General features: G+C 68.1%; 213 protein-coding genes and 3 tRNA genes (2 of these 216 running past the window's edge). 81 read left to right on the forward strand and 135 right to left on the reverse strand.

All coding sequences use genetic code 11. The features are described from left to right. A protein-coding gene (locus J2X20_RS19215) for a glutathione binding-like protein (protein WP_310267987.1) crosses the window boundary here: on the forward strand, positions 1-148 show its end. 545 nt of this gene lie to the left of the window's left edge; 148 of the gene's 693 nt are visible here — the last part of the coding sequence; its start codon lies beyond the left edge, outside the window; the stop codon is at positions 146-148. 6 nt (positions 149-154) lie between these two features. Here the strand turns inward: J2X20_RS19215 and J2X20_RS19220 are convergent, their stop codons facing one another. Genes J2X20_RS19220 through J2X20_RS19250 form a run of 7 tightly spaced genes read right to left on the reverse strand, consistent with a single transcriptional unit; the run spans position 155 to position 5,455 of the window. Further along, positions 155-952, reverse strand: a complete 798-nt coding sequence (locus J2X20_RS19220; RefSeq protein WP_310267990.1) for a hypothetical protein — start codon at positions 950-952, stop codon at positions 155-157. A gap of 44 nt (positions 953-996) precedes the next feature. Next, entirely contained in the window at positions 997-1,719 is a 723-nt protein-coding gene (soxA, locus tag J2X20_RS19225; protein WP_310267991.1) for a sulfur oxidation c-type cytochrome SoxA, read from the reverse strand. After that, a complete protein-coding gene (locus J2X20_RS19230) occupies positions 1,716-2,039 on the reverse strand; it encodes a thiosulfate oxidation carrier complex protein SoxZ (RefSeq protein WP_310267994.1) in 324 nt (107 codons plus the stop codon). Before J2X20_RS19230 ends, soxA begins: the two co-directional genes overlap by 4 nt. Beyond that, a complete protein-coding gene (locus tag J2X20_RS19235; RefSeq protein ID WP_310267997.1) occupies positions 2,039-2,449 on the reverse strand; it encodes a thiosulfate oxidation carrier protein SoxY in 411 nt (136 codons plus the stop codon). Before J2X20_RS19235 ends, J2X20_RS19230 begins: the two co-directional genes overlap by 1 nt. Then, positions 2,446-2,811, reverse strand: a complete 366-nt coding sequence (gene soxX / locus J2X20_RS19240; RefSeq protein WP_310267999.1) for a sulfur oxidation c-type cytochrome SoxX — start codon at positions 2,809-2,811, stop codon at positions 2,446-2,448. The genes J2X20_RS19235 and soxX overlap by 4 nt, the downstream gene beginning before the upstream one ends. Continuing rightward, a complete protein-coding gene (locus J2X20_RS19245) occupies positions 2,811-4,964 on the reverse strand; it encodes a xanthine dehydrogenase family protein molybdopterin-binding subunit (protein ID WP_310268001.1) in 2,154 nt (717 codons plus the stop codon). Before J2X20_RS19245 ends, soxX begins: the two co-directional genes overlap by 1 nt. Then, positions 4,961-5,455: a (2Fe-2S)-binding protein gene (locus tag J2X20_RS19250; RefSeq protein ID WP_310268005.1), complete on the reverse strand. Its 495-nt coding sequence runs from the start codon at positions 5,453-5,455 to the stop codon at positions 4,961-4,963. Before J2X20_RS19250 ends, J2X20_RS19245 begins: the two co-directional genes overlap by 4 nt. A 239-nt stretch (positions 5,456-5,694) precedes the next feature. Here J2X20_RS19250 and J2X20_RS19255 point away from each other — a divergent pair, with 239 nt between their 5' ends. The 3 genes from J2X20_RS19255 to J2X20_RS19265 are packed head-to-tail and all read left to right on the forward strand — an operon-like array spanning position 5,695 to position 9,289. Continuing rightward, positions 5,695-6,162: a (2Fe-2S)-binding protein gene (locus J2X20_RS19255; RefSeq protein ID WP_310268008.1), complete on the forward strand. Its 468-nt coding sequence runs from the start codon at positions 5,695-5,697 to the stop codon at positions 6,160-6,162. Then, positions 6,159-8,459: a xanthine dehydrogenase family protein molybdopterin-binding subunit gene (locus J2X20_RS19260; protein ID WP_310268011.1), complete on the forward strand. Its 2,301-nt coding sequence runs from the start codon at positions 6,159-6,161 to the stop codon at positions 8,457-8,459. The genes J2X20_RS19255 and J2X20_RS19260 overlap by 4 nt, the downstream gene beginning before the upstream one ends. A gap of 50 nt (positions 8,460-8,509) precedes the next feature. Then, positions 8,510-9,289: an SDR family NAD(P)-dependent oxidoreductase gene (locus tag J2X20_RS19265; protein ID WP_310268014.1), complete on the forward strand. Its 780-nt coding sequence runs from the start codon at positions 8,510-8,512 to the stop codon at positions 9,287-9,289. A 7-nt stretch (positions 9,290-9,296) separates the two neighbouring features. On the opposite strand, the gene J2X20_RS19270 is transcribed toward J2X20_RS19265, so the two are convergent. The 5 genes from J2X20_RS19270 to J2X20_RS19290 all read right to left on the reverse strand — a co-directional run bounded on the left by J2X20_RS19270 (position 9,297) and on the right by J2X20_RS19290 (position 13,914). After that, on the reverse strand, positions 9,297-9,983 hold the full coding sequence (locus J2X20_RS19270; RefSeq protein ID WP_310268017.1) for a response regulator: 687 nt from the start codon (positions 9,981-9,983) through the stop codon (positions 9,297-9,299). Beyond that, entirely contained in the window at positions 9,980-11,263 is a 1,284-nt protein-coding gene (locus tag J2X20_RS19275) for a sensor histidine kinase (protein ID WP_310268020.1), read from the reverse strand. Before J2X20_RS19275 ends, J2X20_RS19270 begins: the two co-directional genes overlap by 4 nt. A 12-nt stretch (positions 11,264-11,275) precedes the next feature. Beyond that, on the reverse strand, positions 11,276-13,336 hold the full coding sequence (locus tag J2X20_RS19280; RefSeq protein WP_310268023.1) for an SPFH domain-containing protein: 2,061 nt from the start codon (positions 13,334-13,336) through the stop codon (positions 11,276-11,278). A gap of 66 nt (positions 13,337-13,402) precedes the next feature. Beyond that, on the reverse strand, positions 13,403-13,705 hold the full coding sequence (locus J2X20_RS19285; RefSeq protein WP_310268026.1) for a hypothetical protein: 303 nt from the start codon (positions 13,703-13,705) through the stop codon (positions 13,403-13,405). Between the two features lie 8 nt (positions 13,706-13,713). Next, on the reverse strand, positions 13,714-13,914 hold the full coding sequence (locus tag J2X20_RS19290) for a hypothetical protein (RefSeq protein ID WP_310268029.1): 201 nt from the start codon (positions 13,912-13,914) through the stop codon (positions 13,714-13,716). Between the two features lie 439 nt (positions 13,915-14,353). Here J2X20_RS19290 and J2X20_RS19295 point away from each other — a divergent pair, with 439 nt between their 5' ends. Further along, on the forward strand, positions 14,354-15,046 hold the full coding sequence (locus J2X20_RS19295) for an N-acyl amino acid synthase FeeM domain-containing protein (protein ID WP_310268032.1): 693 nt from the start codon (positions 14,354-14,356) through the stop codon (positions 15,044-15,046). An 8-nt stretch (positions 15,047-15,054) separates the two neighbouring features. Here the strand turns inward: J2X20_RS19295 and J2X20_RS19300 are convergent, their stop codons facing one another. Genes J2X20_RS19300 through J2X20_RS19315 form a run of 4 tightly spaced genes read right to left on the reverse strand, consistent with a single transcriptional unit; the run spans position 15,055 to position 19,831 of the window. Next, the gene (locus J2X20_RS19300; protein WP_310268034.1) at positions 15,055-16,089 is read right to left on the reverse strand and encodes a bifunctional nicotinamide-nucleotide adenylyltransferase/Nudix hydroxylase; all 1,035 of its coding nucleotides are present in this window, start codon (positions 16,087-16,089) and stop codon (positions 15,055-15,057) included. Continuing rightward, positions 16,082-17,797, reverse strand: coding sequence for an NAD+ synthase (locus J2X20_RS19305; RefSeq protein WP_310268037.1), 1,716 nt, complete (start codon positions 17,795-17,797; stop codon positions 16,082-16,084). The genes J2X20_RS19300 and J2X20_RS19305 overlap by 8 nt, the downstream gene beginning before the upstream one ends. Then, positions 17,794-18,993 (reverse strand): nicotinate phosphoribosyltransferase, encoded by a 1,200-nt coding sequence (gene pncB, locus J2X20_RS19310; RefSeq protein WP_310268040.1) that lies wholly within the window; start codon positions 18,991-18,993, stop codon positions 17,794-17,796. Before pncB ends, J2X20_RS19305 begins: the two co-directional genes overlap by 4 nt. A 1-nt stretch (position 18,994) precedes the next feature. Beyond that, complete coding sequence (locus tag J2X20_RS19315) at positions 18,995-19,831, reverse strand: cysteine hydrolase family protein (RefSeq protein ID WP_310268042.1); 837 nt, start codon at positions 19,829-19,831, stop codon at positions 18,995-18,997. A 108-nt stretch (positions 19,832-19,939) separates the two neighbouring features. Here J2X20_RS19315 and J2X20_RS19320 point away from each other — a divergent pair, with 108 nt between their 5' ends. Continuing rightward, on the forward strand, positions 19,940-20,629 hold the full coding sequence (locus J2X20_RS19320) for an NUDIX hydrolase (protein WP_310268045.1): 690 nt from the start codon (positions 19,940-19,942) through the stop codon (positions 20,627-20,629). Between the two features lie 36 nt (positions 20,630-20,665). On the opposite strand, the gene J2X20_RS19325 is transcribed toward J2X20_RS19320, so the two are convergent. The 5 genes from J2X20_RS19325 to J2X20_RS19345 form a co-directional block, all read right to left on the reverse strand. Beyond that, positions 20,666-20,857, reverse strand: a complete 192-nt coding sequence (locus tag J2X20_RS19325) for a hypothetical protein (RefSeq protein WP_310268048.1) — start codon at positions 20,855-20,857, stop codon at positions 20,666-20,668. 77 nt (positions 20,858-20,934) lie between these two features. Continuing rightward, a complete protein-coding gene (locus J2X20_RS19330) occupies positions 20,935-21,174 on the reverse strand; it encodes a hypothetical protein (protein WP_310268051.1) in 240 nt (79 codons plus the stop codon). A gap of 10 nt (positions 21,175-21,184) precedes the next feature. Next, complete coding sequence (locus tag J2X20_RS19335; protein WP_310268055.1) at positions 21,185-21,394, reverse strand: hypothetical protein; 210 nt, start codon at positions 21,392-21,394, stop codon at positions 21,185-21,187. Next, positions 21,391-21,579, reverse strand: a complete 189-nt coding sequence (locus tag J2X20_RS19340) for a hypothetical protein (protein ID WP_310268059.1) — start codon at positions 21,577-21,579, stop codon at positions 21,391-21,393. Before J2X20_RS19340 ends, J2X20_RS19335 begins: the two co-directional genes overlap by 4 nt. A gap of 161 nt (positions 21,580-21,740) precedes the next feature. After that, positions 21,741-22,997, reverse strand: a complete 1,257-nt coding sequence (locus J2X20_RS19345; protein WP_310268062.1) for an MFS transporter — start codon at positions 22,995-22,997, stop codon at positions 21,741-21,743. A gap of 69 nt (positions 22,998-23,066) precedes the next feature. On the opposite strand from J2X20_RS19345, the gene J2X20_RS19350 reads away from it, so the two are divergent. From J2X20_RS19350 to J2X20_RS19375, 6 genes are all read left to right on the forward strand, one after another. After that, a complete protein-coding gene (locus J2X20_RS19350) occupies positions 23,067-23,876 on the forward strand; it encodes an AraC family transcriptional regulator (protein WP_310268065.1) in 810 nt (269 codons plus the stop codon). A gap of 19 nt (positions 23,877-23,895) precedes the next feature. Continuing rightward, on the forward strand, positions 23,896-24,945 hold the full coding sequence (locus tag J2X20_RS19355; protein WP_310268067.1) for an SRPBCC family protein: 1,050 nt from the start codon (positions 23,896-23,898) through the stop codon (positions 24,943-24,945). 100 nt (positions 24,946-25,045) lie between these two features. Continuing rightward, positions 25,046-25,243 (forward strand): YgaP family membrane protein, encoded by a 198-nt coding sequence (locus tag J2X20_RS19360; protein WP_310268070.1) that lies wholly within the window; start codon positions 25,046-25,048, stop codon positions 25,241-25,243. Between the two features lie 4 nt (positions 25,244-25,247). Then, positions 25,248-25,781 carry an RNA polymerase sigma factor gene (locus tag J2X20_RS19365; protein ID WP_310268073.1) on the forward strand — a complete coding sequence of 178 codons (534 nt, stop codon included), beginning with the start codon at positions 25,248-25,250 and terminating at the stop codon, positions 25,779-25,781. A gap of 83 nt (positions 25,782-25,864) precedes the next feature. Then, positions 25,865-26,542, forward strand: a complete 678-nt coding sequence (locus tag J2X20_RS19370) for a hypothetical protein (RefSeq protein WP_310268076.1) — start codon at positions 25,865-25,867, stop codon at positions 26,540-26,542. Positions 26,543-26,664: 122 nt separating this feature from the next. Next, a complete protein-coding gene (locus J2X20_RS19375; RefSeq protein ID WP_310268079.1) occupies positions 26,665-27,630 on the forward strand; it encodes a hypothetical protein in 966 nt (321 codons plus the stop codon). Here J2X20_RS19375 and nadB read toward each other — a convergent pair. Next, a complete protein-coding gene (nadB, locus tag J2X20_RS19380; RefSeq protein WP_310268080.1) occupies positions 27,627-29,237 on the reverse strand; it encodes an L-aspartate oxidase in 1,611 nt (536 codons plus the stop codon). The genes J2X20_RS19375 and nadB overlap by 4 nt on opposite strands. A gap of 135 nt (positions 29,238-29,372) precedes the next feature. On the opposite strand from nadB, the gene J2X20_RS19385 reads away from it, so the two are divergent. Then, entirely contained in the window at positions 29,373-31,391 is a 2,019-nt protein-coding gene (locus tag J2X20_RS19385; protein WP_310268083.1) for a S9 family peptidase, read from the forward strand. Here J2X20_RS19385 and J2X20_RS19390 read toward each other — a convergent pair. Then, positions 31,360-32,256, reverse strand: coding sequence for a sterol desaturase family protein (locus tag J2X20_RS19390; RefSeq protein ID WP_310268085.1), 897 nt, complete (start codon positions 32,254-32,256; stop codon positions 31,360-31,362). The genes J2X20_RS19385 and J2X20_RS19390 overlap by 32 nt on opposite strands. A gap of 127 nt (positions 32,257-32,383) precedes the next feature. Between J2X20_RS19390 and J2X20_RS19395 the strand changes: the two genes are divergently transcribed. The 3 genes from J2X20_RS19395 to J2X20_RS19405 are packed head-to-tail and all read left to right on the forward strand — an operon-like array spanning position 32,384 to position 35,736. Next, positions 32,384-33,379: an AraC family transcriptional regulator gene (locus J2X20_RS19395; RefSeq protein ID WP_310268086.1), complete on the forward strand. Its 996-nt coding sequence runs from the start codon at positions 32,384-32,386 to the stop codon at positions 33,377-33,379. Continuing rightward, positions 33,376-34,362: a DUF2804 domain-containing protein gene (locus J2X20_RS19400; RefSeq protein WP_310268088.1), complete on the forward strand. Its 987-nt coding sequence runs from the start codon at positions 33,376-33,378 to the stop codon at positions 34,360-34,362. The genes J2X20_RS19395 and J2X20_RS19400 overlap by 4 nt, the downstream gene beginning before the upstream one ends. A gap of 57 nt (positions 34,363-34,419) precedes the next feature. After that, on the forward strand, positions 34,420-35,736 hold the full coding sequence (locus tag J2X20_RS19405; protein WP_310268091.1) for a GGDEF domain-containing protein: 1,317 nt from the start codon (positions 34,420-34,422) through the stop codon (positions 35,734-35,736). 9 nt (positions 35,737-35,745) lie between these two features. On the opposite strand, the gene clpB is transcribed toward J2X20_RS19405, so the two are convergent. From clpB to J2X20_RS19420, 3 genes are all read right to left on the reverse strand, one after another. After that, positions 35,746-38,340, reverse strand: coding sequence for an ATP-dependent chaperone ClpB (clpB, locus tag J2X20_RS19410; protein WP_310268093.1), 2,595 nt, complete (start codon positions 38,338-38,340; stop codon positions 35,746-35,748). A 133-nt stretch (positions 38,341-38,473) separates the two neighbouring features. Continuing rightward, complete coding sequence (locus J2X20_RS19415) at positions 38,474-39,112, reverse strand: tetratricopeptide repeat protein (RefSeq protein ID WP_310268096.1); 639 nt, start codon at positions 39,110-39,112, stop codon at positions 38,474-38,476. A 51-nt stretch (positions 39,113-39,163) separates the two neighbouring features. Beyond that, a complete protein-coding gene (locus J2X20_RS19420) occupies positions 39,164-39,568 on the reverse strand; it encodes a DUF1761 domain-containing protein (RefSeq protein ID WP_310268099.1) in 405 nt (134 codons plus the stop codon). Between the two features lie 84 nt (positions 39,569-39,652). Here J2X20_RS19420 and J2X20_RS19425 point away from each other — a divergent pair, with 84 nt between their 5' ends. The 5 genes from J2X20_RS19425 to J2X20_RS19445 all read left to right on the forward strand — a co-directional run bounded on the left by J2X20_RS19425 (position 39,653) and on the right by J2X20_RS19445 (position 44,065). Then, on the forward strand, positions 39,653-40,729 hold the full coding sequence (locus tag J2X20_RS19425; RefSeq protein WP_310268102.1) for a sensor histidine kinase: 1,077 nt from the start codon (positions 39,653-39,655) through the stop codon (positions 40,727-40,729). Continuing rightward, a complete protein-coding gene (locus J2X20_RS19430; protein ID WP_310268104.1) occupies positions 40,726-41,499 on the forward strand; it encodes a LytR/AlgR family response regulator transcription factor in 774 nt (257 codons plus the stop codon). The genes J2X20_RS19425 and J2X20_RS19430 overlap by 4 nt, the downstream gene beginning before the upstream one ends. 24 nt (positions 41,500-41,523) lie before the next feature. Continuing rightward, complete coding sequence (nadA, locus tag J2X20_RS19435) at positions 41,524-42,639, forward strand: quinolinate synthase NadA (protein WP_310268107.1); 1,116 nt, start codon at positions 41,524-41,526, stop codon at positions 42,637-42,639. Positions 42,640-42,683: 44 nt separating this feature from the next. Continuing rightward, entirely contained in the window at positions 42,684-42,974 is a 291-nt protein-coding gene (locus J2X20_RS19440) for a late competence development ComFB family protein (RefSeq protein ID WP_310268110.1), read from the forward strand. Between the two features lie 296 nt (positions 42,975-43,270). Beyond that, entirely contained in the window at positions 43,271-44,065 is a 795-nt protein-coding gene (locus J2X20_RS19445; protein WP_310268113.1) for a hypothetical protein, read from the forward strand. 64 nt (positions 44,066-44,129) lie between these two features. Here J2X20_RS19445 and J2X20_RS19450 read toward each other — a convergent pair. Next, positions 44,130-44,206: transfer RNA gene (locus J2X20_RS19450), tRNA-Pro, on the reverse strand. Further along, a complete protein-coding gene (locus J2X20_RS19455) occupies positions 44,197-44,934 on the reverse strand; it encodes a hypothetical protein (RefSeq protein ID WP_310268114.1) in 738 nt (245 codons plus the stop codon). The genes J2X20_RS19450 and J2X20_RS19455 overlap by 10 nt, the downstream gene beginning before the upstream one ends. Before the next feature lie 133 nt (positions 44,935-45,067). Here J2X20_RS19455 and J2X20_RS19460 point away from each other — a divergent pair, with 133 nt between their 5' ends. Together J2X20_RS19460 and J2X20_RS19465 are read left to right on the forward strand one after the other, a co-directional pair. Next, entirely contained in the window at positions 45,068-45,637 is a 570-nt protein-coding gene (locus J2X20_RS19460) for a TetR/AcrR family transcriptional regulator (RefSeq protein ID WP_310268117.1), read from the forward strand. A gap of 20 nt (positions 45,638-45,657) precedes the next feature. Further along, positions 45,658-46,056, forward strand: a complete 399-nt coding sequence (locus tag J2X20_RS19465; protein ID WP_310268120.1) for a hypothetical protein — start codon at positions 45,658-45,660, stop codon at positions 46,054-46,056. On the opposite strand, the gene J2X20_RS19470 is transcribed toward J2X20_RS19465, so the two are convergent. After that, positions 46,053-49,241, reverse strand: coding sequence for a UvrD-helicase domain-containing protein (locus tag J2X20_RS19470; protein WP_310268123.1), 3,189 nt, complete (start codon positions 49,239-49,241; stop codon positions 46,053-46,055). The genes J2X20_RS19465 and J2X20_RS19470 overlap by 4 nt on opposite strands. Next, positions 49,238-51,784: a PD-(D/E)XK nuclease family protein gene (locus J2X20_RS19475; RefSeq protein WP_310268126.1), complete on the reverse strand. Its 2,547-nt coding sequence runs from the start codon at positions 51,782-51,784 to the stop codon at positions 49,238-49,240. Before J2X20_RS19475 ends, J2X20_RS19470 begins: the two co-directional genes overlap by 4 nt. A gap of 163 nt (positions 51,785-51,947) precedes the next feature. On the opposite strand from J2X20_RS19475, the gene trxA reads away from it, so the two are divergent. The 4 genes from trxA to J2X20_RS19495 all read left to right on the forward strand — a co-directional run bounded on the left by trxA (position 51,948) and on the right by J2X20_RS19495 (position 55,958). Beyond that, a complete protein-coding gene (trxA, locus tag J2X20_RS19480) occupies positions 51,948-52,277 on the forward strand; it encodes a thioredoxin TrxA (RefSeq protein ID WP_056876926.1) in 330 nt (109 codons plus the stop codon). A 241-nt stretch (positions 52,278-52,518) separates the two neighbouring features. After that, on the forward strand, positions 52,519-53,784 hold the full coding sequence (gene rho, locus J2X20_RS19485; RefSeq protein ID WP_310268137.1) for a transcription termination factor Rho: 1,266 nt from the start codon (positions 52,519-52,521) through the stop codon (positions 53,782-53,784). 138 nt (positions 53,785-53,922) lie between these two features. Further along, complete coding sequence (locus J2X20_RS19490) at positions 53,923-54,174, forward strand: type B 50S ribosomal protein L31 (protein WP_310268140.1); 252 nt, start codon at positions 53,923-53,925, stop codon at positions 54,172-54,174. A gap of 143 nt (positions 54,175-54,317) precedes the next feature. Continuing rightward, positions 54,318-55,958, forward strand: coding sequence for a hypothetical protein (locus J2X20_RS19495; protein WP_310268143.1), 1,641 nt, complete (start codon positions 54,318-54,320; stop codon positions 55,956-55,958). Here J2X20_RS19495 and phoR read toward each other — a convergent pair. The 7 genes from phoR to pstS all read right to left on the reverse strand — a co-directional run bounded on the left by phoR (position 55,952) and on the right by pstS (position 62,573). Continuing rightward, positions 55,952-57,319 carry a phosphate regulon sensor histidine kinase PhoR gene (phoR, locus tag J2X20_RS19500; RefSeq protein ID WP_310268146.1) on the reverse strand — a complete coding sequence of 456 codons (1,368 nt, stop codon included), beginning with the start codon at positions 57,317-57,319 and terminating at the stop codon, positions 55,952-55,954. The genes J2X20_RS19495 and phoR overlap by 7 nt on opposite strands. A 15-nt stretch (positions 57,320-57,334) precedes the next feature. Next, the gene (phoB, locus tag J2X20_RS19505; protein ID WP_310268150.1) at positions 57,335-58,036 is read right to left on the reverse strand and encodes a phosphate regulon transcriptional regulator PhoB; all 702 of its coding nucleotides are present in this window, start codon (positions 58,034-58,036) and stop codon (positions 57,335-57,337) included. Between the two features lie 2 nt (positions 58,037-58,038). Next, positions 58,039-58,746, reverse strand: a complete 708-nt coding sequence (phoU, locus tag J2X20_RS19510) for a phosphate signaling complex protein PhoU (protein WP_310268152.1) — start codon at positions 58,744-58,746, stop codon at positions 58,039-58,041. Between the two features lie 10 nt (positions 58,747-58,756). Then, positions 58,757-59,542: a phosphate ABC transporter ATP-binding protein PstB gene (gene pstB / locus J2X20_RS19515; protein ID WP_310268155.1), complete on the reverse strand. Its 786-nt coding sequence runs from the start codon at positions 59,540-59,542 to the stop codon at positions 58,757-58,759. A 10-nt stretch (positions 59,543-59,552) separates the two neighbouring features. Continuing rightward, a complete protein-coding gene (gene pstA / locus J2X20_RS19520; RefSeq protein WP_310268158.1) occupies positions 59,553-60,416 on the reverse strand; it encodes a phosphate ABC transporter permease PstA in 864 nt (287 codons plus the stop codon). After that, positions 60,413-61,372, reverse strand: coding sequence for a phosphate ABC transporter permease subunit PstC (gene pstC / locus J2X20_RS19525; RefSeq protein WP_310268160.1), 960 nt, complete (start codon positions 61,370-61,372; stop codon positions 60,413-60,415). The genes pstA and pstC overlap by 4 nt, the downstream gene beginning before the upstream one ends. Positions 61,373-61,532: 160 nt before the next feature. After that, a complete protein-coding gene (gene pstS / locus J2X20_RS19530) occupies positions 61,533-62,573 on the reverse strand; it encodes a phosphate ABC transporter substrate-binding protein PstS (RefSeq protein WP_310268163.1) in 1,041 nt (346 codons plus the stop codon). 225 nt (positions 62,574-62,798) lie between these two features. Here pstS and J2X20_RS19535 point away from each other — a divergent pair, with 225 nt between their 5' ends. After that, positions 62,799-63,278, forward strand: coding sequence for a fasciclin domain-containing protein (locus tag J2X20_RS19535; protein WP_310268165.1), 480 nt, complete (start codon positions 62,799-62,801; stop codon positions 63,276-63,278). A gap of 46 nt (positions 63,279-63,324) precedes the next feature. On the opposite strand, the gene glmM is transcribed toward J2X20_RS19535, so the two are convergent. From glmM to J2X20_RS19555, 4 genes are all read right to left on the reverse strand, one after another. Beyond that, the gene (glmM, locus tag J2X20_RS19540; RefSeq protein WP_310268168.1) at positions 63,325-64,656 is read right to left on the reverse strand and encodes a phosphoglucosamine mutase; all 1,332 of its coding nucleotides are present in this window, start codon (positions 64,654-64,656) and stop codon (positions 63,325-63,327) included. A 13-nt stretch (positions 64,657-64,669) separates the two neighbouring features. Continuing rightward, positions 64,670-65,512, reverse strand: coding sequence for a dihydropteroate synthase (folP, locus tag J2X20_RS19545; RefSeq protein ID WP_310268171.1), 843 nt, complete (start codon positions 65,510-65,512; stop codon positions 64,670-64,672). Between the two features lie 59 nt (positions 65,513-65,571). Then, a complete protein-coding gene (gene ftsH / locus J2X20_RS19550; RefSeq protein ID WP_310268174.1) occupies positions 65,572-67,473 on the reverse strand; it encodes an ATP-dependent zinc metalloprotease FtsH in 1,902 nt (633 codons plus the stop codon). An 85-nt stretch (positions 67,474-67,558) separates the two neighbouring features. Then, a complete protein-coding gene (locus J2X20_RS19555) occupies positions 67,559-68,233 on the reverse strand; it encodes an RlmE family RNA methyltransferase (RefSeq protein WP_310268176.1) in 675 nt (224 codons plus the stop codon). Between the two features lie 20 nt (positions 68,234-68,253). Here J2X20_RS19555 and J2X20_RS19560 point away from each other — a divergent pair, with 20 nt between their 5' ends. Then, positions 68,254-68,733: a YhbY family RNA-binding protein gene (locus tag J2X20_RS19560; RefSeq protein WP_310268180.1), complete on the forward strand. Its 480-nt coding sequence runs from the start codon at positions 68,254-68,256 to the stop codon at positions 68,731-68,733. On the opposite strand, the gene J2X20_RS19565 is transcribed toward J2X20_RS19560, so the two are convergent. From J2X20_RS19565 to J2X20_RS19590, 6 genes are all read right to left on the reverse strand, one after another. Continuing rightward, positions 68,711-69,154: a DUF4149 domain-containing protein gene (locus J2X20_RS19565; protein ID WP_310268181.1), complete on the reverse strand. Its 444-nt coding sequence runs from the start codon at positions 69,152-69,154 to the stop codon at positions 68,711-68,713. The two genes, J2X20_RS19560 and J2X20_RS19565, sit on opposite strands and share 23 nt — an antisense overlap. Positions 69,155-69,258: 104 nt before the next feature. Further along, positions 69,259-69,735 (reverse strand): transcription elongation factor GreA, encoded by a 477-nt coding sequence (greA, locus tag J2X20_RS19570; RefSeq protein WP_056876943.1) that lies wholly within the window; start codon positions 69,733-69,735, stop codon positions 69,259-69,261. 81 nt (positions 69,736-69,816) lie between these two features. Further along, positions 69,817-73,095 carry a carbamoyl-phosphate synthase large subunit gene (gene carB / locus J2X20_RS19575; protein WP_310268185.1) on the reverse strand — a complete coding sequence of 1,093 codons (3,279 nt, stop codon included), beginning with the start codon at positions 73,093-73,095 and terminating at the stop codon, positions 69,817-69,819. Positions 73,096-73,110: 15 nt separating this feature from the next. Continuing rightward, positions 73,111-73,752 (reverse strand): leucine efflux protein LeuE, encoded by a 642-nt coding sequence (gene leuE, locus J2X20_RS19580; protein ID WP_310268188.1) that lies wholly within the window; start codon positions 73,750-73,752, stop codon positions 73,111-73,113. Positions 73,753-73,762: 10 nt separating this feature from the next. Further along, the gene (carA, locus tag J2X20_RS19585) at positions 73,763-74,923 is read right to left on the reverse strand and encodes a glutamine-hydrolyzing carbamoyl-phosphate synthase small subunit (protein WP_310268189.1); all 1,161 of its coding nucleotides are present in this window, start codon (positions 74,921-74,923) and stop codon (positions 73,763-73,765) included. Positions 74,924-75,114: 191 nt separating this feature from the next. Next, complete coding sequence (locus J2X20_RS19590) at positions 75,115-75,516, reverse strand: GlcG/HbpS family heme-binding protein (RefSeq protein ID WP_310268192.1); 402 nt, start codon at positions 75,514-75,516, stop codon at positions 75,115-75,117. Positions 75,517-75,605: 89 nt separating this feature from the next. Between J2X20_RS19590 and J2X20_RS19595 the strand changes: the two genes are divergently transcribed. Next, positions 75,606-76,298: a Bax inhibitor-1/YccA family protein gene (locus tag J2X20_RS19595; protein WP_310268195.1), complete on the forward strand. Its 693-nt coding sequence runs from the start codon at positions 75,606-75,608 to the stop codon at positions 76,296-76,298. A gap of 62 nt (positions 76,299-76,360) precedes the next feature. Here J2X20_RS19595 and J2X20_RS19600 read toward each other — a convergent pair whose 3' ends face one another. The 6 genes from J2X20_RS19600 to surE all read right to left on the reverse strand — a co-directional run bounded on the left by J2X20_RS19600 (position 76,361) and on the right by surE (position 83,004). After that, entirely contained in the window at positions 76,361-77,872 is a 1,512-nt protein-coding gene (locus tag J2X20_RS19600; protein ID WP_310268198.1) for a glycoside hydrolase family 5 protein, read from the reverse strand. Between the two features lie 190 nt (positions 77,873-78,062). Next, positions 78,063-79,418, reverse strand: coding sequence for a 23S rRNA (uracil(1939)-C(5))-methyltransferase RlmD (gene rlmD, locus J2X20_RS19605; protein ID WP_310268202.1), 1,356 nt, complete (start codon positions 79,416-79,418; stop codon positions 78,063-78,065). Positions 79,419-79,448: 30 nt separating this feature from the next. Continuing rightward, positions 79,449-80,408, reverse strand: coding sequence for an RNA polymerase sigma factor RpoS (rpoS, locus tag J2X20_RS19610; RefSeq protein ID WP_409034189.1), 960 nt, complete (start codon positions 80,406-80,408; stop codon positions 79,449-79,451). Between the two features lie 103 nt (positions 80,409-80,511). Then, a complete protein-coding gene (locus J2X20_RS19615) occupies positions 80,512-81,387 on the reverse strand; it encodes a peptidoglycan DD-metalloendopeptidase family protein (protein ID WP_310268207.1) in 876 nt (291 codons plus the stop codon). A gap of 63 nt (positions 81,388-81,450) precedes the next feature. Further along, complete coding sequence (locus J2X20_RS19620) at positions 81,451-82,260, reverse strand: protein-L-isoaspartate(D-aspartate) O-methyltransferase (protein WP_310268209.1); 810 nt, start codon at positions 82,258-82,260, stop codon at positions 81,451-81,453. Next, positions 82,261-83,004: a 5'/3'-nucleotidase SurE gene (gene surE / locus J2X20_RS19625; protein WP_310268212.1), complete on the reverse strand. Its 744-nt coding sequence runs from the start codon at positions 83,002-83,004 to the stop codon at positions 82,261-82,263. A 92-nt stretch (positions 83,005-83,096) separates the two neighbouring features. Here surE and J2X20_RS19630 point away from each other — a divergent pair, with 92 nt between their 5' ends. Next, positions 83,097-84,074, forward strand: a complete 978-nt coding sequence (locus tag J2X20_RS19630) for an NADPH:quinone oxidoreductase family protein (RefSeq protein ID WP_310268215.1) — start codon at positions 83,097-83,099, stop codon at positions 84,072-84,074. A 100-nt stretch (positions 84,075-84,174) separates the two neighbouring features. Next, complete coding sequence (locus tag J2X20_RS19635) at positions 84,175-84,918, forward strand: LuxR C-terminal-related transcriptional regulator (RefSeq protein ID WP_310268217.1); 744 nt, start codon at positions 84,175-84,177, stop codon at positions 84,916-84,918. Here the strand turns inward: J2X20_RS19635 and J2X20_RS19640 are convergent. Together J2X20_RS19640 and J2X20_RS19645 are read right to left on the reverse strand one after the other, a co-directional pair. Then, on the reverse strand, positions 84,898-85,596 hold the full coding sequence (locus tag J2X20_RS19640) for a glutamine amidotransferase (protein ID WP_310268220.1): 699 nt from the start codon (positions 85,594-85,596) through the stop codon (positions 84,898-84,900). The genes J2X20_RS19635 and J2X20_RS19640 overlap by 21 nt on opposite strands. Positions 85,597-85,843: 247 nt before the next feature. Next, positions 85,844-86,395 carry a carboxymuconolactone decarboxylase family protein gene (locus tag J2X20_RS19645; protein WP_310268224.1) on the reverse strand — a complete coding sequence of 184 codons (552 nt, stop codon included), beginning with the start codon at positions 86,393-86,395 and terminating at the stop codon, positions 85,844-85,846. A gap of 97 nt (positions 86,396-86,492) precedes the next feature. Here J2X20_RS19645 and J2X20_RS19650 point away from each other — a divergent pair, with 97 nt between their 5' ends. The 9 genes from J2X20_RS19650 to J2X20_RS19690 all read left to right on the forward strand — a co-directional run bounded on the left by J2X20_RS19650 (position 86,493) and on the right by J2X20_RS19690 (position 92,677). Beyond that, a complete protein-coding gene (locus tag J2X20_RS19650; RefSeq protein ID WP_310268228.1) occupies positions 86,493-87,350 on the forward strand; it encodes an AraC family transcriptional regulator in 858 nt (285 codons plus the stop codon). Between the two features lie 9 nt (positions 87,351-87,359). Continuing rightward, positions 87,360-87,704, forward strand: a complete 345-nt coding sequence (locus tag J2X20_RS19655; RefSeq protein WP_310268230.1) for a hypothetical protein — start codon at positions 87,360-87,362, stop codon at positions 87,702-87,704. Between the two features lie 78 nt (positions 87,705-87,782). Further along, positions 87,783-88,040, forward strand: coding sequence for a hypothetical protein (locus J2X20_RS19660; RefSeq protein ID WP_310268232.1), 258 nt, complete (start codon positions 87,783-87,785; stop codon positions 88,038-88,040). Beyond that, the gene (locus tag J2X20_RS19665; protein ID WP_310268234.1) at positions 88,037-89,407 is read left to right on the forward strand and encodes a TolC family protein; all 1,371 of its coding nucleotides are present in this window, start codon (positions 88,037-88,039) and stop codon (positions 89,405-89,407) included. The genes J2X20_RS19660 and J2X20_RS19665 overlap by 4 nt, the downstream gene beginning before the upstream one ends. A 15-nt stretch (positions 89,408-89,422) precedes the next feature. Continuing rightward, the gene (locus tag J2X20_RS19670; RefSeq protein WP_310268237.1) at positions 89,423-90,796 is read left to right on the forward strand and encodes a multicopper oxidase family protein; all 1,374 of its coding nucleotides are present in this window, start codon (positions 89,423-89,425) and stop codon (positions 90,794-90,796) included. Between the two features lie 7 nt (positions 90,797-90,803). Beyond that, positions 90,804-91,286, forward strand: coding sequence for a cupredoxin domain-containing protein (locus tag J2X20_RS19675; protein ID WP_310268240.1), 483 nt, complete (start codon positions 90,804-90,806; stop codon positions 91,284-91,286). Between the two features lie 15 nt (positions 91,287-91,301). Then, complete coding sequence (locus J2X20_RS19680) at positions 91,302-91,616, forward strand: copper-binding protein (RefSeq protein WP_310268243.1); 315 nt, start codon at positions 91,302-91,304, stop codon at positions 91,614-91,616. After that, positions 91,613-91,987, forward strand: coding sequence for a hypothetical protein (locus J2X20_RS19685; RefSeq protein ID WP_310268246.1), 375 nt, complete (start codon positions 91,613-91,615; stop codon positions 91,985-91,987). Before J2X20_RS19680 ends, J2X20_RS19685 begins: the two co-directional genes overlap by 4 nt. Before the next feature lie 75 nt (positions 91,988-92,062). Continuing rightward, entirely contained in the window at positions 92,063-92,677 is a 615-nt protein-coding gene (locus J2X20_RS19690) for a TMEM175 family protein (RefSeq protein WP_310268249.1), read from the forward strand. Positions 92,678-92,725: 48 nt separating this feature from the next. Here the strand turns inward: J2X20_RS19690 and J2X20_RS19695 are convergent. From J2X20_RS19695 to J2X20_RS19710, 4 genes are all read right to left on the reverse strand, one after another. After that, positions 92,726-92,816: transfer RNA gene (locus J2X20_RS19695), tRNA-Ser, on the reverse strand. Positions 92,817-93,025: 209 nt separating this feature from the next. Beyond that, positions 93,026-94,327 carry a serine--tRNA ligase gene (serS, locus tag J2X20_RS19700; RefSeq protein ID WP_310268251.1) on the reverse strand — a complete coding sequence of 434 codons (1,302 nt, stop codon included), beginning with the start codon at positions 94,325-94,327 and terminating at the stop codon, positions 93,026-93,028. Positions 94,328-94,398: 71 nt separating this feature from the next. Then, positions 94,399-95,364, reverse strand: coding sequence for a 4-hydroxy-3-methylbut-2-enyl diphosphate reductase (ispH, locus tag J2X20_RS19705; RefSeq protein ID WP_310268252.1), 966 nt, complete (start codon positions 95,362-95,364; stop codon positions 94,399-94,401). An 11-nt stretch (positions 95,365-95,375) separates the two neighbouring features. Then, positions 95,376-95,819: an FKBP-type peptidyl-prolyl cis-trans isomerase gene (locus J2X20_RS19710; RefSeq protein WP_310268254.1), complete on the reverse strand. Its 444-nt coding sequence runs from the start codon at positions 95,817-95,819 to the stop codon at positions 95,376-95,378. 39 nt (positions 95,820-95,858) lie between these two features. Between J2X20_RS19710 and radC the strand changes: the two genes are divergently transcribed. The 3 genes from radC to J2X20_RS19725 all read left to right on the forward strand — a co-directional run bounded on the left by radC (position 95,859) and on the right by J2X20_RS19725 (position 97,982). After that, positions 95,859-96,533, forward strand: coding sequence for a RadC family protein (gene radC, locus J2X20_RS19715; protein ID WP_310268258.1), 675 nt, complete (start codon positions 95,859-95,861; stop codon positions 96,531-96,533). Next, positions 96,530-97,177, forward strand: coding sequence for a Smr/MutS family protein (locus J2X20_RS19720; protein ID WP_310268261.1), 648 nt, complete (start codon positions 96,530-96,532; stop codon positions 97,175-97,177). The genes radC and J2X20_RS19720 overlap by 4 nt, the downstream gene beginning before the upstream one ends. A gap of 154 nt (positions 97,178-97,331) precedes the next feature. Continuing rightward, the gene (locus tag J2X20_RS19725; protein WP_310268265.1) at positions 97,332-97,982 is read left to right on the forward strand and encodes a hypothetical protein; all 651 of its coding nucleotides are present in this window, start codon (positions 97,332-97,334) and stop codon (positions 97,980-97,982) included. Here the strand turns inward: J2X20_RS19725 and J2X20_RS19730 are convergent. The 3 genes from J2X20_RS19730 to J2X20_RS19740 are packed head-to-tail and all read right to left on the reverse strand — an operon-like array spanning position 97,979 to position 99,907. Then, a complete protein-coding gene (locus J2X20_RS19730) occupies positions 97,979-98,368 on the reverse strand; it encodes a group II truncated hemoglobin (RefSeq protein ID WP_310268268.1) in 390 nt (129 codons plus the stop codon). The genes J2X20_RS19725 and J2X20_RS19730 overlap by 4 nt on opposite strands. Continuing rightward, positions 98,361-99,173, reverse strand: coding sequence for a MinD/ParA family protein (locus J2X20_RS19735; RefSeq protein WP_310268271.1), 813 nt, complete (start codon positions 99,171-99,173; stop codon positions 98,361-98,363). Before J2X20_RS19735 ends, J2X20_RS19730 begins: the two co-directional genes overlap by 8 nt. Further along, complete coding sequence (locus tag J2X20_RS19740) at positions 99,170-99,907, reverse strand: GGDEF domain-containing protein (RefSeq protein WP_310268275.1); 738 nt, start codon at positions 99,905-99,907, stop codon at positions 99,170-99,172. Before J2X20_RS19740 ends, J2X20_RS19735 begins: the two co-directional genes overlap by 4 nt. 208 nt (positions 99,908-100,115) lie before the next feature. On the opposite strand from J2X20_RS19740, the gene J2X20_RS19745 reads away from it, so the two are divergent. From J2X20_RS19745 to J2X20_RS19755, 3 genes are read left to right on the forward strand one after another with little or no spacing between them, the layout of a single operon-like run. Then, a complete protein-coding gene (locus tag J2X20_RS19745; protein WP_310268278.1) occupies positions 100,116-100,967 on the forward strand; it encodes a CheR family methyltransferase in 852 nt (283 codons plus the stop codon). 4 nt (positions 100,968-100,971) lie between these two features. Continuing rightward, positions 100,972-101,631 carry a chemoreceptor glutamine deamidase CheD gene (gene cheD, locus J2X20_RS19750; RefSeq protein ID WP_310268281.1) on the forward strand — a complete coding sequence of 220 codons (660 nt, stop codon included), beginning with the start codon at positions 100,972-100,974 and terminating at the stop codon, positions 101,629-101,631. Positions 101,632-101,642: 11 nt separating this feature from the next. After that, entirely contained in the window at positions 101,643-102,731 is a 1,089-nt protein-coding gene (locus tag J2X20_RS19755; protein WP_310268283.1) for a protein-glutamate methylesterase/protein-glutamine glutaminase, read from the forward strand. 6 nt (positions 102,732-102,737) lie between these two features. On the opposite strand, the gene J2X20_RS19760 is transcribed toward J2X20_RS19755, so the two are convergent. Further along, positions 102,738-103,043 carry a hypothetical protein gene (locus J2X20_RS19760; RefSeq protein ID WP_310268286.1) on the reverse strand — a complete coding sequence of 102 codons (306 nt, stop codon included), beginning with the start codon at positions 103,041-103,043 and terminating at the stop codon, positions 102,738-102,740. Between the two features lie 94 nt (positions 103,044-103,137). Here J2X20_RS19760 and J2X20_RS19765 point away from each other — a divergent pair, with 94 nt between their 5' ends. Beyond that, complete coding sequence (locus J2X20_RS19765) at positions 103,138-104,064, forward strand: LysR substrate-binding domain-containing protein (protein WP_310268289.1); 927 nt, start codon at positions 103,138-103,140, stop codon at positions 104,062-104,064. Here the strand turns inward: J2X20_RS19765 and hemW are convergent. Genes hemW through J2X20_RS19790 form a run of 5 tightly spaced genes read right to left on the reverse strand, consistent with a single transcriptional unit; the run spans position 104,036 to position 108,435 of the window. Continuing rightward, on the reverse strand, positions 104,036-105,220 hold the full coding sequence (hemW, locus tag J2X20_RS19770; RefSeq protein ID WP_310268292.1) for a radical SAM family heme chaperone HemW: 1,185 nt from the start codon (positions 105,218-105,220) through the stop codon (positions 104,036-104,038). The two genes, J2X20_RS19765 and hemW, sit on opposite strands and share 29 nt — an antisense overlap. A 3-nt stretch (positions 105,221-105,223) precedes the next feature. Continuing rightward, positions 105,224-105,829 carry an RdgB/HAM1 family non-canonical purine NTP pyrophosphatase gene (rdgB, locus tag J2X20_RS19775; RefSeq protein WP_310268295.1) on the reverse strand — a complete coding sequence of 202 codons (606 nt, stop codon included), beginning with the start codon at positions 105,827-105,829 and terminating at the stop codon, positions 105,224-105,226. Next, positions 105,826-106,548: a ribonuclease PH gene (rph, locus tag J2X20_RS19780; protein ID WP_310268298.1), complete on the reverse strand. Its 723-nt coding sequence runs from the start codon at positions 106,546-106,548 to the stop codon at positions 105,826-105,828. The genes rdgB and rph overlap by 4 nt, the downstream gene beginning before the upstream one ends. A 13-nt stretch (positions 106,549-106,561) precedes the next feature. Further along, positions 106,562-107,470, reverse strand: coding sequence for a PP2C family protein-serine/threonine phosphatase (locus J2X20_RS19785; protein WP_310268301.1), 909 nt, complete (start codon positions 107,468-107,470; stop codon positions 106,562-106,564). Further along, positions 107,467-108,435 carry a serine/threonine protein kinase gene (locus tag J2X20_RS19790; RefSeq protein ID WP_056195338.1) on the reverse strand — a complete coding sequence of 323 codons (969 nt, stop codon included), beginning with the start codon at positions 108,433-108,435 and terminating at the stop codon, positions 107,467-107,469. Before J2X20_RS19790 ends, J2X20_RS19785 begins: the two co-directional genes overlap by 4 nt. 32 nt (positions 108,436-108,467) lie before the next feature. Here J2X20_RS19790 and J2X20_RS19795 point away from each other — a divergent pair, with 32 nt between their 5' ends. Together J2X20_RS19795 and J2X20_RS19800 are read left to right on the forward strand one after the other, a co-directional pair. Next, positions 108,468-109,382 carry a YicC/YloC family endoribonuclease gene (locus J2X20_RS19795; protein WP_310268310.1) on the forward strand — a complete coding sequence of 305 codons (915 nt, stop codon included), beginning with the start codon at positions 108,468-108,470 and terminating at the stop codon, positions 109,380-109,382. A 216-nt stretch (positions 109,383-109,598) separates the two neighbouring features. Beyond that, positions 109,599-110,027 (forward strand): tyrosine-type recombinase/integrase, encoded by a 429-nt coding sequence (locus J2X20_RS19800; RefSeq protein ID WP_409034177.1) that lies wholly within the window; start codon positions 109,599-109,601, stop codon positions 110,025-110,027. 68 nt (positions 110,028-110,095) lie between these two features. On the opposite strand, the gene J2X20_RS19805 is transcribed toward J2X20_RS19800, so the two are convergent. The 7 genes from J2X20_RS19805 to glpD form a co-directional block, all read right to left on the reverse strand. Continuing rightward, a complete protein-coding gene (locus tag J2X20_RS19805; RefSeq protein ID WP_310268315.1) occupies positions 110,096-111,829 on the reverse strand; it encodes an ABC transporter substrate-binding protein in 1,734 nt (577 codons plus the stop codon). Between the two features lie 90 nt (positions 111,830-111,919). Then, positions 111,920-112,228, reverse strand: a complete 309-nt coding sequence (locus J2X20_RS19810; protein ID WP_310268318.1) for a DUF2160 domain-containing protein — start codon at positions 112,226-112,228, stop codon at positions 111,920-111,922. Positions 112,229-112,258: 30 nt separating this feature from the next. Next, positions 112,259-113,071, reverse strand: a complete 813-nt coding sequence (locus J2X20_RS19815; protein WP_310268321.1) for a carbohydrate ABC transporter permease — start codon at positions 113,069-113,071, stop codon at positions 112,259-112,261. Beyond that, the gene (locus J2X20_RS19820; protein WP_310268324.1) at positions 113,064-113,945 is read right to left on the reverse strand and encodes a carbohydrate ABC transporter permease; all 882 of its coding nucleotides are present in this window, start codon (positions 113,943-113,945) and stop codon (positions 113,064-113,066) included. Before J2X20_RS19820 ends, J2X20_RS19815 begins: the two co-directional genes overlap by 8 nt. Next, positions 113,942-114,970, reverse strand: coding sequence for an ABC transporter ATP-binding protein (locus J2X20_RS19825; protein WP_310268329.1), 1,029 nt, complete (start codon positions 114,968-114,970; stop codon positions 113,942-113,944). Before J2X20_RS19825 ends, J2X20_RS19820 begins: the two co-directional genes overlap by 4 nt. Beyond that, on the reverse strand, positions 114,970-116,040 hold the full coding sequence (locus tag J2X20_RS19830) for an ABC transporter ATP-binding protein (protein ID WP_310268333.1): 1,071 nt from the start codon (positions 116,038-116,040) through the stop codon (positions 114,970-114,972). The genes J2X20_RS19825 and J2X20_RS19830 overlap by 1 nt, the downstream gene beginning before the upstream one ends. Next, positions 116,031-117,701: a glycerol-3-phosphate dehydrogenase gene (gene glpD, locus J2X20_RS19835; RefSeq protein ID WP_409034178.1), complete on the reverse strand. Its 1,671-nt coding sequence runs from the start codon at positions 117,699-117,701 to the stop codon at positions 116,031-116,033. Before glpD ends, J2X20_RS19830 begins: the two co-directional genes overlap by 10 nt. Positions 117,702-117,843: 142 nt before the next feature. Between glpD and J2X20_RS19840 the strand changes: the two genes are divergently transcribed. After that, positions 117,844-118,608 (forward strand): DeoR/GlpR family DNA-binding transcription regulator, encoded by a 765-nt coding sequence (locus J2X20_RS19840; RefSeq protein ID WP_310268336.1) that lies wholly within the window; start codon positions 117,844-117,846, stop codon positions 118,606-118,608. A gap of 134 nt (positions 118,609-118,742) precedes the next feature. On the opposite strand, the gene J2X20_RS19845 is transcribed toward J2X20_RS19840, so the two are convergent. The 12 genes from J2X20_RS19845 to J2X20_RS19900 all read right to left on the reverse strand — a co-directional run bounded on the left by J2X20_RS19845 (position 118,743) and on the right by J2X20_RS19900 (position 132,046). Further along, positions 118,743-119,042 carry a hypothetical protein gene (locus J2X20_RS19845; RefSeq protein ID WP_310268339.1) on the reverse strand — a complete coding sequence of 100 codons (300 nt, stop codon included), beginning with the start codon at positions 119,040-119,042 and terminating at the stop codon, positions 118,743-118,745. A gap of 8 nt (positions 119,043-119,050) precedes the next feature. Then, positions 119,051-122,887 (reverse strand): pilus assembly protein, encoded by a 3,837-nt coding sequence (locus J2X20_RS19850; protein WP_310268343.1) that lies wholly within the window; start codon positions 122,885-122,887, stop codon positions 119,051-119,053. A gap of 31 nt (positions 122,888-122,918) precedes the next feature. Further along, positions 122,919-123,566, reverse strand: coding sequence for a pilus assembly PilX family protein (locus tag J2X20_RS19855; RefSeq protein WP_310268346.1), 648 nt, complete (start codon positions 123,564-123,566; stop codon positions 122,919-122,921). Positions 123,567-123,571: 5 nt separating this feature from the next. Beyond that, positions 123,572-124,708 (reverse strand): PilW family protein, encoded by a 1,137-nt coding sequence (locus tag J2X20_RS19860; protein ID WP_310268348.1) that lies wholly within the window; start codon positions 124,706-124,708, stop codon positions 123,572-123,574. Continuing rightward, positions 124,705-125,106 carry a type IV pilus modification PilV family protein gene (locus J2X20_RS19865; RefSeq protein WP_310268351.1) on the reverse strand — a complete coding sequence of 134 codons (402 nt, stop codon included), beginning with the start codon at positions 125,104-125,106 and terminating at the stop codon, positions 124,705-124,707. The genes J2X20_RS19860 and J2X20_RS19865 overlap by 4 nt, the downstream gene beginning before the upstream one ends. Then, positions 125,106-125,699 carry a pilus assembly FimT family protein gene (locus J2X20_RS19870; RefSeq protein ID WP_310268354.1) on the reverse strand — a complete coding sequence of 198 codons (594 nt, stop codon included), beginning with the start codon at positions 125,697-125,699 and terminating at the stop codon, positions 125,106-125,108. The genes J2X20_RS19865 and J2X20_RS19870 overlap by 1 nt, the downstream gene beginning before the upstream one ends. Continuing rightward, positions 125,693-126,145 carry a type IV pilin protein gene (locus J2X20_RS19875; RefSeq protein ID WP_310268359.1) on the reverse strand — a complete coding sequence of 151 codons (453 nt, stop codon included), beginning with the start codon at positions 126,143-126,145 and terminating at the stop codon, positions 125,693-125,695. The genes J2X20_RS19870 and J2X20_RS19875 overlap by 7 nt, the downstream gene beginning before the upstream one ends. A 572-nt stretch (positions 126,146-126,717) precedes the next feature. Further along, on the reverse strand, positions 126,718-128,895 hold the full coding sequence (locus J2X20_RS19880; RefSeq protein ID WP_310268361.1) for a LamG-like jellyroll fold domain-containing protein: 2,178 nt from the start codon (positions 128,893-128,895) through the stop codon (positions 126,718-126,720). 179 nt (positions 128,896-129,074) lie between these two features. Then, positions 129,075-130,097, reverse strand: coding sequence for a hypothetical protein (locus tag J2X20_RS19885; RefSeq protein ID WP_310268364.1), 1,023 nt, complete (start codon positions 130,095-130,097; stop codon positions 129,075-129,077). A 20-nt stretch (positions 130,098-130,117) separates the two neighbouring features. Further along, a complete protein-coding gene (locus J2X20_RS19890; protein ID WP_310268367.1) occupies positions 130,118-130,798 on the reverse strand; it encodes an HD-GYP domain-containing protein in 681 nt (226 codons plus the stop codon). A 7-nt stretch (positions 130,799-130,805) separates the two neighbouring features. Continuing rightward, the gene (locus J2X20_RS19895) at positions 130,806-131,225 is read right to left on the reverse strand and encodes a winged helix-turn-helix domain-containing protein (RefSeq protein ID WP_310268370.1); all 420 of its coding nucleotides are present in this window, start codon (positions 131,223-131,225) and stop codon (positions 130,806-130,808) included. A 143-nt stretch (positions 131,226-131,368) separates the two neighbouring features. Further along, positions 131,369-132,046, reverse strand: coding sequence for a response regulator (locus J2X20_RS19900; protein ID WP_310268372.1), 678 nt, complete (start codon positions 132,044-132,046; stop codon positions 131,369-131,371). A 237-nt stretch (positions 132,047-132,283) separates the two neighbouring features. Here J2X20_RS19900 and J2X20_RS19905 point away from each other — a divergent pair, with 237 nt between their 5' ends. Then, positions 132,284-135,277: a sensor histidine kinase gene (locus tag J2X20_RS19905; protein WP_310268374.1), complete on the forward strand. Its 2,994-nt coding sequence runs from the start codon at positions 132,284-132,286 to the stop codon at positions 135,275-135,277. A 41-nt stretch (positions 135,278-135,318) separates the two neighbouring features. Continuing rightward, the gene (locus J2X20_RS19910; protein ID WP_310268375.1) at positions 135,319-138,459 is read left to right on the forward strand and encodes a sensor histidine kinase; all 3,141 of its coding nucleotides are present in this window, start codon (positions 135,319-135,321) and stop codon (positions 138,457-138,459) included. Positions 138,460-138,478: 19 nt separating this feature from the next. Here J2X20_RS19910 and J2X20_RS19915 read toward each other — a convergent pair whose 3' ends face one another. Continuing rightward, entirely contained in the window at positions 138,479-139,102 is a 624-nt protein-coding gene (locus tag J2X20_RS19915; protein WP_310268376.1) for a Sua5/YciO/YrdC/YwlC family protein, read from the reverse strand. A gap of 229 nt (positions 139,103-139,331) precedes the next feature. Between J2X20_RS19915 and gmk the strand changes: the two genes are divergently transcribed. From gmk to J2X20_RS19940, 5 genes are all read left to right on the forward strand, one after another. Beyond that, entirely contained in the window at positions 139,332-139,952 is a 621-nt protein-coding gene (gmk, locus tag J2X20_RS19920) for a guanylate kinase (RefSeq protein WP_310268379.1), read from the forward strand. Between the two features lie 24 nt (positions 139,953-139,976). Then, positions 139,977-140,180 carry a DNA-directed RNA polymerase subunit omega gene (gene rpoZ, locus J2X20_RS19925; RefSeq protein ID WP_025563690.1) on the forward strand — a complete coding sequence of 68 codons (204 nt, stop codon included), beginning with the start codon at positions 139,977-139,979 and terminating at the stop codon, positions 140,178-140,180. Positions 140,181-140,459: 279 nt separating this feature from the next. Then, positions 140,460-142,718: a RelA/SpoT family protein gene (locus J2X20_RS19930; protein WP_310268387.1), complete on the forward strand. Its 2,259-nt coding sequence runs from the start codon at positions 140,460-140,462 to the stop codon at positions 142,716-142,718. 250 nt (positions 142,719-142,968) lie between these two features. Next, positions 142,969-146,715 (forward strand): TonB-dependent receptor, encoded by a 3,747-nt coding sequence (locus J2X20_RS19935; protein ID WP_310268389.1) that lies wholly within the window; start codon positions 142,969-142,971, stop codon positions 146,713-146,715. Next, the gene (locus tag J2X20_RS19940) at positions 146,712-148,181 is read left to right on the forward strand and encodes a tetratricopeptide repeat protein (protein ID WP_310268392.1); all 1,470 of its coding nucleotides are present in this window, start codon (positions 146,712-146,714) and stop codon (positions 148,179-148,181) included. Before J2X20_RS19935 ends, J2X20_RS19940 begins: the two co-directional genes overlap by 4 nt. On the opposite strand, the gene greB is transcribed toward J2X20_RS19940, so the two are convergent. Continuing rightward, positions 148,156-148,722, reverse strand: a complete 567-nt coding sequence (greB, locus tag J2X20_RS19945; RefSeq protein ID WP_310268397.1) for a transcription elongation factor GreB — start codon at positions 148,720-148,722, stop codon at positions 148,156-148,158. The two genes, J2X20_RS19940 and greB, sit on opposite strands and share 26 nt — an antisense overlap. Positions 148,723-148,736: 14 nt before the next feature. Between greB and J2X20_RS19950 the strand changes: the two genes are divergently transcribed. Next, entirely contained in the window at positions 148,737-149,765 is a 1,029-nt protein-coding gene (locus J2X20_RS19950) for a CaiB/BaiF CoA transferase family protein (RefSeq protein ID WP_310268399.1), read from the forward strand. A gap of 67 nt (positions 149,766-149,832) precedes the next feature. Here J2X20_RS19950 and J2X20_RS19955 read toward each other — a convergent pair whose 3' ends face one another. From J2X20_RS19955 to J2X20_RS19990, 8 genes are all read right to left on the reverse strand, one after another. Continuing rightward, positions 149,833-152,943, reverse strand: coding sequence for a S8 family serine peptidase (locus tag J2X20_RS19955; protein WP_310268401.1), 3,111 nt, complete (start codon positions 152,941-152,943; stop codon positions 149,833-149,835). A gap of 146 nt (positions 152,944-153,089) precedes the next feature. After that, positions 153,090-153,587 carry a PEP-CTERM sorting domain-containing protein gene (locus J2X20_RS19960; protein WP_310268403.1) on the reverse strand — a complete coding sequence of 166 codons (498 nt, stop codon included), beginning with the start codon at positions 153,585-153,587 and terminating at the stop codon, positions 153,090-153,092. A gap of 492 nt (positions 153,588-154,079) precedes the next feature. Then, positions 154,080-154,156 (reverse strand) — tRNA-Arg (locus J2X20_RS19965). 79 nt (positions 154,157-154,235) lie between these two features. Next, on the reverse strand, positions 154,236-155,483 hold the full coding sequence (locus J2X20_RS19970; protein WP_310268406.1) for a heme biosynthesis HemY N-terminal domain-containing protein: 1,248 nt from the start codon (positions 155,481-155,483) through the stop codon (positions 154,236-154,238). A gap of 2 nt (positions 155,484-155,485) precedes the next feature. Beyond that, positions 155,486-156,544, reverse strand: coding sequence for a uroporphyrinogen-III C-methyltransferase (locus tag J2X20_RS19975; RefSeq protein ID WP_310268409.1), 1,059 nt, complete (start codon positions 156,542-156,544; stop codon positions 155,486-155,488). Between the two features lie 112 nt (positions 156,545-156,656). Next, positions 156,657-157,397, reverse strand: coding sequence for a uroporphyrinogen-III synthase (locus tag J2X20_RS19980; RefSeq protein ID WP_310268413.1), 741 nt, complete (start codon positions 157,395-157,397; stop codon positions 156,657-156,659). Then, positions 157,394-158,320: a hydroxymethylbilane synthase gene (gene hemC / locus J2X20_RS19985; protein ID WP_025563709.1), complete on the reverse strand. Its 927-nt coding sequence runs from the start codon at positions 158,318-158,320 to the stop codon at positions 157,394-157,396. Before hemC ends, J2X20_RS19980 begins: the two co-directional genes overlap by 4 nt. Positions 158,321-158,327: 7 nt before the next feature. Further along, on the reverse strand, positions 158,328-159,146 hold the full coding sequence (locus J2X20_RS19990) for a helix-turn-helix domain-containing protein (RefSeq protein WP_310268417.1): 819 nt from the start codon (positions 159,144-159,146) through the stop codon (positions 158,328-158,330). A gap of 65 nt (positions 159,147-159,211) precedes the next feature. Here J2X20_RS19990 and J2X20_RS19995 point away from each other — a divergent pair, with 65 nt between their 5' ends. Then, entirely contained in the window at positions 159,212-159,853 is a 642-nt protein-coding gene (locus J2X20_RS19995; RefSeq protein ID WP_310269974.1) for a glutathione S-transferase family protein, read from the forward strand. On the opposite strand, the gene J2X20_RS20000 is transcribed toward J2X20_RS19995, so the two are convergent. The 7 genes from J2X20_RS20000 to J2X20_RS20030 all read right to left on the reverse strand — a co-directional run bounded on the left by J2X20_RS20000 (position 159,831) and on the right by J2X20_RS20030 (position 171,279). Next, positions 159,831-162,071, reverse strand: a complete 2,241-nt coding sequence (locus J2X20_RS20000) for a DUF6445 family protein (protein ID WP_310268419.1) — start codon at positions 162,069-162,071, stop codon at positions 159,831-159,833. The two genes, J2X20_RS19995 and J2X20_RS20000, sit on opposite strands and share 23 nt — an antisense overlap. Positions 162,072-162,079: 8 nt before the next feature. Further along, on the reverse strand, positions 162,080-163,072 hold the full coding sequence (locus J2X20_RS20005; protein ID WP_310268421.1) for a cupin-like domain-containing protein: 993 nt from the start codon (positions 163,070-163,072) through the stop codon (positions 162,080-162,082). 5 nt (positions 163,073-163,077) lie between these two features. Continuing rightward, on the reverse strand, positions 163,078-163,773 hold the full coding sequence (locus J2X20_RS20010; RefSeq protein WP_310268424.1) for a SapC family protein: 696 nt from the start codon (positions 163,771-163,773) through the stop codon (positions 163,078-163,080). 8 nt (positions 163,774-163,781) lie between these two features. Next, on the reverse strand, positions 163,782-165,455 hold the full coding sequence (locus J2X20_RS20015) for a tryptophan halogenase family protein (protein ID WP_310268425.1): 1,674 nt from the start codon (positions 165,453-165,455) through the stop codon (positions 163,782-163,784). 58 nt (positions 165,456-165,513) lie between these two features. Further along, positions 165,514-168,582 (reverse strand): TonB-dependent receptor, encoded by a 3,069-nt coding sequence (locus J2X20_RS20020; protein WP_310268427.1) that lies wholly within the window; start codon positions 168,580-168,582, stop codon positions 165,514-165,516. A 511-nt stretch (positions 168,583-169,093) separates the two neighbouring features. Beyond that, entirely contained in the window at positions 169,094-169,783 is a 690-nt protein-coding gene (locus tag J2X20_RS20025) for a response regulator (protein ID WP_310268429.1), read from the reverse strand. Then, entirely contained in the window at positions 169,780-171,279 is a 1,500-nt protein-coding gene (locus tag J2X20_RS20030; RefSeq protein WP_310268431.1) for an ATP-binding protein, read from the reverse strand. The genes J2X20_RS20025 and J2X20_RS20030 overlap by 4 nt, the downstream gene beginning before the upstream one ends. Before the next feature lie 104 nt (positions 171,280-171,383). Between J2X20_RS20030 and J2X20_RS20035 the strand changes: the two genes are divergently transcribed. Together J2X20_RS20035 and ppc are read left to right on the forward strand one after the other, a co-directional pair. Then, entirely contained in the window at positions 171,384-172,631 is a 1,248-nt protein-coding gene (locus J2X20_RS20035; RefSeq protein WP_310268434.1) for a cytochrome-c peroxidase, read from the forward strand. 90 nt (positions 172,632-172,721) lie between these two features. Continuing rightward, a complete protein-coding gene (gene ppc / locus J2X20_RS20040; RefSeq protein WP_310268437.1) occupies positions 172,722-175,508 on the forward strand; it encodes a phosphoenolpyruvate carboxylase in 2,787 nt (928 codons plus the stop codon). Here ppc and J2X20_RS20045 read toward each other — a convergent pair. Then, a complete protein-coding gene (locus J2X20_RS20045) occupies positions 175,505-176,572 on the reverse strand; it encodes an outer membrane lipoprotein (protein ID WP_310268439.1) in 1,068 nt (355 codons plus the stop codon). The genes ppc and J2X20_RS20045 overlap by 4 nt on opposite strands. A gap of 276 nt (positions 176,573-176,848) precedes the next feature. Between J2X20_RS20045 and J2X20_RS20050 the strand changes: the two genes are divergently transcribed. Then, complete coding sequence (locus J2X20_RS20050) at positions 176,849-177,652, forward strand: alpha/beta fold hydrolase (RefSeq protein ID WP_310268442.1); 804 nt, start codon at positions 176,849-176,851, stop codon at positions 177,650-177,652. A gap of 11 nt (positions 177,653-177,663) precedes the next feature. Here J2X20_RS20050 and J2X20_RS20055 read toward each other — a convergent pair whose 3' ends face one another. The 4 genes from J2X20_RS20055 to J2X20_RS20070 form a co-directional block, all read right to left on the reverse strand. Continuing rightward, positions 177,664-178,899, reverse strand: coding sequence for a hypothetical protein (locus J2X20_RS20055; protein WP_310268445.1), 1,236 nt, complete (start codon positions 178,897-178,899; stop codon positions 177,664-177,666). Between the two features lie 10 nt (positions 178,900-178,909). Beyond that, complete coding sequence (locus J2X20_RS20060) at positions 178,910-180,055, reverse strand: hypothetical protein (protein ID WP_310268448.1); 1,146 nt, start codon at positions 180,053-180,055, stop codon at positions 178,910-178,912. 143 nt (positions 180,056-180,198) lie between these two features. Continuing rightward, positions 180,199-181,023 carry a LytR/AlgR family response regulator transcription factor gene (locus tag J2X20_RS20065; protein ID WP_310268451.1) on the reverse strand — a complete coding sequence of 275 codons (825 nt, stop codon included), beginning with the start codon at positions 181,021-181,023 and terminating at the stop codon, positions 180,199-180,201. Continuing rightward, on the reverse strand, positions 181,020-182,129 hold the full coding sequence (locus tag J2X20_RS20070) for a sensor histidine kinase (RefSeq protein ID WP_310268453.1): 1,110 nt from the start codon (positions 182,127-182,129) through the stop codon (positions 181,020-181,022). The genes J2X20_RS20065 and J2X20_RS20070 overlap by 4 nt, the downstream gene beginning before the upstream one ends. Positions 182,130-182,228: 99 nt before the next feature. Between J2X20_RS20070 and argH the strand changes: the two genes are divergently transcribed. Both argH and J2X20_RS20080 read left to right on the forward strand, forming a co-directional pair. Beyond that, a complete protein-coding gene (argH, locus tag J2X20_RS20075; RefSeq protein WP_310268456.1) occupies positions 182,229-183,626 on the forward strand; it encodes an argininosuccinate lyase in 1,398 nt (465 codons plus the stop codon). Between the two features lie 45 nt (positions 183,627-183,671). Then, positions 183,672-184,145: a hemerythrin domain-containing protein gene (locus J2X20_RS20080; RefSeq protein ID WP_310268458.1), complete on the forward strand. Its 474-nt coding sequence runs from the start codon at positions 183,672-183,674 to the stop codon at positions 184,143-184,145. Here the strand turns inward: J2X20_RS20080 and J2X20_RS20085 are convergent, their stop codons facing one another. Both J2X20_RS20085 and J2X20_RS20090 read right to left on the reverse strand, forming a co-directional pair. Continuing rightward, the gene (locus J2X20_RS20085; RefSeq protein ID WP_310268461.1) at positions 184,146-186,119 is read right to left on the reverse strand and encodes a M3 family metallopeptidase; all 1,974 of its coding nucleotides are present in this window, start codon (positions 186,117-186,119) and stop codon (positions 184,146-184,148) included. 65 nt (positions 186,120-186,184) lie between these two features. Further along, a complete protein-coding gene (locus tag J2X20_RS20090) occupies positions 186,185-188,077 on the reverse strand; it encodes a propionate--CoA ligase (protein WP_310268464.1) in 1,893 nt (630 codons plus the stop codon). Positions 188,078-188,314: 237 nt separating this feature from the next. On the opposite strand from J2X20_RS20090, the gene J2X20_RS29505 reads away from it, so the two are divergent. Continuing rightward, positions 188,315-189,043: a C40 family peptidase gene (locus J2X20_RS29505; protein WP_409034179.1), complete on the forward strand. Its 729-nt coding sequence runs from the start codon at positions 188,315-188,317 to the stop codon at positions 189,041-189,043. A gap of 1 nt (position 189,044) precedes the next feature. Here J2X20_RS29505 and J2X20_RS20100 read toward each other — a convergent pair whose 3' ends face one another. The 13 genes from J2X20_RS20100 to J2X20_RS20160 all read right to left on the reverse strand — a co-directional run bounded on the left by J2X20_RS20100 (position 189,045) and on the right by J2X20_RS20160 (position 200,331). Continuing rightward, entirely contained in the window at positions 189,045-189,374 is a 330-nt protein-coding gene (locus tag J2X20_RS20100) for an MmcQ/YjbR family DNA-binding protein (protein WP_310268467.1), read from the reverse strand. Further along, positions 189,371-191,428: a phenylacetic acid degradation bifunctional protein PaaZ gene (gene paaZ / locus J2X20_RS20105; RefSeq protein ID WP_310268469.1), complete on the reverse strand. Its 2,058-nt coding sequence runs from the start codon at positions 191,426-191,428 to the stop codon at positions 189,371-189,373. The genes J2X20_RS20100 and paaZ overlap by 4 nt, the downstream gene beginning before the upstream one ends. After that, positions 191,410-192,555 (reverse strand): ABC transporter substrate-binding protein, encoded by a 1,146-nt coding sequence (locus J2X20_RS20110; protein ID WP_310268473.1) that lies wholly within the window; start codon positions 192,553-192,555, stop codon positions 191,410-191,412. Before J2X20_RS20110 ends, paaZ begins: the two co-directional genes overlap by 19 nt. Before the next feature lie 17 nt (positions 192,556-192,572). Further along, positions 192,573-193,190: a TetR/AcrR family transcriptional regulator gene (locus J2X20_RS20115; RefSeq protein ID WP_310268475.1), complete on the reverse strand. Its 618-nt coding sequence runs from the start codon at positions 193,188-193,190 to the stop codon at positions 192,573-192,575. After that, positions 193,190-194,248, reverse strand: coding sequence for a 1,2-phenylacetyl-CoA epoxidase subunit PaaE (gene paaE / locus J2X20_RS20120; RefSeq protein ID WP_310268478.1), 1,059 nt, complete (start codon positions 194,246-194,248; stop codon positions 193,190-193,192). The genes J2X20_RS20115 and paaE overlap by 1 nt, the downstream gene beginning before the upstream one ends. A gap of 1 nt (position 194,249) precedes the next feature. Continuing rightward, positions 194,250-194,717 carry a 1,2-phenylacetyl-CoA epoxidase subunit PaaD gene (gene paaD, locus J2X20_RS20125; RefSeq protein ID WP_310268480.1) on the reverse strand — a complete coding sequence of 156 codons (468 nt, stop codon included), beginning with the start codon at positions 194,715-194,717 and terminating at the stop codon, positions 194,250-194,252. Further along, a complete protein-coding gene (paaC, locus tag J2X20_RS20130; protein ID WP_310268484.1) occupies positions 194,717-195,481 on the reverse strand; it encodes a 1,2-phenylacetyl-CoA epoxidase subunit PaaC in 765 nt (254 codons plus the stop codon). Before paaC ends, paaD begins: the two co-directional genes overlap by 1 nt. After that, positions 195,481-195,774: a 1,2-phenylacetyl-CoA epoxidase subunit PaaB gene (gene paaB, locus J2X20_RS20135; protein WP_310268486.1), complete on the reverse strand. Its 294-nt coding sequence runs from the start codon at positions 195,772-195,774 to the stop codon at positions 195,481-195,483. Before paaB ends, paaC begins: the two co-directional genes overlap by 1 nt. Further along, complete coding sequence (paaA, locus tag J2X20_RS20140; protein WP_310268489.1) at positions 195,774-196,778, reverse strand: 1,2-phenylacetyl-CoA epoxidase subunit PaaA; 1,005 nt, start codon at positions 196,776-196,778, stop codon at positions 195,774-195,776. Before paaA ends, paaB begins: the two co-directional genes overlap by 1 nt. 10 nt (positions 196,779-196,788) lie before the next feature. Then, positions 196,789-198,087 (reverse strand): phenylacetate--CoA ligase PaaK, encoded by a 1,299-nt coding sequence (gene paaK / locus J2X20_RS20145; protein WP_310268491.1) that lies wholly within the window; start codon positions 198,085-198,087, stop codon positions 196,789-196,791. Continuing rightward, positions 198,084-198,512: a hydroxyphenylacetyl-CoA thioesterase PaaI gene (gene paaI / locus J2X20_RS20150; protein WP_310268494.1), complete on the reverse strand. Its 429-nt coding sequence runs from the start codon at positions 198,510-198,512 to the stop codon at positions 198,084-198,086. Before paaI ends, paaK begins: the two co-directional genes overlap by 4 nt. Then, positions 198,512-199,315 carry an enoyl-CoA hydratase-related protein gene (locus J2X20_RS20155; RefSeq protein ID WP_310268497.1) on the reverse strand — a complete coding sequence of 268 codons (804 nt, stop codon included), beginning with the start codon at positions 199,313-199,315 and terminating at the stop codon, positions 198,512-198,514. Before J2X20_RS20155 ends, paaI begins: the two co-directional genes overlap by 1 nt. Before the next feature lie 74 nt (positions 199,316-199,389). Beyond that, entirely contained in the window at positions 199,390-200,331 is a 942-nt protein-coding gene (locus J2X20_RS20160; protein ID WP_310268500.1) for a carbohydrate kinase family protein, read from the reverse strand. Positions 200,332-200,402: 71 nt separating this feature from the next. On the opposite strand from J2X20_RS20160, the gene moaA reads away from it, so the two are divergent. From moaA to J2X20_RS20175, 3 genes are read left to right on the forward strand one after another with little or no spacing between them, the layout of a single operon-like run. After that, positions 200,403-201,527: a GTP 3',8-cyclase MoaA gene (gene moaA / locus J2X20_RS20165; protein ID WP_310268502.1), complete on the forward strand. Its 1,125-nt coding sequence runs from the start codon at positions 200,403-200,405 to the stop codon at positions 201,525-201,527. Further along, on the forward strand, positions 201,520-202,074 hold the full coding sequence (gene mobA, locus J2X20_RS20170; RefSeq protein WP_310268504.1) for a molybdenum cofactor guanylyltransferase MobA: 555 nt from the start codon (positions 201,520-201,522) through the stop codon (positions 202,072-202,074). Before moaA ends, mobA begins: the two co-directional genes overlap by 8 nt. A 20-nt stretch (positions 202,075-202,094) precedes the next feature. Continuing rightward, on the forward strand, positions 202,095-202,589 hold the full coding sequence (locus J2X20_RS20175) for a GNAT family N-acetyltransferase (protein WP_310268507.1): 495 nt from the start codon (positions 202,095-202,097) through the stop codon (positions 202,587-202,589). On the opposite strand, the gene J2X20_RS20180 is transcribed toward J2X20_RS20175, so the two are convergent. Further along, positions 202,575-203,189, reverse strand: a complete 615-nt coding sequence (locus J2X20_RS20180) for a YceI family protein (protein WP_310268510.1) — start codon at positions 203,187-203,189, stop codon at positions 202,575-202,577. The two genes, J2X20_RS20175 and J2X20_RS20180, sit on opposite strands and share 15 nt — an antisense overlap. Before the next feature lie 97 nt (positions 203,190-203,286). Between J2X20_RS20180 and J2X20_RS20185 the strand changes: the two genes are divergently transcribed. The 5 genes from J2X20_RS20185 (at position 203,287) to J2X20_RS20205 (ending at position 206,882) form a co-directional block, all read left to right on the forward strand. Further along, entirely contained in the window at positions 203,287-203,829 is a 543-nt protein-coding gene (locus J2X20_RS20185; protein ID WP_310268512.1) for an Mpo1 family 2-hydroxy fatty acid dioxygenase, read from the forward strand. A 12-nt stretch (positions 203,830-203,841) separates the two neighbouring features. Then, positions 203,842-204,855, forward strand: coding sequence for a 2-dehydropantoate 2-reductase (locus J2X20_RS20190; RefSeq protein ID WP_310268516.1), 1,014 nt, complete (start codon positions 203,842-203,844; stop codon positions 204,853-204,855). An 87-nt stretch (positions 204,856-204,942) separates the two neighbouring features. Beyond that, positions 204,943-205,521 (forward strand): cysteine hydrolase family protein, encoded by a 579-nt coding sequence (locus tag J2X20_RS20195; RefSeq protein ID WP_310268519.1) that lies wholly within the window; start codon positions 204,943-204,945, stop codon positions 205,519-205,521. After that, positions 205,514-206,491: a GlxA family transcriptional regulator gene (locus J2X20_RS20200; RefSeq protein ID WP_310268522.1), complete on the forward strand. Its 978-nt coding sequence runs from the start codon at positions 205,514-205,516 to the stop codon at positions 206,489-206,491. The genes J2X20_RS20195 and J2X20_RS20200 overlap by 8 nt, the downstream gene beginning before the upstream one ends. A 145-nt stretch (positions 206,492-206,636) precedes the next feature. Beyond that, a complete protein-coding gene (locus J2X20_RS20205; RefSeq protein ID WP_310268525.1) occupies positions 206,637-206,882 on the forward strand; it encodes a hypothetical protein in 246 nt (81 codons plus the stop codon). Between the two features lie 65 nt (positions 206,883-206,947). Here the strand turns inward: J2X20_RS20205 and J2X20_RS20210 are convergent, their stop codons facing one another. The 3 genes from J2X20_RS20210 to J2X20_RS20220 form a co-directional block, all read right to left on the reverse strand. Next, positions 206,948-208,087 carry a serine hydrolase domain-containing protein gene (locus J2X20_RS20210; protein ID WP_310268527.1) on the reverse strand — a complete coding sequence of 380 codons (1,140 nt, stop codon included), beginning with the start codon at positions 208,085-208,087 and terminating at the stop codon, positions 206,948-206,950. A 19-nt stretch (positions 208,088-208,106) separates the two neighbouring features. Then, positions 208,107-210,260 (reverse strand): TonB-dependent receptor, encoded by a 2,154-nt coding sequence (locus J2X20_RS20215; protein WP_310268530.1) that lies wholly within the window; start codon positions 210,258-210,260, stop codon positions 208,107-208,109. A gap of 107 nt (positions 210,261-210,367) precedes the next feature. Next, a complete protein-coding gene (locus J2X20_RS20220) occupies positions 210,368-211,390 on the reverse strand; it encodes a helix-turn-helix transcriptional regulator (protein ID WP_310268532.1) in 1,023 nt (340 codons plus the stop codon). A 273-nt stretch (positions 211,391-211,663) separates the two neighbouring features. On the opposite strand from J2X20_RS20220, the gene J2X20_RS20225 reads away from it, so the two are divergent. From J2X20_RS20225 to J2X20_RS20245, 5 genes are all read left to right on the forward strand, one after another. Then, on the forward strand, positions 211,664-212,104 hold the full coding sequence (locus tag J2X20_RS20225) for a hypothetical protein (protein ID WP_310268535.1): 441 nt from the start codon (positions 211,664-211,666) through the stop codon (positions 212,102-212,104). A gap of 140 nt (positions 212,105-212,244) precedes the next feature. Next, complete coding sequence (locus tag J2X20_RS20230; RefSeq protein ID WP_310268537.1) at positions 212,245-213,012, forward strand: TerC family protein; 768 nt, start codon at positions 212,245-212,247, stop codon at positions 213,010-213,012. A gap of 16 nt (positions 213,013-213,028) precedes the next feature. Continuing rightward, complete coding sequence (locus J2X20_RS20235) at positions 213,029-213,418, forward strand: DUF1801 domain-containing protein (RefSeq protein ID WP_310268540.1); 390 nt, start codon at positions 213,029-213,031, stop codon at positions 213,416-213,418. After that, entirely contained in the window at positions 213,418-213,807 is a 390-nt protein-coding gene (locus J2X20_RS20240) for a hypothetical protein (protein WP_310268543.1), read from the forward strand. Before J2X20_RS20235 ends, J2X20_RS20240 begins: the two co-directional genes overlap by 1 nt. Next, positions 213,792-214,571: a VOC family protein gene (locus J2X20_RS20245; protein ID WP_310268546.1), complete on the forward strand. Its 780-nt coding sequence runs from the start codon at positions 213,792-213,794 to the stop codon at positions 214,569-214,571. The genes J2X20_RS20240 and J2X20_RS20245 overlap by 16 nt, the downstream gene beginning before the upstream one ends. A gap of 1 nt (position 214,572) precedes the next feature. On the opposite strand, the gene J2X20_RS20250 is transcribed toward J2X20_RS20245, so the two are convergent. The 5 genes from J2X20_RS20250 to ureE all read right to left on the reverse strand — a co-directional run bounded on the left by J2X20_RS20250 (position 214,573) and on the right by ureE (position 218,226). Further along, positions 214,573-215,415 (reverse strand): urease accessory protein UreD, encoded by an 843-nt coding sequence (locus J2X20_RS20250; protein WP_310268549.1) that lies wholly within the window; start codon positions 215,413-215,415, stop codon positions 214,573-214,575. Further along, the gene (gene ureG / locus J2X20_RS20255) at positions 215,405-216,055 is read right to left on the reverse strand and encodes an urease accessory protein UreG (RefSeq protein WP_310268554.1); all 651 of its coding nucleotides are present in this window, start codon (positions 216,053-216,055) and stop codon (positions 215,405-215,407) included. Before ureG ends, J2X20_RS20250 begins: the two co-directional genes overlap by 11 nt. Further along, positions 216,052-216,738: an urease accessory protein UreF gene (locus tag J2X20_RS20260; protein ID WP_310268556.1), complete on the reverse strand. Its 687-nt coding sequence runs from the start codon at positions 216,736-216,738 to the stop codon at positions 216,052-216,054. The genes ureG and J2X20_RS20260 overlap by 4 nt, the downstream gene beginning before the upstream one ends. 42 nt (positions 216,739-216,780) lie before the next feature. Further along, on the reverse strand, positions 216,781-217,377 hold the full coding sequence (locus J2X20_RS20265; RefSeq protein ID WP_310268559.1) for an outer membrane beta-barrel protein: 597 nt from the start codon (positions 217,375-217,377) through the stop codon (positions 216,781-216,783). Between the two features lie 162 nt (positions 217,378-217,539). Next, positions 217,540-218,226: an urease accessory protein UreE gene (ureE, locus tag J2X20_RS20270; RefSeq protein ID WP_310268562.1), complete on the reverse strand. Its 687-nt coding sequence runs from the start codon at positions 218,224-218,226 to the stop codon at positions 217,540-217,542. A gap of 91 nt (positions 218,227-218,317) precedes the next feature. On the opposite strand from ureE, the gene J2X20_RS20275 reads away from it, so the two are divergent. After that, the gene (locus J2X20_RS20275; RefSeq protein WP_310268564.1) at positions 218,318-219,130 is read left to right on the forward strand and encodes a crotonase/enoyl-CoA hydratase family protein; all 813 of its coding nucleotides are present in this window, start codon (positions 218,318-218,320) and stop codon (positions 219,128-219,130) included. A 28-nt stretch (positions 219,131-219,158) separates the two neighbouring features. Here the strand turns inward: J2X20_RS20275 and J2X20_RS20280 are convergent, their stop codons facing one another. Both J2X20_RS20280 and J2X20_RS20285 read right to left on the reverse strand, forming a co-directional pair. Then, complete coding sequence (locus J2X20_RS20280; protein ID WP_310268568.1) at positions 219,159-219,626, reverse strand: hypothetical protein; 468 nt, start codon at positions 219,624-219,626, stop codon at positions 219,159-219,161. Between the two features lie 106 nt (positions 219,627-219,732). Further along, the gene (locus J2X20_RS20285; RefSeq protein WP_310268570.1) at positions 219,733-220,377 is read right to left on the reverse strand and encodes a glutathione S-transferase family protein; all 645 of its coding nucleotides are present in this window, start codon (positions 220,375-220,377) and stop codon (positions 219,733-219,735) included. A 93-nt stretch (positions 220,378-220,470) separates the two neighbouring features. Between J2X20_RS20285 and J2X20_RS20290 the strand changes: the two genes are divergently transcribed. Further along, a protein-coding gene (locus J2X20_RS20290; RefSeq protein WP_310268573.1) for an ExeA family protein crosses the window boundary here: on the forward strand, positions 220,471-221,904 show its 5' portion. The gene runs 228 nt beyond the window's last position; only the first 1,434 of its 1,662 coding nucleotides appear in the window; the start codon lies at positions 220,471-220,473; its stop codon lies beyond the right edge, outside the window.

Raw genomic sequence — 221,904 nt, forward strand, 5'->3', positions numbered from 1 at the left:
CCCGCATCTGAAGGGCTGGTTCGACGAGATCGCCAAGCGCCCGGCGGTGCAGCGCGGCGTCGAGGTGCTGGCCGGCGCGCGCAAGCCGCTGACCGACGACAAGGCCCGCGAGGTGCTGTTCGGCCGGCGCCAGATGGAACAGCGCTGAGGCGGGTCAGCGCGGCTCCAGGCGCAGCTCGCGATGCGCCGGCGGCAGGCCCTGGCTGGCGAGGATGAGGGGTTCGTGCGCTGCCAGGACGCCGGGCATATAAGCGGCCTGCTGCTGAACATCAGCCAGCGCGAGCACCACCGGCTGGTCGGCGAAGGCCAGCACATCGGGCGCACCCAGCCCCATGGAAGACGCCTCCAGGGCCGGATCGGCGAAGACCTGCAGCGCCGCGGCCCCGACGCTGCCCGGGCGAAGTGGTGGCACATGCAGCGCCAGCCGCCCCTCGGCGTCGCTCGCGCCTTCGTGAACGCGGCCTTCGCCATCGATCAGGCACACGCGGGCCCAGATTGCCGGCTCGCCATTCGCCTGCCAGGTGAGCAGACCATAGACGCTGCACACACCCGGCGGCGGCCTGCGTGTCGGCGCGCTGAGCAGGCCCACCCGCATCATGCGCATGCCGCCCACCACCCGGTCACTGAGGATCTGGCCCACCGGCCGGGCCGGCAGCGGCCACGGCAGGCTCAGCGGCTGGAAGCGTTGCAGTTCATCGCGCACCAGCACGTCGGCACACGCCACCTCCTGGGGCTGGCGCCAGCGCTCGGGCAGGTCCGGCCACACATGCAGGCCCGAAGGCGTGAAGACCGAACGGCCGAGCAGCCGGCCGCCGCCACGCTGCACCAGGCAGCAGCGCAGGCCGGTCGTGATGAGGTCGCCGCTGGCCAGGTCGACGAACACCAGCGCTTCGCCCACCGGCAGCCGCAGGCGCTCCAGTGTCGGTTCGCGCCTTGTTGTCGTGACTGCCATGACCCGATCCTAGGAAGGAGGGGGTGTAACAGTCACCCTGCTTGTTAGGGGCGCACGCCCGGCGGCTGCATCGCCATGCCGGCCGAGCGGCGCGCCAGATACACCTCCAGCGCCAGCAACTCGGCGCTGTCCCAGTCCCACACCGTCGCCCGTACGCCGTTCAGGCAGCCCCGCAGGCGGCGCTGCAGGCTGCCCAGGGACTGCCATTCGAGGCGGTAGACGGGATAGTCGTCGACATGGGCCTGGGGAATCAGGCTGCCGCCCAGGCGCAGGCCGGCACGTTCATCGTGGCATTGGGCGCAGGACAGGTTGAGGGCGCCGATGCGGGTCATGTAGAGCTGCTGGCCGCGCTTGGCGGCGGCATCCAGTTCGGGGCCACGCGGCGGTGTGAGAGACAGTCCGCGAGACTGCTGAGCGACCAGGGCCGTCAGCGCCAGCAGGGCTTCGGCTTGCGGCCCCCAGGCGGATTGCTGCTGGTGGCGGACGCGACAACGCTGGATACGCCCGGGCAGGTCGAGCAGGCCCTGGTCGAAGGCCGGATAGCGTGCCGCCGCGCCGCGCAGCTTCTCGGGCTCGCCATGGCAGCCGGCGCAGGACTTCGGGCCTTGCCGCCACAGCTCGCGGCCCAGAGCCAGGGCCAGTTGGGCGGGATGCTGGGCGTCATCGGCCTGCAGGGTGCGCAGGGCCGGGCTCATGGTGTCGCGGCCGGAGCGGCGCTCGTCGGCGTGAGCCGCCAAGGCGACGACGAGAAGCAGCGCTGCCCTCATGTGACGTTCAGCGTGCGGGTCTCGCGATGCTCGAAGCCGTTGTCGCCGCGCCAGACAAGACTCAGCTCACCGGGCTTGTCGGCCCTCATCCAGAAGGCGAGATAGGGATTGGCCGAGATCGCTGCGAACAGGTCGGCCGTGAAGATCGGTTCGCCATCCAGCCGGCATTCGAAACGGCGCACCAGATCGCGCGGCAGGCGGGCGCCCTCGTCGCTGCTGCGGTAGCCCGTTTCCATCGCGTGGGCCACCGTGACCCTCACTTCAAAGGCCTCGCCGGGCTTGATGGCGGCAGGCAAGGTGATGACGGCTCGTGTTGCCATCAGGGCTCCACGCAGGCGGCCAGCGTCACGATGACGTCGACGCCAGCCTGCCAGCAGCGTCCGTCGGCTGCCTTGGCCACCGCGACGATGCGCTGGCTGCGTGCCAGGCGCATGCGCGTGCTGAACTCGGGCCTGGCGACAGCCGCGCCCAAGGCGACATGGACGACCTCGGGCTCGGGGTTCAATGGCGTGAACAGGGCCAGCCCCACGACGGCCTCGTTCGCCACAATGCGCACCGGCACCGCATTGCCGTTCTCCACCAGTTCGGCCATCTCGATCTTCAGATTGCCGGGCTCGGGGTTGCGCCCGGCCCAGGCGCGGATGGCCACGCGCATGGCCTCGTCACTGGCCTGCGCCTCCGGCAGCAGCGTCCAGGCCGCAGCGGTCACGGCGAACTCGCGCCGCCTCATCTCGCCAGCGTCCCGAGATAGGCCACGATATCGTCGAGCTGCTGCTCGGTCAGTGCGGCCCTGCCCTGCCAAGTGGGCGCTACGTCGCGCAGACCTTCGGTCGAGCGAAAAGGCGGCATGACGGTGGCCGGGTTGAAGCGGCGCATGTCGGCAATGCGCTCGCGCAGGCCCTGGGCATTGAGCCGCGTCGCGATGCCGTCCAGCGGCGGCGCCAGATTGCCCTGGTTGGCATCGCCCGCTGCCGTCAACGCATGGCAGAGCAGGCACAGGCTCTGGCTGCGGTCGGCCACGAGGGCACGGCCACGCTCGACATCGCCAGCCTGCGCGCTGGTCACCAGCAGCAAGGCCAGCAAAGCGCGCATCAGACCAGCTTGTGCTTGGACAGCGGTAGCTCGCGGATGCGCTTGCCCGTCGCCGCGAAGACAGCGTTCAGCACCGCCGGTGCCGCGACGGCAATGGTCGGCTCGCCAACGCCGCCCCAGAAGCCACCCGACGGCATGCAGATCGTCTCGACCGCCGGCATGTGCTCCATCTTCAGCACCGGGTAGGTGTCGAAGTTCTGCTGCTCGACGCGGCCGTCCTTGACGGTGATCTCGCCAAACAGCGCCGCCGACAGGCCGTAGACGAAGCTGCCCTCGACCTGGGCCGCGATCTGCTGCGGATTGACCGCATGGCCGGGGTCGGTGGCGGCGACGATGCGGTGGATCTTGAGCTCACCCTTCTTGCTCACCGACACCTCGGCGCAGGCCGCCACATAGCTGCCGAAACCCATGATCTGGGCCAGGCCCAGATGCCTTCCCTTGGCGCGCGGCTTGCCCCAACCGGCCTTGGCTGCCACGGCGTTCAGCACCGCCAGATGCTTGGGCGAATTGGCCAGCAGCTCGCGGCGCAGCTCTAGCGGGTCGCGCTTGGCGGCATGGGCCACCTCGTCGATGAAGCATTCCAGATAGACGGCGTTCTGGTTCAGGTTGACGCCGCGCCAGAAGCCCGGCGGCACCGTCGGGTTGCGCATCGCATGGTCGACGAGCAGATTCGGCACCGCATAGCCCAGCGCGCCTTCCGCGCCACCGGCGTTCAGTCCTTGGAAGACGACCGGGTCCTTCCCGTCCTTGATGTTCTGCGGAAAGATGCCCGCGATGATGCTCTGGCCCGAGATGCGCATATGCAGGGCCGTCAGCTTGCCCGCCGCGTCCAGGCCGGCCGTCAGCTTGCACTGGGTGACCGGGTGGTAGCGGCCGTGGGTCATGTCCTCCTCGCGGCTCCAGATCAACTTGACCGGCGTGCCGGGCAGCTCCTTGGCGATGGCCACGGCCTGGCGCACCCAGTCGTGCACCGCGCCGCGCCGACCGAAGCCGCCGCCCAGGTGCAGCTTGTAGACCTCGCATTGCGCCGGCGGGAGGCCCGACGATTCGGCGGCCGCGGCCAGCGCCGCCTCGCCGTTCTGCGTCGGCGTCCAGACCTCGCAGCGCTGCGGCGTCCATCGGGCCGTCGCGTTCATCACCTCCATGGTCGCGTGGTTCTGGTGCGGGTAGCTGTAGACGGCCTCGACCTTCCTGGCCGCACCGGCCAGCGCCGCCTTCACATCGCCCTGACTGCTGCCGACGGCGGCCTCGGGAGCCTCCAGGCCAGCCTTCAGCGTGGCTGCCGTGTCGGCGCTGTTCTGCGCGATATTGGCGCCCTCGTCCCAGACGATGGGCAGGGCCTCCAGCGCCGTCTTGGCCCGCCACCAGGTGTCGGCCACGACGGCCACCGCCGAGTCGCCCACCTTGACGACCTTCTTGACGCCCGGCCTGCCCTCGATGGCCGCGGCGTCGAAGCTCTTGAGCTTGCCGCCGAAGACGGGGCAGTCCTTGATCGCCGCGTTCAGCATGCCGGGCAGCTGCAGGTCCATGCCGTAGACGAGGGAGCCGTCGAGCTTGGGTTTGGTGTCCAGCCGCTTCATCGGTTTGCCCGCCAGCGTCCAGTCCTTGGCGGGCTTGAGCTGGATGTCGGCCGGCGCGGCCAGCTCGGCGGCCTCGGCGGCCAGCTGGCCATAACTCAGCTTCTTGCCGGCGTGCAGCACCCAGCCCCTGGCCGTCGTGCATTCGACGACCGACACCTGCCACTGGTTGGCGGCGGCCTGGATCAGCAGGGCCCGGGCCAGGGCCCCGCCCTTGCGCACATACTCGTGCGACTCACGCACGCCGCGGCTGCCACCGGTGCTCATGCTGCCCCAGGCGCGGTTGCGCGCCAGGTTCTGGCCCGGCGTCGGGTACTCGGTCTTGACCTTGCTCCAGTCGCACTCGAGCTCCTCGGCGACGAGCTGGGCCAGGCCGGTCAGCGTGCCCTGCCCCATCTCGGACCGCGCGATGCGGATGACGGTGGTTTCATCGGGCAAGACCTGCACCCAGGCGTTCAGCTCGGGCGCGGCCTCGGCCTGCTGGGCCAGACCGGGCACATGGAAGCCCACCATCAGGCCACCGGCGGCCGCCGAAGTCGTGTGCAGGAAGGACCTGCGCGAGAGGACGGCGCTCATGCCTGACCTCCGTCAATGACGATGGGGATCTGCTTGCGCTGCACCTGGCCGGCGGCCAGATGGATGGCGGCGCGCACGCGGTTGTAGGTGCCGCAGCGACAGATATTGGTCATGGCAGCGTCGATGTCGGCATCGGTGGGCTTGGGCTTGGCTTTCAGCAGGGCGGCGGCGGCCATCAGCATGCCGCTCTGGCAGAAGCCGCACTGCGGCACATCCAGCGCATCCCAGGCCTTCTGCAATGGGTGCGAGGCATTGGGCGCCAGGCCCTCGATGGTGGTGATCTTCTGCGCCGACGTCAGCGCCGAGGCCGGCATCACGCAGCTGCGCACCGGCGCGCCGTCGACATGGACCGTGCAGGCCCCGCACTGCGCGACACCGCAGCCATATTTGGTGCCCGTGAGGCTGAGCTGCTCGCGCAGCACCCAGAGCAGGGGCGTGTCGGCTTCCGCCTCGAACTGCACCCGCTTGCCGTTGACCGTCAACTCCGCCATGCCGCTTGCTCCCATCCGCCAACGCTGGCGGGCGCGGGGCAGCCTAGCAGCATCGACCCCCTTCTGTCTTCAGGATGCTCGTCCGGTAACGCCCATCGCTTCGCATTGGCGCTGGCACAGAGGCTGGACGAGCGCCCGCGCTGAGCCGCCAGCAGGTTTGGCCGGAAACGTGTAGCGTTCGCGGCTGCTGTAGCCGAATGCGCCGGTTCTGCGCAGGTTTGCTATCTGTGGAGACTTCGATGACGACATTGCAGATCAATGGACAGTCGATGACGGTGGAGGCCGGCGAGGACACCCCGCTGCTGTGGGTGCTGCGTGACCACCTCGGCATGACCGGCACCAAGTTCGGCTGCGGCCTGGCGCTGTGCGGCGCCTGCACCGTGCATCTGGACGGCCAGCCCGTGCGAGCCTGCCAGACGCCGCTGTCCGCCGCGACCGGCAAGCGCGTCGTGACGATCGAGGGTGTGGGCGCCACCAAGGCCGGTCAGGCCGTGCAGCACGCCTGGGTCAAGCTCGGCGTACCGCAGTGCGGCTACTGCCAGGCAGGTCAGATCATGAGCGCGACGGCCCTGCTGGAGCAAAAGCCCAAGCCCACCGACGCCGACATCGACGCGGCCATGAGCGGCAATCTGTGCCGCTGCGGCACCTACACGCGCATCCGCAGCGCGATCAAGACGGCCGCCGGCCTGGAAGGCGGTGCCGCATGAACGCCTCTGTCCCCCATGGTCATCTCACGCGGCGCAGCCTGCTGGGCTTCACGGGCCTGGTGCTGGGCATCGGCCTGCCCGGCTTTGCACTGGGCGCCGACGAACCCAAGAAATACGGCGGCGACGGCATGCCCCACGGCATCCAGGACAGCCCACGCACCTTCGTCGCGATTGCGCCCGACGGCACGGTCAGCATCATCGTCAACCGCTCCGAGATGGGCCAGGGCGTGCGCACCAGCCTGCCCAAGGTGCTGGCCGACGAGCTGGGGGCTGACTTCGCCCGCGTCAAGGTCCTGCAGGCCCCTGGCGATGAAGAGAAATACGGCAACCAGGACACCGACGGCTCGCGCAGCATGCGGCACTGGTTCATGCCCATGCGCCGCTGCGGCGCGGCCGCCCGCGCCATGCTGGAACTGGCCGCAGCCCAGGCCTGGGGCGTGCCGGTCGCCGAGGTGCAGGCGGCCAACCATGCGGTCACGCACAAGGCCAGCGGCCGCTCGCTGGGCTATGGCGCGCTGGCCGAAGCGGCCGCGAAGCTGGACGTCCCCAAGGGCGAGGCGCTCAAGCTCAAGGATCCCAAGGACTTCCGCTACATCGGCAAGCAGGACAGCCATCTCGTTGACGCCGAGGTCATCGTCACCGGCAAGTCGCAATACGGCATCGACACGCGGCTGCCGGGCATGCTGTACGCCGTCGTCGCGCGACCGCCGGTGCTGGGCGGCAAGCTCAAGTCCGTGGACTCGTCCGAGGCGCTGAAGGTGCCAGGCGTCGTCAAGGTCATCGAGCTGGCGGGCACGCCGCCGCCGGCCGAGTTCCAGCCGCTGGGCGGCGTGGCCGTCGTTGCCAAGGACACCTGGGCCGCGATGAAGGGCCGCGAGGCGCTGAAGATCGTCTGGGACGACGGCGAGCATGCGAGCTATGACTCGGTCGCCTTTCGCAAGGAGCTGGAGGCCGCCGTGGCCAAGCCTGGCGGCAAAGTGGTGCGCGATGACGGCGATACCCAGGCCGCCCTGGGCAAGGCCGCCAAGCGCGTGACGGCGGACTACTACGTACCCCATCTCGCGCACGCGACGATGGAGCCGCCCGCAGCCACCGCGCGCCTCGTGGATGGGCGCTGCGAGGTCTGGACCTCGGTGCAGTCGCCCCAGGCCGCGCGCGAGCGCGTCGCCAAGCGCCTCGGCTTGGACATCGACAAGGTGACGGTCCATGTCACGCTGCTGGGCGGTGGTTTCGGCCGCAAGTCCAAGCCCGACTTCGCCGTCGAGGCGGCGCTCGTGTCGCAGGCCATGCAGGGCGTGCCGGTGAAGCTGACCTGGACCCGCGAGGACGACCTGCATCACGACTACTTCCACACCGTCACCGCCCAGCACCTGGAAGCGGGGCTGGACGCCAGGGGTCGGGTCACCGCCTGGCTGCAACGCGCGGCCGAGCCGACCATCCTGTCCATCTTCGCGCCCGACCCCAAGCAGCTGGCGGAGTTCGAACTGGGCCTCGGGCTGATCAACCTCCCCTATGCCATCCCGAATGTGCGCATCGAGAACCCGGCCGCGACGGCGCATGCGCGCATCGGCTGGCTGCGCTCCGTCAACAACATCCAGCATGCCTTCGCGGCCCAGTCCTTCGTCGCCGAACTGGCCCACGCGGCCAAGCGCGACCACCGTGACTACCTGCTGGAACTGCTCGGCCCGCCGGCGCAGATCCCGCCGCCGCAACTGGGCGACGGCTGGAACCATGGCGAGTCACCCAAGCTCTACCCGGTCGACACGGGCCGCCTGCGCGGCGTCATCGAACGCGTGTCCAAGGAGGCCGGCTGGGGCCGCAAGCTGCAGGGCGGAAAAGGTTGGGGCCAGGGCCTGGCGGCCAACTACAGCTTCGTGACCTATATGGCCGTCGTCGTCGAGGTACGCGTCAGTGCCAAGGGCGAGCTCAGCATCCCGCGCATCGACGTGGCGCTGGACTGTGGCCCGGCCATCAACCCGGACCGCATCCGCTCCCAGGTCGAGGGCGCCTGCATCATGGGCTTGAGCCAGGCGCTGTACAGCGAGATCACCTTCAAGAACGGCCGCGTCGAGCAAAGCAACTATCACGACTACGAGATCGCGAGGCTCAACATCGCGCCCAAGAAGATCGCCGTGCACATCATGCCGAGCAAGGGCTATGACGAGCCGCTGGGGGGCGTCGGCGAGCCGGCCATCGGGCCGATCGCGCCAGCACTGATGAACGCGATCTTCGCGGCCACGGGCAAGCGCATCCGGCAGCTGCCGTTGAAGGACCAGCTGACGGCGAAGAAGGCCTGAGGCGGCGGCGGGTCCTGGACTGACCGCCGCAATTCGACTGGAGAAGACACATGGCTAAGGCAGGCAAGGTCGCGCTGATCACCGGCGCCGGCACAGGTGTTGGCGCCGCCACCGCGCTGATGCTGGCCGGCAAGGGCTACGACCTGCTGATCAACTATTCGCGCAGTGCCAATGACGCCGAAGCCAGCGCCGCGGCCTGCCGTGCGGCCGGGGCCGACGTGCTCGTCAAGCAGGGCGATGTGGCGCAGGACGCCGACTGCCGCGCAATGGCGCAGGCCGCGCTGGAGCGCTGGGGCCGCATCGACGCGCTAGTGAACGACGCCGGCGTGTCGGTGTTCGGCGCCGCGGCCGACTGGGACGCGTTGGACGCAGACACCTTCCAGCGCATCCTGGCCGTCAATGCGCTGGGCAGCTTCCAGATGGTGCGCGCCTGCGTCGCCGCGCTGAAAGCCGCGCGGGGCTGCATCGTCAACGTGTCGTCGGTGGCCGGCGCGCTGGGCGTGGGCTCGTCCATGCCCTATATCGCGTCCAAGGGCGCCATCAACGCGATGACGCTGCACCTGGCCCGGTCCCTGGCACCCGCCGTGCGCGTGAACGCCGTGTGCCCTGGCCTCATCACGTCACGCTGGTTCGTGCAGGGCGTGGGGCAACAAGGCTACGAGGCGGGCCTGAAGGCCTATGAAGCCGGCGTGCCGCTGCAGCGCGCCTGCTCCCCCGAGGACGTGGCGGAAGCCATCGTCTGGCTGGTGGACGGGGCCCGCACGGTGACCGGTGAGCTGCTGATGCTAGACAGCGGCATGCACCTGGCTGGCGTGAAGCCACCGCGCTGAGTCACGCTCATTGCGGCTCCGCAATCCGATACCCCACCCCCGGCTCCGTCAGCAGTACGCAGGGCTCGGCCGGGTCGACCTCGAGCTTGGCGCGCAGCTGGCCCATGTAGAGGCGCAGGTAATGGGTCTGCTCGGTCGCGTCGGCGCCCCAGACGTCGGCCAGCAGGCGGCGGTGGGTGACGACCTGGCCGGCCTGGCGCACCAGGCGGGCCAGCAGCTTGAACTCGGTGGGCGTCAGGCGCATGTCGGCGCCGTCACGACGTACGCGGTGAGCGGCCAGGTCGACCTCCAGGCCGGCGCGGCGGTACATCGTGATGGCCGGCTGGGCCACGGTGCCGCGGTGGCGCAGGGCCACGCGCAGCCGCGCCAGCAGCTCGCCGATGCCGAAAGGCTTGACGAGATAGTCGTCCGCGCCGGCATCGAGCAGGCGGATTTTCTGGCCCTCGACCTGGCGCGCCGAGATGACGATCAGGGGCGTCGAGCGCTCGCGGCGCAGGGCCTGCAACAGCTCCTCGCCATCGCCGTCGGGCAGGCCGAGGTCGAGCAGCACGGCGTCGAGATGCCCGGCATGGGCCAGCTGGGCCATGGCATCGGCCAGGCTGGCGGCCGTCAGCACCTCATAGCCTTCGACGGCCAGGGCCTCCTTCAGCGTCACCCGCAGTTCGCGGTCGTCTTCGACCAGCAATAGCTTCATGCCTGTGCCTCCGGCAACTCGGGGGCGTCGCGCAGTGGCAAGCGCAATTCGAAACTGCAGCCACCGTGGCCGCGCGGGCGCAGGCTCAAGCTGCCCTCATGCGCCTGGGCAATTGCGCGGCACAGGGCCAGGCCCACGCCCGAGCCCGGTGGACGCTGGGCAAAGGCGGCCAGGTCGCCGCGCTGGAAGGCGTCGAAGACGCGATCGCGCCAGGCCGGGTCTATGCCCGGGCCGCGGTCGCGCACGGCGAACAGGGCCTCGCCGCCCAGGCGGCGCACGACCAGCTCGACCGGCGCCGTGGCCGGGCTGTACTTCAGGGCGTTGTCGACGAGGTTATCCAGCAACTGAGACATCAGGGCCGCATCACACCACAGCAGCGGCAACCCGGGCTCGATGCGCGCCTTGACGCGCTCGCCGTCGGGCCGGCGGCGCACGCGGCGCAGGGCCGCGCCGACGATCTCCTCGGCCGACTCCCAGTCGCAGCGCAGCGCCACGCCGGGCGCGCCCAGGCGGGCCAGTTGCAGCGTGTTGTCGGTCAGGCGCACCAGGCGGGCGGTCTCGTCGACGATGCGGCCGGCCAGCTCGCTGCGCTGGGTCGCCGTCAAGCGGTCGCCCTGGGTCTGCAGGGCCGAGGCCGAGCCCATGATGGTGGCCAGTGGCGTGCGGTAGTCGTGCGAGATGGCGGCCAGCATGGCGTTGCGGGTGGACTGGGTCTCGGCCAGCTCACCGGCCAGGCGGGCCTCGTCCTGCACGCGGCGGCGCTGCAGGGCCAGGCCCATCTGGTCGCACAGGGCCTGGGCATGGGCGAGGTGGTCCGGCGGCAGGGCTTGCGTGCCCAGGCCGCGCAGCGTGACGGCGCCCAGGGCCGCGTCACGGCCACGCAGCGGCAGGTAGAGATCGGGCTCCTCGGCGTGATGGTGGGTGCCGGGGCCCAGGGCGCGGCCGCTGTCGGCACAAAGCTGCAGGCCGGCCAGCGCATTGGCGTCGGGCTCGCCGACGACGATGTCCTGCGCACCCGGGGACGGCCGCAGCAGCGCCGCGGTGGCGAAGCCGGTGTTGCCGGCCAGGGCCTGCAGCAGCTCGTGGACATGGACCTCGGGCTGGTCGGCGTCGCGCATCAGGTCGCCGAACTCGCGCAGGGCGCGCTCCAGCTGGGCGGCCCGCTGCGCGGCGCGCAGGCCCTCCCAGGCCTGGCGCAGCTTCCAGCCCACCCAGGCAAGCGCCATCAGCGAGCCGGTGGCGATCCAGGGCAGGAACTGGACAAGGGGACGGGACATCATGGGCGACGCAGTTTAGGTGGCCTCCACGACAACCTGGGCCGCCTCGGGCTTGGCGAAGCGGTCCTTCACCAGGCCGGCCAGCAGCACATCCACCAGCGTGCCGCCCTGCCCGCCCGCCTGCGAGCCACCGCCCACCAGCACCTCGGGCACCAGCTGCACGCCGGCACCGGCCAGGGCCTGGGCGACCTGCACGATGGCGTAGTTGCCCGACTCCATGGAGCCGATCTTCTGGCGGATGACCTCGGCCTCGGCCTCACCGATGGCCAACGTCCTGCCGGCCTCGGCCTGGCCGGTGACGCGCGTGACCTCGGCGTCGGCCTCGGCCGTGATCTTCTTGGAACGCGCCGCGCCGTCGGCCGTCTTCACCGCGGCCTGCGCGTTGAACTCGGCCATCGCCACCTTGCGCTCGGCGTCCACCACCTGGGCCTGGGTGCGGGCCAAGGCAGTTGCCTGCTCGAGCTGCTGGCGTACGCCCTGGGCCTCCATCTGCGTCGTGAAGGTGACCTTTTCCTGCTCGGCCAGCTTGCGGTCGGTCAGGGTCTTCATCAACTCGGCCGGCGGCACGATGTCGCCGATCAGCGTCTCGACGGCGCCGACGTCGTAAGCCTTCAAGGCCAGCGCAATCGCGGCCTTGGCCTCGGCCTGGCGCTCGCTGCGCTTCTTCAGGAAGTCGATGACATCCGAGTTCTGCGCCGCGTTGCGGAAGTAGTTGCCGATGGTGGGCTCCAGCACCTGCGTGACCAGGGCCTCCATGCTGCCGAAGCGGGCGATGACCTTGGGCGCGTCGTTGCGCGGGATGTGGATGATCTGGCTCACGTCCAGGTTGAAGGTGAAGCCGTCGGCCGAGCGCACGGTGATGGTCGACAGGTTGGCGTCCAGCTTGTGCGCCTCGGTCTTGCCGGTGGCCCAGTTCAGCACGACGTTGGCCGTCGGCACCACGCGCACCTTGTGCGTGTAGGTGTTGATGGCGTATTTGCCGGGGTCGAGCACGTCCACCCACACGCCCTTCTCGCCGCGGCGGACCATGTTGGCATGGCGGAAGCCCTCGCCCGTCACGTCCACGCCGGGCTTGCCGACGAAGGCGACGACGACACCGACCGAGGCGATGGGCACCTCGGTCATGTCGATGATCTCGACGGTGGCAAACATCGGGTTGATGAAGTAGCGGCCGGCCAGCAGCACCTGCTCCTGCAGGCCCTTGGTGCCGCCGGCATTGACGAAGGATTGCGGGTCTTGATAGAGGTTGTGGCCCGGCACCTCGGGGCCGGCGATCTCGCCGGTCGTGAGAGATGCGCCTTCGCGGGTCGTCACGATGCCGACCTTGTTGTCGGGCACGTCGGTGACCTGCACCTGCATGACCTTGAACAGCCCCGGGTTGATGCGGTACTTGCCTTGCGGGATGACGCTCATCTGCGGGCCGCGCTCGCCGCCGCCGGCCATGAAGGCGCGGGCGTCCTGGAAGCTGTCGCAAGCCACGGCGCGGCCGATGACGCGGCCACCCGCGAGCGGCTTGCCATCGCGCGCTTCGACGATGCCGATCTTGCCGGGCTCGATGATGGTCATGCGCTCCAGGCGCACGGTGAACAGCAGGGTGTTGATGCGCCAGGCGCCCGGAGGCACGACGCTGGTCTGCAGGCCGCGCTCGCCGCTGGCGAGGAAGGCGCGGGCGTCCTGGAAGTTGTCGCAGTCGACATGGCGGGCCAGCACGCGGCCGTCAGGCAGCGGCAGGCCGTCGCAGGCCTCGACGACGCCGATGGCGTCATCGGGCACGACGGTGAACTTGACCAACTCGACCTCGTATTGCCACGGCCAAAGGCCCAGGTGCAGGCCCGGCGCCAGCGTGTCAGCCTGCAGGCCGGCTTCGCCGTAGAGGGCGACGATGCGGCCAGGCGGCAGTTCGCGATGGCGGCCGAACAGCACGAAGCCCTTGGTGACGGTGCCGATGGAGTCGTCCGGCACGATGACAAAGCCGAACAGGCGCAGGGTGCGCTTGTAGAAGACCAGGGCCAGCAGGGCTGCGACGGCCAGCGTCGTCAGCCCCGGATGCTCGACCGGAAAGAACAAGGCGTTCATGAGCAGAACGAGTGGTGAAGAGGCCTCCACTCTCGTGGCGCCCGCATCAGGGGCGCATAAGGGACGCTAGCCACGTGCGCGAACGCGACGGAACTGGCAGTACTGCCTTTCCCAGCTGCCGTTCTCCTTGGCCTGGGCGACGGTCTGCCACTGCAACTCGCTCGGATCGTCGGCGCACGAGGGCGCGGCATGGGCGACGACGTAGCCGGGGCATGCCCCCGTGAGCTTGCCGGTGGCCGGACAGGGGTTGACCTGCCTGAACTCGGCGACGGCCGGGCTTGAGTTGCGCGGACCGGCTTCCGAGGGCGTGGCCAGGATGAGGAAGGCAGCGGCGGCCAGGGCCACCACGGTGGCCGTCGCGGCGCTCATGCGGACCCTCACAGCACCACCCGGCGCACGTCGATCTCGGTGTCCGCCCAGACCACGGCATCGGGCTTGGGCAGCTCCACCAAACCGCCGAACAAGCCGCCCGGCAGGCCTTGCTGCGGCATGGCCTCGTGCAGGCGCTTGACGCGGCGCATGGCGTCGCGGATCTGCAGGACCGAATCCTGGGCCAGGGTCTGGAAGGGAATCTGCATGGCGATCTCCGTTGTCGATGGCCACAGTCTCGGCAGCGCGCGGCCCTGCGGGAATCACTCCAAGGGGTGCTCGAAGGGGGAGGCGGCCCGGCATCTCCCCCGCCTATCCCTCCAAAGGGGGATGGCCAAAAAAAAGCCCCGGCCATCGGCCGGGGCCTCAATCGCCTGGACGCCTGCGAGGCTGAACCAGCGGCCTGCTCAGGGAGGGAGAAGCAGACGAACGCAACGTTAGCGCTGGTGCGCCGCCCCTGCTGTAGGACAGCGCCGCGCCCGCTCGAAACATGCGCTAACAAAGGGCACGGCTTGCAACCGGTACCCCGTGAGAAATCTCATGCCCTGAATGCGACTGGTGTATCGGTCTGTGAGACTCCCCCCATTTGAGGGGTGTCCTTCCTAGACTGCGCCGCTCGCGCGTTGGGCGCGGAAAAGGATGCAGTCCATGGTCCCTGTCATGCAAGCGCGGCACAGCGCGTCGTCGAACAGCTTCGCGGGTGCTGCCGCACTGGCTCTGAACAGCGATTTCGGTGCACTGGACGGCGATGCCCTCGGCCTCGTCGAGCGCCGCTATGGCGACCGTGGACTCACCGTCACCCGCGAGCGCTACAGCAGCCGCAATCAGGATGGCGACATCGTCTGCACCGCCCGCGACCGCGACCAGAAGATCGTCGGCACCCTGTCCGTGCGCTTCGACGGCAGCGGTGGTCTGCATGCCGATCAGCTGTTCCATGCCGAGCTGGACGAATGGCGCGCCGCTGGCGTCACCCTCTGCGAGTTCGGCGGCCTGGCGGTGGACAAGCATTCCCACGACCCCAAGCGCGTGCTGGCCCAGATCTTCCACCTCGGCTATCTGCACGCCCACCGCCGCGCCCGCGTCGACCGCCTGGTCATCGAGGTCAACCCGCGTCATGTGGGCTTCTACCGGCGCTGCCTGGGGCTGGTGCCCTATACGGCGGCCCGCCACAACCCGCGCGTCGATGCGCCGGCCGTGCTGATGAGCATTGACTTCGCCACCATCCGCGAGCAGATCGCGCTGTGGGGCGGCCATCCCGATTCCCTGGCGTCGGCGCGCAGCCTCTACCCGCTGGCCTGGGACGAAGCCACCGAAGCGACAATGCTGGCCCGCCTGGCGTAGGCGACGGGTCATTCCACTGGCAACAGGGCCAGGAAGCGGTCCAGCATGTGGAAGTGGTCGTCGAAGAACTGCTCCTCCATGCCCGCCAGCTCGGCCACCGGCACCCAACGCGCCTGGGCGGCATCGTCCGCGCCCTGCACCTCCGGCAGCTCGCGGTCGCCCAGGTCGAAGTGGTGGGCATGCGTGATGGTGCGGCCGCGCTGGCTGCGATCCGGGTGGTCGAAGACGGCCACGCCCAGCAGTGCGCTCGCCAGCGTGTCCGGCAGCAGCCTCAGCCCGGTCTCCTCCTCCAGTTCGCGCACGGCCGACTGGTAGAGGGTGTCGCGCGGCTCGACAAAGCCGCCGGGCAAGGCCCACAAGCCCTGGCCCGGGTCCTGGGCACGCTGGATCAGCAGCACATGGCCGGCGCATTGCAGCACCAGGTCGACGGTGACGAAGACCGGCGCATAGGGTGCAGCCGCCCACGCCTGGCGATAGCGCTTGAGCATCGCCCATTCGCGGCGCAGCGCAGCCAGATAGGGCAGATGCGCCCAGGCCTGCACAAAGCTGCGCGTGCCCGGCGGCACCTGGTCGATCCAGCTGGCCAGCACGCCGTCCAGGTCTTGCGGTTCGGCCTCGTACAAGGCCGCGCGCAGGTCGGTGGCGTCCACGCGGTGCTGGCGCGGCAGGCTGAGCAGCTTCCACGGCGAGAAGCGGCGCAGATAGTCGCTGGTGGCATCCTTGAAGTGGCCGACCAGCGTCACGTCGGCACTGCCCACGCGCTCCCGCACAGCGGCGCGCACCGCCTGCACCCAGCGGGCTTCGTCGTAGAGGTCGCGCAAGGGCACGATCTCCACGCGCTGCCGTTCCTCCTCGGTCAGCGCCAGACGCAGCATCTCGGCGCGTTCGGTCCAGCTGAAAGGATGGCGCGGCGAGCGCGCCTGACGGGCGGAGCCCAGCATCACGATGACGCGCGGGGCCTCGGCCAGGGCGGCGCGCAGCAGGGCCAGGTGGCCGTTGTGGACGGGCTGGAAGCGGCCGATGACAACAGCGACATCACTCATGACAGCACGCTCGGAAAGATGCGGCGATGGGCATCTGCCGGCCCTGGCCGAAGGCGCGTGCCCGCAATCGGATCAGCGGCGGCGCCTGGCGGCGCTTGTATTCGCTGCGCTGGATCATGCGGGCGATCTTCTCCGTCAGCGCCCTGCCCTCCGCGGTCTCGCGCAGCGCGGCCATGCGGGCCTCGGCGGCGTCGCGCTCCCAACTGGCCAGGCGCCCACCCTCGATGAGGACCTTGAGCATCTCGTCCAGCACCGGGTAAGGCGGCAGGCTGTCGATGTCGCGCTGGCCCGGCGCCAGCTCGGCCGAGGGCTCCTTGTCGAGGATGGCCATGGGAATGAGCTCGCGCCCCGCTGCCTCGTTCAGGTGGCGCGACAGCGCGAACACCTCGGTCTTGTAGAGATCGCCGATCAAGCCGAGACCGCCATTGGTGTCGCCATACAGCGTGCAGTAGCCGACCGAGACCTCGCTCTTGTTGCCCGTGGTCAGCAGCAGATGTCCATTGGCATTCGAATAGGCCATCAGGATGGTGCCGCGCACGCGGGCTTGCAGGTTCTCCAGCGTCAGGCCCTGCATGGGCGTGTCGAAGCTGCCTGCGAACTGGGCCTTCAGCGCTTCCACGGCGCCGTGGATGGGGTGGTTGAGCAGCTGGATGCCGAGGTTGCGGCACAGGGCTTCGGAGTCCGTCACCGAGCCGCTGGACGAGAAGCTGGACGGCATGGTGATGCCGACGACGTTGTCCGCACCCAGGGCCTCTGCCGCAAGAGCCAGCGTCAGCGCGCTGTCGATGCCGCCCGAGCTGCCGACCACCGCCTTGGTGAAGCCGCAGCGGCGGGCGTAGTCGCGCAGGCCGAGCACGATCTGGGCACGGTAGAAGGCCATGGCGCTCAGGCCGGTTGCCTCCGGACGCTTGAGCCCACTGCCGTCAGGCTCGACAAAGCGGCCATCGACGAAGCCCAGTGTGCGGACCGACTCGACGAAGCGATCCGCCTCGAAGACCACACCCGCCTCGGGCTCGACCGCGAAGCTGGCGCCGTCGTAGACCAGCTGGTCATGCCCGCCGACATGGTTGACGTAAAGGATGGGCAGGCCGTTGCGGCGCGAGGCCGCTGTGAAAACCTGGTGGCGCTGCTCGCGTTTGCCGATGTTGCTGGGGCTGGCGTTGATGCTGATGACGAAGTCGGGTGCCGCGTCGCGCAGGCGCTCGAAGGGGTTGACGCCATAGTCAGCGCCGTCGTCGTTCCAGCCGTCCTCGCAGATCAGCAGGCCGACCTGGGCACTGCCGATGCGCAGCACCTTGGCGACATCGGGCCCAGGCTCGAAGTGGCGGCGCTCGTCGAAGATGTTGTAGGTGGGCAGCAGCTGCTTGGCGTAGCGCAGCAGCACCTCGCCACCCTTCAACACCAGCAGGCCGTTCTCCAGCTGCTTGCCGGGGCCTTCGCGCATCAGCGGCGCGCCGAACACCCAGGTCAGCTCGGGCAGCTCGCGCGAAGCTGCACGCAGCGACTGCAGGCCGGCCTCGACCTGGCGCAGGAAGGCGGGCTCCTCCAGCAGGTCGCCCGGGTAGTAGCCGCTGACGGCCAGCTCGGGGAAGACGACCAGCTGCGAACCGGCCCAGGCCGCCTGGCGCGCCGCGGCCACCATGCGAGCCACGTTGCCATTGACGTCGCCGACCGTCAGGTTGAGCTGGGCAAGGGTCAGCTTCATCATGACTTGATCCCGAAGACCTGGCGCAGATAGGCCAGGAAGGTCTCGTCGTCGCAGAGGGTCTTGCCGGGGCTGTCGCTGAGCTTGGCCACGGGCTGGCCGTTGGCGTGGGTCAGCTTCATGACGATGTTCAGCGGCGTCAGGCCCAGGTCATTGCTCAAGTGGGTGCCGATGCCAAAGCCCAGCTGCACGCGATCGGCGAAGTGGCGATAGAGCTCGATGGCCTTGGTGACGGTCAGGCCGTCGCTGAACACGAGACGCTTGGTGTGCGGGTCGATGCGCAGCTTGGCGTAGTGGGCCAGGGCCTTCTCGCCCCAGACGACCGGGTCACCGCTGTCGTGGCGCAGGCCGTCGAAGAGCTTGGCGAAGTAGAGGTCGAAGTCGGCCAGAAAGGCGTCCATGCCGACGACGTCCGTCAAAGCCGTGCCCAGGTCGCCACGGTATTCCTGCACCCAATCCTCCAGGGCCGCCTTCTGGTGGTCGCGCAGGCGCACCGTGCCCAGGGCCTGATAGGTCTGCAGGTATTCATGGGCCATGGTGCCGATGGGCACCAGGCCCAGTTCCTTGGCCAGCAGCACATTGGAGCTGCCCTTGAAATGCTGGGGCAAGGCGTCGCGCAGCTGAGTCACCACCTCGCGCTGCCAGGCGCCGGAGAAGCGGCGGCGCAGGCCGAAGTCGAACAGGTCAAAGGGGTGGCGCTGCGGCAGGACCTCGGCAGAAAAGGCCTGCAGCGCGGCGATCTTGGCGTCCAGCCGGCGCTGGCCTTCGGCGCGCACGGCCGGCGTGTCCAGGCGGCGGAAGTAGAGCTCGTTGACGATGGCCAGCACCGGGATCTCGAAGCCCATCACATGCACCTGCGGGCCGCGGGCGACGATGTTGAGCTGGGCGCCGTCGGTCGTCACTTCGACGAAGTCGCGCTGGAACCTGAAGATGCGCAGGAAGTCGACGAAGTCGCTCTTGATGAAGCGCAGGCCCTTCACATAGGCCAGCTCGTCGGCGCGAAAGCTCAAGCTGCACAAGGCCTCCAGCTCGCGCTCGACGTCGGCCTTCAGCTCGGCCAGCGGATAGCCCGGCTGGTTGCGGCAGACGAAGCGGTACTCGGCCTGGGTCTGCGGGTGGCGATGCAGCAGGGTCTGCCACATCGTGAACTTGTAGAGGTCGGTGTCCAGCAGGCTGGTGATGACGGGCGTCGTGCTCATGTCAAACCTCGGTGCTGAGGGCAAGTTGCAGGCCCGACGCCCGCATGGCGGCCAGGAACTCGGCCTGCTGAGCCTCGAAGCCTGCCACAGGGCTGATGCAGTCGGTCAGCAGTACCAGCTTGTTCAACTGCCGTGAAGGCAGATGGGCGGCCAGGTGCTCGACGGTGGCGCGCACGCAGTGGCTGCCGGCCTCGCCGGCGATCAGCACGCGATCGAAGCGGTCCAGCTCGGCCAGCAAGGCGCGGTTGAGCTCGGTGCCTTCATCGGCAGGGTCAGGCACCTCGGCCTGCAGAGCGCTGTAGTGCTCGGTCCAGGGGTTCTCGCCCTTGGTGACGACTTCCACTGAACGGCCCTCGGCATCCGACCAGGCGTCCAGCGCCGCCTGCAGGCCCGCATGCACGCCATGGCCCCAGCTGCCCATCTGGCAGTGCACCGGCCAGACCATCAGCGTGTAGCGGCCGGTGGCTTCCAGCGCGTCCAGATAGGCCAACACGCGGTCGAGCTGGGCGGCGTCGCGCGGCGCGTAGGCCCCGGCGCGGACCTGGGCAGCCGTGATGGGCGTGAACGGCCCAGGTGCACGGCCGTTGGCCGTTTCCACCCAGAAGCCGGGGTGGGCGATGTCGATGCGATGGTGGGAGTCCAGCGTCACCGTGATGGCGTCGAGCTGGCTACGCAGGCGCTTCACCAGCGCGGCGGCACGCTGCATGTCCTCATGCGCGCCAGCCACCGGCAGCGCGGGGCGGATCAGCTCGCCACTCACGGGCGAGCACGGCAGCCAGTCGGCGGGCAGGTCACAGAAGTCGTTTTGCGGGTCGATCAGCAGCAGATGCGTGTTCATGGCATGTCCTCTCTGGTGTGGCCGCATGATAACTCGACTTAAATTAATTGTGCAACTAAGTTGTCAAGCTGATCTTCATGGTGTGGCCAAGCGTTTATCCTTGCTTCGGTGAATGATTCAACGAACTCATCGGGCGACCACCGGCTGATCTGCACGGTCGACATCGTGCTGCTGACGCTGCGCGACGGCCAGTTGCAGGTCTTGCTGCTCAAGCGCGATCGCGAGCCCTTCGACGGCGCCCTGGCCCTGCCCGGCGGCTATGTGCATGTCGACGAGGACCAGGGCTGCGAGGATGCCGCCCAGCGCGTGCTGCTGCAAAAGGCCGGCCTGCAAAGCCCCTATCTGGAGCAGCTGGCCAGCTTCAGCGGCCCGGCCCGCGATCCGCGCGGCTGGAGCGTCTCGGTCGCGTATTTCGCGCTGGTGGCCGCGCCCGAAGCCAGCCAGCCCGGCCAGCACTGGCTGCCGGTGGACCGCCTGCCGCAGCTGCCCTTCGACCATGGCCGCATCATCGCCGCCGCCGCTGAGCGCGTGCGCAACAAGAGCCAGTACTCGTCACTGCCCGTGCACCTCTGCCCCGAGCCCTTCACGCTGCCGCAGCTGCATACCATCTACCAGGCCCTGCTGGGCGAGGCCATCAACCCGGTGAGTTTTCGCCGCAAGATGGAGGAACTGGCCATCCTGGAACCCGTGCCCGGCGCCAAGCGCGCGCAGGGGCCCCATCGACCGGCCCAGCTGTATCGGCTCAAGGACGAGTTCAGGCAGACGCTGCGCCTGGTGGGGCGAGGCTTGAACGTTTAGGCCTGACAGGATGCCCAGGCCACGGAGCGCCAAGCCCTACTGCTCCCGATCCTTGCCAGCGCGATAGCCCGCCAGAAAGACCGCACGAGGCTCGGGCGGCGGGTCCATTTCCCACGTCGAGTGGTAGTCGCTCCAAGCCGCTTCTTCGGCCTCTGTCATGGCGCCACGCTCGAGCGGCACCTTCAGCCCGCCGAACACTGCGGCGAGCATCTCCCTCATCAGCCTCATGGCTGCCCCCTGATCTTGTCCCTAGTTTTAGGGGCGGGAGGTTCGCATGCTTCTCGAAGGAACGCAAGCGAGTGGAGCTACTGGCGGGGCAGTGACGGCGGGTGCAGACCTCCCTCGCCACGGACAACCGCCGCCGACGTTCCCGACGAGTTGAACGCCGCCGCCAGGCGAGGCCCGAATAACGGCCCGACGGCCAGCGCCATGACCAGATTGCCGTAGGTGTCGCGGGCGCTGATCCGCCCGATGCTGCCGTCGAAAACCCACTGGCTGACGCCAAGGTCCGAACCACGCTGGCGGTTCATTTCAAGCAGTGCCATGAGCTTCTCCTCACTTGGGGTTGAAATGGGCGACGGTGTCCTGCCATTCGTCCTGGCCGCCGTCCTGGATCCTGGAGACGCTGAACACCTCCTCGAACCGCTTGGCCTGGGCCTCACGCCTGCGCCTGGCCCGCTCCTCGACCCGTTTGGCCTGGGTCACGAAACGCTTGGGCATCTTCGCCAGCAGCGCCGCGAAACCGACCGGCTTGCTGGGCTTCACAGCACCGTCCTGCGCACATCGATCTCGGTGCCTTCCCAGGCCTCTTCGTCGGTCTTGGCTGCGGCGACGCACTGCCGCGCGGCTTCGGCCTCCCAGGCCCGCATCTGGGCGACGGTGATGCGCAGGATGTCGGCGCTCGCCCAGCGAACGTCGTCAGGGGGCGGGTTGATGGCTGGGGTTTGCATGACGGCTCCTGTATTGATGGAGCCAGTCTCGACGTCAGCCGCGCTGGAGAACATCGCCCCGAGGTGGGGGTTGAAGGGGGTGCCCGCTGGCCTCCCCCTCTTCGCATCCCCCCAAAGGGGGATTGCCTGTCGCGGCAACGCCGCCGGCCGCGAGCTCCAGGTTAGGCCGGCACTGCCGCAGCCGACCGGCGCGCCAGTCCCAGGCCGACCAGGCCTGCCGACGCCACGCCCATCAGCAAGGCCGCCGCGGAACCCGCGAACACGCCGCGCGGCATGCCGTGGTCGAGGATGGCGCCGAAGACGGGCGCGGCCAGCGCGAAGCCAATGTCCAGGCCCGAATAGACGGTGCCATAGACGCGGCCCGTGGCCCCTGGCGGCGATGCGCGCTTGATGAGCATGTCGCGCGACGGACCGGCCAGGCCGGTACCGAAACCGGCCAGCGCCGCCACGACGGCGGCCACCATGCCGGGCAGCCAGCCGGTGGCGGTCAGCAGCAGCAGCGCGGCGGCGAGCGCCAGCGCCAGCGCAATGGTGCGCTCCAGCCGCTCGGCCTTGGCCACCAGGAAGCCACCGCAGACCATGCCCGCGGCGCCCGCCAGCATGTAGCCGGTGACGACATAGGCTGTCAGCGCCAGCGGCAGGCCGTAAATCTGGTGCAGGGCCGGGCTGGCAAAGCTCTGGATGGCCGACAGGGCCGCCGTGCTCCAGAAGAAGAAGGAGAAGCACAGCCAGACCGAGGGCAGCTTCAGGAAGGCCATGGGATGTTCGGCCTTGGCGCCGGCCACCGGCTTGGCGTGGCCCCAGGAACCCTGGCGGTCATCGATGGCAGCGCGCTGCCAGAACAGCAGGCCCATCACCGTCAGTGCCACCAGGGCCGTGCCGACATAGGCGAAGCGCCAGTTGCCGGTCGCCTCGGCAATGCCGATGGAGAACACCGGCGCAAAGGCCCAGCCCAGGTTGCCGCTGATGCCATGGACCGAGAAGGCATGGCCCAGGCGGGGCTGGGAGACGCGCTTGTTCAGGATGGTGAAGTCGGCCGGGTGGAAGGGCGCGTTGCCCACACCTGCCAGCGCCGCCGCCAGCATCAGGCCGCCAAAGCCCTGGGCCAGGCCGGCCGCCACCGAGGCCAGGAAGAAGCTCGCCATGGCCGCGAACAGCACCGGCCGGGCGCCGACGCGGTCGACGATGAAGCCCGACAAGGCTTGGCCGGCGCCGGAGATGACAAAGAAGGTCGTCACCAGCAGGCCCAGTTCCGAATAGCTCAAGCCAAAGGCCTGGATGAAGGCCGGAAACAGCGGCGGCAGCAGCATGTGGAAGAAATGCGAGGTGCCGTGGGCGACGCCGATGGTGGAGATCGTCGTGACGTCGCGCCGGCGCTGCTGCACAGCGTCGATGGAGGAGGCAATGGCGGTACTCATGCCCTCACTCTAGGCAGGCCACGGTCGGCCTGGTTACGATGGTTCGTCAAGTTCTGTCGAAATCCAGCCATGACCAGCCGCCGCAGTTTCCCCGCCTTCTCGCCCGAGCTCTTCGCCCCGACGGCCGGCCGTCCGCTGCGCGCCAAGTCGCGGCTGCTGGAGCATCTGGCCGACATCCAGCCGCATCGCCATGACTGGGCCCAGCTGGTCTTCTCGATGACGGGGGCGGTGCGGGTCAACACCGAGGCGTCCACCTATATCGTGCCGCCGTCGCGGGCCGTCTGGATCCCGCCCGGCATCGTCCATGCCGTGACAGCCATCGAGCAGGCCGAGTTGCACACCCTCTACCTGGGCCCCGAGCTGCTGACCGGCGAGGCCTGGAGCGTGGGGCGGGTGCTGGAGGTGTCGCCGCTGCTGCGCGAACTGGTCCTGGCCCTGCCCGCCGTGCCCGATCCGCTGCCGCCGGAAAGCCCGCAGGACACCGAACGCCGCCGCGGCATGGAGCAGCTCGTGCTGATCGAGCTGCAGCGCGCCCGCCCGCTGGCGCTGGGCGTGGCCCTGCCCCAGGACGTGCGGCTGCGCAGGCTCTGCGAGGCCATGCTGCGCGAGCCGGGCCGCCACGCCGGCCTGGAGGAATGGGCCGTCGAGGCCGGCGCCAGCCCGCGCACGCTGAGCCGGTTGTTCCGCGAGCAGCTGGGCACGAGCTTTGCGCAATGGCGCTCACAGCTGCTGCTGGCCCACGCGCTGACCCTGGCCGCGCGCGGCCGGCCCATGAGCCATATCGCCGCCGAACTGGGCTATGCCAGCGCCAGCGCCTTCACGGCCATGGTGACGCGCACGGTGGGCATGCCACCGAGCCGCTTCTTTGCCGCGGCTTGAAGGGCCGGACAATCCGCTCATGCCCGACTTCAGCGACACCCAGCCGCCCATGCTGCCGGCCGAGCCCGAACCTGAATCCGGCGGCGAAGCTTCGACACACTGGTTCGTGAAGCTGCTGGCCAGCCTGCCCATCGTGCTGGCGGGCTCCTTCTATGGCGTGGTGGCGCACAAGTTCTTCAGCAGCTTGCTCGGCAACGAGGCCACCGGGAACAGCGGGCTGATGCTGTGGTCCTTCCTGTTCGGCGTGCCGATCGCACTGGGCATGCTGGTCGGCTTCCTGGCGCTGCGCCGCAGGCGCGCCGGTCTGGCGGGTGCCGGCGCACTGTCGCTGTTGTCGACCGCCCTCTTCGTCTTCGCGGGTGGCGCCCTGCTGCGCGAGGGCAGCATCTGCATCATCATGGCCCTGCCCCTGCTGCTCATCCTCGCGGGGCTGGGCGCGCTGATCGGCGCCATCGCCTCCTCGTTCAGCAAGGACCAGGGCCCCAAGCTGCTGTCCGTCGCGCTGCTGCTGCCCTTGGCCCTGGGCTCGATCGAGGCGGGCATGGACGAGCCGACCAGCCGCCAGCACATCGTGCGCAGCGTGCTGATCCAGGCGCCGGCCGAGGTCATCTGGCAGCACATCAACTTCCCGCTCGACATCGATCCGGCCGAGCTGAAGGACGGTATCGCCTACCGCATGGGCGTGCCCTTCCCCGTCGAGGCGCGCACGCTGCAAGGCCGCATCGGCGGCCAGCGGGCCCTGGTCTGGCAGCGCGGCGTGCGTTTCAACGAGGTCATCACCGACTGGCAGCCGAGCCGCTACATCGCCTGGCGCTACGACTTCGCGCCCGACTCCTTCCCACCCGGTTCGCTGGACGACCATGTCGTCATCGGCGGCCGCTATTTCGGCCTCGATGACACCGCCTATGCGCTGACGCCCGAGGCCGGCGGCACGCGGCTGACCATCACCGTCAACACCCATGTCTCCACCCACTTCAACTGGTACGCCGGCTGGTGGGCGAACTGGCTGGTGGCCGACACGGCACAAGCCATCCTGAAGTTCTACCAGCAGCGCGCCGAGCGCGGCTAGTGCCGCGGCGCCAGAAATTTTTTCGCGACCGCGAATCCTTTTCGCCCGCTGGCGCCTCTTAGTGGCCGAGGGTCGTCCTCGAACCATTTGGAGTTGCACCATGTTCTATGTGAAGAATGTTCCGCCCGGCGAGCGCATCGTGCGCGTGGTGGCCGGCGTCGCGGGCGCCGGACTGGGCCTGGCCCTGCTCGGCGGCACGGCCGGCTGGCTGGTGGCGGCCAGCGCGGCAGGCCTGGTGGCGTCGGGCCTGTTCGGCTTCTGCCCGGCCTGCGCCCTGGTCGGACGCAGGCTCAAATAGCGACATGGCCCTGGCCACCCAACACCTGCCCCTGCTCGCCGCCGCCCACGGCGGCGATCCGCGCGCACTGGAGCAGCTGCTCAGGCTCACCCGGCCCGACATCCGCCGCTATGCCCAGCAGCACTGCCTGCTCAGCGACGTGGACGACGCCGTGCAGGAGGCCCTGCTCATCGTCAGCCGCAAGCTGCCGCAGCTGCGCGTGCTGGCGGCCTTCTCGGGCTGGGCCATCCGCCTGGTGCAGCGCGAATGCCGCCGCCTCGGGCGGCTCGCCTTGCGCTACGACCCTTACCACGAAGAGAAGCTCGAGCAGTGGCTGGTCGTGCATGACGAAGCCGGCCTGAGATGGGAGCTGGCGGCGGCGCTGGAGTCGCTGCCGGCGCACTACCGCGAGGTCATGCTGCTGCGCGACGTGGAGGAGCTGACCATCGAGGAGATCGCCGGCCGCACCGGGCTGACGCGGCCCAACGTGAAGAGCCGGCTGCATCGCGCCCGGGCGCTGGCGCGGGAATACCTGCTCGGCGGGCGACCCGGCGGCTGACAGGCGGATGTCCTGCCGTCCGACCGGGCGCCGGCGTGGCGGGTGAAAGCATGGTGGCCTCCACAACTTCGGAGACAGCCACCATGAATCGACGCCACTATGTCCTGGGCGCGGCGACGCTGCTCACCGCCGTGTCGGTGCCGGCGCTGGCCCAGCGCGGCGATGACGACGGCGAGTTCGTCATCCTGCACGCCCGCTATGGCACGGACCGCAACCATGTCGACGTGACCGACCGCCTGCGCGAGATGGCCCGCCGCGATCGTCGCGTGCGCCTGACCAACGATCTCTTCGGCGTGGACCCCGACCCGGGCCGCGACAAATACCTGCGCATCTATGCCCGCGACCGTGACGGCCGCGAGCGCCGCTTCGACTACCCCGAACGCGCCTGGATCGACGGCGGTCAGTTCGTCGCCTGGAGCGGCGGCCGTTGGGGTGACCAGAACTACAACGGCGGCTGGGCCGGCAACCCCTATCGCGACGGACGTGACGACGGCGCCTACACCATCCTCTACGCCAACTACGGCAATCCCGGCCGCGAGGTGGACGTGACGGCGCGGCTGCGTGAGCTGGCGCGCCGTGACGAGCGCTTCCGCATGGGCAACGACACCTTCGGCGTCGACCCGGACCCGGGCCGTGACAAGCGGCTGATCATCATCGCGCGCGGCCCAGGCGGGCGCGAGCGCAGTTTCGAGTACCCCGAGGGCAGCACGGTCGACGGCGCGCAGTTCGTCGGCTGGCGACGCGGCAACTGGGGCCGTTGACTGGAGGGCGCGTGACCTCCGGGTTACGCGCCCTTACAACGCGCCGTCCGCCCACGGCGATCGCCGGGCGTTGACTTCATGCCGTGCGACGATGCCCGGCCTGGAACAACGAGGAGATCGCCATGAGACGACGCCAACTGACCTTGGGCCTGGGCGCGGCCCTGGCCACCGCCGCCACCCTGCCCGCCTGGGGTGACGAGGATGACGGCGAGTTCGTCATCCTGCACGCCCGCTATGGCACCGAGCACTCCCACGTGGACGTGACCGGTCGCCTGCGCGAGCTGGCCCGCCAGGACCGGCGTTTCAGGCTGACCAACGATCTCTTCGGCGTCGACCCCGAGCCGGGCCGCACCAAGACGCTGCGCATCTTCACCCGCGACCGCCGGGGTCAGGAGCGCATCTTCGACTTCCGCGAGCGCGACTGGGTGGACGGCGCCCAGTTCGTTGGCTGGGGCCGCGGCAACTGGGGCGAGTCCAACTGGTCGGGCGGCTGGCAGGGTGGCGGCAACAGCAACGGCTGGGGCGGTGATCGCCACGACGACGGCCAGTTCACCATCCTCTACGCCACCTACGGCGCCAGCGGCCGCGACGTGGACGTGACCGACCGCCTGCGCGAACTGGCGCGGCGCGACCAGCGCATGCGCCTGACCAACGACCTCTTCGGCGTCGACCCCTATCCGGGCCAGACCAAGATCCTGCGCATCTTTGCGCGCGACCGCAGTGGCCAGGAGCGCGTCTTCGAGTACAGCGAGTACGGCACCATCGACGGCAACCAGTTCGTCGGCTGGGGCCGTGGCGACTGGGGCCGTGGCCGAGGTGGCCCCGAGCGCAATCCGGGCCGGCCGGGCAGCGGCCGCCTCGTCATCGAGAGCGCCGGCTACGGCGCCGACGGCCGCTGGACCGACGTGACCCAGGCCCTGCGCGCCCAGGTGCGCGGCGACCGCTTCGAGACCGAGGTGCGCAACGAGCTGTTCGGCTTCGACCCCGCGCCGGGCCGCCGCAAGCTGCTCAGCGTCACCTACCGCATCGGCTACGAGCCGGCCAACACGGTGCGCGTCAGAGAGGGCGACACCCTGCGCCTGCCCTAGCGCCTTCTGCGCTTGCTGATCAGCACCGTCGGGAAGCTCACCGGCAGCGTCTGCGGATAGTCGCGGCTGAAGTGCAGGCCGCGGCTCTCGTGGCGCATCAGCGCCGAGCGCACGATGAGCTCGGCGCACTCGACGAGATTGCGCAGCTCCAGCAGGTCGCGGGTGACGCGAAAGCTGCCGTAGTAGTCGTCGATCTCGCCGCGCAGCAGCTTGATGCGGTGCAGGGCGCGCTCCAGGCGCTTGGTGGTGCGCACGATGCCGACGTAGTTCCACATCAACAGGCGCAGCTCGTCCCAGTTGTGGGCGATGACGACCTGCTCGTCGGCGTTCTCGACCTGGCTCTCGTCCCAGGCCGGAATCGGGGCCGAGTCCTGCGGGGCCTGGGCGAGGATGTCGGCCGCGCAGGTCTGACCCAGCACCACGCACTCCAGCAGCGAGTTGCTGGCCAGACGGTTGGCGCCATGCAGGCCGGTATAGCCGGTCTCGCCGACGGCATAAAGGCCCGGCAGGTCGCAGCGGCCGAGCAGGTCGGTCACCGCGCCGCCGCAGGTGAAATGCACGGCCGGCACGACGGGGATGGGCTGCTTCGCGATGTCGATGCCGAGCTTGAGGCAGCGCGCGTGGATGGTCGGGAAATGCTCGATGAGGAAGGCCTCGCCCAGGTGGGTGGCGTCCAGCCACACATGGTCCAGGCCGTGCTTCTTCATCTCGAAGTCGATGGCGCGGGCGACGATGTCGCGCGGGGCCAGCTCCATGCGCTCGTCATGGGCGGCCATGAAGCGGGTGCCTCCCAGATGTTCAGGCAACTTCAGGTAGGCGCCCTCGCCGCGCAGCGCCTCCGTGATCAGGAAGCTGCGCTCCTGCGGGTGGTAGAGGCAGGTCGGGTGGAACTGGATGAACTCCATGTTGGCCACGCGGCAGCCGGCCCGCCAGGCCATGGCGATGCCGTCGCCGGTGGAGGTGTCGGGGTTGGTCGTGTAGCGGTAGACCTTGCCGGCCCCCCCCGTGGCCAGCACGACGGCGCGGGCCGGCAGCGTCTCGACGCGCTGGGCGTCAATGTCCAGCGCATAGGCACCGTAGACGCGCGGCACCTCGTCGCGCTGCAAATGGCGCGACGTGATCAGATCCAGCGCCATCCAGCGCTCGCGCAGCGTGATGTTGGGATGCTTGCGCGCCACGGCCAGCAACTGGTCGTGGATGGCCTTGCCGGTGGCGTCGGCGGCGTGGGCGATGCGGCGCACCGCATGGCCGCCCTCGCGCGTCAGGTGCAGGCCCATGGGGCCGGTGTCGTCGGTCGTGAAGGGCACGCCCTGCTCCACCAACCAGCCCACCGCCGCGGCGCTGCGCTCGGCGATGAAGCGGGCCGTGGCCTCGTCGACGAGGCCGGCACCGGCGTCCTGGGTGTCGCGCACATGGCTTTCGATGGAGTCGTCGCTGCCCAGCACACCGACGATGCCGCCCTGGGCCCAGGCGGTGGCCGCCTCGGTGAGCTCGCGCTTGGCGAGGATGACGACGGGCACGCTATCGGCCAGGTGCAGGGCCACGGTGAGGCCGGCCAGGCCGGCGCCAATGATGACGACGGGGGCGTCTTGGGGGGCAGCAGTCATGAGCCGGCATTGTCCTGCAGGGGCGCTGTCCTGGCGCGGGGGTGAGGATTGCCAAGGCGCGCAGCCTGGCTACGCGCGCCCCGCCCTTATGCTGGTCGGGTGAGCGCTGTCGGCGGTGCAGCGCTGAGGGAGACCATGGAAACCATGAAACGCTGGGCCGGCGTCGTCGCCGGCTTTTTTCTGTGTACGGGCATCGCGCAAGCCGCGCCCCCACCGGCCGAGGCCTTCTTCAAGGATCCGGCCATCGTCGAGGCCATGCTGTCGCCCTCGGGCCGCAAGCTCGCCATCCGCAGCTCCTTTGGCGGCAACCGCATCGGCCTGGGCGTCTTCGACCTCAGCCCTGGCGGCAAGCCGACGCGCACGGCCCAGTTCAACGACGGCGACATCTGGCGCGCCCATTGGGTCAACGACGACCGACTCGTGTTCAGCGTCGTCGACCTGTCCGACGGCAGCGGCCGGCCCCGAGGCGCGCCGGGCCTGTTCGCCATCAATCCGGATGGCAGCCAGATGCGCCAGCTGGTGCGGCGCATGGGCCGGCCGGTCATCACGGACGGCAGCCGCCAGGAGCGCTTGCTGGACTGGAATCACCGCCTGTTGACGGTGCCCCGGCCACAGGCCGGCCAGGTCAATGAGGAGGTGCTGGTCGTGGAGTTCACGCCCGACCAGCAGCAGCTGGAAACGCCGCTGTGGCTGAACACCCGCACCGGTCGCACGCGGCCGACCGGCGTGGACATTCCGTCCAACACCGTGGGCTGGGTGACCGACAGCCGCGGCGAACTGCGCGTGGCGCTGACACGCCGCGAGGGCCGGCGCGGCGCGCTGTGGCGAGGGCCGGGCCAGCAGGCCTGGCAGCCGCTTTTCGAGAGTGACCTGCTGAACCCGCCCTTCGGCATCAACGCCGTGGACGATGCCGGCCAGCTCTATGTGACGCGCACCCAGGGGCCGGCGGGCGAGACGGTGCTCGGCCTCTATGACTTCGAGCGCCGCGCACTGGCCAGCGAGCCGCTGGTCGTCACGCCCGGCTTCGACTTCAGCGGGCGCGTGCTCAACGACGCCGCCGGCGCCGCCCTGGGCGTGCGCGTCGTCACAGACGCCGAGTCCACCATCTGGCGCAACGCCGCCATGCAGGCCCTGCAGAAGGAGGCCGACGAACGCCTGCCCGGCCGCGTCAACAGCATCACCTGCCGGCGCTGTGGCCAACCCGACATGGTGGCCTTGGTGCGCTCCTACAGCGACCGCGATCCGGGCCAGTTCTGGCTCTACCAGGCCCAGCCCCCCGAAGGCGAGGAGAACTGGCGCCCCGTGGGCCGGATACGCAACGACATCAAACCCTCCGAGATGGCGCAGATGGACTTGCAGCGCATCAAGGCCCGTGACGGCCGCGACCTGCCTGTCTGGGTCACGAAGAGCCCGAATGCCACGGGGCTGCCGGCCATCGTCCTCGTCCACGGCGGGCCCTGGGTGCGCGGCAATGTCTGGGGCTGGCATGCCCAGGCCCAGTTCCTGGCCTCGCGCGGCTATGTCGTCATCGAGCCCGAGTTCCGCGGCAGCGCCGGCTACGGCCGCGAGCATTTCCGCGCCAGCTTCAAGCAGTTCGGCCAGGCCATGCAGGACGACGTCGCCGACGCCTTGCGCTGGGCCCAGGCCCAGGGCCTTGCCAGCGACAAGGCCTGCATCGCCGGGGGCAGCTATGGCGGCTACAGCACGCTGATGGGCCTGATCAACGATCCCGCCCTCTACCGCTGCGGCGTCGCCTGGGTGGCCGTGACCGACCTGGACCTGTATGTGGCGGGCTCTTGGTGGGTGCGCGACGACATCCCCGACTGGGGCCGCCAATACCAGCAGCGCGACATGGTGGGCGACCCCGACAAGGACGCGGCACTGATTGCCGCCCATTCACCCGTCAAGCAGGCCGCCCGCCTGAAGGCGCCCGTGATGCTGGTCTTCGGCGAGGCCGACCTGCGCGTGCCGCTGGCCCATGGAGAGCGCATGCGCAAGGCCCTGCGTGAGGCGGGCAACGAGCCTGTCTGGGTCAGCTATCCCGGCGAAGGCCATGGCTTTGCGGTGTTGAAGAACCGCGTCGACTTTGCCGAGCGCATGGAGGCCTTCCTGGACCGACACCTCAAAGCTGCTCCCGCTGCGCGAGCTCCTTGAACCCGTTGCCATGCCGCCGCCATTCCGGCGGCTTCCACAGATGCGCCAGGCGCAGGCCCCAGCTCTTCTCCCGGGCCATGTCGTGGAACATCGCCCGCCATTCGTGGGCGTTCAGCCAGAACAGGTTGTGCGTGTAGAAGGGGTGCTCCAGGCCGTAGTCCACCGGGTCCCTCTCGGGCTCGAAGCTGCCGAACAGGCGGTCGAAGATGATCAGCATGCCGCCGAAGTTCTTGTCGATGTACTGCGGGTTGCGGCCGTGATGGGCGCGGTGGTGCGAGGGCGTGTTGAAGATGAACTCGAACCAGGCCGGCATCTTGTCCACCCAGGTGGTGTGCACGAAGAACTGGTAGCCCAGGTTCAGCGACAGCGCGAACAGCACCCAGCGCGGCTCGAAGCCCAGCCAGACGGCCGGCAGATAGAACAGCCAGTTGCCGGCGATCGGATAGAACCAGCTCTGGCGCAGCGCCGTGCCGAAGTTCATCTTCTCCGAGCCGTGGTGCACGACATGGGCGCACCAGAACCAGCGGATGCGGTGGCTGCCGCGGTGGAACCCGTAGTAGAGGAACTCCACCAGGAAGAACAGGCCCACGAAGCGCCAGAAGGTGACGTCGATGGTGAAGAGGCGGTGGTCATAGACCCAGCCCATGGCCGGCAGCACCAGCACGACGAGCAGGATCAGGTCGGCGACCAGATAGCTGCCGCCGCTGTTCATGCTGTCGAAGGTGTCCCAAAGATCGAAGACGCCCGTCTTGCGAAAGCGCCAGGCCTCCATGGCGATGAAGACGGCGAAGATGGGCGACAGCATGACCAGCGTCAGGTCGCGCCAGTCGCCATGGCGGTGGTAGAGGTCGAGCAGCCAGTCCATGCACGAATGATGCGGCTTTGTTACCCCCCTGGCTTGACGTCAGCGCCCAGGTTTTTGACAAATCACGCCAGCGCTGGCGTTATCCCGGTCGCCCGCTCCCAAAGTGCTGCTGCATCATCGCGCCCCCATGGATGAGACCCGCGTCGCCGCCAGCTATGTCCAGCTGCTCTTCGAGCACATGGCCAGGCTGGGCCGTGCCGACGCGCTGGGCGTGCCGCCCGCGCCGACCGAGACCTTCGTGTCCATGCGGCGCTGGCAGGCCTTGCTGGAGCAGGCCCGCGACCTCGACCCCGGCCCCAAATCCACCTTCGCGCTGCGCCTGGCGCGCAGCATCGCGCCGCGCCACTTCGGCGTCGTCGGCTTTGCGGCGCTGGCCAGCGGCACGCTGGCCGAAGCCCTGATGCGGCTGGAGCGCTATCACCGCTCGGTCTATGACGCCAACGTGGCCCAGGTCCACCCCGTTTCTGAGGGCCTGTGCATCGAATGGGGCGTGGAGCGCGGCCGGCCCGGCGCCCTCGTCGACGAGACCGCCATCGCCGCCCTGGTGCAGCTGGCGCGCGAGTTCACCGGCCAGGCTGTGCGCGCGCTGGCCGTCGACTTCGTCAATCCGCGCCCGGCCGATGTGCGGCCTTACGCGGACTTCTTTGGCGGCCCGGTGCGCTTCGGCCAGCCCAGCACCCGCGTCGTGCTGTCGCTGCGCGACCTGGCCCTGCCGCTGCGCGGCGCCGATGCCGCCCTGCTGGCCCTACTCGATGCCCAGGCCGAGCACCTGCTGCAGGAGGTGGCCGCCGTCAGCGAACCCGTTGGGGTCTGGCGCCAGGCCCTGGTCGGCCTGATCCGTAGCGGCCGCACCTCGCTGGCCGACCTGGCCCACAGCCTGCAGATGAGCCCGCGCAGCCTGCAGCGCCGCCTCACCGAACAGGGGCACAGCTTCCAGACCCTGCTCGGCCAGACCCGCCAGCAGCTCGCCGAGGCCTATCTGCGCGACGCCAACGTCGAGCTGGCCGAGGTGGCCCTGCTGCTCGGCTACTCCGAGCAGAGCGCTTTCACCCGCGCCTTCCGGCAATGGACCGGCCAGGCCCCGCTTCAATGGCGCCGGCAGCAACAGCGTCCCACCGCATGAACCTCGAGTTTCCCGAGTCGGTCGTCGAAGACGGCACGCCCGCCCACGGCCGCTATGTCGGCCGCATCGACCGCATCGACTGGTCCGGCTTGCGCGAGCGCCCCTCCTGGCTGTGGCGCAAGCTGCACCACAAGCGCTGGCACTACGTCGGCCTGGGCCACGACGAGGTCTTCATCGGCGTCGCCATCGTCGACGTGGGCTGGGCCTGCACCGCCTTCGCCTACCTCTTCGACCGCAAGCGCCGCCGCCTGCTGGCCGACTGGAGCCAGGACGGCCTGCCGGGCCTGCAGGCCGGCGTGTCCGACGAGCCGCTGACCGACGCCCGCGCCTGGTTCCGCGGCCCCGGCGCACGGCTGGAGCTGCGCCACCAGAGCGACGACAGCCTGCTGCTGCATGTCCGCACGCGCGGCCTGCGCATCGAGGCCCAGCTCGACCTGGACGCCATGGCGCCGCCGCTGCTCGCCATCGGCCCCATCACCGGCGGCATCGCCCATGCCACACAAAAGACCACTGCCCTGCCGGTGCTGGGCTGGGCCGAGGCCGAGGGACAGCGCTTCGATCTCGACGGCACCTGGGCGGCCGTGGATGCCTCCAACGGCCTGCTCGCCCGCGACACCGCCTGGCGCTGGGCCAGCGCCCATCGGCCGGATATCGGCTTCAATCTGCAGCAGGGCTATTTCGGCGCCCACGAGAACGTGCTGTGGCTGGACGGCCAACCCGTCGCGCTGGCTGCGGCCCGCTTCGACTTCGATGCGGACCGCCCCCTGGACCCCTGGCGGGTGAGCACGGACGACGGCTTGCTGGACCTCGTCTTCACGCCCGAGGGCGCTCGGGCTGCCGACAAGAATCTGGGCTTCGCGGCCAGCCGCTATGTGCAGCCGGTCGGCACCTTCAGCGGCATCGTGCGTGCCGGACCGCACGCCGCACCACGCCGCGTGAACGATCTGCTCGGCGTGACCGAAGATCATCGCTCGCTGTGGTGACGCCATGCCGACCCGGCCCTAAAGTCGGCTCACTGCAGCTGCCCCGCCCCGCCCGACGTGCGATACGACCTGAGCAAGCCCAGCCTTCTTGGCGCTGGCATCGCCCTGACGCTGGCAGCGCTGGTGGGCCTGGAATTGTTGCCGGCGCGCACCCTGGAGCTGACCAGGCCAGGTGGCGTCAGCAACCTCTTCCTGACGACGCCGGGCGAGGACCACGCCGAGGCGCCGGTGCAATGGCTGGATGCCGAGCATCTGCACTGGCGCTGCCACTACACCGCCATCGAAAAATACCAGCCCTGCGGCCTCACCCTGGTCCTCAGCGGCGACGACCCCACCCGCGGCCGCGACCTGACGCGCTTCGACACGCTGGAGATGGACCTGGTCTACAAGGGGCCGGCCCCCTTCGTGCGCGTGGCCATCCGCAACTTCGATCCGCGCTTCTCCAAGGTCGAGGACGGCAACAGCGCCCGCATGCACTCGGTCAACCTGAGGCCACGCGACGTCGAGAAGCCGGTGCGCATCGACCTCAGCGAGCTGACGGTGCCCGAATGGTGGATCCACCAGTTCAACCTGGCCCGCGAATACAACCGGCCCAGCCTGGAAAACGCCACCGCCCTGACCATCGACCTGCCGGCCGACCTCTCCGGCCAGGTGCACGAACTGCAGCTGCGCAGCCTGGTGCTGAAGGGCGACTGGATCAGCCGTGACCGCGTCTATCTCGGCATCCTGTGCAGCTGGCTGCTCGGCGCCAGCCTGGTGGTGCTGCGCGGCTGGCAGCAGCTGCGCCGGAGCAACCGCCTGCAGCAGCGCGAGATCGACGCGCTGATGGTGCGCACCCGGCAGCTGCGCATCGAGCAGGAGCAGCTGCGCCGGCAGGCCACCATCGATGAGCTGACCGGTGTGCTGAACCGCCGCGGCCTGGAAGGGGCGCTGGACGACCTGGAGGCTCAGGCCGAGCCGCTGGGCCTGGTGCTGCTGGACATCGACCACTTCAAGCAGATCAACGACCACTGGGGGCATGCGTCCGGCGATGAGGTGCTGCGCCGCGTGGCGGCCGTCGTCGCCGCCAATCTGCGCGCCAGCGACATCGTCGGCCGCTGGGGCGGCGAGGAATTCCTCGTCGCCTGCCGCTGCCGCCATATCGACGAAGCCGCGGCACTGGCCGAGAAGCTGCGCGCCGCGGTTGCCGCGACTCACGTCGACAGCAAGGGCCGCTTCAGCATCACGGCCAGTTTCGGCGTGACGCTGGTGCCGCCGGGCGCGGCCATGCACCGGGCGTTCCGCCGCGCCGATGCGGCCCTCTACCGCGCCAAGGAGTCGGGCCGCAACCGCGTCGAGCGCAGCGCCGGACAGGACGCCGCGACGACGGTCTGAGCGTCGCGCTCAGTGCACCACGCGCCCGAACGAGAACTCACCGCCCTCGACCTGCACCGGGATCACATCCTTGGGCCCGAATTTGCCCTGCAGGATGAGCTTGGACAGCGGGTTCTCCACGCGCTGCTGGATGGCCCGCTTCAGCGGCCGCGCGCCGAAGACCGGGTCGAAGCCGACCTTGGCCAGCTCGTCCAGGGCCGCCTCGCTGACGTCCAGCTTCATTTCCATCTTGTCCAGGCGCGCTTCGAGCAGGCGCAGCTGGATGCGGGCGATGGACTTGATGTGGTCGGCGCCCAGCGCATGGAAGATGACGGTCTCGTCGATGCGGTTCAGGAATTCGGGCCGGAAGTGGGCCTTGACCTCGCCCCACACGGCCTCGCGGATGACCTCGTCCTTCTCGCCCGACAGCGCCATGATGTGCTGCGAACCCAGGTTGGACGTCATGACGATGACGGTGTTCTTGAAGTCGACCGTGCGCCCTTGGCCATCGGTGAGCCGGCCATCGTCCAGCACCTGCAGCAGCACGTTGAAGACGTCCGGATGCGCTTTCTCGACCTCGTCGAGCAGCAGCACGGAATAAGGCTTGCGGCGCACGGCCTCGGTCAGCGTGCCGCCTTCCTCGTAGCCGACATAGCCTGGAGGCGCACCGATCAGGCGCGAGACGGAGTGCTTCTCCATGAACTCGCTCATGTCGATGCGCACCATATGGTCTTCGCTGTCGAACAGGAAGCCGGCCAGGGCCTTGCACAACTCGGTCTTGCCGACGCCGGTGGGGCCGAGGAAGAGGAAGCTGCCCAGGGGCCGGTTGGGGTCTGACAGCCCGGCGCGCGAGCGGCGGATGGCATCGGACACGGCCTGGATGGCCTCGTCCTGGCCGATGACGCGCTCATGCAGCTTGGTTTCCATCTGCAGCAGCTTCTCGCGCTCGCCCTGCATCAGCTTTGAGACCGGAATGCCGGTGGCACGGGCCACGACCTCGGCAATCTCCTCGGCGCCGACGAGCGTGCGCAGCAGCTGCGGCCGGCTCGCGTCGCCCGCCTTGCCGGCCTCCTTGGCCTGGGCTTCCTTGAGCTGTTTTTCCAGCTCGGGCAGCTTGCCGTATTGCAGCTCGGCCACCTTGTTGAAGTCGCCTTTGCGCTTCCATTCCTCGATCTGCTGGCGAGCGCGATCGATCTCTTCCTTGACATGGGCCGAGCCCTGGGCCTGGGCCTTCTCGGCCGTCCAGATCTCTTCCAGGTCGTTGTACTCGCGCTGCAGCTTCAGCAGCTCGTCTTCAATCAGGCCGAGGCGCTTGATGGAGCCTTCGTCCTTTTCCTTCTTGACGGCCTCGCGCTCGATCTTGAGCTGGATCATGCGGCGGTCCAGCCTGTCCATGGGCTCGGGCTTGGAGTCGATCTCGATCTTGATCTTGGCCGCGGCCTCGTCGATGAGGTCGATGGCCTTGTCGGGCAGGAAGCGGTCGGTGATGTAGCGGTGGCTCAGCTCGGCCGCGGCAATGATGGCCGGGTCGGTGATCTCCACGCCATGGTGGACCTCGTACTTCTCCTGCAGGCCGCGCAGGATGGCGATGGTGGCTTCCACCGTCGGCTCGTCGACCAGCACCTTCTGGAAGCGGCGCTCCAGCGCGGCGTCCTTCTCGACGTATTTGCGGTACTCGTCCAGCGTCGTCGCGCCGATGCAGTGCAGCTCGCCGCGCGCCAGAGCCGGCTTGAGCATGTTGCCGGCATCGATGGAGCCCTCGGCCTTGCCGGCGCCCACCATGGTGTGGATCTCGTCGATGAAGAGGATGGTCTGGCCGGCGTCCTGGCTGACTTCCTTCAGCACGCCCTTCAAGCGCTCCTCGAAGTCACCGCGGTATTTGGCGCCGGCCAGCAGCAGGGCCATGTCCAGCACCAGCACGCGCTTGCCCTTCAGCGAATCCGGCACCTCGCCGTTGATGATGCGCTGGGCCAGGCCCTCGACGATGGCCGTCTTGCCCACGCCCGGCTCGCCGATCAGCACCGGGTTGTTCTTGCTGCGCCGCTGCAGCACCTGGATCGTGCGGCGAATCTCCTCGTCGCGGCCGATGACCGGGTCGAGCTTGCCCAGGCGGGCACGTTCGGTCAGGTCCAGGGTGTATTTCTTCAGCGCCTCGCGCTGGCCTTCGGCCTCGGCCGACTCGACCTTCTGGCCGCCGCGCACGGCTTCGATGGCCGACTCCAGCGAGCGCCGCGTCAGGCCATGGCCGCGCACGACGCCGGCCAGGTCGGTCTTGGCCTCGGTCAGGGCCAGCAGGAACATCTCGCTGGCGATGAACTGGTCGCCGCGCTTGGTGGCTTCCTTCTCGGCGGCCTGCAGCAGGGCGACAAGGTCGCGGCCTGCCTGCACGGTCTGGCCCGAGCCGCTGACCTGGGGCAGGCCGGCGATGAGGCCGTCCAGGGCCGTGCGCAGGCCGGCGGCATTGACGCCGGCGCGCTCCATCAGCGCGCGCGGGCCCTCGTCCTGGGCCAGCATGGCGGCCAGCACGTGGACGGGCTCGATATAGGGGTTGTCGCGGCTCAGGGCCAGGCTCTGCGCCTCGCCCAGGGCTTCCTGGAAACGGGTGGTGAACTTGTCGGCACGCATGGTGAGTCAATCCTCCTGTTGCGAAGCCAAATGGGCGCGAGCCCTGCAATTTCAAGCCACCGTCTGGCGCTCCGGGCTGGCGCGCGGATGTCGGACGGCACCTTATCTTGCCACCGAGGCCGAGGACGGCCGTTCAGTGCGGCTTGCCGCGCTGGGTATAGGCCGAAATGAAGAGGTGGCCTGCATCGACGTCATCCAGTGCGGCGCTGAGGGGTTCCGGCAGCGGCGATGGCGGCAGGGCGGCGCCAGCTGTCTCCTGGGTCGCCTGGCGGCCGGGCAGATGCTCGATGGCGTCGATGACACGCCGCATGTCGGCATTGAGGGGCTCATTGGCCCGATTCGCCGCCACCCCCTCGCGCAGGGCCTGCACGGCTGCGTCGAACTCGTCCGCCATGAGGTGCTGCATGCCACGGCGAAAGGCCAGCAGATAGGACTCGGCGTGGCCGCTGGCCAGGCCGTCCAGGGCTGCCCACGCGGCCCGGGCCGCCGCGTTCTCGCCGGAAACCACATGCAGCATGCCGAGCTGGAAATGCGCCAGCGGGAAGGCATCCGCCTGCTCCACGGCCCTGGACATGCTCGCCTTGGCTTCGCTGGCCAGACCGAGCTGGGCGTACTCGCTGCCGAGCATGAACAAGGCGCGTGCCGACGCATCGCTGCGACGGGCCGCTTCCTTGAGATAGACCAGCGCATGGCCCGAATCGCCGCGGCGCGAGGCTTCCAGGGCCAGTGCGAGCAATTCAGCCTGGGTCAGGGTGCTGAGGGGATCCGACATGAGGCAACAAGCATAGCGGCCGCCCGCCAGCCGGCACGGACCCGCGCCGCCCTAGTGCCAGGCGCCCAGGATGGCGCCCATCACCGTGTAGGCCACGATCTGGTAGCCGCTGTTGATGAGCCAGAGCTTCAGCGAGCGCTGCTCGAAGAGGTAGATGACCCCGAGGCTCATGGCCACCCAGCCCAGGCCGGTGGCAAAGCCGGCGAACAGGCCGAAGCTCAGGCTCGCCTTGGCACCGAGGAAGGCCGCCAGGTTGAAGGCCATGATGAGCGAGGCCAGGGCCGACAGGCCGAAGACGCGTCCCATGTTGACCTGCTTGGTCTGGGCCTCGCTGAGGCCCGCCTCGGCCATCCAGGCCTTCTCGAAGGCGAGGGGCGAATACCAGAGCCCGCCGAGCAGGAAGCTCGTCAAGGCCGCCACAATGACCGCCGGGATATTGAATTGCACTGCGTCCATCGCAGTCCCCTCGTGAAGTTGTTGGTGCGGCGATGCTGAGGCGAGCCGTCCGCCGGCAACAGCGGCCGAGCGCCGAAGCCGAAGATGAGCACGCCCAAAGCCGACAAACTGCCGCTCAAATCGCTGCCGGACCCGCCCACCCAGGCCCGCCTGGACGACCGGCTGCTGATGGCCGGCGGCTCGCTCGCCTTCGGCCTGGCCATTCCCTGGCTGACGGGGCTGTACGGGCCGCTGGGCCCCGGCGACGCGCGCTTCTGGGTCGGCTTTGCCGGCTTCATCGCCCTGGCCTTTGCCATCTGGGCCGGCAACCGCTGGCTGCTGTTCAAGCAGCGCGAGCACCTGAACTGGTTCGCCCATCCGCTGCGCAAGCTGCTGATGCTGGTCAGCGCCAACGTGCTCTACACGGCACCGTTGACGCTGGCCGCCATCTGGGCCTGGTTCCACATCGCCGGACTGGCGGTGGACGTCAATGCGCTCAAGCTGGTGGTGGCCACCAACGTCATCTGCGTGCTCTTCGTGACCCATGCCTACGAGACCATGTTCCTGATCCGCGAACGCGAGTCGGACATGCTGCGCGTCGAGCGCCTGGAGCGGGCCCGCACCCAGGCCGAGCTCGGCGCGCTGAAGGCCCAGGTCGACCCGCATTTCCTGTTCAACAGCCTCAACACCCTGGGTCATCTGATCGCAAACGACCCAAACAGCGCCCGCGAGTTCAGCGACACCCTGGCCGAGATCTATCGCTATGTGCTGGACAGCCGCCAACGCGACCTGGTGCCGCTGGACGAGGAGCTGGCCTTTTTGCGCCACTACCACCGCCTGCTGGCCCTGCGCTTTGGCGCCGCCATGCCGCTGGCGCTGGACCCGGCCCTGCAGACTTCGCAATGGCTGGTGCCACCACTGGCGCTGCAAACCCTGCTGGAGAACGCCATCAAGCACAACGAGGCCAGCGCCGCCCAGCCGTTGACGGTCGGCTTCACGCTGGACGGCGACCGCGTGCGGGCCCGCAATGCGGTGCAGCCACGCCGCAGCGCCCTGCCCTCCTCGGGCCTGGGCCTGGCCAATCTCGACGAACGCTGCCGCCTGCTGGCCGGCCGCGCGCTGCGGCGCCGCGCCGAAGCCGGCATGTTCGAAGTCTCCATTCCGCTGCTGGCCCGCCCATGAAGATCTTCATCGCCGAAGACGAGACCCCGGCGCGCGAGCGCCTGGCCGCGACGCTGGCCCGCATCGCGCCCGAGGCCCGCGTGCTCGGGCACAGCGACACCGTGCAAGGCACTCTCGCCTGGCTGCAAGCGAACCCTGCGCCCGACCTGCTGCTGCTGGACATCCAGTTGGCCGACGGCCTGTCGCTGGAGCTGTTCCGCGACCGCCGCCTGGCCCTGCCCACCGTCTTCACGACAGCCTACGACCAGTTCGCCCTGCAGGCCTTCCAGGCCCTGGCGGTGGACTATCTGCTCAAGCCCGTGTCCGACACGGCCCTGGCCCAGGCCCTGGCCAAGGCCGAGCAGTGGCGGCGCCATTTCGATGGCCAGGCCCAGGCGCGCTTCGGGCAGCAACTGGACGGCCTGTTGCAGCGCCTGAGCCCGCCCGCCGGCCGCCAGCGCATCGTCGGCCGCAGGGGCGGCCAACAGTTCCATGCGCTGGAGCTGGCCGACATCGCCTATTTCGTCTCGGTGGACAAGCTCAGCTTTGCCGTCACCCAGGCCGGCGAGCGCTACCTCGTCGAGCCGACGCTGGGCGAACTGGAGGAGGAGCTGGGTTTGCAGCGCTTCTTCCGCGCCAACCGCCAGCTGCTGGTCGCCGCCGGGGCCGTGCAGCGCTTCACGCCCGCCGGCAAGGGGCGGCTGAAGCTGGACCTCAGCCCGGCCCTGGAGGGCGAGCTGCTGATCAGCCAGGAGCGCGCTGCGGCCTTTCGCACGTGGCTGGAGGGGTAAACCCGCATCGGGCTAGGATTCGGTATGGATCAAGTCTTGTTCGATTTCACCAAGCAGGATGCCGCCGGCACTTGCTCGACGGCCCACGCCTGGGCCAAGGTGCCGGCGCCGCTGACCGCGCCCGAGCGCAACGCGCTGGCCGAGCGGGCCAAGGCCCTGCTGAAAAAGCACAACGCCGTCCTCGTCGCCCACTACTACGTCGACGGTTTCCTGCAGGACCTGGCGCTGGAGACCGGCGGCATCGTGTCCGACTCGCTGGAGATGGCGCGCTTCGGCCGCGACCACGCCGCCCAGACCCTGGTCGTCGCCGGTGTGCGCTTCATGGGCGAGACGGCCAAGATCCTCAGCCCCGAGAAGCGCGTGCTGATGCCCGACCTGGACGCCACCTGCTCGCTCGACCTGGGCTGCCCCGAGGACGAGTTCGCCGCCTTCTGCGACGCCCACCCGGATCGCCAGGTCGTTGTCTACGCCAACACCAGCGCCGCCGTGAAGGCGCGTGCCGACTGGATGGTGACCAGCTCCTGCGCCCTGGACATCGTCTCCGACCTGCATGCCAAGGGCCAGAAGATCCTCTGGGCACCCGACCGGCATCTGGGCCGCTACATCCAGGAGGAAACCGGCGCCGACATGCTGATGTGGAACGGCGCCTGCATCGTCCATGACGAGTTCAAGGGGCTGGAGCTGGAGCTGCTGCGCGAGCAGCACCCGGGCGCCCTGGTGCTGGTGCATCCGGAGTCGCCCAAGAGCGTCGTCGAGCAGGCCGACGTCGTCGGCTCCACCTCGGCCCTCATCAAGGCCGTCGTCGAGGGCCAGGCACCGGCCTATATCGTCGCCACCGACAACGGCATCCTGCACCGCATGCGCCAGCTGGCGCCGGGCAAGGTGCTGATCGAGGCACCGACCGCCGGCAACAGCGCCACGTGCAAGAGCTGCGCCCATTGCCCCTGGATGGCCATGAACGGCCTGGCCAATCTGGTCGACTGCCTGGAGAGCGGCCAGCCCGAGATCCACGTCGACGAGGCCATCCGCGTCAAGGCCCAGGGCTGCATCAACCGCATGCTGGATTTCGTTGCCGCGAGAAAGACTGCCGCCGCCACCGGCATGACCCCGGGGCTAGTTCCAGGCATGGGCGCGGCCTGATGGCGCTATAAACCGGCATTCGAACGCCGCAGACGAGGCCCGCCATGAATGCCGACTTCAGCTCCCTCTACAACCACCATGAGCGCGAGATCTTCGCGGCGGTGATGGCCTCGGCGCCCGACTATCCGGACATTGCCGCCAGCAGCGACCTGCTGTGCGACGTCGCCTGCGTCGCGCTGAATCGCCTGCCCCCGCGCTACATCCGCCACGAGGTGGACTTCAGCTTCTACCTGACCGAGCACGAGCGCCTGGAGATCGACAACGCCATCGTCGAAGCGGTGTCCTATGCCTTCAACTTCGTGCAGGCGCGCACGGCGCTGCGGTCCAGGAAGTAGCAGCAGACTGCCGAATGAAGAAAGAGCGGCCCGCTTCTCACGAGGCGGGCCGTTGTCGTCGTAAATGTCCGGGGCGGCGGATTCGAGTTCGTGGTCTCTATTCCAAACCCGTGGCGGATTCCGGCAACCATCGATAACGCAGATTTTTCTCTAGCAGCACGGCCGCCTAACGCTGCCGCTTCTCGGGGAAGGCGTTGGACAGCGTTAGAGACCTGACGGCGTCACAAGGCGCAACGCGAGCTGCATACAGTGTCCAGACTACGCTTGCACGCCATCCAAGACACAAGGGAGTCAACGTGCTAAGACTTTCACTGGCCTTCTTCTACAACATGGGCTCGGCGATGAAGCCCATCGCTCACATGCGGGGCGACTCAAAACTCGGAATGGCTTGGAAGCCGCTGTGGACCGCGAAGAAGGCACTAGAAGACCTTCTAAGCTCTCAGTGGTTTACCCCCGCCATTCGAGCGGCGACCATACCAGCCACCGAGCTGCACACCGCCATAAAGGCTCTCACCGATCGCACTGACTTCGAATCGGAAATCGGCGTTATGCAGGCTGCCGAAGTCATAAGTGCCCTCGAGTCGTTTGAAAAAGTGGTGAGCAGCGAACTGCACATTGCAGATGCCTATTTCGTGACTAGGAAAGCAGGCTACGACACGTCCGTCTTGGTGATGAACGCAGAGGAAAATTTCCCTAGCCAACTAAGTTTGAAAGTCCCGTTGGCCATTGTTGACGTCAGAGAGGCGGGCAAGTGCCTCGCCTTCGAACTTCCGACAGCTGCTGGCTTTCACATCTTCCGCGCTGTTGAGTCGGTTGTGCGTTCCTACTGGGACGCCGTGCGCGGCTCGCACCCACACCCAAAGAACCAGGGGCTCGGCTCTTACCTCGGCCTGCTTACAAAGCACGGACTTGGCGATGCTAAGGTTCTCGCAGTACTGACCCAGCTCAAGGATCTCCACCGAAATCCAATTGCACATCCGCAGGTCACACTCACTGTGGAAGAGGCCGTGAGCATCTTTGGAATTGCCCAAAGTGCTGTTAGCGCCATGCTAAAGACTATTCCCGAACGCAGCCCAGAGCCCATCGGTTAGATGGCTTGTGCCGCTATAGAGAAACGGCCCGCATCTCACGAGGCGGGCCGTTTTCTTTTATAGATGGTCGGGGCGGCGGGATTCGAACTCGCGACCCTCTGCTCCCAAAGCAGATGCGCTACCAGGCTGCGCTACGCCCCGACTGAGCCAGACATTCTAGCCGACTGAAACGAGGCGCCCGTCCGAGCCCTGGGCGCGCGCACCAGCCACAAGGCGGCGGCGACGTTCCAGACCAGCTGGGCCAGCAGGATGGTGAGGATGGCCGTCATGCTCATGTTGACGCCCGCTCCCAGCACGGCGGCGCCCATGGCGAGGTTGGCGACGGCGCCCACGATGCCGACGACGCGGGCCAGACCCGCCTCTCCCATCAGCACGCCAGCCCAGGCCAGCGCGCCCGCGGCCTGCAGCAGCCAGCCGATCTTGGCGGCGTCAGTCAGCGCAATGCCGGCGGCGTGGACGAGTTCGTAGCCGACTTGCAGGCGCATGGGCGAGCCGACGATGGCATCGGCCGCCAGATGGGGGATGACGAAGCCGTCGACGACGGTGGCGCCCACCAGCGCCACGCAGCCCATCAGATAGGCGGCCAGGCCCGCCAGCACGGCGGGGCGCTGCAGCGACAGGCGGCGCGTGAGTGCCGTGTAGCCGAAGGCGTAGGCGCAGAGGCTGGCGATGGCCACGCCATGCACGGCGGCCTTGAGCGCCGCCAGCTGCGCGATGCTTTGCAGGATGGCCAGCTGGCCCTGGCCGCCGCCGCTTTCGTCGAGGGCGACGAAGACGGTGGACACGACGGTGGCCAGCGCGATGGCGATGCCGGCAGCGCGGGTGCCGGGCTGAACGTCGAGCTGGGGGTCGAACGGTAGTTTGGGCATGGGTTCCGGTAGGGAGTGGGTGACGAAACTGACCATACTCAGCGCTCCCAAGCATGTCCCGTACAGACGGCAGCCGGTTGTTCGCTAGCGAACAGGCGCGTGCCGCTTGTTCGGCAAAACAACGTCACTCTCCATGCTCGAAACCCTCGCCCCCCTGGACCGCCGCGCCCAGCGCTCGCGCGACGCCATCCTCGAAGCCCTGTTCGCGCTGATGCTGGAGCGCGGCTACGAGCGGCTGACCATCCAGAACCTCATCGACCGCGCCGGCGTGGGCCGCGCCACCTTCTATGCCCACTTCCAGAGCAAGGAGGAACTGCTGGCCGCCAGCATCGGGCGGCTGCGCGGCTGGCTGGAGCAGGCGGGCCGCGCCCGCGACGAGCCGCTGGGCTTCACCCTGCCCTTCTTCCAGCACCTGGCCAGCCACCGCCGCATCTACGAGATGACGGTGGCGCGCGAGAGCGAAAGCAGCGTGGAACGCCATGTGCGCCAGATGCTGGCGGAGCTGGTGCGTCAAGACCTGCGCCAGCGCCACGCCAGCATCACCGGCGCCCGCCTGGACCTGGCCACTCACTATGTCGTGGGCGCGCTGTGGTCCAGCTTCATCTGGTGGATGGAGAGCGAGAAGCCCCTGTCGCCGGAGGACTTGAACACGCAGTTCCAGCGGCTGTGCTTTCCGGGGCTGGACGTCGCTGTTGCGGCCTGAGCCAGCTACCCTTGCTCGTCATGACTGAACTGATGCTCTCTCTTCCCAGCTCGGCGGCGCGCCAGTCCCTCGCCCAACGGTTGGGACTGCCCTATGCAGACACCATGCAGGACTGGGAATGGGAAGTCGCCAGCCCCGACAGGTTCGAAGACTTCCTCCGCGCGTACCGCACGGCGGACTTGTCCGACGATGAGCGGGTGTCGCTGATGGAGATGCTGATCCAGTGCGTCGAGGACATGCAGGCCAGCCCGACGGCGTGGGGCGCCATTGAGCCTTTGTTGCGGGCGCACCCCGATCTGCATGGAGCTTCCGTGCTGTACTGGGCAATGCCTCAAGAGCAGGAGGAGGACAACCTCATGCGCGTTTCGCGCCCCATGCGCAAGCTGCTTCGTGCCATCGCCCGCGAGACCGCCCGCTAGGCGACCGGCACCAGCCTCCCCGTCCCACTGATCAACGCCGCCCTCACCGGCTCACCCGGCTGCAAGGCCTGCACGGCCGCGACATAGCTGCGCATCTGCTCGATATAGGCCGGCTCGCGCTCGGGCGTGGCGCCGAGCTTGTAGTCCAGCACCCACCAGCTGCCGTCGGTGAGTTGCACGAGGCGGTCGATGCGGCGGTCGTCGCCAGCGGCGTTGATGGCGACCTCGTTGCCGGCCCAGCGCAGGCGGGTGGCGTCGAAGAAGGGCCGGCAGTCCGGGCTTTGCAGGATGGCTTCGGCGGCCTTGCCCAGGCGCTGGCGATCGGCGGCGTCCAGCGCAAAGGCCTGGCCCGAGGCGGCCACCAGCACGTCCAGCGGCTGGGCCTGGCCGGCGGCGCTGGCCCATTCCAGCACGCGATGCAGGGCTTCGCCGAGGTTGGCCTGGGCGGCGTCGTTGGCGGCGCCTTGCGCTGCAGGGGCAGCGGGCGGCGCGCTCCAGGTGGGCAAGGGCAGCCAGCTTGGCGCGGGCAGGGCCAGGGGCGCATCACTGCCCTCCCCCAACTCCAGCTTGCGGGCCAGCGGCGCGAGGCGCGCCCACCAGCTTTGATCGGACGCACCGCGCCTGGGCGGCGTGCGGCTGACGATGAGGCGGCGGCGGGCGCGGGTCATGGCGACGTAGAGGGCGTTGAGCTCCTCGCGCTCGCGCAGCAGGCGCTCGGCCTCCACCAGCCCGGCCAGGGCCGGCGGCGGGCGGCGTTCGGAGACGAGGAAGGCCAGGCGGGCGGGCGCGGGCGAAGCCACGGGCCAGTCGCAGGCCAGGGACAGGGTTTCGGCGCGCGGCGGCTGGGCATCGGCGTCGAGCAGCACGACGACCTGCGCCTCCAGGCCCTTGGCGCCATGCACGGTGAGCAGCTGCACGGCGTCCTCGGCCGGTGCGGGTGCCAGCTTGGGGCTGCGGCTCTTCAGCGCTCGGACAAAGCCATACAGCTCGGCGAAGCGGCCCCCGTCCAGTTCCAGCGCGGCCTCGATGAGCGCGTTGACGGTCTGCAGGCGGTGCGGGGCCTCGGACGGCGGCGCGGCCGCCATCAGGCGGGGGATGAGGTCGCCTTCATGGACGATGCGGTCCAGCAGTTCGTGAGGCGTGCAGCGGGTGGCCGCGGTGCGCCAGGTGAACAGCAGGACACGCGCCCTCGCGAGTGCGAGGCTGGGGTCAGCCAGGGCTTGCAGGGCATCCCACCAGTTGCGGCGTTTGTGCGCTTGCACGCCCAGCCACTGGGCGGTGCCGGCGGCCTCGGCGAGCTTCAGCAGGTCGGCCTCGCTGACGCCGAACAGCGGGCTGCGCAGCGCGCGCGCCAGCGACAGCGCATGGCCTGGCGAAGCGAGCGCGTCCAGCAGCGCGATGAGGTCTTGCGCGTCGGGCAGGTCGGCCAGGCGGTTGTCCTCGGGCGCGGCATGGGGGATGCCGGCGGCGAGCAGGGCCTGCGCCATCTGGCGCAGGGGCTCGCGCTTGCGGGCCAGCACGAAGATGTCGCGGGGCCGCAAGCCCTCGACGAGCAGGGACTGGATGGCCTGGCTGACGCGCTCGCATTCCGGTGCGCGGCGTGCTTCTTCAGCCTCCACGCGCGGCTCGGTGAGGCTGGGACGCCAGCGGTCGGGGTCGGTCGCTTCGGCCGCATCGGCCTCGGCCAGGTCGCCATCGATGCAGAACAGGCCCGCATCCGCATCAGCACCCTGCTCCGTCGTGTGCGCTCTGAAGCCCGGCATCTGCCCCTCGAACACCGCGTTGACGGCCGCCAGCACCTCGGGCGCATTGCGCCGGGTGTGGTCGCAGGCCAGGCTCACGCCCGCCAGGCCTTGGCGCACAAACTCGCCCGCGGCGGCGAACACGCGAGGCTCGGCACGGCGGAAGCGATAGATGCTCTGCTTGGGGTCGCCCACGATGAAGACGCTGATCTCGCCCGGCCCGGCGCCCGCATAGGCGCTCAGCCAGCCGTGCAGGGCCTGCCATTGCAGCGGGCTGGTGTCCTGGAACTCGTCGATGAGCAGGTGGCGCACGCGGGCGTCCAGGCGCTGCTGCACCCAGCCGGCCAGCTCGGGCCGCGACAGCAGGGCCAGGGCGCCACGCTCCAGGTCGTTCATGTCCACCAGGCCGCGCTGGCGCTTCAGGGCCTCGAACTCCATCACCAGCACTTCGGCGAGACGCGACATGCGGGCATGTTCGAGGGCAGCTTCATGCTGGCTGATATCGGCAGCGATGGCTTCCAGGGCCTGCACGCAATCGAGCTGCTCGGGTGAGTCGCCCAGGCCTTTCTTGGGCGTGCCGGTCTTGGTGAACAGCGCGGCCTGCAGCGCGACGAAGGCGGCTTCGTCGGGCAGCGCCAGCGCCTGCTCGATCCCGGTGGCGGCGTCGCGCGCCTTCACGCCCTTGGCGGCGCCGAGCTGGCGGGCCAGGGCGCAGAGGCGGGTGCGCAGCGCGGCGAGGCCGGCCAGCGGCTGGTCCACGTCGGGCATGCTGTCCATCAGCACACCGACACCGGAAGCCAGGCGCAGTTCGACGCGCTTGTTGAAGGCCGCCTCCAGCCAGATGCGCAGGCTGCTGCGGCCGCGCGTTTCGGTCAGTGCCTGGAAGCTGGACGCCAGCTCGGCGTCGGCCAGCACGCGGGCATGGAAGCGGCGCCACAGCGGCGGCATCAGCTCGGCTTCGTCCTCCACCAGTTGCAGCTCGGCGGACAGGCCTTCGGCGTTCAGCACGGCCAGCGGGGCGGCGCGCAGCAGTTGCGAGAACCAGCCATGGAAGGTGCGTATCTCCACCGGCCGGCCGCCGCGCAGCAGTTCGTCCTGCAGCGTGGCCAGGCGCGGCGCCGCGGCCCGGGCCTCGGGCTCGGACATGCCGCGGGCGACGAGTTCGGCCACGCGCCTGTCTTCGCTCGCCGCGGCGAATTCGGCCAGCCACTCCAGCAGCCGCTCGCGCATCTCGCCCGCGGCCTTGCGGGTGAAGGTGATGGCGACGATCTCCTGCGGCTGCGCGCCGGCCAGCAGCGCGCGCAGGATGCGCGACACCAGCATCCAGGTCTTGCCGGCACCCGCGCAGGCTTCCACGACGGCGCTGCGCCGCGGATCACAGGCGAGGGTGTAGAAGCGTTCGCGGGGGACCCGCGTTCCGTCGGCGTAGTACGCGTAGCTCATGCCCAATCGTCCTTGCGGCACAGGCCACGGGCCTCGCAGTAGTCGCAGGCGCTGCCTTCGCCCAAGGCAGGCAGCGGCGCGCCATCCCGCAAGGCCTGCAGGTCGGCCTGCAGGCCTTGCTTGAGCCGCTGCGCCGTCGCGGCCACGTCGGGGTGTTCGATGACGGCCACGCGGTCGCGGTCGTCCACGGCCAGATAGGCGGCACCCAGATCGGGCTCGGCGTCCATCAGCAGCGCATAGACGGCGAGCTGGGTGTCCTCCAGCGGCTCCTTCACGCGGGCTTCCAGGTCCTTGACGCTGCTGGTCTTGTAGTCCAGCAGCAGGCGCTGGCCCGACTCGGTGCGGTCGATGCGGTCGATGCGGCCGCGCAGCACGATGCCGGCCAGGTCGCCGTCGAAAGGCTGGCATTCACGCGCCAGTTCGCCCTCGGAAAACTCCAGGCCGGCGGCCTCGGCGCCCGCCAGCCAGTCCACATAGCGCGGCAGCAGGCGCTCGAAGCTGGCCTGCCAGGGCAGGAAGTCGGCTTCGTCCAGGCCCAGGCTTTCCACGCGGGCGGCTTCGCGCAGCTGCGCCACCATGTCGCCCGCCTCGCGGTGGGTGTGGAAGCGGTGCAGCACGGCGTGCAGCCAGGTGCCGTAGTCGCGCTTCTCGGGCTCGCCTTCCAACTCGTCGGCCTCGTGCAGGCCCAGCACATGGCGGCTGAAGAACTGGTAGGGGCAGCGGCGCAGGGCCTCCACCGCGCTGGCGCTGAGAGCCGCCGGCAGGGGCGACGTGGGCACGCTGGCGCGGGGCACAGGGTGCGGCACCAGGGCCTCGGGCTGGCGCGGGTCCATCCACAGGCGCAGCGGCGAGGGCAGCCCGGCGCGGCGGGCTGCGGCGGCCAGGCGTTCGATGAGAGGGCTGGGCGGCAGCGGCTCGGCTCCCGCGCGGGTGCAGCGCAACAGCGTCAGCACCGGCACTCGCAGGGCCTGGGCGAAGGCCTGCGCCTCGGCGCTGCGCTGGGCCTCCTGCGTCTGCAGGCCCAGCGCCTGGGCGTCAGACTCGCTGAGCAGGCTCAAGGGGCGGCCGGCGCGGCCCAGGGTGTCGGCGTCGGCGCCGGGCAGCACCACGGCGCCAAAGGGCCGCAGCATGGCGCGCACCAGGGGTGTGATGACGACCGGGGCGCCGCTGGCATCGTCCTCGGGCTGGAACTGGCCGGCCTCCAGCACGTCGCTCACCCAGGTGAGGAAACCCGGGCCGTCCAGCCTGCTGCCGTCCAGCACCGCTTCATGCGCGCTGCCGGGCCAGGGGTTGCGCGACAGCCAGATGGCGTTGAGCACGCCCTCCGCCCCCTCCAGGCCGGCCAGCGGCTCGGGGCCGAGGGCTCGGCGCAGGTCCTGCAGCCAGTGGGTCAGCATGCGCCGGCCGCCGCCCATCAGCGGAGCCAGGGCCTGGCGGCGCGACTGCCAAAGGGCCTGGGCCGGCAGGTTTTCGATGGCGTCCAGCGCCTCGGCGCGGCGGATGCGGCGGCGCCGGCACAGGGCCTCCAGCGCGTCCAGGGCGTCGGACGGCTCGACGCTGAGCTTGAGCCAGGCCAGCCAGTCGTCCACGGCACCGCCGCCCAGGGCGGCGCGCAACAGGGCCATCAGCAGCGACGCGGCGGGCGTGGTGGCCAGCGTCCAGCCGGTTTCGTCGTGCAGGGGCACGCCCTGACGGCCCAGCAGCGCGCGCAGGCGGCGCACGACGACGCGGTCCTGCGCGATGACGGCGACAGGGGCGCGGCCGGCGGCCAGGTGCTGCAGCACGGCGGCCGCGGATGCCTGGGCCAGGGCCTCGAAATCAGGACACAGGGCTTCCTCGATACGGGCGGGGGGCGCGGTGAGGCTGTCCAGGTCCAGGTCGGCGTTCAGCAGCAGGGATGGGGCCTCACCACGGGCCAGCAGGGCCAGGGCCAGGGGATCGGGCCCGCCCGCCTTCAGCGCGATCCAGGCACTGGGGCGGTGGCTGAAGAGGGCATCGGTGGCGGGCTGGCGGTCGTCGGCCTCGGCCCAGGCCAGGGCCACGAGGGTGAGGGCGCGCTCGGCGCCGCCGACCGGGTCGTCGGTCAGGTGCCGGCGGGCGGCGTTGAACCAGGCGCCGCGCAGGGCCGGGTCGCGCTGGGCCGCGGCGCGGGCGAAGGCATGGGCCGTCTCCACCAGGCGGGCCAGCGCCAGGCGGTGGGTGCGCGGGTCTTCACGCTTCAGGGCCTGGGCCCAGGACTGGTCGGCCAGCAGTTCGTCGGCGGCCAGGGTGTCGACGGGCGAGTCGCCGCTGATCTGCCCCGGCCGGGGCAGCAGCGAGGGGCCCAGCGCGGAAGCCAGGCTGTGCGTGGTGGTCAGCACCGGCTGCCAGCCACCGCGGGCCAGGAAGGCGCGGCGCGCCGGGGCGATCTGCTGGGCAAAGGGCAGCAAGAGCACGGCGTCGCGCAGCGGCAGGCCCTGCGCGGCCAGCCAGTCGGCGCAGGTGGCGGCGACGCGGCGCCAGAAGGATTCGATGTCTTCACCAGGGGCCAGGCCCAGGTTCAAGGCTTGTTGCACTTGTAAAGAGGGCCTCCCGCCCTGATGTCTGCCATTGCTTCGGTCACCCTCGTGACCGTCCGGGCAAAAGTGGCTATGTCACAATGATTTTGCCTATTCGGACGGCGCCCCTGCGGTGACCGCCAACCCTTTGAGGCCAAGGAACCCTCCCATGAGCAGCGAATTGATCAAGCATGTTTCCGACGCGTCCTTCGACGCCGACGTGATCCAGTCCGGCAAGCCGGTGCTGGTGGACTACTGGGCCGAATGGTGCGGCCCCTGCAAGATGATCGCGCCCATCCTGGACGAGGTCGCCACCGGCTACGGTGACAAGCTGCAGGTCGCCAAGATGAACGTCGACGAGAACCGCGAAGTGCCGGCCAAGTTCGGCATCCGTGGCATCCCGACGCTGATGCTTTTCAAGGACGGCCAGCTCGCCGCCACCAAGGTTGGCGCCCTCTCCAAGGCCCAGTTGACCGCCTTCCTCGACGCGAACCTATAATCGCGCCAACTGCTGCAGCGCATGATGCACCTCCCGGTGCCCCGCTGCAGCAGCCAAAGCCAACACGCCCCGGGTTCCAAGGAACCCAGCCAGCGTGGACTCGGCTCCCCCTCCCCACGTTTTTTCGAATCCGCATCGCGAGCAGTCAGCGCGTTGCCCTTTCGGTCCTGATCCGGGGCGGAGCCGTAGTATTTGCCGTTCGGCCTTGGCTGGCCCAGCGGCCCCTGACGGGTGTTCACCCATGCATCTTTCCGAACTCAAAGCGCTTCACGTCTCCGCCCTGATCCAGATGGGCGAGGAGCTGGAGATCGACAACGTCACGCGCCTGCGCAAGCAGGAGCTGATGTTCGCCATCATGAAGAAGCGCGCCAAGGCCGGCGAGCAGGTCTTCGGCGATGGCGTGCTCGAAGTGCTCCCAGACGGCTTCGGCTTCCTGCGCTCGATCGAAGCCAGCTATATGGCCTCGACGGACGACATCTATCTGTCGCCCAGCCAGATCCGCCGCTTCAACCTGCACACCGGTGACCTGGTGGAAGGCGAGGTGCGCGTCCCCAAGGACGGCGAGCGCTACTTCGCTCTGGTCAAGGTCGACCGCGTCAACAACCAGACGCCGGAGGAGAGCAAGAACAAGATCATGTTCGAGAACCTGACGCCCTTGTTCCCCAAGGAGCAGTTCAAGCTCGAGCGTGAAGGCTACAAGGGCGAGGAGAACATCACCGGTCGCATCATCGACCTGACGTCTCCGATCGGCAAAGGCCAGCGCGCCCTGATCGTCGCCCAGCCCAAGACCGGCAAGACGGAGATGATGAAGAGCATCGCCCACGCGATGGTCGCCAACCACCCGGACTGCCACCTCATCGTGCTGCTCGTCGACGAGCGTCCCGAGGAAGTGACCGAGATGATCCGCACCGTGCGCGGCGAGGTCATCAGCTCCACCTTCGACGAGCCCGCCGCCCGCCACGTGCAGGTCGCCGAGATGGTGATCGAGCGCGCCAAGCGCCTGGTCGAACTGAAGAAGGACGTGATCATCCTGCTGGACTCGATCACCCGCCTGGCCCGCGCCTACAACAACGTGCTGCCCAGCTCCGGCAAGGTGCTGACCGGTGGTGTGGATGCCAACGCCCTGCAGCGCCCCAAGCGCTTCTTCGGCGCGGCGCGCAATATCGAGGAAGGCGGCTCGCTGACCATCATCGGCACGGCCCTGATCGACACCGGCTCCAAGATGGACGAGGTGATCTACGAAGAGTTCAAGGGCACCGGCAACTGCGAAATCCACCTGGATCGCCGCATGGCCGAGAAGCGCGTCTACCCGTCCATCCTGATCAACAAGTCGGGCACCCGCCGTGAAGAGCTGCTGCTGAAGCCGGAAATCCTGCAAAAGAGCTGGATCCTGCGCAAGCTGCTCTACAACATGGACGAGATCGAGGCGATGGAGTTCATCCTCGACAAGATGAAGGCGTCGAAGAACAACCTGGACTTCTTCGACATGATGCGGCGCGGCGGGTAAAGCCTCAGACCCCGAGTAGCCAAACCGCAGGAAAGCCGGCTACAATCGCCGGTTTTCCGCCCTGACACCCCCGGAAAGTGCGCCCACCGCCTCAACAACAGCGGTCTGCGTGGCTCCCGACCTAGCCAAGAGGTTCCCATGAAAGACGGCATTCACCCCAACTACCGCGACGTCGCGTTCATCGATCTGTCCAACGGTTTCCAATTCGTCACGCGCTCGACCGTGCAGACCAAGGAAACCACCGAGATCGACGGCAAGACCCTGCCGCTGGTGAAGCTGGAAACCACCAGCGAGTCGCACCCCTTCTACACGGGCACGCAAAAGAGCGTGGACAACCTGGGCGGCCGCGTCGAGAAGTTCCGCAACAAGTTCGCTCACCTCAAGAAGTAAATTGGCTTGGCGGCGTTTCGCCGCGCCAACGTCCAAAGGGCAGCCTAGGCTGCCCTTTTGCATTTCTGCAGCGCAGGTCGCCTTTTGCTTTTTGGGCCACCTTTTGAGGGCATGATGCCGGCCGACCTCATCGATATCAGCGCGTGAATCTCCCCACCCCCGCCATCGTCGCCGAGCGCGGCGTCGAACGCCTGCCGCGCCTGGCGTTGATCCTGCTGTGCGCGGCCTATGTGATCCCTGGCATCTTCGGCCGCGATCCCTGGCGCAATGCCGACCTGACGGCCTTCGGCTTCATGGCCAGCATCGCCGAGGGCCATGCGCCCTGGTGGCAGCCGGCCATCGCCGGCATTCCCGCCGACGGCGGCCCCCTGCCCTATTGGCTGGGCGCCCTGGCCATCAAGGCCCTGCCTTTCCTGGACGCCCCGGTCGCCGCCCGCCTGCCCTATGCCCTGGTGCTGGTCGGCGTGCTGGTCGCCGTCTGGTACACCTGCTTCCACCTCGCCCGCACCGAGGCGGCCCAGCCCGTGGCCTTTGCCTTCGGCGGCGAGGCCCAGGCCGTGGACTACGCCCGCGCCCTGGCCGATGGCGCCCTGCTGGCGCTGATGGCATCGCTCGGCCTGCTGCAACTGGGCCATGAGACGACGCCCGAGCTGGTGCAGTTGCTGGCCATCTCGGTCTACCTCTACGGCCTGGCGGCGGCGCCGTTCAAGCCGGGCCGCGCGCGCATCGCCGTGCTGCTGGCCCTGCCCGTGCTGGCAGCGAGCGGCGCACCAACCGTGGCCTGTGGCCTCGGCGTGCTCGGCCTGCTGCTCAACCATCGCTCCAGCCATGACGAGGCCAAGGCCCAGCGCGTCTGGCTGCTGGCTTCGCTGACGCTGGCCGTCGTCGCCGCCTGGGCCTTCGACGGCTGGGCCTGGCGGGTCCGGCCGGGCATCCAGTTCGCGTCCCTGCTGAGCCTGCTGGCCTGGTTCTGCTGGCCGTCCGGGCCGCTGGCCCTGTGGACGCTGTGGCGCTGGCGGCGGCACGGCCTGCGCCGCCACATCACCGTGCCGGCCATCGCCCTGCTCGTGCCCCTGATGGCCTGCATCGCCATGGACGGCTCGGAGCGCGCCCTGCTGCTCGCCCTGCCCTCGCTGGCCATCCTGGCGGCCTTCGCGCTGCCGACGCTGAGCCGCAGCGTCTCGGCGGCGGTGGACTGGTTCTGCGTCTTCATCTTCTCGGCCGTCGCCCTGTTCGGCTGGCTCTACTACGTGTCCATGCACACCGGCTGGCCGGAACGGCCCATGGCCAATCTGCGCCGCCTGGCCGAGGGCTTCGAGCCGCGCTTCAGCCTGCTGGCCCTGGTGCTCGCCATCGCCGCCACGCTGTCCTGGCTGGCGCTGGTGCGCTGGCGTACAGCCCGCCACCGCCATGCGCTGTGGAAGAGCCTGGCCCTGCCGGCCGGCGGTGTCGCCCTGGGCTGGCTGCTGGTCATGAGCCTGCTGCTGCCGCCGCTGGACTATGCGCGCAGCTTGGCCCCGCTGACGGCGCGCTTGAAGGCTCGCATGCCGGCCCAGGTCTCCTGCCTGGCCGCGCCCGGCCAGAACCTGGCGACGCTGGCGGCGCTGGAATGGCATGGCGGTTGGCTGGTCCAGGGGCGTGGCTCGCTGGAGGCCTCGGGCTGCAGCTATGCCGTCATCAGCGCCGGCCAGCCGACGCCCAAGGGCTGGCAGGTCGTCGCCCAGGTCAGGCGCCCCACCGACCGCAGTGGCAGCGCTGGCCTGGTGCTGTTGAAACGTCAGTGATCCGACAGCGCGGCCGCGTTGAAAGCGGCCTCGTCGCCCAGTGCTGAATCGCTGGCCTGACGCACCCGCGCAGCCGGGAAGACGAGCCGAAAGCGCGAGCCTTTGCCCACTTCGCTCTGGATCATCAGCTCGCCACCATGGCGCTGCATGACGTGCTTGACGATGGACAGGCCCAAGCCGGTGCCACCCGTCTCGCGCGAGCGGCTGCCGTCGACACGGTAGAAGCGCTCGGTCAGGCGCGGAATGTGCTCGCGCGCGATGCCCGGCCCGGAGTCGATGACGGTCAGTTCACCGTTTCCACCTTCCAGCGGCCGCCAGGCCACTTCGACTTCGCCGCCATCAGGCGTGTAGCGCACCGCGTTCGTCACCAGATTGGCGATGGCGCTGAGCAGTTCGCTCTCGATGCCGGCCAGCTCGACATGGGTCTCGGGCTTGAGACGCAGCTGATGGCGGCCGGCCGACAGCGCCTCGGCATCCGCCGAGATGCGCAGCAGCAGGCCGTCCAGGCCCACCCAGCGATCCGGCGCCGGACGTGGGCTGCCTTCGAGCTGGGCCAGGGTCAGCAGATCGGCCACCAGGGTCTGCATGCGCTGGGTCTGCTGGTTCATCAGCACCAGCACGCGCTCGCGCTCCACCGCCGTCAGCGGCAGCGTGTGCATGGTCTCGATGAAGCCGGACAGCACCGTCAACGGCGTGCGGATCTCGTGCGAGACGTTGGCGACGAAATCGCGCCGCATGGCCTCGGAGCGCATGCGCTCGGTGACGTCCAGCGACAGCACCAGGCGCATGCCTTCGCCGTACTCGCGCACGATGATGGACAGCGTGCCCGGACCGCGGCCATTGCCCAGCACCAGGGGCTCGGCAAAGTTGCCGGCCTGCAGATAGGCCACGAAGGCCGGGGCGCGCACGAGGTTGGTGATGCGCTGACGCAGATCGCGTTGCGGGTCCAGCGCGAAGTGATCGGCCGCGACGCGGTTGCACCAGACGATCTGCTCGTGGGTGTCCAGCATCAGCACGCCATTGGGCGAGGCCTCGATGGCCGACAGGAACTGCTCCAGCTCCAGCCGGTTGCGGGCAACGGCGCGATCGCGGTCGCGCACGGCGCGCTCGATGCGGTAGCCGACCTCACCCCACAGGCCGGTGTCGCGCGGCGCGTTCTCGAACTGGTTGCCGCGCAGCCAGTTCAGCAGCCGGTGGCCGCGCACCGCGTCGACCAGCATGGTCAGCACAACGCCGCTGACCACGGCGACGGCCAGGCCCAGGCTGTCGATGCCCGTGGCGGTGCGGACCGCCACCCCAATGACAAACCCGATCAGCGCGGCCACGAGGGCCATCAGCAGTCGGGGCAGCAACCAAGTCATTACGGCGGAAAAAACTCAGGCCGAGAGCGCACTGCTCTGTTGGGTCAGTCGGTAACCGGCGCCGCGGACGGTCTCGATCATGCGGGCGCACTGCACGCGCTCCAGCGCCTCGCGCAGGCGCTTGACGTGGACGTCGATGGTGCGCTCCTCGATGAAGACATGGTCGCCCCAGACGCGGTCCAGCAGCTGCGAGCGGCTGTGCACGCGCTCGGGATGGGTCATCAGGAAGTGCAGCAGGCGGAACTCGGTGGGGCCGAGCTTGACCTCGGCGCCATCGCGGCTGACGCGGCGCGTGCCCGGGTCCAGCAACAGCGGGCCGACCTCGACCGCGCTGTCCAGCGCCTCGGGCGCCTTGCGGCGCAACACGGCGCGGATGCGGGCCAGCAGCTCATTGGTCGAGAAGGGCTTGGTGACGTAGTCGTCGGCACCGGCGTCCAGGCCGGCGATCTTGTCGCCCTCCTCGGCGCGCGCCGTCAGCATGATGACGGGCAACTCCTTGGTGCGGGCCGTGCTGCGCCATTGGCGAGCCAGGGCGACGCCGCTTTGGCCCGGCAGCATCCAGTCCAGCACGACGAGGTCGGGCAGCACGCGGTCGACCTCGTACTGGGCCTGCGTGGCGCTGCCGGCAATGGTCACTTCGAAGCCGGCATGGCGCAGGTTGATGGAGATCAGCTCGGCAATCGCCGATTCATCTTCAACGACAAGGACTCGGCTCATGGTCAGCGCACCATCGTTTCAACGGCTTCCGGCGAGTTGTGCCGGACGTCCTGGCCCTTGACCACGTAGATGACGACCTCGGCCAGGTTCTTGGCGTGGTCGCCCACCCGCTCGATAGCCTTAGCGACGAAGACCAGGTCGATGGACGAGGAGATGGTGCGCGGGTCTTCCATCATGTAGGTGATGAGCTTGCGCAGCAGGCCGTCGAATTCCTTGTCGATCTCATCGTCGTGCTTGAGCACATCCAGCGCACGCTCGACGTCCAGGCGGGCGAAGGCGTCCAGCGACTTGCGCAGCTGCTTGATGGCCAGTTCGGCTTCGAAGGCCAGGTCGCCCATGGGCAGGCGCAGCCGGCTGGACACGCCGCCCGACACCAGGCGCTGCACGGTGCGGGCGATGCGCGCCGCCTCGTCGCCGACGCGCTCGAGATTGGCGATGCTCTTGCTGATGGCGATCAGCAGGCGCAGGTCGCGGGCCGTGGGCTGGCGGCGCGCGATGATGGTCGAGAGATCGCGGTCGATCTCGATTTCCATCGTGTTGACGCGGCCTTCCTTGGCCAGCACTTCATCGGCCGATTCGGCGCTGAAGTCCGCCAGGGCCTGCACAGCCTGGGCTACCTGGGCCTCGACGAGGCCGCCCATTTCGAGCACGCGGGTCGAGATGCCGCTGAGTTCGGCGTCGAACTGGGTGGAAAGATGCTTGTCCGTCATGCCGTCCTCCTTAGCCGAAACGGCCGGTGATGTAATCCTCGGTGTCCTTGCGCTTGGGCTTCATGAAGAGCTCAGCGGTCGGCCCGAATTCGATCAGGTCGCCCAGGTACATATAGGCCGTGTAATCAGAGCAACGCGCAGCCTGCTGCATGTTGTGGGTCACGATGGCGACGGTGTAGTCGCTCTTCAGTTCGTGGATGAGCTCTTCGATCTTGCCGGTGGAGATCGGGTCCAGGGCCGAGCACGGCTCGTCGAGCAGCAGGACCTCGGGCTTGATGGCGATGCCACGGGCGATGCACAGGCGCTGCTGCTGGCCGCCGGACAGGCCGGCGCCGCTCTGGTTGAGCTTGTCCTTCACTTCCGTCCACAGGGCGGCCTTCTTCAGGGCCCATTCGACGCGCTCGTCCATCTCCACGCGCGGCAGCGTCTCGAACAGCTTCACCCCGAAGGCGATGTTGTCGTAGATGGACATCGGGAAGGGCGTGGGCTTCTGGAAGACCATGCCGACCTTGGCGCGGATCAGCGAGACATCGTCCTTGCTCTGCAGGATGTTCTCGCCGTCCAGCAGGATCTCGCCTTCGGCGCGCTGCTCGGGGTAGAGCTCGAACATGCGGTTCAGCGTGCGCAGCAGCGTGGACTTGCCGCAGCCCGACGGGCCGATGAAGGCGGTGACCTTCTTCTCGGGGATGTCGAGGTTGATGTTCTTCAGCGCGTGGAAGCTGCCGTAGAAGAAGTTCAGGTTGCGCACCGAGAGCTTGGCGCGCTCGCCCACGGGCGTTTCGATCTTGGCGTCCATGGTGGGGTCCTTAGTGTTTGTTCTTGAAGAGCACGCGGGCCAGGATGTTCAGCAGCAGCACGCCCACGGTGATCAGGAAGACGCCAGCCCAGGCCAGCTTCTGCCAGTTCTCATAGGGGCTCATCGCGAACTTGAAGATGGTGACCGGCAGGCTGGCCATGGGCGCGCCGAGGTCGCTGGTCCAGAACTGGTTGGACAGGGCCGTGAACAGCAGCGGCGCCGTCTCGCCAGACACGCGGGCCAGGGCCAGCAGGATGCCGGTGATGACGCCGGCGCGGGCCGCCTTCAGCGTGATGGACAGGATGACTTTCCACTTGGGCGTACCCAGGGCATAGGCCGCCTCGCGCAGCGCATTGGGCACCAGGCTGAGCATGTTCTCGGTCGTGCGGATGACGACGGGAATGACCAGCAGGGCCAGGCCCAGTGCGCCGGCCAGACCGGAGAAGCTGTGCATGCGAGCAACGACGACGGCGTAGACGAACAGGCCGACGACGATGGAGGGCGCCGACAGCAGGATGTCGTTGATGAAGCGCACCGCGCTGCCCAGCCAGGTCTTCTGGCCGTATTCGGCCAGATAGACGCCCGCCATGATGCCGACCGGCGTGCCGACCAGGGTGGCCAGGCCGACCATGACGAAGCTGCCGAAGATGGCATTGGCCAGGCCCCCGCCCTCGCCTTGCGGCGGTGGCGTCATCTGCGTGAAGGTGGCCAGGTTCAGGCCGCCGATGCCCAGATAGATGGTCTCGAACAGGATCCAGACCAGCCAGAACACGCCAAAGGCCATGGCGCCCAGCGACAGGGCCAGCGCGATGGCGTTGACGCGCTTGCGCTTGTGGTGCATCGCCAGGCGGCGAGCGTCGAGTGCAGTGGTCATGAACGGGCTCCCTCGCCCTTCTTCAGGCGCAGCAGCAGCAACTTGGAGATGGTCAGCACGACGAAGGTGATCAGGAAGAGGACCAGGCCCAGATACATCAGCGAGGCCTGGTGCAGGCCCTCGCCGGCTTCGGCGAACTCGTTGGCCAGCGTCGACGTGATGCTGTTGGCGGCCTCGAAGACCGACAGCGAATTCAGCTGGTTCATGTTGCCGATGACGAAGGTGACGGCCATGGTCTCGCCCAGGGCCCGCCCCAGGCCCAGCATGACACCACCGACGACGCCGGTCTTGGTGTAGGGCAGCACGACGCGGGACACAACCTCCCAGGTCGTCGCGCCCAGGCCATAGGCGGACTCCTTCAGCATCGGCGGCGTGACCTCGAAGACGTCGCGCATCACCGAGGCGATGAAGGGGATGATCATGATGGCCAGGATGATGCCGGCCGACAGGATGCCTATGCCCACCGGCGGGCCGGAGAACAGCGCGCCGATGAAGGGCACGCCGGTGAACATCGCCTGCAGGGGCTGCTGCACGAAGGTGGCGAGGATGGGGCCGAACACCAGCAGACCCCACATGCCGTAGACGATGGAGGGCACGGCGGCCAGCAGCTCGATGGCGATGCCCAGGGGGCGCTTGAGCCAGCCGGGTGACAGCTCGGTCAGGAAGATGGCGATGCCGAAGCTGACCGGCACGGCGATGACCAGGGCGATGAAGGAGCTGGCCAAGGTGCCGTAGATCATCACCAGGCCGCCGAACTTCTCCTGCACCGGATCCCATTCCGCGCTGGTCAGGAAGCCCAGGCCAAAGGCTCTGAGGGCCGGCGCCGCGCCGACGATGAGGGAGCCGATGATGCCCACCATCAATGCCAGCGTCAGCCAGGCGGCGCCCTGCGACAGGGCCGCGAACACGGCGTCGGCCCACGGGGCGACGCGTCGACGCTGGGGTTGGGGACTCATCGGCGAGGTCTGGGGTTCGCTTCGGTCGACGCCGGCTTCACCGGCTGGAAGGATGGCTGCCAAGGAACCTCCTGAAGTGGGTCACGGATGGGACGCCTTCGATGTGGCAAGGCCCGGCTGCAGCCGGGCCTGCCTCGATGTCATCGAGGGCGTCCGGGCATCACTTGTAGGCGACGGGCTTGCCGGCGCTGTCCTTGATCTGGTCGGCCCACTGCTTGCGCACCAGGTTCTTCACGGTGTCAGGCAGGGGCACGTAGTCGAGGTCGTCGGCCATCTTGTCGCCGTTGACATAGGCCCATTCGAAGAACTTCAGCGCGGCGCTGGCCTGGGCGGCCTTGTCCTGGGACTTGAACATCAGGATGTAGGTCGGGTTGGTCAGCGGCCAGGCGGTCTTGCCGGGCTGGTCGGTGGTGATCTGGTAGAAGGTCTTGTTCCAGTCGGCACCGGCCGCGGCGGCCTTGAAGGCGTCGTCGCTCGGGTTGACCCATTGGCCGTCCTTGTTCTTCAGCTGGACGTAGGTCATCTTGTTCTGCTTCACATAGGCGTACTCGACGTAGCCGATGGAGTTGGGCAGGCGTTGTACGAAGGCCGCGACGCCCTCGTTGCCCTTGCCGGCGGTGCCAGCCAGCCACTTGACCGTCGTGCCTTCGCCGACCTTGTCCTTCCACTCGGGGCTGACCTTGGACAGGTAGTTGGTGAAGATGAAGGTCGTGCCGGAACCGTCGGCACGGGCGACCGGGGCGATGGCCGCGTCAGGCAGGGCGACGCCCGGGTTCAGCGCCGTGATGGCCGCGTCATTCCACTTCGTGACCTTGCCCAGATAGATGTCGGCCAGCACGGCGCCGGTCAGCTTGATCTGGCCCGGGGCGATGCCCTTGATGTTGACGACCGGCACGACGCCGCCGATGACGGTGGGGAACTGGACCAGGCCGTCCTTGGCCAGCTCTTCGTCCTTCAACGGCATGTCGGAGGCGCCGAAATCGACCGTCTTGGCCTTGATCTGGCGGATGCCGGCACCGGAGCCGACGGACTGGTAGTTGATGCGGGCGCCGCTGGCCTTGTTGTAGGCATCGGCCCACTTGGCGTAGATGGGAGCCGGGAAGGTGGCGCCAGCGCCGGTCACGTCCTGGGCAAGGGCCATCTGGGCGCCGAACAGACCCGCGACGATCGCGAGCGACTTGCTGACCTGGACAAAGTTCATCTGAGACCCTTCCGCAGTGCGGTTTTGACGATGCCGCCATCCTAGGGATCGAATATGACGGTTCAGTGACCGGCCCGTCATCGATCCGGACATTGGAGCGCGGCAAAGCCTCAGTGGGAAGCGGCCTGAACCGCTTTGTGACACTGTCATTTTCGGTTCACGCAAGCGTCATATTGCACTTCTAGAGTGCCGGCCAGCCGTTTACAGACCCGACTGGAGCACCGAATGATCCGCCGCACCTCCCTGATCGCCCTGGCCGCCTGCGCCCTGCTGGCCGCCTGCGCCACCACGCCCGCCCCCGCCCCGCTGGCCGACACCCTGGCCCGCGACCCGCAGCTCAGCACCTTCAACCGCCTGGTGGCCCAGGCCGGCTTGGTGGACGAGCTGCGCGCCGCCGGCCCGCTGACCGTCTTTGCGCCGACCGACGAGGCCTTCAAGGCCGTGCCGGCCAAGACCCTGGAGGCGCTGGCCGCCGACCCGGCCCAGCTCAAGGCCGTGCTGGGCTATCACGTCATCGACGGCCGCGTCGCCGCCGCCGACGTGAAGCCGGGGGCCGCCAAGACCCACCAGGGCGCGACCCTGGCCCTGGCCAAGACCGGCGGCTTCGTCACCGTGGATGACGCCGTCGTGCAGCAGGCCGACATCGTCGCGACCAATGGCGTGGCCCATGTCGTTGACCGCGTGCTGATGCCGCCGAAGAAGTAAACGAAAAGGCCGCCCCGGGGGCGGCCTTTCCTTTTGTGCCGGCGGATCAGGCCGTCAGCGTGTCGGCTAGGCGCTGAGCACAACGCTTGGCCAGGTCGGCGTCCGAGGCCTCGACCATCACGCGCACCAGCGGCTCCGTGCCCGACGGACGGATCAGCACCCGGCCGCGATCGCCCAGCTCGGCGACGACGGCCGCCTGCTCCTCCGTCAGGCGGGTGTTGGCTTTCCAGTCCTGGCCCGGCTGCAGACGCACATTGATCAGCGTCTGCGGGAACAGATCCACGCCTTGCAGTTGCTCCGCCAGGCCGCGGCCGCTGCGGCAGACGGCCTGCAGCACCAGCAGAGCGCTGACGATGCCGTCGCCCGTGGTGTGCTTGTCCAGGGCCAGCAGATGGCCGGAGCCTTCGCCGCCCAGTTGCCAGCCGCGGGCGGCCAGCTCTTCCAGCACATAGCGGTCGCCGACCTTGGCGCGTACGAACTCGACATCGCGTGAGCGCAGGGCCAGCTCGACCGCCATATTCGTCATCAGCGTGCCGACGGCACCGGGCACGCGCAGGCCCTGGGCCAGGCGGTCGGCCACCATCACATAGAGCAGCTCGTCGCCGTTGTAGAGGCGCCCGTTGGCGTCCACCAGCTGCAGGCGGTCGGCATCGCCGTCTAGGGCCACGCCGTAGTCGGCGCCTTGGGCCTTGACGGCCTCGACGAGGGCGCCGGGCGCCGTGGCGCCGAAGCCGGCATTGATGTTGAAGCCATCGGGTTTGCAGCCGATGGAGATGACCTCGGCGCCCAGCTCATGGAAGACGTCGGGAGCGACGTGATAGGCCGCGCCATGGGCCGCGTCGACGACGATCTTCAGCCCCTTGAGCGTCAGGTCGGAACCGAAGCTGTTCTTGCAGAACTCGATATAGCGGCCACGCGCATCTTCCAGACGCTTGGCGCGGCCCAGACTCGCCGAGTCCACCCATTGCGGCGCCTCTTCCAGCGCGGATTCGACGGCGAGCTCCCAGGCATCGGGCAGCTTCTCGCCCTTGTCGGAGAAGAACTTGATGCCGTTGTCGGCAAAGGGGTTGTGCGAGGCGCTGATGACGACACCGAGATCCAGGCGCAGCGCGCGCGTCAGGTAGGCGACGCCCGGCGTGGGCAGCGGGCCGGTCAGCAGCACATTGACGCCGGCGGAAGCGAAGCCGGCTTCCAGCGCGGACTCGATCATGTAGCCCGAGATGCGCGTGTCCTTGCCGATCAGCACCGTGGGGCGCTTGTTCGACTTGCGCAGCACGCGGCCCACGGCATGGCCCAGGCGCAGCATGAAGTCGGGCGTGATCGGGTCCTGGCCTACCGTGCCTCGAATGCCGTCGGTTCCAAAATACTTGCGGCCCATCGAGCTCTTCCTTTTATTCAGTGGCCAGGATTGTCGCCGCATCGACGGCGGCCCAGACCTTGAGCGCGTCCACCGTGGCGGCGACATCGTGCACACGCAGCACGTTCGCACCCAGGCTGACGGCCTTCAGCGCCGCTGCCAGGCTGGCCGGCAGGCGTTGGTCCACCGCCCGGCCGGTGATGTCGCCCAGGGTGCGCTTGCGCGACCAGCCGACCAGCAGCGGATAGCCCAGCTCGGCCAGGCGCGGCTGGCCGGCGAGCAGTTGCAGGTTGTGCTCGGCCTTCTTGGCGAAACCGTAGCCCGGGTCCAAGGCGATGCAGTCGGCCGGAATGCCCGAATCGCGCGCCGCCTGGGCGCGCCGGGCCAAAAAGGCGGCCACCTCGGCGACGACGTCGCCATAGACGGCCAGATCCATCATCGAGGCCGGCTCGCCGCGCATATGCATCAGGCAGACGCCCGCGCCACTGCCCGCCACGGCGGCGAGCGCGCCCGGCATCTGCAAGGCCTGGACGTCGTTGATGATGTCCGCGCCGGCGTCCAGGGCCCTGCGCATCACCTCGGGCTTGCAGGTGTCGATCGAGACCGGCACGCCCAGCGTGACGGCCGCGGCCAGCACCTTGTCGATGCGAGCCCATTCGCTGTCGGCATCGACGCGCGGCGCGCCGGGGCGGGTGGACTCGCCGCCGATGTCCAGGATGTCGGCCCCTTCGGCGACCAGGCGCTCGCAGTGGGCGATGGCCGTGCGGCTGTCGTCGTGCTGGCCGCCGTCCGAGAAGGAATCGGGCGTCACGTTGACGATGCCCATCACGCGGGGGCGGCTCAGGTCGATGCGGAATCGGCGGGTCTGCCAGTGCATGCGCGGCTCGGAATGGAAAACGGGCCCGGTGGAAGCCGGGCCCGTCGGGGTTGTGTGGATCAGGCCGCGGCCGGAGCGCCGTCGGTGCTGACGGGCGGCGTGCCGCCGCTGGGGCCGTTGGGGGCCACCGGCGTGCCGCCACCCGGCTCACGCGGCGGGCGGCCGGCCATGATGTCCAGGATCTGGTCGCGGTCGATGGTTTCCCACTTCATCAGCGCGTCGGTCATGGTCTCGACCTTGTCGCGGTTGTCCTCGAGGATCTTCTGCGCGACGGCGTATTGCTGGTCGAGGATGCGGCGGATCTCGCTGTCGACCTTCTGCTGCGTGCTCTCGCTGATGTTGGCCGTCTTGGTCATGCTGCGGCCGAGGAAGACTTCGCCCTCGTTCTCGGCATAGACCATGGGGCCGAGGGCCTCGCTCATGCCATAGCGCGTGACCATGTCGCGGGCCATGCGGGTGGCGCGCTCGTAGTCGTTGGAAGCGCCGGTGGAGATGTCGTGGACGAACAGGTCCTCGGCAATGCGGCCACCGAACATGATGCTGATGCTGTTGAGCATCTGCTTGAAGTACAGGCTGTGCTGGTCACGCTCGGGCAACTGCCAGGTCACGCCCAGGGCGCGGCCGCGCGGCATGATGGTGACCTTGTGGACCGGGTCGGTGCCGGGTAGCAGCTCGGCGACGACGGCATGACCGGACTCGTGATACGCGGTGGCGCGCTTCTCGTCCTCGGTCATGACCATGCTCTTGCGCTCGGGGCCCATATAGAGCTTGTCCTTGGCGCGCTCGAAGTCGATCATTTCCACGAGGCGGCCGTTGCGGCGGGCAGCGAACAGGGCAGCCTCGTTGACGAGGTTGGCCAGGTCGGCGCCGCTCATGCCGGGCGTGCCGCGGGCCAGGATGGACGCGTTGACGTCCTGGCCGATGGGCACCTTGCGCATGTGCACGTTGAGAATCTGCTCGCGGCCGCGGATGTCCGGCAGCGTCACATAGACCTGGCGGTCGAAACGGCCGGGGCGCAGCAGGGCGGGGTCGAGGATGTCGGGGCGGTTGGTGGCCGCGATGACGATGACGCCGAGATTGGTGTCGAAGCCGTCCATCTCCACGAGCATCTGATTCAGGGTCTGCTCGCGCTCGTCGTTGCCGCCGCCCAGGCCGGCGCCACGATGGCGGCCGACGGCGTCGATTTCGTCGATGAAGATGATGCAGGGGGCACTCTTCTTGGCCTGCTCGAACATGTCGCGCACGCGGGCTGCGCCGACGCCGACGAACATCTCGACGAAGTCGGAACCGGAGATCGTGAAGAACGGAACCTTGGCTTCACCAGCGATGGACTTGGCCAGCAGCGTCTTGCCGGTACCCGGAGGGCCGACCATCAGCACGCCACGCGGGATGCGACCGCCGAGCTTCTGGAACTTCTGCGGGTCCTTCAGGAAGTCGACCAGCTCCTTGACCTCTTCCTTGGCCTCGTCGCAGCCGGCCACGTCGGCGAAGGTGACGGAGTTGTTGGCCTCGTCCAGCATGCGGGCCTTGGATTTGCCGAAGCTGAAGGCCCCGCCCTTGCCGCCGCCCTGCATCTGGCGCATGAAATAGACCCAGACGCCGATCAGCAGCAGCATGGGCGTCCAGTTGATCAGCATGCTGACCAGGAAGCTCTGCTCTTCACGAGGCTTGATGTCGAACTTGACGCCGTTGTTGCGCAGGTCGCCGACCAGGCCGCGGTCCTGGTAGGTGGCCAGGGTGCGGATCTTGTTGCCTTCGGTGTCTTCGGCGTAGATGTCGCCGGTGATGCCGTCGGGCAGGGTCGCCGTCTTGATGCGATGCGCCTGGACCAGATCCAGGAACTCGGAATAGGTGACTTGCTTACCGGGTGCCGTGGTGCCGCCGAACTGTTTGACGACCGTGAACAGCACCAGGGCGATCACGATCCAGACGGCGAACTTCGAAAACCATTGATTGTTCACTGCGACTCCTTGGCCCTGATGGCCCAGCGCGGGTTTCAGGACAGTGGGGGCGATTTTAGGGCCGGCAAGGGGGCCAGCCCTGTAATCAGCGGTTTTTCAAGCCCATGCCCACCAAGAATGTCTCGGAAGACCGGATGCGGGAGGCCTTGGGCTTGACGACCTTGAAGACCTTGAAATGCGCCTTGAAGAGGTCCACGAGCTCGTTGTAGCCCGTGCCATGGAAGACCTTGGCGACCAGGGCCCCGTCGGGTTTGAGGTGCTTGTCGGCGAAATCGACGGCCAATTCGATCAGATTTGAAATGCGGGCGGCGTCGGTCGACGCAATACCCGACAGATTGGGCGCCATGTCGGAAACCACGACGTCCACGGCCCGGCCCGCCAGGGCTTCCTCGAGCTGGGCCAGCACCGCGTCCTCCTGGAAATCGCCCTGGATGAAGTGCACACCCTCGATGGGCTCGAACTCCAGCAGGTCCAGCGCAATGATGGCGCCGTTGAGCTGGCCCACGGCCGCCCCGCCCTGCCCCGCCTCCTTGGGCGCGAACTTGCGGCGCAGATACTGGCTCCAGGCGCCCGGCGTGGCACCCAGGTCCACCACCACCTGGCCCGGGCGGATCAGCTTGAGCTCCTCGTCGATTTCCTTGAGCTTGTAGGCGGCACGCGAGCGATAGCCGTCCTTCTGTGCCTGCTGCACATAGGGATCCGAGACATGGTTGTTCAACCACGCCTTGTTCAGTTTCTTGCTTTTGGTTTGAGTTTTCATGCCTACGGGATAATACGGGGATGCCTCAAATCAACCTCACCCCCGCCCAGCGCAAGGACAAGCGCGCCGATGCCCACCATCTCGACCCGGTCGTGATGATCGGCGGCGAGGGCCTGACGCCGGCCGTCGTCAAGGAAACCGACGCCGCGCTGAAGTCTCATGGCCTCATCAAGGTCCGCGTGCTCGGCGACGACCGTGAAGCCCGCGAAGCGATGTTCGCCCAGCTCTGCGATGAGCTGAATGCGGCTCCCATCCAGCACATCGGCAAGCTGCTGGTGCTGTGGCGCCCCATTCCCGAGAAGCCCAAGGCGGAGCGCGAAAACGCCATGCCCGGCCCGCGCGTCGTCAAGATCGTCAAGTTCTCCAAGAGCGGCAACGGCCGGCCCCAGGTCAACAAGGTCAAGGTCATGGGCAACGAGCGCGTGACCCAGGGCGGCGAGATCAAGCGCATCAAGAAGCGCAGCAAGACCACCAGCGTCAAGAAGACTTTCGCTGACTGATCCAGGCCAGGGCCAGCACGGCCAGGCCCTTGACGCCAAAGAAGGCCAGCGAGGCGCCGTGCAGCGCCGCGAATGACGCCACGCCCACACCGGCCTTGGCGTCGGCCATCAGGGGTTGCAGGCCGTAATAGCCGGCGATGGTGCAGAACAGCGCCACGACGGGCAGCAGCAGCCGAGCCGAGAACTGGCTGCTGACGCCACCAGCCTCTACCGCATCACGCGTAATGCGGCGCTCGATCATCAACAGTACCAGGCCCAGGGCCAGGCTGACCTGGGCCTCGATGGCGAACACCCTCGCGACGAAGGCGCCGGCCTGGGCCCGCTCCAGCACCGCGAAGGCACTGGGCGTCGCCACGAAGGCCACACACAGCAAAAAGCCGCCCCAGAGGGCGGCCAGCAGGGCTTGAAGTTTCGGAAACATCGTCGCCTATTCGTAGTGCCTGACCGAGTGGCTGCCGCGGAACCGGCTTTGCCGGGCCGCTGGCTGCGCCCCCTCGAGGGGGCCGGCGCAGCCGGTAGGGGGTGTTATTCGTAACGGACTTCGACGATCTCGTAGCGCTTGATGCCGCCGGGGGCCTGCACTTCGGCCACGTCGCCGGCTTCCTTGCCGATCAGGGCGCGCGCGATGGGCGAGCCCACCGAGATACGGCCCAGCTTGATGTCGGCTTCATCGTCGCCGGTGATCTGGTAGGTCACTTCGGTGCCGCTGGCTTCTTCTTCCAGGTCCACGGTGGCGCCAAAGACGACACGGCCGCCGGCATCCAGCGTGGACGGGTCGATGATCTGCGCTGCCGCCAGCTTGCCTTCGATCTCGAGGATGCGGCCTTCGATGAAGCCCTGCTTGTCCTTGGCCGCGTCGTACTCGGCGTTTTCGCTCAGGTCACCCTGGGCGCGCGCCTCGGCGATCGCCTGGACGACGGCGTGACGCTCGACAGTCTTGAGTCGGTGCAGCTCGGCCTTCAGCGCCTCGGCGCCGCGCTTGGTCAGGGGAATGGTCGTCATGTCAAAACTCGATGGGCAAAAGAGTTCCGCCGCTGCAGCCCGGATATCCAGGCTGCGGCGGCGGAATCGATGCGCTGTAGTTTAAGCCAGCTCGGCGTGCAGTTCCTGCAGGGATTGCACGGTCAGGCCGTCACGGTGTTTCATGCCTTCGACCGCGGCTTCGCAACCGGCCATGGTCGTGTAGTAAGTCACACGGTTGGCGAGAGCCGCCTGGCGGATGTAGCGGCTGTCGGCAATGGCCGTGCGGGTCTCGTCCACCGTCGTGAAGACGAGCTGGATATCGCCGCCCTTCAAGGCATCGACGATATGCGGACGGCCGTCCTTGATCTTGTTGATCAGCTTGACCGGCACGCCGGCCTCGGTGATGGCGGCCGCCGTGCCCTTGGTCGCGACGATGCCGAAGCCCAGTTCGTGCAGATCCTTGGCGATGGCGACGGCGCGGGCCTTGTCGCTGTTCTTGATCGTGATCAGCACATTGCCCTGGCGCGGCAGGCGCGAGCCGGCGCCGATCTGGCTCTTCAGCATGGCTTCGCCAAAGGTCTTGGCCGAACCCATGACCTCGCCGGTCGAACGCATCTCGGGGCTGAGGATGGGGTCCACGCCCGGGAACTTGTTGAAGGGGAAGACGGCCTCCTTGACGCTGAAGTACGGCGGGATGACCTCAGCCGGCACGCGGCCCTTGCGGTCGCGCTGGTCCTGCAGCTTCTGGCCGGCCATGCAGCGCGCGGCGATCTTGGCGAGTTGCTGGCCCGTAGCCTTGGAGACGTAAGGCACGGTGCGCGAGGCACGCGGGTTCACTTCCAGCACGTAGACCGTGCAGGCCGCCAGGCCCTGGGTCACGTCGCCCTGGATGGCGAACTGCACATTCATCAGGCCGACGACCTTCAGCGCCTTGGCCATCGCGGCCGTCTGGCGGCGCAGCTCGTCCTGCAGGTCGGCCGCCAGCGTGTAGGGCGGCAGCGAGCAGGCCGAGTCGCCCGAGTGGATGCCGGCCGCCTCGATGTGCTCCATGATGCCGCCGATCATCACGTCGCCCGTGGCGTCGGCGATGCAGTCGACATCGACCTCGACGGCGTCTTCCAGGAAGCGGTCCAGCAGCACCGGCGACTTCTCGGACACGCGCACGGCCTCGCGCATATAGCGCTCCAGGTCCTTGTCGCCGTGCACGATTTCCATTGCGCGGCCGCCCAGCACATAGCTGGGGCGCACGACCAGCGGGTAGCCGATCTCGTTGGCGAGCAGGACGGCCTGCTCTTCGGTACGCGCCGTGCGGTTGGGCGGCTGACGCAGGCCCACTTCATGCAGCAGCTTCTGAAAGCGCTCGCGGTCCTCGGCGACGTCGATGGAATCGGGCGTCGTGCCGATGATGGGCACGCCGGCGCGCTCCAGGTCCAGAGCCAGCTTCAGCGGCGTTTGGCCGCCGTACTGCACGATGACGCCGACGGGCTTTTCCTTGTCGACGATCTCCAGCACGTCTTCCAGCGTGACCGGCTCGAAGTAAAGGCGGTCGCTGGTGTCGTAGTCGGTCGAGACGGTCTCGGGGTTGCAGTTGACCATCAGCGTCTCGTAGCCGTCCTCGCGCATGGCGAGGGCCGCGTGCACGCAGCAGTAGTCGAACTCGATGCCCTGGCCGATACGGTTGGGGCCACCGCCCAGCACCATGATCTTCTTCTTGTCCGTCGGTGCGGCCTCGCACTCGGCGCCCTCGCCTTCATAGGTCGAGTACATGTAGGCCGTCTGCGTCGAGAACTCGGCGGCGCAGGTGTCCACGCGCTTGTAGACCGGGCGCACGTTCAGCGCATGGCGGCGCTCACGCACGGCGTGCTGGTGGGTGCCCAGCAGCTTGGCCAGGCGCTTGTCCGAGAAGCCTTTGGTCTTCAGCAGGCGCAGTTCGGCCTCGGTGATGGACTCGACAGTTCGGCCCTTCAGGTCGGTTTCGATCTGGATGAGCTGCTCAATCTGGGCGAGGAACCAGGGGTCCACCGCGGTCTCTTCGTAGATCTCGTCCAGCGTCATGCCGATGCGGAAGGCGTCGGCCAGGAAGAGGATGCGCTCGGGGCCGGCTTCGCCGATCTCCTGCACGATCTCTTCGCGGTCGTTGCTGCGTTCGGTCAGGCCGTCGATGCCGGTCTCCAGGCCGCGCAGGGCCTTCTGGAAGGACTCCTGGAAGGTGCGACCCATGGCCATCACTTCGCCCACCGACTTCATCTGCGTCGTCAGGCGCGAGTCGGCCATCGGGAACTTCTCGAAGGCGAAGCGCGGGATCTTGGTGACGACGTAATCGATGCTGGGCTCGAAGGAAGCCGGCGTGGCGCCGCCGGTGATGTCGTTCTTCAGCTCGTCCAGCGTGTAGCCGACGGCCAGCTTGGCCGCGACCTTGGCGATGGGGAAGCCGGTGGCCTTGGACGCCAGCGCCGATGAACGCGACACGCGCGGGTTCATCTCGATGACGATCATGCGGCCGTTCTTCGGGTTGATCGAGAACTGCACATTGGAGCCGCCGGTGTCCACGCCGATCTCGCGCAGCACGGCCAGCGACGCATTGCGCAGCAGCTGGTATTCCTTGTCGGACAGCGTCTGCGAGGGCGCCACGGTGATGGAGTCACCGGTGTGGATGCCCATGGGGTCCAGGTTCTCGATGGAGCAGACGATGATGCAGTTGTCCGCCTTGTCGCGGACGACCTCCATCTCGTACTCCTTCCAGCCGATCAGGCTCTCCTCGATGAGAAGCTCATTGGTGGGCGAGAGGTCCAGGCCGCGCTTGCAGATCTCTTCGAACTCTTCCGGGTTGTAGGCGATGCCGCCGCCCGTGCCGCCCAGCGTGAAGCTGGGGCGGATGACCATGGGGAAGCCGGCGCCGCCGATCTCGGCGTGGATGCGCTTTTGCACCGCCCAGGCCTCTTCCAGCGTGTGCGCGATGCCCGACTTGGCCGAGTCCAGGCCGATCTTGGTCATCGCGTCCTTGAACTTCAGGCGGTCCTCGGCCTTCTCGATGGCGACCTCGTTGGCACCGATCATCTCGACGCCGTACTTGGCCAGCACGCCGTGCTTGTGCAGGTCCAGGGCGCAGTTCAGCGCGGTCTGGCCGCCCATCGTCGGCAGCACCGCGTCCGGGCGCTCCTTGGCGATGATCTTCTCGACCACCTGCCAGGTGATGGGCTCGATGTAGGTGACGTCGGCCGTGTCCGGGTCCGTCATGATGGTCGCCGGGTTGCTGTTCACCAGGATGACCTTGTAGCCCTCCTCGCGCAGCGCCTTGCAGGCCTGGGCGCCCGAGTAGTCGAACTCGCAGGCCTGGCCGATGATGATCGGGCCGGCGCCGATGATGAGGATGCTCTTGAGGTCTGTACGTTTTGGCATGGCTTGCGAGTCTGCTTAGAGCGTGGCCGTGGCCAGCTTGGCCCCGAACCCAACGAAAAGTGCACCGACGCCGGCATTGGCGGCGCCCGAGAGACGACGGCGTGCGCGGAAGGCCGCCGCGAGGCGGGCACCGGCAAAGATCAGCGTCGAGAGATAGACAAAGCTGAGCACCTGGATGATGGAACCCAGGATCAGGAAGGTCAGCGCCGGTGTCGGATAGGCCGGGTCGACGAACTGGATGAAGAAGGACAGCAGGAAGGCGATGGCCTTGGGGTTCAGCAGGCTGACGACCAGGGCCTTGCGGAAGGGCTGGCGGGCATCGACGACGCGCGGCGCTTCGTCAGCCTTGGCGTCGCCACGCCAGGTGCCGATGGCACCGCGCAGCAGCTGGAGGCCGATCCAGCCGAGATAGACCGCGCCGACCATCTTCACCACAAAGAAGATCTGCGGGCTGGCCATCAGCAGCGAGGCGCCGCCAGCCGCAGCCGCCGTCATCAGCACCGTGTCGCCGACAAACACGCCGCAGGCGGCCGTGTAGCCGGCGCGCACGCCGCGCTGGGCCGCAACGGACAGCACGTACAGCGAATTGGGCCCCGGCAGCAGGATGATGAAGATCGCTGCCGCGAGGAAGGTGCCGAGGTCGGTGATGCCGAACATGCGAGCCTCCTCAGGCCTTGTTCATCAGGCCAATGAAACGGTCGAACAGATAGGCGATGTCGTGCGGCCCGGGGCTGGCTTCCGGGTGGCCCTGGAAGCTGAAGGCCGGCTTGTCGGTGCGGGCGATGCCCTGCAGCGTGCCGTCGAACAGGCTGATATGAGTGGCACGCAGGTGGGCCGGCAACGTCTCGGGATCGACCGCGAAGCCGTGGTTCTGGCTGGTGATGCCGACGCGGCCGCTGTCCAGGTCCTTGACCGGGTGGTTGGCGCCGTGGTGGCCAAACTTCATCTTGAAGGTCTTGGCACCCGAGGCCAGGGCCAGGATCTGGTGGCCCAGACAGATGCCAAAGACCGGGATGCCGGATTCGATCAGCTGGGCCGTGGCCTTGATGGCGTAGTCGCAGGGCTCCGGGTCGCCGGGGCCGTTGGACAGGAAGACGCCGTCCGGCTCCAGGTCGAAGACGGCGCTGGCGGGCGTCTGCGCCGGCACGACGGTGACCTTGCAGCCGCGCTCGGCCAGCATGCGCAGGATGTTGTGCTTGACGCCGAAGTCGTAGGCGACGACGTGGAACTTCGGGCTGGACTGCTTGCCGTAGCCGCTGCCCAGCTTCCATTCGGTCTGGGTCCAGACTTCGCTCTCGGTGCGGCTGACGACCTTGGCCAGGTCCAGACCGGACATCGACGGCGCGGCCTTGGCGGCGGCCACCGCCGTGTCGATATGGGCTTGCGTCAGCGCTTCGCCGGCCGGCAGCGCCAGGATGGCGCCGTTTTGGGCACCCTTCGTGCGCAGCACGCGCGTCAGGCGGCGCGTGTCCAGGCCGGCGATGGCGACCGTGCCCTGCTCACGAAGATAAGCGTCCAGCGTCTTGCCGGAGCGGAAGTTGGACGCGCGGATCGGCAGATCCTTGATGACCAGGCCGGCGGCGAAGACCTTGCCGGCCTCGACGTCTTCCTCGCTGATGCCGTAGCTGCCGATATGCGGATACGTCAGCGTGACGATCTGCTTGCAGTAGCTGGGGTCGGTGAGGATTTCCTGGTAGCCGGTCAGCGCGGTGTTGAACACCACTTCGCCGACCGTCTGGCCCGTCGCGCCGATGGACTGGCCTCGGAACACCGTCCCATCCGCCAGAGCCAGAATTGCTTGAGGGGGATGGAGCAGGTCGGTCAGCACAAGGGTCTCCGCAAGTGGGGCGCGTGCCCAGCATCAACCCGTCCGGGGACAGGTCAACTTGAAGAAACCAGAGCGGTTTTTTGCCGGGCAGCGTGGGGTTCAGGTAAACCCATCGAGTATAGCCGACTGGGGTTAGTACGGAGGCTTCGTGACCACCCCAAGACGGCTTCGTGACGCCTCAAACTGCCGCTTCAGAGTGCGGCGATGCCGGCCTTGGCGATCTCGGCGTCCTCGCTGGACTTGACGCCGCTGACACCCACGGCGCCCACGCACTGGCCGTCCACCAGGATGGGCACGCCACCTTCCAGCAGGCCGTGCATGCCGGGCACGCTGAGGAAGGACTGGCGGCCGCCGTTGATCATGTCCTCGTAGATCTTGGATTCACGCCGGCCCAGGGCCGAGGTGTGGGCCTTGGCCGGCGCAAACATGGCCGAACTGGGCGAGGCGCCGTCCAGGCGCTGCAGCCACAGCAGATGGCCGCCGGCGTCAACGATGGCGATGGAGACCGCCCAGCCCTTGCTGAGGGCATGGGCTTCCGCCGCGGCGGCGATGCGTTTGACGTCGGCGAGTTCGAGTTGGGATTGTTGTTTCATGGTCTTGCTTTCCGGGCGATGGGCCCCAATGTAGCGGCTTGGCGGGAGCCTAGAATTCCCGTGGTCAATTCGTCCCTGGAGCCATCGTCATGAACGAGAGTCTGCAAACTTCCTACGGCTACGCCGGCAACGGCCTGGCCGTCGATCGCCAGCGCGTGCTGCGCAACACCTACTGGCTGCTGGCCCTGTCCCTGGTGCCGACGGTGCTGGGCGCCTGGATCGGCGTATCCACCGGCTTCATGGCCAAGATGGGCATGGGCGCCAGCGCCCTGGTGTTCTTCGTCGGTGCCTTCGGCCTGATGTTCGTCGTCGAGAAGACCAAGAACAGCAGCACCGGCGTCGTCGCCCTGCTGGGCTTCACCTTTTTCATGGGCCTGATGTTGTCGCGGCTGGTCGCCCAGGTGCTGGGCTATCGCAACGGCGCCAGCCTGGTCATGACGGCGTTTGGCGGCACCTCGGCGATCTTCTTCGCCATGGCCAGCCTGTCCACCATCATCAAGCGCGACCTGTCCTTCATGGGCAAGTTCCTGTTCGTCGGCGCCATCGTGCTGATGATCGCCGGCATTGCCAACATCTTCCTGCAGTCGTCGGCCCTGATGCTGACCATCCTGGTGCTGATGCTGGGCGTGTTCTCGGCCTTCCTGCTGTACGACATCAAGCGCGTCATCGACGGCGGCGAGACCAACTACATCTCCGCCACGCTGAACATCTATCTGGACCTGTACAACATCTTCCAGAGCCTGCTGTCCCTGCTCGGCATCTTCGGCGGCGAGCGCGAATAAGCCCTCTTCCTCCCATGACAAAGGCGGCCCGCGGGCCGCCTTTGTTTTTGGGTTCGCGCCGCCTACTTGCCCGGCGTGAAGTTGCGCAGCACGAAGGGCGCGCTGACCCAGATCGGCTGGCCGACCTGACCGACGTGGGCCGACAGCATCACTGAACCGGCCGCGTAGTTCTCCTGCGCCGTGCCGTTCAGCACCACGGGCTCCAGCTTGCTCGTCAGCGTCGCTGCGCCGGACAGCAGGGCCGTGTAGGGCGCGGCATTCAGCTGCAGTGAGACGGGCACATTGACCTTGGCCTTGGCATCCTCGGTGTCCAACCGCATCCAGACCAGCACCTGCAGCTTGTCGCCCTTGCGGATGTCGGCCGTGATGGGCGCGATGACGCCGTTGTCCCAGGGGTTGGCGCGCTTGCCCTGCAGGTCGACGCGCAGGCAGGCCTTGCCCGAGGCCTCGCAGGCCACTTGCTGGGTGGATTGGCCCTCGCCATAGACCGACCAGGCACTGATCTTGGCCACGTTGATCAGGTGATCCAGGGCCGGGTCGCCGCTGCGCGCCACCGCGGGCGCCGCGCCGGGCACCGGCACCAGGGCGCCGAGGATGGGCTTGACCCAGCCATCGGCCTTCATGTCCCAGACGACGAAGTCCGAGTCGAACTGCCAATAGCTCCAGCCGAAGCCGCGCGCCTCAGCCGCCCGGGCGACGGCCGCCGTCCAGGCCACGCGCTGCGCCATGCCTGCCGACTCCAGCGCGCCGAATTCACCCAGCAGGATGGGCCGGCCGGTGCGCTGGCTCCACGCCTTGACGCGGTCGAAGTCCTGCTTGAGCTTGTCCAGTTCCTGCGCTGTGCCCCAGGTCACGCCGGACAGCTTCTGGAACTGCGGCGTCCACGACGCGCCCTGGTGGGTGAACTCCATCGGCGTGTAGTAGTGGAAGGTCACGACCAGGTTGCGGTCGGCCTCGGGCAGCTTCAGCGTCTCGAGCTGGTCCAGCGAGTTCCAGAACTTCGGCCCGACGACGACGCGGCGCCTGGGGTTGGTCTCGCGGATGATGGCCAGGTTCTCGGCCAGCATGTCGTTCCAGACCGCATCGGCCGCGCCATTGGGCTCGTTCAGGATCTCGAACAGCACGGCGTCGGGTGCGTCCTTGTAGCGCGGCGCGATCTGGCGCCAGAAGGCCTTGAGCCGCGCGCGGCAGGCGTCGATCTCCTTGGCGCAGTCGTTGAAGTTGTGCTGGTCCAGGATGACCTGCAGGCCGGCATTCAGCGCCGCGGCCGTCATCCCGTCCAGCGTCTGCAGCCAGGCCGGCGACAGGCGGCCTTCCGCGTCCATGTGCTCGAAGGCGTGCAGATTCATGCGCACATGGTCGAAGCCGCCGTCGCGGATGGCCTGCATATGGCGCAGCTGGAAGCGCGCCTTGGCCGGATCGCTCCAGAGGGCGTCATAGCCCAGCACATTGACGCCGCGCTTGAGTGCGGGCTGTGGCAGGGCCACGGTGGGTTGCGCGAAAGCGGCCGACACCAGGCCCAAGGCCAGGCAGGCGGCGCCCAGCAGGCGGGGCAGCGGATTACGGATGGACATGACCGGCTTGTCTCCTGTGGAAGTCTGGTGCCGGCCGGGTGGTCCGCGGCTCGGCGAAACAACTAAACAAAGTTGTTTATTTATTTTGTCTACTAAAACCGGGAGACGAGTCCGGACTAACACGTAGGCCGGAAAGCAAAAATCCCGGCCGCCGCGATGGCAGACCGGGATTTGTGGAGGCGCGTTCGCTTCAGCGCTCGAAGACCGCGATCGACTCCACGTGCGCCGTGTGCGGGAACATGTTGACCGCGCTGGCCGCCGTGCAGCGATAGCCGGCCACATTGACCAGCAGGCCGGCATCGCGTGCCAGCGTTGCCGGGTTGCAGCTCACATAGACGATGCGCTTGGGTGGCGCCCACCCCGGGGCCAGCGACGGATCCTGGGCGATGTCGGCCACCGCCTTGGCCAGGGCAAAGGCACCCTCGCGCGGCGGGTCGATGAGCCAGCGGTCGGCTGTGCCGTCCAGGGCCAGCAGCTCGGGCGTCATCTCGAACAGATTGCGCGCGACAAAGCTGGTCTTGTGCGCCAGGCCATTGGCCTTGGCGTTCTCGCGCGAGCGCTGCACCAGGGTCTCGCTGCCTTCGATGCCCAGCACTTCCCGGGCCTGCGTGGCCAGCGGCAGCGTGAAGTTGCCCAGGCCGCAGAACCAGTCGATGACGCGCTCGTCCTTCTGCACCGCCAGCAGCCGCAGCGCGCGGCCAACCAGGGTGGCGTTGATATGCGGATTGACCTGGGTGAAGTCGGTCGGCTTGAAGGGCATGCGGATGCCGAATTCGTGCAGCGCATAGGCCAGCTCCGGGCCGCCTTCGTCCAGCAGCTTGACGGTATCCGGCCCCTTGGGCTGCAGCCACCACTGCACGCCGTGCTTGGCGGCGAACTCGCGCAGCATGGCGATGTCGCCGTCCGGCAGCGGGTTCAGGTGGCGCAGCACCAGGGCGATGACCTCGTCGCCCATGGCCAGCTCGATCTGCGGCAGGCGGTCGCGCTCGGCCATGTTGGCGATCAGCTCGCGCATGGGCATCAGCAGGTCGCTGACGACCTTGGGCACGACCTTGCAGATCTGCATGTCGGCCACATAGCGGCTCTTGCGCTCGTGAAAGCCGATCAGCACCACGCCCTTCTTCTGCACATAGCGCACCGAGAAGCGGGCACGATAGCGATAGCCCCAGGTCGGGCCCTCGATGGGCCGCAGCAGCACTTCGGCCTTGACCTTGCCGAGATGCCAGAGCTGGTCTTCCACCACGCGCTGCTTGACGGCCACCTGGGCGCCAGCCTGCAGATGCTGCATCTTGCAGCCGCCGCAGGCACCGGCATGCAGGCCGAAGTGGGGGCAGCCCGGCGTCACGCGCAGGTGGCTTTCCTTCTTGATCTCGGTGAGCTGGCCCTGCTCCCAGTTGTTCTTGCGGCGCGAGATCTGCGCCTTGACGATCTCGCCCGGCAGAGCGCCGTCGATGAAGACCACCTTGCCCTCGGCGTTGTGCGCCACGCCCTGCGCCTCAAGTTCGATGCTCTCGACCTTGAGCCAATCCGTTGTCGTTTGAGTCATCCCCGGATTATCCGAGGCCGGCACAAGGGCTCAGAAGATCGAGTCTCTATCCACCCCGTGACGCATCATGTTGCGCTTCAACTTGGCCAAGGCCTCGATCTGGATCTGGCGGATGCGCTCGCGCGTCAGCTTGAGGCGGATGGCCAGCACGTCCAGGGTCTCGGGTTCGCGGTCCGACAGGCCGTAGCGGCCCGACAGCACTTCGCGCTCGCGGTCGTTGAGGCTGGCCAGGCCATGCTGCAGCAGCTCCTCGACCTCGTGCGACAGGCGCAGGCCCATGGGGTCGATGGCCTGGTCGTCGGCGACGAGGTCCAGCATGGACTCGCCACCCTCGCCATTGCGGTCCACCGGCGAATCCAGCGAACTCGGCAGCTCGGCATAGGCCAGCAACTCGGCCACCTCGTCCACCGGCCGTCCGAGGGCCTGGGCGACGTCTTCGGCGCGCACGCGGCCTTCCGCACCCTGGGCGCTCTGCAGGGCCTCCAGCGCGCGGCGCGCCTTCAGCACCTGGTTGAGCTCGCGCACGATATGCACCGGCAGGCGCACGAGGCGGGCCTGGTGCATCAGCGCGCGCTCGATGCTCTGGCGTATCCACCAGCTCGAATAGGTCGAGAAGCGGAAACCCCGCTCGGGCTCGAACTTGCTGATGGCGTGCATCAGGCCGAGATTGCCTTCCTCGATGAGGTCGCTCATCGGCAGGCCGCGGCCGAGGTAGTTCTTGGCGATGCTGACCACCAGGCGCAGGTTGTGCTCGATCATGGCCTGGCGGGCACCGAAATCACCCGCACGCGCAGCCTGGGCCGTATCGAATTCCTGTTGGGGAGTCAGCAGCGGCGTGCGGCGGATGTCGCGCAGATAGGCTTGCAGCGCATTGCCGAGTTCGACATCGTCGCTGCCGCCACGCAGCACCTGGGCATCGTCTTCGCCAGCGTCGGCGGCTGGTTCAGCCTCGGTGGCGCCGTTCACGTTCCCGTTGATGGCCGACAGCATCACACCAGGCTCGCTGCCGTTGCCGCCATGACCGTTGAGCTTGGCCAAAGCGCGTTTCATGGCGTGTTCGCTGGCCCGGTGCATGGTGGCTCGCTAGCCGGCCTTAGCGCGCCGGCAACAGCTTGGCAGGATCGACAGGCTTGCCGAGCTTGCGCACTTCAAAGTGCAACTTGACGCTGTCGCTCTCGGTGGAACCCATCTCGGCAATCCTCTGACCTTTGCGTACGACTTGGTCCTGCTCGACCAGCATCGCCCGGTTGTGGGCATACGCCGTCAGGTAGGTGCTGTTGTGCTTGATGATGACCAAGTTGCCGTAGCCGCGCAACCCCGAACCAGCGTAAACAACGCGACCATCGGCGACAGCCAGCACCGGGTCGCCCGGCTTGCCGGCAAAGTCCAGGCCCTTGTTGCGCTGCTCGTCGAATCCGGCACTGATCGGCTGGCTGACCGGCCAGCCCCAGGCCATGCTGTCATCTTCCAATGCCGCCGGCGCGCTGGTGGACGACCCCGTCGCCGCGGCGGCTGCGCTTGCAGCGGCCGCCGGCGGCTTGGCGTCCAGCGGACGGGTTTCGATCTTGGCCGTGTTGCCAATCGGCTTGGACGTCACCGCGCTGGCATCCACGCCGGGCGGCACGACGCGCAGCACCTGGCCGACCTCGATGCGGTTGGGGTTCTCGAGGTTGTTCCACTTGGCGACATCGCGCCAGCTCTGGCCGTTGTCCAGCGCGATGCGGATCAGCGCGTCGCCGGGCTTGACGGTGTAGTAGCCGGGCTTGCCGGCGTTCTCGGCGCCGGGCAGGGGCGGCTTGACCTCCGGTGCCGAAGCCGCCGATGCCGCGGGCGCCGGCGCGACGGCCGTCGTGGCGGGCTGCGAATTGCGATCCTCGACCGGCGCGGGGTGACGCGGCGTGACACCGCAGGCGCTCAGCAGCAGCGAGGTGGTGATGGCAGTGAATAAAAGGCGCAGGCTTGAGGGCATCGTGTGGCTAGAGCACGTTGGAAGGCCGACCCGATTGTGTGGCGCGGTGCGCCGACGGCCCCGTCAGAGGACGCCGGATTTTAGGGGGACGAAAAGCACGGCCTCATGTTCGCTGCGCGCCCAGCGGCTGACACCGGCTTCGACGACATGATCCAGCACCACCAGTACCTGGCCGCGGCCGCTCGCCGCCGTCGGTGCAATGAGGCGGCCGCCGGGGGCCAGCTGCTCGGTCCAGGCCGCCGGAATGTCCTCGCCGCCCGCCGCCGCAATGATGCAGTCGAAGGGCCCGCTGGCCGCATGGCCCAGGCGCCCGTCACCCCAGATGAGGCGCGGCACGCGCGGCAAGCCGACCCGCTGCAGATTGAGCTTGGCCTTGTCATGCAGGCCCTGCAGGCGCTCGATGGAGGTGACGTGGCGCGCCAGCAGCGCGATGACGGCGGCCTGGTAGCCGCAACCCGTGCCGATTTCCAGCACGCGGCCGAGGGACCCGCGCTGACGCGCACCGGCACCGGACATCAGCAGGCCCAGCATATGGGCAACGACGGACGGCTTGGAAATGGTCTGGCCGTGGCCGATAGGCAGGGCCGTGTCTTCATAGGCCTGGGCGGCTAGAGCGCTGTCCACGAACTCATGGCGCGGCACGGAGGCCATCGCGGCCAGCACATGCTCGTCGAACTTGCCCTCGGCACGCAGCCTGTCCACCATGCGCTGGCGCACGGCGCCGCTGTCCAGGCCGGCGCCGCTGGGGCGAGCCAGTCGCGCCGCATCGCGCGTGGCCTGGTGCAGATGGCGCTGCGGCATCAGCAGCTCGCGCTGCGGTGCCGCGGCCGATTTCAGGCTGGCGGGAAAGCGCTTGGGCGTGGACGTGGACATTCAGACACCCAGGCGCTGGGCCCAGGCACCGAGGGAGGAATGTTCGGTCAGATCCACCTGCAGCGGCGTGATGGACACCTGGCCGTTGGCGGTGGCGTGGAAGTCCGTGCCCTCGCCGGCGTCGCGGGCGTCGCCGGCCGGGCCGATCCAGTAGATGGTCTCGCCGCGCGGGTTGACCTGCTCGATGATGGCCTCGGCAGAGTGGCGGCGGCCCAGGCGGGTGATCTTGCGCGGCAGCTGGTCGGCATCGGCCCGGTTGGGGATGTTGACGTTGAGCAAAAAGCCCTGGCCCAGGCCGCCGGCGATGACCTGCTCGACCACGCTGCGCGCCGTGCGGGCCGCGGCCTCCAGCTCGCCCCAGCCCTTCTCGGCCTGCGAGAAGGCGATCGACGGGATGCCGAACAGATAGCCCTCGGTGGCGGCGGCGACGGTGCCGGAATACAGCGTGTCGTCGCCCATGTTGGCGCCGTTGTTGATGCCCGAGAGCACCAGGTCGGGCCGATAGCCCAGCAGGCCGCTCAGCGCGAGGTGAACGCCGTCCGATGGCGTGCCGCTGACATAGCGGAAGCCGTTGGCGGCGCGGTAGACGTTCAGGGGCCGGTTCAGTGTCAGCGAGTTGGACGTGCCGCTGGCGTTCTGCTCGGGGGCGATGACGTCGATCTCACCCAGGCCTTCACAGGCTTTCACCAGGGCCGCCAAGCCAGGCGCGAGGTAGCCGTCGTCGTTGGAAATCAGGATTCGCATGGAGGCCAATTGTAGGGAGAGCGTCACCTGCGAGACCGGGTGTAACCACTCTGATTCCTATCATCGCCAATTCACGAAACCAGGAGACGACGATGAAGGCATGGCTGTGCGAGAACCCGGTGGGCGTCGAGGCGTTGCAATGGCGCGAACTGCCGGCCCCAGCCCTGCCCGCCGGCCAGCTGCGCGTGCAGATCAAGGCGGCCAGCCTGAATTTTCCTGACCTGCTCATCGTGCAGAACAAATACCAGATGAAGCCGCCCCTGCCCTTTGTGCCGGGCACGGAGTTCTCGGGCGTCGTCACCGAGGTGGGCGAAGGCGTCAAGGGCTTTGCCGTCGGCCAGCGCGTCGCGGCCTTTGGCGGCCTGGGTGGCTTCGCGACCGAGGTCTGCATCCCCGCCATGCTGGCCATGCCCCTGCCCGAGAGTTTCAGCTTCGAAGATGCCGCCGCCTTCATCTGCACCTATGCCACCAGCCACCATGCACTGATGGACCGCGCGGCGCTGAAGGCCGGCGAGACCGTCCTCATCCTTGGCGCCGCCGGCGGCGTCGGCACGGCGGCCATCCAGATTGCCAAGGCCGCTGGCGCCCGCGTCATCGCCGCCGCCAGCAGCGACGCCAAATGCCAGGCCTGCAAGGCCCTGGGCGCCGATGCGGCCATCAACTACACGACGCAGAACCTGCGTGACGAACTCAAGGCCCTGACCGAGGGCAAGGGCGCCGACGTCATCTACGACCCGGTCGGTGGCGAGATGGCCGAGGCCGCCTTCCGCTCCATCGCCTGGCGCGGCCGCTACCTCGTCATCGGCTTCGCCCAGGGCCAGATCCCGGCCCTGCCGCTGAACCTGGCCCTGCTGAAGGGGGCGTCCCTGGTCGGCGTGTTCTGGGGCGAATTCGCCAAGCGGGAGCCGGGCAACAACGCCCGCATGCTGGGCGAACTGGCCGCCTGGTATGCCACCGGCAAGATCAAACCGGTGCTGGACCGCGTGCTGCCCATGCAGGAATTGCCCGCCGCCTTCGCGCGCATGGCCGCCCGTGAGGTGGTCGGCAAGTTAGTTCTTACCAATTCGTGAAGCCTGAAACGGGGGCGTGGGCTAGAGCAATAGCCCCAGGCTTGCCGGGGGCGGTGCGCTACATTCCTGTCGGTCGAATCGACAGCCGTCCCCACGCGCCATGACCGTCAAAGTTCTGATCATCGAAGACAACCCCGTCGCCCGCAGCTTCCTGTGCCGCGTGGTGCGAGAGAGCTTCAGCGACGCCATGGAGATCACCGAGGTCGGCGATCTCGAGAACGCGCGCCGCCAGGTGGCCAAGCTGTCCGGCGGCAACCCGGAGATCAGCTTCAAGCTCATCCTGGTCGACCTGGAGCTGCCCGACGGCAACGGCATGGAGTTCCTGACCGAGCTGGCTGGCTCCCCGGCGATCAAGATCGTCACGACGCTGTATTCCGACGACGACCACCTCTTCCCCGCCCTGCAATGCGGCGCCGACGGCTATCTGCTGAAGGAAGACCGCTTCGAGGTGCTGGTGGAAGAGCTGCAGCGCATCGTGCGCGGCCAGCCGCCGCTGTCGCCGGCGATCGCGCGCCGCCTGCTGTCCCACTTCCGCCCCTCACAGAGCGACAGCGGCACCATGCCGCTGAACTCCGGCTTTGGCACTCTGTCCAGCTCGCACGCGCCTTTCTCCAACAGCCGCAGCGTGGCCCTGGACCCGCCGCCCGAGTGGGAACGCCTGACGCCGCGCGAGAGCGAAGTGCTGACCTATCTGAGCAAGGGCTTCACGATCAAGGAGATCGCGAACCTGATGGGCATCAAGTGGTTCACCGTCAACGACCACATCAAGTCCATCTACAAGAAGCTCAACGTCTCCAGCCGCGCCGAAGCGGCCGTGCTGGCCTCAAAGCAGGGCCTGGTCTAACCAGCGCTGCATCAGCCGCTTGAGGGCGGCTCGCAATCCTTCGGCCTCGCCCGCCATCGCGGCGCGCAGCTCGCCCGGCGCGATGCCGGCATGTTCCAGCTCGTCGATATGGCCGATCAGCCACTGCTCGAAACAGGCAGGATCGACCTCGGGATGGAATTGCAGGCCCAGGGCCTTGGCGTGGGGCGCAAAGGCCTGATGAGGGCAGATGGCCGTCGCCGCCAGCGACACCGTGCCGGCCGGCAGTTCGAACTGGTCGCCATGCCAGTGCAGCATGGGCTGGCTGCCCAGTTCCACCAGCACCGTGCCCTGCCCCGCGGCCGTCAGCGTCAGCGGTGAAAAGCCGATCTCCTTGACGCCCATGGGCTTGACCCGCGCGCCGAGGGCCCGGGCCATCAACTGGGCACCCAGGCAGATGCCGAGCAGCGGCTGGCCCGAATCCAGCCGCTGGCGGATCAGGCCCACCTCGTCGACCAGCCAGGGGAAGCGCTCCTCGTCCTCGACGCTGACGGGCCCACCCAGCACGACGAGCAGGTCCACGGCGGCGAGGTCGACGGCATTGAAGTCATCGACACCTGCCTCGTGATAGCGGACCTCGAAGCCGCGCTCACGCAGCACAGGCTCGATGAGGCCAAGATCTTCGAAGGCGAGATGGCGCAGGGCGAGAGCGGTCTTCATGGGCACCATCATCGCCTCTTGACACCTGCGGGCCGAGCGCCGGGCCGCTCCCTAGCCGGCCCGCGCTGGCGATGTGCTTGCGGCTCGATGCCGCAAGCATCGCCGTCCCCTCGGGGGCTGAGGCCGGACACATTGCGCCCAGTGGGCGCAATGTGCCTGCCGAAGAGCTGCGGCACACGCCGCAGCGCGGTCTGCAAGACCGACCAGGCACACTTGCGTTCGGCAAGGCGAGACTGGGCGAGGGGCTTCATTTCAGCAGCTTCACGCCGGGGAAATCCACCGGCACGGCGAAGGCGACGTTCACATAGTTGGTGAACAGGTTCAGCGCCACATGGGCCAGCATCTCGACGATCTGGCCGTCGTTGAAGCCTGCGGCGCGCAACGCGGCCACATCGGCGTCGCTCACCTGGCCGCGCTGCTCGACCAGTTGGAGTGCAAAGCGCAGGGCTGCGGCCGTGGCCGGGTCGGCCGACTCACCGGCCTGGGCCGTACTCATCTCGGCCGGTGTCGCGCCCGCCTTGCGGCCCAGGGCCGTGTGCGCGGCCAGGCAGTATTCGCAGGCATTGCGGTCGGCCACGGCCACCGCGATCTGCTCGCCCAGCTTGGCGGGGATCGTGCCGCCGCCTGGACCAGACAGAGCGCCGAAGAAGCCCCACATGGCTTGCAGGGCGGCCGGCGAATTGGCGACGGCGCGGAACATGTTGGGCGTGGCACCAAAGGCACCGTGCACGGCATCCAGCAGCGCGCGGCTGCCGGCGGGGGTGTCGGTGGCGGAGACGAGGGGAACACGGGAAGTCATGGAGACACCTTTCGGTTGCAGTGGGAAGGCCTCCACTGTGCAGCGCCAGTCGGGTTGATAGGTATCATTACGTCTCCCATACATACCTATTCGTCCCGTGCCCGCTGAAACGCCCCTGGACCGGCTCAGCCCCCTGCTGGAGCGCTTTCGCGTGCGCGCCAGCCTCTTCCATGCCGGGCCGCTGTGCGGCGTGACGCATTTCGATGCACGGCCCGGTCGCGGCTTTCTGCACGTGATGCGCAACGGGGAGATGGAGGTGCGCCACGCAGCCGGCGGAGGCCTCGTGGAGCGGCTCTTCGTGCGCGAGCCCAGCCTGGTCTTCTACCCCCGCCCGCTGGCCCACGACTTCCACAATGCGCCGGCCGAAGGCGCCGACTTCGTCTGCGCAACCCTGGACTTCGAGCAGGGCGAGGCCCATCCCCTGGTGCAGGCCCTGCCACCGCTGGTGGTGCTGCCGCTGGCCCGCGTCAGTGGCCTCAACGAGACCTTGACGCTGCTGTTCGGCGAGGCCGAGCAGGTGCGCTGCGGCCGGCGCCTGCTGGCCGACCGGCTCTTCGAGGTGCTGCTGCTGCAACTGTTGCGCTGGATGCTGGACCAGCGCGATTCGCCACTGCCGGTGGGGCTGCTCAGCGGGCTGTCGGACCCACGGCTGGCGCGCGCGCTGACCGCCGTCCATGCCCGCCCGGGCGACAGCTGGACGCTGGAGAAGCTGGCCGGCGAGGCCAACATGTCGCGCAGCCGCTTTGCCGAGGCCTTCCGCGACGCCGTGGGCAGCACGCCGGCCGACTATGTGGCCGACTGGCGGCTCAGCATCGCCCGCGCCGAGCTGCGCGCCGGCAAGCCGCTGAAGGCGCTGGCCACCGAACTGGGCTACGCCAACGCCTCGGCGCTGAGCCGGGTGTTCACCCGGCGCCACGCAGGGTTGTCGCCCAGGGCATGGCTGCAACGCAGTTAAAGTGCCGCCATGCGTCGCCCCGGCCGCTTCTTCGTCCTCTGCCTGCTGCTCGTGCTGCTGCCTGTGCGCAGCCTGCTCGCGGCCGTGCAGCTGGAATGCGGGCCGGCCCAAGCGGCGCCGGTGGCGACGGCCCATGCCGGGCATGAGCATCACGGCCAGCAAACCAATGATCACCATGCCGATGCTGCGGGCAAGGCCTGCAAGCTCTGCGCGCCCTGCTGCCTCGCCGCGGCGCCGCCACCGGCACTCATGATGACCGTCACGGCCGCACCGGCCGAGCGCGCAGCCCTGGTGCCGGCCGAGCGCTGGACCGGCGTCGTGCCGCCCCTGCCCGACCCGCCCCCTCGGGCCTGAGCCCCTCCCGACGCTGCCATCCCCGCCGCGCGCCTCAATGCGCCCTGGCGGGTCGATCTCCCGTTCCGAGAGGCTGTCATGCCCAAGTTGTTGTCCCCCGCTGTCGGGGCGCTGCTCGCCGCCTGCCTGGCGTTGAGCGCCGCGGCGCAACCGCGCCCCGACCCCACCGATGCGCGTGCCCAGGTGCCGCGCATCACCGCCAAGAAGCCGCCGCCGCCCCAGGCCGCAGATGACCCGCCATCCGCCGACTGGCGCGCCGCCAACGCGCGCGTGGAACGCATCGGCGGCTGGCGCAGCTATGCCCGCGAGACGCTGGCGCCGGAGCAGGCACGATGAAGCGCGCCCTGACTCTGACGGCGCTGGCGCTGGCCTTGAGCGGCTGCGCCAGCCTGAAGCCCGGTGACGAAATCGCCGACATCAACCGCCTGACCCAGCTCCACACCGGCCAGGCCCTGGCCGCCGAGCCCCTGCCAGCCGACTTGCTAACCGAGCGCCTGCGCGAACCCCTGGGTGCCGACGCGGCCGTACAGCTCGCCCTGCAGAACAGCCGCACCCTGCAGGCCCGCCTCGCCCGCCTGGGCGTGACAGCGGCCGAGGTCGAAGAGGCCGGCCGCCTGCCCAATCCCGGCTTCACGTTCAGCCGCCTCAAGCGCGGCGACGAGGTGGAGCTGGAACGCGGCTGGCACATCAACCTGGCCCGGCTGCTGACCCTGCCGCTGGTGCGTCAGGCCGAGCAGCGCCGCCTGCAAGCCGAGCAGCAACTCGCCGCCGCCGATGTGCTGGCCCTGGCGGCAGACACGCGCCGCGCCTGGGTCAGCGCCGTTGCCGCCGAAGAGACGCTGAGCTACCGCCGCCAGGTGCTGGAGGCGGCCGACGCCGGTGCCGAGCTGGCGCGGCGCATGCAGGCCGTCGGCAACTTCAACGCCCTGGCCCGTGCCCGCGAACAGGGCTTTGCAGCCGAGGCCCGGCTGGCCCTGGCGCGCGCCGAAGGCCAGCGCCTCGCGACCCGCGAGCGCCTGGTGCGCCTGCTGGGCCTGTGGGGCGCGGACGCCGCCGCCCTGCGCGTGCCTGAGCGCCTGCCCGAGCTGCCGGCGGCACCGCGCGAGCAGCCCGACATCGAGACCCTGGCCCTGTCGCAGCGCCTGGACGTGCAGGCCGCCCGGCTGCGCCTGGAGCAGGCTGCGCGCCAGCTGGAGGCCGGCCGCATCAACCGCTTCGTGTCCATGCTGGAGCTGGGCGTCGTGCGCAACTCGTCGAACGAACAATCTACTCAGCGCGGCTGGGAGGTCACGCTGGAGCTGCCGGTCTTCGGCTCCGGACCGCTGCCGCGCGCCCAGGCCCTGGCCCGCGAAGCCGCCCATGACGCGGCGGATACGGCCATCCGGGCGCGCTCCGAGGTGCGCGAGGCTTATGGCCTGTACCGCGGCGCCTGGGACATCGCGCGCCAGCACCGCGACGAGCTGTTGCCCCTGGCCCGGCGCATCTCCGACGAGCAACTGCTGCGCTACAACGGCATGCTGATCGGCGTCTTCGAGTTGCTGGCCGATGCACGCGCCCAGGTCGCCGCCGTCGCCGCCGCGCAGGACGCGCTGCGCGACTTCTGGCTGGCCCAGGCCGACCTGGACCAGGCCCTGCTGGGCCGCACCACGCCCGCCCTGCCCCAGGCCAGCGCCGCTCCGGCCGCCGCTGCCCCGTCCCACTGAATCCCGAGGACCCCCATGTTCAACCGACGTTCCCTGCTGGCGGGATCGACCCTGGCCTCGCTGGCGGCAGTTTCCAAGGCGGCGATGGCCGCCCTGCCCGAGCCCGTCATCCAGACCTCGCCCGACACCCAAGCCCCCCTCGTGCCGCCCAATGGCCGCCCCTACAACCCCGTCGTCACGCTGAACGGCTGGACGGCGCCCTGGCGCATGAACAACGGCGTCAAGGAATTCCACCTCGTCGCCGAGCCCGTCGTGCGCGAGATGGCGCCCGGCTTCAAGGCCCATCTGTGGGGCTACAACGGCCAGAGCCCGGGCCCGACCATCGAGGTCGTCGAGGGCGACCGCGTGCGCATCTACGTCACCAACCGCCTGCCCGAGGTGACGAGCATGCACTGGCACGGCCAGCGCCTGCCCAATGGCATGGACGGCGTAACCGGCCTGACCCAGCCCGCCATCCCGCCGGGCAAGACCTGGGTCTACGAGTTCGTCGCGCGCCGCCCCGGCACCTTCATGTACCACCCGCATGCCGACGAGATGGTGCAGATGGCCATGGGCATGATGGGCCTGTGGATCACGCATCCCAAGGCCAAGCATCCCCTCATCGACGAGGTCGACCGCGACTACGCCTTCCTGCTCAACGCCTACGACATCGAGCCCGGCAGCGCGACACCCAAAGTCATGACCATGCTGGACTTCAATCTGTGGAGCTGGAACAGCCGCGTCTTTCCGGGCATCGCGCCGCTGGTGGCGCGTCAGGGCGACAAGGTGCGCATCCGCATCGGCAACCTGACGATGACCAACCACCCCATCCACATCCATGGCCATGAGTTCATGGTCACGGGCACGGACGGCGGCCCCGTGCCTCGATCAGCACGCTGGCCCGAGGTGACGACGGACATCGCCGTGGGCCAGATGCGCCAGCTCGAGTTCGTCGCCGACGAGGAAGGCGACTGGTCCTTCCACTGCCACAAGGCCCACCACACGATGAATGCGATGGGCCACGGCGTGCCCACCATGATCGGCGTGGATCACAGCGGCCTGGCCGCCAAGATCCGCCAGCTGGTGCCCGACTACATGGTCATGGGCGAACGCGGCATGCACGACATGACCGAGATGAGCATGCCCCTGCCCGACAACACGGCGCCCATGATGGCCGGCGACGGCCCCTTCGGCCCCATCGCCATGGGCGGCATGTTCAGCCTGCTCAAGGTCAGGCGCGGGCTCAAGCGCGGCGACTACAGCGACCCCGGCTGGTTCCAGCACCCGCCCGGCACGCTGGCGCGCGAGGTGGGCGATGCGCCGCCCGCCGCCAGCGCACCGCCCCCTGCCGCGCGCGCCTCCGACGTCGAGGTGCAGGTGCGCAAGCCCCAAGGCCATCACAACCATTGAGAACACCATGAAGACCCTCATCACCACCCTGGCGCTGGCCCTGTTGGCTGCCAGCGCTCACGCCCACGGCGAACACGCCCCCAGCGCTCCCACCGTCCTCAAGAAGGAACAGAAACCCTGGGGCATTGCCGGCGAACGCCGCACGGCCAAGCGCACCGTTGAGATCAAGATGAGCGACGACATGCGCTTCACGCCGTCGCGCATCGAGGTTCGCCAGGGCGAGACCCTGCGCCTGGTCATGCGCAACGGCGGCGCCGTGCTGCACGAACTCGTCATCGGCACCCGGCAGGAGCTGGAGGAACACGCGGCCCTGATGCAGAAGTTCCCCGGCATGGAGCATGACGAGCCCTATATGGCCCATGTGCCGCCGGGCCAGACCGGCGAGATCGTCTGGACCTTCAACCGTGCAGGCGAGTTCGACTTCGCCTGCCTCATCGCCGGTCATTTCCAGGCCGGCATGCGCGGCAAGTTCATCGTCCGCGCGAGCTGATTCAGGAGATCACCCATGAAAACCGTTCTGCTCTGGGCCGCCCTGCTGGCGTCGCCCCACTTCGCCCTGGCTGCCGAACCGCCCGCCGCGGCAGCCTCCGCGGCCGACGCCATGACCGAGGCCGAGGTCCGCAAGATCGACCTCGCCGCGGCCAAGATCACGCTGCGCCATGGCGAGATCAAGTCCCTGGACATGCCGGCCATGACCATGGTCTTCCAGGCTCGCGACAAGCGCCTGCTCGACGGCCTCAAGGTCGGCGACAAGCTGCGCTTCAAGGCCGTCCACGAGGGCGGCCAGTTCATCGTCACCGACATCCAGGCTGCCCAATGAAACGACTGCTCACCCTGCTCGGCCTCGCCACCCTCGGTGGCACGGCCTTCGCCGCCGCCCAGGTCGTCGACATCGCCTTCAACGCCGAAGGTCGCTTCACCCACACGGCGACGCTGGCGCCCAAGGAGTTGCTGGAGGTCTGCGGCAAGCTCCCCAAGGGCAGCCGCGTGCACTGGTCCTTCGAGGCCGGTGCACCCCTGCCCTTCAACATCCACGTCCACCAGGGCAAAGAGGTCGTCTACCCGGCGAAGCTGGAGAAGGCCGAGAAGGCCCAGGGCCTGCAGACCTTTGACGCCGAGCCGGCGCATTGCTGGATGTGGACGAACAAGACCACGGCGGACGTCGACATTCGCTTGAGCCTGCAGCGCTGAAAACCCGAGTCCCGGCCCGCCGGCGCGTCGATATGCTGCGGCCACTCCGGACCCGTCAGAAAAGGCCGCCGCCCCATGAGCTCGTTCCGCATCCACCGCGCACGCCTCGAGACCCTGGTCGATGGCGTGTTCGCCATCGCGATGACCATCCTGGTACTGGAGGTCAAGGTGCCGGAGCTGACCGACCGGCGCTCGGCCGAGGAGCTGCTGCACGCGCTGCTACACCACGGCTACGTGATCGGCGCCTATTTCGTCAGCTTCGCGATGCTGGGCTTGTTCTGGGTCTGGCATCACCGCCTGGCCGAGAACGTGCGGGACATCGACGTGCCCGTATTGGTGTGCGCGCTGAGCTTTCTCGCGCTGGTCTGCTTTTTTCCCTTCGCCTCGGCGCTGCTGGGGCGCTACCCCACCAACCTGGCCGCGCTGCTGGTCTATGTGCCGGTGATCGGGCTGATCCTGCTGCTGCAGACCCTGTTCTTCTGGCTGGCCATGCGGCGCGGGCTGGTTGCCGAGCAGTGCTCGCCCGCCAAGGCCAGGGCCACGCATCAGCGCAACCTGATGGGTCTGGCCGTCTTCTGCTTCGCCTGCATTCCGACGTTGATGCGATTGGATGTCTTCGCACCGCTGGTGGGCGTGGCGCTGGGCCTGTTGCTGCTGTGGCGTGCCAGGCGCCGCATTCCGGAGGCTTGAGCCGGGCCGGAAAGCAAAAAGGCCAGTCCCGGGGGACTGGCCTTGTGCTGGCGGAGAGGGTGGGATTCGAACCCACGGTACGGGGATACCGTACGCCTGATTTCGAGTCAGGTACATTCGACCACTCTGCCACCTCTCCTGATTCGGTGCCGCATGTGGAGCGAAGCCTCGCATTATAGGCAGGTTTTTCGCCCCCACCGCAGAAATCAGCCGCGCAGGACTTCCACGCCGCCCATGTAAGGGCGGAGCGCCTCCGGCACCTCGACGCTGCCATCGGCACGCTGATAGTTCTGGCTGCGGCCCGCTGCGCTTCACTTCGCAGGGCGAAGTGAGCCTGCGCCGAAACCATCAGCTCTTCGGTGCGAGCACCGAAACTCCGCCCATGTAGGGGCGGAGCACCTCTGGCACCTCGACGCTGCCATCGGCACGCTGATAGTTTTCCAGCACTGCGACCAACGTGCGCCCCACCGCCAGGCCGGAGCCATTCAGCGTGTGCACCAGCTCGTTCTTGCCCTGGGCGTTCTTGAAGCGCGCCTGCATGCGGCGGGCCTGGAAGGCGCCCATGTTCGAGCAGGAGCTGATCTCGCGATAAGTGTTCTGCGCCGGCAGCCAGACCTCGAGGTCATAGGTCTTGGTCGAACCAAAGCCCATGTCGCCGCTGCACAGCAGCATGGTGCGATACGGCAGGCCGAGCTTTTGCAGGATGACTTCGGCGTGGCCTGTCATCTCATCCAGCGCGGCCATGCTGTTCTCGGGCTGCTCGATGCGCACCATCTCAACCTTGTCGAACTGATGCTGGCGGATCATGCCGCGCGTGTCACGGCCGGCCGAGCCGGCTTCCGAGCGGAAGCAGGGGCTGTGGGCCGTCATCTTGACGGGCAGGTCTTCGGCCTTCAGCACGCTCTCGCGCACGGTGTTGGTCAGCGAGATTTCCGAGGTCGAGATCAGGTATTGCTCGGCCTGCTCCTCGTCGCCGCCGCGCAGCACCCAGAACATGTCTTCCTTGAACTTGGGCAGCTGGCCCGTGCCCTCGAGGATCTCGCGGTTGACGATATAGGGCGTGTAGCACTCGGTGTAGCCATGCTCGGTCGTCTGCACGTCGAGCATGAACTGGGCGAGTGCGCGGTGCAGGCGGGCCACCGGGCCGCGCAGGAAGCTGAAGCGCGAGCCCGACAGCTTGGCGCCGGTCTCGAAGTCCAGGCCCAGCGGGGCACCGAGGTCGACATGGTCCTTGACCTCGAAGTCGAAAGACTTCGGCGTGCCCCAGCGGCGCACCTCAACGTTGCCGGTCTCGTCGGCGCCGGCCGGCACGCTGGCGTCGGGCAGATTGGGCACGCCCATCAGCATGTCGTTGAGTTCGACCTGGATGGCCTCAAGGCGCTCGCCGCCCGCCTTGAGTTCATCGGCGATGCCGCCGACTTCGGCCATCAGGGCCGAGGCATCCTCGCCCTTGCCCTTGGCCATGCCGATCTGCTTGGACAGGGCATTGCGGCGCGCCTGCAGTTCCTCGGTGCGGGTCTGCACGGCCTTGCGCTCGGCCTCGAGCGCCTTGAAGCGCTCCACGTCGAGGAAGGGTTGGGGGTTCTTGCGCGCGTTCAGGCGCTCGATGACGGTGTCGAGCTCCTTGCGCAGTTGGGTGATGTCGAGCATGGGTGTCCTTCAATATTCGAATGCGAAAGCGGCGCCGATGTCAGGCGCCGCCGGTGTGCGAAGCGCCGTGTTCAAGATCGGGAAGAACTCACCTCGGCCATGGACTTGTCGCCCAGACCCATGGGCAGCGGGAAGCGCACATGCTCCTCCACGCCCGGCAGGCTGCGCACCGTCGTGGCCCCCATCGCGCGCAGGCGGTCGATGACGGCCTGCACCAGCACATCGGGCGCCGACGCGCCAGCCGTCAGCCCCACGCGCGGGCGGTTTTCCAGCCACTCGGCCTTCAGGTCTTCGGCGGCGTCAACCATATAGCCCGGCGTGCCCAGGCGCTCGGCCAGTTCGCGCAGGCGGTTGCTGTTGGAGCTCGTCGGGCTGCCGACGACGATGACGACGTCGACCTGGGGCGCCATCACCTTGACGGCGTCCTGGCGGTTCTGCGTGGCGTAGCAGATGTCCTGCTGCTTGGGCTCGCGCACCTGCGGGAAGACGCGCTTCACCTCGGCCAGGATGTCGGCGGCGTCGTCCACGCTGAGCGTCGTCTGCGTGACGACGGCGAGCTTGGCTCCATCCTTGACCTGCACCTTGGCCACGTCCTCGACGTCTTCGACGAGGAAGATGCCCTCGGACAGCTGGCCCATCGTGCCCTCGACCTCGGGGTGGCCCTTGTGGCCGATCATGATGAACTCATAGCCCTCGCGGTGCAGCTTGGCCACTTCGACGTGGACCTTGGTGACCAGCGGGCAGGTCGCGTCGAAGACCTGGAAGCCGCGTGCAGCGGCCTCGCGGCGCACCTCCTGGCTGACGCCATGGGCGCTGAAGACCAGCGTGGCGCCGGGCGGCACCTCGGCCAGGTCCTCGATGAAGATGGCGCCACGCGACTTCAGGTCGTTGACGACATAGGTGTTGTGCACGATCTCGTGGCGCACATAGATGGGCGCACCGAACTTCAGCAGCGCCCGCTCGACGATCTCGATGGCCCGGTCCACGCCGGCGCAGAAGCCGCGTGGCTCGGCCAGCACGACCTCCTGGGGTTGCACTTTTGCCTCCATCACAGCACGCCGATCACTTGCACCTCGAAGCTGACCGGCTGGCCCGCAAGAGGATGGTTGAAGTCGAACAGCAGCGCCTCGCCGCCCAGCTCGCGCACAACGCCCGCATAGCCGCCCTGCCCGTCCGGGCCCGGGAACTGCACGACGTCGCCGACGTTGTAGGCCTCGTCGGGATCGCCCAGCTGGCGCAGCAGCGACAGCTTCACGCGCTGCAGCAGCTCGGGGTTGCGTTCGCCGAAGGCCTCGCCCGGCGCCAGCTCGAAACGCTCGTGGGCCCCCTCGGGCAGGCCGATCAGGCGCGCCTCGATGGCCGGCGACAGCTGGCCCAGCCCCAAGGACAGGGTGGCGGGCTTGTCGTCGAAGGTGTTGACGATGTCGGCACCGTCCGGGCCCGAGAGCCGGTAATGCAAGGTCAGGAAGGACCCGGCCTGGATGGGGTTCATGCGAGAGGGGGAAGGCTTGGCTAGACTGGACGCGATTTTATGTCTTTGACCCATCTGCCCCCGGACGCCCGCCCGCGCGAGAAGCTGCTGGCCCGCGGACCCGCCGCGCTGGCGGATGCCGAACTGCTGGCCCTGCTGCTGCGCACCGGGCTCAAGGGCATGCCTGTGCTGCAGCTGGCCCAGAGCCTGCTGGACCAGTTTGGCGGCTGGGCCGGGCTGCTGCAGGCCAGCGTACAGGACCTCGCCAAGGTCAAGGGCCTGGGGCCGGCCAAGCGCGCCGAAATCGCCGCGGTGCTGGAGATCGCCCGGCGCTCGCTGAACCAGCAACTGGCCGAAAAGCCGGCCATGAGCGACGTCGGCACGGTGAAAACCTATTTGCGCCTGCAGCTGGGCGGCCTGGGTCACGAGGTCTTTGCAGTGCTCTTCCTGGACGCCCAGTTGCGCCTGATCGCCATGGAAACGCTGTTCCAGGGCTCGCTGACGTCGACGACGGTGCATCCGCGCGAGGTCGTCAAGCGCGCCCTGGCCCTGGGTGCCGGCGCCGCCATCCTGGCCCACAACCACCCCAGCGGTGTCGCCGAGCCCTCACGGTCCGACGAGCTGCTGACCCAGCAGCTCAGCCGGGCCCTGGCTTTGGTGGACGTGCGTGTCGTCGACCATTTCGTCGTCGGCGCGGGCGAGGTGGTGTCCTTCGCCGAGCGGGGCCTGCTGTGAGCGTCAAGACGGTGCGCAGCCTGGCGGATCTCAAGCCGCTGGCCCGCGAGATGGCGGCGGCGCGGCTGGCGGCCGAGGTCGAGCGCGAGCGCGTCGCCGCAGCCATGCGTCTGGCCGAGCAGGAAAGAAAGATCTTCGAGCTGACCGTCGGTCCCGTGACGCCGCTGCGCAGCACCGACCGCTTCATCCACGCCGTCGAGCCGCCATCGCCGGAGCCGCGTCAGCGCGAGGCGGACGAGCGGGCCGTGCTGCTGCAGGCGCTGTCGGACGAGATCGACGTCGAGTCCCTGCTGGACACCGACGAGACGCTGAGCTTTCGCCGCGAAGGCATCAGCCTGGAGGTCGTGCGCAAGCTGCGCCGCGGCCATTGGTCCCTGCAGGCCCAGCTCGATCTGCATGGCCTGCGCCGCGACGCGGCCCGCGAGGCGCTGGGCCTGTTCATTCACGACAGCGCCCGCCGCGGCCTGCGCTGTGTGCGCGTCGTGCACGGCAAGGGCCATGGCTCGCCGGGCCGCGAACCCGTGCTCAAGGGCCGCGTGCGGCGCTGGCTGGTGCAAAAGAGCGAGGTGCTGGCCTTTGTGCAGGCCCGCGCCAGCGACGGCGGCGCAGGCGCCCTCATCGTGCTGCTGAACGGAACGGCCTGACGCGCCGCTGACGGGTGAATAACACCGGGCTGTCGCGTCGCGCGGCCGACACGAGGTGCAACGCCATTGACCGGCGCCGTTAGCCCGGAGTAGTCTGGCCTCAAGCCGCCATCAGCGCGACATCCGGTTTCCCAGCCCAACGAGGAGAGCGCCCATGTCCCACACCTTTTCCGATCGTGCAACCCAGCCCAAGAGCTATGTCGGCATCGGTCTGGTCGTTGCCTTGCATCTGGCAGGCATCTACGCGCTGAGCGCCGGGCTGATCACGGTGCCGCCGAGGGTCCGGGAACTGGCGACGGTGAGGACTTTGCCGCCCGAGGCACCGGAGCCGCCAAAACCCTTCGAGCGCGTGCGTCCCGCCGAGCCCAAATTGTCGACGCCGGAGCCCATCCTGGTGCCGCCGCCGATCGTCGAAATCGCCCAGCCGCCTCAGGAGCCCGTCATCAGTGCGGTACCGCAGCGCGACGCCACTCCGACAACCAGCGGGCCGACCGTCAGCACGGGCACGACCACACCGGCCCAAACTCAGAAAAAGACTGACACCATCAGCACCCCCAGCGCGGTCTGCTCCGTGATGCCCCGCCCCGATGTGCCGGTCGTCAACTGGAGCGGTGAAGCCGTGCTGCAGGTGATCGCCACCGTCCGCGGCGGCCGCGTCGTCGGCACGGACTTCCGCGTGGCCCAGGGTGCGTTGGACAGCAAGACCAGGCGCTCGCTGCAACGCTCGGTGGAATCCGCCCTCTCCGGCTATCAGTGCCAGGGTGACGCGACCTTCCAGCAGGACTTCGCGTTCAGGCTCGATTAAACGTTGCGCATCCAGTCGGCCGTGCCCGCGAAGGACTCGGCCAGCCGGGCCTGCAGGGCCGGGTCCACCCCGGTCTCCTGCATGGCCTGGCCCATGCAGGCCAGCCATTCGTCGCGCTCGGCGATGCCGATGCGAAAGGGCATGTGCCGCGCTCTCAGGCGCGGATGGCCAAAGCGGCTGATGTAGTGGTCGGGCCCGCCCAGCCAGCCGCACAGGAACCAGAACAGCTTGTCGCGCGCCGACTCCAGCGAGTCGCCATGGGCCGCGCGCAGCCGCGCATAGGCCGGCTCCAGGTCCATCAGGTCATAGAAGCGGTCGACGAGTTCGCGCACGCGCGCCTCGCCGCCGGCCCATTCAAAGGCGGTGGAGGGAGTTTGTTCAGCCAAGAATTTTTGTGGCTAGCGCCTTGATGGCCTGGGCCGCGTCGCAGCCCGGGTAATGTTCCAGCATCAACTGGCGCTTCAGCACGGCCTGCTTGACGGCCGGGTCGGCCTTCACCTCGCCATAGAGCTCGAGCCTGAAGCTCTGCCCCGGCGTCGGACCGACGAAGCGCTGCAGCACCTGCTGCAACTGGCCGCAGATCAGCTTGCCCTCGCCGACGCGGTTGGCCTGGTTGACGAGCAGGCCCACCTGGCGGCGCTCCTGCTGCGTGGCCAGCACCTTGATGGTGGCATAGGCATCGGTCAGCGAGGTGGGCTCGGGCGTGGCGACGACGAGGACGTCGGTGGCCAGGGAGATGGCGAACAGCACGACGTCGGAGATGCCGGCGCCGGTATCGAGCAGCACCCAGTCGAAGCGCGGCTTGACGAGGTCGATGATGTGCAGCAGCTTGTCGCGCACCTCGGGGGTCAGACGCGAGTACTCGACAATGCCGGAGCCGGCCAGCAGCACGGAGAAGCCGCCAGGCGCCGGCAGGATGGCCTGCTCCAGCGTGGCCTTTTCGGTGAAGACGTCGTGCAGCGTCAGCTTGGGGTGCAGGTTCAGCACCACGTCGAGGTTGGCCAGGCCGAGGTCGGCGTCCAGCACCAGCACCTTCTGGCCGCGCGCGGCCAGAGCCGCCGCGAGATTGGCGGTGACGAAGGTCTTGCCGACGCCGCCCTTGCCGCTAGTGACGGCAAGCGTGCGGGCGCCGCCGCTGCGCGCGGGACGTTGCGGCGGTGGCGTGGGAGCAGCAGGATCGGAAGTCGTCATGGCGTGTCCTGTTGCGTTTCGAGATTCAGGGAGGCGAACAACATGCCCTTTTCTTCGGCGCTGACCAGGGAATCGATCTGGGGTTCGAGGCAGGCCCGGTTGCGGCCCTCGGCCTTGGCGCGGTAGAGCTGGCGGTCGGCCCGCTCCGTCCACAGCAGCGGCGACGAACGCACCCATTGCGGCGCGAAGGCGCCACCGAGGCTGACCGTGACGCTGAGCATCTGGCCGGGGCCGACCTCGATGGCGAGTTCGGAGACCCGTTCGCGCACGCGCTCGGCCACGGCCAGGCCCACATGCGAGGCACAGTTGGGCAGGATGATGGCGAATTCCTCGCCGCCGACGCGGGCGACGAGATCCATGGGCCGCACCGTCTGCTCGACGGCGCGGGCCACGGCGCGGATGACCTGGTCGCCGGCGCCATGGCCATGGGTGTCGTTGACGGCCTTGAAGTGATCGATGTCCAGCATCAGCAGCAGGGCCCCCTCGCCAGAGCGGGCCACGCGGTCGACTTCACGGGCCAGGGCCATCTCGAAGCTGCGGCGATTGACCAGTCCGGTCAGGGCATCCTTGCTGGAAAGATCGCACAAGGCATCGACCACGGCCTGCAGCCAGGCAGCACTCATCGGCGCCTCGTCCGGAAGCAACGCGCCGGCCTGCTGCAGCAATTGCAGGGCCTGGTCCAGAACGAGCGCATCGGCATCGATCAGGTGGTTGGCGGGCAGGCGTTGTTCCAAAGGCTGGTACGGCGGGGGCGAATGGGTGGATTGTGGTTTCGGGGCAGTCTAGCAGCGGCCTCCCCGTGTCCAGGTCGTGAAACAGGCACGTTCCTGCGGCCTGTTTGCACTATGCTGGGCCGCACCCGGACCGTAAAAACGGCCTGCGGTGCAGAATCGGCGCGCCACGCCTGAACTGCTGCGAGCACCAACAAATCTGATTTTCGACATGCCCGCACCCGACCTCGCCCACGGCACTGAATCTCTCGATCACGAATTCAGCTTCAGCAAGGCCGACTTCGACCGTGTGCGCGAGCTGATCTACAAGCATGCCGGCATCAGCCTGCATGACGGCAAGCATGCGATGGTCTACAGCCGGCTGTCGCGCCGCCTGCGCGAGACCGGGCACAAGAGTTTCGCCAGCTATCTGCAATGGCTGGAGGCTTCCACCGGCCCGTCCGGCGCCGTCGAATGGCAGGAGTTCGTCAACTGCCTCACGACCAACCTGACCTCCTTCTTCCGCGAGGAACATCACTTCCATGCGCTGAAGGACGACCTCAAGCCCTATGCCGGCAAGCCGGTGCGCATCTGGTGCTGCGCCGCCTCCACCGGCGAGGAGCCCTACTCCATCCTGATGACCTGCAGCGAAGCCTTAGGCGCCAGCGCCTCGGTGCAACTGGTCTCCAGCGACATCGACACCAATGTGCTGGCCACGGCCAAGCGCGGCGTCTACAACGCCGATGCGCGCGGCCTCGACGCGACGCGGCTGAAGAACTTCTTCATGCGCGGCACGGGTGCGAATTCCGGAAAGATCCGCATCAAGCCCGAGCTGCAGCGCTGGGTGGAGTTCCGCGCGCTGAACCTGATGGATGCGCAGTGGCAGCTGGGCGACCCCTTCCACATGGTGTTCTGCCGCAACGTGATGATCTATTTCGATGCGCCGACCCAGCGCAAGGTGCTGGAGCGCATCCACCGCGTCATGCGTCCGGGTGGCCTGCTCTTCGTCGGCCACTCGGAGAACTTCACCGAATCGCGCGACCTGTTCAAGCTGCGCGGCAAGACGATTTACGAACGGGTCTGAGCCAATGAGTACGCCTCTCGCTACCGCATCGACGCTCGGCAACCCAGCCGCGCTGGCCAAGGTCAACCACCTCAAGGGCCAGCCACGCAAGCAAGGCGAGGCCTCGTTCTTCTTCTACGACGCCCACTTCAAGAATGCCGCCGTCAAGATCCTGCCGGGCGAATACTTTGTCGACCAGGAAGACCTGCTCGTCATGACGACGCTGGGCTCCTGCATCGCGGCCTGCCTGTGGGACCGCGTCGCCAAGGTCGGCGGCATGAACCACTTCATGCTGCCCGAGGGCAATGGCGACTCGGGCCGCTACGGCTCGTTCGCAATGGAACTGCTCATCAACGAGATGATGAAGCGCGGCGCCAGCAAGGCCCGCATGGAAGCCAAGATCTTCGGCGGCGGCGCCGTCATCTCAGGCATGAACTCGCTCAACGTCGGCGAGCGCAACACCAATTTCGTCATCGATTTCCTGAAGCTGGAACGCATTCCCATCGTGTCCAAGGACGTGATGGACGTGTACCCGCGCAAGGTGTGTTTCCTGCCGGCCAGTGGCAAGGCCATGGTCAAGCGCCTGGCGCCGACCAATACCGACGCGCTGGTCCAGCAAGACAGGGCCGCGATTCAAAAGGTGCAGCCGGTCGCCAGCAGCGGCGGCTCCATCGATCTGTTCTGAGGAGGCCAATGATGGCCAAGACCAAGGTCGTGGTGGTGGACGACTCGGCGCTGGTGCGCTCCATCCTCACCGAAATCATCAATCGCCAGTCCGACATGGAATGCATTGGCGCCGCGGCCGACCCGCTGGTGGCGCGCGAGATGATCCGCAATCTCAACCCCGACGTCATCACGCTGGACGTCGAGATGCCGCGCATGGACGGCCTGGACTTCCTGTCCCGGCTGATGCGGCTGCGCCCCATGCCCGTCGTGATGGTGTCCACGCTGACCGAGCGCGGCGCCGAGGTCACGCTGAAGGCTCTGGAACTCGGCGCCGTCGACTTCGTCGCCAAGCCCAAGATCGGCGTGGCCGATGGCATCCGGCTGCTGGCCCAGGACATCACCGACAAGATTCGCATCGCCTCCAAGGCCCATATCCGCCGCGCGCCGCCGCCGCCCGCGCCGGGCGCGGCCCCACCGGCACCGGTCAAGGCCGTCACCATGGCCAGCCTGGGCAAGGCCTCGACCGAGAAGATCATCTTCATCGGCGCCTCCACCGGCGGCACCGAGGCCACCAAGGACGTGCTGATCAACCTGCCGGCCGACAGCCCGGCCGTCGTCATCACCCAGCACATGCCGCCCGGCTTCACCAAGAGCTATGCGACGCGGCTGGACGGTCTGTGCAAGATCCGCGTCAAGGAAGCCCAGGACGGCGAGCGCATCCTGCCCGGCCACGGCTATATCGCCCCGGGCGGCATGCATCTGAGCATCGAGCGCAGCGGTGCGAACTACATCGCCCGCGTGCAGGACGGCGAGCCCATCAACCGGCACAAGCCGTCGGTCGAGGCGCTGTTCCTGTCGGCCGCCAAGGTGGTCGGCCCGAATGCCATCGGCATCATGCTGACCGGCATGGGCGCCGACGGCGCCAAGGCCATGAAGGTCATGAAGGACGCCGGCGCCTACAACTACTGCCAGGACGAGGCCAGCTGCGTCGTCTTCGGCATGCCGCGCGAGGCCATCGCGGCCGGCGCGGCGGACGAGGTGCTGCCGCTGAACCAGATTGCGATCAAGGTGCTGGAGCGGCTGCGCGCCACGTCGGGCATCTCGTTGAACCGGGTCTAGGACTGCTCAGCGCTTGGTCGCGCTGGCGGACACATCCGCCTTGGCCACCAGCATCGGGCGATGGCGCGCGACGACCACGGGGTCGTTGGGGAATACCGGCCTGAAGCCGTCCAGCGACTTCGGCGCGGCCGGCACCCAGGCCGTCTGCACGGGGCGCGCCGCCTTGCCGACCACGACGACGCGGTCGGCCCGCTCGGCGGCGGCTTCCTTCAACTCGGCATTCGAATCTGTGAAAGCCCGTGCGCCCGTCGTGGCGAGCACCAAAACGGCAGCAAACGAGGCCAAAGAGATCCAGCGGGGCAGCGTATTCATGGTGGGGCTCCTTCAAGTGCTGGTTATGCTATGCATCCAGCGACTCGCTGAGAAACGCTGATTTCTGCACTGATTGGTTGGATTGGCTTACCAGATGGCTTCCCTGGACCGCTTCCCTCTGCATTACCTGGCCGCCTTCCGCGCCGCGGCCCAGACAGAGAACCTGCGCGCCGCAGCTGAGAGCCTGCATCTGACGCACAGCGCCGTCAGCCAGCAGATCCGTGGCCTGGAGACAGCCCTGGGCTTCGAGGTCTTCACCCGTCAGGGGCGGCGCCTGGTCTTGAACCCGGCCGGCCAGACCCTGCAGCGTGCCGTCAGCAAGGTGTTTGCCGAACTGCAGGCGGGGCTGCTGGCAGCCGGTCAGGCGCACGGCCACCAAACCCAGATGCTGCGCATCACCTCCCTGCCCTCCTTCGCCCAGCGCTGGCTGATGCCGCGCCTGCCGCGCTGGCAGACCCTGCAGCCTTGCATCACGCTGGACCTGCACACGGGGCACCAGGTCGTCGACCTGGAACGCGAGGGCTACCAGATCGGCCTGCGCGTGGGTCGGGGGCCGTGGCCAGGGCTGGCCACCGAGCCGCTCTTTCATTCGCCGATGATTGCGGTGGCAGCACCTGCGCTGGCCCACAAGCTCATCGGTCGGCCGGGCTCGGCCTTGGCCGATGAACCGCTGCTCGGCCACACGGACGAGTGGCAGGCATGGTTCGTCGGTGCAGGCATCAACGCAACGCCGGTCGTCGTTGCCAGCTTCAACGATGCTGGCGTGGCCCTTCAGGCCGGCGAACAAGGCATGGGCGTCGTTCTGGCCCGCGAACTGTTGGCGGCCGATGCCCTGCTGGACGGCCGCCTCGTGCGCGTCCACGCCCATGCCAGGGACCTCGATGCGACCCGCGAGTATCAGATCGTCTACCCGGAGGCCCTACGCGACGACCCGGCCGTGCGGGCCTTCTGCGACTGGCTGCACGCGGAGATTGCCGCCCTTCAGCAAAGGCTCACAGAAACAGCTGCTGTAGATCGCTGAGGAAATCGAAGCCGCGCTCGGTGGGCTGGATGCGTGCCACGTCGTCGGTCAGCAGGCCGCGGCCACGCGCCGCCTCCAGGCCTTGAGCGATGGCGGAACGCGGCAAGCCGGTGCGCTCGAGGAATTGCGTCATGGTGACGCCCTCCTTGAGCCGCAGCGCATTCAGCATGAACTCGAAGGGAAGATCCTTGCGCGCCACTTCGTGCTCGTTGCTGACCTTGTTGGCCTGCGCCATGAAGGCGGCCGGCTCGCGCCAGCGCACCTGGCGCAGCACGCGGTTGGGAAAGCTCAGCTTGCTGTGGGCACCGGCGCCGATGCCGAGGTAGTCGCCGAACTGCCAGTAGTTCAGGTTGTGCAGGCAGCGATGGCCTTCGCGGGCATAGGCCGAGACCTCGTAGCGCGCCAGGCCGGTGGTGCCGGTCTTCGCGGTGATCAGGTCCAGCATGTCGCTGGCCAGGTCGGGATCAGGCAGGCCGGCCGGCGTGCGCGTCGCGAACACCGTGTTGGGTTCGATGGTCAGGTGGTAGATGGACAGATGCGGCGGCTTGAAGCTCAGCGCCGTGTCCAGCTCGCGCGCCAGGTCGTCCAGGGTCTGGCCGGGCAGCGCATACATCAGGTCGAGGTTGAAGGTCTCGAAGGCGCCGGCCGCCTCGGCCAGGGCCTCGCGGGCCTGGATCGAACTGTGCACGCGGCCCAGCGTCTTGAGTTGGGCGTCGTCGAAGCTCTGCACGCCGACGGACAGCCGCGTGACCCCGGCCTGGCGGAAGCCCTTGAAACGTTCGCGCTCGAAGGTGCCCGGATTGGCCTCCAGCGTGATCTCGCAGCCGGGCTCCAGCGGCAGGCGGGCACGGATGTCCGAGATGAGCTGCTCGATCTGCTCCGGGTTGAACAGGCTGGGCGTGCCGCCACCGATGAAGATGCTGACGACATGCCGGCCCCAGATCAGCGGCAGCGCGGCTTCCAGGTCGGCACGCAGCGCAGCGAGATAGGCCTCGGCCGTGTCGACAGCCAGTGCGCCGCCCTTGACCTCATGCGAATTGAAATCGCAGTAGGGGCATTTGCGCAGGCACCAGGGCAGGTGGACGTAAAGCGCAAGCGGGGGCAGCGCGGGCAACTGCAGCGTGCCCGGACGCATCAGGTGGACAACGTCAGCCATCGCTCACCCGAGGTGCCAGACCTCGCGGAATTGCTGGATCAGCTGCGCGGCCGCCAGCGCGCGATGGCTGTGGCGGTTCTTCACTTCGGCGCCCAGGCTGGCGACGGTCTGGCCCAGCGCCGGGATATGCATCAGCGGGTCGTAGCCGAAGCCGCCCTCGCCACTCGGCGCGGCCAGGATCTCGCCGCTCCAGCGGCCCATGGCGATCAGCGGCTCGGGGTCGTCGGCACTGCGCACGGCCACCAGCGCGCAGACGAAGCGCGCACGACGGTCCTCGACAGCGGCCATCTCGCGCAGCAGACGCTCGTTGTTGGCCTCATCGCTCTTCTCGCCGCCCGCATCCAGCGCATAGCGCGCCGAGCGCACGCCGGGCGCGCCGCCCAGCGCGTCCACACTCAGCCCCGAGTCGTCGGCCAGAGCCGGCAGGCCGCTCAACCGGGCCGCATGGCGGGCCTTGGTCAGCGCGTTCTCGGCAAAGGTGTCAAAGGGCTCCTCCGCCTCCGCAATACCCAGGCTGCCCTGGTTCACCAACTCAATGCCGAGCGGCGTGAACAGGGCCTGCAGCTCGATGAGCTTCTTGGCGTTGTTGGAGGCCAGGACCAGCTTCATGCGGACTTCTGCAGCTCGATCAGCTCGCGGATGCCCTTGTCGGCGAGGTCGAGCAGCTTGTTCATCTCGTCGCGCGTGAAGACCACGCCCTCGGCCGTCCCTTGCAGTTCGACAAAGCCGCCCGAGCCCGTCATGACAACGTTCATGTCGGTGTCGCAGGCCACGTCCTCGATGTATTCGAGGTCAAGCAGCGGCACGCCGTCGACGATGCCGACCGAGATGGCCGCGACCGTGTCCTTGATCGGCGAGCGCGACAGCTTGCTGTCGGCCAGCAGCTTGTTGACGGCATCCTGGGCGGCCACGAAGGCGCCCGTGATGGCCGCCGTGCGCGTGCCGCCGTCGGCCTGCAGCACATCGCAGTCCAGCGTGATGGTGCGCTCGCCCAGGGCGCTGAGGTCGAAGACGGCACGCAGCGACCGGCCGATGAGGCGCTGGATCTCCTGCGTGCGCCCGCTCTGCTTGCCACGCGCGGCCTCGCGGTCGCCACGGGTGTGGGTGGCGCGCGGCAGCATGCCGTATTCCGCCGTGACCCAGCCCTCGCCAGAGCCGCGCTTGTGCGGCGGCACACGCTCCTCGACGGAGGCGGTGCAGAGGACGCGAGTGCCGCCGAACTCGATCAGCACCGAGCCCTCGGCATGCACGGTGAAACCGCGGGTGATGCGCACCGGGCGCAATTGATTGGCAGCGCGGCCTGCGCTGCGCGTGAAGGTCTTGGTCATAGGGAAAGAAAGGTTAGCGACGGTTCACGCCGCGGCCGGACTGGCGGATCACTTCATTGATCTCGCGTATGGAACGCTCGATCTCCTCGTCGTCCATGGCGGCGACGAGGTCGGCATCCAGGGCGCCCTGGATGGTGGAGGCAAAGCCCGAGTTACCCAGGTTCTGCGTCGTGTCGCCGCTGGGCTCGCCCTCACCTTCCCATTCGACGGCCAGCACGGTGACGTTGTCACTGCGCGCGCCCCCGTTGCGCAGGGCCTGCTCGACGAGTTCGGGGGCGGCTTCGGAGATGGCCTGGTCGGACAGGTGCTGGACGATCTCGCTGTCCTCGACGCTGCCCCACAGGCCGTCCGAGCACAGCAGGATGCGGTCCGACGCTTCCATCACCAGCGGGCCCTGGCAGTCCACCATGGGCTTGCCGGGGCTGCCCAGGCAGGTGAAGAGCACGTTGCGGTTGAAGGGTTCACCGCCGCGGGACACGCGGCCCAGGGCTTCCTGCAACTCGGAATAGGAATGGTCGCGGGTGCGGGCGATCAGCTTGCCGGCACGCACGAGGTAGAGGCGCGAATCGCCGCAGTGGGCCCACCAGGCCTGGTTGCCTTGCAGGATGCAGGCGACGACGGTCGTGCGCGGCGTGTCGTGCAGGCCCTTGCTGGCCGCATAGCGCAGCAGCTGCTGGTGGGCGATGACGATGGTCTCCTGCAGGAAGCGCTGCGGATCCTCGATGATCGGGCGGGCGTCCTGTTGGAACAGCGCAGCCAGGGTTTGCAGCGCGATCTGGGCCGCGACCTCGCCTTCCGGATGGCCGCCCATGCCGTCGGCCAGCGCGAACAGGCCCGCCTCCCGCGTGAAGCAATAGCCCATGCGGTCTTCATTGGTCTCGCGGCCACCGCGACGACTGACTTGAAAGACGCTGAATCTCAAGCCTTCGCTCCAGATTTGAGGTTCTCAAGCTGGAGTTTGAGCCTTTCGCTGAAAGAAAGCTTGGTGTAGCGGCGCTCGGTCTCGCGGGCGAGCTCCTTTTGCAGCGCGAACACGCTCTGCGGGCGCGACAGGGCATCCAGCGACATGCACCACTCGGTCACTTCCAGCAGGTTGTCGGAATAGACATTGCGCAGCCGGCTCAGGCTCAGGGACAGGCGGTCCTTCTCCAGGCGCTGCGGCGCGTCATTGGGCGGATAGCCCTGCATGCAGGCATAGATGCAGGCGCCGATGGCGTAGATGTCGGTCCAGGGACCGAGCGAGCCGTCGCGGCGGTACATCTCCGGCGCGGCAAAGCCCGGCGTGTACATCGGGCGGATGAAGTTGCCTTCCTTGCTCAGCACTTCACGCGCGGCGCCGAAGTCCAGCAGCACGGCCTTGTTGTCGTTGGTGATGAAGATATTGGCCGGCTTGATGTCCAGGTGCAGCATCTTGTGCTGGTGGACGATGCGCAGGCCGCGCAGGATCTCGTCGAAGAGGCTGCGGATGGTCGACTCGCGGAAGACCTTGTCGCGCTTCATGTCGCGCGCGGTCACGATGAAATCCTGCAGGGTGTCGCCCTGCAGATAGTTCATGACCATGTAGACGGTTTCGTTCTCGCGCAGGAAGTTCAGCACCGAAACGACACTGGGGTGCGAGATTTGCGCAAGCGAGCGCCCTTCTTCGAAGAAGCTCTTCAGTCCCAGCCGGTAGAGCGGCTGCTTTTCCGGCTTGACGCGAGGCGTCAGTTCGCCGGGCGAACGTTCGGCCAGCGACGAGGGCAGGTATTCCTTCAAGGCGACCAGGTGATGGTCGGGATCCTCGGCGAGATACACCACGCCGAAACCGCCCGCCGCCAGTCGCTTGATGATTTGATAGCCCCCAACCACCGTGCCTGCGGGCAAGGGCGCCGGCTTCGGCTTGGACATAATCGCGTTTTGTCTGTTTTGCGAGATGCGAAATGCCAGTCTACAGCATGACCGGGTACGCCAATTCCCTGGCGCAACCCCCTAAAGCCGAGGATGGCAACAGTTCTCCGCAAGCTTCGGTCAGCGTCGAATTGCGCTCGGTCAATGGCCGGTTTCTGGATCTGTCCATGCGCATGCCCGAGGAGTTGCGCGGCCTCGAGCCCCAGTTGCGCGAACTGATTGCCGCACGTTTCAAGCGCGGCAAGATCGAGCTGCGCATCAACACCCAGCGCGAGGCCGATGGCGCCTGGCCCCAGCCCCAGCCCGAGCAGCTCAATCGCCTGGCCAGCCTGGAAGCCAAGGTGCGCACCTGGCTGCCCCAGGCCACGCCGCTGTCCGTCCATGAAGCCTTGAACTGGTGCAAGAGCGGCGCGGCCGCCCCCGCCCAGCTGGACAGCGCCACGCTGGAGGCCGCCCAGGCCTGCGTGCAGGGCCTGGCCGAGGCCCGCGAGCGCGAAGGCGAGAAGCTGGTCGCCATCCTGACCGAGCGCATCAAGCGCCTGCGCGAGCTGGCTGACGACGCCGAGCCCCTGCTGCCGGCCGTCGTGCAGCGCCAGCAGCAGCGCTTCCTGGAACGTTGGCAGGAAGCCCTGGCGGCCACCGGCGCCGCCAGCAGCGTGCCGCAAGAGGCCCTGCAGGAGCGCGCCCTGAACGAGGCCGCCGCCTTTGCCATCCGCATCGATGTCGCCGAGGAATTGGGGCGACTGCGCGCCCATCTGGAAGAACTGACCCGCCTGCTGAAAAAGGGCGGCGAGCTCGGCAAACGGCTGGATTTCCTGATTCAGGAACTACATCGGGAAGCGAATACCCTGGGTTCCAAATCCGCCGCGCTGGAATTGACCAATATTTCGGTCGAAATGAAGGTCGCCATCGAGCAGATGCGCGAGCAGGTGCAGAACATCGAGTAGGTTTTTGGGGCGTCCCAAAACGTCCCGCCGATGTTCAATAACCCATTGATCTATAAGGTTTTTTCGTCCCAGCCCGCCCCACAGCGTCGCAGTGAAGCGCGCCCCTGATTTGGGGTTTAGTGTGGGGTTCGTGTGGCGTGTTTTGTGGGGTGAATTGCCCGTATCTCACGATACGGAAATTTATGCTCGCGAACCCCACTGCCTCCGCCAAAGGACGTGCAGCCAATGCACGTCGATCGCGTCCTGACCCGGACGGTGGCTAACGGCGCGCCCACGGTCGCCAACGACGCCCTGCTGTACATGAACCGCATGTTCAAGATGGCGGTGCGCAACCATTGGATCGACCGCAATCCGGCGGCAGACTTCGAACTGGCGGACGCCGGAGGACCCGAGGTCCCACGAGAACGGGCGCTGTCAATCGATGAAATCGAAGAGCTTGCCGGAGCAATGCGCGACACGCCGAGCTTTGGCCGCATCAATGAGCTGGCCGTCTGGTTGCTCCTTGCGCTATGCGTCCGCAAGATGGAGCTCCTATCGGCGCGGTGGGACGCCTTCAATCTTGATGCGGGCGTCTGGACGTTGCGGAAGGAGAGCACCAAGACAAAGGCGGCAAGGTGTTGCGGCGCTTGCATGCAATCGCAATAAGCAGGAAAAAGACCCGGCACCTCGCCGGGTCTGACCCGCCATCGTCGTTGCGACAGACAGTGGCTTGCTCAGCGAACCTTTCCTGACTTCCACGCATTCAGCAGCGTGTCGTAGGCAATCGTTTCGCCCTTGGGTTTCTCATTGGCGAGCTTCTTCCACGGTGCGCTCTTGTCGGACAGCCACTTGCTCGGATCTTCCTTCTTGTTGAGCTTGGGCGCGCAGCGGGCCATGCCGGCGCGCTCCAGGCGGCTCATGACCTGGTCCATCTCCTCGGCCAGGTTGTCCATGGCGGCCTGCGGGGTCTTCTCACCCGTCACGGCGACGGCGACGTTCTTCCACCAGAGTTGCGCGAGCTTGGGGTAGTCGGGCACGTTGGTGCCGGTCGGCGTCCATGCGACACGGGCCGGGCTGCGATAGAACTCCACCAGGCCGCCGAGCTTCGGGGCCAGGTCGGTCATCGCGCTGCTGCGGATGTCGGACTCGCGAATGGGCGTCAGGCCTACGATGGTCTTCTTCAGCGAAACGGTCTTGGCGGTCACGAACTGCGCGTACAGCCAGGCGGCGGCGGTCTTGTTGGCGTCGTGCGCCTCGAAGAAGGTCCATGAGCCCACGTCCTGGTAGCCGTTCTGCATGCCCTGCTTCCAGTACGGACCGTTGGGGCCCGGGGCCATGCGCCACTTCGGCGTGCCGTCGGCGTTGACCACCGGCAGGCCGGGCTTGGTCATGTCGGCGGTGAAGGCGGTGTACCAGAAGATCTGCTGGGCGATCTGGCCCTGGGCCGGCACGGGGCCGGCCTCGCCGAAGGTCATGCCGGTGGCTTCCTTCGGGGCGTACTTCTTCATCCAGTCGACGTACTTGGTGAGTGCGTAGACGGCCGCGGGCGAGTTGGTGGCGCCGCCGCGCGACACGCTGGCGCCGAGCGGCGTGCAGCCGTCGGGTGAGGCACGGATGCCCCACTCGTCGACCGGCTTGCCGTTGGGGATGCCGATGTCGGCCGTGCCGGCCATCGAGAGCCAGGCGTCGGTGAAGCGCCAGCCGAGCGACGGGTCCTTCTTGCCGTAGTCCATGTGGCCGTAGATGGGCTTGCCGTCGATGGTCTTCACGTCGTTGGTGAAGAAGTCGGCAATGTCCTCGTAGGCGCTCCAGTTGAGCGGCACACCCAGCTCGTAGCCGTACTTGGCCTTGAACTTCTGCTTCAGGTCTGGCCGGGCGAACAGGTCGGCGCGGAACCAATACAGGTTGGCGAACTGCTGGTCGGGCAGTTGGTAGAGCTTCTTGTCGGGGCCAGTGGTAAAGCTGGTACCGATGAAGTCGGCCAGGTCCAGTCCCGGGTTCGTCCACTCCTTGCCCTTGCCGGCCATGTAGTCGGTCAGGCTCATGATCTTGCCGTACCTGTAGTGAGTGCCGATCAGGTCGGAGTCGGAGATCCAGCCGTCGTAGATCGACTTGCCCGATTGCATGGATGTCTGCAGCTTCTCGACGACGTCGCCCTCCTGGATCAAGTCGTGCTTGACCTTGATGCCGGTGATCTCTTCAAAGGCCTTCGCGAGCGTCTTGGATTCGTACTCGTGCGTGGTGATGGTTTCGGACACCACCGAGATCTCCTTCACGCCTTTGGCCTGCAGCTTCTTGGCAGCTTCGATGAACCACTTCATCTCATCCGCCTGCTGCTGCTTGCTCAGCGTGGACGGCTGGAACTCGCTGTCGATCCACTTCCTGGCTTCGGCCTCGCCGGCCCATGCGCCCTGACCCACAGCCAGAGCAGCAGCGGCAAAGGCCACGGCATTCAAGCGCAATTTCATGTCTGTCTCCTGAGATGGCTTCCCATTGCTTGCACTGGCACGCCGGTCGGGAAGAGATGGCCGGCCGCCTTCTCGAAAAACTGCGTGGCTTCAGCCCTTGCGCATGATCAGCACGAGCAGGGCCATGGAGATCACGAAGCTGATCCAGATGGACGGCTCGTCCACGAGGCCGAACCACGTGACCATCTTCTCGCTCAAGGCCACGAAGGCCAGGTTGACGTAGCCCGCCGCCAGCAGGCCGATGAACAGGCGGTCCCCGCGGGTCGTCTCCAGCGGCAGCCAGCCGCGGCGGCTGGTGGTGGGCGATTTCAGCTCCCAGATCGTCATGCCGATCAGCATCAGCACGATGCTGCAGAAGAACACCGCCACCGGCAGCGTCCAGGCCATCCACTCGAACATGCTTGCCTCCTTTCGGTCGATCGCGGGGCGCTAGACGCGGCCCATCGCGAAACCCTTGGCGATGTAGTGCCGCACGAACCAGATGACGATCGCGCCGGGCACGATGGTCAGCACGCCGGCGGCGGCGAGCACGCCCCAGTCCATGCCGGAGGCACTGACCGTGCGCGTCATCGTCGCCACGATGGGCTTGGCGTTCACGCTGGTGAGGGTGCGCGCCATCAGCAGCTCCACCCAGCTGAACATGAAGCAGAAGAAGGCCGCCACGCCCACACCGGCCTTGATGAGCGGGACGAAGATGGTCAGGAAGAAGCGCGGGAAGGAGTAGCCGTCGATGTAGGCCGTCTCGTCGATCTCGCGCGGGATGCCGCTCATGAAGCCTTCCAGGATCCAGACCGCCAGCGGCACGTTGAACAGCAGGTGGGCGAGGGCCACGGCGATGTGCGTGTCCATCATCCCCAGCGTCGTGTAGAGCTGGAAGAAGGGCAGCAGGAAGACGGCCGGCGGCGTCATCCGGTTGGTCAGCAGCCAGAAGAAGACATGCTTGTCACCGAGGAAGCTGTAGCGGCTGAACGCGTAGGCCGCCGGCAGGGCCACCAGCAGCGAGATCACCGTGTTGATGGCCACGTAGATCAGCGAGTTGATGTAGCCGGAGTACCAGCTCTCGTCGGTGAAGATGGTCTTGTAGTGTTCCCACGTGAAGTCGCGCGGAAACAGGCTGAAGGTCGACAGGATCTCGGTGTTCGTCTTGAACGACATGTTGACCATCCAGTACACCGGCAGGATGGCAAACAGCAGGTAGGCGATCAGGAAGATCGTGCGCTTGCGGAAACGCCGCTCATCCATGGGCCACCTCCTTGGACTGGGTGCCCACGCGCTGCATCCAGTTGTAGAGGATGAAGCACAGCAGCAGGATGATGAGGAAGTAGATCAACGAGAAGGCCGCGGCGGGACCGAGGTCGAACTGGCCCACTGCCTTCTGCGTCAGGTATTGCGACAGGAAGGTCGTCGCATTGCCGGGGCCACCGCCTGTCAGCACGAAGGGCTCGGTGTAGATCATGAAACTGTCCATGAAGCGCAGCAGCACGGCGATCATCAGCACGCCGCGCAGCTTGGGCAGTTGGATGAAGCGGAAGACGGACAGCTTGCTGGCGCCGTCGATGCGCGCGGCCTGGTAGTAGGCGTCGGGGATGGCGCGCAGGCCGGCGAAGCAAAGCAGGGCGACCAGGGGCGTCCAGTGCCACACGTCCATCACCAGCACCGTCAGCCACGCGTCGGTCGCATTCCCGGTGTAGCTGTAGTCGATGCCGAGCGTGGCGAGCGCGGCGCCCATCAGGCCGATGTCGGTGCGGCCATAGATCTGCCAGATGGTGCCGACCACGTTCCACGGGATGAGCAGCGAGATGGCCACGAGCACCAGCACCGCGGAAGACTTCCATCCCTGGGCCGGCATCGAGAGCGCGAGGCAGATGCCCAGCGGGATCTCGACCAGCAGCACCGAAAGCGAGAACCCCACCTGGCGCAGCAGTGCGCCTTGCAGGTCCTCGTCGCGCATCACCGCCTTGAACCACTCGGTGCCGACGAACACGCGGCGCTCGGGGGAGATGATGTCCTGCACCGAGTAGTTCACGACCGTCATCAGCGGCAGGATGGCGGAGAACGCCACGCACAGGATGACTGGCAGGATCAGCAGCCATGCCTTCTGATTGACCGGCTTCATGCCATCAGCTCCTCGTTCTTGTAGTAGCAGGTGTGGCCGCCCTTGACGCTGAACCACGCACTCTCGCCAACGGCGGCCGGCGTGGTGTCGGGGCTGAGGCGCGCGCGGATCACGCTGTCGCCTGCCTTGGCGGTGACGAGCCAGTAGGTACCGACGTCCTGCCGCTGCGTGACGATGGCCTGCAAGGCGCCGGCCGCACCGGGTGCTGCCAGCGTCACGTACTCGGGCCGCACGCCCAGCGTCGTCGCGCCGGCGGGGGCGCCGGGCAGGACGTCGGCGGGCAGGAAGTTCATGCCCGGCGAGCCGATGAAATGCCCGACGAAGGTGTGCTGCGGGCGCTCGAAGAGCTCGCCGGCCGTGCCGATCTGCACCGCGCGGCCGCGCGTCATCACCACCACTTCTTCTGCGAAGGTCAGGGCCTCGACCTGGTCATGCGTCACGTACATCAGCGTCAGCTTGAGCTCGTGGTGGATCTGCTTGAGCTTGCGGCGCAGCTGCCACTTGAGGTGCGGGTCGATGACGGTGAGAGGCTCGTCGAAGAGCACGGCGCTCACGTCCTCGCGCACCAGGCCGCGGCCGAGCGAGATCTTCTGCTTGGCGTCGGCCGCCAGGCCGGCGGCGCGGGTGTCGAGCTGGCCGCTGAGCTCCAGCATCTCGGCGATGACGCCGACGCGCTGCTTGATCCTGTCGCGCGGCACGCCGCGGTTCTTCAGAGGGAAGGCCAGGTTCTCGGCCACCGTCATCGTGTCGTAGATGACGGGGAACTGGAACACCTGGGCGATGTTGCGCTGCTGGGGTGTCTGCCGCGTCACGTTGACGCCGTCGAACTGCACCGTACCCTGCGACGGCGTGACGAGGCCGGAGATGATGTTGAGCAGCGTGGTCTTGCCGCAGCCCGAGGGACCGAGCAGCGCATATGCCCCGCCATCGCGGAAGACCATCCTGAGCGGCAGCAGCGCGTAGTCTTCATCCTGCTGGGGGTTGGGACGGTAGGCGTGGGCCAGGTCGAGTTCGATGCGGGCCATCAGGTCAGCTCCTTGCCCGGCGCCACCAGCAGCTCGCCGTCGGCGTCGAACACGTACACCTGGCCGGGGCTCAGGTACAGCGTGAGGGGGGCGCCCAGATCGAAGAAGTGCACGCCGGTCAGTTGGGCGACCAGTTCTCCCACCGGGGTCTGCACGTGCACGAAGGTGTCGGAGCCCGAGATTTCCGCCAGCTCCACCGTGCCAGGCAGGGCCACGTCGCCCGGGCGGCTTTGCAGGTGCAGCGCGCTGGCGCGCACGCCGAGGGTCAGCGTGGCACCGTGGGTGGGCGGCAGGGTGACCGTGAACTGCACGCCCGCCGGCAGGCTCACGCCCGTCGGACCGGCGTTGCCGGCGAGCAGGTTCATCGGTGGGTCGCTGAAGGCGCGCGCGACGCGGATCGACCGCGGCCTGTGGAACACCTCGGCCGTGGGGCCGTACTGCAGCACTTCGCCGGCGTCCATCACGGCGGTGTAGCCGCCGAGCAGCAGGGCTTCGGTGGGCTCGGTGGTGGCGTAGACGACGGTGGAGTCGCCCGCGGCAAAGAGCTGCGTGAGCTCGTCGCGCAGTTCCTCGCGCAGCTTGTAGTCCAGGTTCACCAGGGGCTCGTCGAGCAGCATCAAGGGCGCGGCCTTCGCAAGGGCGCGGGCCAGCGCCACACGCTGTTGCTGGCCACCCGAAAGCTCCGCGGGCAGGCGCGAGAGAAAGGGCTCGATGTGCAACTTGGCGGCCAGCTCCTGCACGCGGCCAGCGATGTTCTTCTCGCGGCGCAGCTTGAGCGGCGAGGCAATGTTGTCGTACACGCTCATCGACGGGTAGTTGATGAACTGCTGGTACACCATGGCGACGTTGCGCTTGCGCACCGGCATGCCGGTCACGTTCTTGCGGTCCACGTGGACCTGGCCGTGCGTGGGCTTGTCCAGGCCCGCCATCAGGCGCATCAGGGTCGTCTTGCCCGCCTGGGTGGCGCCCAGCAGCACCGTGACGGCGCCCGGCGCGAGCCTCAGGTCCAGTGGGTAGAGATGAGTCTCGGGGCCCACCACCTTGCCGACCCGCTCCAGCGTCAACTCCATGTCGTCGTCCTCACGCTGTCTCCGATGCTTGTCGCTGTCGTTGTCGCTTCACCCGGCCAGCGCGTCGCCCACCAACGGGCGACGTCTCGGCGTTGTGCTTCGCTCATGTGCAGCCCGAGCTTGGTGCGGCGCCACAGCACGTCGTCGGGCGTGCGTGCCCATTCGTGGTCGTGCAGATAGACGAGCTCGCCCTCGTGCAGGCCCGGTGCGATCTCTTCACCCAGGCCTTCGGCCCCAAGAACCCTGTCGATGCGAGCGCCATAGCAACGCGCCAGCCGGTGGCGCAGTTTGACCGGCAGCGCCGGATGCCGCTCCCCTAGCTTCTGTTCAAAACGCGCGAAGTCGACGTCGGGCCGGGTGGCCGGGCCTATCCAGGCACTCAGGTCGCCGCCGGGCAGCCAGGCGCCCGCGGTCCAGGCGGCCGTCTTCAAGCCCAGGCCTTTGCAAAGCCCGTCCGCCGCGTCTTCGGCCAGCTTGCGAAAGGTCGTGATCTTGCCGCCCCACACGGTCAGCAAGGGCGCCCCGTCGGTGTCCTGCTCGAGCAGGTAGTCGCGGGTCACGGCCGAGGGATCTTCGGCGTCGTCCTCGATCAGCGGGCGCACGCCGGAGTAGCTCCACACCACGTCGCCCGGCGTCACCGGCTTGACCAGGTAGCGGCTCGCCTGTTCGCAGAGGTAGCGGATCTCGTCGTCGGCTATCTTCGCTTCGCCGGCCGGGCCCTGGTGCTCGACGTCGGTGGTGCCGATGAGCGTGTAGTCGCCCTCGTAGGGAATGATGAAGATGATGCGCTTGTCGGCGCCCTGCAGCGCGTAGGCGTGGTCGTGGTCGAACAGCTTGGGCACGACGATGTGGCTGCCCTTGACCAGCCGCAGCGGCTTGATCTTGGATGCCTGCGCGTGGGCGTGCTCCTTCAGAAACTGAGCCGCCCAGGGCCCCGCCGCGTTGACGAGGGCCCGGGCGCGCACGCGGCGGACGCTGCCCGTGGCGTCCTGGAGGGTGACCTGCCATTGGCTGCGGTCGCGCTGGGCGTCGACGCAGCGCCAGCCGGTCAACACCTGGGCCCCCCGCTCGGCGGCGTCCAGCGCGTTGAGCACCACCAGCCGGGCGTCGTCGGTCCAGCCGTCGGAGTACAGGAAGGCACGGGAATAGCGCGGGTTCAACGGGGCGCCCAAGGCGTGCCCGCGCAGGCGGATGGTGCGTGAGCCGGGCAGGAACTCGCGCCGCGCAAGATGGTCGTAGAGGAACAGGCCGATGCGCATCATCCACACCGGCCGCATGCTCGGGTCGTGCGGCACCACCAGCCGCAGCGGCCACATGATGTGCGGGGCACTGCGCAGCAGCACCTCGCGCTCGGCCAGCGCCTTGCGCACCAGCCCGAAGTCGTAGTACTCCAGGTAGCGGATGCCACCGTGGACCATCTTGGTGGATGCCGACGACGTATGCGCGGCCAGGTCGTCCTTCTCGCAAAGCACCACGGACAGGCCGCGCCCGGCCAGGTCGCGCGCGATGCCGGCGCCGTTGATGCCGCCGCCCACGATGAGCACGTCGCACGCTGGCTCTGCACCCGGGTGGGCGGGAGCTGCGGCCGGCTGTGTCGCGCCCGTCAGGGAGTCGTTCAAGCTGTCTCCGTTCTGCGTGAGGGGGCGCTGCGCGTGCGCCATGGATGTTCGCTTTTGTTCGCATGCGTTCGAACTTTTTCTTTTTAAGCCACAAGCGAACGCTGCGCAAGCGCAAATCCCCCCTAGGGAACATCCCGGCTCGCCTTTACGCTGATCCTCCAGACTTGAAGCCAGCCCTGCGCGCATGATCCCCAACCCTCGACAAGCCCTGCTGATCCAGGAGGTGTGCAAGCGCGGCACGGTCTCGGTGGAGGCCTTGGCCGAGAAGTTCGGCGTGACGTTGCAAACGGTGCGTCGCGACGTGAAGCAGCTCGCCGCGGCGGGCCTGCTCGCGCGCTTTCACGGCGGCGTGCGCATGCCGACCTCAACGACCGAGAACATCGCGTACCGGCAGCGCCAGCAGCTCAACGAGCACAGCAAGCAGCGCATCGCGCGGGCCATCGCGGCAGTCGTGCCGCAAGACTGCTCGCTGATCATCAACATCGGCACGACGGCCGAGGCGGTTGCGCGCGAGCTGATGAACCACCAGGGCCTGCGGGTCATCACCAACAACCTCAATGTCGCCGCCATCCTGAGCGACAACCCCGCCTGCGAGGTCATCGTGGCGGGTGGCGTGGTGCGGTCCCGCGACCGGGGCATCGTCGGCGAAGCCACGGTGGACTTCATCAGCCAGTTCAAGGTGGACATCGGGCTGATCGGCATTTCCGGCATCGAGGACGACGGCACCTTGCGCGACTTCGACTACCGCGAGGTCAAGGTCGCACGGGCGATCATCGAGCACTCGCGGCAGGTGTGGCTGGCGGCCGATCATTCGAAGTTCAACCGGCCGGCCATGGTCAAGCTGGCCAGGCTCGACGAGGTCGACATGCTGTTCACCGACCAGGTGCCGCCAACGCCGTTTCCAGCACTTCTGGCGGAAGCGGGGGTGCAGTGCGAGGTGGCGCCTTGAGATGGAGAAGGTACCGCAAGGCCCTGGCATCCACGAACACCGCCAGGCGCGAGCTGCGGGACATCCGCGCTTGCCGAGCCGCAACAGGCTGTGAGCTGCCGTTCGCGTTGAAGCTGCTCGGTGGTATGTCGACCTTAGTGCCGCTTCCAAAGTGCGACAACCACGGGGTCGTCCGTGACGTAACGCTGTCGAAATGCTGCGTCAGCTACTACGCGCGTGGCCCAGTCCCGCACATCCTGCGTTGGTCGATCTTCACCAAGATACTCGGCGCGGCCGAAAACGCTGCGCGCCTGATCGCGAAAGAGATAGGCGTCATACCACTGGCCATCTTCTCTTTGCGAAGGAAATTCCATGTAATGTCCGAAAACCCAGTTCTCGGGATGATTGCTCCGTCTCGTCTTGCGGGGAGCAACGTTGTAGAAGATGCCATGCATGACAGGCCTCACTTGTTGACTTGGATCTCTCGCCAGTTCATGCGCTTGAGCCCCAGGGTGGCGGGCGGGCGCGTTTCAATGCGCTCGACCGGCTTGCATTCGTTGCCCGAGCAACCCGAGCCATCATTGCCCGCCATCAGCTGTGATTTGCCGACCCCTTTGACGTTGACGCTGTAGTACTGCAGATCGTTGATCACCCCGTTGATGGGCGCATAGCAGGAAGGGCCGCCCCTCGTCACGGCGCAGTTTCCGGTACCCAGGTCGAGGGCATAGACCCGACTGCTGCCGTTCGGCGAACACGCATCCGCGGTGCTCGGCGACGTTGCCGCAAAGGCGACGGTCCCATAGAAGGATGTCGGGTCGGACAGCACGCGCCACCCTGCCCCACCCGCCGATACACCCAGATCGACGAACCAGCCCAGCTGACTGCGCAGATCCAACGAGATCTTGGCGCTCAAATCGGTCAGCTGCCGCATATGGGCGACGGTCAGAGGGAATGTGATGCCAGGCGGCAGATCGGACTTCGTGCCGTTCACGCTGCCGTCATTGCTGAACTGCGCATTGGTCCCATCGATGATGGCAAAAAAGCGCTGGGCCTGGCTGCTGTTCAAGTCGCTCGAATCCAGCAGTCGACCGGTGCCCACGGCGATATAGCGTCGGTTGCTTCCCGGCTGCACCACCGGCAAGGGCCTGCTGGTGATGGGCAGAGGCTTGCCATCGGATCCGACCAAGGTCGCGAACTTGACCGCATTGGGATAGCTGCCGGTTCCCGTCACGTCCACGCGCCAGACATTGCCCATCAGATCGCCGCCATAGATGGCATCCGCGACGCCGTCGGTCAGGTCGATCACGAAAGCGTTCACCTGGGCCAGGCCGGCCTGCTTGGTGGTCGAGCATTCGCTACAAGGTGCAGCCACCTTTTCCAGCAAGGCGCCATTGCGAGGATTGATGAAGAAGAAATAGCCCTGGCCGCCGCTGTTGTTGTAGCCGGAGCCTGCCACCACGACCCAGCCGTACTTGCGCGTCTTGACCACCGCAGGCTGGCCATAGGTGAATCCCAGTTGGGGGTCGCTGAACTCCCAAAGCACCTTCTGGGCGGCCGTCGCTTCACTGGTCACTGAAGACGGGTCGGTGACGTCGAGGGCGTAAATGGTTTTGCCCCCCTTGCCCAGTCCGCCGATCAGCAGTGTGCGCCAATCCGTGCCACTGCCCCCCTGCGTGCGGCCCAGGTCGACGTCAATGACCTGTGGGCTGGCATCGAGGAGGAAGTGGTGGACGAAGTCGGGATTGCCGAACGACGCCAAGCCGCTGACGCTCGGATTGGACGTCGGTCCCTCGAACACGCCGCCCGGCACAAAGGCCCACACCTCTTTGCCGGCGGTCGGGCCACTGAGAGTGCCGTCGACGGCATGCAGCATGCCGGCATTGGTGCCCACATAGACCATCTTCCGGCGGTTGGCGTAGTTGGCCTTGAAGACGTCATAGCCCGGGTTGCTGGCACTCGAGTAAGGGGCGGAAGGCGGGCCGACCGGGCGCGCTTTGGCGTTGACGATGTCGCCGACGAGACCCGCTCGGTCGCGATAGGCGTGGGTGGAGCCAGGCGCCACGGACGACCTCTCGTTGGTTCGCTCGCCGCGCACATAGTTGAGATAGTCGATGGCGTCGTTGCCGCCTCCGTAGCTCGTATTCAGCGCCCGGCGTTGTGAGGCCGAGATGGTGTCTTCCCTGAAGGGGACCCCCCTCCCCTTGGCAGCGTCGAAGGTGACGATGTTGCGCCCGTTCTTCCAGCCGGTGCCGGCCGCCTGCGCGGCCAGCACCTCCGAGAATTTCCATTGAGTGACCATGTCGGGCGCTCCGGTCTCGGCATCGAACACCGTGTTGCTGGCGATCAGCTCGCCGGTCCAGGTCTTGGCGTCGTACTTCGTCGAATAGGCAGCCACGCCGAGCGCCGAGACCTGAGGCGAGGCGGTGGCGAACGATGTCGTGTAGGCATTGAGCTGGGAGGCGATGCTGGAAAACGTCTTTCTCAGCCCTGCCACCATCTGATCAGCCTGGGCGGCGGTGAAATAGTTGTCGGGCCGAGGAGCGCCGTCGGGCAGCTTGTCGCCGGTCGTGCTCCACCACGCCTTGTTGGCATCGAGTTGGGCCTTGGTGGCCGAGGACACCGAGAAAGTGCTCGGCGGATTGAAGCCGCCGAATTTGGCTGCCAGGTAGAACTGGTTGTTGGACCTGTAGCGCTGGTACTCCAGCACATCCAGCCAGTAGGTCTTGATGCTCTGGTTGCCTGGCAGGTCGGGCCGGATGTCGATCATGTTCGACCAGTAGGCCAGGCCCGCGATCAGCGCGCCGTTGTTGCTGCAGCAGCCGTTGTAGTTCTGGACGGAACCCAGGGACCCGCCAAGGCCTTGCAAGAGGCCGACCTTGTTGGTCCATTCCGTCGCATTGATCTCGGTGTCGCCGGACACCTCCGGAGGTTGCGCAGATTCGGACGCTCCGGTTGCCCCCGGCACATTGCGGTCGGCGTGGGTATTGACGTCGCCGATGCCGAGGATGAAGTTGCGCTGGCAGGAGTACTGAATGGGATCTTTCCAGGCCGTGATCACCGGGAAGCCGTCGGCCCAGGTCTTGCGCGTGGCCGCATCGGCGCTCGCCATCGAGCTCCACGCCGGCACATTGCCCTTGTTGCGGAAGTAGCGCTGCACGCCGTAGTACAGCTCGCTGACCGGGTCGAAGTATTTGTATCCGCCCGGGGTGATCTCGCCGAACTTGTTCAGGTAGTTCATCACCCCGCTGTTGGCCACGGCCACGCCGAACTCCCCGCTCGTCGACCTTGCGTCGGCCGGATCCGGATTGGCGAGCATCACGCCCGTCGACGCATCCCATTCAGCACTGGCGTTGGCGATCGGCAGACCTCCCGGCACCGGGGACTGGGGTCCGATGAACTTCTGGCGCGCACGAAGCACGCCGCCGTCACGGTTCATGTTGGCCGTACTGATGTTGCTGTCGTTGAGATAGCCGAAAGCGCTGTACCGGATCTTGTCCGCGTACTGCTGCAGCAGTCCGGTCGGCTTGTACGCATTGCCGCCGTATTGCGCGCAGTTGCCTTCGAGGTTGTCGACGGACGCGGAGGCATCGCAAACCTTCACCCGGATGAAGACTTCGTAGAGCGTGCCGTGCTGGTAGACCGCGCCGGGGTCGTAGGCCGCGGCTGCGCCAGCAAAGTTGGTGGTGGGCAGGCCGGCTGCAGCGGTCATGAAGCGCATCTTGTTGCCCAGCGACCAGATGCGGGTGGAGATGCTGGCGGCAGCCGCGAAGGGCGTGGCTCCAGCCACGTCGGCGCTGCTGGAGACACTGCTGTCGGGAAAGTTCGTCGTATTTCCCTGGCTGGTCGCCCAGGCCTTCTCGAGCACGGTCAGCGAAGGGGTGTCGACCACCCGGTATCCCCCTGTCAGCGCCCAGCGGAAGGGGTCGATGGTCTGCATCGAAGCCCAGTTCAGGTAGTTGCCGCTCCAGTTGCCGGAGCATGTCCGCGTCGTGGTGCGCCCGACCGGATAGAAGTAGTTGTCGATTCCCACGCCATCCGTATAGCGATAGGCATAGCACTTGGCCGGATCGAAATAGCCGATGTAGTTGTTCGCCGAGGAGTAGGTCCGCGACGGGTGGGCGACGCTGATGGCGGTCGGGTATTCGACCGAAAGCGCCAATGCCAGGTTGCCAGGGACGTTGACCGCCGAGAAGACGGGCTGGTCAGCCAAGGGCACCTGGGCGCTGGCCACCACGGCAGCGATCAGCAGACCGGCAGCCACGAACAGGGCACGGAAGTTTCCTGATGGGAAAGAGTTCATGCGGAACCTCGGATCACCGCGGTCGGCGGATTCAATTGGTGGTGAACGTGGACTGGAAGAAGGACTGCGTCTTGCGAGGGCCACTCACACGCACCGAGATCCGATAGATCGGCTGTTGTGGCACAGCGCCGGGATTCGCGTCTGCTCCGCCCTCACTGGTCTGGGAATTGATCCATTCGCTCGAGCCGCCGCCGAATGCGGCCTGGTTGACCATCGAGCATGTGCTCGGGCCGCACAGGCCCGGCGCCGTCGCCATGCGATCGACCACGTAGCGCACCGTCACACCCAGGTCGCGTATGAGGATGTCGTTGCCGGCGGAGCCGACATTCCCGAACTCAGCCTCGGACAGCAGCGCCAACGGAATGCTCTGGGCATTGGTCGGGAGCAGGGTCGCCTTGTAGTTGGCGACTTTCAGATCCTGGTTGCGCGCGTTCACATCGGCCAGGGCGCCGGCGTTTCGCACGCTGTCCATCGCGACCTCAATGGCCCTCTCGCCCTGGTTGGCGAGGTCCTTCTTGAAGCCGAGGCTGCCGACGATCTGCTGACCTGCGGTGATGGAACGCGCGATGGCCACCGCTCCGATCAGCAGAATCACCAGCGTGATGAGAACGAAGATCAGCACGAAGCCGCGCTGGATACGCAGGCTTGACCGGTGTGGGTTTGAGACCATGAGCTTCATCGCCGTCAACGCGAATCGCGGATGTTGCGCAGCGGGACAGTGAACTCGACAACGCGGTAGCGCTGATTGGTTGTCCCGGCCGGCACGGCGAACCTGTAGCGCAGCGCCTCGTCGAGATCGCTGAACAGGGTCAGGCTGGCAGGCGTGACCTCCGTCTTGTCGACCAGATCGCTGCGCAGGACCAGGCCGATTCGGACCGCGAGAATGCTTTGCAGCCGCCCTTGCGATGCCACGCTTGCATTCGTCAACTCGGCGGCCGTGAATCCGGCGGTGCTCGGAGCAACCCATGCGTCCACCTGGCCGCCCTTGCCCGTGTCGACGCCATAACGCACTCGCAGGTCGACGACGCCTTCAACCAGGGGCTGACTGCCGTCTGCATTCAACTGCAGCAGGTCATACGCGAAGAGGGTGCCGCCGGCGCCGATGCCGAGCAGCTCGAGGCGCGGCTGATTGCCGACCAGGTTGCCGAGCAGGGTGACGAAGGAGTTCCCCGTCGAGAACGATCTGATCCCCAGGCCTCCAATGGTCTCGGCGGCGTAGCTGCCCCCGAACTCCAGGACAGGCACACGACCCCCGACGAAGCCGGCATTGACCTGCTGAACCATGCATCCGAGCCCGACCTGCGACAGCAACGCGAGGTCCCCGGCACGCATGCCCAAGGTGTTTGACAGCGTCAACCGCTCTGCGGTGACGGACTTCGGAGCCACGGGCAGGCTGCTCTCACCGAGACCGGCATTGCCCGTAGCGACAGCAATCACGTCGGAGCCGTTGGCTCCGGCGCCAGCGAACACCACCAGGGGGACCAGGCGGTAGCTTCCGGGCACCGCCGAGAAGGGCGCCGGAAACCCCCTTGCCGCAGGCAGCAATTGCGCCTTGTCGCGGGATGCGTGGACCAGGCAGCCGTAGTTTTCCGCAACGGTCTGACTGAAGCCGGCGCCTGCACTGCGCAGCTCCCGGTCCAGGAAGTATGCGGCGTAGGCTGCATTGCTGGTCAGGTCGTTGCCGGATGACACGCCGCGGCGAAAGGACTCCTGACGCAGCACCAAGACGGAAACCGCGAGTGTCAGCACCAGCCCGATGACCATCGCGACCATCAGCTCGGGCAAGGAAAAGCCCCGCATCGACGCAGTGCTGGCACTCATCGCGGAATCACCACGTCAGTCAGGTACTGGTGCGTGTCACCAGCGCTGCGGCCCGATTGTGAGAACGACCAGGTCACCGTGATGCGGGCCTTGGTGGCGTCGGTGGCAGTGACTGTGCCGATGCCGTTGGGGACGCCTTTCGCGCTCGTGTCGGCCACCCGCGCTGCCCAGGCCTTCACAACGGCCGGGCTCACGTCGACGGTATTCGAATTGAACATGATGGCGGCCATTTCGCTTGCCAACAGCGTTGCCCGCTGCGCGTCTTCGCTGCCAACCGACAGCTGCATTGCCCGCGCCTGAAGCGCGACGAGCCCCAACAGACCGAAAGACGTGATCAGCAAGCCGACCAGCATCTCGATCAGCGAGAAACCTTGATTGGACGATCTGGACTTGCGCATCACCGACATCCATCCGGCGCACTGGCCGATTTGTCCGGGTCGCACAGCCGGATCGAACCGGCCAGCGTCACGACAAGACGCAGCGATCGGTCCTCGGGCTGTTTCGGTCCCAGCGTCACGTCGTAGCGCGCCGCAACGGCCGTGCAGGACACACCGACGCCGCCGGGGTCAGCCAGGGTGGCCTGTCGTCCGTCTCCGCCGAAACACAGCGCAGTGCTCTTCGAAGACAGAAGCACGCCTGAGGAAACATCGGTCAACACGCCGCACTGCACGGCTTCCGCGGCATCGTCGGTCTGCAGCGGATCCGGCACCACCCGGATCTGCCAATAGGGGCCGCTTTTGCTGGCGGTGGACGCCGTCGTGCAATTCTTGCTGTCGGTTCGGAAAAACACGACCGTATGCATGCGGCGCTGGGCTTCGGCCTGCGCGAGGCGCACGCCGGAGAGCAATGCGTCCGCCACGGTGCGCATGCGCGCGTTGCGGATCCAGCCGACGAGATTGGGCAGCGCCACTGCACCGAGGATTGCCAGAATGCTCACGGCCACCATCAACTCGATGAGGCCGAAGCCGCAAGCGCGCTCGCGGTTCAGCACGTGTCGCCCTTCCTGGTGATCCATTTGCTCGCACAGGTGCTTCCCCATCGGGCCGGCAGGGCCGTGGTGGCGCGGACGTCCTGTTGGTTGATCGTGTAGGTGAACCCGCGCACAGGTCCTCCCCCCTGGGCTTGAAGCGTGAAACCCTGTGCGTTCGGGCTGCCAACACAGCTGATGACGAAATCACCGAACTTGTTTGTCGCGCTGCAGGGCGAAACGAAGTTGCCGGTACTCGCGTAAGTGCGGTTGTCCCAGTAGTACCGCTCCATCTGGGCGCGCACAACGCTCAGTCCCGTGACGGCGTCGGCGAGTCGACTGCGTGTCACGTAGTCCCTGTACTGCGGCATCGCAATGGCCGAAAGGATGCCGATGATGGCGACCGTCACCATGACCTCGATCAGCGTGAAGCCGGACGCATCGACCGGGACGTGCGCCCCCCTGGCCATGCGTCGGCTTTGCGACGAGCTCAGCGAGTGAGCGGCGCATGAATGAGGACTCCCAGGAAGGACATGAAGAGCGTCTGGCATCACGAACTGCAGCGTAGCGCTTTCTCTGTTTGTGTAGGTTTAACTCTACATCTTGGTTGGAAGAATCAAGCGGTGTTAGTTCACGAATCAACAGCCTGAAGCTCATCAATTCGATGAACACTGCATTCAAGGCTGGATGCCAATCACCTTCTTGAAGTAGATGTACATCTACACAGCTCGTCTGTTCATGCCACCATTCGCGCCCGATCGGCGATGCGGCGGTGCATGGGGATGGGGGCGTTCGCGCACCCCTGACCGCCCCGGCCCAGCACCGTCACGCGATGGCGGACCGAGGACCTGAGGGAACTTGCCCTCCGGCCCGGGCACGGCTTGTTTGCGGCGTTCCCACCTGGGCGCTGCGCACGGAAGTGCGCAGCGCGGCATCGGCAGGCCGGCCTCATGGCCGGCGATATCGACTCCTGCCACGGCCACCGCAAGTTGCGGTCATCGTCCAAGCCTGGGGTCCGGCAACCGGCCCCCATCCCTTGGCATCACTTCGCCAACGCTGCGATCTCCGCTGCGCTCAGGGCGCCCGCTTCCACGCGGAGGCCCTGGATACGGCCGTTGAACGACGGATGCGCCCAGTTGCGCCCCAGGAAGGCCACCTGATCGCCCACCTGGCGCGGCGACAGCCGCATGTCGTCGGATTTCGCCACCTCCGTGCCGTCGACGTAGAGCCGCGCGGTGCCAGCCTGAAGGGTGACCGCCACATGAACCCAACGCCGGGTCGGCAGGGGGCTCGGGGCCTCCACGACTTGCGAGTCGTTGTGGGTCGCGCCGGCGATCGCGAAACGCAGCCCGCCCCGGCCGCCCTGGGGCGCGATGCACATATAGGAGAAGGCGTCGTTCCCGGCGAAGAAGATGCAGCTGTCCCAATGCAGCGAATTCGCGTAGGCCCGCAGGGAGAGGGTGAAGTCGTCCAGGCCGCTGAAGATGCCGGGCGGCAGTTGCAGGCCCGCCTTCTTGCCGTCGAAGACGATGGCCTTGTCGTTCAGACGTCCTTCGCCCCAGGTCGCGCCGTCCAGCAGCTTCCCCTGGACCACGGTCCAGCCACCATCGGCGGTGTGGAGGGCACCGAAGGTGTCCGTGTTGTTCAAGCCGTTGAGCGGCATCGAGAAGCGCGGTTCACCGGGCACCGCGAGCCGCACGACGCCGGACCCGGCGCTGGTGCTGGCGCTGCCCAGCGCGGTGACCTGGTAGAACCAGGTGCCCTTGGGCGGCGCATCGGTGTGGGTGAGCAGGTTGCCGGCCGGGATGGCCGTCAACTGGGTGAAGGGCCCATTGGCCCGGGCCGCCCGCTTGACCACATAGGCTGTCGCCCCGACGCTGCCCCACCACGACAGCAGGGCACGGCCATCACGCAGCGTGGCCGTCAGGCCGGCCGGCGGCTTCATCGGGCCGGCATAGGCGGGCCGGCGATGCACCAGCGTCGGCCACCAGATGTCATCGCTGCTGCCCCCGTACTTCGGCTCGCACAAGGCCACCATGCGCGCGACGTTCGGCGCCGCCAGCCCCATGCGGTTGACGTAATGGTTGTAGATGGGCTCCCAGGCGTTGCGGCCGTGCTGGAAGGACTGGTTCACTTCTGTCCAGAGGGAGGGATGGGGCGCCGTCGGGTTGTGCTCGGGCACGTACGGCATCGGGTAGGTCTTGCCGCTGTCGTCCAGCAGGTTGGAGCGCGCCACGTACTCCGCCGCTGCCAGGAAGCGGTTGTTGTACAGCCCGTAGAGGTCGTCGCCCTGGTTCCAGGCCATCTCGAGCAGGTCGCCGCCGAGGGACATGCCCAGCGTCGCGTGCCCCTGGTCGCGACCGCTCTCCTCCCACTGTCCGAAATGACCCGGGTGCATGTAGTAGACGCCATGCACGATGGAGCCGTTGCCGAAGGTCCTCAGCGTGCCGCGGTTGTTGCCCGCATAGCAGTCGCAGGCGAGCCGGTACAGGTCGGGCCGGTCGCAGAAGATGCCAATGGCCATGGCGCCGACGAGAGAGGCCATGTCCCAGTTGGCATGGGATCCAATGCGGCCGTCGCTGAGGAACCACGACGAAATCGGGGCGAAGACATTGAGCAGCATCTCCTGGAAGCGCTTCAGGCCCTCGGGTGCCCAGCCCGGGTAGCTGCGCAGGATCTCGCCGATCTGCGCCCATTGGTGGCCCTGCATGCCGGCCATCAGGATGAAGGTGTGGTCATCATGGGCCGTCGATCCGGGAGCCACCGTCCCGACCACCTTCAATGTGTTCGCCCAGGCGTCCAGGAACTCCACCGCCTTGTCGGCATAGCGCGTATCGCCCGACAGCTTCCAGCGCAGCGCCAGGCTCCAGGCGCGCCAGATGTCGACATACATGTTGTTCTTGCTGCCATCGGCCCGGTAGACGGCCGGCAGCGGGAAGGGTTTGGTGTCCAGCGTGGCGAAGCGATCGGCGCACAGCTTGTTCCACCAGTTCGTCCAGGGCTGCTGGCCCAGCCTGATGTGCTCGCGGATGCGCTTGAAGTCGTCGTCCGTGGCCAACAGGCCCGGATGGCGGAAGACCCCGCTCACTGAAGCGGCGACGCCCGTCGCGTCGGCGTGGGCCGGCGAACTTGCCAGCAGGGGCAAAGCCGGCAGCAATCCGAGGCCGGCGGCAAATGAGCGCCGCACCGGATCCGGGCGCGTTTCGTCGTAGGTGTTCATCAGGTTCCTTGAAGATGAGCAAGCGTCCAAGCCATCGGTGCTGCGCACGTGGCCGGCCCGGGTTGTAGGGGGCACCCAGGCTGGAGTCATGACGAGAGGCAGACACCACACGTCATTTACCAAAGGTTTCAAACCGCATCACCGGGAGGTGTCAGTGCCGCCGCGGTCCGCGTCACGGTTCAGGCAGGCGGATGGACGATGGCCGCGCCCTTCGAATCGGCTGCAGGCCGCACTGGCTCGTCTTCGGGCCTCAGCTCGCAGCTGACCGGCTCTTCGCCGTCCCCGATGGCCGCGCTCAATGCCGACCTGATCGTGTCCTGGGGGATCAGGCCCTGGTACTGGCGCTCCAGCTCCAGGAACTGCGAATGCGAGGCATCGTCAACGAGCAACCGCGAAGGGCTCATGAAATTCGACCGATCACCGTCCTGACCGAAGAAGGCCTCTTGCGAGCGTTCCTTGAGTGCGACGGCCATCCGCGAGCGGAGATCGGCGAGCTCACAGTCGGACCAATTGGTGACAAGGGTGTCCAGTTGCTCAAGCGCCGACGACAGCACCTCGATCGGCATCTCCGTCAAAGCCGTGAGGCCTTGGGTGGCCAGCAGGCCTTCGAAGTAGCCGAGGTGCCGCATCATGCGCCGCGTCATCGGATGCAGGTCGAGCAACTGCTTCAGCCTCCGGTGCATTGGTTGGGCGTCCGCGATGGCCTTGGACACCGCCAGCGGCGCAGGCGGGGCGCGGCGCTTGCGGGCGATCACGATGTGCAGGGCCTTGCCGTCGCGCAGGAGACTGACATCCACCGAAAGCAAATAGGCCACGGCGGCAAATGGCCGGCCCAGCGCCCGCATGACCCTGCTTGCGGACGCCGTGTTCCTGGAATGGCGGGGTCGGCTTGCTGCGGCGGCAGCGCGGGCTGCCTGTTGCGAGCCCATGCCCGACCTGAGCGGCTGTTTCGCATCGACGGCTCCCGGCCGCATGCGCCTCTGGACGGCGTTGCGCATTTGAGTCCACCAATGCTGCGCCGATCGATCGGCGCGCGTTGGCGGTTTGCCGTTGCTGCATTGCTGCGCTGGCGGCGGGTCCGCGGTCGCCCCCTCCTCGGCGAGGGTCGGCAACCAAAGCGTGGATTCCACAGGCGCAGGCTTGCCGGGTTGGGGACGCTGCGCGAGACGAAAGGCGGCGAAGGGATTGAGTGCGAGAGTCATGATCGTGGAGCTCCGGGCGGCTAGACGAAGCACCGCGTGTGCATGCCACGCGACAGCTCGTCGCCCTGCAGGAGGGTCGGGACGGAAGAAATCTCCAGGCTGCCAAGGCTGGAAACGCCGAGGGCTTGCTGATGCCAGTCGACGGGCAGGCGGGCGGCCACCTCACGCATCGCGTCGGCACACCGTGGATCGAACTGCCGACCTCGCTGCGAAGCGACATAGGCCATGACGTCACGAAGCGGCCACGCGGGCTTGTAGCAACGCTCCTCGCTCAGCGCGTCAAACACGTCGGCGACAGCGGTGATGCGGGCGGCCAACGGAATTGCCAGCCGCGCCAGGCCGAAGGGATAGCCCCTGCCGTTCCACCATTCATGGTGCAGGAGCGCCACTTGCGCCGCCAGGCGGCGGGGGGGACCGCCCGACAACAGCGTCCAGGCGCCGAACACCACGTGCATCTCCACTTGGTGTCGCTCGCCCGCGTCGAGTCGGCCTGGCTTGCTGAGCACGGATTCGTCGACGAAGCGCTTGCCGACGTCGTGGAAGCTGGCTGCCTCCTCTACCCCCTCGACAGTTGCCGCATCCAGCTCCAGGAAACGCGCAATCCGTCCGGCGAGCCACGCGGTGCGCAGACCATGGTGATCCACGGCAGGGCCGGCATCGGCGGCTCCTGGCGCCAGGACCGCTTCCGAATGCGCTCGCATGCCGGCTTCAAGCGCGGTGCGCGACGTCGTCCAGGGCGGCCACGAAGCGGTAGCCGAAGCGGTGCGAGGTTTGGATGAACGCTCCGGTCCCGCCCTGCCTCTCGCACAGGGCAGCCCGGATCCGCGCAATCGCGGCGGCCACCGAGCCGACCTGAACTTCCCGCTCGTGCCAGACCGCGTTCAGCAACTCGTCGATGGACAAGGTGCGGTTTCGATGCTCGATCAGATAAACGAGGAGGTCGAATGGGCGCGGCTGCAGTTTGCGCGGCATGCCACGGACCAGGATCTTGCGGCAGACGGGATGGACCTCGCACTCACCGAAGCGATAGACCGGCGACCGGCTCGCCTCCTCGGGACAAGCCGGGCTCGCGGGCAGGTCAATGCCCGAGGCGGCCTGGTGCGGGCCGGAATGCGGAATCGTCAACATCGAGGATCTCCGTGTAGCGGTTGATCATTTGTGTAGGTTTAACTCTACACAAAACACTACGACGGGACCCAAGGAAAATCGTTCCTAGTTCACGGATTCACTACCAATGTAGATGAAACACTACGTGACAAAGTGTGCGCCGGTCAGCCGGTCAGTCCCAGCTTGATCGAATAGCGCACCAGATCACTGAGGCTGTTCTGCCCGAGCTTTTCCATCAGCCTGGACTTGTAGGTGCTGACGGTATTGGGCGCCACGTTCATGTCGGCCGCGATGTCGACCAGGGCCCGCCCCTGCACCAAGGCCACCAGAACCTGGCGTTCCCGCGCTGACAGCTGGTCCAGGGGTTGCGGCACGCCGGCCTGCGGCCGGATCAGCGCAGCGCTGAGGGTGGGATCGACATAGCTGCGCCCCGCCGCCACCTGATGCACCGCCTCGATGAGCAGCTCGGTCGAGATGTCCTTGGTCAGGTAGCCGCCGGCTCCGGCCTCCAGCGCCCGCCGGGCGATGTGCGGATCCGCATGCATGGTCAGCACCAGCACGGGCAGCTTGGGGTGCGCCTTGACGATGCGCTCGATGAGGTCGACATCCGTGCACCCCGGCATGAGCAGGTCCAGCAGCACCAGATCGACGTCGAGGCGCTGCAGATGCCACAAGACCTCGGAAGCCGTCGCCGCCTCCCCCGCCAATTCGATGGTCGGGTCCAGCTCCAGCACCTTGCGAAGACCTTCACGTACCAAGGCGTGATCGTCGGCGATCATGACGCGGGTCCGGCGCCCGGCCTCAGGCTGGCCAGCGTCGGGACGGTCGGATGCAGTGCTCATGGGGTTCTTTATCGGGTTGAGTCGCCCGTCGGGACTATGATCGTCGATTTTAATCGACAAAACTCGACAAGGGTGGCGAGCGTGTTTCAAGCTGATGAAACACGACATGCCAATTCGGAGGCCAGGATCGCCATGATCAGTCGGACGGTGGGCTCAGGTGGGCTGCGAGTACCGCTCCTGCTCGGTGCTCTGACATGGGCCGGCAGGAACTTGCCCCGCTGGGCCTGGTGGCCGCTCTTGATCCTGGCCCTTGTCTTTGCGGGGCCCCTGCGCGCCGAGCAGGCCTCCTTGCGCGAATTCGGGCCGGCCGACGGGCTGGAAAGCCTGGGCGTGCAGGCGGCGGCACAGGATGCCGAGGGCTTTCTTTGGGTCGGCACCCAGAACGGCCTCTATCGCTTCGATGGCGTTCGATTCCGGCGCGTCGGCACGGCGCAAGGCCTGGCATGGATCAGCGCGCTGGCACCGCAGGGCGATGGACTGTGGGTGGCCACCTTCGATGGCTTGTGGTGGTGGCACCGGGGGCAACTGGTGGCTGTGCCCGGGCCCGACGGCAAGCCCCTGAAGATCGTGGGGCCGAACGCGCTGGCGCCAGCTCCCGACCGGACCCTGTGGGTGGCCACCAAGGACGGCCTGCACCGCGTCACGCCCTCGCAAGGCGGTGGCGGCTGGCGCGTCGAGCGCACGCTGCCCGAGGATACGCGGCGTCCCTGGCTGCGGCAGGTGGAGGATGGCCTGGCGGTCCTGCGCGACGGCACGCTCTGGTTTGCCTGTGGCTCGGCCTTGTGTCGGCTGCGCGAAGGCGCTGTCGAGCGTTTCGGCAAAGAGCGCGGCGTGCCAGCCGCGCGCTGGGATTGCGTGATGCCGGGCAGCAACGGTTCGCTGTGGGTCAGAGGGGGCGCCTATCTGCTGGAACTGGCGCCAGGCGCCGAGCGCTTCGTGCCGCATACCGACGCCGGGTTGGAGTCGGACGAGGTCAGCGCCTATCCATTGGCAGAAGATGCGCAGCGACGCATTCTGACCGCCACCCGCAGCGCCGTGCTGCGCTGGGACGGACGACGATGGGAGCGCTTTGGCGAGGCGTCGGGCCTCTCGTTCCATGTGCGCGTGGGCGCTTTGCTGGCAGACCGCGAAGGCGGGCTCTGGCTGGGGGCGCTGGGCGCCGGCCTGCTGCAGTGGCGGGGTTACGCCCATTGGGAGACCTGGTCATCGGGGGACGGCCTGCCCTCGGACGAGGTCTGGCGCTTCCTGCGCGCCGGTCCGGCTGCCTCCGACCCGCTATACGTGGGCACCGGCAGGGGGGTGGCCGTGCTGGACACCCAGGCCCGGCGCTTTCGCCCGCTGGCATCCAACGCTTCAGGCGCCGTGGACATCGGTGCGCTGGCGGTCGATGCGAAGGGCCGCTTGTGGGCAGGCACCTGGGGTGGCCAGGTCGTGCGCCATGGCGGCACGCCGGTCGGGCCTGGTCGGGTGGAGGCCCGCCTGCGAAGCGGTGACACGGTCTACGGCTTGATGCCTGACGCACCGGAGGGGCCGCTCATCGTCGGTTTGCGCCAGCTTTACAGCTGGCAGCCCGGGCGAGTGCAGATCCTGCCTGAGGCCGAAGTGGGCAAGGGCGACTTCGGCTGCGCCTGTCGTGACCGGGATGGCCGGCTCTGGGTGGGCGGCTCGGCATCTCTGCTGAGCCCTCGAAAAGGGCGTTGGCAGCGCTTCGATGCCGGAGGTGGCGCGGTCTACCACATCGCCTGCCTGCGGGATGGCAGCCTGATGGTGTCCAACGGCGAGGACGGCATTCACAGGCTTCGCTTGCAGGGTGATGAATTCCTGCGCAGCAAGGAGACGCCGAAGCTGCTGCAGGGGCGTCAGGTGCTGGGCCTGCTGGAGGACAGCCGCGGCTGGTGGTGGGTGAACACGGATGCCGGCGTGGCCGTGTTCAATGGCCAGCACTGGCGCTGGCTCGACCAACAGGCCGGGCTGGTGTGGAGCGACACCTCGGGCGACAGCCTGTACGAGGACGTCGACGGCAGCATCTGGGTGGGCACCAGCCGCGGCGCCTCGCACATTCGCGTCCCGCAGGCCCTGTTCGAGCCGGTCCGCGGCAAGGTGTCCTTGGAGGAAGTGCGCAGTGGCGAGCACAGCTGGCCGCTGTCCCGGGGCGAGAACAGTGTCCGCTTCCCTTGGGGACGGGATGTGATCGAGGTGCCGCTGTCAGCGCCGGTTTTCACGATGCGCAGCGCGATGCGCATCGAATACCGTGTGCTCGGCTTCGACGACCGCTGGGCGCAAGCACCGCCAGACGCTGTCAGGCTGGCCGGACTACCGCCGGGCTCCTATCGCTTCGAAGCTCGCGTGGTGGATCGGGACCTCGGCGTCGAATCGCCGGCCAGTGGCTTCGGCTTCGACGTCGAACCGCCGTGGTGGCTGACGTGGCAGGCCTATGCCGCCATGGTTTTGAGCGTCCTGCTGCTGGTCTGGCTGTTGCATGGTTGGCGGGTCCGCCGGGTGCAGGGGCATGCGGCGGCGCTGGAAGCGTTGATACGGCAGCGCACCCGGGAGCTCGAGACCTCGCGCCAGGCACTGCGCGAGCTGGGCGCGCACAACATCCTCGCCGTTGAAGAGGAACGCAGGCGGGTGGCCAGGGAGCTGCACGACGAACTCGGCCAGCAGTTGGTCGCCATGCGCATGGAGATGTCTGTCCTGAAGGCCGGCGGCGATGCCGGTCGTCCACCGACCGGTGAGCAATGGCAAGCCCTGCGGGAGCGTGTCGATCACATCACCGGCAGCATGCGCGGCCTGGTCCAGAATCTGCGGCCGCCGGCATTGGATGGCGGGCTTGAGGCAGGACTGCAATGGCTTGGCGCCGAGTACGAACGCAGCTCCGGCAATTCCTGCCGCGTGGAGGTCGACGCCGACGCGCGCCTGCTGGAACCCGACGCCAAGATCATGATCTTTCGCGTGGCCCAGGAGTCGCTCAGCAATGTGATGCGCCATGCCAAGGCGGCGAGCGCCAGCCTGCAGTTGCGGCATGGCCCGTCCGGCTGGGACCTGCGCATCGAAGACGACGGCATTGGATTCGACACGACAGCCCCTCGCAGCGGCTTCGGACTGCTGTCGATGCAGGAACGCGCCGAGCTGCTCGGAGGCGCGCTGAGCATCGACACTGGCCCGGGCCGGGGCACGCGCGTGCACCTGCATCTGCCGGAACGACAACCGGACACGACAGAGTCCACCTGATTCACACGCGCTGCATGCCGACCCGATTGACGATCCACCGAATGCTGGCCCGCCTGGGCTGCGCCGGCGCCCTCGCGCTGGCATGCCTCGGCGCCTGGGCGCACGGCTGGGAGGCAAGCTCGACCCCCGTCTTCCGCCATGCCGGACTGCCCACCAGCGTCTTCCCCTTGACCCTGCACCAGGACCGGCAGGGCCAGATCTGGATCGGCTCGCAGACGGGCCTGTTCCGCTGGGACGGCTACCAGCTGCAGCGCTTCGGCATGGACAGCGCCGAGCGCAGCAGCCTGCGCTCGCCCTACGTCAATGCCATTCATGAAGACGCCGCGGGGCGGCTCTGGATCGGCACGGACGGCGGCGGGCTGGCGCGAATCGATCCGCGAACGTCGGATTTCGTTGAAATCGGCGCCGGGCCGAAGGGATTGAGCGACGCGCGGCCCGCCTCGATGGCCGCTGATGGCGCAAGTGGGCTGTGGGTCGGCACCGGCAAGGGCCTCAATCGCGTCAACCTGACCACCGGCGAGGTGCAACGCCCCGGCGACGCCGGGATGCCCGGCGGCCTGGCTCCGAGGCGCATCATGGCCATGCTCGTCGACAGGCGAGGCGACCTGTGGGTCGGCATGGCTGCCGGGCTCTTCCAGCGCCCCGCAGGAGCCGACAGCTTCCGTCCCGTTCCGCTGCCGGGCTTCGAACGTGTGGAAGACGTGCGCCTGCTCACCGAAGACGCTGACGGGCGCCTTTGGATCGGCACGCGCGCCACCGGCGTCTACGTCCGTGACCCGGACACCGGCGGCACGCGGCGCATTCTGGACACGGAGTCCGGCAAGCCCCTGGAAGTCGATCCGCGAGCCATCACGGATGCCGGAAACGGTGAAGTCTGGATCGGCAGCTGGGGCCAGGGCATCGTCAAGGTCGACACCCGCTCCTGGTCGACGCGAAAGGTGCACCACGACCGCGACGTCCAGGCCAGCCTGGCCGCCGACTTCGTCTCGACCATCTTCCGTGACCGCAGTGGCCTGGTATGGATTGGCGGTCCGGGAATGATGGAGATGACCGCTCCGACCCAGCGCGCCATCTCGACCTGGTACGGCAGCGGCGGCAGGCTCAGCGCGGGTGCCGCGGCGCAGGTGTCTGCCATCCTCGCGAGGCCGGATGGCAGCGTCTGGCTGGGCGACGGCGGCGGCGGGGTGGATATCGTCCCGCCAGATCGCGGGCCGGTCCGGCGCATCCCGTCGCAGGACGGTCAACCCCGGCAGTCCCTGCCCCGCGCCAGCGTGCTGTCCATGGCGGCGGCACCGGACGGGCGCGTCTTTGTCGCGACGGTCAGGGGCTTGTACGTCGCCGCGCCGGACGGCCGCCACGCGTCGCGTGTGGAGCTTCCCGACATGCCGCCGACCGCGCTGACGATGACGCTCTGCCAGTCCGGCAAGCGCCTCTGGCTGGGCGGCAGCAACGGCCTGCGCTGGCTCGACCTTGAAACCGCGGGCACGGCCTCAGCCGCTGCCGTCGCCCTCGCCGACGTGTCGATCCTGACGATCAACTGCAGCTCGGGCGAACACCTCTGGATCGGCACGCCGACCGGTCTGCTGCGCTACCACCCCGCCACCGGCAAATCCGAGCGCCCCTGGGCCGAGGGAGGGCGCAGCGACGCCAGCCTGCCCGAGAGCGGGGTCAGCTCCATCGTGCGGGACGGCCGGGGACGGCTGTGGGTGGCCTTCTATGGCGCCGGCGTCTGCATCGTGACGCCGGGCGAGGCGCAGCGGGCCGACCGCGTCCAGTGCCTGGCTGAACAGCAAGGCATGCCGGACCTCGCGGTGAACGCGCTGGCCCTGGACGCCCAGGGCCATGCCTGGGCGAGCACGGACAACGGCATCGTCAGGATCGATGGGGATTCCCTGAAACCGGCGCCGCTGCAACTGGCGGACGGCCTGGGGCTGCAGGCTTACTGGATCTTCTCGGTGGGCACAACGCTCGACGGCGACATCCTTTTTGGCGGCAACGGGCTGACCATCGTGCACCCGGCGCAGTACCAGCCGTGGCGCTACCAGGCGCCGGTGACACTGACCCACGTCGACGGCCGCATGGCAACCGCGACCGACATCCGGCTCGACGCCTCGACCCGTTCCGTGCAGATGAACTTCGCGCTGCTCGACTATTCGGCGCCGGACCGCGTCCGCTACAGCTATCGCCTGGCACCACTGGAAGCGTCCTGGACAGATGCGCCGGCGGAGTCGCGCATGGCGCGTTACACCAACCTCAGACCCGGCGACTACAGCTTCGAGGTCAAGGCCCAGAACCGTGTCGGCGCCTGGACCACTGCGTCTTTCCCGATGCATGTGGAGCCCGCTTGGCACGAGACCGTGCCGGCGCGTGTGGCCGCAGCAGGCCTGATGCTGTTGCTGCTGTGGGCGGCGGTCCGCTGGCGACTCAGGATGCTCGCTCAGCGGACGGTGCAACTCCGTGATCAGGTGGCCCAGCGTACGGCTGAACTGCAACAGCGTTCCGAACAGCTTGAAGCGTCCCGCCAGGCGTTGAGGCGACTGGGGGCGCACACGACCCATACGCTGGAGGAAGAGCGCAAGCGCGTGGCGCGCGAGCTGCACGATGAACTGGGCCAGCAGCTGGTGGCGATGCGCATGGAGGTGTCGGTCCTCAAATCCCGCGCGGAGGCGGGTCAGCCCCCCACTCCCGAACAGTGGCAATTGGTCCGCGATCGCGTCGATCGCTTCACCGCGAGCATGCGCAGCCTGGTGGCCGACCTGAGGCCGCCGGCGCTGGATGGTGGCCTGGAGGCCGCCTTGCAATGGCTTGCCGCCGAGTACCGCCGGATGTCGGGCGCGAATTGCGACGTGCGGGTCGACCCGGACGTTCGAAGTCTGAAACCGGAAATCAAGACCATGCTCTTCCGCGTGGCGCAGGAATCGCTGAACAACGTCCTGCGGCACGCGGACGCCCGCAACGTCAGCCTGCAACTGCGCCGCAGCGGCGACGGCCTGGATCTGGACATCGAGGACGACGGCGTCGGCTTCGATACGGACAGCCCGCCCAGCGGCTTCGGTCTGCTGTCGATGGAAGAGCGCACCGAACTCGTCGGCGGAACGCTCAGAATCGAAAGCAAGGCAGGCCAAGGCAGCAGCATCCACCTGCACCTGCCCACTGCCACGGTCGACGATGAACCGTCTTGACGGCGGGATGACGGCGGGCTCAGGCGGCCAGGCAGATATCGCCGGTCGGTTGCGTCCAGAGCCGCGCAATGGCGCGCGCCGGCTGGACGAGTTCCACATACTCGATGGGCTGCGGTTCGGACAGGGGCCCGGCATCAAGGGCCACGTCCAGCAGCGCCAGGCTGTCGACCGTCAATTGATCGAGTTCTCGCAGGCCGTCTGGCGGCGCCAAGGCCAGCAAAGGGTCCTCGAGTTGCTCCAGCAGGCCGTGGCCGGCGGCATGGCCGGCAAAGTAAAGCAGGGCATGGCCACCTGCGCCTGCGGCCAGCCGGCGCGGCACGCGGTGGGTGCAGCGCAGCAGGAAGGCGGCGGAGCCTCGACGCGCTTCGCGGATGGTGCGGAAGGCACTGTCGTCGATTCGCATAAAGGCGGCCGCCTGGGCCAGGTCGCGGCACAGCAGCATGACGGGCAGGCGCTCATCCACCCGATGCAACAGCCGGGCCGCTGCAGCCTTGTCGTCGAACCTGCTGGTCAACAAATACCCGCTCGCCGTCGGCACGGCCGCGATCGCTCCCGCGCGCAAGCGCTCCGCCACCACCTGCAGCTGGCGGCCCTGCGGGTTGTCCGGATGGACTTCGCAGCGGAGGAAGGGGCGCGTGGACATGAGCAGACGATAAAAAAGGCAGGCCGTCGACCACGTCAGACAAACCGCCACGGTACTGCCGGATCGACGCCCGAAAACCGGCCCGGAATGTCAAAAATGGCAGAACTGACGACCGCTGCCCTGCAAGCCAAATGCAGCCGCAAGCTAAAGTCCGCACTTGACCAACCCTTGGGCCGCAACAAAAACCGCTGAGGCGACAGTCACTTAGCTTCGCCAGCCCGAACTGCTCATGGAATATCCCGGCAATCTCTTCGTCGTCGCCGCCCCCAGTGGCGCCGGCAAATCCAGCCTCGTGAAAGCCTTGCTGGAACTGGACGCCCGCCTGGCCGTGTCCATTTCCCACACCTCGCGGGCGCCGCGGGGCCAGGAGCAGCATGGCCGCGAGTACTGGTTCATCACGCCGGAAGAATTCCGCGCCAAGGTGGACCATGGCGACTTCTTCGAATGGGCTGAGGTGCACGGCAACCTCTACGGCACCTCGCGCGCCGGCATCGAGCAGCGCCTGCAGCATGGCGAGGACGTGGTGCTCGAGATCGACTACCAGGGCGCCCTGCAGATCAAGCAGCTCTTCCCCTATGCCGTGCTGATCTTCATCCTGCCGCCGAGCTGGGACGAGCTGCGCCTGCGCCTGAACCGCCGCGGCGACACCGAGCCCGAGGTCATCGCCACCCGCATGAACAACGCCCGCATCGAGGTGGCCCAGGCCCAGCACTTCGATTTCGTCGTCGTCAATGCGGTGTTCGACACCGCCGTTTTCGACCTCAAGACCATCGTCCACGCGCAGCGGCTAAAATACGCAGCTCAGCGCCGGAACCGCTCGGCGGTCTTTCAAGCGCTCGATCTGCCCTGATCGCCGCAACACCCAAGGAAACCCATGGCCCGCATCACCGTCGAAGACTGCCTGACCAAGATCCCGAACCGCTTCCAGCTCGTGCTGGCCGCCACCTACCGCGCCCGCATGCTGAGCCAGGGCCACAGCCCCCGCATCGAGAGCAAGAACAAGCCCGGCGTCACCGCCCTGCGTGAAATCGCCGCCGGCGAAGTGGGCATCGAGATGCTGCGCAAGGTTCCGGTCTAAGCACCGTCCCCTACCGCCATACGGGCGCCCTCGGGCGCCCGTTTGCATTTCGGGCCGAGCGCCGCGCCGCGCCTAGCCGGCCCTCTTGGGCGATGTGCATGCGGCTCAATGCCACATGCATCGCCGTCCCCTAGGGGGCTGAGGCCGGACTCAAGACGCCCAGTGGGCGTCTTGTGCCTGCCGAAGGGCTGCGGCACTTGGCGCAGCGCGGCCTGCAAGGCCGGCCAAGGGACTGCTTGGACGAGGGGCCTCTTACCTTCGTATAAATTCGGGGCCAATATGGCCCAACGTTCCCTCACTGCGTGGTTCACGCTGCCCGGATTGCGGGAGAAAGCTCCGCCGACGCAGGCGGAAGCCGCCTCCTTTGACGCCCTCGCCCCCAAGCTCGGTTACCTGAGCAAGGCCGAGGTCAAGCGGGTGCGCGAGGCCTACAAGTTCGCCGACGAGGCCCACCTGGGCCAGAAGCGCGCCACCGGCGAGCCCTACATCACCCACCCCATCGCCGTGGCCGGCATCTGTGCCGAATGGCGGCTGGACGCCCAGGCCCTGATGGCCGCGCTGATGCACGACGTCGTCGAGGACTGCGGCGTCTCCAAGACCGAGCTCATCGAGAAGTTCGACGCGACGACGGCCGATCTGGTCGACGGCCTCACCAAGCTGGACAAGCTGCAGTTCTCCACCAAGGAGGAATCGCAGGCCGAGTCCTTTCGCAAGATGCTGCTGGCCATGGCGCGCGACCTGCGCGTCATCCTCATCAAGCTGGCCGACCGCCTGCACAACATGCGCACCATGGGCGCCATGGCGCCGCACAAGGCCCGCCGCATCGCGCGCGAGACCTTCGACATCTACGCGCCCATCGCCCACCGCCTGGGGCTGAACCAGACCTTCCGCGAGCTGCAGGACCTGTCCTTCCAGTACTTCCACCCCTGGCGCTACGCAGCGCTCAGCAAGGCGGTGGGCAAGGCACGCGGCAACCGGCGTGACCTGGTGTCGCGCATCGAGGCCGAGATCCGCGCCGCCTTCGCCAAGGCCAGCCTGCGCGTGGAGGTGCAGGGGCGCGAGAAAACGGTCTATTCCATCTACAAGAAGATGCGCGAGAAGGGCGGCCTGTCCTTTGCCCAGGTCAGCGACATCTTCGGCTTTCGCATCCTGACCGAGGAGCCGCTGCAGTGCTACACGGCTCTGGGCGTGCTGCACCAGCTCTACAAGCCCCAGGCAGGCCGCTTCAAGGACTACATCGCCAATCCCAAGGACAACGGCTACCAGTCCCTGCACACGACGCTGATGGGGCCGCTGGCCACGCCGCTGGAATTCCAGGTGCGCACCGAAGGCATGCACCAGATCGCCGAACAGGGCGTGGCCGCGCACTGGATCTACAAGAGCCGCGGCAAACAGGCCTCGGCCCTCGTGGCCCAGCAGGCCAATGCACGCTGGCTGCAAAGCCTCATCGACATCCAGGACGAGACGCGCGACGCCAACGAGTTCCTCGAGCACGTCAAGATCGACCTCTTTCCCGACGCGATCTACGTCTTCACGCCCAAGTCCAAGATCATGGCTCTGCCCAAGGGCGCGACGCCGGTGGACTTCGCCTACGCCATCCACTCCGACGTCGGCGACCACTGCGTTGCCGCCCAGGTCAACGGCGAGGCCGTGCCGCTGCGAGCCGAGCTGCGCAGCGGCGACATCGTCGAGATCATCACCGCGCCCGGCGCCAGCCCCAACCCGGCCTGGCTGAGCTTTGTGCGCACCGGCCGTGCGCGCTCCAAGATCCGCCACTATCTGAAGGACCTGGAGCAGGAAGAGTCGCGCGAGCTGGGCGAGAAGATGCTGGCCCAGGCCATGCGCGTTGAAGGCCTGGGCCTGCCCAGCCTGGAAGTGGACGACCCGTCCGCGCCCATCTGGCATGACCTGGCCGCCTGGGCCGGCAGCGCCAGCACCGAGCAGCTCCTCGTTGACATCGGCGCCGGCCGCAAGATCGCCACCATCATTGCCAAGAAGCTGGCCCGCCTGATGGCCGAGCAGGGCCAGAAGCCCGACGCCCTGGCCCTCACCCTGGGCCGCTTCGCCGAGGCGCCGGCCAGCCAGGGCAGCGTGACCATCGACGGCAGCGAAGGCGCCTCGGTGCAGCTCGCCAGCTGCTGCCGCCCCATCCCCGGTGACGAGGTGCGCGGCTATCTCGGCCGCGGCGAAGGCCTGGTCGTGCACACCTGCGAATGCCTGGTCGGCCGCCGCCTCTTCCAGCGCGACAGCGAACACTGGATCCAGGTCGAATGGGCCGAGGAGCTGACCAAGAGCTTCGAGGCCGGCATCGCGCTGTTGATGACCAACGGCAAGGGCGTGCTCGCCCAGGTGGCGCAGGCCGTGGCCCAGGCCGAGGCCGACATCACCCACATCTCGATGAGCGACGAGGCCCAGCTGCGCGAGACGGCCGAGATGACGCTGCTCATCGCCGTGCGCGACCGCCTGCATCTGGCCGATGTGCTACGCGTGCTGCGTCGCACCGCGCCCGTGCAACGCGTCTGGCGCGTCAAACCCTAGCCTTCCCGTCGATGGACCGCCCCACGGCCAATCACGGCCGTGACTGTTTCTGTTCGCGCCCCCGGGTTAACCAGTGTTTCTGGGCCCGGTATTCCTTGGCGGGATAGCAATCCGGCCAAAACGAATTTCTCCCGGTTACGGCGGCTGCTTAAGGTCGCGCCGCGGTCCCGCAAGAGGTGTGAAAAACCCCTCCCGGCCGCGGACGACAGCCCCACAACAAGCCCGGCCCGACCGGAGCGCGGAGAGACACGTGAACAAGTTCAGCAAGCCTGCGGTTGCCACCGCCGTTACCATGACCCTGGCCCTGTGGGCCCAGCAAGCGGCCCTGGCGCAGCAAGCCACCAAGCCGGATGACGGCAAGCCCACCGCACGCAAGCCGGACGCGCCCGTGCAGGAACTGGAGAGCGTGCTGGTCATCGGCACCCGCCAGTCCCAGCAGTCCAGCATCAACCGCAAGAAGCGCGGCGCAACGGCTCAAGACTCCATCGTGGCCGAGGACGTCGGTGCCTTCCCCGACCGCAACATCGGCGAGGCCATCTCGCGCATTGCCGGCGTGGCCCTGGATCGCGGCGACTTCGGCGAGGGCGTCAACGTCTCCATCCGCGGCAACGGCCCGGAGCTGACCCGGGTCGAGATGGACGGCATGGCGGTGCGCTCCGGCGCCGGCACCGACCTGCTGGGCGGCGGCGACGGCCGCGGCACCGAGTTCCGCGAGCTGTCCTCCGACCTCATCAAGAGCGTCGACATCGTCAAGGGCTCCACCGCCGCCATGGTGGAAGGCTCGCTGGGCGGCGGCGTCATCATCACGACGCGCACCGGCCTGGACTTCGACAAGCCCTACTACTCCTTCAAGGCCGAGGCCTCGCGCAGCGACCTGGCCAAGAAGACCACGCCCAACTTCAACCTGGTGCTGGCCGACAAGTTCCTGGACAAGCGCCTGGGCGTGCTCGTCAACCTGAGCAAGTCGCGCTACAAGAGCGAGCAGCATGGCGTGACCCAGGGCGGCAGCAACAACCAGCAGGGCCTGGTGCGCCTGGCGGACTTCGACGGCTCGCCCGAGAAGACCTTCACCTTCAACCCGGCGACGCTGGCCGGCGACACCATCAACACGCCCATCCTGGCGTCAACGCTGACGGGCGGCGGTTTCTTCAACTCGTCCTCGCCGATGGAGCTGCTGACCAAGTCGGCCGCGGCCAAGACCAAGGCCGACTGCTTCACGGCCTTCCCCGACCTGACCACGGCGCAGATCAACGCCATGGCCAACACCTCGGGCAACCGCACCAACGCCTACACCCAGCGCCAGAACGAGCAGATCACCTGCCTGAACCAGTGGAACGATTACTCGCCCTCGCAGACGGCGGGCTTTCGCTACAACTTCAAGAGCCAGGACGACCGCCGCGAGGGCGGCGACATCCGCCTGGATTTCAAGGTCAACGACAAGCTGACGGCCTACACCAAGCTCAGCCTGACCAAGCGCCATGTCGACGACATCGTCGGCTTCCTGGGCGTGGGCAGCTCGACGCTGTTCAACGGCGCCGGTACCTTTAGCGACAACACGACGACCAACACCCGCTCGCTGGCCGCCGGCCAGAGCGCCTTCGCCTCGCTGCTGCCCCAGAGCTACTCCTGGCGTGCCAGCAATGTGCCCCTGATCAAGGGCACGACGACCAATGTGCTGCCCGGCTACACGGTCGACTCGAGCCATCACCTGACGAGCTACTCCACCAACAACGGCTCCTTCGGCACCGACACCATCTTCAGCACCATCGACACCGACAACAAGACGCTGATGCTCGGCGGCGAGTACCGGGACGATCGGCTGACGGTTCAGGCCATGGGCGGCACGACCAAATCCACCGCGATGCGCTATGACCGGCGCGCGTCCTTCAGCTACAACTACGGCGTCGGCAACTTCGCGCTGCAGCCCAACGGCATCTGGTCCTTCACCTTGCCCAACGGCAGCAACAACGACCAGCTCAACTTCCCGGCCTATGCCCAGCTGAACCCGGCCGTCGCCGCGGCGGCCTTCCCGGCCTCGGCCACCAACCCGACCTCGGTGCCGGCCTACACGGCCGCCCAGCGCGCCCAGTACACCAACAACACGCTGCTGCAGGTCATCCGCTCCTTCGACACCGAGAGCAGCGAGAAGACCGGCAAGGTCGACATCGCCTACAACCTCATCGACAAGCTGCCCTTCCTGACCTCGCTGAAGGGAGGTCTGAACTACCGCAACACGGGCGGCAGCACCTGGAGCGGCGCAGGCGGCACGGTCAAGGATCCCGTCGGCACCTATGGCCAGGCCGGCTTCGTGCCGGGTGTCTACATGCCCCAGGTCAACACGCGCTGGAACGTCGTTGGCTGCGAGAACACGGCTGGCTCGCAGGCCGCCGGCGGCCAGCCCTGCGCCTATGGCTACATCCCCAACAACCAGCTCAACACCGGCACCGGCAGCGTGGCCGCCGGCACCACGACGCTGACCCGCGCGCAGTACGAGGACCTGATCCGCCAGACCATGACGCTCGCACCGGCCGGCCAGTTCTACGGCGGCTCCAAAGACCGCCCGGCGACGCTGATCGACGGCTGGAACCAGATCGACATCGACAAGCTCTTCCAGATGGCCGGCATTCCGGTGCGGCTGGACTGCTTCCGTAGCTGCACGGCCAGCGACGGCAAGGTCTACGACATGCCGGTCACCCAGTTCACCGAGAAGTCGCAGGCCGGCTATGTGATGACGGACTTCGAGATCGACCGCGTGCCCTTCACCGACTGGTCCCTGCCCTTCGGCATGGAGCTGGCCGGCAACATCGGCGTGCGCGTCGTCAAGACCGATGTGTCCGGCACGGGCTATATGACCTTCCGCTCGGTACGCAAGACGCCCATCTGGTACACCGACCCGACCAATGCCGGCGCCACCGTCTCCTACACGCTGGCCCAGAACACCTCCATCGCGGCCAAGTCCACCGACGTGATGCCATCGCTGAACCTGGCGGCCTGGCCCATCGTCGACAAGCTGGCGCTGCGCTACTACATCGGCAAGACCATCGCCCGCCCGCCGGTGTCCAAGCTGCTGCCCTCCGGCGGCACGACGGTGGTCTGCTCCAACAGCCAGATCATCGAGGAGGATCCTGACGATCCGGACGGCAGTCCCGGCGACCAGCGCTGTACGGGCACGCTGGGCAACCCTGCCCTGAAGCCGCAGACCAACGTCAACCAGAACCTGTCGCTGGAGTGGTATGCCAACCGCGACACCAGCCTGTCGGTCGGCATCTTCCGCCAGCGCGGCCTGATCGGGGCGCCGACCCTGGGCGTGGTGCGCAGCAACAGCAAGGTCTTCACCACCAGCAATGCCAGCGACCCCTTCACGGGCGAGTCGCTGAAGGACATCGAGTTCGCCTACACGCAGTGGGAGAACGCGCCGGCATCGACCCGCCGCGGCATCGAGTTCGGCCTGAAGACGGCCTTCACCTTCCTGCCGTCCTTCCTGCGCTATACCGGCATCGACGCCAACTACAGCCGCGTGCGCTCGACCCAGGGCGCCCCGACGCTGGACCTGATCAGCGGCGACGTGCTGCCCATCGCCAACGAGCCCAAGTACTCGTGGAACGCCTCGCTCTGGTATGACGACGGCGGCTTCCAGGCCCGCGTCGCCATGCAGGTGGTTGCCGCGCGCTACTACACCTTCTCGCCCAACACCGGCAACAACGTCGGCGTCTTCAACTACCCGTCCATCGGCACTGCCTACCGCACCGGCCTGACGAGCTACAACCCCGGCGCGCCCATCTTCGGCAATCGCACCGCCTTCATCGACGCCAAGGTCTCCTACCGCTTCAAGAACGGCCTGGAGCTGTTCGCCGACGTGCGCAACCTGACAGGCGAGCGCACCCAGAGCACGACGGGCGGCTACCAGAACTATGCGGACGACATTCCCAGCATCTATGGCGACGGTTACAACGGCCGCCGCTTCACCGTCGGCATGACCATTCGCAGCCCCCGATGAGACAAGCGGCACTCCTGGCCGCCGGCCTGCTGCTCGGCGCGGCGGCTGTTGCCCAGCAGGACAACCAGTTGCCGGCCGTGAAGCTCAGCGGCCAGCGCAACGGCGGTGTCGATCCGTCCATCGTCACCGCCGCCAAGAACAAGGTGCTGTCGCGCAACTACGCCTCGTCCTGCGCTTTCATGAAGGGCTACTCGGCCGCGGAGGACGAGGTCACGCTGGCCTATATGCGCGACTTCGGCCTGCAGGACAGCCCGTCCAACGAGGCCGAGCGCTTCAGCGACCTCAGCCCGGGCGGCAATGCCAGGACCGATGCGGTCGGCAGCGCGCTGACGGAAGAGCTGGTGGCAGGAGCTGGACCCGACCCGTCGCCAGCGGCCGTCGCCTGCTCAGGCACCGACCGCCGCATCGCCGCCGGCCGCAACTGGATCGCGCGCAAAGACAAGTCGCTGACCCAGGCCTTCGATGCCTACGAGGCCGGCGACTACGTGCAGGCCCGCGCCCGCTTCGAGGAGGGCTGGAACAAGCTCGGCTACGAAGAGTCGGCGCTGATGCTCGGCCGCATTCATCTGCTGGGCCTGGGCACGCCGGCCAGCACGCCCCGGGCCATGGAGTGGCTGCTCAAGGTCGTCGATGCGCGCTACGACCCGGTCGCCGACCGCATGCGCTTCGACCCGAGGAGGCCCAACGACATCACGACGCGGGTCGACGCGGCCCTGCTGCTGGCGCGCATCCACCTGACCGGTCAGGGCACCAAGCGCGATGCGGCGGCCGCCTACCGCTGGTGGGGCAAGGCGCTGGACTTCGGCTTCGAGCCGGCCGGCACTCTGCTCGCCCAGGCCGAGCTCAACGGCCTCGGCACGGCGCCGGATGCCAGGCGCGCCCTGGCCCATCTGCAAGTCGCCGCCGAGGCCGGCCATGTGCAGGCCCTCTACCTGCTCGGCCAGCTCTACCACCACCAACTGCCGCGCCAGCCCGAAGGCGTGCCGCTGGACCTGCAGCGCGCCGGCGCCTACTACGGCGCGGCCGCCAAGGCCGGCCATGCCGACGCCACCTATGCCGCGGCCCGCATGCTGGACCTCGGCGAAGGCGTGACCGCCGCGCCCGAGCGCGCCCTGGTGCTCTACAAGGACGCCGCGCTGAAAGGCCATGCCGATGCGCAGAACGCGCTGGCGACCTTCTTCTACCGCGGCGAAGGCGTGCCGCAGAACCTCGCGACGGCGCGCCAGCTCTTCCAGGCCGCGGCCCAGCGCCGCCAGCCCGAGGCCATGTTCAACCTCGCCGTCATGCTGGCCCAGGGCCAGGGTGGCGACCAGGACCTGGCCACTGCCTACGCCTGGTGCAGCCTCAGCAAAAACCTGGGCCACGAGCAGGCCGCTGCCGCCCTGCCCAGCCTCGCCGCGCGGCTCAGCCCCGACGAGCGCGCCCGCGCCGAGGCAATGCTCAAGCCGCCGGCGCGGGGTAGCTGACCTCGACGACCTCGATCTTCTCGACGCCCACCGGCGTGACCAGATTGAGCTCGTCGCCGACGCGTGCCTTCAGCAGCGTGCGCGCGATGGGCGAGATCCAGCTGACCTCGCCGGCCAGGCTGTCGGACTCGTCGATGCCCTTGATGGTGATGGTCTTCTCCTCACCCTTGGCGGTGGCGTAGGTCACCGTCGCGCCGAAGAAGATCTGCTCGCTGCCGTGGTGGGCGCTGGGGTCGACGACCTCGGCGATGTCCAGGCGCTTGGTCAGGAAGCGCAGGCGCCGGTCGATCTCGCGCAGCCGCTTCTTGCCATAGAGGTAATCGCCGTTCTCCGAGCGGTCGCCGTTCTTGGCGGCCCAGGACACCGTCTCCACCATCTTGGGCCGCTCGACGTCGATGAGCTGCATGAACTCCGCGCGCAGCCGCGCATAGCCGCCGGGCGTCATGTAGTTGCGCGTGCCGGCCGGCAGGCTGGGCAGCGAGGGGCCGTCGCCGTCGTCATCGTCGGACGAATCGGATTCCTTGGTGAAAGCCTTGTTCATGACAATATTGTCCGATGCAAGCGCCCTCCTCTCCCGGCCCGCTCACCGGGCTCAAAGTCATCGAGATGGCCGGCATCGGCCCCTGCCCGCTGGCCGGCATGCTGCTGGCCGACCATGGCGCCGACGTCCTCGTCATCGAGCGCCCCGGCGGCCAGGTGCTGGACACCGGCACCGCCCTGGACCGGGGCAAGCGGCGCACCTGCCTGGACCTGAAGACGGCCGAGGGCCTGGCCGAGGCGCGCGCGTTGATCGAGGGCGCGGACGCCTTGATCGAAGGTTTCCGGCCGGGCGTCATGGAACGTCTCGGCCTCGGGCCCGAAGTCTTCATGACGAGCCACCCGCGCCTCGTCTACGGCCGCGTGACGGGCTGGGGCCAGAACGGCCCGCTGGCCCAGGCCGCCGGCCACGACATCAACTATGTGGCGCTGACCGGCGTGCTGTCGACGGCCACGCGCGCCGGCGTTGCGCCCAGCATCCCGGCCACTCTGATTGGCGACATGGGCGGCGGCGCGATGTTCCTCGCCTTCGGCCTGATGGCCGCGCTGTGGGAAGCCCAGCGCAGCGGCCGCGGCCAGGTCGTGGACGCCGCCATGGTGGATGGCGTGGGCCTGCTGTCCACGCTGATGCATTCCCTGCGTGCCGCGGGCGGCTGGAGCGACGCGCCGGCGCAGAATTTCTTCCTGCACAGCTCGCCCTTTTACGACTGCTTCGAGTGCGCCGATGGCCGCTTTGTGTCCCTGGGCGCGCTGGAGCCGCAGTTCTATGCCGAGCTGCTGCAGCGGCTGGGCCTGACCGACGTCGACCCGGCAGCCCAGCAGGACCGTGACCGATGGCCGGCGCTGCGCGATCGCGTGGCCGCGCGCATCCGTGAGCAGACGCGCGACGAGTGGACGGCCCGGCTGGAAGGCACGAATGTCTGCTTCGCCCCGGTGCTGACGTTGGCCGAGGCGCCGCTGCATCCGCATGCGCAGGCGCGGGGCAGCTTCGTTCAAACCGACGCCGGCGATTGGCAGCCCGCCGCCGCGCCGCGTTTCAAGCGCTGACCCGCCGCACAACGCCCCAGGGCGAACTCCGAGGCGTTGGCAGGGACGACGGTGCCTGGCGCGCCGCTCAGAAGTTCAGCAAGGCCGCCTGGCTGGCGCCGGACACGTTGTCAGGCATGGCGACCATGATGCCCAGCGCCGGCGTGTTGGCCAATTCCGCGGCATTGACGCTGAAGGTCGCCGCGCCCGCCCCGTTGACCGCGACGATCGGCGCGGCACCGAAGCTGATGGCCGGCGCGAAGGCATTGAAGCTGCCGATGCCAGGCATCTGGGCACCAAAGCCATCGGTGCCGAAGTAGCGGACGACGTACTTGAAGCGCGGCTGGGCTACCGTCATGCCCAGGCCGGCCGTGCCAGCGCGCGGAACCGGGATCTGCAGGGTCGAGTTGTCGGTCGGCTGGGTGACCGTGAACAGCAGCGAGCCATTGCCATTGATGTTGCAGTTGGCATCGGTGGGGAAGATCGCGCTGGCGAACTGCGAAGCCTGCAGGCTGGAGCTGAGCGCACTGCCATTGATGCCGATCAGCACCTTGTTCGGCGTGAAGCCGGGGCCGCCGCTGGTGTCGATGCAGATGTCGAATTCCTGGAAGGCCAGCGTCGTCGACGTGCGGTTGTGGGTGTTGATGCCGAAGATGACGTTGGTGCCCGACAGCCGCGCGCCCACCGCCCGCACATCGGCCTGCTGGATGCCCTGCGCCGCCGGCTGCGACAGCCCCCAGGTGTAGAAGGTCGGCGCGGCAGCAATGGCGCCGCCTGCATTGCTGAAGTTCAGCGTGTTGCCGGCCACGCCAACGGCCAGGTTGGAGCGGCTGTGGCCCACCATGTAGAAGGGCACCGCCAGCTTGACGTTGGCGTTCATGCGCGAGTTCGCCGGGGTCAGCTGGACATAGCCGCCCACGTCCTGGAAGCTCGTGCCGCCGCCCATGGTGCTGGCCGGCACATCCAGGCGCACCGGGACGATGGCATCGCTGTTGGCATTGACGATCACCGAGGCCGGCACGGTGATGGCCGCGCCCGCCGGGCCGGAGTTCTTCACCGCCGTGATGTTGAACTGCACGGCCTTGGTCGCCGCGTTGTGCACGGTCATGTTCTTGGTGACGCTGAAGTCGGTCAGCAGGTCGGCGAAACCGAAGCCGACGCTCTCGTTGGGCATGCGCACGACGGCCTGCGTCGCCGTGGCCGGCATGGCCTGGACCAGACCGCCGCCCTCATTGCGCTGCAGCATGTCCTGCATGAGGTTGGGTGCTGCCGTCTGCACGATGGCCGCGCGCAGATCGGGCTGCGACCAGCCCGGGTGGGCCTGCTTGGCCAGGGCCGCTACGCCGGCCACCACGGGCGTGGCCATCGAAGTGCCGGACAGGACCTGGGAGCTGTTGCCCGAGCCCGACGCCACCGATACCACCGAAACGCCGGCCGCGGTGACGCTGGGGCGCAGCTCGCTGTCACCGATGCGTGCGCCTTGGGACGAGAAGCTGGCAATCTTCTCGAAGCCCGCATTCGGATTGATGCCGGTGCTCGTGGCCACCGCGGTGGCCGGAGCCGGCCCGCCGGTCGGCCCGGAGATCTTGGCCGCGTCGGCCAGTGCCACGCCGAAGAAGGGAATGGACACGGGCTCGTAGATATTGCCCGAGTTCGGGTCGGCCGCGCCGCCGGGAATCGGGCCCTCGTAGGGCGGGAATCCGGCCGCGTTGTTGATCATGGCGGCGGCCGCGGCACCGAAATGCTGGGCAGCACCGGCGCGAAAGGTGCGCGCGCAGGTGCCGCGCGCCGTCACGACCATCTTGCCGGCCAGGCTGACACCGGTGATCGCCGGGTCGTACTCGTTCGGATTGCAGCCGAGCGAGACGGTGCCATTGGCATTGCGCAGCACATGCACCGGATAGTTGCTGCCGTTGGCATAGCTGGCGCCGTTCGCGTTGATCACCGAGATGTTGTTGCCGCCGGCCAGCGCCAGCTGCGCCGTCTGGACGCCGGCCAGCGCATCGGTGGCCGCCACCGAGATCGCGCCATTGAAGACGCCTGGCGCGCTGGTGATGTAAGGCGTCGGGCCGGCGTTGCCGGAGGCCGCGACGACGATGATGCCGGCCGCCGTCGCGTCGGCCACCGCCTGGGCCTCGGCCAGGCTGCCGCTGTCGCCATTGCCGACATTGCCGAAGTTGGACCCCAGCGACATGCTGATCACGTCCACGCCCTGGCTCACCGCCCAGTCGATGGCCTCGGCCACCACATTGGTGTTGCCGTTGCAGCCGAAGACGCGGGCGAAATAAAGGTCGGCCTTGGGCGCCATGCCCGGGCCGATCAGGAAGCTGTTGGACGCATAGGTGGACGCGCCATAGGCACCGGCGTAGGTCTGGCCATTGGTCAGCACGCCCAGGCCGGTCGCCGTGCCGGCAACGTGGCTACCGTGGCCGACGGTGTCGCCTTCATTGAAGCGGCAGTCCAGCGGATTGGGATCGGGCACCGGCGTGTTGCTGCCGGTGTAGGCATCGCCGACCAGGTCGATGCCGCCCTTGACCTTGGGCGCGCCGGGGCCGACCAGGCTGGGGTCGGGCGCCAACGCGCCGCTGGCGCGCGCCGTGTTGTAGGCGGCCACCGTGCCAGGGCCGCCGAAGTTGGCATGGGTGTAGTCGATGCCGGTGTCGATGATGGCGATTTTGACGCCCTGGCCCTGGAAGGCACCCAGCGTCGACTGCCAGGCTGCAGGGCCGCCCGAAAGCTGCACTTCGTTGGTGTTCAGGCGGCTGTATGTGCCGACGGCCTTGACGTCGACGACGCCGGGCAGGCGGCGCAGCGCGGCGATGCGGTTCTTGGGGATCTGGATCTTGATGCCGTTGATGGCGTTTTGCAGCCGGGCCAGCACCCTGCCGCCGAGGCGCTCGATATGCGGCCTCACGGCGTCCTGGTCGCCCTGGCGGGCGTGGGCGACGGATTCGCGCTCACCGCGCTCGAGGCGCCGGCCGAGCCGGTGCTCCATCTTGACGACCGAGTCACCGGACAGCATCACCATCACCGTGGTGAGCTGGGTGTCATTGCCTCGCTGCACGAAGGCCTTGTCGAGGGCCACGTCGTTGCCGATGGGCTGAAAGGCTTCCTGGGCCATCGACGCGACGCCGATGGATGAACCCAGCATGGCGATGGCGGCGCTGATGGCCGACTTGCGAACAACGCTAGTAGACATTTCTCGCTCCTGTTGGCCGTGGGATGCCCCACGGGCTTCCTAATCACCGAGCAGCGATCTGCTGCAGCCTGCTGCGCGCCCGTGGATTGGGCTGCAGCACCAAAAGCAAAGCCGGGCGCAGGGCCCGGCAGCGGTCCTGTGACTCTTCAGGCGCTGGTGCTGGCCGGCCTGCGGCGCCGCGAGGCCGCAAGCCCGCCCAGGCCGGCCGCGGCCAACAAAGCCAGGCTGCCCGGTTCCGGAAGGGTGACGCTGACCGAATCCAGGTCCCAGAAGGCCGGCCCCTGGCTGAAGTTGAAGCTCAGATCGGTCGACGCGCCCGCCGCGATGAAGGTGACCTCGTACAGGGTGTAGCCGAAGGCCGAGGCATTGCTCAGGCTCATGCCGGTGGCCGCCCCGAAATCGAAGCTGAAGGCGTTGGGGGCGGAGGCGCCCGTGACGTCGGGCTCCAGCATGAGCCAGAACGAGACCTTGTAGTTCGAGCCGGCGACGGTGGTCAGCGTCTGGGTGATGGAACTGCTGGCGCCACCGAAGTAGGCGGCGTAGGTGCCGTCATGCGGCACCAGCGTATCGACACCGTCATACAGCGGATCGGTCACGAAAGACCAACCCGTGAAGTCTCCCGTTTCGAAGCCGCCGTTGGTCACCAGGTCAGCTTGCGCCGGGCTGGTGGCAAACAGTGCGGCCGCGACCCAACTGCTGGCAAGTAATCTTGTTGTTCGAGACGACATGATCGACCTTTCCCGAGAGGAGTTTGGCTTGAGTGCATGCGTACCCGCGCAGCGCGAGACGCCCTGCGTAACGTCGGAAGCGAGCTTCCGATGCCTCCTCCGAAGCAAAATTTGCGCCGCGAGGTGATTAATACGTGAAATCAAGCACTTGCCAGAGATGGCGATTTGAAGTGACTCGCGCTTTGTAAGAGGCCTCGACAGCGGGTCTACCCGGAGGGACCGCTAAATGGACTGTCGAGCGCAACGGATGGCCGTGTCAGGCCATAGATGGCTTGGCCAAGTCAGAAGCAGGCTGCCGATGCCCGGGCCGCATGGCGCCGTGACGCACAGCCGCTGACGAATCGGCCCCGGAAAAGGAAAACGGGCTAGACGCTTTCGCATCTAACCCGTTGATTCTCTTCTTATTATTGGCGCGGCTGGCAGGATTCGAACCCACGACCCCTTGGTTCGTAGCCAAGTACTCTATCCAACTGAGCTACAGCCGCTGAAGCCTCACAGTATAACCAGATTTTTTGGACCTCGACAAGACTTCGAGGATTTTTTAGCAATTGTTTTGGCGGGCTCTCAGGGCAGACGCGCCGCCGCTTCGAAGCAGCGCGCACGGCGGGCTTCGTCACCCTCCTGTTCAGCCAAGGCCGCCAGGGCCAGCCAGCTGCGCCGGCGCGCCGGGCCGGCCATCGCCACGTCATCGGCCGCAGTTTCGAGCATCAACCGCGCCTTGCCCCAGAGCTGGCGCTCGGCCAGCGCATGGCCCAGCGCATAGGCCAGGGCGCGCTCGCGCGGGAAGCGCGACTGCGCGGATTCGAGGCGCTGCAGCCAGTCCGGGCCGCAGCCGGCCAGCACCGGCACCAGCGCATTGGCGAGGGCGGCACGATCATCGGACTGCAGCTCCCCCAGGTCGTCGAAGAAGGGACGCAGCCAGCCACGACCGTCGTCCGGCGCGCCGAGCTGTCCGGCGCATTGGGCGGCACGCGCCGCGACGAGGGGGTCGCGCCGATCGGCAGGGTCCAGCTGCTGCCATATCGAGCGCAGTTGATCGACATCGCGGGCGCCATCCAGGGCCTCGAAGGCCAGCGAGCGCAGCAGGCTCTGCGCCGCCACCTTGGAGAAGGCCTGGTGCTTGGCGAGCAGGCGGGCGGTGCGCAGGGCGTCCAGCGGCTGGCGGGCCAGGCGCGAGGCCTGCAGGCGCAGCCGCAGGGCCTGGGTTCGGCGGGCAACGCCGGGGGCCAGCTCGCCAAGCACGCTGAGCGCGCGTGTGGCGTCGCGATCGTCCAGGGCCCATTCAGCGGCCAGCAGGCGGGCGCCGTCTTCCTGCGCGCGTGCGCCGCCGGTGCGCTGCGCCAGCTCGAGGGCGCGGGCCAGCTGCTCGTCGCGATGGCGGCGGTCCTGCAGGCGATGGGCGCTGGCCGCGGCCAGCAGATGGGCCAGGGCCATGAAGGACTGGTCGGCCGCCAGCTCGGGCGTGGCGGACTGGATGTTGAGCGCCTTCTGCGCCGCTTTCTGGGCACGGCTGAAACGGGCCCCGAAGAGCTCGATGAGGGCTTCGCGCAGGGCCAGCTGGGCGCTGCGCTCGCGCTGGGCCAGGCGCCACTCGCGGGCGCGCTTGGGCAAGGTCGTCAGCGCCTCGATGGCCTGGATGGCCGTGACCAGGGCGAAACAGCTCGCCACCAGCAGCAGCAGGAAGAGATTGAGGGAGATGTCGACCCGCCAGCCGGCCCAGTAGAAGCTGGCCAGGCCGTCATTGCTGCCCAGGGTCAGGGCCGCGACAACGGCGACGACGAAAAGCAGGACCAGCCAGATGACCAAGCGCATGATCAGCGGCCCGCTGCAGCGGCAGTCAAGGCGGCCAGCGTGTCATCCGGCCGCGGCACGCTGACCTGGCGCGCCTGGCCCGACACCTGGCGCAGCAGCTCCGCCACGCCGGCCACCTTGCGTGAGCGGGTGTCGAAGTAGCGGTTCAGCATCTCCTGGCTGTCACGCAGATCGGACTGGGCGGTATCGAACTGGCGGCTCAGCAACGCCAGGCGGGCATTGAGCAGGCGCAGCTTGAGATTCTCACGCAGGAAGAAGCTCTGGTCGGGCGAGATCAGGGCTGCCTCCGGGTGGTCGATGCGGGTCACGCGCAGCAGGGTGCGAGCCTCGCCCCAGACCAGGCCGGTCCAGCTGGAGAGCTGCTGGCTGGCCTGCCACCACCACAGCGAGAGCTTGCCGTCAGCCGCTGCCGCGGCCTGCTCACGCTGCAGCTTCAGCGCCCGCTCGCGCTCCTTGGCCGCATCGCCATTGCGCTCGTCGCGCGGCTTGGGCGCGGCCTCGTTGCCCGACACCAGGGGCAGCTCGTCCGCCATGCGCACGACTTCGTCAAGCTTGATGGTCAGCGTGGACACATCGACGACAGCGACCGCCTTGACGCGGTCCAAGTCGCGCGCGACCGCGCGGCGCACGCCTTCCATGCGCGGCTGCTTGTAGCGCAGCAGGCGCTCGTCGGCCTGCTTGAGCGTAGCCACCAGGGGCTCGGCGCTGCCGGTGATCTGGGTCTGCTGCAGGGCCACGCGGATGGCGGCCTCGATGTCGCCAACGACGTTCTCGTCGCGAGAGCGGGACATGGACTGGATCAGCTCCTCGAGCTGGCCGCGCTGCAGGGCCACTTCGGCCAGGCGGGCGTCCAGCAGCGAGACCTTGGCGGCCGTGTCGCGCACGAGCTCGGCGGACTGCTTGGCGGCCAGCCGCGCCTCGGTCGCCTGGGCCTGGCTGGCCTCCTGGCGGCGCACCAGCTCCTGCTCCAGCGACTGCTGGCGTGACAGGCTCTGCCAGGCCAGCACGACGCACAGCAGCACGGCAGCACCCAGCAGGGCCAGCAGCCAGGGCAGCCACACCGGCAAAGCGGCAGGGGCAGCAGGAGCCGCAAGGGCAACAGGGGGCGGCGGGGCGGCGGGCTCGGCCGCGGCGACAGCAGGAATCGGCTCGGTCACAGTGCGCCAGATTCTGTCAGAGGCCTTTCAGGGCCTGAGTCACCGCTTCAGGGGCGGGTCGCGCCAAAACCACAGGATCGAAACCGGCGGCACGCGCGGCCTCGGCAATGCGTTCATGGGTGGCGATGGCGCGCTGGCCGGCCAGGTGCAGGCCCTGCAGATGGCCGACGGCCTCGGCGCTGCTGAACAGCCACACAAAGCCTGTGGGCTCTGCGCGAACGGCGTCCAGCAAGGCCAGCTCGGCGGCGTCGAAGCGGGGACCGGCGCGGTGATAGGTCGTCACGGCCTCGACCTGGGCGCCGGCGGCCGTCAGCTGTTCGGCCAGCCACTCACGGCCGCCATCGCCGCGCAGCAGCAGCACGCGGGCAGCGGCCCAATCGCGCCGGGGTGACAGTTGTTGCCAGAGGTGTTCGGAGTCCAGGCTGGCAGCGTCGGCCGCGGGCTGGACGACCTGGCCCGCCGACACGCCGTGCTCGATCAATGCCTGGGCGCTGCCCGGCCCGACGCAGGCCGCCAGCGTGTGCGCCGGCCAGGGGCGGTCGGCGTGCTGGAAGAACTGTTCGACGGCGTTGGGGCTGACGAAGACGGCCAGGTCGACGTCCGCCAGCCCTGCCCAGGCCGCCGCGACCGGCGCGGCATCACGGGCCGGCAGGATCTCGATGAGAGGCAGGGCCACGGCCCGCACGCCCAGCTCGGCCAGGCGCGCCAGCCAGGCCGCGCATTGCGGCCGGGGGCGGGTGACGATCAGCGTCGTCATCCAGGGAGGTAGGAACCTGCACCCAGCTCGCGCAGGCGGGCCGCGGCCTGCTGGCCCAGGGCACGGGCCGCATCGACCTCAGCCACCTCGGCGGCGACACCGGCACGCAGCAGCGGCGAGGTGTGGGCTTCGGCATGCCCCAGGGCCGCGTCCAGGTGCAGGCGGCCGCCTTGCCAGCGCGCATGGGCCGCCAGCGGCAGGCTGCAGCTGCCACCCAGGGCGCGCGACACGGCACGCTCGGCCTCGCAGGCCAGCAGCGTCGGCTGATGGACCAGTTGGGCCAGGGCCGCGTGCAGTGCGGCGTCATCGGCGCGGATCTCCAGGCCCAGGGCGCCCTGCCCTGCGCAAGGCAGCATCTGGTCGACCTCGAAATAGCCGCGCACGCGGTGGGCCAGGCCCAGGCGCTTGAGGCCGGCCGCGGCCAGCACGATGGCGTGATAGCCGCCTTCGTCGAGCTTGCGCAGTCGCGTGTCGAGGTTGCCGCGCAGGGGCTCCACGCGCAGGTCGGGCCGCAGGCTGAGCAGCTGCGTCACGCGGCGCAGGCTGGAGCTGCCGACGACGGCGCCCTGGGGCAGCTCGGCCAGCGTGGCGTAGTCGTTGGAGACGAAGGCGTCGCGTGGGTCTTCGCGCTCCAGCACGGCGGCCAGCACGAAGCCCTCGGGCAGCTCCATCGGCACGTCCTTCAGCGAATGCACCGCAAGCTGGGCACGGCCTTCGGCGAGAGCCGTTTCCAGCTCCTTCACGAACAGGCCCTTGCCGCCGATCTTGGACAGGGTGCGGTCGAGGATCTGGTCGCCGCGCGTCGTCATGCCGAGCAGGGCGGCGGTGATGCCGAGTTCGCCGGCGAGGCGGGCCTGCACATGCTCGGCCTGCCACAGCGCCAGGCGGCTTTCGCGCGTGGCGATGGTGATGGAAGTGGTCATCGCGTGATTATCGAGGCGGGCTGCGATAGGCCTGGGGCGGCTTGCCCACCAGGCGGCTGAAGTCGCGGGTCAGGTGGGCCTGGTCGTAGTAGCCCAGGCGCTGGGCCAGGTCCGCCAGGTCCAGCTCGGCCCCGCTGGCGAGCTGGTCGGCCGCCTCGTGCAAGCGATAGCGGCGGATGACCCATTTGGGGCTGACGCCGACATAGTCACTGAACCAGGCCTGCAAGGCGCGCATGCCGACGCCGGCGCGCTCGGCCAGCTCGTCCACGCGCGTCAGCGTGGGGTCGTTCTGGGCCTGGACCAGCAGCGCGTTGAGCCGGTCCACCTTGGGGTCGGGCTCGCCCAGCAGCGGGCGCAGCAGGTTTTCCGCGGCGGCGATCATGCCGGCGTCATCGGGCTGGCTCAGCACCGCCTGCTCAGCCGCGGCATCGTCAAGCGGCAGCACGGCCGACAGCGGCAGGTGGATGTCGGTGATGGTGTGCAGCGGCCGCTTGAGCAGGCCGCGAAAGCCGCCGGGGCGAAAGCGCAGGCCCAGGCCCCGGTTGGCGCCGGTCAGGCGATGCTCGTAGGAGCCGCTGACGACACCGAAGATGGCGGTCAGCTCGGCGTCGAAGACGATGTTGACGACCGGATAGGGCAAGGTCCGCTGCACGAAGTCAGGCTGGCCGCGCAGGTCCCATTCGACGATCCAGTGGTAGTCCAGAAACGGCGCCAGGTCGGGCGCGGGCTCGTAGCGGGCAAGGCGGAATTTTCGCTGCGCCGTGGCCGGGTCGACGACACCCTTGGCCCGGCTGGTCACGGCGCGCAAGGGAGCGGTGTCGGTCATGCGTGTTTTTCCAAGACGGCGGCGGGGGTCGCAGCCTACAACGGCACCACCTTCATCCCACCCGAATCGCCATGAGCCGCTTCGTCACCCTCTTCCACGCCCCCAACAGCCGCTCTGCCGGCGTGCGCATCCTCATCGAGGAACTGCAGGCCGAGCATGAACTGCATGTGCTGGACCTGCCCAGGCAGCAGCAACGCGAGCCTGCCTATCTCGCTGTCAATCCGATGGGCAAGGTGCCGGCCCTGCTGCACGACGACGTGCTGGTCACCGAGCAGGCCGCCATCTACCAATACCTGGCCGAGCTCTATCCCGAGCGCGGCCTGGTGCCGCCGGTGGGCGACCCGCTGCGCGGCGCCTTCCTGCGCTGGATGGTGTTCTACGGCTCCTGCTTCGAGCCGGCGATGACGGACCGGGCCCTCAAGCGCGAGGAGGGCGCGCCATCCTGGTCGCCTTATGGAAGCTTCGACAGCGTCGTGCAATTGGTGCAGCAGCAGCTGGCCAATGGCCGGCCCTGGTGGCTGGGCGAGCGCCTGACGGTGGCCGACTTCCTGTGGGGCCATGCGCTGGCCGACATGCTGGCCTTCCAGATGATGCCGGCCACGCCGGCCGTCGAGGCCTATGCCGTGCGGCTGCGCTCCCGACCCGCCGCGCAACGCGCGCTGGCGCTGGACGCCGAGCTGGCGGCTAGGCAGGCTGGCGGCTCTTGAAGAAGGCGTTGATGGTCAAGCGGCCCATGCCGGTCTGATAGCCGGCCTGGGCAGCGGGCCAGTCGATGTCGCCGCTATGGAAGATGCTGCCGCTGTAGAAGATGGCGCGGTTCCATTTGGCGGGTACCCGGCCGATGACCTCGAAGTAGCGGTTGCTCTGGGTCATGTAGCCGGGCGCGATGCCGTACTTGTCGCCGAAGGCGCTGCCATCCAGCGTGGTGGAGTCGCCCATGAACTGGCGCGTCTGGGCGTCGGACATCAGCGAGCGGAAGAACACGGTGCCTCCCAGGCGCTCGTCCTTGAACAGGTAGTGCACGGACGCCGAGATCATCTCGCCCGGCTCGATGGCGGAGTCGTCGCGGTGGCAGATACGCTGGCGCGGGTCCAGCGTCGCGGCATCCTGCGTGACCCGGGAAAAGCGGCCGGACATGCCCAGCCCCGGGCCTGCACCCAGCCGCGGGCGCAGGTGCTGGTCGAAGAAGGCGCCCAGCGGGCCGGCAACACCGTCGGTCAAGCCCAGCAGCGGGCCGGGATAGGGATGACCGGCGGTCTGCTGGAACTGGCCGGCCTGGGCTTGGGCGAGCGCGACGAGGGCGTCGGGGTCTTGCGCGAAGTCGTCGACGACATAGACGGTCGCGCCGTTGGACAACTGCACCGTCTCCAGACGGGCGTTGGGGTTGATGCGCAACTCGGGTCCGACGGGGGGGGTGTTCGTGGCCAGGTCGAGCTTGGGCGCGGGGCAGAAGCTGTCAATGAACTGCTGGTGCTTGGGCAGCTTCATCAGCGTGCGCGCGACATCCTTGCGGATCTCGCCGAGGAAGTCGGCGAGGTTGCGGTTGTCCATGTTGCGCGTGATGGGGTGGTGGCTGGCGGGCTGGATGCCCTGCCCCATCATGACCTGCACCCAGGAGTTCTCGGCGAACAGCTCGCCCTGGTCCAGCATGATGCGTCCGGTGTCGCGGAAGTGCTGGATGCGGTGCTTGAGCAGCGGTGGCACGTCCATCTCGCGGCACTGGCGCCAGAAGGCCGAGTCGCTGCGGTTGGTGACGTGGTAGTGCAGGATGATGAAGTCGCGGACGACCTCGATCTGCTCGCGCGCCTGACGGTTGTATTCGTCGATGTCGCTCTGCTGGACGCCGTTGCTCGGGAACAGCTCGACGAGGCGTGTCAGGCCCTTCTGGATGAGGTGGATGCTGGTGGATTCCAGCGGCTCCAGGAAGCCGCTGGACAGGCCGATGGCGACCACGTTCTTCTTCCAGACGACCTCGCGCTGGCCCGGCGTGAACTTGATGACGCGCGGCTGGCGCAGCACCTGCCCCTGCACGTTGGCCAGCAGCGCGGCCTTGGCCTCGTCATCGCTGATGTGCTTGCTGCTGAACACGACGCCGTTGCCGACGCGGTGCTGCAGCGGGATGCGCCACTGCCAGCCCCAGGGGTGGGCAATGGAGCGCGTGTAGGGCACGGGCTCGCCGACGGACTCGGTCTGGACGGCCAGTGCGCTGTCGCAGGGCAGCCAGTGTGACCAGCTCTCGTAGGGCACGCCCAGCGTCTCGCCCAGCAGCAGCGAGCGCATGCCGGTGCAGTCGATGAAGAGGTCGCCCTCGATCAGCGGCCCGTCGGTCAGCTGCAGGCCGGTGACGTCGCCGCTGGCGGCATCGGTATGGACCTTGGCGATCTTGCCCTCAATGCGCTGCACGCCGAGGTTCTCGGCGAAGCGGCGCAGGTACTGGCCGTACAGCGTCGCGTCGAAGTGGTAGGCGTAGCTGATGCCGTTGTCGGGCAGTGTCGCGAACCGGTTGTCCCGTCCGGCGCGCAGCTCCAGGCAGTAGTCGTCGTAGCTGCTGGCCAGGCCGCGCTTGCGGCCTTCCAGCCAGAAGTGGTGGAAGCCGGCCGTCCAGTGGCCCTTGCCCGTCTTGCCAAAGGAGTGGAAGTAGTCCTCACCGACATTGCGCCAGTTTTCGAAGCTGATGCCCAGCTTGAAGGTAGCCTGCGTGGCCTGGATGAACTCACGCTCATCCAGATCGAGGATCTCGTGCAGGATGTGCAGCGTCGGGATCGTCGCTTCGCCGACGCCAACCGTGCCGATCTCCTCGGACTCGACGAGACGGATGTCGACCTGCTTGCCCAGGCATTTGGACAGGCCGGCGGCCACCATCCAGCCCGCGGTGCCACCACCGGCAATGACGACGCGGCGAATGGGTTGGGGCGCTTGATTCATGGGCGGGCTCATCGTTTGAGTCGGTTCTGCAGCATCGAACGCAACAGCCGGGCGCTGTTGTCATTCATGGGCGCGAGGATGCCGCGCGCGGCTGGCGGGATGTGGGCCGCGGTCTGCTCGTCGGCGTCGAAGATGTAGTGGTCGAACAGCGCGCGCCAGGCATCGCGCTGGGCCGGCGGCAGGTCGCGCAGCGACAGCAGCGCCATCATCAGCGTGTTGAGCGGCGTGTCCATGAAGGCGGGCGACTGCCGCCACCAGAAGTTCACCAGCGCGCTGATGGGCTCCAGCGATTCCACGCCATGCCACCACTGGCTGGGGATGAAGAGGGCATCGCCCGGCAGCAGTTCGAAGGTCTGCACATGCTTGAGCGCCTCGGCATAGCGTGGGAAGCGTTCAAAGTCAGGCCTGGCGTGGTCTACCAGGCTGATGGGCTGGCCGGCCGGCGTCAGGTCGAGCGGGCCGATGTAGAGATTGGCGACCTGCTCGGGCGGGAACAGCGTGAAGCGGCGCCGGCCCGCAACGACGCAGGCGATGTTGTCGGGCAGGTCGAAATGCGCGGCCACCTGCATGCGGTTGCCCAGCCACAGGCTCACCATCGGGTTGAAGCCGGCCAGCGCGCTCAGGTCGTTGGGCTGGCGCAGGCCGGGGAAGCAGCGGTCGACGTCGGTCGAGCCGAGGTACAGAGCGTCGGGCGTGCCGGCAAGCAACTCGTCCAGCAGCGCCCCGAAGGTGTTGACCTCATGCTGGAAGTTGAAGCCGCTGAAGTCCGCGTTGTAGAAGAAGCGCCCGGCAATCTCCGGCTCGCCTCGCCACAGGCTCAGTCGCGTACTCGCGCCAAAGCCCCGCAGGTAGTCGCAGAAGTCGACGTTGGAACGCTGCGCGGCCTGCACGAGCGGCCAATGCCGCACCAGCCCACGCAGCACCACAGGCTGGGTGGACTGCAGCACGTCGGCCGGGATCGCCCCGAGGGCCCCGGCGTTCACATCGCTGCGTTCCAGCATGGGCCTCACTCCTGACGGGCGAGATGGCGCTTGATGAGCTTCGTGAAGTTGGACAACGACGCGATGGCCATGTAGATGGGCTGCAGGTAGTCGGCTTGATGCAGCAGGCCCACGATGCTGGCATCCAACGCGGCCAGCCGCTCTTCGTGGATGATGTAGTAACCCACCAACTGGCCGTGCGAGCCGTCCGGCCGCTCGACGTTCAGAACGAATGACTCCAGCAAGTCGTGCGCCATCAGCGTCTGTGTGAAATCGGCCGTGGCCTGCATGCCTTCATGCAGCGTGCGCAGCACGGAGTTGGCGTTCTCGGTGAAGTCGGTCGTGCCGCCATGCGGCATGAACACGGCCTCCCCCTCGGCGCCATGGCTGATGCGCTTGCTGTCCATGTCCACCATCATGCGCAGCTCGTCATCGGCGATGCCAATGGAGAACGGCAGGCGCTGCACGGACAGCGGCAGGTAGTCGGCGGCCCAGCCGCCTTCGGTGAGGAACAGGTTCTCACCCTCCTGCAGGCCGAACAGCACCGCCGGCACGAAGCCGCCCTTGTCGTCCGGCTGGAAGACGATGGGGTAATGCGCCTGGAGCTTGCGGAATTCGTCCACCGTGACGGGCGCCGACATGATGTCGTCGCCCCATTGCGCGCCGCGTTCGGTGATGACGCGCAGGTCCTTGTGCTGGATATTGTTGAGCAGTTGCAGCATGGGTTCGGTCAGGGTGCTGGGCGGCCGGCAATACCGTGCTCGCGGATGTGTTGGATGAGTTCGCGGTGGCGGGGCAAAGCGCCCAGCAATCGTCGGGTGATTGTCGCTACGTCCTTCAGGCCGGCAACGGCTGCGGCGCGCCGGTCTGCACGCAGGGCGCGCAGCGCAGGCTTGAACCCCATGCCGTAGAGCACGTACTGATAGCTCGCCGCGGGGAAGACCTCCTCGTTGCGATAGAAGTCGTTGCGAGACGGCGCGCGGTGGGCCCAGAGCTGCAGCAGATCGCGCAGCGAATCGGGCTGCGTCTCGGCGCTGCGGTGCTCGCGCCAGTAGTCGGCGTCGTCGCGACGGCTCAGCACGTAGTGCAGTTTCAGGAAATCGATGATGCGCGACCAGCGATACGCGAAGGCCTCGTTGAAGCGCCTGGCGACGAGGTCCATGTCGGCCCGGTTGGCGGGCATCTCGTCGCGGATCATCGCGGCCGACAGCTCGACCAGCGCCAGCGCCGACGCCTCCAGCGGCTCGATGAAGCCGGCCGACAGCCCGACGGCGACACAGTTGCGATGCCAGAAATGCTCGCGGTAGCCAGGGTCGAAGCGCAGACGCCGCGGCGAAACATCGGCGTCGGCCAGCCCGCTGCGCTGCAGGTAGGCCAGCAGCGCCTGTTCGGCGGCCACATCGTCGGTATGGCTGCTGGAATAGACCAGTCCGATGCCCCGGCGCGTGGGCAGGCCGATGTCCCAAGTCCAGCCTTCGGCATGCGCCGTGGAGATGGTGGCCGATGCCAGCGGCGCCTGGGGGTCGGCGTGCGGCACCTGAATGGCCAGCGCGCTGTCGTTGAAGAGGACGCCCTTCTCGGAACGCAGGCCGACACCGTAGTGCTGGCCGAGCAGCAGGCTGGCCATGCCCGAGCAGTCGATGAAGAGATCGCCTTCGAGTTCGCCGTGCTCGCGGGTCGCGAGCGCCGCGATGTCGCCGTTCTCATGCGGGCGGACGGCAGTGAAATGATCGACGACGTGGCGAACGCCAAGCACGGTCGTCGCATGCCGGCGCAGCAGATGGCCGAGCTTGACGGCGTCGAAGTGATAGCCGTAGTTGAGGGCACCGCCAAAGTCCGGCGTCGTCGTCTGCTTGGGCGCGAGGCGCGCGTCGCACACATGCGGCTGCGCCCCGACCGTTTCGGCAAACGCGTGTTCGCCGCCCGCCTGCAGCCAAATGCCGGCAAGGTCGGCCTCGCCATGGCCGTGAGGCAGCGTGAAGGGGTGGTAGTAGCGATCACCCGCACCGCCGTGCAGCCAGCCGTCAAAGCACGAGCCCTGCTTGAACGCAGCGTCGCATTCGCGAATCAGGTCGACTTCACTGAGGCCGATGCGATGCAGCGTTGCACGCATCGTCGGCCAGGTGCCCTCGCCGACGCCGATGGAAGGCACATCGGGCGACTCGATCAGCGTGATCTGCAATGCGTCGGGCGCATCGCCGCCGAGTTCAGCGGCCAGCGTCGCAGCGGTCAGCCAGCCGGCCGAACCACCTCCAAGCACCACGATGCGTCGAACGGCTGTCGTCAACTCGGAGTTCATTCCGCAAATGTATGGGCCGTGCGGGTGGGGGGCACCGCGCAAGAGCCGAGGAGTTCTGCAAAGAAATTTGGCCGGGGCGGGCGTTTGCGCGCCCGCCCCGGCCAACATCAGCCGCTCGGCGAGTCACCCCGAAGGGCGTTTACCGGGCGGCGGTGCTCATCGCTCAGAAGCGATAGCGAGCACCGACCAGGTAACGGCGGCCCGTCTGGATGGCGGAGATGATCTCGTTCTTGCTGCGGCCATGGGTGCGGATGTAGCCATCGTTCAAGTTCAGCAAGTCGGCCTGCAGGGTCAGGTTCTTGCCAATCTTGAAGCCGATGGACGCGTCCACCTGACCATAGGCCTCGGTGTACCGCGGGTTGTTGCCGTTGTCGTTACCCAAGAGGAACGAATCGCGCCAGTTGTAGGCGGCACGAATCGACCACACCTCGTTTTCGAAGAATCCCACCAGGTTGGCAGAATCGCTGACACCCACCAGAGGCGACTGCACATCGGTGCTTGAAGCGTCGTTGCGGTACTTCAAGCCGCTGCTGACCTTGGTGTAGTTGCCCGAAACACCGAAGCCACTGCTGGCGAACATGTGCTGGAAGTTGAACTCCAGGCCCTTGATGTTGTCGCCACCGGCATTCGACGGCGTCGTGATGTCGAAGACCAGCGGCTTGGCGCCGGGGACCGTGCCCGAAATGTTGCCCTTCAGGAAGTTCGGGTCGCTGGCATCGGTGACCGTGACGCCCGGCTGGCCGTTGTAGTGCTGGAAGATGTAGTTGCGCAGCAGCTTGGGACTGTCAGCAGGAATACCCGCCGCCCGGGCGGCGTCGAAATACGTGCCGCTGGCAGGCTGGTTCAGGCCGGCGAACGTTTGCTCAACCGTCTTCGTGGTGAAGAAGTCGGTCACCTTCTTGTAGAAGGCGCCCGCTGCCACATACGACGACTTGGCGTAGTAGTACTCGGCGGACAGGTCCAAGTTCTTGGACTTGAGCGGCTTCAGTGCCGGGTCACCGGTCGAACCGGCGCCGTGGATGTTGTAGCGGCCCGAGTTCGCGTTCAGAGCAACACCGCCCAGCATGCTGCCGAAGTCCGGGCGACCGATGTTCACGCCGTAGCTCGCACGCACCTTGATGTCGGACGTCAGGTCGGCATCCCAGTCAATGCTGGGCAGCCAATAGCTGTACTTGCCGTCCTTGGTACCGAAGGTCGTGGTTGCGCCATCGAGCCTCACCTCGTTTTCCGCATACCAGGTGGTGCCGTTGTAGGAGGTGACTTGTGACGAGGACGTGATCTTCGTCTGCTCATAGCGCAGACCGACCGACAGGTTCATCGGGATGGACGTGTCGAACGCGTGGTCCCACTGGCCATAGGCCGCGGTGGACTTCTCGGTGGTGCGCCAATCGTTGCCGTTGGTGAAGTCGGTATACGGCTTGAAGTAGGCGTCTGCCTCTGCCGCACTCAGCGGCGCGCCGGGCGGGAGCGACGTCGGACGGTACGACTGCGCGTTCTTGACGGCCTGCGCACGCAGTTGTTCGAAGTTCGGCACGAAGAACGTCGGGAACTGGCGCGCGTCGCCGCTGCCGGGAATCCGGCCGTAGAAGCTGGCGATGTTGTACTGGGCCACGGTCATGTCTTTGAACGAGCCTTGCGGGCCGATGCCACCCCAGTCGCCGTGGAAGTTGTTCGAGCCGGCCGAGCGGTTCTTCAGCTTGGTGAAACCAAGACCCGCCAGCAGCTTGTCATCGGTGCTCAGCTTGTAGGTGCCGCTGACCTGGACCTGGTCGACGTCCTGGTACGAAATGTTGTTCGTGAACTGAGAACCCGTGACGGTGGTCTTGTTGGCGTCGTACTTCAAGCCGGGCGACTGCATGACCGGGAACTTCTGGTCGTAGAACATCGTCGTGTTGCCCTGGTTGAACAGTGCCAGGTCAATGACGTTGGTGTCGCCATAAGGGCTGTCCGGATTCGTCCGGGACGTCGACTTATGGGCGTCGAAATCAATGTTCAGCTTTTCACTGACCTTCCATGCCGCATTGAAACCGGTGGAGTTCAGCTTGGTCTTGATTGCCTGCTGGGCAGCGTACATCGCGTAGTCGTGCGTGCCGTCCCACGTGGCCGTCTGGATGATCGGGTCGTAGACCTTGCTCGTCGCGGAGAACGTCGTGGGCGGCTGGCCATTCAAGGCGCCCGAGAACGAGGGGCCGAACCAGGAGGAGTTCTCAATGGCGTTCTGCTTGGTCGCGTTGATGGCAATCGTGTGGTCCAGCGTGAACTTCAGGTCCTTCGTCGGGGCAAACTGCAGGACGGCCTGACCGTTCCAGCGCTCGCGCTCCAGATCGGTCACGCGGTAACGCACGTCATTCGTGTGCGTGACGTAGTTGCCGCTGGTCGGGAAGTTGCTCAGGTTGCTGGCCGGAACACCCGCGTAGGCGGTGCCTGCCGTACCGCTGGTGACGGGCTCGGTTTGCCACCCGTTGCCGGTGAACGCGTTGTTCGAGCCCGAGTTGCGCTTCGAGTAGTTGCCGCTGATCGAGATGCCGATCGTGCGGTCCGCGAAGGACGTGCTGTAGATGCCGGAGACCTCTGGCGTGACCTTTGAGCCCGCAATCTCGCTCGGCAGGCGGCCGATCGACTGGTCATAGTTGGCCTTGATGCCGATGCTGGCGATGGTTTCGCGTACATCCAGCGGGCGGGCCGTCTTGACGTTGATGGTGGCGCCGATACCGCCCGTCGGCGACGAGGCACGAGCGGTCTTGTACACCTCCAGCGCGGAAACTGAGTCGGAGGACAGGTTGGCAAAGTCGAAGGCGCGGCCGGCACCATTGGAGGTCGGCATCTGCCGGCCGTTCAGCAGCACCATGTTGAACTGCGGGCCGACGCCGCGAACGGTGACTTGCGAGCCTTCACCGCTCATATTGCGGTCGATGGACACGCCGGCGATACGCTGCATCGACTCGGCGAGGTTGGTGTCAGGGAACTTGCCGATGTCTTCAGCAACGATGCCGTCTACCAAACCGTGGTTATCGCGCTTGAGCGTGACAGCGCTGTCTAGCGACTTGCGAATGCCCGTAATGACGACGGTCTCCAGGGACTGCGCGGCTGGGGCGGCTGCGGTGCCGGTCTGCTGAGCTTGAACAGCCGCAGCACCCGTCAATAGCGCGATCGACGAGGCCCACGCCACCGGCTTGAGTTGCCGTGCGAACTTGGGCTCTCGCCGGGTCTTGGAATTCTGTGGGTGTTTCATTTGTCTCCTTACTTGCTTGGCCGGCTCTTCGTAGCCGATTGATGACGACTTCATGGCCCGCTGACGACAGTGCTTGGTAGCGTTACCAACATCCCTCAAAAAAAGAGATGCCCTTTGCAGGTGCCGGTGTACTGTACGTTTTGGCCTCCCCACGACTGCTGGGGTTTACGCGAGTTGATCATGCTGTGTGCGCAATCAACAACACCTGTAAAAGCGACTCTTTCCGGGGTGTCCAGCAGCGATTCCTGCACAGCTACCCAGCCATCGGGACGAGTCTTGGTAGCGATCTCAGCCGAATGCCTGAGATCACCTCGATCTGCGGATCAATTCAAATAGACAACGCTGTCAACGATATCCGAATCTAGAACCGGATTCAATTGCGACCGCAGTCTGGTTTACCCGGAATGGGGCCTGGGCGCCCCGGATGGATGCCTCGGGCACCAGGGAAGTGCCCCTCGTTTCGGCTTCAGCGCACCGCCCTGGCCAGTTGCCTATAAGCGACGAGGTGTCGTCAGGCCAGATCCAGCCGGTAGCCGACGCCGTAGACCGAGGTGATGCATTCCTGGGCCGGCTCCAGGGCCGCGAGCTTGCGCCGGATGTTCTTGATGTGGCTGTCGACAACGCGGTCGGACACATCACGGAAGTCCTCATGGATGAGGTCCAGCAGTTGCGCCCTCTCGAAGACCCGCCCCGGGTGCTGCAGCAGCTGGCGCAGCAGCCGGAACTCCACCGGCGTCAGCGCCAGGGCTTGCTCCTGCCAGACGATGCGCTGGCCGGCCTCGTCGACCGAGAAACCGCCGCCCGCTGGCACCAGCGTGACCGGCGCCAGCCGGCCCTGGGCCCGGCGCAGCAGGGCCTTCACGCGCGCCACCAGCTCGCGCGGGCTGAAGGGCTTGCAGACATAGTCGTCCGCACCCAGCTCCAGGCCCAGCAGCCGGTCCAGCTCCTCGACGCGCGCGCTGTTGATGAGGATGGGCACGTCGCTGAAGGCTCGCACGGCGCGGCAGACCTCCAGGCCGTCCAGGCCCGGCAGCATCACGTCCAGCAGCACGGCCGCCGGCATCGGCCCGGTCTTCAGCCTCTGCAGCGCCTGGCGGCCGTCGGCCAGCCATTCGCTGCGATAGCCGGCCGCCTGCAGATAGTCGCGCACCAGGGCGGCCAGCTTGGGTTCGTCTTCGACGATCAGGATGAGGTCGCTCATGGGCTCCCCTCGGGTTTGAGCGGCAGCGTCAACACCATGGCCAGTCCCCCCAGCGACGAGGCCTCGGCGCGCAATCGGCCGCCGTGCGCCTGGGCGATGGCGCGGGCGATGGCCAGGCCCAGGCCCGAGCCGCCGAAGGCGCGGCTGCGCGAAGGGTCGGCGCGGTACAGAGGATCGAAGAGTCGATCCAGCTCGGCCTCGGGCACGCCGGGCGGCGTGTCTTCGATGCGGATCTCCACCGCCGCGCCCAGCGGACGCGCCGCGACCTGCAGCAGGCCCGGCGCCTCGGTATAGCGCAGGCTGTTCTCCAGCAGATTGGCCAGCAGCTGGGAGACGCGCACCGCGTCCCAGCGCGCGGCCGGCAGCACCTGGGGCAGCGGTGCCTCGATGACCAGGCCCCGCGCCTTGGCGCGTGGCGCGATGCGATCCAGGGCCGCCTGCAGCAGAGCCGCCGGCGCAACGGGCTCGAACTCGCAGGGCAAGGAGCGCAGCTCCGACGTGGCGAGCAGATGGAAGTCCTCGACGAGGCGGGACAGGCGCTTGATCTCCTCCTGCAGCGATCCCAGGGCCACGCGATCCAGCGGCCGTATGCCGTCCACCAACGCCTCCACCTCGCCGCGCAGCACGGCCAGCGGCGTGCGCAGTTTATGGGACAGCTCGGCGATCCAGCGCTGGCGGCTGCTCTCCAGCCGCTGCAGGGCCTCGGCCATGCCGTTGATGTCGGCATGCAGGCCGGCGATCTCGCTGGCCCCGCTCCCGTCCCGCGGCGCGGGCAGGCGCACATCGAACTCGCCCGCGGCGATGCGCCGCGCCGCCACCTGGGCCTCGGCCAGCGGACGCGCCCAGCGCACGGCCAGCAGGCGCGCCAGCACCAGGGCGACGATGAGCACGCCGCCCGCCACCAGACCCAGGCCGATGTACTGGCGGCGCAGGAAGCTGGCGTCCACGCCTTCAGCCGGCCCGGCACGCTCGGCCAGGCGCAGCACCGCCAGGGTCTGGCCGTTGAGCTTGACGGCACGGGTCTGGCCCGGCCGATCCAGCGTCTCGCGCCGGCCGGCCAGCGGCGTGATGCCATCCGCCGCCAGCACGACGACGCGCGGACCGAAATTGGACGGATCGCGGCGCGGCGGGGGTGGATCGCGGCGCAGTTCGGGCGGCGGCTGGCGGCCTTGCGGGCCACCGCGCTCGGGGGGCGGCGGATCGTCGGGCCAGCCACCGGGCGGCGGCCCTTCGGCCGGGCCGCCACGCCCCGTCGACACGCGCACCGCATCCAGCCATTCACGCAGCACCGGCCTGAGGTCCTGGGGCAGGCCGCCGCGACGGGCCAGATCGCGCTCGGCGGCTTCCATCAAGCGCGTCAGGTGCTCGCCGTCCTGGGCCTGCAGATAGTCGGAGAAGCCGGCCCGCAGATTCCAGACGACCAGGCCCGCCACTGCCGCGACGGCGGCCAGCGCGATGGTGATGAGTAGCAGCGAGAGCTGATGGACAAGACGCATGCGCGCATCTTGCCGGGCAACTGTGGAGGCAGCCTCCACAGTTTCTCCATGCTGGCCCCACGCTCGCCCGGGAAGCTCGCGGCATTCCAACAACGGAGACCGCCATGCCCATGCGCCACGCCCTGCTGCCCGCCTTGCTGATCTGCCTGCTCGCCGGCTGCGGCGGTGGCAGCGGAGGCGCCACCGCGACGGCAGCCGACGACGACGCCAGCGCCGATGCTGCCGCATTACGCCGCCCACCCCAACCGGCACCCGCCCCTGCTCCCGCGCCGGTCCCAACACTCGCCCAGGTGGGCGACCGCCTGTTCGAGGAGACCAGCCTCTCCGCCAGCGGCAAGCTCGCCTGCGCCAACTGCCACGTCGAGGCGCGCGGCCACGCCGACGCCGCCGGCAGCTTCCTGCCCCTGGGCGGCACCGACGGCACGCATCAGGGCCTGCGCTCCTCGCCCAGCGCCCGCTACCTCGACCAGGCCGGCGCCTTTGGCTTCGACGCCCAGGGCCGGCCGCGCGGCGGCCTGTTCTGGGATGGCCGCGCCAACAACCGCACCGAGCAGGCCCGCGGCCCGCTGTTCAACCCCGACGAGATGGCCAATGCCGATGTCGGCGCCCTGGCGGCCAAGCTGCGCGCCCTGCCCTATGCGGCCGACCTGCGCGCCGCGGCCAACCTGCCGGCGGCGGCCACCGACGACCAGCTCGTCGACGCTGCCGTCACGGCCATCGCCCGCTACCAGGCCGACGACGCCAGCTTCCACCCCTTCACCAGCAAGTTCGACGCCGTGCAGGACGGCCGCGCCAGCTTCACCGCCCAGGAGCAGCGCGGCCTGAACCTCTTCAACGACCCGCAGCGCGGCAACTGCGCCAGCTGCCACAGCAGCCGCCCCGCGCCCGGCCTGAACCGCGCCCTGTTCACCGACTTCAGCTATCACGCCCTGGCCGTACCCCGCAACCAGAGTCGGGCCACCGCCAATCCGGCCTTCTTCGACCTGGGCCTGTGCGCCCGCAGCGACCTGGCCGGTCGCGCCGACCTGTGCGGCCTGTTCCGCACGCCGACGCTGCGCAACGTCGCTTTGACGGGACCGTACTTCCACAACGCCCGCTTCGCGTCGCTCGAAGACGTGGTCGCCTTCTATGCCACCCGCGATATCGACCCGGCGCGCTGGTACCCCAACGTCAACGGCCAGGTCCAGCTTTACAACGACCTGCCGGCCGCCTACCGCAGCAATGTGCAGCAGGGCGCCCCTTTCCGCCGCGCCGGCCAGCCGCCGGCCCTGAACGCCCAGGACGTCGCCGACGTCGTCGCCTTCCTGCGCACCCTCAGCGACGGCTTCACGACAGCACCGGCTGCGCAGTGAAGGGATCCGCTTCAGAGAAGAAACTGCTAGAGTTAGGGAGAAGTAACTTGGTTACTTCTCCTATAGCAATTCCTTCTCGGACGACCCGCCATGCCTCCACGAGCCGCCCCTGCCCGCACCGAAGTCGACAAGAACGAACCCCTCGTGGCCGACATCCGGCTGCTCGGGCGCATCCTCGGCGACGTCATCCGCGAACAGGAAGGCCGCGAGGCCTACGAACTGGTCGAACGCATCCGCCAGCTGGCCGTGGCCTACCGCCACAAGCACGACAAGGAGGCCGGCAAGCGCTTCGACAAGCTGCTCAAGAGCCTGTCCGGCGAGCAGGCCGTCAGCGTCATCCGCGCCTTCAGCTATTTCTCCCACCTGGCCAATATCGCCGAGGACCGCCACCACATCCGCCGCCGCGATGTGCACGAGCGCGCCGGCAGCCTGCAGCCCGGCTCGCTGGCCTATTGCCTGGAGCATCTGCACGAAGGCGGCATCCGCCCGACCGAGATCGCCGAGGTGCTCAGGCGTGGCTTCATCTCGCCGGTGCTGACGGCCCACCCGACCGAGGTGCAGCGCAAGAGCATCCTGGACGCCGAGCGTGCCGTCGCCGGCCTGCTCGAGGCACGCGACCGTGCGGGTACCGAGCGCGAGCTGCGCGAGGCCGAGGGCCTGCTGCGCGCCCGCATCACCCAGCTCTGGCAGACGCGCATGCTGCGCTACTCCAAGCTGACAGTGGCCGACGAGATCGAGAACGCGCTGTCCTACTACCAGTCGACCTTCCTGCGCCAGATCCCCAAGCTCTATGCCGAGCTCGAGGAGCATCTGCCGGGCGAGCAACTGCCCAGCTTCCTGCGCATGGGCCACTGGATCGGCGGCGACCGCGACGGCAACCCCAACGTCGGCGCCGCGACGCTCAAGCGCGCCATGCAGCGCCAGAGCGAAGTGGCGCTGCGCCACTACCTCACCGAGCTGCACGAGTTGGGCGCCGAGCTGTCCATCTCGCTGCGCCTGACCGGCGTGTCGCCCGCCATGCAGGCCCTGGCTGAGCGCAGCCCCGACCAGAACGCGCACCGCATGGACGAGCCCTACCGCCGCGCGCTGACCGGCATGTATGCCCGCCTGGCCGCCACGCTGCACGCCCTGACCGGCACCGAGGCCCTGCGCCATGCTGTCGCGCCGCAAGACCCCTACCGCACGCCCGACGAACTGCTGGCCGACCTGCGCACCCTCGAAGCCTCGCTGAAGACCCACCATGCCGAGGCCCTGATCGCGCCGCGCTTGGCGCCGCTGATCCGCGCCGTGCAGGTGTTCGGCTTCCACCTCGCCACGCTGGACCTGCGCCAGAGCAGCGACCAGCACGAACTGGTGCTGGCCGAGCTGCTGGCCGTGGCCCGCATCGAGGGCGACTACTCGGCCCTGGACGAAGCCGCCAAGCGCACCCTGCTGCTCAAGCTGCTCAACGACGCCCGGCCGCTGCGCGTCATCGGCGCCAGCTACACCGACAAGGCCCAGTTCGAGCTCGCCACCTTCGAAGCCGCCCGCGAGGCCCTGGCCCGCTTCGGCCGCGAGGCGCTGCGCCACTACATCATTTCCCACACCGAGTCGGTCAGCGACCTGCTGGAAGTGGCCCTGCTGCTGAAGGAGACCGGCCTGCTACGCGGCACGCTGGACGGCTATGCCAGCAGCGACCTCATCATCGTGCCGCTGTTCGAGACCATCGGCGACCTGCGCATCGCGCCGGAGATCATGCGCGAGTTCTACGCCCTGCCCGGCGTGCGCGGCCTGGTGGACCGCAGCGGCGGCGAGCAGGACATCATGCTGGGCTACTCGGACAGCAACAAGGACGGCGGCATGTTCACCTCGTCCTGGGAGCTGTACCGCGCCGAGATCGCGCTGGTGGAGCTCTTCGACGAATTGAAGCGCGTCGGCCCCATCACGCTACGCCTCTTCCACGGCCGCGGCGGCACCGTCGGCCGCGGCGGCGGCCCGAGCTACCAGGCCATCCTGGCCCAGCCCCCCGGCACGGTGAACGGCCAGATCCGCCTGACCGAGCAGGGCGAGGTCATCGCCTCCAAATACGCCCACCCCGAGATCGGCCGGCGCAACCTGGAGACCCTGGTCGCCGCGACGCTGGAGGCCACGCTGCTGCACCCGACGCAGAGCGCGCCCAAGGCCTTTCTGCAAGCCGCCCAGGCCCTGTCGGACGCGAGCTTTGCGGCCTATCGCGGCCTGGTCTACGACACGCCGGGCTTTGCCGACTACTTCTTTGCGTCAACGCCCATCCGCGAGATCGCCGAGCTCAACATCGGCTCACGCCCGGCCTCGCGCAAGGCCACCCGCGCCATCGAGGACCTGCGCGCCATCCCCTGGGGCTTCTCCTGGGGCCAGGCCCGCGTCGCCCTGCCCGGCTGGTGCGGCTTCGGTTCCGGCATCGAGGCCTTCCTCGGCGAGGAACCGGCGCAACGCGCCAAGAACCTGGCCCTGCTCAAGCGCATGCTCAAGGGCTGGCCCTTCTTCCGCGCCCTGCTGTCCAACCTCGACATGGTGCTGGCCAAGACCGACCTGGCCCTGGCCGAGCGCTATGTGGAGCTGGTCGAGGACAAGAAGCTGGGCAAGCGCATCTTCGCGGCCATCCGCGCGGAGTTCGATCTCACCCAGGCCGCGCTCAACCTCATCACCGGCGACGCCAAGCGCCTGGCGGCCAACCCGTCGCTGGCCCGCTCCATCGAGCACCGCTTCCCGTACATCGACCCGCTCAACCACCTGCAGGTCGAGCTGATGCGCCGCTACCGCCGCACCCAGGCCGACGACCCGGCCATGGAGCGCGTGCAGCGCGGCATCCACCTGTCCATCAACGGCATCGCCGCGGGCCTGCGCAACACCGGTTAAGGCCGATAGGCCGCCAGCGTGTCGCCGACGACGCGCACCGTGTCGCCCGCGCGGAAGGGCGGCGGATCGGCATAGACCACGGTGCGCTGCTGGCCGTCGTTCATGCGCACCAGCACCTCGTACTGGGTGCGCTCGTTGTGGCGCTTCTGGATCTCGCGGCCCAGCAGCGCGCCGCCGACGGCGCCGGCCACACCCGCTGCCGTGCGGCCATCGCCCTTGCCGAACTGGCTGCCGACGACCGCGCCCAGCACGCCGCCGGCCACCGTCCCGAGCACCCGGCCTTCGCCATCGACCTGCACGGCGTTCACGGCCTGGACGGTCGCGCAGTCATAGCACGCGGCCTCGGCACGGCGCGGCGGCAGGCTCACGCCGGCATAGGCATTGGGCACGCTGCTGCGCACGCTGCGGTCGCCCAGGCGGAGCTGGGCCGTCAGCGGCCTTTCGGTATCCACCCAGGCGCCGCGCGGCAGCGCATAGGTGCCGGCGTATTCCCCGGGGCGGATCTCCTCGAGGATGATGTTGCGGGTCTCGCTGCCCTGCAGCAGCACCGAGGCTTGGCCGCCCGGCGTGCCACGTACCGAATAGCGCAGCACCTCGGCGCGGCCACGCCCCGGCTCACGCACGACTGTGGCGGACTGGATCTCCGGCATCAGCGCCTGACCAGGCACCGGCCAGCCCACCTGCAGGGCTTCGCCCAGCAGGGCCGTCGTCACCCGGTTGTCACGGCGCAGATTGGCATGCACGCGGGAGTCCGGCCCGATGCGATCGGAGCGGCCGATGATGTAGCCGCCCTCATAGCGGCCTGCGCTGGTCTCCTCCAGGCGCACCGTGCGACGGCTGCCGTCGATCTGCAGCAGCACGACCGCCCCCGGCGTGCCCCAGACCGTGAAGTTCAATTCGGCACCGGGTTCCAGCCGGTCCACCTGCTCGACGTCGAAGCCGGTCACACGCAGCGCCGCCACCTGGCTGCTGCGCTGCGCCTGGGCGGGTTCGGCCAGGAAGGGAGTGCCGGCCACCAGCGCGCAGGCCAGGGCCGTTGCCGAGAAATGCATGGCGTGCTTCATTGCGCGCTCCTGTTGATTGGGGAGCCTCAGTCTGGTCGCCAGCGCGGTGCAACAGATATCAGTCCCCAGCCTGCCCACCGGTAGTCCGTCACCTACAGGCGCCACCCCTTCAGGCAGGTGGGTTCAGTGAATCTTCCCCGCACACCTCGCGACGCCGGCGCCACATTGCAGCCCTGCGTCGCAGCGGCCTGAAACGATTGAAACAAACACCGCGCCCGCCGCAGTCCGCTTGAAACACTGGCCCCCGAGGATGGCCGCCACACCCAGGAGCCCGCCATGCCCGACACCCATGCCACCCCCGTCGTCTGCCTGCATTCCAGCGCCGCCAGCGGCAAGCAATGGCGGCGCCTCGTCGCCGACGGCGCGAATTGCGGCCAGGCCTGGCAATGGCACACCCCCGACCTCTACGGCCACGGCGGCCGGCCCGACTGGCCGGAGCTGATGCCGAGCCAGCTGTCCGTCGAGGCCAACGGCGTGCTCGCCGGCCTGCCCTTCCCGGCCAGCCAAGGCTTTCATCTGGTGGGCCACAGCTATGGCGGCGCCGTCGCCCTGCAGATCGCCCTGCAGCAGCCGCAGCGCGTGCTGTCGCTGACGTTGTACGAACCCGTCGCCTTCGGCGTGCTGCCGGCCCTGGGCCCGAACGAGCCGGAGTGGGAGGAGATCACCGAGGTCGCCGCCACGCTGAGCGCGGCGCTGGATCGCGGCAACGACTTTGGCGCGGCGCGCGGCTTCTGCGCCTACTGGCAGGGCCGCGATGTCTGGCCCGACATGGACTTCGCCCAGCACATGCGCCTGGCCGAGGCCATGCCGACGGTGCGCCGCCACTTCGAGGCCCTGTTCGCCGCGCAATGGAGCGACAGCCTGCTGGACCTGCTCAGCATGCCGGTGCAGCTGATCTGCGGCACCGCCACCCGCGCCAGCGCACGGCGCGTGGCCCAGAGCCTGTCGGTGCGGCTGCCGCTGGTGAAGCTGAAGATGCTGGAAGGCGCGGGGCATATGGCGCCGATTGGCGACGTGGCGCGGGTCAATGCACTGATCCTGGAGATCCTCTCGGCGATGCAGAGGGTGCCGGTGGCTTGACCGTCACGAGATCAGCGTGGCTTCGGTGCGGCCTGCGCCTTCAGGCGATTGCGCAGATAGCCAACCTCGCCCTGCTGTGAAATCGCCAGCAGCTGCCGGCCACTGCGGCTGAAGTTGGCGCAGGTGGGTTCGGTCATCCAGGCCATGCTTTCCTCGCCCATGAGCTTGTTGAGCGCTTCGCTCTCGGCTTTCGCCATGGCCTGAGGGCTGTGCGCAAAGCCGAGCCGCTCTTCCAGCGCATGCAGGGTCCGGGCTTCCAGGATGTCTCGCGTCCTCTGCGGCATCAACCTCACCACCTGCTCGCACAACTGGCGCCGGTTGGCGTCTTTCAGGGCGTCCACCTGACAAGCGCGGCCGACCATGGAAAACGAAGCATCAAGCTTCGACATCTGGTCTTCGGCAGCGGCCGTCGACAGCACGAAGGACTCCCCCGGTCCGGGCTCGCCATCGATGATCTCGGCCAAGGTGGCGCTCAACAATCTCCCCCCTGAGGGCGCCGCCGGGCGCTGCGCAAGCTGGTACAGCGCCTGGGAAGTGCCGGCCTCATCGCGACGCCCCAGGCTGTCATTGAGCCGCATCAGCCAAGGCACGGCACTGCCCGGTTCCAGGGACTCCAGGCGCTCCACGCTGAGTGCCGAACAGGCGGTGGGAAGAGCCCCCGGCTCGCGCAAACCGGACATCTTGATGCCCGACGCTGCCGGCGACGCCAGCCAAGCCAACTGGGCCGCATAGCCCTCGCGATAGCTGGCGTCCCGGCGGCAGGCCTGCAAGGCCAGACGGTAGGCCGCCGCATCGTCCGTCGCAGCGACCAGCCCGGCCGCCGCCTGGACATCCTGGTTCAACAGGGCCGCCGCCACACGCTGGCGCGTCGGCCCGGCCTCGAGACGCTTGATCAGGCTGGCCCGCTCGGCCGCCACCCGGCTGTCGATGGCCTGCATCCACGTCGGCGGCGTCTGTTCGTCCAGGCGCTCCAGCTCTGCCCGGCTCACGCGGCCGTGGCCGCAAACTTCGACGAACCCCGTCGCCGTTTCAGCGCTGGGCAGGCGCGAGACGCCCGAACTGACGGCCTCAGGTGCAAAGAGCAGCCGGGGCGCTGCCGCGACGGGAGCGGCCGCGGCAGCGCTCGTGGCCGTCAGCGCCTGTGGTGGCTTGGAAGGCCCGCTGTTGGCAGCGCCGTCCCGCAATACAACCCATGCCACCGATGCAGCCAACAGCGCGCCCAGCAACGCAATGCCGGTCTTCGTCACGACATCCACCTCATCGATCGGCCCCGGCAGCCTTCAAGGCCATCCGCAATTCGCCCTGGCGAGCGCGCTGCGTGACCCAATCGGCCGTGCGTCGCAGGCTGGCGCAGTCAAAGCCCAGAATCTGGCTGGACTGCTCGATCATCCGGTTCATGCCGCGGTCCAGCTGCTCGCGCGTGTAGGGGCGCTGCTCGGCGGGCAGCCCCACGCGGTCGGCGATGCCGAGGGTCAGCATGGCATCCAGGTAGCTATCCGCATGCTCGAACTGCCAGCGCGCCAGGCGCTCGCAGCGGTGGCGGCGCGAGGCGTCCTTGATGCCCTCCGCGCTGCAGTAGCGCGAAGCGGCCACAAAGGCCTCGTCGGTGGATTGCGCCGCATCCACCCCAATGATCTCGATCACGGCCAGGCCCAGCCCGGCTTCATCCATGACGCCTTCCCGTGCGTTGATCGCCAGCGTGAGCAGGGGACTGCTCGGACTGCGCCTGCGACGCAGCAGCACCTGATCCAGTGCCTGGGCGGCTGCCGCATCATCGCGCCTCCACAGGGCCTTGGCAGCCAGACTCATCCAGGGTCTCGCGTCTTCGGGATCGAGTTGTGCCCATCCCCGGATGCTCAAGCCTGCGCAATTCGGTGCCGCCTGGTCACCGCCGGCTCCGCCACCACATTTCGCCAGGGCCAGGCGATAGGCCGTGGCATCGCGCGAGCGGGCCGCAATCAGAGCCGCCCCTTGTGTGTCGCCCATTAGCAGCCGCGCTGCAGTCTGCTCCGCGTCCGAACCCACCGCCAAGCGTGCGGCGAGTGCGCTGAGTGCGGTGTCCTTGCGAAGCGTCAGGGGTCCCATCCAGGGCGGGTTGACACCTTCGCTCGCAAACGCGTTCTCCATCTCTGCCCGGCTGGCGCGACCGACGCCGCAGACCTCGAACGAGGTCTGCGGCGCCTGCCCGCCTGCGTCAGACGTGGCGCCTGCCGGGCCATCGGCGCCCGATGCCGCAACACGACCCAGACCCAGCCCTCCCCACAAGGCCGTGGCCAGCGAGCCAGGCTCAGCCTTGCCCGGGGCCGGACGGGCAGCATCGCGCCAGGGCTGCCAGCTGAGCAGGGCACCAGCCAGGACCGACAACAGCCAACCCAACCAGCGCCAGCGGCGTTTGAACGTCATGAGGCCGCAGCATAGGCAAGCCGGCGCCCCCGGCATGGTGAATACGACCACAGCAAACAGATCGCCCCGAAGACGCCGCGGCGCTGCGGACTCGCCATGCCCGCGCGCGCCCTGCTAACGCGCTGACCGCGCGCCCAGCAGCGTCACCTCGCCTGCCCCGCCAGCGCCTCCCGTACCGCTGCTACCTGGCGCCGCGACACGGCCAGCCATTCGTCGACATGGACGATGCGCACGGCCCAGCTGTCGGACGCCTCGGCGGACTCGGCGCCGTCCAGCTCGCCGAAGGAGGTCGGCGTGTGGCGCTCCAGTTCGCGCACGGCCCAGCGCGCCACCAGCGCATTGCGGTGCACGCGCAGGAAGCGCTCGCTGAAGCGCTGCTCCAGTTCGGACAAGGCCCCGTCCATCACATGGCTTTCGCTGGCGGTGCGCAGTGTCAGGTATTTGAGTTCGGCCTTGAAATACAGCACCTCGGCGATGGGGATGCGCAGCAGGCGGCCGCGGTCGGTCAGCGTGACGAAGTCGGCCGTGTCGGGCGCGGCGGGTACATCCGTCGGCTGCTGCGCCTGGACGGCGGCCCGCTCGGACAGGCGCTGGGCGGCACGGGCCAGGGCGGCCTGCAGGCGCTCGCGGCGCACGGGCTTGGTCAGATAGTCGAGCGCATCGAGCTCGAAGGCGCGCAGGGCATGCATGGCATGGGCCGTCACGAAGATGATCAGCGGTGCCGGCACGCCGGGCGGGCGCTGGGCCAGGCCGTCGGCGAACTGCAGGCCGTCGGCGCCGGGCATCTGCACGTCCAGCAGCACGATGTCGCAGCCATGGTCGCGCAGCCAGGTGGCGGCCTGCGAGCCCGTGGCCGCCTCGGCGACGACTTCGCAGCGCGGTTCCTGGATGGCGTCGACCAGGCCGCGCAGGCGCAGCCGCGCCAGGGGCTCATCGTCGACGAGGAGGACGCGCAGGGCTGTGGTCATAACGGCACCAGGATACGCAAGGAAAAGCGCTGCTCGGTGGATTCGATGTCGAAGCGGGCCGCGACATCGTGCATCAGCTTCAGGCGCTGGCGCACATTGCGCAGAGCCAGCCCATGGCCCTGGGTGCGGGCCGGTGCGCCAACGCTGTTGACGATGCTGATCTCGACCTCGGCACCTCGGCGGTGGGTGCGGACCTCCAGCTCGCCGCCTTCGTCATTGGGCTCGACGCCATGGCGCACGGCGTTCTCCACCAGCGGCTGCAGCAGCAGGGGCGGCACCTTGGCATTGTTGGTCTCGGGGTCCAGGTGCCAGACGATGCGCAGCCGCTTGCCGAAGCGGATCTGCTCGATGGCGAGATAGCGCCGCGCCAGCTCCACCTCCTCGGCCAGCGTGACCGAGGCGCTGGCGTCGGCCAGGGCGACACGGAAAAGTTCGGCCAGGTCCTCCAGCACGCTTTCGGCGCGGGCCGGGTCCACCTGCACCAGGGCGATGGCGCTGTTCAGTGTGTTGAACAAGAAATGCGGCCGGATGCGCGACTGCAGCTCGACGAGCTGGGCCAGGGCGTCGGCCGGGCGCTGGGTGTGCTCGCGCAGCTTGAGCCAGGCCAGCAGCAAGGCCGCGCCGCTGGCCCCGCAGGCGGCGATGCTGGCGATGCGCCAGGCGCCGGCCGGCTCCTCGCTGGTCAGCGCCAGCAGGCCAAAGCCCATCAGGGCGCCGACGGCGCCGAGCAGCATCAAGCCGCCCCACTGCACCGGCTCGGGCAGGCGCGGCCACAGCCGCTTGGCCGCGCAGACGACGAGCAGCCAGGACAGTACGGCGAACATGGTCACCACCGTGCCGTTGGCCGTCAGCGTCAGCCACTGCGTGGCATCCCGGGCGACGACGGCCGTTCCCAGGGCCAGCAGCAACTGCACCCCGAGCACGGCGCGCAACACCAGGCCGACGTGGCAGACGTCGAAGGCGCGGGTCGGATCCAGCAGCGGTGCCCGGTTCAGTTCAGGCAATTCGGGCAGTTCGGTGGCCGCGAAGCCCAACCATTGGCTGAGCTGCATGGACTCGTGCCAGACGCTGTGGTGCGCGGGCGCGCGGCGCTTGAAGAAGGGCATGAGGTTGGCTCGAGAAGGCTTGGATTTGTTGGCGTTCGATAATCCCGGGCTGCGCGTGCATTTTGCGCGCTGAATTACGCCGCCAGCCTCATCCCAGTCATGTCAGACAACCAACTCGCCAACAAATCCCAAGCCTGGTCCGCCCTGTTCTCCGAGCCGATGAGCGATCTGGTCAAGCGCTACACGGCCAGCGTGGGCTTCGACAAGCGCCTGTGGAAGGCCGACATCACCGGCAGCCTGGCCCATGCCGAGATGCTGGCGGCCCAGGGCATCCTGAGCACTGAGGACCACGCCGCCATCCAGCGCGGCCTGAACGAGATCGCCGCCGAGATCGAGGCCGGCCAGTTCGACTGGAAGCTGGACCTGGAGGACGTGCACCTCAACATCGAGGCCCGCCTGACCGAGCGCGTCGGCATCGCCGGCAAGCGCCTGCACACCGGTCGCAGCCGCAACGACCAGGTCGCCACCGACGTGCGCCTGTGGCTGCGCGGCGAGATCGACGAGATCGGCGGCCTGCTGAAGGCCCTGCAGAGCGTCATGGTCGAGAAGGCCGCCGAACATGCCGACGTCATCCTGCCGGGCTTCACCCATCTGCAGGTGGCCCAGCCGGTCAGCTTCGGCCACCATCTGCTGGCCTATGTGGAGATGTTTGCCCGCGACACCGAGCGCATGGCCGACGCCCGCAAGCGCGTCAACCGCCTGCCGCTGGGCGCCGCGGCCCTGGCCGGCACCAGCTACCCGCTGGACCGCGAACGCGTCGCCAAGACCCTGGGCATGGAGGGCGTCTGCCAGAACAGCCTGGACGCCGTCAGCGACCGTGACTTCGCCATCGAGTTCTCGGCGGCGGCGTCCCTGGTCATGCTGCACATCTCGCGCCTGTCCGAGGAACTGATCCTGTGGATGAGCCAGAACTTCGGCTTCATCGCCCTGCCCGATGCCTTCTGCACGGGATCAAGCATCATGCCGCAGAAGAAAAACCCCGACGTGCCCGAGCTGGCGCGCGGCAAGACGGGCCGGGTCGTCGGCCATCTGGTCGGCCTGGTCACGCTGATGAAGGGCCAGCCCCTGGCCTACAACAAGGACAACCAGGAGGACAAGGAGCCCCTGTTCGACACCGTCGACACCCTGAAGGACACGCTGCGCATCTTTGCCGACATGCTGGCCGGCCTGACCCCCAAGCCGGAGGCCATGCGCGCCGCGGCCCTGAAGGGTCACGCGACGGCGACCGACCTGGCCGACTATCTCGTCAAGAAGGGCGTGGCTTTCCGCGATGCCCATGAGATCGTGGCCCATGCCGTGAAGACGGCGACGGCCAAGGGCGTGGACCTGGCCGCGCTGACGCTGGACGAACTGAAGGCCTTCGACGCCCGCATCGAGGCCGATGTGTTCGAGGTGCTGTCGCTGGAAGGCTCGCTGAATGCCCGCAATGTGCTGGGCGGCACGGCGCCGGCCCAGGTGCGAGTGCAAGTGGCGCGCCATCGCGCGCGCCTGGCTTGAGCTGGCTCAAGTCCTTCCCCAGACCCGCCGCCTAGCATCCGACGAATGACCACCCTTGCCTGGACCGACAAGCTGGTGCTGAACCAGCCGACGCTGGATCACACCCATCAGGAGTTCGTCGAGCTGCTGAATGCCTATGGCGAAGCGCTGGACGCCGGTATCGACGCCCTGCCCGCCTACCAAGCGCTGCTGGCCCACACCGAGGCCCATTTCGCGATGGAAGAGGACTGGATGGCGCGCTGCGGCTTCGAGGCGCAGAACTGCCACGCCAGCCAGCACGCCATGGTGCTGAACGTGATGCGCGAGGCGCTGCGCTACGCCAACGAGCTGAACGACCGCGAGCCGCTGAACATCCTGCGCACCGAGCTGGCGGGCTGGTTCCCCCAGCATGCCGAGATGATGGACGCGGCCCTGGTCTTCACGATGGAGCAGCGCGGCTTCGACCCGGTGACGGGTGAATGCCGCGAGCCGGCAACCGTGGGCGATTCCCACAGCTGCGGCTCGGGCAGCTGCGCCTGATTACTTCTTCAGATAGTCGAAGAAGGCCTGCGAGTTGCTCTCGCGGCCGAGGAAGTCCTTGACCAGCTCGGGCGCGGGCTTTTGCGCGCCCTGGCCCAGCACCTGGTCGCGGTAGCGCTGGCCGACGTCGGCACTCAGCTTGTCGGCCGCGAAGGCCGTGCGCAGGTCCATGGCAACCACCAGGCTCCACAGATAGCCGTAATAGCCGGCGCCATAGCTGCCGGCGATGTGGGCGAAGCCGGCCGGGAACAGGGTGCCCTGCACATGGCCCAGCGGCGTGGCGCCTTCCATCCTGGCCCACAGCGCCATGGGTTCGGGTTTGGCGCTCTGGTGCAGGGTGATGTCGTAGCTGGCGTAGAGGTGCTGGCGGCCGAACTGGCCGCCCTTGCCGTAATGCTTGGCGGCCGTGGCCTGGTCCACCATCGCGTCGGGCACCGGCTTGCACGTCGGGCAGACCTCCTGCATCAGCTTGAGCACCTTCTTGTCGTAGACCCAGTCTTCCAGCATCTGCGACGGCGCCTCGACGAAGTCGTGCATGACGCTGGTGCCGGCCGTGGCCGCATAGCGTGTCTTGGACAGATCCACATGCACCGCATGGCCCAGCTCGTGCAGCAGGGTCTCCACTTCATCCAGCGTCAGGCCGTTGCGGTCGAAATTGACGACCAGGGCCGCCACCGGCGTGCGGCCCATGCGCGTGGCGCTGCCGCGCAGCGGCCAGACGGCGGCATGGTTGTACTTGCCGTCGCGCGGGTAGAGGTCCACATACAGCTGCGAGATGGGCATGCCGCTGGCCGCGTCACTGACGACATAGGTCTGGGCTTCGTCGTGCCAGAGCTTGTTGTCGATCCGGGTGTACTTCACGCCCATCATCTTCTCGATGACGTGCAGCGCGAACTCCAGGCTGGCCTGGGGCGGGAAATAGGGGCGGAAGGCGTTCTGGTCGACGCTGTACTTGTCGCGCTTGACGCGCTCGCTGTAGAAGGTGGCGTCCCAGCGCTCGACCTTGGTCTGGTCCAGCGGCGTGCCGACATGCTGGGCCTTGGCAGCGCGCAGCTCCTGCAGTTCGGTCTTCTCGCGCTCGTTGACGGCACCCGTCACCGAGTCGAGGAAGCGTGTCGCCGTCGCGCCGTTCTTGGCCATCTGGCGGCGCAGGTTGAAGTCGACGTAGTTGTCGAAGCCGAACAGCTTGGCGTACTCGCCGCGCAGCGTGACGATCTGGGCCAGCAGGTCGAGGTTGGCCTGGCCGCCCTCGTTGGTCTTGGCCAGCCACATGCGCTGGCGTGCCTCGCCGCTCTCGGCCAGGCGCATGACGGGCACATAGCTGGGGTAGTCGACGCCGAGCAGGATGCGGCCCTGCTCGTCGCGCTTGGCCTTTTCCCATACGCTGGCGGGCACGCCCTTGAGCTCGGCCTCGGTGAAGGCGACGCGGGTGCCGGCGTCGCGGATGTTCTTGTTGAACTGCTGGTCGAGCTCGGTCAGCTTGTCCAGGATCTGCTTGGCGCGCTCCCGCTTGGCCTTGGGCAGAGCCACGCCGCTGTCCTCGAACTGGCCCGAGGCCAGGCGCACCAGTTCGGCGTCGATGCCGTCCTTCCTGGGTGCCTTCTGCAGGGCACGGTAGACCTTCTCGTTCTGGCCGAAGCTGGAGCCGAAATCGGCCCAGCGCAGCGAGCAGGCCTGAGCGGCATCGCGCACGGCCTTGTCGGGATGGACGTTGAGGACAAAGTCGTTGGGGCCCTGGTTGTCTTCCAGGTAGACGGTCAGGTCGTCATAGGCGGCCAGCCAGCCGGCGTCGACCTTGCGCTTCTCCAGCGCGGCGACGCGCTGCTGGGCGCCCTTGAGGCCGGCGTCGCAGCGGCTCTGCACATCGGCCACGGAGCCGAAGGCGGGGAAATTGGGGGCGGGCAGCTTGGGTTGTGCCTGGGCGGCGAAGGCGGTCAGCGCCAGCGCGCCCAGGGTGGTCAGGACGGGTTTCATCGCGTCTCCTTGTGGGAAGGGCGCGATTCTCTTTGCCCGCACGGCCTCAGCCGTTCGGCACTCCCCTATTTCTGGAGCAGGGTTTTTACCTGCGTGAGCGCGGTTGGGTCATCGAGGGTGGTGAGATCCCCTGGATCCCGCCCTTCCGCCACCGCCTGCAAGGCACGGCGCAGCAGCTTGCCCGAGCGGGTCTTGGGCAACAGCGTCACGAAGTGCACGCGCGCCGGCCGCGCCACCGCGCCCAACTGGCTGTCGACATGCTTCATGACCTCGCCTTCCAGGGCCAGCGAGGCCTGGCCCGGGTCGCGCAGCACGGCAAAGGCGATGGCGACCTGGCCCTTGAGGGCATCCGCCACGCCGACGACGGCCACCTCGGCGACGGCCTTGTGCCCCGAGATGCATTCCTCGATCTCGCGCGTGCCCAGGCGGTGGCCGGCCACGTTGATGACGTCGTCGGTGCGGCCGAGGATGAAGGTGTAGCCGTCGGCGTCGCGCATGGCCCAGTCGAAAGTCGAATAGACCTGCCGCCCGGGCACGCTGCCCCAATAGGTGTTGATGAAGCGCGCGTCGTCGCCCCAGACCGTCTGCAAGGCGCCCGGCGGCAGCGGATGCTCGATGACGAGCACGCCCTTCTGGTCTGGCCCGTCCAGCGTCGCGCCAGTGGCCTCGTCCAGCAGCTTCACGTCATAGCCATACATGGGCACGCCAGGCGAGCCCAGGCGCGTCGCGACGGCTTCGACGCCGGGGATGTGATGGGCCACCGTCAGCAGCGGCCAGCCGGTCTCGGTCTGCCAGTAGTTGTCGATGATGGGCACGCCGAGGCCCTCGGCGATCCAACTCGCCGTAGGTTCGTCCAGCGGCTCGCCGGCAAGGAAGAGCGCCCGCAGGGACGACAGGTCGTGGCGCTTCAGCAAGGCTGCGTCGTGCTTCTTCAGCACCCGCACGGCCGTCGGCGCGCTGAACATCACCGTCACCTGGTATTTCTCCACCAGGCTCCACAGCACGGCGGCGTCCGGGTTGACCGGCGTGCCTTCGTACATCAGCGTCGCCATGCCGGCAATCAGCGGCCCGTAGACGATGTAGCTGTGGCCGACGACCCAGCCGATGTCGCTGGTGGAGAAATAGGTCTCGCCGGCCTTGCCGCCAAAGATCCAGTCCATGCTGGTCGCCAGCGCCACCGCATAGCCGCCCACATCGCGCTGCACGCCCTTGGGCCGGCCCGTCGTGCCGCTGGTGTAGAGGGTGTAGCTCGGCGTGTTGGACTCCAGCCAGGCGCAGGGCACACGTGCGCCGTCGTGCCGACGGCGCAGTTCGGCGTAATCCAGGTCGCGGCCGGCCACGCGCTCGAAGGGCACGAGGCCGCGGTCCACCATCAGCACGGCGGCCGGCTTGTGCGAGGACAGCGTGATGGCCTCGTCCAGCAGCGGCTTGTAGGGAATGCGCTTGCCGGCGCGGCTGCCGGCATCGGCGCTGACGATGAGCTTGGGCGTCGCGTCCTCGATGCGGCTGGCCAGGCTCACCGAGGCGAAACCACCGAAGACGACGGAGTGGATGGCACCGATGCGCGCGCAGGCCAGCATCGCAAACGCCGCCTCCGGAATCATGGGCATATAGATCAGCACGCGGTCGCCCTGACCCACGCCTTGGGCCACCAGCATCGCGGCCATCGCCTCGACCTCGGCCTGCAGCGCGGCAAAGCTGTAGACCTTTTCCTGCCCGACTTCCGTCGACACCCAGATCAGCGCGCGGTCGCCGGGCCGCGTGGCCGCATGACGGTCCACCGCGTTGTGGCAGAGATTGGTCGTGCCGCCGACAAACCAGCGCGCGAACGGCGGCTGGCTGGCATCGCAGATCTGCTGAGGCGGCGTCTGCCAGTCAATGCGCTTGGCCTGCTCGGCCCAGAAGGCGTCGCGCTCGGTCAGCGAGCGCCTGTGGAATTCGGCGTAGGACTTGGTCATGCGGCGAGTGTGAATCCCGGGCACTGACGGCAGTCTGACCTTTCGCAACAACTTGGCGTGATGAATTTCAGGGTTTTTACTGGGTTCGCCGTCAGCCAAGCCGGGGTTTGCCCTGAAAATCGCGCGCTTTACGTCCGCTTCGATTGACGGTGCCAGGGTGCCCCCCTAACCTCCGCGCCGCTGTCCCGTCTCCGCTATCGCGACCGCTTGCGGTCCGCCCCGGTTTCTCTCTCGCGAATGCCCCTGGTTCTCTCCACCGCTCTGCTGAATCGCATTGCTGCCGCTGGCCTGCTGGTCATCGGTTGCGCTGCCGCGCAGGCGCAAGGCGTGGCCCAGGCCGCGACGGTGACGCCGCCGCCGGGCACGATGACAGGCGCCTACGGCCAAAGCCTGCAGCAGCAACAAGCCGCAGCGGACAAGGCCACCCCACAAACCACGGCGGCAGCCAAGCCCGCGGCGGCGCAGGATGCCGTCAGCCGCTTCCTCAGCGAGCGTGGCCTGCTTGCCAGCGCCGAATCCGGCGGGTCATCTCGCCTGCTGGCCAGCGTGCGCGACACGGCCTCCGACCTCGTGCTGTCGGCCATGAACTTCCTGGGCGTGCGCTACACGCGCGGCGGCAATTCGATCGAGAACGGCTTCGACTGCAGCGGCTTCACCCGCCACATCTTCGAGATGAGCGTGGGCCTGGTCCTGCCCCGCCGCGCCGACGAGCAGGCCAAGGACAATAGCCTGCTGCCTATCGGCCAGAGCGAACTCAAGCCCGGCGACCTGGTGTTCTTCAACACCATGAAGCGCACCTTCAGCCATGTCGGCATCTATGTCGGCGAAGGCAAATTCATCCATGCCCCCCGCACCGGCAGCGCCGTGCGCGTGGAGGACATGCGCGACTCCTACTGGGCCAAGCGCTTCACCGGCGCGCGCCGCGCGGACCTGAAGGCCGCCGCCGAAGCCCCGGCCGCGCGTTAATTCACGCGGCGCCCTGCCCGCCGTTCTCGCGCCAGGACTGCGCGAGCAGCTCCCTGACCCAGGCCGGCTTGGCCTTGGCCAGCGGCAGCTTCACGCCGCAGCGTTTGGCGCCCCAGAACAGCGGCTCGACGACACCGGCCTCGCGCGCAATCCAGGCATCCCGCGCCGCCTCGTCCTTGATGAAGACGCGCAACTCGGCACCGTCGGGCGTCATCGTCGCGAAGATCCTGCCCTTGGCGCCGGGCAGGCGGAAGGACGTCAGCTCGTGATGCGGCTTCTCGACCGCGCCGGGCAGGCCCAAGGCGAGTGCTCGGGCCTGCTCTGCGTTCATCCGGCGATGCGCTTGGCCACCAGCGTCAGGATCTCGTAGCTCGCGCAGAGCTCGCCGCGCTGGTTGGTCACAGCCACGTCCCAGCCGATGACGCCCTGGGCGGGCTGGTCGTCGCGCGGCGGGCGGTCGATCTTGCGCTTGGCGGTGAGCCGTGCCTGGATGGTGTCGCCAATGGCGACCGGCGTGACGAAGCGCAGGTTCTCCAGGCCGTAGTTGGCCAGCACCGGGCCGGGCGCCGGGCTGACGAACAGGCCCGCCGCAGCCGACAGCACGAAATAGCCATGTGCAATGCGCTGGCCGAAAGGCGACTCTTTCGCAGCCACCTCGTCGAAGTGCATATAAAAATAGTCGCCCGACAGGCCGCCGAAGGCGACGATGTCGGCCTCGCCCACCGTGCGGCGGTGCGTCAGCAGGCTCATGCCCACTTCGACGTCCTCGAAGTAGCGGCGGAAGGGGTGGACCTCGCTCTCGGTGACGGCACCGCCGCGCTGGTACTCGCCGGTGACGGCCGAGATCATCGTCGGCGAGCCCTGCACCGCGCAGCGCTGCAGATAATGCTTGACGGCGCGCAGGCCGCCCAGCTCCTCGCCACCGCCGGCGCGGCCGGGGCCGCCATGCTTGAGCTTGGGCAGCGGCGAGCCGTGGCCGGTGTTCTCCAGCGCGGCTTCGCGGTCCAGCACCAGCATGCGGCCATGCCAGGCGGCAAAGGTCGGCACGGCCTGCGCGGCCAAGGCCGGCGTCTTGGTGCAGACGGTGCCGACCAGGCTGCCGCGGCCCAGGGTCGCCAGATGCAGGGCCTCGTCGAAATCGCCATAAGGCAGCAGCGTCGTCACCGGGCCGAAGGCTTCGAGGTGGTGGGCATCGCTGGCGGCCGAGTCGCGCGCCAGCAGCAGCGTCGGTGCGAAGAAGGAACCTTCACTGACGTTGTCGCCCTTGGGTGCAAAACCGTCACGCGCGCTCAGCAGCAGCTCGCAGTTCTGGGCCAGCTGGGCGACGCGCTCGGTGACGTCGGCCTGCTGGGCCTTGCTGGCCAGGGCGCCCATGCGCACGCCTTCGATAGCGGGGTCTCCCACCACGGTCTTGGACAGGCGCGCCTTCAGAGCCGAAGCAACCGCATCGACGAGCTTGGCGGGCACGAGGGTGCGGCGGATGGCCGTGCACTTCTGGCCGGCCTTGGCCGTCATCTCGCGGGCGACCTCCTTGATGAAGAGGTCGAATTCCGGGTCATCCGGCGTCACGTCCGGCGCCAGGATGGCGCAGTTCAGGCTGTCGGCCTCGGCGTTGAAGGGGATGCTCTTCTTCAGCAGGTTGGGGTGGGCCTTCAGCATCAGCGCGGTGTCGGCGCTGCCGGTGAAGGTCACGACATCGGACTCGTCCAGGCGCTCGAACAGATCGCCCGTGCCGCCGATGATGAGCTGCAGGGCCCCTAGCGGCACCAGGCCCGAATTAACGATCAAGCGCACGCAGGCCTCGGCTACATAGCTGGTCGCCGTGGCGGGCTTGACCAGGCAGGGCATGCCGGCCAGGAAGCTGGGCGCGAACTTCTCCAGCATGCCCCACATCGGGAAGTTGAAGGCGTTGATGTGCAGGGCCACACCACGCTTCGGGACCATCACATGGCTGCCGATGAAGTGGTTGTTGGCGCCCAGGCGCATCGGCGGGCCTTCATGCAGCACATTGCTGCTGGGCAGGTCCTTCCCGCCGATGGAGGCATAGGCGAACAAGGTGCCGATGCCGCCCTCGATGTCGATCCACGAGTCGCTGCGCGTCGCGCCGGTGTGGGCGCTGATTGCGTACAGCTCTTCCTTGCGCTCCATCAGATAGGCGGCCAGGGCCTTCAGCACGCGGGCGCGGTCCTGGAAGTGCGAGCGCAGCAGGTTCGGCAAGGCCGTGCCGCGCGCATAGGCCATGGCCTCGGCGAAGTCCAGGCCCTCCTCGTGGGTGTGGGCGACGACGCGGCCGTTGATGGCGCTCGCCAGCGGCTTGGCCGCGCGTTCGCCGACCCAGCGGCCGGCGATATAGCTCTGCAGCGTGCTCACTTGATCAGCACCCATTGGCCGTCCTTGATCTGGACCATGACGCGGGCGCGCTGGTCCAGGCCCAGGTGGTCACCCGCGGACATGTTGAACACACCATGCGCGCCGGCCACGTTCTTCACGTTCTCCAGCGCGTCGCGCAAGGCCGCGCGGAAGGCGGGCGTGCCCGGCTGGGCCTTCTTCAGGGCCTCGGGGGCGGCGGCAGCCAGCAGCAGGCCGGCATCCCAGGCATGGCCGCCAAAGGTGGAGACGCTGCCCTTGCCGTGGGCGCCCTCGTACTTGGCGATGTAGTCCTGGGCGCTCTTCTTCACCGGGTGGTCGGCCGGCAGTTGGGCGGCCACCAGCACCGGGCCAGCGGGCAGCAGCGTGCCCTCCACGTCCTTGCCGCCGACGCGCAGGAAGTCATTGTTGGCGATGCCATGGGTCTGGTAGATCTTGCCGGCATAGCCACGCTCCTTCAGTGCCTTTTGCGGCAGGGCCGCGGGCGTGCCCGAGCCGGCGATGAGGATGGCGTCGGGCTTGGCGGCGACGAGCTTGAGCACCTGGCCGGTGACGGAGGTGTCCGTGCGGTTGTAGCGCTCGCTGGCAACGATATTGAGCTTCTTGGTCGCGGCGATCTTGTTGAACTCGCCCCACCAGCCTTCACCATAGGCATCGGCAAAGCCGATGAAGCCGGCCGTCTTGATGCCGTTGTCGACCATATGCGTCACGATGGCCAGGGCCATCATGATGTCGTTCTGCGGTGTCTTGAAGACCCACTTCTTCTTGGCGTCGACGGGCTCGACGATGCGGGCCGAAGCAGCCATGGAGATCATCGGCGTGCCGGCTTCGGAGACGGCGTCGATCATGGCCAGGGAGTTGGGCGAAGTCGTGGAGCCGATGACGATGTCGACCTTGTTGTCGGTGATGAGCTTGCGCGCATTGGCGACGGCCGTCGTCGTGTCGGAGGCATCGTCCAGCACGATGTAGTTGACCTTCTGGCCGCCGAGGGTGGTGGGCATCAGCGCGACGGTGTTCTTCTCCGGAATACCCAGCGAGGCGGCCGGGCCGGTGGCCGACAGCGTGACGCCGACATTGATATCGGCCTGGGCCGACAGGCTCAGCATGGCGGCAAAAGCCAGGGCGAGATGCTTGAATTGCTTCATGGGGTCGTCTCCTCGGTTTATTGAATGAGGGCGGGCTGGCGCAGTTGCACTGCGCCCAGACCGCCGAAGAACAGATCGCTGACCAGGGCCGCGAGCGCCTCGTGCGACAGATCGCCGTCGGGCCGCAGCCAGGTGAAGGTCCAGTTGATCATGCCAAAAAGCAGCATGGTCAGCGGCTTGTGCAGCCTGGCCTCGCGCAATTCCGGCCGCACCTGGCAGATGGCGGCCGCGAATTCACTGACCACGCGGCGCTCCACGTCCAGCAGGCGCTCGCGCTCGGCATCGGCCAGGAACTTGATCTCGCTGGTCAGCACGCGGTGCTGGGCCTGGGCATCGGCATAGGAGCGCGTGAAGCGCTCGATCAGGGCGCGCAGCTGGGCGTCGGGTGCCAGTTGCTGGGCCTTGACCTCTTCCACCAGGGCCGACAGGGCATGCACATGGCTGTCGCAGATCTGGGCCAGCAGCTCCTGCTTGTCCTGGAAGTAGTGGTACAGCGTCGGCTTGGCCACGCCGCAGGCCTCGGCGACCTGGTTCATGGAGGTGGCGCTGAAGCCCTGCTCGGAAAACAGATGGGCGGCCGCGGCGAGGATGTCCTCGCGCTGGGCTTCAAAGCCAGGGGCGCGTTTGCGGGCCATCAGCGTTCGTCGAAACTTATCACGACGCGTTCCGTCAGGGGGTGCGCCTGGCAGCTGAGGATGAAGCCGGCGGCGACCTCGGCCTTGTCCAGCGCGAAGTTCTTGTCCATCCGCACCTCGCCCTCGATGAGCTTGCAGCGACAGGTGGAGCAGACGCCGCTCTTGCAGGAGAAAGGCACATCCATGCCCTCGCGCGCCGCGGCATCCAGCAGGCTGGGGTCGCTGGAATGGAACTCTATTTCTCGAGACAGGCCATCGCGGATGACGGTCACGCGGGCCTCGGGCGCATCGCCCGGCTTGACCTCGTGCGGCACCGGCTTGCCTGACAGCGTCTCCGGCGTGCCGAAGCGCTCGATATGGATGCGTTCGGCCGGGATGCCCGAGCCCAGCAGCGCGGCTTCGGCCTGGTCGTTCATCTCGAAGGGCCCGCAGATGAACACTTGATCGATGCTGGCCGCCGGCACCGGGCCGGACAGGAAGGCGCTGAGCTTGCCGGCATCGAGCCGCCCGCCATACAGCGGCGCGTCGACGACTTCGCGGCTGAAGATCAGGTGCAGGGACAACCGCGTCATGAAGCGGTTCTTCAGGTCTTCGAGTTCTTCCTTGAACATCGTCGACGCAGTGCGGCGGTTGGAATAGATCAGCGTCGCGCGGGCATTCGGCTCGCGCTCCAGTAGCGCTGTCAGCAGGGCGATGATGGGTGTGATGCCCGAGCCCCCGGCGATGAAGAGCACATGGCGGCCTTCGCTCGATGCGGGCAGCACAAAGCGACCCTGGGGCGGATAGGACTCGATGACGTCGCCGGCCTTGAGCTGATCATGCACCCAGCTCGAGAAGGCCCCGCCGTCGACGCGGCGGATGCCGACCTGCAGGCGGCGGTCGGAGCAGATGGAATAGCTGCGGCGCAGCTCCTGGCCGCCGACGCTGGCGCGCAGGGTCAGGTACTGGCCGGGCTCGAAGCCGAAGCCCTCGGGCGGCGCTTCGAAGCCGACGACCATGGCGTCGTCGGTGTCGCGCTCGACGGAGGTCACGCGCAGGGGGTGGAAGTGCAAGGCCATCTCAGATGGGTTTGAAGTATTCGAAGGGTTCCAGGCACTCGATGCAGCGCCAGGTGGACTTGCAGGCCGTGGAGCCGAAGCGGGACAGCTGCTGGGTGCTGCTGCTGTCGCAGCGCGGGCAGCGCAGGCGCGGCACGATGCGGATGGCCTGCTCGGCGCTGCACTGCGGCGGCACGATGCCGTACTGCTGCAGCTTCTCGCGGCCCTCTGGCGTGATCCAGTCGGTGCTCCAGGCCGGAGCGCGCTGCATGGTGACGGTCACGTCGCCAAACTCGGCCAGCGCCGCGCGCACGTCGTCGGCGATCAGCTCGGTGGCCGGGCAGCCGCTGTAGGTCGGCGTCAGCACGACCTCGACGCCCGAAGCCGTCTCGCGCAGATCGCGCACGATGCCCAGCTCCACCAGGCTGACCGCCGGAATCTCGGGGTCGGGCACGGCGGCGAGCTTGGCGCGGGCGGCGGAGAGGTTCATCACCAGGTTCCGCCCGGATAGCTGCGCTGCAGGAACTGCATCGTGGCCAGCATGTGGCCCATGTGCTCGCTGTGGATGCCGTCGATGCCGCGCGGCTGCATGGCGCTTTCACGTGGCAGGGTCAGCGTCGCTTCCTGCATCAGCGTGGCCCAGCGGGCGCGCCACTCGTCCTCCAGCTCGTCCCAGGCGGGGCCGACGCCATCGACGCCATCGGCGGCGAACAGCTCGTTGAAATAAGGCCACAGCACGTTGAGCGCCGCCTGCATGCGGGCCCTGGACTCATCCGTGCCGTCGCCCAGGCGCACCACCCAGTCACTGGAATGCTGGCGGTGGTAGCGCACTTCCTTCAGCGACTTGGCGGCAATGCCGGCCAGTTCGTTGTCGAGGCTGGTCTGCAGGCGATCAAACAGCAGCTCCAGCCAGATTGCCATCGCCGCATTGCGCAGCGTCGTCAGCGCGAAGTCACGCCCGCCCCCGCCGTCGCTGGGGCTGGCCGCCGCATTGGGCAGCTCGACGAGGATGATGTTGCGGTAGTCACGCTCCTCGCGCAGGAAGGCCAGTTGGTCTTCATCGCGGCCCGCGCCTTCCAGCTGGCCAGCATGGGTCAGCAGCGCACGCGCCTGGCCCAGCAGGTCCAGGGCAATATTGGCCAGGGCCAGGTCTTCCTCCAGCACCGGTGCATGGCCGGCCCACTCGGACAGGCGCTGGCTGTGGATGAGGCAGGTGTCCGCGAGGCGCAGGACGTAGGTGGTCTTGGCGTCCATCACATGTGGTTGAGCTCGTCGGGGAGCTCATAGAAGGTGGGATGGCGATAGACCTTGTCGTCGGCCGGGTCGAACAGGCTGCCCTTCTCGGCCGGGTCGCTGGCGACGATCTGCTCAGAGCGTACGACCCAGATGCTGGTGCCTTCCTGGCGGCGGGTGTAGACGTCGCGCGCCATCTGGATGGCCATGGCCGAGTCGGGCGCATGCAGGCTGCCGCAGTGCTTGTGGTCCAGGCCCGCCTTGTTGCGGACGAAGACTTCCCACAGCGGCCATTCGTTTTTCGGATTGCTCATTACGCTGCCTCTTGTTTCACGGCTTGCTTGCGGGCGTGGGCCAGGGCGGCGTCACGCACCCAGGCGCCGTCGTCCCAGGCCTTGTTGCGGGCGGCCAGGCGCTCGCGGTTGCAGGGGCCTTCGCCGCCGACGACGCGCCAGAACTCGGCCCAGTCGATGTCGCCGAAGTCATAGGAATCGCGCTCGGCGTTCCACTTCAGCGCCGGGTCGGGCACCGTCACGCCGAGGATGTCGGCCTGGGGGATGGTCGCGTCGACGAACTTCTGGCGCAGCTGGTCGTTGGTGACGCGCTTGATGCCCCAGCGCATGCTCTGCTCGGAGTTGGGCGAATCCTTGTCCGCCGGGCCGAACATCATCAGCGACGGCCACCACCAGCGGTCCACGGCGTCTTGCACCATGGCCTTTTGTTGATCGGTACCCTTCTGCATCATGGTCAGCAGGCTCTCGTAGCCCTGGCGCTGATGGAAGCTCTCCTCGCGGCAGACGCGGATCATGGCCCGTGCATAGGGCGCATAGGAGCAGCGGCACAGCGGCACCTGGTTCATGATGGCCGCGCCATCCACCAGCCAGCCGATGACGCCGATGTCGGCCCAGGTCAGCGTGGGGTAGTTGAAGATGGAGCTGTACTTGGCCTTGCCCGACAGCAGCGCCTCGGTCATCTCGTCGCGGCTGGTGCCCAGGGTCTCGGCGGCGGCATAGAGGTAGAGGCCATGGCCGCCCTCGTCCTGCACCTTGGCCAAGAGAATGGCCTTTCTTTTCAGCGTCGGCGCACGCGTGATCCAGTTGCCTTCGGGCAGCATGCCGACGATCTCGCTGTGGGCATGCTGGCTGATCTGGCGCACCAGCGTCTTGCGGTAGTGCTCGGGCATCCAGTCCTTGGCCTCGATGAAGTCACCGGCATCGATACGGGCTTCAAACGCTTCCTCGCGGGCCAGCTCCTCGGCGCTTTTGACGACCTTGGGCTTGGCTTCCCGCGCCATCAGATCCATGGCTTGGGTGTACATGGCGGGCTCCTTACTTCTTGCGTTGGTCGACGACGCGGCGGGCTTTGCCGACCAACGTGCGTTCGATGGAATTGTTGGGCTCGACCTGGATGGTGGCCGTGACGCCGATCAGGTTCTTGATGCGCTCCGCGAGCCTACGCCCAATGCCGTCGTCGGTGGCGCCCAGGGCCAGCTCGCAGCGGATCAACAGCTCGTCCAGATGGCCATCACGGGTGACAACGAGCTGGTATTGCCCCCCCAGGGCCTTCTCCTGCAGCACCAGCTCCTCGACCTGGGTCGGGAAGAGGTTGACGCCGCGGATGATGAGCATGTCGTCGCTGCGGCCGACGATCTTGCCCATGCGACGCATGCTGCGCGAAGTGGGCGGCAGCAGGCGGGTCAGGTCGCGGGTGCGGTAGCGGATGACGGGCATCGCTTCCTTGGACAGCGACGTGAAGACCAGCTCGCCCTCGCTGCCGTCGGGCAGCACCTCACCGGTGTCCGGGTCGATGATCTCGGGATAGAAATGGTCCTCCCAGATGACGGGGCCGTCCTTGCTTTCGATGCATTCGCTGGCGACGCCCGGGCCCATCACCTCAGACAGGCCGTAGATGTCGACCGCATCGATGCCGGCGCTGGCCTCGATGTCGCGGCGCATGGCCTCGGTCCAGGGCTCGGCACCGAAGATGCCGACCTTCAGCGACGACTCGCGCGCATCCAGCCCCTGGCGGGTGAATTCCTCCACCAGCACCTGCATATAGCTGGGCGTCACCATGATGATGTCGGGCTTGAAGTCGGTGATCAGCTGCACCTGCTTCTCGGTCTGGCCGCCGCTCATCGGGATGACGGTGCAGCCCAGGCGCTCGGCACCGTAGTGGGCACCCAGGCCGCCGGTGAACAGGCCATAGCCATAGGCCACATGCACCAGGTCCCCGGCGCGGCCGCCGGCGGCGCGGATGGAACGCGCAACCAGGTTGGCCCAGTTGTCGATGTCCTTCAGCGTGTAGCCGACCACCGTCGGCTTGCCCGTCGTGCCCGACGAGGCATGGATGCGGGCCAGCTTCTGGCGCGGCACGGCAAACAGGCCGAAGGGGTAGTTGGCACGCAGGTCGTGCTTGGTCGTGAAGGGGAACCTGGCGAGATCCGCCAAGGTCTTCAGGTCGGACGGATGCATGCCGGCCTTGTCGAAACTGGCCTTGTAGTGCGCCACGTTGTCGTAGGCGTGCTGCAGGCTCCAGCGCAGGCGCTCGAGCTGCAGGGCTTGCAGCTCGTCGCGGCTGGCGGTCTCGATGGCTTCCAGGTCGCCGGGACGAGGGGCTTTGACGGTCATGCTTCGAAAACCTTTCGTTCGGCCAGCCGGTAGGAGCGGCCACGGAACATCGCGATCAGGTCGCCGTTCTGGTTCTTGACGGTGATGTCGTACAGGCCCGTGCGGCCGGCCAGCGATGTTTCTTCGGCGGTGGCCGTCAACACATCGCCGAGCTTGGCCGACTTCAGGATGTCGATGCCAAAGCCCGAGGCCACCGTCAGCGCATTGCGGCTGTTGCAGGCGAAGGCAAAGGCCGAATCCGCCAGCGTCGCGATCAGACCGCCATGGCAGATGGCAAAGCCGTTCAGCATGTCGGCGCGAACCGTCATCGTCGCGACGGCGCGACCCGGGGAGATCTCGACGATCTGCATGCCCAACATCCTGCTCGCCGCGTCATCGGCGAGCATGACGTCGCGAACCTTCTCTGCAATGGCCTGCGGCTCCATCAACGGTCCCTGAATTCAGGCTTGCGCTTGTCCATGAAGGCCGCCACGCCCTCTTGGTAGTCGTAGGCAAAGCCGGCCTGGCTTTGCAGCGCCGCCTCACGCTTGAGGGCCGATTCAAAATCCAGCTTCAAGGCTTCGTCCAGCGCGCGGCGCGTCTCAGCCAGGGCCCGGGTGGGCATGCCGGCCAGCTTCTGGGCGATGGCCATGGCCTGATCCTGCAGTTCGGCATCGGGGACGACGCGTGAGATCAGGCCGATGCGTTCGGCGTCCACGGCCTTGAGCTTGTCACCCAGGAGCGCCATTTCCAGTGCCTTGGCGCGGCCCACGAGGCGAGGCAGCAACCAGGTGCCGCCGCAATCCGGGATCAGGCCGATTTTGGAGAAGGCCTGCAGGAAGCTGGCGCTCTCGCCGGCCAGCACCAGGTCGCAGCCGAAGGCCATGTTGGCGCCCGCGCCGGCCGCTACGCCGTTGACGGCGGCCACCACCGGCACCGGCATGCTGCGCAGGCGCAGAGCCACCGGGATGTAGTAGTGGTCCAGCATGTGGCCGATGTCCTTGGGCGCTGCACCGGCCTCGCGGCTGGGCGCCACATGCGGGTCGGCCAGGTCCTGGCCGGCGCTGAAGGCGCGGCCGGCGCCGGTGATCAGCACGCAGCGCGTCGCGCCATCCATGGCCGCAGCTTCCAGCGCCTGGCGGAGCTGGCCCAGCATGGCGGCCGTGAAGGCGTTCAGCGCCTCGGGGCGGTTCAGGCGCAGCAGGCGCACGCCGCCCTGCTGTTCGATCTGGATCAATTGCTCGGACATGGAATTCCTCTACCGACCGGTCGGTTAATCGTAGAAGGCCACTTGATCGAGATCAAGTGAGGCGCGGGAAAACCCTAGTCCTTGAGGATTTCGACGCCATCCACCAAGGCCGCCACATGACCCGGCCGCGGCGGCGCGAAGCCCGGCGCCGTGCAGGCAGCCGCCCCCGCCGCCAGGGCCCAGCGCAGATGGTGCTCGGCCGGTGCGCCGGCATCCCGCATCAGGCTGTCCAGCAGGCCGGCCATGGCCGAGTCGCCGGCGCCAATGGTGTCGACCACGTCCACCCGCGGCGGCCGGCCGGTTGCCTCCTCCACGCCGTGGTACAGCGTCGCGCCGGCCTCGCCGCGAGTCATTAGCAGCCAGGCGCCGGGATTCCAGGCGGCGATCTGGGCCAGGCCGGACCGGTGGTCGGGCAGGCGGAACAGGCCGCGCAGGTCCTCGTCGGAGACCTTGATGACGTCGGCCAGCCGGCACATCTGCTCCAGCGTGTCGTCGTAGCTGGAGTCCATGGGCGGCGCGCGGAAATTGGGGTCGTAGCTGATGAGACGACCCTCGCTCTTGAGCGCCTGGGCCAGGGCCAGCAGCCGCCCGGCCAGGGGTTCGCGCACCAGGCCCAGGCTGCCGAAATGGGCCCAGCGCAGGCCGCGCGTCCAGCCCATGGGCAGGCCCTCGGGGCGGAAATGCAGGTCGGCGCTGTCCTGGCCGATGAAAAAGTAGCGCGGCGGGTCGACCTCGTGCACGACAGCCAGCAGCGGCGGCCGCGGCAACTGCTGGATGAAGCGCATGTCCAGGTTGGCTTCCTGGCTGCACTGCCAGATCTCGGCACCGAAAGGATCCTGGCTGATGGCGCCGGCAAAGGCGCTCAGCTGGCCCAGGGCCGACATGGCGACCGCCACATTCCAGGGCGAGCCGCCGCAGGCGCTGCGCCAGCGGTCGGGTCCGGTGCGGATCAGATCGGTCAGCGCCTCGCCAAAGGAGACGAACTGCGGCAGGTCGGGGTGGAGGATCTCGGACATTGCCAGCGATTCAAGCGCGGGCGCTGGCCCGCCGCAAGTCCCGGGCTTTCTGTCGCTGACACAATTGCCCCATGTCGGCCCGCGTGATTCCCCTGCACGACGCCCGCCCCGCGCGGGTGGCATTGCCGCCCCCTGCCCCGGGGTCGGTTTCGCCCGCCCTGCCTCTGGCGGACACGTTAGGCCGGCCGCTGCGCGACCTGCGCATCTCGGTGACGGACCGCTGCAATTTCCGCTGCGGCTATTGCATGCCCAAGCAGGTCTTCGACAAACACCACGAATTCCTGCCCCACGCCGATCTCCTCAGTTTTGAGGAGATCACGCGGCTGGCCCGGGTCTTCGTCGGCCTGGGCGTCGAAAAACTGCGCATCACCGGCGGCGAGCCGACGCTGCGCCGCGGCCTGGAAACCCTCATCGGCATGCTGGCCGAACTGCGCACGCCCGACGGCCGCGAGCTGGACCTGACGCTGACCACCAACGGGTCGACGCTGGCCAAGAAGGCCGCCACCCTGAAGGCCGCCGGCCTCAAGCGCCTGACGGTCAGTCTGGACGGGCTGGACGATGCCGTCTTCCAGCGCATGAACGACGTTGGCTTCCCGGTGGCGGACGTGCTGGACGGCATCCGCGCCGCCCAGACCGCGGGCCTGGGGCCGATCAAGGTCAATATGGTGGTGCAGCGCGGCGTCAACGACGACCAGATCCTGCCCATGGCCCGCCATTTCCGCGAGAACCATGGCGGTGGCGTGGTGCTGCGCTTCATCGAATACATGGACGTCGGCGCCACCAATGGCTGGCGCATGGACCAGGTGCTGCCCAGCAGCGAGGTGCAGCGCCGCATCGCCGCCGAATTCCCGTTGACGCCGCTGTCGCACAGCGCCCCCGGCGAGACGGCCGAGCGCTGGGCCTATGCCGACGGCCGCGGCGAGGTCGGCTTCATCTCCTCGGTCACCCAGGCCTTCTGCGGCGACTGCAACCGCGCCCGGCTGTCGACCGAGGGGCGGCTTTACACCTGTTTGTTTGCTCATCGCGGCCATGACCTGCGCGGCCTGCTGCGAGGCGTGGAACCGGTGGACGACGGCCAACTGGCCAGCGCCATCGCCAGCGTCTGGGGCGGCCGCGAGGATCGCTATTCCCAGCTGCGCGGCACGGCGGGCGCCGCGGCGGAACCACGCGTCGAAATGCATTACATCGGTGGCTGAGGTTCACGCCCTGGTTCTGGCCGGCGGCCGCGGCAGCCGCATGGGGGGTGTGGACAAGGGCCTGCAGTTGCTGGACGGCCGGCCGCTCGTCACCCATGTCATCGAGCGCCTGGGGCCCCAGGCCGACATGCTGCGCATCAGCGCCAACCGCAACCTCGACATCTATGCCGCCCTCGGCCGCGAGGTGCTGACCGACCCGCCCGGCCTGGAGTTCGCCGGCCCACTGGCCGGCATGCTGGCCGGCCTCGAAGCCCTCCCCGACGACGCCTGGCTGCTGACGGCGCCCTGCGACTGCCCGCGCCTGCCGCTGGACCTCGCCCAGCGCCTGCTCGCTGTCGCGCAAGCCCATGGCCTGGCCTTTGCCCAGGCAGCACGCGAGCACCCCACCCATGCCCTGCTGCATGCCCGCCTGCGCCAACCGTTGAGGGCCCATCTCGCGACCGCCGGTCGGGCCGTGCTCGGCTGGATGCGCAGCCGGCCGCATGGCGTCGCACACTTCGACGACGAAGCCGCCTTTGCCAACCTGAACCACCTCACCGACCTGTGATCCAGGCCCATATCCGCCCCATGCTCGAGCCCGACCTGCTGGCCTACAAGGCGCTGCGGGACGCCATGCTGGCCGGCCACCCCGAGGCCTTCACGTCGGACGCCGAGACCGAGGCCCAGCGCGATCTCAGCAGCTACCGCAACCGCCTGGCCGGTGGCGGCGCCACGCTGTTCACGCTGGTGGCCCTGGACGAGGGCCGCCTCGTCGGCGCCCTGACCTGCGAGCGCGAGCCGCGTCTGAAGGTGCAGCACAACGCCCACCTGATCGGCATGATGGTGTCCGACACCCACCGTGGCCGCGGCATCGGCCGGGACCTGCTGATCGCAGCCATCGCCAGGCTCAAGGCCACGCCGGGGCTGGCCCAGGTGACGCTGAGCGTGACGTCCACCAACCGCGCCGCCATCGGCCTCTACGAAAGCCAGGGCTTTGTGCGCTACGGCTGCCTGCCGGACGCGATCCGCCTCAACGACGGCCGCAGCCTGTCCAAGGACCTGATGCGGCTAAGGCTCGACTAGGACGAACTGCACCACCAGTGCGTCCTGCACCGCCAGCAGACCGCCCAACACCGTGAAGGGCTGGATGCCGAAATCGCTCTGGCGCACCACCACCTCGCCGCGCGCGCGTTTTCCCTCGACATCCACCACGAACCATTGCCGCTTCGTCACGCCATGCAGCGTGATCTCGGCCTCGACGGCGCGCCGGCTGCCCTCGCCTTGCTGGTGCAGCGTGCGCACGACCACCTCGGGATGGGCCACGGCGTCCAGGGCCTTCAGCAGATTGGCCCGTGTGCCGGCGCGGGCCGCGTCGTCCACCGCGCTCGAGAACGCTTGGCCCAGGACGGCACGCAGGGTGGGCGGGTCAATGTCCAGCGCGTCGAGCCGAAAGCTCAGCACCGGCCCGACCGCCGGCCAGTCCACTCGCAAATCGGCGGCGCGCAGCACATGGTTGTGGCCCAGTCGCGCGGCCGTGCCGCCGCGAAAGACGAGAACGCGCAGTTCGTTGCCTTGCTCCGGGCTGGGCGCGCCGGCAGACGGCGGCGGGGTGGCACAGCCGGCCAGGCCGGCAAGTGCAAAGGCCAGTAACAGGCGCCGGGTGGCTGTCGCATGCACGCTCATTTCGGGGGTTTCCTGGAGTCTTTTGTCAGCCTGTGCACAACGCCCGGGCGCCATGCTGGACTAGCATAGCCACCATCCTCCTCAAGGGAGCCCCACCATGGCCAGCCTGTTCCGCCCTGCCCTCGACCTGATGGCGCAATACGCGGCATACCACCGCGACCGCCGCAATATCGCCACCCATTTCGTCGGCATCCCCCTCATCGTCTTCGCCATCAGCATGCTGCTGGCCCGGGCGGAGTTCGATCTGGGCCGCACCCCGATGAACGCCGCCATCATCCTGTGGGGCCTCAGCGCCCTCTGGTATCTGACGCGCGGCAACCTCGTGCTCGGTGCCGCCACCGCCATCGTCAACGGCGTGCTGACGGCCCTGGCCATGACCCTGGTCCAGAGCACCACCACCACCGGCTGGCTGGTCATCGGCATCGGCAGCTTCGTTGTCGGCTGGGTCTTCCAGTTCGTCGGCCACTACTACGAGGGCAAGAAGCCCGCCTTCGTCGACGACCTCGTCGGCCTGCTGGTCGGCCCGATGTTCGTCGTCGGCGAGGCCATGTTCATGCTGGGCTGGGGCCGCCCGCTGCTGGCAGAGATCGAGAAGCGCGTCGGGCCGACGCATCTGCGTGACCTGGCACACCCGGTTTGACCCGCTGAACCCATGACCGGCGTTCTGGTGATGGGCGCCGGCTCCGTCGGCTGCTTTGTCGGCGGCCTGACCCAACTGGCCGGCGTGCCCGTCCACTTCGTCGGCCGCCCACGCGTGCTGGCCGCCTTGCGCAAGCAGGGCCTGCGCCTGACCGACCAGGACGGCATGGACCGCCACATCCCGGCCCTGGAACTGCGCCTGCACGAAGAGCCCCCCGCCGGCCTAAAACCCGACCTGGTGCTGCTGTGCGTGAAGTCAGGCGCCACCGTCGAGGCCGCCACGGCCCTGGGCCTGACCCTGCCACTGGGCACACCCGTCATCAGCCTGCAGAACGGCATTGGCAACGCCGACGCCGCCCGCCAGGCCGCGCCGCAGCTGCACTGGCACGCCGGCATGGTGCCCTACAACATCGCCGAGATCGCCCCCGGCCGCTACCACCGCGGCACCGCCGGCTCGCTGGCGGCCGAAGGCAGCCCGGGCGACCTCGCCCTGGCCGCTTGGCAGACGGCCCTGGCCCGTGTCGGCATGGGGCTGGAGCTGCACGGCGACCTGGCACCCGTGCAATGGGGCAAGCTGCTGCTCAACCTGAACAACCCGGTCAACGCACTCTCGGGCATGCCGCTGCGCGACGAGCTGCTGCAGCGGGGCCATCGCCGCGTGCTGGCGGCCCTGCAGGAGGAGGCGCTGAACCTGCTGGAGGCCGCCCACCGCCCCGTCGCCCAGTTGACGCCGCTGCCGCCACGCCGGCTGATCACGCTGCTGCGCATGCCCAGCTTCATCTTCCGCTTGGCCGCGGCGCGCATGCTGCGCATCGACGCCAAGGCCCGCTCCAGCATGGCCGACGACCTGGCCCAGGGCCGCACGACCGAGATCGACGCCCTGTGCGGCGAGGTGGTCCGGCTGGCCCGCAGCCTCGGTCGCGGGGCGCCGCTCAACCATCGCATGCATGGCCTGGTGACAGACTGGCCCAAACGCCGCCAACCCTATTCACCGGTCGAGCTGCTGCGCGCCCTCGGCTTGTCCTGAATTGATCCATCTCCGTCTGCCAGCGCGTGGCGACGGATGCCCGGCAGCGGAACACTGGAGGCCTCAACAACACACCGAGGCCCCACCATGACCACCGCCCTCATCGTCATCGACGTCCAGCAGTCCTTCGCCCAGCGTCCCTATTACGAGACCGACGGCCTGGCCGCCTATCTCGCCGCCCAGAACCGCCTCATCGAGGGCTTCGAGGCCGCCGGCCTGCCCGTCGTGCGCGTCTTCCATGTCGACCACGACTCCAGCGGCGCCGATCCCTTCAGCCTGGAAAGCGGCCATGTGCGGCCGCTCGAAGGCCTGCGCGACTTCCAGGCCACGCACACCGTGCACAAGACCCGCCACAGCGCCCTGGTCGGCAGTGGCCTGGATGTGTGGCTGACCCAGCACGGCATCCGCGAACTCGTCATCAGCGGCATCCGCACCGAGCAATGCTGCGAGACGACGACCCGCCATGCTTCCGACCTTGGCTGGGATGTCATCTACGTGCCCGAGGCGACACTCACCTTCACGATGAAGCACCCCGACGGCTCGCCCCTGACGCCCGCCCAGCTCCGCGCCCGCACGGCCGCCGTGCTGGAGGGCCGTTTCGCCCGCATCCTGGATGTGGAAGGCGCGCTGCAGGCCGTCACCGAAAAGGAAGCTGCTCTTGCCTGAACCGAAACAGGTGCTGTTCGTCCTGCAGGACGACAGCCTCGTCCTCGACTGGGCCGGCCCGGCCGAGGCCCTGCGCCTGGCCAGCCTGGAGATCGCCGACCTGAAGCTGGACACCGCACCCTTTGCGCTGCGCTTCGCGGCGGCCCAGGCCGAAACGACAGGCTCGGTCGGCATCCGGCTGCAGGCCCTGGAAGCCCTGCCCGACAGCCTGCCCGAAGGCAGCTGGATCGTGCTGGTGGGCCGCACCGCGGCCGCCGAGGCCCGCTCGCAGGCATCACGGCGCGAACTCATCGCCTGGCTGGCCCGGCTCGCACCCGGCCGATCGGGCCTGCGCCTCGTCACCGTCTGCTCCGGCGCCCTGCTGGCCGCCCAGGCCGGCCTGCTCGCCGGCCGGCGGGCGACCACCCACCACCACCATCTGGACGACCTCGCCCGCCTGGAGCCGCGCTGCACGGTGCAGCAGGACCGCGTCTTCGTGCAGGACGGCGAGGTCTTCACCAGCGCCGGCGTGACGGCCGGCATCGACCTGGCCCTGCATCTGATCGCCGCCCATGCCGGCGAGCTGGTGGCCGCCCGCGTCGCCGAGCAGATGGCCGTGGCCCTGCGCCGTGGCCCGGCCGATCCCGAGCTGTCGCCGCTGCTGGCCCACCGGCAGCACCTGAACGCACGGCTGCACCGCGTACAGGACGCGCTCAGCCTCGCGCCCGCCGAGGACTGGCCGCTGGAGCGCATGGCCGACCTCGCGGCCACGACGCCGCGCACGCTGAGCCGCCTCTTCGCCCAGCACGCCGGCACCAGCCCCCAGGCCTATCTGCGCGGCGTGCGCCTGGCCGTGGCCAAACGATCGCTGGAGGCCGGCGCCAGCGTGGCGGCAGCCAGCGAGGCGGCGGGCTTCAACTCCGAGCTGCAGCTGCGCCGCGCCTGGGCGGCCGTCGGTTGGCCCGGCACGCCGTCCGGCGCACGGCGCTAACGCCGCTGCGCGGCGGTCCCGCTTCGTCCCGCGGAATTGCAGTTCATCCGGCCGCGCCGGCAATTCATCGCCTGGGCCTCGCGGTGCCCGGGGTCCGTGACGAAACTGCAATCACTGACACAGCAACCCCTCACCGGAGCCCACCATGAACACCGCCGCCAAGACCTTCCTCGTCGCCATCGCTTCCGTCGCCGCCGCAGCCGCAGCCGGTGTGAGCCTGGCCAACCACACGGCCGCCCCGGCCACCGAGGTCGTGAAGCTGGAGCGCGTGGTCATCGTCGGCAAGCGCGCCGAAGCGACCACCGTCGCCCATCTGCCGCGAGTGATCATCGAAGGCCGCCGCGACACCACGACGCTGGCCGCCGCCCAGACGCCGGTCTGGATCGTCTGAGCCCCGCGCTGCCGTCAGTCACCCCCAACCCGCCGCTGGCGGGTTTTTTGTTTTTACTTCTGCCGCTAGGCGCAGCAGGCGTACAGCGCCTGCACCAGCACCGCCGCATTCGGCCCGCCGACGACGCCGGGCGCCATGCGGTTCATCATGTAAGCGAGGCAGAGCCGCCTCTCCACATCCACCAGCACCAGCGAGCCGCCCCAGCCGCCCCAGAAGCAGATGCGCTGCTCGGGGATGAAGGGCAGCGTGGCCGGCTCGGGCAGGCCGTAGCCCATGCCCATGCACAGCGGCACGCCGAGCACCAGGTCGATGCCGCGGGCCTGCACCTCGAAGATGCGGTCCACGGTCTGCGGCTTGAGCCAGCGCCGGCCGGCGAGCGTGCCCTCGCAGGCGACGATGGACTGCAGCTGCGCCACCGAGCGCGCATTGCCATGGCCGTTGGCAGCGCCGATATCGGCCCGGCACCAGTCTTCTCTATGGCTGTAGGCCGCGTCGGGCGCCGGGTTGCCCAGGGTGCGCAGCATGGGGCTGTCGGGCGGAATGGCCGAGAAGTCGACCGGTGCCGGCGGCGGCGGCACAACGCGCGCGACACGGGCATCGTCCTCGGGCGGCAGGCCGATGTGGAAGTCGGCGCCCAGCGGGCCGGCCAGTTCGCTGGCGAGGAAGGCACCAGTCTTCTGCCCGGTGATGCGGCGGATCAGCTCGCCGACCAGGTGGCCGTAGTTCAGCGCGTGATAGCCCGAGGCGCTGCCCGGCGTCCACCACGGCGACTGGGCGGCCAGCAGGGCCGTGCTGCGCTCCCAGTCGCAGAGGTCGCCCATGCCCATGGGCTGCTCCCAGCCGCTGACGCCCGAGGTGTGGCCCAGCACGTCGCGCACCAGGATGCCGCTCTTGCCATTGGCCGCGAACTCGGGCCAGTAGGCGGCCACCGGGGCGTCCAGGTCCAGCTCGCCGCGGTCGGCCAGCAGCAGGGCGCACAGCGACGTCATGGTCTTGGTGGTGGACCAGACATGAGTCAGGGTGTTGCGGTCCCAGGGCTTGCTGCGCGCCTCGTCGCACCAGCCGCCCCAGTGATCGAGCACCAGTTCGCCTTCGACGGTCAGGGCCAGCGAGGCGCCCAGGTCGTCACCGCGCTCGAACAGCGCGTCGAAGGCATGGGCGAGCGGTTCCCATTGCGGCTGATGGTGGCCGAGCAGATGCTTCATGGTGGTCTCCCCCTGTCGATCAGAAGTCGTAGCTCGCGCCGATGGCGAACTGGCGCGGCGGCGTGTAGGTGACCTGGCGGGCCGCGCCCAGCAATGGCGAGGCAATGCTCATGCTGGTGTAGGCCGTCGTGTCGCCGGCGTTGCGGACATAGGCCCAGAGCTTCCAGGGACCGGCCGCGGGGCGCAGCGTGGCGCTCAGGTTGAGCAGGCCGTAGGCGCCCTGCATGGCGTCCGGCGTGTTGAACTCGGTGAAATAGAAGCGGCCGCGCCAGCTGTAGTCGGCCCGCAGCGTCGTGCGCATCTCGCCGACGCTGCCGGCCCATTCGGCACCGAGGGTGACTTGCTGCTTGGAGGCCTGGGCCAGCTGGCGGCCGCGCACATTGACCGGTGTCGTCGGCGCATTGCGCAGGTCGACATTGGTGAAGTCCGTGTACTTGGGATCCATTAGACCCAGGCCGACGGACAGGGTCAGCGGCGCGATGGGCTTGACTGCCGCCTCGACTTCGAGGCCGTCGATGCGCGCCGCCGAGGCATTGGCCAGCAAGGTCGTGGCCTGACCGACCTGGGAGACCTGCATGTCCTTGTAGCGGCTGCTGAAGACGGCCGCGCTGAACACGCCACGACGCTGCAGGAACTCGGTCTTGAAGCCCAGCTCGATGCTGCTGACCTTCTCGGGTTTGACGAGATTGGGCTGCAGGGCGCCGAGGTTGACGGCACCCGACTTGAAGCCATGGGCCCAGCGCGCATAGGCCAGGGTGCCGGTGGCGGGCTTGTATTCGACGCCCAGGCTGCCCGGGGTGCTGGTCCAGCCGTCGCTCGGATGGCCGGTGCCGGCCAGGCCGAAGGCGGCGATGTTCTGGTACTCGTCGGCGCGCTTGCTGTCATGGTTGACGCGCAGGCCGGCCAGCAGCGACCACTGCGGGTTCAGCGTGTAGCGCAGGTCGGCATAGGCGGCGCTGGAGCGGGTGTGCACCATGCCGCCGAGCAGGAAGCCGACGCCGCCCGGGAAAGGCACGGTCAGGGGTGCGCCCGGCACCAGGAAGCCCAGCGGCACCTGGGTCAGGATGGTGATGTCCTGGCTCTGGTCGAACTGCAGGGCCGTGACGCCGACCAGCCATTGCAGGGGGCTGGCCTCGTCGGAGGCGAGGTGCACGTCGACGCTCTTGTCGGTGCTGCCGGTCAGGAAGCCCGAGGTCGTGACCGCGGCCTCGGTGGTGTCGCTGTCCCACAGCCGGTCGACCTTGCTGCGCCGCCAGCTCAGGGAGGCGCTCAGCGTGTTGCTTCCCAGCGGCATCTCCAGCAGGGCCTGGGCCGTGTTGACCTCGACGCGGTTGCTGGAGCCCTGGCTCTTGACGCTGCGCGGGTCGCTGCTCTGCGTGACGCCGTAGAGCAGCACGGGGATGGAGACCGGGTCAGGCAGCACCGGCACGCTCATGCCGGCGTCGCGCTCGCGGTAATGGCCGGCCACGAAGCGCAGCGTGCCATTGCCGCCCAGGCTGGATTGCAGCTGGGCCCGCAGCGCGCGGCTGGACTGGTCGTCCAGGCTGCGCGGCCCCTCGGCCAGCGGGTTGCGGGTATAGCCGTCGGCTTCCTTGACCTGGTAGGACAGGCGGCCTTCCAGCCCCTGGGTCAGCGGGCCCGAGACAAAGCCTTCGCTCTCGCGCCGCTTGTCGCTGCCCAGCAGCAGGCCCAGGCGCGCCTGGAAGCTGCTGGTCGGCAGGGCCGAGATGACATTCATCGCCCCGCCGGTGGCATTGCGGCCGTACAGCGCGCCCTGCGGCCCGCGCAGGATCTCGACGCGCTGGGTGTCGAACAGGGCGGTGTTGGAGCTGGTCTGGTCGGACACATAGGCGCCGTCGCTGTACAGGGCCACGCCGGGGTCGCCACCGGCCAGGATGAAGACATTGCCAATGCCACGGATGAAGAGCTGGGTGGCGCCCTGCCCGTTGGTCACCGAGGTGTTGGGGCTGAGCATGACCAGGTCCGCCAGCCCGGTGTCGCCACGCTCGGCCAGGCGGGCGCCGTTCAGGGCCGTGATGGCGGCGGGCGTGGTGTCCAGCACGGTCACGCGGCGCTCGGCCGTGATGACGACGCGCTCGATCTGCTGGGTCTCGGTGGTCTGGGCCGCGGCCAGGGTGGACGCGACAGCCAGCGCAATGGGGCTGAGTCTCATGCTCTGTCTCCGGTCGCCGCGTCTGTGTGGCGGCGTGGGGGCATGGTCGCGAGCCGCGCTTCAGCCGGCTATGGCGAATCGGCAGCCGGATGTGCCGAATCGGAACTTCAGCGTTGGTTGAGGGTCTGGCTGGGCGATTCGCCAAAGCGCTCGCGGTAGCGCGCCGCAAAGCTGCCCAGCTGCCAGAAGCCCCATTGCGCCGCGACCGAGGTCACCGTGACGCCGGGAGGCGCCGAGCGCAACTCCTCGCGCACGCGGTCCAGCCGGTATAGCTGCAGATAGCGCTGGGGCGAGACGCCGAAGTGGCGCTCGAAGCCACGTGCCAGCGCGCGCACGCCGACGCCGGCCGCTTCGGCGATGTCGGCCACCGAGGGGACGTCGGCCGCATGGGCGTGGATGTAGTCGCGCGCCCGCCGCGTGGACAGCGGCAGGGCCGCCGGTGCGTCCAGGCCCCGTGTGTAGCTGTTGGGCCAGGCCAGCAGCAGCTCGAACAGGGCCGCATCGCGCAGGCTGGTCTCCAGGCGCTGGGCCGCCGCATGGGGATAGGCCGGCGTGGCCGCCAGATGGCCCAGCACACGCAGCAGGGCCGCCACCGGCGCGCCGCCGGCGCCGCAATGGTCGGCAAAGCGCAGCGGATGGGCCAGGTCGGAGCCCAGCAGGCTGCGGCAGGCGCTGCCCATGTCGGCATCGTCGACCCGCAGGTTCAGCAGCTCCATGTCGCCGGACATCTCCAGCCCATGCACCTCGTCCGGCGCGATGACGCCGGCATCGCCCGCGCCATAGAGCTCGCGGTCGCCGCTGCGCCAGACCTCGCCCTGGCGCAGATAGGAGAACACCCAGTGCCCATGGGCCCGGGGCATGGCCATGCGGGTGGAGGTGCCGTAGCGCACTTCGCCCAGGTGCAGACGGGCGAACTCGGCGCCGCGCAGCTTCAGCGCGAGGGTGGATTCGTCCTGCACGCGCAGCGCATGCGGGCCGTAGACGCCACAGAGCACCGCCTGGGCTTCGTCGGGGTTGGTGGTCTCGCAGACCGAGATCAGCCGCGAATTGCTCAACGCAGTCTCCACCTCGGCGCCCTGCAGGGGGTGCTCGGCGCTGACGGTGGGGGCCGCGTTGAGGAGAGGCAGCATGGTCGGGTTGTAGGCCAATTCCAGCGCCGCCGCCATCCGTGCACATGCGTGGACGCGACAGTCACCCGGGTGACAGGCCAGACGGGCGTGACCAAGCACATCCCCTAGTTCAAGCCGTCCTCGAGCTGACAGCGCATCCCGTCGCGATCGCGCCGGACTCGGCGCCTGATTTGCCGCACCGGTCGCATCGCCGTCGCCGCGCGCCGCCCCGCTCCACACACTGCCGCCGCCCGCCCTGCCTGACGCTGGCGGACATCAACCAAGGAGCAAGCCATGATGAACTTCAAAGCAAGCCTGTGCGCCGCCGCTGCGGCCCTTTCCCTGTCCCTGCCGGCCCTGGCCCAGGACTCGAGCTACACGCCGGGCTCGGTCTGGTTCTTCTCCAACATCAAGATCGAACCGGGCCATTTCGAGAAATACATGGACTACCTCGGCAGCAACTGGAAGAAGGTGCAGGAGCTGGGCAAGAAGGAAGGGATCATCGTGTCCTACCACGTGCTGGCCGTGAATGCCCAGCGCCACGACGAGCCCGACCTGGTGCTGGCCGTCGAGCTCAAGGACTACCAGAGCAACGCCCAGCAGCTGGCCTTCCAGAAGAAGATCGAGGCCATGCTGGCCGCCGACACGCGCAAGCAGGACGTCGCCGCCGGCGAGCGCGGCGCCATGCGCAAGCTGGTGGGCAATATGCAACTGCAGGAACTCATTCTGAAGTAGGGTCTGCTCACGCCCCGACAATGGGCCGGGGCATGAACAGACCCATACCCCAAGCAAAACCGAAGCTTGGCTCAGGCTGAGGCTGTCCGTGATCCGCCGGGTGCTGGAGACAATGCCCGGCTGATCAAGGAAGCCTTCCCATGCTCGAACTGCTGACCGACCCGCAGACCTGGATCGCCCTCGCCACGCTGACCGCGCTGGAGTTGGTGCTGGGCATCGACAACATCATCTTCATCAGCATCCTGGTGGACAAGCTGCCCAAGGAGCGCCAGGAAGTGGCGCGCCGCCTGGGCCTGTTCGCGGCGATGTTCATGCGCATCGGCCTGCTGCTGGTGCTGGCCTGGATCGTCGGCATGGTGGAGCCGCTGTTCACCCTGCCCTTCCTCGAGCGCGGCACGTCGGGGCGCGACCTCATCCTCATCGCTGGCGGCCTGTTCCTGATCTGGAAGAGCACCGGCGAGATCCACGGCTCGCTCGAAGGCGAAGACGAGAACCCGGGCGCGGGCGGCAAGGCCAAGGCGGCCTTCGGCGCCGTCATCCTGCAGATCATGGTCATCGACCTGGTGTTCTCGCTGGACTCCATCATCACGGCCGTCGGCATGGTGGACGATGTGCGCATCATGATCGGCGCCGTCATCGCCTCGGTCGGCCTGATGATGCTGTTCGCCGGCCCCATCGGCCGCTTCGTGTCCAACCACCCGACCATCAAGATGCTGGCCCTGGCCTTCCTCGTCGTCGTCGGCGTCGTGCTCGTCGCCGAGGGCTTCGGCCATCATGTGCCCAAGGGCTATATCTACTTCGCCATGGCCTTCTCGCTGGCCGTCGAGATGATGAACATCAAGATGCGCCGCAAGTCGGCCAGCAAGGTCAAGCTGCGCCAGCAGATCCCCGGGAGCACGGGAGACTAGGCGATGATCTGCGGTCATGGAGACACTGTTCCGTTTCCCGACCGCAGCTCGACATGACGCCGCCGTCCAGGCGTGGATGGACGCCCATGCCGGCGAGCTGGGCGACATCGCCCGCAAGTGGTTCGACGTCATGCGCGCCTGCGACGACGACGTGCGCGAGCTGCTGCACGACGGCCATCCCACCGCCTGCGCGGGCGACGCGGCCTTCGGCTACGTCAATGCCTTCACGGCCCACGTCAATGTGGGCTTCTTCAAGGGCGCCGAGCTGCCCGACCCGGCGGGCCTGCTGCAGGGCACGGGCAAGGCCATGCGGCACGTCAAGCTGCGGCCCGGCGAGCCCGTTGACGAAAACGCGCTGCGGGCCCTGATCGCCGCCGCCTGGGCCGACATGTCCGCACGCCTGTGATGGCCCTGCGCCTGGAGCCGTTCACGGCCTTCGACGGCCTGACCTTCAGCCTGACGGTGGAAGATCTGGTCGCCCGCCTCGGGCCGCCCAACCACTGCTCGCGCAACAACGTGGCCCTGACTGCCTACGACTACGGCCACAGCGTGCTGCGCTTCCAGGACAACGGCCGGCTGGAGGAGATCACCAAGCGGGCGCCGGTGCTGCAGCTGGGCACGGTGGCCATCCCCTTCGCCGCCCTCGCCAGCTTCGTGCTGGCCCAGGACACCGAAGCCTTCGAGCGCGCCGGCTTCCTCGTCAGCCCGGCTTTCGGCATCGCCTTCGTGCCGGGCGAGCCCGACTGGGTCACCGCCCTGGCCCGCCACTGCATCCCGACATGGCGGGCGCTGTGATCCGCTGGGCCCTGGCCCTGCTGCTGGCCGCCGGCCTGCCGGCCGGGGCCCAGCCGCTGGTGCGCCTGGATCACATCCCCACGGCCGTACGCAGCCTGGACGCGGCGGCCGCCGACTTCCGCGCCCTCGGCTTTGCCATCAAGCCCGGGCGGCCGCATGCCAAGGGACTGAACAATGCCCATGTCAAGTTCGCCAATGGCGCCGGGCTGGAGCTCATCACGGCCACGCAGGCGCGCGACGCCTTGAGCGGCCGCTATGTGGACCTGTTGCGCGAGGGCGAAGGCCCGGCCTATCTGACCCTGCACGCGGCCGACGCGGCCCGTGCCGCCGCGGCGCTGAAGGCCGCGGGCATCCCGCACCGCCTGGACGCCGACGGCCTCGAGCTGACCGACCCGCGTCTGCCCTGGATCTTCTTCGCCGGAGACAACCGCTCACCGACCGACAGGCCGGAGCACTTCGCCCATGCCAACGGCGCCTTCGCGACGCGGGAGGTGTGGGTGGCAACGGACGACCCGACGCCGCTCGCGCAGCTGCTGGCGGCCCTGGGCGCCAGCTCACGGGAAGAGGCCCGCGGCGAGCCTTTGAAAACCAGGGCGCTTGTCTTTGAACTCGCCGCAGGCGGCCGCGTCGTCATCGTGCCGGCGCGGCACCAGCTCGTACCCGGACATCCGCTGATCGGCGTCGTGATGGCGACGCGCGCGAGCAAAGCGGCCCCAGCCGAGCGGGCCCATGGCCTGTGGCTGGAGCTGCGCAGCGAACGCTGACTCAGGTGGCCCAGATGCGGGGATCGCTGGCCGGCAGCGCCCACAGCTGCTCGCGCCACAACGCCCTCACCCGCCGCAGCGCCAGGGTCACGGCCTCGACCTCGTCGCCGACGACGCGGGCCAGCAGCAGCGCGCCACCCGGCCCGGCCAGATGCGTGATGCCGCCCCGCACGGCCTCGCCGAGCCGGGCGCGGCTGTGGGTCAGCAGGGCCTCGGCATCGGCCAGGGCACCGCCCTGCGCATAGACCAGCGTCCCCAGCACGCGATGGCCCGCCAGGCCGCAGGGGCCGTCGAGCAGGGCGGTGTCGGCGGCATCCAGCCAGCCCCGGTCCAGCCAGCGGTCGGTGATTTCCAGATGCTGCAGCAGCCGCCCGCTGTCGAAGGCCTGGCCGGCCGCCGGCAGCCCCAGGCCCAGGACCTCGGTGGCGAACAGGCTGGCGCCCGCGGCCAGCTTGAACCTGACCTCGTTGCGGGCGATGCAGCCGGGATAGGCCAGCGTCTCCTGCGGCAGCCACTCCAGGCGCGCGCCCTCGCCCACCGAGGCCTGCACGACCTGCGCGGCTTCGCCGGCGTTGGAACGGTAGAAGCGTGTCGCGGCCGGTGTCGTCACCAACAGATGGGCGCTGGGCTGCACATCGATGTGGATGTCCAGGCGGTCCCCGCCGACGAGGCCGCCGGGTGGATGAACCAGCACCGCATGGGCGACGCCGGCGCCTTCGGGGTAGAGCGTCTTCAGCAGCCGCAGCGGACCGTCATGGCGGGCGTGCACGCGGGTGGCATTGCCGCCGTCGCGCGCCGCGCTGAGGTCCAGCCGGGCGGGCCAGCGAATGGCATCAGCTGACAAGCAGGCCCTTCTTCTCGATGAAGGCGACGACGTCGGCCAGCCCCTCGCGGGTCTTGAGGTTGGTCATGACCCAGGGTTTGACGGGCCGCATGCGGGCGGTGTCGCTGCGCATGATGTCCAGGTCGGCACCCACGTGTGGCGCGAGGTCGGTCTTGTTGATGACAAAGAGATCGCTCTTGGTGATGCCGGGGCCACCCTTGCGCGGGATCTTCTCGCCGGCGGCCACGTCGATGACGTAGATGGTCAGGTCTGACAGCTCGGGGCTGAAAGTGGCCGCGAGGTTGTCACCGCCGCTTTCGACGAAGACGATGTCGGCGTCGGGGAACTTCTCCAGCATGCGGTCCACCGCCTCGAGGTTGATGGAGCAGTCCTCGCGGATGGCGGTGTGCGGGCAGCCACCGGTCTCCACGCCCATGATGCGCTCGGGTGCCAGCGCGCCCGCCACGGTCAGCAGGCGCTGGTCTTCCTTGGTGTAGATGTCGTTGGTGACGACGACCAGGTCCCAGCGCTCGCGCATGGTCTTGCACAGCATCTCGACGAGGGTGGTCTTGCCCGAGCCCACCGGGCCGCCGACGCCGACGCGCAGCGGCGGGAGCTTCTTGGTGCGATTCGGAATGGCGTGCAAAGGAGCTGAATTCATGAGCGGAACAGTCTCGAGTACTGGGTTTCGTGGCGGGCGCCAAAGACGCCGAGCAGGGGCGCAAAGGCCATGGGTTCGGGTGCGGCCAGGGCGGTCGCCACGGCTGGCGGAATGGCTTGCACGAGGCGTGCCAGCAGGCGCTGGCCCGAGGTCTGGCCCAGGGGCACGCAGCGCACAGCGGCCTGCATCAGGTTCTCCGCCCAGCCGAAGGCGATGGCCTGCAGGGCCGGCTCCAGCGCGGCGCCCCGCGATGCTGCGGCCGCGCCCATGACGACGGGCCAGGTCGGCGCGGGCTTCAGGCCTTTCAGCAGCGGCAGCACGGCGGCGTCGGGAAGGAGGCTTTGCATCCACGCGAGCAGGCTGCGGCCCATCTGCTGGGCCTGCTGCAGGCTCTCGGACGTCTCGCGCGTCTGCAGCACCCAGGCATTGAGTTCGGCCAGCCGCGCGCTGTCCAGGGCCAGCGCCGACGCGTGCGCGGCCGCCGCCACCGGCAGTTCGGCGCGGGCCTGCACCAGCTCGAGCTGGTTCAGCAGCCAGTCGCCGGCGCTGGCCTCGTCATGCACGACGCCGGCATCGACGGCGGCCTCCAGGCCTTCGGAATAGCTGAAGCCACCGACCGGCAGGGCCGGCGACGCCAGCCAGAGCAGGTGCAGCAGCGAGGCGGGAGAAGGCGGCGTGGACATGGGGCGATTCTGGCCCCGCCAGCGCACCCCCCGCCTTCGCGATCAGAAATTGAAGGCGATGCCGGCGCCCAGCGTCCGCACCGTGACGGTCTGCTTGGGACTGGTGGGACTGTCGCGCAGGGCGGCCCGCGTCAGGTCGACATTGAGGCTGGTGCTCCAGTGACGCGCGAACTGCCACGACAGCCCCAGCCCCGCGTAAGGCTGCACCGAACGCGTCGAGGTGGTGCCGGGGTTGTTGCCCGACAGGCCGACAGCCGGTTGCAGCTTCAGCTCATTGGAGGCACCGCCAAACCGCAGCACCGCGCCAACGCTGGTCGACAACGGCAGGGTATAGGCCGCGCCGACGCCGAAGCCGGTGTATTCGGCAGAGTAGTTGCGGCCCAGGAAGCCCCAGTCGGCGTCGATGTGAGCATAGGTCACCTCGAAGGCCCAGGACGGGTCGAAGCGGTGGCCGGCGCGCACCGTCAGGTTGGAGTCCACCCGGCTGCAGGCGGTGTTGGCGGGGCAATTGAGGCTCACCTTGCCGGTGCCGAACTCCACACCGATATAGGTGGACGCGGCAAGGTTGGGCGATTGTGCAAAGCCGGCAGCGGGCAGGCCCGCGGCAAGTCCGGCGAGCAAGAGACGGATGTACTTCAAGAAGGAACTCCCTGGTTGGCTCATGGCGCGCCGCAGCCCGCCCTTCCAGGGCCGGCCAGCGGCGGCGCGCGCGATGCTAACGGCACAACGAGGCGCCACCAGGAAGAAGGCATCCCTAGGCCGAGGTGAGGATTCCCACCCGCCTCGGCACGTGAGCGGAAGTCAGTGCTTGTGATCGTGGCCGCAGCCGGGGCCATGCACGTGGCCTGGCTCGCCGTGAGCGGCGTGACCATGTCCGTGGTCATGGTCGTGGTTGCAGTCCGGACCGTGCACATGCACCGCCTCGTGCGCCTTGACCGGAATGGCCAGCGGCTTGCGGGCCGGTGCGGGCGCGGCGGCGTGATCGTGCGAATGGCCGTGATCGTGGCCATGGTCGTGATGACCATGGCCCGCCCCCTCGCCATAGGCCCCGCCCTCGGGCTCGAAGGCGGCCTGGGCCTCGGTGACGATGAGATGCTGGCGGCGCAGCATGTCGGCCAGCACGGGGTCGGGCTCGAACTGCAGCAGATCGGGCTGCAGCTCCAGCGGCACATGGCGGTTGCCGAGGTGGTAGGCGGCGCGCAGCAGGTCGAATGCGCTGCCGTGCTCGGCGCAATGCCGCACCTGCAGCACCGGCTGGGCCGCAGCGATGACGCGCAGCAGGCTGCCGTCCTCGGCCACCAGCACATCGCCGCCGCGCAGCGATGTGCCACGCGGCAGCACGACGCCGATTTCGCGTCCGCTGGAATCGGTGGCCGAGAAGCGGCTTCTGCTGCGGGCGTCCCAGTCGAGTTCGAGGGTGGGGGCGCGCTTGACGAGCACGGCGGCGAGGCCGGCGCCGCGGGCGATGCGTTTGGTGGCGTGGATCATGGGCTCAAGTATCGACGCTGGCCCGGTGGCGACAGCGCCCAGGGGTCATGACAGGCATCATGGCGGCTTTCCCGTCCTCTGCCGGTCAGCCATGCAACTCGAAACCCTCACCGTCTCCGTCCAGGACCACATCGCCACCGTCCGCCTGAATCGACCGGACAAGGCCAATGCCATGAACGCCGTGATGTGGCAGGACATCCGCCGCGCCTTCGACTGGGTAGATACCGAGGCCCACGCCAGGGTTGCAGTGCTGGAGGGCGAGGGCAAGCATTTCACCGCCGGCATCGACCTGCAGATGATGATGGGCATCGCCCCGCAGATCCAGGATCCCTGTGACGGTCGCACCCGCGAGAGCCTGCGCCGCGTCATCCTGGACATGCAGGACACGCTGACGAGCCTGGAGCGCTGCCGCAAGCCCGTGCTCGCCGCCATCCACGGTGCCTGCGTGGGCGGCGGCATCGACCTGATCTGCTGCGCCGACATGCGCTATTGCAGCGCCGACGCCTATTTCTCCATCAAGGAGATCGACATCGGCATGGTGGCCGACGTCGGCACGCTGCAGCGCCTGCCCAAGATCGTCGGCTCCCAGGGCCTGGTGCGCGAGCTGGCCTACACGGGCCGGCGCGTGGAGGCGGCCGAGGCGCGCGAGATCGGCCTCGTCAACCGCGTGTTCGACAGCCGCGAGGCGCTGCAGGCCGGCGTGCGCGAGATCGCCGCCATGGTGGCCAGCAAATCGCCGCTGTCCATCCGCGGCACCAAGGAGATGCTGAACTACGCCCGCGACCACTCGGTGGCCGATGGCCTGAACTACATCGCGACCTGGAACTCGGCCATGCTGATGAGCGAAGACCTCAGCAAGGCCATGATGGCCGGCAAGGGCGGGGCGCCGAACTTCCGCGATTGAGCGCAGACGCGGCCGTTGGAACGTCGCTCTACCTGCCGCAGCCCGGCTGCTCGGAACTCGAGTAGGAGGCCTTGAGCGCCTTGGCCAGCCCGAGTGCGGCCAGCTGGCCCTCGTTCAGGCGCAGCAGATCGGGAGCCACCGCGCTGGCCAGCGCCACCATCCTGGTTTCGACGGCGGGATCCTCGACCATGGTCAGTTCCGCGACGTAGAGCTCGCGGAAGCGCCGGCCGGCCTTTTCAACATCCGCCTTGGGCCGGCCTTCGGGCGTCGCGATGATCGCCGCCGTCTTGATGGCCTCGAGGTAGACGCTGCGGCGCAGCTCGCGGAAGGGCCGCTCCGCCTCGGCAACCCGGGCCTCGGCCTCCTTCTTCCTGACCTCGGCCTCCTTCTCGCGGGATGCGTTGAAGCTCAGCACGCTGATGACCACGCCGCAGACGATGCTCAGCACCTGGACCAGCGACGTCAGCAACTCCAGCCTTGTCTTGGGTTCCGCCATGGCGCCTGCTCACTGAAAGCCGGCGTCGCCGGAGGACCGCATTGTTGGGCGATGCAGGGCCGCGCGCCTCCCCAGACCAGAGGACGCCGGGGCGGACGGCCGCGCGCTACGCCGCGCGCGTGTTCACCGCCAGCTGGGCCGCAAACGCCCGCTGGTAGGCCGGCCTGGCCTCACCGCGCGCGACATAGGCGGCCAGGGGCGGGAACTCGTCGAGCAGACCCGTCGAGCGCAGGCGCAGCAGCACGTGCACCATCATCAGGTCGGCGGCGCTGAAGGCACCTTCGAGCCAATCGGCATCGCCCAGCCGTGCCGCCAGCTGCTGCAGCCGCGTGCGCACGCGCGCCTCCAGCGCGGGCAGGCGGTCGGCGTACCAGGGCTGGTCGCGCTCGAACAGGCGGGCCATCGTCAGCTCCAGGATGGGCGGCTCCACGGTGTTGACCGCGGCAAACATCCATGCGACGGCCCGCGCGCGGGCCTCGGCGCCCTCGGGCAGCAGGCCCGGATACCGCTGGCCGAGATGCAGCACGATGGCCCCGGTCTCGAAGAGGGCCAATTCACCATCCTCCAGGGTCGGGATCTGGCCAAAGGGATGCAGGGCGAGGTGCGCGGGCTGCTTCATGGCCTGAAAGGAGACGAGGCGAACCTCGTAGGCCTGGTTCACTTCCTCCAGCGCCCAGCGGACGCGGCTATCTCGGGCCAGCCCCTTGCCGCCGTCGGGGGAGCGTTCGAAGGCGGTGATGGTGAGGGTCATGGTGTCTGTCCTTGCAGCAGGTTGCGGTTATCGGAACGACGATCGACGCCGGCCGAAATCGACACGCGGGTGGAATCGTTATCCTGCCGCCCCATGTACGCGCCCTTCTTCGGCTTGAAACAAGCGCCGTTCTCGATCGCGCCGGATCCGCATTACCTGTTCATGAGCGAGCGCCACCGCGAGGCGCTGGCCCATCTGCTCTACGGGCTGGACGGCGGTGGCGGCTTCGTGCTGCTCACCGGCGAGATCGGGGCCGGCAAGACCACCGTCTGCCGCTGCTTCCTGGAACAGATCCCGGCGAACTGCAATGTCGCCTATATCTTCAACCCCAAGCTCACCGTCACCGAACTGCTGCAGTCGGTCTGCGACGAATTCCATGTCCAGGTGGCGCCGGGTGCCCAGACGGTCAAGGACTATGTCGACCCGCTCAACGCCTTCCTGCTGGCCCAGCATGCGGCGGGCCGCAACAACGTGCTCATCATCGACGAGGCGCAGAACCTCTCGGCCGACGTGCTGGAGCAATTGCGCCTGCTGACCAACCTGGAGACCGCCGAGCGCAAGCTGCTGCAGGTGGTGCTGATCGGCCAGCCCGAGCTGCGCGGCATGCTGGCCCGGCCGGAGTTGGAGCAGCTGGCCCAGCGCGTCATCGCCCGCTTCCACCTGGGTGCGCTGTCCGAAGCCGAGACGGCCCAGTACATCCGCCACCGCATGAACGTGGCCGGCCTCGCCGGCGCCCTGCCCTTTGACCGCACCGGCCTGCGCCTGATCCACCAGCTGACCCGCGGCGTGCCGCGCCGTATCAACCTGCTCTGCGACCGCGCCCTGCTGGGCGGCTATGCCAGCGGCCAGGCCCAGGTCACCGGGGCCATCGTGCGCCGGGCCGCGGCCGAAGTGTTCGATGCGCAGTTCACGCGTCCCCTGCCCCAGCGCAAGCCCGATCCGGTCGGCCTGGGCCTGGTGGTGCTGGCCGCGGCCGTCGCCGGTGCCGGGCTGACCTGGGGATGGCAGCAGTCGCAGGCGGGGCGCGGCAGCAGCGCCGCAACGGCGGCCGCGGCGGCGTCCTCCCCCGCCAGCGCCGCTTCGGCCACGGCAGCGGCCGCCAGCGCCCCTGCCCGGCCGGCCTCGGCCGCCAGTGGCGTGCCGCCGGCACCCGAGCCGCTGCGCCTGGCCGACTGGACGCCGCGCGATGGCGACGCCTGGGCCGCGCTGGCCAAGGCCTGGGGCCTGCCGCTGCAGCCCCAGGTCGACCCCTGCACCACGGCCGCACAGCGCGGCCTGCAGTGCTATCGCAGCAGCAGCGGCAGCCTGTCGCTGATCCGCCTGATCGACCGCCCGGTGCTGCTGACCCTGCAACGCCCCGGCCAGCCGGCGGCCCTCGCCGCCCTGGTGGGGCTGGACGAGAAGCAGGCCACGCTGCTGGTGGACGGCACGCCACGCCGCGTCGCCCTGCCCGAACTGGCCACGGCCTGGCGCGGTGAGTTCACCACCTTCTGGCGGGTGCCGCCGGGCTACGCCAGCCGGGCTGAC

It is taken from the genome of Roseateles saccharophilus, assembly GCF_031458095.1.
Lineage (GTDB): Bacteria > Pseudomonadota > Gammaproteobacteria > Burkholderiales > Burkholderiaceae_C > Pelomonas > Pelomonas saccharophila_A.

Excerpts from the sequence above, each read along its gene's own strand:
- rpoZ (WP_025563690.1), top strand. The coding sequence starts at position 139,977 with ATGGCCCGCATCACCGTCGAAGACTGCCTGACCAAGATCCCGAACCGC.
- pstB (WP_310268155.1), bottom strand. The coding sequence starts at position 59,542 with ATGGACGCCAAGATCGAAACGCCCGTGGGCGAGCGCGCCAAGCTCTCG.
- J2X20_RS19285 (WP_310268026.1), bottom strand. The coding sequence starts at position 13,705 with ATGAGCGCCGCGACGGCCACCGTGGTGGCCCTGGCCGCCGCTGCCTTC.
- J2X20_RS19360 (WP_310268070.1), top strand. The coding sequence starts at position 25,046 with ATGTTCTATGTGAAGAATGTTCCGCCCGGCGAGCGCATCGTGCGCGTG.
- J2X20_RS19295 (WP_310268032.1), top strand. The coding sequence starts at position 14,354 with ATGGTCCCTGTCATGCAAGCGCGGCACAGCGCGTCGTCGAACAGCTTC.
- J2X20_RS20230 (WP_310268537.1), top strand. The coding sequence starts at position 212,245 with ATGCTCGAACTGCTGACCGACCCGCAGACCTGGATCGCCCTCGCCACG.
- paaI (WP_310268494.1), bottom strand. The coding sequence starts at position 198,512 with ATGGAGCCGCAGGCCATTGCAGAGAAGGTTCGCGACGTCATGCTCGCC.
- greA (WP_056876943.1), bottom strand. The coding sequence starts at position 69,735 with ATGACGACCATTCCCCTGACCAAGCGCGGCGCCGAGGCGCTGAAGGCC.
- J2X20_RS20090 (WP_310268464.1), bottom strand. The coding sequence starts at position 188,077 with ATGACCAAGTCCTACGCCGAATTCCACAGGCGCTCGCTGACCGAGCGC.
- J2X20_RS19950 (WP_310268399.1), top strand. The coding sequence starts at position 148,737 with ATGCAAGCGCCCTCCTCTCCCGGCCCGCTCACCGGGCTCAAAGTCATC.
- J2X20_RS19230 (WP_310267994.1), bottom strand. The coding sequence starts at position 2,039 with ATGGCAACACGAGCCGTCATCACCTTGCCTGCCGCCATCAAGCCCGGC.
- phoB (WP_310268150.1), bottom strand. The coding sequence starts at position 58,036 with ATGAGCCGAGTCCTTGTCGTTGAAGATGAATCGGCGATTGCCGAGCTG.
- J2X20_RS20280 (WP_310268568.1), bottom strand. The coding sequence starts at position 219,626 with ATGGCGGAACCCAAGACAAGGCTGGAGTTGCTGACGTCGCTGGTCCAG.
- J2X20_RS19330 (WP_310268051.1), bottom strand. The coding sequence starts at position 21,174 with ATGGCACTGCTTGAAATGAACCGCCAGCGTGGTTCGGACCTTGGCGTC.
- argH (WP_310268456.1), top strand. The coding sequence starts at position 182,229 with ATGTCAGACAACCAACTCGCCAACAAATCCCAAGCCTGGTCCGCCCTG.
- J2X20_RS19400 (WP_310268088.1), top strand. The coding sequence starts at position 33,376 with ATGAACCTCGAGTTTCCCGAGTCGGTCGTCGAAGACGGCACGCCCGCC.
- J2X20_RS20180 (WP_310268510.1), bottom strand. The coding sequence starts at position 203,189 with ATGAGCGTGCATGCGACAGCCACCCGGCGCCTGTTACTGGCCTTTGCA.
- J2X20_RS19490 (WP_310268140.1), top strand. The coding sequence starts at position 53,923 with ATGAAAGACGGCATTCACCCCAACTACCGCGACGTCGCGTTCATCGAT.
- J2X20_RS20060 (WP_310268448.1), bottom strand. The coding sequence starts at position 180,055 with ATGACGTTCAAACGCCGCTGGCGCTGGTTGGGTTGGCTGTTGTCGGTC.
- J2X20_RS19670 (WP_310268237.1), top strand. The coding sequence starts at position 89,423 with ATGTTCAACCGACGTTCCCTGCTGGCGGGATCGACCCTGGCCTCGCTG.
- J2X20_RS19805 (WP_310268315.1), bottom strand. The coding sequence starts at position 111,829 with ATGAAATTGCGCTTGAATGCCGTGGCCTTTGCCGCTGCTGCTCTGGCT.
- J2X20_RS20070 (WP_310268453.1), bottom strand. The coding sequence starts at position 182,129 with ATGCCCTTCTTCAAGCGCCGCGCGCCCGCGCACCACAGCGTCTGGCAC.
- paaZ (WP_310268469.1), bottom strand. The coding sequence starts at position 191,428 with ATGGGTGCTGATCAAGTGAGCACGCTGCAGAGCTATATCGCCGGCCGC.
- J2X20_RS19910 (WP_310268375.1), top strand. The coding sequence starts at position 135,319 with ATGCTGGCCCGCCTGGGCTGCGCCGGCGCCCTCGCGCTGGCATGCCTC.
- ureE (WP_310268562.1), bottom strand. The coding sequence starts at position 218,226 with ATGATCCACGCCACCAAACGCATCGCCCGCGGCGCCGGCCTCGCCGCC.
- surE (WP_310268212.1), bottom strand. The coding sequence starts at position 83,004 with ATGCGAATCCTGATTTCCAACGACGACGGCTACCTCGCGCCTGGCTTG.
- J2X20_RS19755 (WP_310268283.1), top strand. The coding sequence starts at position 101,643 with ATGGCCAAGACCAAGGTCGTGGTGGTGGACGACTCGGCGCTGGTGCGC.
- nadA (WP_310268107.1), top strand. The coding sequence starts at position 41,524 with ATGGATCAAGTCTTGTTCGATTTCACCAAGCAGGATGCCGCCGGCACT.
- greB (WP_310268397.1), bottom strand. The coding sequence starts at position 148,722 with ATGAACAAGGCTTTCACCAAGGAATCCGATTCGTCCGACGATGACGAC.
- J2X20_RS19275 (WP_310268020.1), bottom strand. The coding sequence starts at position 11,263 with ATGATGTCCCGTCCCCTTGTCCAGTTCCTGCCCTGGATCGCCACCGGC.
- rdgB (WP_310268295.1), bottom strand. The coding sequence starts at position 105,829 with ATGAAGCTGGTCCTGGCCTCCAACAACGCCAAGAAGCTCATCGAGCTG.
- J2X20_RS19865 (WP_310268351.1), bottom strand. The coding sequence starts at position 125,106 with ATGCGCAAGTCCAGATCGTCCAATCAAGGTTTCTCGCTGATCGAGATG.
- J2X20_RS19915 (WP_310268376.1), bottom strand. The coding sequence starts at position 139,102 with ATGTCCACGCGCCCCTTCCTCCGCTGCGAAGTCCATCCGGACAACCCG.
- clpB (WP_310268093.1), bottom strand. The coding sequence starts at position 38,340 with ATGCGTGCCGACAAGTTCACCACCCGTTTCCAGGAAGCCCTGGGCGAG.
- trxA (WP_056876926.1), top strand. The coding sequence starts at position 51,948 with ATGAGCAGCGAATTGATCAAGCATGTTTCCGACGCGTCCTTCGACGCC.
- phoU (WP_310268152.1), bottom strand. The coding sequence starts at position 58,746 with ATGACGGACAAGCATCTTTCCACCCAGTTCGACGCCGAACTCAGCGGC.
- hemW (WP_310268292.1), bottom strand. The coding sequence starts at position 105,220 with ATGGCTGACGTTGTCCACCTGATGCGTCCGGGCACGCTGCAGTTGCCC.
- J2X20_RS19825 (WP_310268329.1), bottom strand. The coding sequence starts at position 114,970 with ATGGCCCGCATCGAACTCGACCTGGCCCACGCCTACCGTCCCAACCCC.
- J2X20_RS19265 (WP_310268014.1), top strand. The coding sequence starts at position 8,510 with ATGGCTAAGGCAGGCAAGGTCGCGCTGATCACCGGCGCCGGCACAGGT.
- J2X20_RS20080 (WP_310268458.1), top strand. The coding sequence starts at position 183,672 with ATGACCACCCTTGCCTGGACCGACAAGCTGGTGCTGAACCAGCCGACG.
- J2X20_RS19455 (WP_310268114.1), bottom strand. The coding sequence starts at position 44,934 with ATGCCCAAACTACCGTTCGACCCCCAGCTCGACGTTCAGCCCGGCACC.
- J2X20_RS19970 (WP_310268406.1), bottom strand. The coding sequence starts at position 155,483 with ATGCGCTTGGTCATCTGGCTGGTCCTGCTTTTCGTCGTCGCCGTTGTC.
- J2X20_RS19725 (WP_310268265.1), top strand. The coding sequence starts at position 97,332 with ATGTCCCACACCTTTTCCGATCGTGCAACCCAGCCCAAGAGCTATGTC.
- J2X20_RS19765 (WP_310268289.1), top strand. The coding sequence starts at position 103,138 with ATGGCTTCCCTGGACCGCTTCCCTCTGCATTACCTGGCCGCCTTCCGC.
- soxA (WP_310267991.1), bottom strand. The coding sequence starts at position 1,719 with ATGAGGGCAGCGCTGCTTCTCGTCGTCGCCTTGGCGGCTCACGCCGAC.
- J2X20_RS19900 (WP_310268372.1), bottom strand. The coding sequence starts at position 132,046 with ATGAGCACTGCATCCGACCGTCCCGACGCTGGCCAGCCTGAGGCCGGG.
- J2X20_RS19300 (WP_310268034.1), bottom strand. The coding sequence starts at position 16,089 with ATGAGTGATGTCGCTGTTGTCATCGGCCGCTTCCAGCCCGTCCACAAC.
- J2X20_RS19885 (WP_310268364.1), bottom strand. The coding sequence starts at position 130,097 with ATGACTCTCGCACTCAATCCCTTCGCCGCCTTTCGTCTCGCGCAGCGT.
- J2X20_RS19260 (WP_310268011.1), top strand. The coding sequence starts at position 6,159 with ATGAACGCCTCTGTCCCCCATGGTCATCTCACGCGGCGCAGCCTGCTG.
- paaE (WP_310268478.1), bottom strand. The coding sequence starts at position 194,248 with ATGGCCTTGCACTTCCACCCCCTGCGCGTGACCTCCGTCGAGCGCGAC.
- J2X20_RS19855 (WP_310268346.1), bottom strand. The coding sequence starts at position 123,566 with ATGAAGCTCATGGTCTCAAACCCACACCGGTCAAGCCTGCGTATCCAG.
- J2X20_RS19365 (WP_310268073.1), top strand. The coding sequence starts at position 25,248 with ATGGCCCTGGCCACCCAACACCTGCCCCTGCTCGCCGCCGCCCACGGC.
- J2X20_RS19220 (WP_310267990.1), bottom strand. The coding sequence starts at position 952 with ATGGCAGTCACGACAACAAGGCGCGAACCGACACTGGAGCGCCTGCGG.
- J2X20_RS20010 (WP_310268424.1), bottom strand. The coding sequence starts at position 163,773 with ATGCTGCAACTGCTCAACAATATCCAGCACAAGGACCTGCGCGTCATC.
- J2X20_RS19815 (WP_310268321.1), bottom strand. The coding sequence starts at position 113,071 with ATGGATGAGCGGCGTTTCCGCAAGCGCACGATCTTCCTGATCGCCTAC.
- pstC (WP_310268160.1), bottom strand. The coding sequence starts at position 61,372 with ATGAGTCCCCAACCCCAGCGTCGACGCGTCGCCCCGTGGGCCGACGCC.
- J2X20_RS20020 (WP_310268427.1), bottom strand. The coding sequence starts at position 168,582 with ATGAAACACCCACAGAATTCCAAGACCCGGCGAGAGCCCAAGTTCGCA.
- J2X20_RS20260 (WP_310268556.1), bottom strand. The coding sequence starts at position 216,738 with ATGTCCACGCCGCCTTCTCCCGCCTCGCTGCTGCACCTGCTCTGGCTG.
- J2X20_RS20000 (WP_310268419.1), bottom strand. The coding sequence starts at position 162,071 with ATGAATCAAGCGCCCCAACCCATTCGCCGCGTCGTCATTGCCGGTGGT.
- J2X20_RS19760 (WP_310268286.1), bottom strand. The coding sequence starts at position 103,043 with ATGAATACGCTGCCCCGCTGGATCTCTTTGGCCTCGTTTGCTGCCGTT.
- J2X20_RS19270 (WP_310268017.1), bottom strand. The coding sequence starts at position 9,983 with ATGAAGCTATTGCTGGTCGAAGACGACCGCGAACTGCGGGTGACGCTG.
- J2X20_RS20030 (WP_310268431.1), bottom strand. The coding sequence starts at position 171,279 with ATGCGTCTTGTCCATCAGCTCTCGCTGCTACTCATCACCATCGCGCTG.
- J2X20_RS19390 (WP_310268085.1), bottom strand. The coding sequence starts at position 32,256 with ATGGACTGGCTGCTCGACCTCTACCACCGCCATGGCGACTGGCGCGAC.
- J2X20_RS19880 (WP_310268361.1), bottom strand. The coding sequence starts at position 128,895 with ATGAACACCTACGACGAAACGCGCCCGGATCCGGTGCGGCGCTCATTT.
- J2X20_RS19655 (WP_310268230.1), top strand. The coding sequence starts at position 87,360 with ATGCGTCGCCCCGGCCGCTTCTTCGTCCTCTGCCTGCTGCTCGTGCTG.
- soxX (WP_310267999.1), bottom strand. The coding sequence starts at position 2,811 with ATGCGCGCTTTGCTGGCCTTGCTGCTGGTGACCAGCGCGCAGGCTGGC.
- J2X20_RS19645 (WP_310268224.1), bottom strand. The coding sequence starts at position 86,395 with ATGACTTCCCGTGTTCCCCTCGTCTCCGCCACCGACACCCCCGCCGGC.
- J2X20_RS20195 (WP_310268519.1), top strand. The coding sequence starts at position 204,943 with ATGACCACCGCCCTCATCGTCATCGACGTCCAGCAGTCCTTCGCCCAG.
- J2X20_RS20155 (WP_310268497.1), bottom strand. The coding sequence starts at position 199,315 with ATGTCCGAGCAATTGATCCAGATCGAACAGCAGGGCGGCGTGCGCCTG.
- rpoS (WP_409034189.1), bottom strand. The coding sequence starts at position 80,408 with ATGCTGTCGGCCATCAACGGGAACGTGAACGGCGCCACCGAGGCTGAA.
- J2X20_RS20045 (WP_310268439.1), bottom strand. The coding sequence starts at position 176,572 with ATGAAGCACGCCATGCATTTCTCGGCAACGGCCCTGGCCTGCGCGCTG.
- J2X20_RS19420 (WP_310268099.1), bottom strand. The coding sequence starts at position 39,568 with ATGGACGCAGTGCAATTCAATATCCCGGCGGTCATTGTGGCGGCCTTG.
- J2X20_RS19845 (WP_310268339.1), bottom strand. The coding sequence starts at position 119,042 with ATGCATGGCATCTTCTACAACGTTGCTCCCCGCAAGACGAGACGGAGC.
- J2X20_RS19735 (WP_310268271.1), bottom strand. The coding sequence starts at position 99,173 with ATGACGACTTCCGATCCTGCTGCTCCCACGCCACCGCCGCAACGTCCC.
- J2X20_RS19685 (WP_310268246.1), top strand. The coding sequence starts at position 91,613 with ATGAAACGACTGCTCACCCTGCTCGGCCTCGCCACCCTCGGTGGCACG.
- J2X20_RS20225 (WP_310268535.1), top strand. The coding sequence starts at position 211,664 with ATGATGAACTTCAAAGCAAGCCTGTGCGCCGCCGCTGCGGCCCTTTCC.
- J2X20_RS19810 (WP_310268318.1), bottom strand. The coding sequence starts at position 112,228 with ATGTTCGAGTGGATGGCCTGGACGCTGCCGGTGGCGGTGTTCTTCTGC.
- J2X20_RS19710 (WP_310268254.1), bottom strand. The coding sequence starts at position 95,819 with ATGAACCCCATCCAGGCCGGGTCCTTCCTGACCTTGCATTACCGGCTC.
- J2X20_RS20235 (WP_310268540.1), top strand. The coding sequence starts at position 213,029 with ATGGAGACACTGTTCCGTTTCCCGACCGCAGCTCGACATGACGCCGCC.
- J2X20_RS20160 (WP_310268500.1), bottom strand. The coding sequence starts at position 200,331 with ATGTCCGAGATCCTCCACCCCGACCTGCCGCAGTTCGTCTCCTTTGGC.
- J2X20_RS20215 (WP_310268530.1), bottom strand. The coding sequence starts at position 210,260 with ATGAGACTCAGCCCCATTGCGCTGGCTGTCGCGTCCACCCTGGCCGCG.
- J2X20_RS20205 (WP_310268525.1), top strand. The coding sequence starts at position 206,637 with ATGAACACCGCCGCCAAGACCTTCCTCGTCGCCATCGCTTCCGTCGCC.
- rho (WP_310268137.1), top strand. The coding sequence starts at position 52,519 with ATGCATCTTTCCGAACTCAAAGCGCTTCACGTCTCCGCCCTGATCCAG.
- J2X20_RS19680 (WP_310268243.1), top strand. The coding sequence starts at position 91,302 with ATGAAAACCGTTCTGCTCTGGGCCGCCCTGCTGGCGTCGCCCCACTTC.
- J2X20_RS19470 (WP_310268123.1), bottom strand. The coding sequence starts at position 49,241 with ATGAGCTACGCGTACTACGCCGACGGAACGCGGGTCCCCCGCGAACGC.
- J2X20_RS19370 (WP_310268076.1), top strand. The coding sequence starts at position 25,865 with ATGAATCGACGCCACTATGTCCTGGGCGCGGCGACGCTGCTCACCGCC.
- J2X20_RS19280 (WP_310268023.1), bottom strand. The coding sequence starts at position 13,336 with ATGAACGCCTTGTTCTTTCCGGTCGAGCATCCGGGGCTGACGACGCTG.
- pstA (WP_310268158.1), bottom strand. The coding sequence starts at position 60,416 with ATGACCACTGCACTCGACGCTCGCCGCCTGGCGATGCACCACAAGCGC.
- J2X20_RS19565 (WP_310268181.1), bottom strand. The coding sequence starts at position 69,154 with ATGTTTCCGAAACTTCAAGCCCTGCTGGCCGCCCTCTGGGGCGGCTTT.
- nadB (WP_310268080.1), bottom strand. The coding sequence starts at position 29,237 with ATGACTGCTGCCCCCCAAGACGCCCCCGTCGTCATCATTGGCGCCGGC.
- carB (WP_310268185.1), bottom strand. The coding sequence starts at position 73,095 with ATGCCAAAACGTACAGACCTCAAGAGCATCCTCATCATCGGCGCCGGC.
- J2X20_RS19595 (WP_310268195.1), top strand. The coding sequence starts at position 75,606 with ATGAACGAGAGTCTGCAAACTTCCTACGGCTACGCCGGCAACGGCCTG.
- J2X20_RS19630 (WP_310268215.1), top strand. The coding sequence starts at position 83,097 with ATGAAGGCATGGCTGTGCGAGAACCCGGTGGGCGTCGAGGCGTTGCAA.
- cheD (WP_310268281.1), top strand. The coding sequence starts at position 100,972 with ATGAGTACGCCTCTCGCTACCGCATCGACGCTCGGCAACCCAGCCGCG.
- J2X20_RS19850 (WP_310268343.1), bottom strand. The coding sequence starts at position 122,887 with ATGAACTCTTTCCCATCAGGAAACTTCCGTGCCCTGTTCGTGGCTGCC.
- J2X20_RS19745 (WP_310268278.1), top strand. The coding sequence starts at position 100,116 with ATGCCCGCACCCGACCTCGCCCACGGCACTGAATCTCTCGATCACGAA.
- J2X20_RS19555 (WP_310268176.1), bottom strand. The coding sequence starts at position 68,233 with ATGAAAACTCAAACCAAAAGCAAGAAACTGAACAAGGCGTGGTTGAAC.
- J2X20_RS19830 (WP_310268333.1), bottom strand. The coding sequence starts at position 116,040 with ATGGAGTTGACGCTGGAGCGGGTCGGCAAGGTGGTGGGCCCCGAGACT.
- glpD (WP_409034178.1), bottom strand. The coding sequence starts at position 117,701 with ATGGCGCACGCGCAGCGCCCCCTCACGCAGAACGGAGACAGCTTGAAC.
- J2X20_RS19640 (WP_310268220.1), bottom strand. The coding sequence starts at position 85,596 with ATGAAGACCGCTCTCGCCCTGCGCCATCTCGCCTTCGAAGATCTTGGC.
- serS (WP_310268251.1), bottom strand. The coding sequence starts at position 94,327 with ATGCTCGACATCACCCAACTGCGCAAGGAGCTCGACACCGTCATCGAG.
- paaA (WP_310268489.1), bottom strand. The coding sequence starts at position 196,778 with ATGTACACCCAAGCCATGGATCTGATGGCGCGGGAAGCCAAGCCCAAG.
- J2X20_RS19890 (WP_310268367.1), bottom strand. The coding sequence starts at position 130,798 with ATGCGAGCGCATTCGGAAGCGGTCCTGGCGCCAGGAGCCGCCGATGCC.
- hemC (WP_025563709.1), bottom strand. The coding sequence starts at position 158,320 with ATGACCACTTCCATCACCATCGCCACGCGCGAAAGCCGCCTGGCGCTG.
- J2X20_RS19860 (WP_310268348.1), bottom strand. The coding sequence starts at position 124,708 with ATGAGTGCCAGCACTGCGTCGATGCGGGGCTTTTCCTTGCCCGAGCTG.
- J2X20_RS19465 (WP_310268120.1), top strand. The coding sequence starts at position 45,658 with ATGACTGAACTGATGCTCTCTCTTCCCAGCTCGGCGGCGCGCCAGTCC.
- J2X20_RS20025 (WP_310268429.1), bottom strand. The coding sequence starts at position 169,783 with ATGAGCGACCTCATCCTGATCGTCGAAGACGAACCCAAGCTGGCCGCC.
- J2X20_RS19355 (WP_310268067.1), top strand. The coding sequence starts at position 23,896 with ATGCCCGACTTCAGCGACACCCAGCCGCCCATGCTGCCGGCCGAGCCC.
- J2X20_RS19255 (WP_310268008.1), top strand. The coding sequence starts at position 5,695 with ATGACGACATTGCAGATCAATGGACAGTCGATGACGGTGGAGGCCGGC.
- J2X20_RS19955 (WP_310268401.1), bottom strand. The coding sequence starts at position 152,943 with ATGTCTACTAGCGTTGTTCGCAAGTCGGCCATCAGCGCCGCCATCGCC.
- J2X20_RS19590 (WP_310268192.1), bottom strand. The coding sequence starts at position 75,516 with ATGAAACAACAATCCCAACTCGAACTCGCCGACGTCAAACGCATCGCC.
- J2X20_RS19790 (WP_056195338.1), bottom strand. The coding sequence starts at position 108,435 with ATGTCCAAGCCGAAGCCGGCGCCCTTGCCCGCAGGCACGGTGGTTGGG.
- J2X20_RS20115 (WP_310268475.1), bottom strand. The coding sequence starts at position 193,190 with ATGGCCCGCAAACGCGCCCCTGGCTTTGAAGCCCAGCGCGAGGACATC.
- paaC (WP_310268484.1), bottom strand. The coding sequence starts at position 195,481 with ATGGACGCCAAGACCACCTACGTCCTGCGCCTCGCGGACACCTGCCTC.
- J2X20_RS19660 (WP_310268232.1), top strand. The coding sequence starts at position 87,783 with ATGCCCAAGTTGTTGTCCCCCGCTGTCGGGGCGCTGCTCGCCGCCTGC.
- J2X20_RS20220 (WP_310268532.1), bottom strand. The coding sequence starts at position 211,390 with ATGCTGCCTCTCCTCAACGCGGCCCCCACCGTCAGCGCCGAGCACCCC.
- J2X20_RS20275 (WP_310268564.1), top strand. The coding sequence starts at position 218,318 with ATGCAACTCGAAACCCTCACCGTCTCCGTCCAGGACCACATCGCCACC.
- leuE (WP_310268188.1), bottom strand. The coding sequence starts at position 73,752 with ATGTTCGGCATCACCGACCTCGGCACCTTCCTCGCGGCAGCGATCTTC.
- folP (WP_310268171.1), bottom strand. The coding sequence starts at position 65,512 with ATGCACTGGCAGACCCGCCGATTCCGCATCGACCTGAGCCGCCCCCGC.
- J2X20_RS19245 (WP_310268001.1), bottom strand. The coding sequence starts at position 4,964 with ATGAGCGCCGTCCTCTCGCGCAGGTCCTTCCTGCACACGACTTCGGCG.
- rph (WP_310268298.1), bottom strand. The coding sequence starts at position 106,548 with ATGACCAAGACCTTCACGCGCAGCGCAGGCCGCGCTGCCAATCAATTG.
- J2X20_RS19820 (WP_310268324.1), bottom strand. The coding sequence starts at position 113,945 with ATGAAGCCGGTCAATCAGAAGGCATGGCTGCTGATCCTGCCAGTCATC.
- pncB (WP_310268040.1), bottom strand. The coding sequence starts at position 18,993 with ATGAGCACGACGCCCGTCATCACCAGCCTGCTGGACACCGACCTCTAC.
- J2X20_RS19795 (WP_310268310.1), top strand. The coding sequence starts at position 108,468 with ATGCCAGTCTACAGCATGACCGGGTACGCCAATTCCCTGGCGCAACCC.
- J2X20_RS19325 (WP_310268048.1), bottom strand. The coding sequence starts at position 20,857 with ATGAGGCTGATGAGGGAGATGCTCGCCGCAGTGTTCGGCGGGCTGAAG.
- J2X20_RS19940 (WP_310268392.1), top strand. The coding sequence starts at position 146,712 with ATGAGACAAGCGGCACTCCTGGCCGCCGGCCTGCTGCTCGGCGCGGCG.
- J2X20_RS19635 (WP_310268217.1), top strand. The coding sequence starts at position 84,175 with ATGACCGTCAAAGTTCTGATCATCGAAGACAACCCCGTCGCCCGCAGC.
- rlmD (WP_310268202.1), bottom strand. The coding sequence starts at position 79,418 with ATGACTCAAACGACAACGGATTGGCTCAAGGTCGAGAGCATCGAACTT.
- J2X20_RS19375 (WP_310268079.1), top strand. The coding sequence starts at position 26,665 with ATGAGACGACGCCAACTGACCTTGGGCCTGGGCGCGGCCCTGGCCACC.
- J2X20_RS19690 (WP_310268249.1), top strand. The coding sequence starts at position 92,063 with ATGAGCTCGTTCCGCATCCACCGCGCACGCCTCGAGACCCTGGTCGAT.
- paaB (WP_310268486.1), bottom strand. The coding sequence starts at position 195,774 with ATGAGCAATCCGAAAAACGAATGGCCGCTGTGGGAAGTCTTCGTCCGC.
- J2X20_RS20190 (WP_310268516.1), top strand. The coding sequence starts at position 203,842 with ATGACCGGCGTTCTGGTGATGGGCGCCGGCTCCGTCGGCTGCTTTGTC.
- glmM (WP_310268168.1), bottom strand. The coding sequence starts at position 64,656 with ATGGGCCGCAAGTATTTTGGAACCGACGGCATTCGAGGCACGGTAGGC.
- J2X20_RS19990 (WP_310268417.1), bottom strand. The coding sequence starts at position 159,146 with ATGACCGACACCGCTCCCTTGCGCGCCGTGACCAGCCGGGCCAAGGGT.
- J2X20_RS19385 (WP_310268083.1), top strand. The coding sequence starts at position 29,373 with ATGGAAACCATGAAACGCTGGGCCGGCGTCGTCGCCGGCTTTTTTCTG.
- phoR (WP_310268146.1), bottom strand. The coding sequence starts at position 57,319 with ATGACTTGGTTGCTGCCCCGACTGCTGATGGCCCTCGTGGCCGCGCTG.
- J2X20_RS20175 (WP_310268507.1), top strand. The coding sequence starts at position 202,095 with ATGCTCGAGCCCGACCTGCTGGCCTACAAGGCGCTGCGGGACGCCATG.
- J2X20_RS20050 (WP_310268442.1), top strand. The coding sequence starts at position 176,849 with ATGCCCGACACCCATGCCACCCCCGTCGTCTGCCTGCATTCCAGCGCC.
- J2X20_RS19535 (WP_310268165.1), top strand. The coding sequence starts at position 62,799 with ATGATCCGCCGCACCTCCCTGATCGCCCTGGCCGCCTGCGCCCTGCTG.
- J2X20_RS20085 (WP_310268461.1), bottom strand. The coding sequence starts at position 186,119 with ATGAAACCCGTCCTGACCACCCTGGGCGCGCTGGCGCTGACCGCCTTC.
- J2X20_RS20100 (WP_310268467.1), bottom strand. The coding sequence starts at position 189,374 with ATGAACGCAGAGCAGGCCCGAGCACTCGCCTTGGGCCTGCCCGGCGCG.
- J2X20_RS19425 (WP_310268102.1), top strand. The coding sequence starts at position 39,653 with ATGAGCACGCCCAAAGCCGACAAACTGCCGCTCAAATCGCTGCCGGAC.
- moaA (WP_310268502.1), top strand. The coding sequence starts at position 200,403 with ATGTCGGCCCGCGTGATTCCCCTGCACGACGCCCGCCCCGCGCGGGTG.
- J2X20_RS20240 (WP_310268543.1), top strand. The coding sequence starts at position 213,418 with ATGGCCCTGCGCCTGGAGCCGTTCACGGCCTTCGACGGCCTGACCTTC.
- J2X20_RS20065 (WP_310268451.1), bottom strand. The coding sequence starts at position 181,023 with ATGACCACAGCCCTGCGCGTCCTCCTCGTCGACGATGAGCCCCTGGCG.
- J2X20_RS20110 (WP_310268473.1), bottom strand. The coding sequence starts at position 192,555 with ATGAAGCAATTCAAGCATCTCGCCCTGGCTTTTGCCGCCATGCTGAGC.
- J2X20_RS19980 (WP_310268413.1), bottom strand. The coding sequence starts at position 157,397 with ATGACGACGCTGATCGTCACCCGCCCCCGGCCGCAATGCGCGGCCTGG.
- J2X20_RS19345 (WP_310268062.1), bottom strand. The coding sequence starts at position 22,997 with ATGAGTACCGCCATTGCCTCCTCCATCGACGCTGTGCAGCAGCGCCGG.
- J2X20_RS20185 (WP_310268512.1), top strand. The coding sequence starts at position 203,287 with ATGGCCAGCCTGTTCCGCCCTGCCCTCGACCTGATGGCGCAATACGCG.
- paaD (WP_310268480.1), bottom strand. The coding sequence starts at position 194,717 with ATGAACCTCTCCGCCGCCCGCGCCAAGCTCGCCGCCGTGCCCGACCCC.
- J2X20_RS19875 (WP_310268359.1), bottom strand. The coding sequence starts at position 126,145 with ATGGCCAGGGGGGCGCACGTCCCGGTCGATGCGTCCGGCTTCACGCTG.
- J2X20_RS19395 (WP_310268086.1), top strand. The coding sequence starts at position 32,384 with ATGGATGAGACCCGCGTCGCCGCCAGCTATGTCCAGCTGCTCTTCGAG.
- radC (WP_310268258.1), top strand. The coding sequence starts at position 95,859 with ATGTCTTTGACCCATCTGCCCCCGGACGCCCGCCCGCGCGAGAAGCTG.
- J2X20_RS19430 (WP_310268104.1), top strand. The coding sequence starts at position 40,726 with ATGAAGATCTTCATCGCCGAAGACGAGACCCCGGCGCGCGAGCGCCTG.
- J2X20_RS19350 (WP_310268065.1), top strand. The coding sequence starts at position 23,067 with ATGACCAGCCGCCGCAGTTTCCCCGCCTTCTCGCCCGAGCTCTTCGCC.
- J2X20_RS19560 (WP_310268180.1), top strand. The coding sequence starts at position 68,254 with ATGCCTCAAATCAACCTCACCCCCGCCCAGCGCAAGGACAAGCGCGCC.
- J2X20_RS19235 (WP_310267997.1), bottom strand. The coding sequence starts at position 2,449 with ATGAGGCGGCGCGAGTTCGCCGTGACCGCTGCGGCCTGGACGCTGCTG.
- gmk (WP_310268379.1), top strand. The coding sequence starts at position 139,332 with ATGGAATATCCCGGCAATCTCTTCGTCGTCGCCGCCCCCAGTGGCGCC.
- ppc (WP_310268437.1), top strand. The coding sequence starts at position 172,722 with ATGCCTCCACGAGCCGCCCCTGCCCGCACCGAAGTCGACAAGAACGAA.
- J2X20_RS19315 (WP_310268042.1), bottom strand. The coding sequence starts at position 19,831 with ATGAACACGCATCTGCTGCTGATCGACCCGCAAAACGACTTCTGTGAC.
- J2X20_RS19440 (WP_310268110.1), top strand. The coding sequence starts at position 42,684 with ATGAATGCCGACTTCAGCTCCCTCTACAACCACCATGAGCGCGAGATC.
- J2X20_RS20285 (WP_310268570.1), bottom strand. The coding sequence starts at position 220,377 with ATGACCCTCACCATCACCGCCTTCGAACGCTCCCCCGACGGCGGCAAG.
- J2X20_RS19665 (WP_310268234.1), top strand. The coding sequence starts at position 88,037 with ATGAAGCGCGCCCTGACTCTGACGGCGCTGGCGCTGGCCTTGAGCGGC.
- J2X20_RS19600 (WP_310268198.1), bottom strand. The coding sequence starts at position 77,872 with ATGTCCATCCGTAATCCGCTGCCCCGCCTGCTGGGCGCCGCCTGCCTG.
- ureG (WP_310268554.1), bottom strand. The coding sequence starts at position 216,055 with ATGAATTCAGCTCCTTTGCACGCCATTCCGAATCGCACCAAGAAGCTC.
- J2X20_RS19290 (WP_310268029.1), bottom strand. The coding sequence starts at position 13,914 with ATGCAGATTCCCTTCCAGACCCTGGCCCAGGATTCGGTCCTGCAGATC.
- J2X20_RS20035 (WP_310268434.1), top strand. The coding sequence starts at position 171,384 with ATGCCCATGCGCCACGCCCTGCTGCCCGCCTTGCTGATCTGCCTGCTC.
- paaK (WP_310268491.1), bottom strand. The coding sequence starts at position 198,087 with ATGACCGTCAAAGCCCCTCGTCCCGGCGACCTGGAAGCCATCGAGACC.
- J2X20_RS19840 (WP_310268336.1), top strand. The coding sequence starts at position 117,844 with ATGATCCCCAACCCTCGACAAGCCCTGCTGATCCAGGAGGTGTGCAAG.
- J2X20_RS20210 (WP_310268527.1), bottom strand. The coding sequence starts at position 208,087 with ATGAAGCATCTGCTCGGCCACCATCAGCCGCAATGGGAACCGCTCGCC.
- J2X20_RS29505 (WP_409034179.1), top strand. The coding sequence starts at position 188,315 with ATGCCCCTGGTTCTCTCCACCGCTCTGCTGAATCGCATTGCTGCCGCT.
- J2X20_RS19305 (WP_310268037.1), bottom strand. The coding sequence starts at position 17,797 with ATGATGAAGCTGACCCTTGCCCAGCTCAACCTGACGGTCGGCGACGTC.
- J2X20_RS20005 (WP_310268421.1), bottom strand. The coding sequence starts at position 163,072 with ATGCTGGAACGCAGCGATGTGAACGCCGGGGCCCTCGGGGCGATCCCG.
- J2X20_RS19620 (WP_310268209.1), bottom strand. The coding sequence starts at position 82,260 with ATGTCCACGTCCACGCCCAAGCGCTTTCCCGCCAGCCTGAAATCGGCC.
- J2X20_RS20245 (WP_310268546.1), top strand. The coding sequence starts at position 213,792 with ATGGCGGGCGCTGTGATCCGCTGGGCCCTGGCCCTGCTGCTGGCCGCC.
- J2X20_RS19675 (WP_310268240.1), top strand. The coding sequence starts at position 90,804 with ATGAAGACCCTCATCACCACCCTGGCGCTGGCCCTGTTGGCTGCCAGC.
- pstS (WP_310268163.1), bottom strand. The coding sequence starts at position 62,573 with ATGAACTTTGTCCAGGTCAGCAAGTCGCTCGCGATCGTCGCGGGTCTG.
- J2X20_RS19615 (WP_310268207.1), bottom strand. The coding sequence starts at position 81,387 with ATGCCCTCAAGCCTGCGCCTTTTATTCACTGCCATCACCACCTCGCTG.
- J2X20_RS19415 (WP_310268096.1), bottom strand. The coding sequence starts at position 39,112 with ATGTCGGATCCCCTCAGCACCCTGACCCAGGCTGAATTGCTCGCACTG.
- J2X20_RS19930 (WP_310268387.1), top strand. The coding sequence starts at position 140,460 with ATGGCCCAACGTTCCCTCACTGCGTGGTTCACGCTGCCCGGATTGCGG.
- J2X20_RS19460 (WP_310268117.1), top strand. The coding sequence starts at position 45,068 with ATGCTCGAAACCCTCGCCCCCCTGGACCGCCGCGCCCAGCGCTCGCGC.
- J2X20_RS19340 (WP_310268059.1), bottom strand. The coding sequence starts at position 21,579 with ATGCAAACCCCAGCCATCAACCCGCCCCCTGACGACGTTCGCTGGGCG.
- J2X20_RS19895 (WP_310268370.1), bottom strand. The coding sequence starts at position 131,225 with ATGTTGACGATTCCGCATTCCGGCCCGCACCAGGCCGCCTCGGGCATT.
- J2X20_RS19250 (WP_310268005.1), bottom strand. The coding sequence starts at position 5,455 with ATGGCGGAGTTGACGGTCAACGGCAAGCGGGTGCAGTTCGAGGCGGAA.